This is a genomic window from Pantoea sp. GCM10028869 (assembly GCF_042666835.1).
Lineage (GTDB): Bacteria > Pseudomonadota > Gammaproteobacteria > Enterobacterales > Enterobacteriaceae > Pantoea > Pantoea leporis.
Genome location: NZ_JBHTGO010000004.1, coordinates 227065 through 457750 on the forward strand (window position 1 = coordinate 227065; position 230686 = coordinate 457750).

General features: G+C 54.9%; 207 protein-coding genes, 8 tRNA genes and 1 pseudogene (1 of these 216 cut by a window edge). 131 read left to right on the top strand and 85 right to left on the bottom strand.

Translation table 11 applies throughout. From position 1 onward, the window contains the following. Nucleotides 1-118: 118 nt before the first annotated feature. The 11 genes and pseudogenes from ACFQW4_RS12375 (at nt 119) to ACFQW4_RS12425 (ending at nt 9924) form a co-directional block, all read left to right on the top strand. On the top strand, nt 119-544 hold the full coding sequence (locus tag ACFQW4_RS12375; protein ID WP_061717913.1) for a GNAT family acetyltransferase: 426 nt from the start codon (nt 119-121) through the stop codon (nt 542-544). Nucleotides 545-552: 8 nt separating this feature from the next. Further along, nucleotides 553-1005, top strand: coding sequence for a DUF2919 family protein (locus ACFQW4_RS12380; protein ID WP_377725589.1), 453 nt, complete (start codon nt 553-555; stop codon nt 1003-1005). Nucleotides 1006-1068: 63 nt separating this feature from the next. After that, nucleotides 1069-1689 carry an RpoE-regulated lipoprotein gene (locus tag ACFQW4_RS12385; RefSeq protein ID WP_101763568.1) on the top strand — a complete coding sequence of 207 codons (621 nt, stop codon included), beginning with the start codon at nt 1069-1071 and terminating at the stop codon, nt 1687-1689. Nucleotides 1690-1790: 101 nt separating this feature from the next. Beyond that, nucleotides 1791-2686 (top strand): annotated as a pseudogene (locus ACFQW4_RS12390) (Dyp-type peroxidase). A 269-nt stretch (nt 2687-2955) separates the two neighbouring features. Next, nucleotides 2956-3972, top strand: coding sequence for a sulfate ABC transporter substrate-binding protein (locus ACFQW4_RS12395; RefSeq protein ID WP_377725591.1), 1017 nt, complete (start codon nt 2956-2958; stop codon nt 3970-3972). Then, on the top strand, nt 3972-4805 hold the full coding sequence (gene cysT / locus ACFQW4_RS12400; RefSeq protein WP_064739484.1) for a sulfate/thiosulfate ABC transporter permease CysT: 834 nt from the start codon (nt 3972-3974) through the stop codon (nt 4803-4805). Before ACFQW4_RS12395 ends, cysT begins: the two co-directional genes overlap by 1 nt. After that, nucleotides 4805-5677 carry a sulfate/thiosulfate ABC transporter permease CysW gene (gene cysW, locus ACFQW4_RS12405; RefSeq protein ID WP_377725594.1) on the top strand — a complete coding sequence of 291 codons (873 nt, stop codon included), beginning with the start codon at nt 4805-4807 and terminating at the stop codon, nt 5675-5677. The genes cysT and cysW overlap by 1 nt, the downstream gene beginning before the upstream one ends. Beyond that, nucleotides 5667-6755 carry a sulfate/thiosulfate ABC transporter ATP-binding protein CysA gene (gene cysA, locus ACFQW4_RS12410; RefSeq protein ID WP_101763572.1) on the top strand — a complete coding sequence of 363 codons (1089 nt, stop codon included), beginning with the start codon at nt 5667-5669 and terminating at the stop codon, nt 6753-6755. Before cysW ends, cysA begins: the two co-directional genes overlap by 11 nt. Nucleotides 6756-6827: 72 nt before the next feature. Next, entirely contained in the window at nt 6828-7709 is an 882-nt protein-coding gene (gene cysM / locus ACFQW4_RS12415; RefSeq protein ID WP_110866517.1) for a cysteine synthase CysM, read from the top strand. A 176-nt stretch (nt 7710-7885) separates the two neighbouring features. Beyond that, nucleotides 7886-8566 carry a response regulator transcription factor gene (locus ACFQW4_RS12420; protein ID WP_008107810.1) on the top strand — a complete coding sequence of 227 codons (681 nt, stop codon included), beginning with the start codon at nt 7886-7888 and terminating at the stop codon, nt 8564-8566. After that, nucleotides 8563-9924 (top strand): ATP-binding protein, encoded by a 1362-nt coding sequence (locus ACFQW4_RS12425; protein WP_101763574.1) that lies wholly within the window; start codon nt 8563-8565, stop codon nt 9922-9924. Before ACFQW4_RS12420 ends, ACFQW4_RS12425 begins: the two co-directional genes overlap by 4 nt. Nucleotides 9925-10152: 228 nt before the next feature. Here the strand turns inward: ACFQW4_RS12425 and crr are convergent, their stop codons facing one another. From crr to cysZ, 5 genes are all read right to left on the bottom strand, one after another. Next, nucleotides 10153-10656, bottom strand: coding sequence for a PTS glucose transporter subunit IIA (gene crr / locus ACFQW4_RS12430; protein ID WP_008107804.1), 504 nt, complete (start codon nt 10654-10656; stop codon nt 10153-10155). 41 nt (nt 10657-10697) lie between these two features. Next, a complete protein-coding gene (gene ptsI, locus ACFQW4_RS12435) occupies nt 10698-12425 on the bottom strand; it encodes a phosphoenolpyruvate-protein phosphotransferase PtsI (protein WP_110866519.1) in 1728 nt (575 codons plus the stop codon). Between the two features lie 157 nt (nt 12426-12582). Then, the gene (gene ptsH / locus ACFQW4_RS12440) at nt 12583-12840 is read right to left on the bottom strand and encodes a phosphocarrier protein Hpr (RefSeq protein WP_101763576.1); all 258 of its coding nucleotides are present in this window, start codon (nt 12838-12840) and stop codon (nt 12583-12585) included. 388 nt (nt 12841-13228) lie between these two features. After that, nucleotides 13229-14200, bottom strand: coding sequence for a cysteine synthase A (gene cysK, locus ACFQW4_RS12445; protein WP_101763577.1), 972 nt, complete (start codon nt 14198-14200; stop codon nt 13229-13231). A gap of 140 nt (nt 14201-14340) precedes the next feature. Beyond that, complete coding sequence (gene cysZ, locus ACFQW4_RS12450) at nt 14341-15099, bottom strand: sulfate transporter CysZ (RefSeq protein ID WP_101763578.1); 759 nt, start codon at nt 15097-15099, stop codon at nt 14341-14343. A gap of 217 nt (nt 15100-15316) precedes the next feature. Here cysZ and zipA point away from each other — a divergent pair, with 217 nt between their 5' ends. From zipA to ACFQW4_RS12465, 3 genes are all read left to right on the top strand, one after another. Then, nucleotides 15317-16294: a cell division protein ZipA gene (gene zipA / locus ACFQW4_RS12455; protein WP_377725600.1), complete on the top strand. Its 978-nt coding sequence runs from the start codon at nt 15317-15319 to the stop codon at nt 16292-16294. Between the two features lie 68 nt (nt 16295-16362). Next, nucleotides 16363-18381, top strand: coding sequence for an NAD-dependent DNA ligase LigA (gene ligA, locus ACFQW4_RS12460; RefSeq protein ID WP_217548922.1), 2019 nt, complete (start codon nt 16363-16365; stop codon nt 18379-18381). 1 nt (nt 18382) lies between these two features. Beyond that, nucleotides 18383-18601, top strand: coding sequence for a DUF3820 family protein (locus ACFQW4_RS12465; protein ID WP_101763581.1), 219 nt, complete (start codon nt 18383-18385; stop codon nt 18599-18601). A gap of 31 nt (nt 18602-18632) precedes the next feature. Here ACFQW4_RS12465 and ACFQW4_RS12470 read toward each other — a convergent pair whose 3' ends face one another. Then, nucleotides 18633-19634 carry a bile acid:sodium symporter family protein gene (locus tag ACFQW4_RS12470; protein WP_101763582.1) on the bottom strand — a complete coding sequence of 334 codons (1002 nt, stop codon included), beginning with the start codon at nt 19632-19634 and terminating at the stop codon, nt 18633-18635. A 102-nt stretch (nt 19635-19736) separates the two neighbouring features. On the opposite strand from ACFQW4_RS12470, the gene ACFQW4_RS12475 reads away from it, so the two are divergent. Continuing rightward, a complete protein-coding gene (locus ACFQW4_RS12475; protein ID WP_101763583.1) occupies nt 19737-20657 on the top strand; it encodes a LysR family transcriptional regulator in 921 nt (306 codons plus the stop codon). Here ACFQW4_RS12475 and ACFQW4_RS12480 read toward each other — a convergent pair. The 5 genes from ACFQW4_RS12480 to ACFQW4_RS12500 form a co-directional block, all read right to left on the bottom strand. After that, on the bottom strand, nt 20654-20983 hold the full coding sequence (locus tag ACFQW4_RS12480) for a FlxA-like family protein (RefSeq protein WP_101763584.1): 330 nt from the start codon (nt 20981-20983) through the stop codon (nt 20654-20656). The genes ACFQW4_RS12475 and ACFQW4_RS12480 overlap by 4 nt on opposite strands. Before the next feature lie 161 nt (nt 20984-21144). Next, nucleotides 21145-21220 (bottom strand) — tRNA-Lys (locus ACFQW4_RS12485). A 4-nt stretch (nt 21221-21224) separates the two neighbouring features. After that, nucleotides 21225-21300 (bottom strand) — tRNA-Val (locus ACFQW4_RS12490). Between the two features lie 41 nt (nt 21301-21341). Then, nucleotides 21342-21417 (bottom strand) — tRNA-Val (locus tag ACFQW4_RS12495). A gap of 49 nt (nt 21418-21466) precedes the next feature. Beyond that, a tRNA-Val gene (locus ACFQW4_RS12500) sits at nt 21467-21542 on the bottom strand. 273 nt (nt 21543-21815) lie between these two features. Here ACFQW4_RS12500 and gltX point away from each other — a divergent pair. Beyond that, the gene (gltX, locus tag ACFQW4_RS12505; protein WP_101763585.1) at nt 21816-23237 is read left to right on the top strand and encodes a glutamate--tRNA ligase; all 1422 of its coding nucleotides are present in this window, start codon (nt 21816-21818) and stop codon (nt 23235-23237) included. A 35-nt stretch (nt 23238-23272) separates the two neighbouring features. Here the strand turns inward: gltX and ACFQW4_RS12510 are convergent, their stop codons facing one another. Both ACFQW4_RS12510 and ACFQW4_RS12515 read right to left on the bottom strand, forming a co-directional pair. Continuing rightward, nucleotides 23273-23626 carry a YfeC-like transcriptional regulator gene (locus ACFQW4_RS12510; protein ID WP_110866524.1) on the bottom strand — a complete coding sequence of 118 codons (354 nt, stop codon included), beginning with the start codon at nt 23624-23626 and terminating at the stop codon, nt 23273-23275. A 111-nt stretch (nt 23627-23737) separates the two neighbouring features. Beyond that, nucleotides 23738-24526 carry a formate/nitrite transporter family protein gene (locus ACFQW4_RS12515; protein WP_101763587.1) on the bottom strand — a complete coding sequence of 263 codons (789 nt, stop codon included), beginning with the start codon at nt 24524-24526 and terminating at the stop codon, nt 23738-23740. Nucleotides 24527-24888: 362 nt separating this feature from the next. Between ACFQW4_RS12515 and ACFQW4_RS12520 the strand changes: the two genes are divergently transcribed. After that, nucleotides 24889-24964, top strand: a tRNA-Ala gene (locus tag ACFQW4_RS12520). Between the two features lie 42 nt (nt 24965-25006). After that, nucleotides 25007-25082 (top strand) — tRNA-Ala (locus tag ACFQW4_RS12525). 125 nt (nt 25083-25207) lie between these two features. Here the strand turns inward: ACFQW4_RS12525 and ACFQW4_RS12530 are convergent. The 4 genes from ACFQW4_RS12530 to ACFQW4_RS12545 all read right to left on the bottom strand — a co-directional run bounded on the left by ACFQW4_RS12530 (nt 25208) and on the right by ACFQW4_RS12545 (nt 29884). After that, the gene (locus ACFQW4_RS12530; RefSeq protein ID WP_377725605.1) at nt 25208-26824 is read right to left on the bottom strand and encodes a rhodanese homology domain-containing protein; all 1617 of its coding nucleotides are present in this window, start codon (nt 26822-26824) and stop codon (nt 25208-25210) included. Then, nucleotides 26817-27407 carry a cysteine dioxygenase gene (locus tag ACFQW4_RS12535; RefSeq protein ID WP_192411429.1) on the bottom strand — a complete coding sequence of 197 codons (591 nt, stop codon included), beginning with the start codon at nt 27405-27407 and terminating at the stop codon, nt 26817-26819. Before ACFQW4_RS12535 ends, ACFQW4_RS12530 begins: the two co-directional genes overlap by 8 nt. A 5-nt stretch (nt 27408-27412) precedes the next feature. Then, the gene (locus tag ACFQW4_RS12540; RefSeq protein ID WP_377725608.1) at nt 27413-28501 is read right to left on the bottom strand and encodes an LLM class flavin-dependent oxidoreductase; all 1089 of its coding nucleotides are present in this window, start codon (nt 28499-28501) and stop codon (nt 27413-27415) included. A gap of 192 nt (nt 28502-28693) precedes the next feature. After that, the gene (locus ACFQW4_RS12545) at nt 28694-29884 is read right to left on the bottom strand and encodes a NupC/NupG family nucleoside CNT transporter (protein ID WP_101763591.1); all 1191 of its coding nucleotides are present in this window, start codon (nt 29882-29884) and stop codon (nt 28694-28696) included. Between the two features lie 369 nt (nt 29885-30253). Between ACFQW4_RS12545 and ACFQW4_RS12550 the strand changes: the two genes are divergently transcribed. After that, nucleotides 30254-31495: an Nramp family divalent metal transporter gene (locus tag ACFQW4_RS12550; RefSeq protein ID WP_008101352.1), complete on the top strand. Its 1242-nt coding sequence runs from the start codon at nt 30254-30256 to the stop codon at nt 31493-31495. A 45-nt stretch (nt 31496-31540) separates the two neighbouring features. Here the strand turns inward: ACFQW4_RS12550 and ACFQW4_RS12555 are convergent, their stop codons facing one another. Both ACFQW4_RS12555 and mgrA read right to left on the bottom strand, forming a co-directional pair. Next, a complete protein-coding gene (locus ACFQW4_RS12555) occupies nt 31541-31897 on the bottom strand; it encodes a DUF2502 domain-containing protein (RefSeq protein ID WP_271460881.1) in 357 nt (118 codons plus the stop codon). 159 nt (nt 31898-32056) lie between these two features. Further along, nucleotides 32057-33046 (bottom strand): L-glyceraldehyde 3-phosphate reductase, encoded by a 990-nt coding sequence (gene mgrA, locus ACFQW4_RS12560; protein ID WP_192411433.1) that lies wholly within the window; start codon nt 33044-33046, stop codon nt 32057-32059. A gap of 213 nt (nt 33047-33259) precedes the next feature. On the opposite strand from mgrA, the gene ACFQW4_RS12565 reads away from it, so the two are divergent. Both ACFQW4_RS12565 and glk read left to right on the top strand, forming a co-directional pair. Continuing rightward, a complete protein-coding gene (locus ACFQW4_RS12565) occupies nt 33260-34912 on the top strand; it encodes an alpha-keto acid decarboxylase family protein (protein ID WP_377725611.1) in 1653 nt (550 codons plus the stop codon). 160 nt (nt 34913-35072) lie between these two features. Then, nucleotides 35073-36038, top strand: a complete 966-nt coding sequence (gene glk / locus ACFQW4_RS12570) for a glucokinase (RefSeq protein ID WP_101763595.1) — start codon at nt 35073-35075, stop codon at nt 36036-36038. 31 nt (nt 36039-36069) lie between these two features. On the opposite strand, the gene ACFQW4_RS12575 is transcribed toward glk, so the two are convergent. Together ACFQW4_RS12575 and ACFQW4_RS12580 are read right to left on the bottom strand one after the other, a co-directional pair. Further along, nucleotides 36070-36795, bottom strand: a complete 726-nt coding sequence (locus ACFQW4_RS12575) for a LytR/AlgR family response regulator transcription factor (RefSeq protein ID WP_377725614.1) — start codon at nt 36793-36795, stop codon at nt 36070-36072. Continuing rightward, nucleotides 36792-38483, bottom strand: a complete 1692-nt coding sequence (locus ACFQW4_RS12580; protein WP_377725853.1) for a LytS/YhcK type 5TM receptor domain-containing protein — start codon at nt 38481-38483, stop codon at nt 36792-36794. The genes ACFQW4_RS12575 and ACFQW4_RS12580 overlap by 4 nt, the downstream gene beginning before the upstream one ends. 269 nt (nt 38484-38752) lie before the next feature. On the opposite strand from ACFQW4_RS12580, the gene ACFQW4_RS12585 reads away from it, so the two are divergent. Together ACFQW4_RS12585 and alaC are read left to right on the top strand one after the other, a co-directional pair. After that, nucleotides 38753-39277, top strand: a complete 525-nt coding sequence (locus ACFQW4_RS12585) for a GNAT family N-acetyltransferase (RefSeq protein WP_110866530.1) — start codon at nt 38753-38755, stop codon at nt 39275-39277. Nucleotides 39278-39395: 118 nt separating this feature from the next. Further along, the gene (alaC, locus tag ACFQW4_RS12590; protein WP_008101332.1) at nt 39396-40634 is read left to right on the top strand and encodes an alanine transaminase; all 1239 of its coding nucleotides are present in this window, start codon (nt 39396-39398) and stop codon (nt 40632-40634) included. Between the two features lie 41 nt (nt 40635-40675). On the opposite strand, the gene ypdK is transcribed toward alaC, so the two are convergent. The 3 genes from ypdK to ACFQW4_RS12605 all read right to left on the bottom strand — a co-directional run bounded on the left by ypdK (nt 40676) and on the right by ACFQW4_RS12605 (nt 43585). Continuing rightward, a complete protein-coding gene (gene ypdK, locus ACFQW4_RS12595; RefSeq protein WP_099686956.1) occupies nt 40676-40747 on the bottom strand; it encodes a membrane protein YpdK in 72 nt (23 codons plus the stop codon). A gap of 202 nt (nt 40748-40949) precedes the next feature. Further along, nucleotides 40950-41978, bottom strand: coding sequence for an efflux RND transporter periplasmic adaptor subunit (locus ACFQW4_RS12600; RefSeq protein WP_377725617.1), 1029 nt, complete (start codon nt 41976-41978; stop codon nt 40950-40952). A 5-nt stretch (nt 41979-41983) separates the two neighbouring features. Beyond that, a complete protein-coding gene (locus ACFQW4_RS12605; RefSeq protein WP_377725619.1) occupies nt 41984-43585 on the bottom strand; it encodes an MFS transporter in 1602 nt (533 codons plus the stop codon). Between the two features lie 150 nt (nt 43586-43735). Here ACFQW4_RS12605 and ACFQW4_RS12610 point away from each other — a divergent pair, with 150 nt between their 5' ends. From ACFQW4_RS12610 to ACFQW4_RS12625, 4 genes are all read left to right on the top strand, one after another. After that, nucleotides 43736-44521, top strand: a complete 786-nt coding sequence (locus tag ACFQW4_RS12610; protein ID WP_008101326.1) for an IclR family transcriptional regulator — start codon at nt 43736-43738, stop codon at nt 44519-44521. A 7-nt stretch (nt 44522-44528) separates the two neighbouring features. After that, the gene (locus ACFQW4_RS12615) at nt 44529-44981 is read left to right on the top strand and encodes a universal stress protein (RefSeq protein WP_101763602.1); all 453 of its coding nucleotides are present in this window, start codon (nt 44529-44531) and stop codon (nt 44979-44981) included. 9 nt (nt 44982-44990) lie between these two features. After that, complete coding sequence (locus ACFQW4_RS12620; RefSeq protein ID WP_110866533.1) at nt 44991-45794, top strand: hypothetical protein; 804 nt, start codon at nt 44991-44993, stop codon at nt 45792-45794. A 251-nt stretch (nt 45795-46045) separates the two neighbouring features. Beyond that, a complete protein-coding gene (locus ACFQW4_RS12625) occupies nt 46046-46327 on the top strand; it encodes a membrane lipoprotein lipid attachment site-containing protein (RefSeq protein WP_008101319.1) in 282 nt (93 codons plus the stop codon). Between the two features lie 514 nt (nt 46328-46841). Here ACFQW4_RS12625 and ACFQW4_RS12630 read toward each other — a convergent pair. Beyond that, a complete protein-coding gene (locus ACFQW4_RS12630) occupies nt 46842-48059 on the bottom strand; it encodes an MFS transporter (protein WP_217548908.1) in 1218 nt (405 codons plus the stop codon). Nucleotides 48060-48328: 269 nt separating this feature from the next. On the opposite strand from ACFQW4_RS12630, the gene ACFQW4_RS12635 reads away from it, so the two are divergent. Further along, entirely contained in the window at nt 48329-48568 is a 240-nt protein-coding gene (locus ACFQW4_RS12635; RefSeq protein WP_008101313.1) for a hypothetical protein, read from the top strand. A gap of 38 nt (nt 48569-48606) precedes the next feature. On the opposite strand, the gene ACFQW4_RS12640 is transcribed toward ACFQW4_RS12635, so the two are convergent. Next, nucleotides 48607-49506: a DMT family transporter gene (locus tag ACFQW4_RS12640; RefSeq protein WP_377725623.1), complete on the bottom strand. Its 900-nt coding sequence runs from the start codon at nt 49504-49506 to the stop codon at nt 48607-48609. 180 nt (nt 49507-49686) lie between these two features. Between ACFQW4_RS12640 and ACFQW4_RS12645 the strand changes: the two genes are divergently transcribed. The 3 genes from ACFQW4_RS12645 to ACFQW4_RS12655 all read left to right on the top strand — a co-directional run bounded on the left by ACFQW4_RS12645 (nt 49687) and on the right by ACFQW4_RS12655 (nt 51230). After that, complete coding sequence (locus ACFQW4_RS12645; protein WP_377725625.1) at nt 49687-50556, top strand: helix-turn-helix transcriptional regulator; 870 nt, start codon at nt 49687-49689, stop codon at nt 50554-50556. 184 nt (nt 50557-50740) lie between these two features. Continuing rightward, nucleotides 50741-50995 (top strand): hypothetical protein, encoded by a 255-nt coding sequence (locus tag ACFQW4_RS12650; protein WP_377725626.1) that lies wholly within the window; start codon nt 50741-50743, stop codon nt 50993-50995. Nucleotides 50996-51020: 25 nt separating this feature from the next. Beyond that, nucleotides 51021-51230, top strand: coding sequence for a hypothetical protein (locus ACFQW4_RS12655; RefSeq protein WP_101763607.1), 210 nt, complete (start codon nt 51021-51023; stop codon nt 51228-51230). A gap of 20 nt (nt 51231-51250) precedes the next feature. Here the strand turns inward: ACFQW4_RS12655 and ACFQW4_RS12660 are convergent. Together ACFQW4_RS12660 and ACFQW4_RS12665 are read right to left on the bottom strand one after the other, a co-directional pair. After that, nucleotides 51251-51325, bottom strand: a tRNA-Arg gene (locus ACFQW4_RS12660). An 87-nt stretch (nt 51326-51412) separates the two neighbouring features. Then, complete coding sequence (locus ACFQW4_RS12665) at nt 51413-52327, bottom strand: formate/nitrite transporter family protein (protein WP_101763608.1); 915 nt, start codon at nt 52325-52327, stop codon at nt 51413-51415. A gap of 243 nt (nt 52328-52570) precedes the next feature. On the opposite strand from ACFQW4_RS12665, the gene ccmA reads away from it, so the two are divergent. The 10 genes from ccmA to mlaA are packed head-to-tail and all read left to right on the top strand — an operon-like array spanning nt 52571 to nt 60329. Then, nucleotides 52571-53185, top strand: coding sequence for a cytochrome c biogenesis heme-transporting ATPase CcmA (gene ccmA, locus ACFQW4_RS12670; RefSeq protein ID WP_377725629.1), 615 nt, complete (start codon nt 52571-52573; stop codon nt 53183-53185). Further along, entirely contained in the window at nt 53185-53844 is a 660-nt protein-coding gene (gene ccmB / locus ACFQW4_RS12675) for a heme exporter protein CcmB (RefSeq protein WP_192411449.1), read from the top strand. Before ccmA ends, ccmB begins: the two co-directional genes overlap by 1 nt. Nucleotides 53845-53901: 57 nt before the next feature. After that, a complete protein-coding gene (locus ACFQW4_RS12680) occupies nt 53902-54642 on the top strand; it encodes a heme ABC transporter permease (RefSeq protein ID WP_101763611.1) in 741 nt (246 codons plus the stop codon). After that, nucleotides 54639-54872: a heme exporter protein CcmD gene (gene ccmD / locus ACFQW4_RS12685; RefSeq protein WP_377725631.1), complete on the top strand. Its 234-nt coding sequence runs from the start codon at nt 54639-54641 to the stop codon at nt 54870-54872. The genes ACFQW4_RS12680 and ccmD overlap by 4 nt, the downstream gene beginning before the upstream one ends. Then, nucleotides 54869-55354 carry a cytochrome c maturation protein CcmE gene (gene ccmE, locus ACFQW4_RS12690; protein ID WP_008101293.1) on the top strand — a complete coding sequence of 162 codons (486 nt, stop codon included), beginning with the start codon at nt 54869-54871 and terminating at the stop codon, nt 55352-55354. Before ccmD ends, ccmE begins: the two co-directional genes overlap by 4 nt. Continuing rightward, on the top strand, nt 55351-57309 hold the full coding sequence (locus ACFQW4_RS12695; protein ID WP_192233233.1) for a heme lyase CcmF/NrfE family subunit: 1959 nt from the start codon (nt 55351-55353) through the stop codon (nt 57307-57309). The genes ccmE and ACFQW4_RS12695 overlap by 4 nt, the downstream gene beginning before the upstream one ends. Then, the gene (locus ACFQW4_RS12700) at nt 57306-57863 is read left to right on the top strand and encodes a DsbE family thiol:disulfide interchange protein (protein ID WP_101763614.1); all 558 of its coding nucleotides are present in this window, start codon (nt 57306-57308) and stop codon (nt 57861-57863) included. The genes ACFQW4_RS12695 and ACFQW4_RS12700 overlap by 4 nt, the downstream gene beginning before the upstream one ends. Continuing rightward, nucleotides 57860-58315, top strand: coding sequence for a cytochrome c-type biogenesis protein (locus ACFQW4_RS12705; protein WP_101763615.1), 456 nt, complete (start codon nt 57860-57862; stop codon nt 58313-58315). Before ACFQW4_RS12700 ends, ACFQW4_RS12705 begins: the two co-directional genes overlap by 4 nt. After that, nucleotides 58315-59526 (top strand): c-type cytochrome biogenesis protein CcmI, encoded by a 1212-nt coding sequence (gene ccmI / locus ACFQW4_RS12710; protein ID WP_377725635.1) that lies wholly within the window; start codon nt 58315-58317, stop codon nt 59524-59526. Before ACFQW4_RS12705 ends, ccmI begins: the two co-directional genes overlap by 1 nt. A gap of 35 nt (nt 59527-59561) precedes the next feature. Then, nucleotides 59562-60329 (top strand): phospholipid-binding lipoprotein MlaA, encoded by a 768-nt coding sequence (mlaA, locus tag ACFQW4_RS12715; RefSeq protein ID WP_350260948.1) that lies wholly within the window; start codon nt 59562-59564, stop codon nt 60327-60329. Nucleotides 60330-60375: 46 nt separating this feature from the next. Here mlaA and fadL read toward each other — a convergent pair whose 3' ends face one another. Then, nucleotides 60376-61659 (bottom strand): long-chain fatty acid transporter FadL, encoded by a 1284-nt coding sequence (fadL, locus tag ACFQW4_RS12720; RefSeq protein ID WP_377725637.1) that lies wholly within the window; start codon nt 61657-61659, stop codon nt 60376-60378. 359 nt (nt 61660-62018) lie between these two features. On the opposite strand from fadL, the gene ACFQW4_RS12725 reads away from it, so the two are divergent. The 4 genes from ACFQW4_RS12725 (at nt 62019) to sixA (ending at nt 66599) form a co-directional block, all read left to right on the top strand. Beyond that, a complete protein-coding gene (locus tag ACFQW4_RS12725) occupies nt 62019-62315 on the top strand; it encodes a YfcZ/YiiS family protein (RefSeq protein ID WP_101763619.1) in 297 nt (98 codons plus the stop codon). 166 nt (nt 62316-62481) lie between these two features. Then, the gene (fadI, locus tag ACFQW4_RS12730) at nt 62482-63792 is read left to right on the top strand and encodes an acetyl-CoA C-acyltransferase FadI (protein WP_377725640.1); all 1311 of its coding nucleotides are present in this window, start codon (nt 62482-62484) and stop codon (nt 63790-63792) included. Further along, complete coding sequence (gene fadJ, locus ACFQW4_RS12735; protein WP_377725643.1) at nt 63792-65921, top strand: fatty acid oxidation complex subunit alpha FadJ; 2130 nt, start codon at nt 63792-63794, stop codon at nt 65919-65921. The genes fadI and fadJ overlap by 1 nt, the downstream gene beginning before the upstream one ends. 195 nt (nt 65922-66116) lie before the next feature. Further along, the gene (sixA, locus tag ACFQW4_RS12740) at nt 66117-66599 is read left to right on the top strand and encodes a phosphohistidine phosphatase SixA (RefSeq protein WP_210081318.1); all 483 of its coding nucleotides are present in this window, start codon (nt 66117-66119) and stop codon (nt 66597-66599) included. Nucleotides 66600-66665: 66 nt separating this feature from the next. Here sixA and smrB read toward each other — a convergent pair whose 3' ends face one another. After that, entirely contained in the window at nt 66666-67214 is a 549-nt protein-coding gene (gene smrB / locus ACFQW4_RS12745; protein WP_101763622.1) for an endonuclease SmrB, read from the bottom strand. 160 nt (nt 67215-67374) lie between these two features. Here smrB and prmB point away from each other — a divergent pair, with 160 nt between their 5' ends. The 6 genes from prmB (at nt 67375) to ACFQW4_RS12775 (ending at nt 72002) form a co-directional block, all read left to right on the top strand. Then, nucleotides 67375-68307, top strand: a complete 933-nt coding sequence (gene prmB, locus ACFQW4_RS12750) for a 50S ribosomal protein L3 N(5)-glutamine methyltransferase (protein WP_377725646.1) — start codon at nt 67375-67377, stop codon at nt 68305-68307. A gap of 46 nt (nt 68308-68353) precedes the next feature. Then, nucleotides 68354-69439 carry a chorismate synthase gene (gene aroC / locus ACFQW4_RS12755; protein ID WP_101763624.1) on the top strand — a complete coding sequence of 362 codons (1086 nt, stop codon included), beginning with the start codon at nt 68354-68356 and terminating at the stop codon, nt 69437-69439. 5 nt (nt 69440-69444) lie between these two features. Then, nucleotides 69445-70272: a penicillin-insensitive murein endopeptidase gene (mepA, locus tag ACFQW4_RS12760; protein ID WP_370445554.1), complete on the top strand. Its 828-nt coding sequence runs from the start codon at nt 69445-69447 to the stop codon at nt 70270-70272. Between the two features lie 8 nt (nt 70273-70280). After that, the gene (locus ACFQW4_RS12765; RefSeq protein ID WP_210081319.1) at nt 70281-71078 is read left to right on the top strand and encodes a sulfite exporter TauE/SafE family protein; all 798 of its coding nucleotides are present in this window, start codon (nt 70281-70283) and stop codon (nt 71076-71078) included. A gap of 66 nt (nt 71079-71144) precedes the next feature. Next, complete coding sequence (locus ACFQW4_RS12770) at nt 71145-71690, top strand: elongation factor P hydroxylase (protein WP_110866550.1); 546 nt, start codon at nt 71145-71147, stop codon at nt 71688-71690. A 30-nt stretch (nt 71691-71720) separates the two neighbouring features. Beyond that, nucleotides 71721-72002: a YfcL family protein gene (locus tag ACFQW4_RS12775; protein ID WP_008101252.1), complete on the top strand. Its 282-nt coding sequence runs from the start codon at nt 71721-71723 to the stop codon at nt 72000-72002. 29 nt (nt 72003-72031) lie between these two features. Here ACFQW4_RS12775 and mnmC read toward each other — a convergent pair whose 3' ends face one another. Then, nucleotides 72032-74044 carry a bifunctional tRNA (5-methylaminomethyl-2-thiouridine)(34)-methyltransferase MnmD/FAD-dependent 5-carboxymethylaminomethyl-2-thiouridine(34) oxidoreductase MnmC gene (mnmC, locus tag ACFQW4_RS12780; protein WP_377725650.1) on the bottom strand — a complete coding sequence of 671 codons (2013 nt, stop codon included), beginning with the start codon at nt 74042-74044 and terminating at the stop codon, nt 72032-72034. A gap of 153 nt (nt 74045-74197) precedes the next feature. Here mnmC and fabB point away from each other — a divergent pair, with 153 nt between their 5' ends. Both fabB and ACFQW4_RS12790 read left to right on the top strand, forming a co-directional pair. Next, entirely contained in the window at nt 74198-75418 is a 1221-nt protein-coding gene (fabB, locus tag ACFQW4_RS12785) for a beta-ketoacyl-ACP synthase I (protein ID WP_101763628.1), read from the top strand. Nucleotides 75419-75649: 231 nt separating this feature from the next. Then, nucleotides 75650-76831 (top strand): MFS transporter, encoded by a 1182-nt coding sequence (locus ACFQW4_RS12790; protein WP_110866553.1) that lies wholly within the window; start codon nt 75650-75652, stop codon nt 76829-76831. On the opposite strand, the gene ACFQW4_RS12795 is transcribed toward ACFQW4_RS12790, so the two are convergent. Further along, nucleotides 76794-78230, bottom strand: coding sequence for a PLP-dependent aminotransferase family protein (locus ACFQW4_RS12795; protein ID WP_377725654.1), 1437 nt, complete (start codon nt 78228-78230; stop codon nt 76794-76796). The genes ACFQW4_RS12790 and ACFQW4_RS12795 overlap by 38 nt on opposite strands. A gap of 86 nt (nt 78231-78316) precedes the next feature. Between ACFQW4_RS12795 and ACFQW4_RS12800 the strand changes: the two genes are divergently transcribed. Beyond that, nucleotides 78317-78760, top strand: a complete 444-nt coding sequence (locus tag ACFQW4_RS12800; RefSeq protein ID WP_350260942.1) for a rhodanese-like domain-containing protein — start codon at nt 78317-78319, stop codon at nt 78758-78760. Here the strand turns inward: ACFQW4_RS12800 and flk are convergent. Continuing rightward, nucleotides 78757-79788 (bottom strand): flagella biosynthesis regulator Flk, encoded by a 1032-nt coding sequence (gene flk / locus ACFQW4_RS12805; RefSeq protein WP_101763630.1) that lies wholly within the window; start codon nt 79786-79788, stop codon nt 78757-78759. The two genes, ACFQW4_RS12800 and flk, sit on opposite strands and share 4 nt — an antisense overlap. A gap of 112 nt (nt 79789-79900) precedes the next feature. Further along, a complete protein-coding gene (locus ACFQW4_RS12810; RefSeq protein WP_271460856.1) occupies nt 79901-80806 on the bottom strand; it encodes a DMT family transporter in 906 nt (301 codons plus the stop codon). A 94-nt stretch (nt 80807-80900) separates the two neighbouring features. On the opposite strand from ACFQW4_RS12810, the gene ACFQW4_RS12815 reads away from it, so the two are divergent. The 15 genes from ACFQW4_RS12815 (at nt 80901) to hisP (ending at nt 95054) form a co-directional block, all read left to right on the top strand. Further along, nucleotides 80901-81680, top strand: a complete 780-nt coding sequence (locus ACFQW4_RS12815; protein WP_192233259.1) for a helix-turn-helix domain-containing protein — start codon at nt 80901-80903, stop codon at nt 81678-81680. Nucleotides 81681-81736: 56 nt separating this feature from the next. Beyond that, nucleotides 81737-82861 (top strand): 4-phosphoerythronate dehydrogenase PdxB, encoded by a 1125-nt coding sequence (gene pdxB / locus ACFQW4_RS12820; protein WP_110866556.1) that lies wholly within the window; start codon nt 81737-81739, stop codon nt 82859-82861. Between the two features lie 101 nt (nt 82862-82962). Continuing rightward, on the top strand, nt 82963-83973 hold the full coding sequence (locus tag ACFQW4_RS12825; RefSeq protein WP_110866557.1) for an aspartate-semialdehyde dehydrogenase: 1011 nt from the start codon (nt 82963-82965) through the stop codon (nt 83971-83973). After that, nucleotides 83973-84779 carry a tRNA pseudouridine(38-40) synthase TruA gene (truA, locus tag ACFQW4_RS12830; protein ID WP_101763635.1) on the top strand — a complete coding sequence of 269 codons (807 nt, stop codon included), beginning with the start codon at nt 83973-83975 and terminating at the stop codon, nt 84777-84779. The genes ACFQW4_RS12825 and truA overlap by 1 nt, the downstream gene beginning before the upstream one ends. Before the next feature lie 36 nt (nt 84780-84815). Continuing rightward, a complete protein-coding gene (locus ACFQW4_RS12835) occupies nt 84816-85469 on the top strand; it encodes a DedA family protein (protein ID WP_101763636.1) in 654 nt (217 codons plus the stop codon). Nucleotides 85470-85601: 132 nt separating this feature from the next. Next, on the top strand, nt 85602-86510 hold the full coding sequence (gene accD, locus ACFQW4_RS12840; protein ID WP_008105205.1) for an acetyl-CoA carboxylase, carboxyltransferase subunit beta: 909 nt from the start codon (nt 85602-85604) through the stop codon (nt 86508-86510). Nucleotides 86511-86636: 126 nt separating this feature from the next. Continuing rightward, a complete protein-coding gene (folC, locus tag ACFQW4_RS12845) occupies nt 86637-87902 on the top strand; it encodes a bifunctional tetrahydrofolate synthase/dihydrofolate synthase (RefSeq protein WP_377725661.1) in 1266 nt (421 codons plus the stop codon). Next, a complete protein-coding gene (dedD, locus tag ACFQW4_RS12850; protein ID WP_101763638.1) occupies nt 87892-88641 on the top strand; it encodes a cell division protein DedD in 750 nt (249 codons plus the stop codon). Before folC ends, dedD begins: the two co-directional genes overlap by 11 nt. A 250-nt stretch (nt 88642-88891) precedes the next feature. Then, nucleotides 88892-89377: a colicin V production protein gene (gene cvpA, locus ACFQW4_RS12855; RefSeq protein WP_377725664.1), complete on the top strand. Its 486-nt coding sequence runs from the start codon at nt 88892-88894 to the stop codon at nt 89375-89377. Between the two features lie 36 nt (nt 89378-89413). Then, nucleotides 89414-90931 (top strand): amidophosphoribosyltransferase, encoded by a 1518-nt coding sequence (gene purF / locus ACFQW4_RS12860; protein WP_101763639.1) that lies wholly within the window; start codon nt 89414-89416, stop codon nt 90929-90931. 116 nt (nt 90932-91047) lie between these two features. Continuing rightward, nucleotides 91048-91617 carry a UbiX family flavin prenyltransferase gene (locus ACFQW4_RS12865; protein ID WP_061717852.1) on the top strand — a complete coding sequence of 190 codons (570 nt, stop codon included), beginning with the start codon at nt 91048-91050 and terminating at the stop codon, nt 91615-91617. Between the two features lie 278 nt (nt 91618-91895). Beyond that, nucleotides 91896-92678, top strand: a complete 783-nt coding sequence (gene argT / locus ACFQW4_RS12870) for a lysine/arginine/ornithine ABC transporter substrate-binding protein ArgT (protein WP_101763640.1) — start codon at nt 91896-91898, stop codon at nt 92676-92678. A 194-nt stretch (nt 92679-92872) separates the two neighbouring features. Continuing rightward, the gene (locus tag ACFQW4_RS12875; protein ID WP_008105192.1) at nt 92873-93559 is read left to right on the top strand and encodes a histidine ABC transporter permease HisQ; all 687 of its coding nucleotides are present in this window, start codon (nt 92873-92875) and stop codon (nt 93557-93559) included. After that, the gene (locus ACFQW4_RS12880) at nt 93556-94272 is read left to right on the top strand and encodes an ABC transporter permease (protein ID WP_008105190.1); all 717 of its coding nucleotides are present in this window, start codon (nt 93556-93558) and stop codon (nt 94270-94272) included. The genes ACFQW4_RS12875 and ACFQW4_RS12880 overlap by 4 nt, the downstream gene beginning before the upstream one ends. A gap of 8 nt (nt 94273-94280) precedes the next feature. Further along, a complete protein-coding gene (hisP, locus tag ACFQW4_RS12885; protein ID WP_101763641.1) occupies nt 94281-95054 on the top strand; it encodes a histidine ABC transporter ATP-binding protein HisP in 774 nt (257 codons plus the stop codon). A gap of 173 nt (nt 95055-95227) precedes the next feature. On the opposite strand, the gene ACFQW4_RS12890 is transcribed toward hisP, so the two are convergent. Then, on the bottom strand, nt 95228-96175 hold the full coding sequence (locus ACFQW4_RS12890; protein ID WP_101763642.1) for a sugar-binding transcriptional regulator: 948 nt from the start codon (nt 96173-96175) through the stop codon (nt 95228-95230). A gap of 195 nt (nt 96176-96370) precedes the next feature. Here ACFQW4_RS12890 and dalD point away from each other — a divergent pair, with 195 nt between their 5' ends. From dalD to ACFQW4_RS12905, 3 genes are read left to right on the top strand one after another with little or no spacing between them, the layout of a single operon-like run. Further along, nucleotides 96371-97765, top strand: a complete 1395-nt coding sequence (gene dalD / locus ACFQW4_RS12895) for a D-arabinitol 4-dehydrogenase (RefSeq protein ID WP_377725669.1) — start codon at nt 96371-96373, stop codon at nt 97763-97765. A 10-nt stretch (nt 97766-97775) separates the two neighbouring features. Further along, a complete protein-coding gene (gene xylB / locus ACFQW4_RS12900) occupies nt 97776-99245 on the top strand; it encodes a xylulokinase (RefSeq protein WP_377725671.1) in 1470 nt (489 codons plus the stop codon). A gap of 22 nt (nt 99246-99267) precedes the next feature. Continuing rightward, the gene (locus ACFQW4_RS12905) at nt 99268-100548 is read left to right on the top strand and encodes an MFS transporter (protein WP_192233267.1); all 1281 of its coding nucleotides are present in this window, start codon (nt 99268-99270) and stop codon (nt 100546-100548) included. Nucleotides 100549-100580: 32 nt separating this feature from the next. Here the strand turns inward: ACFQW4_RS12905 and ACFQW4_RS12910 are convergent, their stop codons facing one another. Beyond that, a complete protein-coding gene (locus tag ACFQW4_RS12910) occupies nt 100581-101474 on the bottom strand; it encodes a TIGR01777 family oxidoreductase (protein ID WP_101763646.1) in 894 nt (297 codons plus the stop codon). A 204-nt stretch (nt 101475-101678) separates the two neighbouring features. Between ACFQW4_RS12910 and yfcF the strand changes: the two genes are divergently transcribed. Then, a complete protein-coding gene (gene yfcF / locus ACFQW4_RS12915) occupies nt 101679-102320 on the top strand; it encodes a glutathione transferase (protein ID WP_008105173.1) in 642 nt (213 codons plus the stop codon). 111 nt (nt 102321-102431) lie between these two features. Then, on the top strand, nt 102432-102977 hold the full coding sequence (gene yfcD / locus ACFQW4_RS12920) for an NUDIX hydrolase YfcD (RefSeq protein WP_377725674.1): 546 nt from the start codon (nt 102432-102434) through the stop codon (nt 102975-102977). A gap of 46 nt (nt 102978-103023) precedes the next feature. Here yfcD and ACFQW4_RS12925 read toward each other — a convergent pair whose 3' ends face one another. The 3 genes from ACFQW4_RS12925 to ackA all read right to left on the bottom strand — a co-directional run bounded on the left by ACFQW4_RS12925 (nt 103024) and on the right by ackA (nt 107833). Continuing rightward, complete coding sequence (locus ACFQW4_RS12925) at nt 103024-104283, bottom strand: 4-aminobutyrate--2-oxoglutarate transaminase (protein ID WP_377725676.1); 1260 nt, start codon at nt 104281-104283, stop codon at nt 103024-103026. Nucleotides 104284-104412: 129 nt separating this feature from the next. Beyond that, nucleotides 104413-106557, bottom strand: coding sequence for a phosphate acetyltransferase (pta, locus tag ACFQW4_RS12930; protein ID WP_377725679.1), 2145 nt, complete (start codon nt 106555-106557; stop codon nt 104413-104415). A 73-nt stretch (nt 106558-106630) separates the two neighbouring features. Beyond that, nucleotides 106631-107833: an acetate kinase gene (gene ackA, locus ACFQW4_RS12935; protein ID WP_101763649.1), complete on the bottom strand. Its 1203-nt coding sequence runs from the start codon at nt 107831-107833 to the stop codon at nt 106631-106633. A gap of 339 nt (nt 107834-108172) precedes the next feature. On the opposite strand from ackA, the gene yfbV reads away from it, so the two are divergent. From yfbV to ACFQW4_RS12950, 3 genes are all read left to right on the top strand, one after another. Beyond that, nucleotides 108173-108625 carry a terminus macrodomain insulation protein YfbV gene (yfbV, locus tag ACFQW4_RS12940; protein WP_101763650.1) on the top strand — a complete coding sequence of 151 codons (453 nt, stop codon included), beginning with the start codon at nt 108173-108175 and terminating at the stop codon, nt 108623-108625. 150 nt (nt 108626-108775) lie between these two features. After that, complete coding sequence (locus tag ACFQW4_RS12945; protein WP_008105160.1) at nt 108776-109270, top strand: YfbU family protein; 495 nt, start codon at nt 108776-108778, stop codon at nt 109268-109270. A 14-nt stretch (nt 109271-109284) separates the two neighbouring features. Continuing rightward, nucleotides 109285-109944: a sugar phosphatase gene (locus ACFQW4_RS12950; RefSeq protein ID WP_192233271.1), complete on the top strand. Its 660-nt coding sequence runs from the start codon at nt 109285-109287 to the stop codon at nt 109942-109944. Nucleotides 109945-109971: 27 nt separating this feature from the next. On the opposite strand, the gene yfbR is transcribed toward ACFQW4_RS12950, so the two are convergent. Together yfbR and ACFQW4_RS12960 are read right to left on the bottom strand one after the other, a co-directional pair. Next, nucleotides 109972-110571, bottom strand: coding sequence for a 5'-deoxynucleotidase (yfbR, locus tag ACFQW4_RS12955; protein WP_110866568.1), 600 nt, complete (start codon nt 110569-110571; stop codon nt 109972-109974). 70 nt (nt 110572-110641) lie between these two features. Next, nucleotides 110642-111859 (bottom strand): pyridoxal phosphate-dependent aminotransferase, encoded by a 1218-nt coding sequence (locus ACFQW4_RS12960; RefSeq protein ID WP_008105154.1) that lies wholly within the window; start codon nt 111857-111859, stop codon nt 110642-110644. A 966-nt stretch (nt 111860-112825) separates the two neighbouring features. On the opposite strand from ACFQW4_RS12960, the gene lrhA reads away from it, so the two are divergent. The 15 genes from lrhA to ACFQW4_RS13035 all read left to right on the top strand — a co-directional run bounded on the left by lrhA (nt 112826) and on the right by ACFQW4_RS13035 (nt 130084). After that, a complete protein-coding gene (gene lrhA / locus ACFQW4_RS12965; protein ID WP_021509211.1) occupies nt 112826-113749 on the top strand; it encodes a transcriptional regulator LrhA in 924 nt (307 codons plus the stop codon). A 660-nt stretch (nt 113750-114409) separates the two neighbouring features. Continuing rightward, a complete protein-coding gene (locus tag ACFQW4_RS12970) occupies nt 114410-114853 on the top strand; it encodes an NADH-quinone oxidoreductase subunit A (protein WP_007889316.1) in 444 nt (147 codons plus the stop codon). A 15-nt stretch (nt 114854-114868) separates the two neighbouring features. Then, on the top strand, nt 114869-115549 hold the full coding sequence (locus ACFQW4_RS12975; RefSeq protein WP_008105151.1) for an NADH-quinone oxidoreductase subunit B family protein: 681 nt from the start codon (nt 114869-114871) through the stop codon (nt 115547-115549). A gap of 116 nt (nt 115550-115665) precedes the next feature. Then, on the top strand, nt 115666-117465 hold the full coding sequence (gene nuoC, locus ACFQW4_RS12980; RefSeq protein ID WP_008105149.1) for an NADH-quinone oxidoreductase subunit C/D: 1800 nt from the start codon (nt 115666-115668) through the stop codon (nt 117463-117465). A 2-nt stretch (nt 117466-117467) separates the two neighbouring features. After that, the gene (gene nuoE / locus ACFQW4_RS12985) at nt 117468-117983 is read left to right on the top strand and encodes an NADH-quinone oxidoreductase subunit NuoE (protein WP_101763655.1); all 516 of its coding nucleotides are present in this window, start codon (nt 117468-117470) and stop codon (nt 117981-117983) included. A 2-nt stretch (nt 117984-117985) separates the two neighbouring features. Next, nucleotides 117986-119326, top strand: a complete 1341-nt coding sequence (nuoF, locus tag ACFQW4_RS12990; protein WP_280172902.1) for an NADH-quinone oxidoreductase subunit NuoF — start codon at nt 117986-117988, stop codon at nt 119324-119326. 102 nt (nt 119327-119428) lie between these two features. Continuing rightward, a complete protein-coding gene (gene nuoG / locus ACFQW4_RS12995; protein ID WP_377725686.1) occupies nt 119429-122152 on the top strand; it encodes an NADH-quinone oxidoreductase subunit NuoG in 2724 nt (907 codons plus the stop codon). Beyond that, complete coding sequence (gene nuoH / locus ACFQW4_RS13000) at nt 122149-123126, top strand: NADH-quinone oxidoreductase subunit NuoH (protein WP_008105140.1); 978 nt, start codon at nt 122149-122151, stop codon at nt 123124-123126. Before nuoG ends, nuoH begins: the two co-directional genes overlap by 4 nt. 11 nt (nt 123127-123137) lie before the next feature. Continuing rightward, nucleotides 123138-123680, top strand: a complete 543-nt coding sequence (gene nuoI / locus ACFQW4_RS13005; RefSeq protein WP_007889332.1) for an NADH-quinone oxidoreductase subunit NuoI — start codon at nt 123138-123140, stop codon at nt 123678-123680. A gap of 10 nt (nt 123681-123690) precedes the next feature. Next, nucleotides 123691-124242 (top strand): NADH-quinone oxidoreductase subunit J, encoded by a 552-nt coding sequence (gene nuoJ / locus ACFQW4_RS13010; RefSeq protein WP_008105138.1) that lies wholly within the window; start codon nt 123691-123693, stop codon nt 124240-124242. Further along, nucleotides 124239-124541, top strand: coding sequence for an NADH-quinone oxidoreductase subunit NuoK (nuoK, locus tag ACFQW4_RS13015; protein WP_007889334.1), 303 nt, complete (start codon nt 124239-124241; stop codon nt 124539-124541). The genes nuoJ and nuoK overlap by 4 nt, the downstream gene beginning before the upstream one ends. After that, nucleotides 124538-126373, top strand: coding sequence for an NADH-quinone oxidoreductase subunit L (gene nuoL, locus ACFQW4_RS13020; RefSeq protein ID WP_137386193.1), 1836 nt, complete (start codon nt 124538-124540; stop codon nt 126371-126373). Before nuoK ends, nuoL begins: the two co-directional genes overlap by 4 nt. Nucleotides 126374-126457: 84 nt before the next feature. Then, nucleotides 126458-127978: an NADH-quinone oxidoreductase subunit M gene (gene nuoM, locus ACFQW4_RS13025; RefSeq protein ID WP_101763660.1), complete on the top strand. Its 1521-nt coding sequence runs from the start codon at nt 126458-126460 to the stop codon at nt 127976-127978. A 6-nt stretch (nt 127979-127984) separates the two neighbouring features. Further along, the gene (nuoN, locus tag ACFQW4_RS13030; protein ID WP_377725690.1) at nt 127985-129442 is read left to right on the top strand and encodes an NADH-quinone oxidoreductase subunit NuoN; all 1458 of its coding nucleotides are present in this window, start codon (nt 127985-127987) and stop codon (nt 129440-129442) included. Nucleotides 129443-129631: 189 nt separating this feature from the next. Next, on the top strand, nt 129632-130084 hold the full coding sequence (locus ACFQW4_RS13035) for a GNAT family N-acetyltransferase (protein ID WP_377725693.1): 453 nt from the start codon (nt 129632-129634) through the stop codon (nt 130082-130084). 30 nt (nt 130085-130114) lie between these two features. Here ACFQW4_RS13035 and ACFQW4_RS13040 read toward each other — a convergent pair whose 3' ends face one another. Then, the gene (locus ACFQW4_RS13040) at nt 130115-131773 is read right to left on the bottom strand and encodes a glucan biosynthesis protein D (RefSeq protein WP_377725695.1); all 1659 of its coding nucleotides are present in this window, start codon (nt 131771-131773) and stop codon (nt 130115-130117) included. A 291-nt stretch (nt 131774-132064) separates the two neighbouring features. Here ACFQW4_RS13040 and elaB point away from each other — a divergent pair, with 291 nt between their 5' ends. After that, on the top strand, nt 132065-132373 hold the full coding sequence (elaB, locus tag ACFQW4_RS13045) for a stress response protein ElaB (protein WP_101763663.1): 309 nt from the start codon (nt 132065-132067) through the stop codon (nt 132371-132373). Nucleotides 132374-132517: 144 nt separating this feature from the next. Beyond that, nucleotides 132518-133714: a nicotinamide mononucleotide deamidase-related protein YfaY gene (locus ACFQW4_RS13050; RefSeq protein WP_377725698.1), complete on the top strand. Its 1197-nt coding sequence runs from the start codon at nt 132518-132520 to the stop codon at nt 133712-133714. Between the two features lie 37 nt (nt 133715-133751). Here the strand turns inward: ACFQW4_RS13050 and yfaE are convergent, their stop codons facing one another. The 4 genes from yfaE to ubiG all read right to left on the bottom strand — a co-directional run bounded on the left by yfaE (nt 133752) and on the right by ubiG (nt 139281). Further along, nucleotides 133752-134012: a class I ribonucleotide reductase maintenance protein YfaE gene (gene yfaE, locus ACFQW4_RS13055; protein ID WP_061717835.1), complete on the bottom strand. Its 261-nt coding sequence runs from the start codon at nt 134010-134012 to the stop codon at nt 133752-133754. A gap of 2 nt (nt 134013-134014) precedes the next feature. Next, nucleotides 134015-135145 (bottom strand): class Ia ribonucleoside-diphosphate reductase subunit beta, encoded by a 1131-nt coding sequence (gene nrdB, locus ACFQW4_RS13060; protein WP_101763665.1) that lies wholly within the window; start codon nt 135143-135145, stop codon nt 134015-134017. A 53-nt stretch (nt 135146-135198) separates the two neighbouring features. Next, complete coding sequence (gene nrdA / locus ACFQW4_RS13065) at nt 135199-137484, bottom strand: class 1a ribonucleoside-diphosphate reductase subunit alpha (protein ID WP_101763666.1); 2286 nt, start codon at nt 137482-137484, stop codon at nt 135199-135201. Nucleotides 137485-138555: 1071 nt separating this feature from the next. After that, nucleotides 138556-139281 (bottom strand): bifunctional 2-polyprenyl-6-hydroxyphenol methylase/3-demethylubiquinol 3-O-methyltransferase UbiG, encoded by a 726-nt coding sequence (ubiG, locus tag ACFQW4_RS13070; RefSeq protein ID WP_377725701.1) that lies wholly within the window; start codon nt 139279-139281, stop codon nt 138556-138558. A gap of 176 nt (nt 139282-139457) precedes the next feature. Between ubiG and gyrA the strand changes: the two genes are divergently transcribed. Both gyrA and rcsC read left to right on the top strand, forming a co-directional pair. Beyond that, nucleotides 139458-142097, top strand: a complete 2640-nt coding sequence (gene gyrA, locus ACFQW4_RS13075; RefSeq protein WP_101763668.1) for a DNA topoisomerase (ATP-hydrolyzing) subunit A — start codon at nt 139458-139460, stop codon at nt 142095-142097. 164 nt (nt 142098-142261) lie between these two features. Further along, entirely contained in the window at nt 142262-145117 is a 2856-nt protein-coding gene (gene rcsC, locus ACFQW4_RS13080) for a two-component system sensor histidine kinase RcsC (RefSeq protein ID WP_101763669.1), read from the top strand. 48 nt (nt 145118-145165) lie between these two features. Here rcsC and rcsB read toward each other — a convergent pair whose 3' ends face one another. The 3 genes from rcsB to ACFQW4_RS13095 are packed head-to-tail and all read right to left on the bottom strand — an operon-like array spanning nt 145166 to nt 149659. Next, complete coding sequence (gene rcsB / locus ACFQW4_RS13085) at nt 145166-145816, bottom strand: response regulator transcription factor RcsB (protein ID WP_007889370.1); 651 nt, start codon at nt 145814-145816, stop codon at nt 145166-145168. A 1-nt stretch (nt 145817) separates the two neighbouring features. Next, the gene (rcsD, locus tag ACFQW4_RS13090; RefSeq protein ID WP_210081372.1) at nt 145818-148481 is read right to left on the bottom strand and encodes a phosphotransferase RcsD; all 2664 of its coding nucleotides are present in this window, start codon (nt 148479-148481) and stop codon (nt 145818-145820) included. Between the two features lie 23 nt (nt 148482-148504). Beyond that, nucleotides 148505-149659: an MFS transporter gene (locus ACFQW4_RS13095; RefSeq protein ID WP_377725704.1), complete on the bottom strand. Its 1155-nt coding sequence runs from the start codon at nt 149657-149659 to the stop codon at nt 148505-148507. 562 nt (nt 149660-150221) lie between these two features. Between ACFQW4_RS13095 and ACFQW4_RS13100 the strand changes: the two genes are divergently transcribed. From ACFQW4_RS13100 to ompC, 4 genes are all read left to right on the top strand, one after another. After that, nucleotides 150222-152006 carry an Ig-like domain-containing protein gene (locus ACFQW4_RS13100; RefSeq protein WP_377725706.1) on the top strand — a complete coding sequence of 595 codons (1785 nt, stop codon included), beginning with the start codon at nt 150222-150224 and terminating at the stop codon, nt 152004-152006. 72 nt (nt 152007-152078) lie between these two features. Continuing rightward, nucleotides 152079-154211: a type I secretion system permease/ATPase gene (locus ACFQW4_RS13105; protein WP_377725708.1), complete on the top strand. Its 2133-nt coding sequence runs from the start codon at nt 152079-152081 to the stop codon at nt 154209-154211. After that, nucleotides 154208-155377, top strand: coding sequence for an HlyD family efflux transporter periplasmic adaptor subunit (locus ACFQW4_RS13110; RefSeq protein WP_192233289.1), 1170 nt, complete (start codon nt 154208-154210; stop codon nt 155375-155377). Before ACFQW4_RS13105 ends, ACFQW4_RS13110 begins: the two co-directional genes overlap by 4 nt. Before the next feature lie 598 nt (nt 155378-155975). Continuing rightward, nucleotides 155976-157100, top strand: coding sequence for a porin OmpC (ompC, locus tag ACFQW4_RS13115; RefSeq protein ID WP_101763675.1), 1125 nt, complete (start codon nt 155976-155978; stop codon nt 157098-157100). Nucleotides 157101-157124: 24 nt separating this feature from the next. Here ompC and ACFQW4_RS13120 read toward each other — a convergent pair whose 3' ends face one another. Further along, nucleotides 157125-157688 carry a TetR/AcrR family transcriptional regulator gene (locus tag ACFQW4_RS13120; RefSeq protein ID WP_192233291.1) on the bottom strand — a complete coding sequence of 188 codons (564 nt, stop codon included), beginning with the start codon at nt 157686-157688 and terminating at the stop codon, nt 157125-157127. A gap of 93 nt (nt 157689-157781) precedes the next feature. Between ACFQW4_RS13120 and ACFQW4_RS13125 the strand changes: the two genes are divergently transcribed. Next, entirely contained in the window at nt 157782-158237 is a 456-nt protein-coding gene (locus ACFQW4_RS13125) for a DUF1348 family protein (RefSeq protein ID WP_377725711.1), read from the top strand. Nucleotides 158238-158240: 3 nt separating this feature from the next. Here ACFQW4_RS13125 and ACFQW4_RS13130 read toward each other — a convergent pair whose 3' ends face one another. Beyond that, entirely contained in the window at nt 158241-158399 is a 159-nt protein-coding gene (locus ACFQW4_RS13130) for a hypothetical protein (protein ID WP_377725713.1), read from the bottom strand. 402 nt (nt 158400-158801) lie between these two features. Here ACFQW4_RS13130 and apbE point away from each other — a divergent pair, with 402 nt between their 5' ends. The 3 genes from apbE to ACFQW4_RS13145 all read left to right on the top strand — a co-directional run bounded on the left by apbE (nt 158802) and on the right by ACFQW4_RS13145 (nt 162659). Continuing rightward, a complete protein-coding gene (apbE, locus tag ACFQW4_RS13135) occupies nt 158802-159839 on the top strand; it encodes an FAD:protein FMN transferase ApbE (protein ID WP_377725714.1) in 1038 nt (345 codons plus the stop codon). 11 nt (nt 159840-159850) lie between these two features. Next, complete coding sequence (gene alkB / locus ACFQW4_RS13140) at nt 159851-160492, top strand: DNA oxidative demethylase AlkB (RefSeq protein ID WP_377725716.1); 642 nt, start codon at nt 159851-159853, stop codon at nt 160490-160492. Nucleotides 160493-161006: 514 nt separating this feature from the next. After that, the gene (locus ACFQW4_RS13145; protein WP_110866591.1) at nt 161007-162659 is read left to right on the top strand and encodes a multidrug ABC transporter permease/ATP-binding protein; all 1653 of its coding nucleotides are present in this window, start codon (nt 161007-161009) and stop codon (nt 162657-162659) included. Nucleotides 162660-162815: 156 nt separating this feature from the next. Here ACFQW4_RS13145 and ACFQW4_RS13150 read toward each other — a convergent pair whose 3' ends face one another. Then, nucleotides 162816-163541: a 4'-phosphopantetheinyl transferase gene (locus ACFQW4_RS13150; protein ID WP_192233300.1), complete on the bottom strand. Its 726-nt coding sequence runs from the start codon at nt 163539-163541 to the stop codon at nt 162816-162818. Between the two features lie 77 nt (nt 163542-163618). Further along, nucleotides 163619-163822 carry a hypothetical protein gene (locus ACFQW4_RS13155; RefSeq protein WP_008105079.1) on the bottom strand — a complete coding sequence of 68 codons (204 nt, stop codon included), beginning with the start codon at nt 163820-163822 and terminating at the stop codon, nt 163619-163621. Nucleotides 163823-164113: 291 nt separating this feature from the next. On the opposite strand from ACFQW4_RS13155, the gene ACFQW4_RS13160 reads away from it, so the two are divergent. The 4 genes from ACFQW4_RS13160 (at nt 164114) to ACFQW4_RS13175 (ending at nt 167131) form a co-directional block, all read left to right on the top strand. Beyond that, a complete protein-coding gene (locus ACFQW4_RS13160) occupies nt 164114-164434 on the top strand; it encodes a metalloregulator ArsR/SmtB family transcription factor (RefSeq protein WP_101763682.1) in 321 nt (106 codons plus the stop codon). Nucleotides 164435-164475: 41 nt separating this feature from the next. Next, complete coding sequence (locus ACFQW4_RS13165; protein WP_192233302.1) at nt 164476-165765, top strand: arsenic transporter; 1290 nt, start codon at nt 164476-164478, stop codon at nt 165763-165765. Nucleotides 165766-165777: 12 nt separating this feature from the next. Beyond that, nucleotides 165778-166203 carry a glutaredoxin-dependent arsenate reductase gene (gene arsC / locus ACFQW4_RS13170; RefSeq protein WP_377725719.1) on the top strand — a complete coding sequence of 142 codons (426 nt, stop codon included), beginning with the start codon at nt 165778-165780 and terminating at the stop codon, nt 166201-166203. Between the two features lie 226 nt (nt 166204-166429). After that, nucleotides 166430-167131, top strand: coding sequence for a hypothetical protein (locus tag ACFQW4_RS13175; RefSeq protein WP_377725721.1), 702 nt, complete (start codon nt 166430-166432; stop codon nt 167129-167131). A 64-nt stretch (nt 167132-167195) separates the two neighbouring features. Here the strand turns inward: ACFQW4_RS13175 and ACFQW4_RS13180 are convergent. The 3 genes from ACFQW4_RS13180 to ACFQW4_RS13190 form a co-directional block, all read right to left on the bottom strand. Beyond that, nucleotides 167196-167272 (bottom strand) — tRNA-Pro (locus tag ACFQW4_RS13180). Between the two features lie 70 nt (nt 167273-167342). Then, nucleotides 167343-169097, bottom strand: a complete 1755-nt coding sequence (gene yejM, locus ACFQW4_RS13185; RefSeq protein ID WP_101763685.1) for an LPS biosynthesis-modulating metalloenzyme YejM — start codon at nt 169095-169097, stop codon at nt 167343-167345. A 22-nt stretch (nt 169098-169119) separates the two neighbouring features. Then, nucleotides 169120-169347 (bottom strand): YejL family protein, encoded by a 228-nt coding sequence (locus ACFQW4_RS13190; RefSeq protein ID WP_036648480.1) that lies wholly within the window; start codon nt 169345-169347, stop codon nt 169120-169122. 158 nt (nt 169348-169505) lie between these two features. Here ACFQW4_RS13190 and yejK point away from each other — a divergent pair, with 158 nt between their 5' ends. Next, nucleotides 169506-170510 carry a nucleoid-associated protein YejK gene (gene yejK, locus ACFQW4_RS13195; RefSeq protein WP_101763686.1) on the top strand — a complete coding sequence of 335 codons (1005 nt, stop codon included), beginning with the start codon at nt 169506-169508 and terminating at the stop codon, nt 170508-170510. 35 nt (nt 170511-170545) lie between these two features. On the opposite strand, the gene ACFQW4_RS13200 is transcribed toward yejK, so the two are convergent. From ACFQW4_RS13200 to ACFQW4_RS13210, 3 genes are all read right to left on the bottom strand, one after another. Further along, complete coding sequence (locus tag ACFQW4_RS13200) at nt 170546-174358, bottom strand: S6 family peptidase (protein WP_377725724.1); 3813 nt, start codon at nt 174356-174358, stop codon at nt 170546-170548. A gap of 216 nt (nt 174359-174574) precedes the next feature. Continuing rightward, nucleotides 174575-174859: a 50S ribosomal protein L25 gene (rplY, locus tag ACFQW4_RS13205; protein ID WP_101763688.1), complete on the bottom strand. Its 285-nt coding sequence runs from the start codon at nt 174857-174859 to the stop codon at nt 174575-174577. Nucleotides 174860-174990: 131 nt separating this feature from the next. After that, nucleotides 174991-176745, bottom strand: coding sequence for a DEAD/DEAH box helicase (locus ACFQW4_RS13210; RefSeq protein ID WP_377725726.1), 1755 nt, complete (start codon nt 176743-176745; stop codon nt 174991-174993). Between the two features lie 166 nt (nt 176746-176911). Between ACFQW4_RS13210 and rsuA the strand changes: the two genes are divergently transcribed. The 3 genes from rsuA (at nt 176912) to ACFQW4_RS13225 (ending at nt 179504) form a co-directional block, all read left to right on the top strand. Next, entirely contained in the window at nt 176912-177634 is a 723-nt protein-coding gene (gene rsuA, locus ACFQW4_RS13215) for a 16S rRNA pseudouridine(516) synthase RsuA (protein ID WP_101763690.1), read from the top strand. Nucleotides 177635-177646: 12 nt separating this feature from the next. Next, nucleotides 177647-178840, top strand: coding sequence for a Bcr/CflA family multidrug efflux MFS transporter (locus ACFQW4_RS13220; protein WP_101763691.1), 1194 nt, complete (start codon nt 177647-177649; stop codon nt 178838-178840). 337 nt (nt 178841-179177) lie between these two features. Then, complete coding sequence (locus ACFQW4_RS13225; protein WP_101763692.1) at nt 179178-179504, top strand: hypothetical protein; 327 nt, start codon at nt 179178-179180, stop codon at nt 179502-179504. On the opposite strand, the gene yejF is transcribed toward ACFQW4_RS13225, so the two are convergent. From yejF to yeiP, 9 genes are all read right to left on the bottom strand, one after another. Continuing rightward, nucleotides 179498-181087, bottom strand: coding sequence for a microcin C ABC transporter ATP-binding protein YejF (gene yejF, locus ACFQW4_RS13230; protein WP_309833904.1), 1590 nt, complete (start codon nt 181085-181087; stop codon nt 179498-179500). The genes ACFQW4_RS13225 and yejF overlap by 7 nt on opposite strands. Further along, nucleotides 181088-182110 carry an ABC transporter permease gene (locus ACFQW4_RS13235; protein WP_110866600.1) on the bottom strand — a complete coding sequence of 341 codons (1023 nt, stop codon included), beginning with the start codon at nt 182108-182110 and terminating at the stop codon, nt 181088-181090. It lies immediately after the preceding gene. Beyond that, on the bottom strand, nt 182110-183201 hold the full coding sequence (locus ACFQW4_RS13240) for a microcin C ABC transporter permease YejB (RefSeq protein ID WP_101763695.1): 1092 nt from the start codon (nt 183199-183201) through the stop codon (nt 182110-182112). Before ACFQW4_RS13240 ends, ACFQW4_RS13235 begins: the two co-directional genes overlap by 1 nt. A 10-nt stretch (nt 183202-183211) precedes the next feature. Next, nucleotides 183212-185020, bottom strand: coding sequence for an extracellular solute-binding protein (locus ACFQW4_RS13245; RefSeq protein ID WP_377725731.1), 1809 nt, complete (start codon nt 185018-185020; stop codon nt 183212-183214). A gap of 65 nt (nt 185021-185085) precedes the next feature. Next, nucleotides 185086-186651 (bottom strand): cyclic di-GMP phosphodiesterase, encoded by a 1566-nt coding sequence (locus ACFQW4_RS13250; RefSeq protein ID WP_110866603.1) that lies wholly within the window; start codon nt 186649-186651, stop codon nt 185086-185088. A gap of 280 nt (nt 186652-186931) precedes the next feature. Further along, nucleotides 186932-187507 carry a bifunctional murein DD-endopeptidase/murein LD-carboxypeptidase gene (gene mepS, locus ACFQW4_RS13255; protein ID WP_008105015.1) on the bottom strand — a complete coding sequence of 192 codons (576 nt, stop codon included), beginning with the start codon at nt 187505-187507 and terminating at the stop codon, nt 186932-186934. 514 nt (nt 187508-188021) lie between these two features. Further along, nucleotides 188022-188729: a phosphatase PAP2 family protein gene (locus ACFQW4_RS13260; protein WP_101763698.1), complete on the bottom strand. Its 708-nt coding sequence runs from the start codon at nt 188727-188729 to the stop codon at nt 188022-188024. A gap of 44 nt (nt 188730-188773) precedes the next feature. Further along, nucleotides 188774-189748, bottom strand: a complete 975-nt coding sequence (locus ACFQW4_RS13265; protein WP_271460830.1) for a GTP-binding protein — start codon at nt 189746-189748, stop codon at nt 188774-188776. Between the two features lie 106 nt (nt 189749-189854). Continuing rightward, on the bottom strand, nt 189855-190430 hold the full coding sequence (yeiP, locus tag ACFQW4_RS13270; protein WP_377725735.1) for an elongation factor P-like protein YeiP: 576 nt from the start codon (nt 190428-190430) through the stop codon (nt 189855-189857). 152 nt (nt 190431-190582) lie between these two features. Here yeiP and ACFQW4_RS13275 point away from each other — a divergent pair, with 152 nt between their 5' ends. From ACFQW4_RS13275 to fruA, 4 genes are all read left to right on the top strand, one after another. After that, entirely contained in the window at nt 190583-190837 is a 255-nt protein-coding gene (locus tag ACFQW4_RS13275) for a YkgJ family cysteine cluster protein (RefSeq protein WP_101763700.1), read from the top strand. A 278-nt stretch (nt 190838-191115) separates the two neighbouring features. Beyond that, entirely contained in the window at nt 191116-192246 is a 1131-nt protein-coding gene (fruB, locus tag ACFQW4_RS13280) for a fused PTS fructose transporter subunit IIA/HPr protein (RefSeq protein WP_101763701.1), read from the top strand. Then, nucleotides 192243-193181: a 1-phosphofructokinase gene (gene fruK / locus ACFQW4_RS13285; protein ID WP_101763702.1), complete on the top strand. Its 939-nt coding sequence runs from the start codon at nt 192243-192245 to the stop codon at nt 193179-193181. The genes fruB and fruK overlap by 4 nt, the downstream gene beginning before the upstream one ends. 16 nt (nt 193182-193197) lie before the next feature. Next, nucleotides 193198-194895, top strand: coding sequence for a PTS fructose transporter subunit IIBC (gene fruA, locus ACFQW4_RS13290; protein WP_336768573.1), 1698 nt, complete (start codon nt 193198-193200; stop codon nt 194893-194895). Between the two features lie 54 nt (nt 194896-194949). Here fruA and nfo read toward each other — a convergent pair whose 3' ends face one another. Both nfo and ACFQW4_RS13300 read right to left on the bottom strand, forming a co-directional pair. Then, nucleotides 194950-195795, bottom strand: coding sequence for a deoxyribonuclease IV (gene nfo, locus ACFQW4_RS13295; RefSeq protein WP_101763704.1), 846 nt, complete (start codon nt 195793-195795; stop codon nt 194950-194952). Nucleotides 195796-195852: 57 nt separating this feature from the next. Continuing rightward, nucleotides 195853-196896, bottom strand: a complete 1044-nt coding sequence (locus tag ACFQW4_RS13300; protein ID WP_377725738.1) for a YeiH family putative sulfate export transporter — start codon at nt 196894-196896, stop codon at nt 195853-195855. A 138-nt stretch (nt 196897-197034) separates the two neighbouring features. On the opposite strand from ACFQW4_RS13300, the gene yieE reads away from it, so the two are divergent. The 4 genes from yieE to ACFQW4_RS13320 all read left to right on the top strand — a co-directional run bounded on the left by yieE (nt 197035) and on the right by ACFQW4_RS13320 (nt 201538). After that, entirely contained in the window at nt 197035-197901 is an 867-nt protein-coding gene (gene yieE, locus ACFQW4_RS13305) for a DNA-binding transcriptional regulator YeiE (RefSeq protein ID WP_101763706.1), read from the top strand. 136 nt (nt 197902-198037) lie between these two features. Next, a complete protein-coding gene (locus ACFQW4_RS13310) occupies nt 198038-199504 on the top strand; it encodes an amino acid permease (RefSeq protein WP_101763707.1) in 1467 nt (488 codons plus the stop codon). Nucleotides 199505-199673: 169 nt separating this feature from the next. After that, on the top strand, nt 199674-200753 hold the full coding sequence (locus ACFQW4_RS13315; RefSeq protein WP_101763708.1) for an iron ABC transporter permease: 1080 nt from the start codon (nt 199674-199676) through the stop codon (nt 200751-200753). Then, entirely contained in the window at nt 200753-201538 is a 786-nt protein-coding gene (locus tag ACFQW4_RS13320; RefSeq protein WP_110866609.1) for an ABC transporter ATP-binding protein, read from the top strand. The genes ACFQW4_RS13315 and ACFQW4_RS13320 overlap by 1 nt, the downstream gene beginning before the upstream one ends. A gap of 168 nt (nt 201539-201706) precedes the next feature. Here the strand turns inward: ACFQW4_RS13320 and fghA are convergent, their stop codons facing one another. From fghA to ACFQW4_RS13335, 3 genes are all read right to left on the bottom strand, one after another. Continuing rightward, complete coding sequence (gene fghA, locus ACFQW4_RS13325) at nt 201707-202549, bottom strand: S-formylglutathione hydrolase (RefSeq protein WP_137386162.1); 843 nt, start codon at nt 202547-202549, stop codon at nt 201707-201709. A 12-nt stretch (nt 202550-202561) separates the two neighbouring features. Further along, the gene (locus ACFQW4_RS13330; protein ID WP_064739274.1) at nt 202562-203686 is read right to left on the bottom strand and encodes an S-(hydroxymethyl)glutathione dehydrogenase/class III alcohol dehydrogenase; all 1125 of its coding nucleotides are present in this window, start codon (nt 203684-203686) and stop codon (nt 202562-202564) included. Nucleotides 203687-203753: 67 nt separating this feature from the next. Continuing rightward, nucleotides 203754-204665 carry a LysR family transcriptional regulator gene (locus ACFQW4_RS13335; protein WP_101763711.1) on the bottom strand — a complete coding sequence of 304 codons (912 nt, stop codon included), beginning with the start codon at nt 204663-204665 and terminating at the stop codon, nt 203754-203756. Nucleotides 204666-204764: 99 nt separating this feature from the next. Between ACFQW4_RS13335 and ACFQW4_RS13340 the strand changes: the two genes are divergently transcribed. From ACFQW4_RS13340 to mglC, 7 genes are all read left to right on the top strand, one after another. After that, nucleotides 204765-205892 carry a YbfB/YjiJ family MFS transporter gene (locus ACFQW4_RS13340; RefSeq protein ID WP_377725741.1) on the top strand — a complete coding sequence of 376 codons (1128 nt, stop codon included), beginning with the start codon at nt 204765-204767 and terminating at the stop codon, nt 205890-205892. 117 nt (nt 205893-206009) lie between these two features. Next, nucleotides 206010-206675, top strand: a complete 666-nt coding sequence (gene folE, locus ACFQW4_RS13345) for a GTP cyclohydrolase I FolE (protein WP_049852430.1) — start codon at nt 206010-206012, stop codon at nt 206673-206675. A 53-nt stretch (nt 206676-206728) separates the two neighbouring features. Then, the gene (gene yeiB / locus ACFQW4_RS13350) at nt 206729-207889 is read left to right on the top strand and encodes a DUF418 domain-containing protein YeiB (protein WP_192233336.1); all 1161 of its coding nucleotides are present in this window, start codon (nt 206729-206731) and stop codon (nt 207887-207889) included. A gap of 142 nt (nt 207890-208031) precedes the next feature. Beyond that, nucleotides 208032-209072 carry an HTH-type transcriptional regulator GalS gene (galS, locus tag ACFQW4_RS13355; protein ID WP_101763714.1) on the top strand — a complete coding sequence of 347 codons (1041 nt, stop codon included), beginning with the start codon at nt 208032-208034 and terminating at the stop codon, nt 209070-209072. A 303-nt stretch (nt 209073-209375) separates the two neighbouring features. Next, nucleotides 209376-210371 (top strand): galactose/glucose ABC transporter substrate-binding protein MglB, encoded by a 996-nt coding sequence (gene mglB, locus ACFQW4_RS13360; RefSeq protein WP_101763715.1) that lies wholly within the window; start codon nt 209376-209378, stop codon nt 210369-210371. A gap of 70 nt (nt 210372-210441) precedes the next feature. Continuing rightward, entirely contained in the window at nt 210442-211962 is a 1521-nt protein-coding gene (gene mglA, locus ACFQW4_RS13365) for a galactose/methyl galactoside ABC transporter ATP-binding protein MglA (protein ID WP_350260911.1), read from the top strand. An 18-nt stretch (nt 211963-211980) separates the two neighbouring features. Continuing rightward, entirely contained in the window at nt 211981-212991 is a 1011-nt protein-coding gene (gene mglC, locus ACFQW4_RS13370) for a galactose/methyl galactoside ABC transporter permease MglC (protein ID WP_007889502.1), read from the top strand. A gap of 63 nt (nt 212992-213054) precedes the next feature. On the opposite strand, the gene sanA is transcribed toward mglC, so the two are convergent. The 5 genes from sanA to ACFQW4_RS13395 form a co-directional block, all read right to left on the bottom strand. Beyond that, nucleotides 213055-213774 carry an outer membrane permeability protein SanA gene (sanA, locus tag ACFQW4_RS13375; protein WP_008104952.1) on the bottom strand — a complete coding sequence of 240 codons (720 nt, stop codon included), beginning with the start codon at nt 213772-213774 and terminating at the stop codon, nt 213055-213057. 134 nt (nt 213775-213908) lie between these two features. Next, nucleotides 213909-215606 carry an NAD-dependent malic enzyme gene (locus ACFQW4_RS13380; protein ID WP_101763321.1) on the bottom strand — a complete coding sequence of 566 codons (1698 nt, stop codon included), beginning with the start codon at nt 215604-215606 and terminating at the stop codon, nt 213909-213911. A 160-nt stretch (nt 215607-215766) separates the two neighbouring features. Next, on the bottom strand, nt 215767-216663 hold the full coding sequence (gene cdd / locus ACFQW4_RS13385; protein ID WP_377725746.1) for a cytidine deaminase: 897 nt from the start codon (nt 216661-216663) through the stop codon (nt 215767-215769). A gap of 124 nt (nt 216664-216787) precedes the next feature. Then, the gene (locus ACFQW4_RS13390) at nt 216788-217480 is read right to left on the bottom strand and encodes a CidB/LrgB family autolysis modulator (protein ID WP_377725747.1); all 693 of its coding nucleotides are present in this window, start codon (nt 217478-217480) and stop codon (nt 216788-216790) included. Next, nucleotides 217473-217856: a CidA/LrgA family protein gene (locus ACFQW4_RS13395; protein ID WP_110866616.1), complete on the bottom strand. Its 384-nt coding sequence runs from the start codon at nt 217854-217856 to the stop codon at nt 217473-217475. The genes ACFQW4_RS13390 and ACFQW4_RS13395 overlap by 8 nt, the downstream gene beginning before the upstream one ends. Before the next feature lie 152 nt (nt 217857-218008). On the opposite strand from ACFQW4_RS13395, the gene ACFQW4_RS13400 reads away from it, so the two are divergent. Then, nucleotides 218009-218365: an endonuclease domain-containing protein gene (locus ACFQW4_RS13400; RefSeq protein ID WP_377725748.1), complete on the top strand. Its 357-nt coding sequence runs from the start codon at nt 218009-218011 to the stop codon at nt 218363-218365. 135 nt (nt 218366-218500) lie between these two features. Here ACFQW4_RS13400 and metG read toward each other — a convergent pair whose 3' ends face one another. Then, a complete protein-coding gene (gene metG, locus ACFQW4_RS13405; protein ID WP_222212035.1) occupies nt 218501-220534 on the bottom strand; it encodes a methionine--tRNA ligase in 2034 nt (677 codons plus the stop codon). Between the two features lie 161 nt (nt 220535-220695). On the opposite strand from metG, the gene apbC reads away from it, so the two are divergent. After that, complete coding sequence (gene apbC, locus ACFQW4_RS13410; RefSeq protein WP_192411509.1) at nt 220696-221808, top strand: iron-sulfur cluster carrier protein ApbC; 1113 nt, start codon at nt 220696-220698, stop codon at nt 221806-221808. On the opposite strand, the gene ACFQW4_RS13415 is transcribed toward apbC, so the two are convergent. Beyond that, nucleotides 221805-222257 carry a GNAT family N-acetyltransferase gene (locus ACFQW4_RS13415; RefSeq protein WP_377725751.1) on the bottom strand — a complete coding sequence of 151 codons (453 nt, stop codon included), beginning with the start codon at nt 222255-222257 and terminating at the stop codon, nt 221805-221807. The genes apbC and ACFQW4_RS13415 overlap by 4 nt on opposite strands. A 325-nt stretch (nt 222258-222582) precedes the next feature. On the opposite strand from ACFQW4_RS13415, the gene ahpC reads away from it, so the two are divergent. Continuing rightward, nucleotides 222583-223146, top strand: coding sequence for an alkyl hydroperoxide reductase subunit C (gene ahpC, locus ACFQW4_RS13420; protein WP_101763328.1), 564 nt, complete (start codon nt 222583-222585; stop codon nt 223144-223146). A gap of 67 nt (nt 223147-223213) precedes the next feature. Further along, nucleotides 223214-224782 carry an alkyl hydroperoxide reductase subunit F gene (gene ahpF, locus ACFQW4_RS13425; RefSeq protein ID WP_336768568.1) on the top strand — a complete coding sequence of 523 codons (1569 nt, stop codon included), beginning with the start codon at nt 223214-223216 and terminating at the stop codon, nt 224780-224782. 69 nt (nt 224783-224851) lie between these two features. Here ahpF and ACFQW4_RS13430 read toward each other — a convergent pair whose 3' ends face one another. The 5 genes from ACFQW4_RS13430 to ACFQW4_RS13450 form a co-directional block, all read right to left on the bottom strand. Continuing rightward, nucleotides 224852-225055 (bottom strand): hypothetical protein, encoded by a 204-nt coding sequence (locus ACFQW4_RS13430; protein WP_377725755.1) that lies wholly within the window; start codon nt 225053-225055, stop codon nt 224852-224854. A gap of 185 nt (nt 225056-225240) precedes the next feature. Further along, nucleotides 225241-227106 (bottom strand): GNAT family N-acetyltransferase, encoded by a 1866-nt coding sequence (locus ACFQW4_RS13435; protein ID WP_377725757.1) that lies wholly within the window; start codon nt 227104-227106, stop codon nt 225241-225243. After that, nucleotides 227106-228137 carry a UDP-glucose 4-epimerase GalE gene (gene galE, locus ACFQW4_RS13440; RefSeq protein ID WP_350260906.1) on the bottom strand — a complete coding sequence of 344 codons (1032 nt, stop codon included), beginning with the start codon at nt 228135-228137 and terminating at the stop codon, nt 227106-227108. Before galE ends, ACFQW4_RS13435 begins: the two co-directional genes overlap by 1 nt. Before the next feature lie 56 nt (nt 228138-228193). Continuing rightward, nucleotides 228194-229318 carry a sugar efflux transporter gene (locus ACFQW4_RS13445; protein ID WP_354466395.1) on the bottom strand — a complete coding sequence of 375 codons (1125 nt, stop codon included), beginning with the start codon at nt 229316-229318 and terminating at the stop codon, nt 228194-228196. A gap of 53 nt (nt 229319-229371) precedes the next feature. Next, nucleotides 229372-230686: the end of a family 20 glycosylhydrolase gene (locus ACFQW4_RS13450; RefSeq protein WP_377725761.1), read on the bottom strand. 1349 nt of this gene lie beyond the right edge of the window; 1315 of the gene's 2664 nt are visible here — the last part of the coding sequence; the start codon falls outside the window, past its right edge; its stop codon occupies nt 229372-229374.

Genomic DNA, 230686 nt, shown 5'->3' on the forward strand with positions numbered 1-230686 from the left:
TTGCAACAGACTAACAGCGATGTCGCGCTTTTTTTGCTCCGTTGTCACGCGTGAGGGTTGCGCCTGGCAAAGAATGCGTGATAATCAGCGAATTGTGCCTAACAGCAGGGTAACGTCGATGGAAATCCGTTCTTTCCGCCAGGAAGATTTTGAAGAAGTGATCACGCTCTGGGAGCGTTGCGATTTGTTACGCCCATGGAACGATCCGGAGCTGGACATTGAACGCAAAATGAACCACGACGCGGAACTGTTTCTGGTCGCGGAAGTCGGTGGCGAAGTGGTCGGTACGGTGATGGGCGGCTACGACGGCCATCGCGGCTCCGTCTACTATCTGGCGGTGCATCCTGATTATCAGGGCCGTGGCTTTGCCAATGCGTTGATGAATCGTCTTGAGAAGAAGCTGATTGCACGCGGTTGCCCAAAAATCAATTTGATGGTGCGCGAAGAGAACGATCAGGTGGTGGCGTTTTACGAAAAGCTCGAATACGAGCCGGTGGACTCGCTGCTGCTGGGCAAGCGTTTGATTGAAGATCGCGAGTATTGAGGGTCAGTTTGAAATACCTCTCCGAAGAGTACGATGCGAAAGGGCAGCTGCGGCTGCCGTTTCTTTTCTGGCTGTTGCTGTTATTGCAGGCGCGCACCTGGCTGCTGCTGGTGATGGCGGGCGCATCACGCCAGCAGGGCAATGATTTGCTGGCGCTGTTCTATCCCGACCGCCAAAGCTTCTGGCTGGGGCTGGAGCTAGGCATTCCGGCGGCTATCGGCTTATTGCTGACCGGCTATCGCCAGCGCTGGCCGCGCTTGTGGCAAAGCTGGCGTCATGTGTTGAGCGCATCGCTCCTTGTCAGCCTGCTGTGGCAGGGTTCCAGCCTGCTGCAAGGCGCCTTTCCCGACTCGCCGCTGCCGCTGTTATTGACGCTATTTGACCTGCTGGCGTTGTTCTGGCTGCAAACGCAACCTCGCCTGCGCGACTGCTTTCTGCCGGAACATCAGCAGGTCGAATAAACTTTTTGCCGGTTTGTGACTCCAACAGGCACGCCAATCGGCTTAGCAGATCAAGGAGTTTTCATGAAAGTTGTTCGTCACGCACTGCTGGTTAGCAGCATGGTTCTGGCCGGCTGCGCCAGTTCGGGTTCCTCTGGCAGCGCGAGCGATAGCGAAAGCCATTGGTACAATCCGCTTAGCTATCACTGGTCGGCGCTCAATCCACTCGGCTGGTTTGGTGGATCGCTGGAGGTCACCGAGCAAGGCGTTGCGGGCCTGACGAGCACCACCTCAATGTCGGAAGACGCCATCCATAAAGCGCTGAACGGCGATTACAAACTGCGTCAGGGCATGCGCACGCAGAATGGTCAGGTGATGGATTTCTGGCAGGCGCTGGATGGCGACAACGTTAAATTGGTGATTAACGGCAGCAGCAGCGTGGAGCGCATTGAAGTGCAGGATGCCGATGCCAAAGCGGCGGACGGCAGCAAGATCGGCGATCTGTTCAGCGATAAGTTCAGCAAAGCCTTTAATAACTGCAAAATGGTCACCGGTCTTGATGCACGCGATGTTGAGTGCCGTGCGCCGGGCAGCCAGCACATCTCCTACATTTACAGCGGTGAATGGCATGGCCCGGAAGGCTTGATGCCGTCGGACGATACCCTGAAAAGCTGGAAAATCAGCAAGATCGTTTGGCAGCGTTAAACCAGATAAAACTTGCTTAAAAACCCGCTCAAAAAGTGTGGCTTTCCGGTATGATGCGGGCGAAAAAATATCGTCTAACCTTCATGCCGGAGAGCATAGCAATGTCTCAGTTTCAGAGCGGGATCCTGTTGGAGCACCGCCGTTTCGCCATTTGGCTCGAAGCCCGCGTCACGGGCGATCTTGACGCGCTGCGCCAGGGCAGCAAATTCTTCTTACAGCAGCTTGCAGCGCTGCAGACGCAATTCAGTGATGCCGGATTGGGCGCGGTGATCGCCTTTGGTGATGCGCTGTGGCGCGATCTGCAAGGCAACGCTTCTGCACCTGAACTCAAAGCTTTCGCCGCGCTTGGTAACGGCATTGCGCCTGCCACGCAGCGCGATTTGCTGATCCATATTCAATCTCAACGACACGACGTGAACTTCGCGCTGGCTCAGGCGGCACTTAGCGCCTTTGCCGCTGCGGTCAATATCGAAGAAGAGACGCACGGTTTCCGCTGGATTGAAAATCGCGATCTGTCGGGCTTCGTCGATGGCACGGAAAATCCGCAGGGCGAAGCGCGCAAGGAGGTAGCGATTATCAGCGCAGGCGCGGATGCGGGCGGCAGCTATGTGTTTATCCAGCGCTGGGAGCACAACCTTAAGCTGTGGAACCGCATGGCGGTGGAGAAACAGGAAGCGATTATTGGCCGTACTAAAGAGACGGATGAAGAGTTGCCGGGCGATCAGCGTCCTGCGACATCGCATCTCAGCCGTGTCGATCTGAAAGAAGAGGGGAAAGGGCTGAAAATTCTGCGCCAAAGCCTGCCATACGGCAGCGCCAGTGGCACGCATGGGCTGTACTTCATCTCTTACTGTCATCGTCTCTACAATATTAGCAGCAATTGCTGAGCATGTTCGGCGAGCGCGACGGCAAGATGGACGCCATGCTGCGCTTCACCAAACCGGTTAGCGGCAGCTACTTTTTTGCGCCGTCGCTGGATGCTTTGCAAGCGCTGTAACCTCTATGTATTAAGGTCAACCTGGCGCGATTCATCGCGCCGCTACGGATATCAGCCCTTATTTGTCGCGGCGCAATTTATTGCGCAATGAATCGCTTAATGCCGATTTACATTTCCATTCGCCGCATAAACTCTCCCGCCGTCTTATGCCTTTTTAGACTTTGAAATCCCTAAACGATATATAAAACCGTTACAGCTTTCCCCTGAGTTATAAATACACTGACAGCATCTAATGGCATTGGCTTAACTGCCGTCTTTCAGGGTGCAGCATGACACTTCCGATTTCGAAAAAATGGCTTGGCGGTATCGCGCTGTCGTGTGCTTTAGCCGGTGCGGCGCAAGCGACCGAGTTGCTGAATAGCTCTTACGACGTTTCGCGCGAACTGTTCGTTGCCCTGAATGCACCCTTTGAAAAACAGTGGGACGCTGCCCATCCCAATGACAAACTGACCATCAAGCAGTCGCACGCCGGTTCTTCTAAGCAGGCGCTGGCGATTCTGCAAGGGCTGCGCGCCGATGTGGTGACCTACAATCAGGTGACCGATGTGCAGGTGCTGCACGACAAAGGCCAACTGATTCCCGCTGACTGGCAACAACGTCTGCCAAACAGCAGCTCACCGTTTTACTCCACCATGGCGTTTCTGGTGCGTAAAGGTAACCCCAAGCAGACTCACAGCTGGGCCGATCTGGCGCGCGATAACGTGAAGCTGATTTTCCCTAACCCAAAAACCTCGGGTAACGGCCGTTACACTTATCTCGCCGCGTGGGGCGCTGCCGATCAGGCGGATGGCAAAGATAAAGCCAAAACCAGAGCCTTTATGGCGAAGTTCCTCAAGAACGTGGAAGTGTTTGATACCGGCGGTCGCGGTGCGACCACCACCTTTGCCGAGCGCGGTCTGGGCGATGTGCTGATCAGCTTTGAATCGGAAGTGAATAACATCCGTAATCAGTACGGCAAAGACGACTACGAAGTGATCGTGCCAAAAACCAATATTCTGGCGGAGTTCCCGGTGGCGTGGGTCGACAAAAATGTCGAGCACAACGGCACCGCAGACGCGGCCAAAGCTTATCTGAATTATCTCTACACGCCCGAAGCACAGAAAATCATCACCACTTACTACTATCGCGTGAATAACCCGCAGCTGATGGCGGAGCAGAAAGATCGCTTCCCACAAACTGAACTGTTCAACGTCAAAGACGCCTTTGGCGGCTGGGATAACGTGATGAAAGTCCATTTTGCCAATGATGGCGAGCTGGACAAATTACTGGCAGCGGGGCGCGGTTAATGTTCGCGCTCGCTCAAAAACGTGTTTTGCCGGGCTTTGGATTGAGCCTCGGCACCAGCTTACTCTTCACCTGTCTGATTCTGCTGCTGCCGATCAGCGCGCTGCTGATGCAGCTGTCGCAGATGACGCTGGCGCAATATTGGGCGGTGATTAGCCATCCACAGCTGATCGCCGCGTATAAAGTGACGATTCTGGCGGCGGGCGTGGCCTCGCTGTTCAACGCCGTATTCGGCATGCTGATGGCGTGGATTTTGACGCGTTATCGCTTCCCCGGCCGCACGCTGCTGGATGGTTTGATGGATCTGCCGTTTGCGCTGCCGACTGCGGTGGCAGGTTTAACGCTGGCGGGCCTGTTCTCGGTCAACGGCTGGTACGGTCAGTGGCTGGCGCATTTTGATATCAAAGTCTCTTACACCTGGCTCGGCATCGCTGTGGCGATGGCCTTTACCAGCATTCCGTTTGTGGTGCGTACCGTGCAGCCGGTGCTGGAAGAGTTAGGTCCGGAATATGAAGAAGCCGCGGAAACGCTGGGCGCAACGCGCTGGCAGAGCTTCCGTCGCGTGGTGCTGCCAGAAGTGGCGCCGGCATTGCTTGCCGGCACTGCGCTGTCGTTTACCCGCAGCATCGGTGAGTTTGGCGCGGTAATCTTTATCGCCGGCAACATCGCCTGGAAAACGGAAGTGACCTCGCTGATGATTTTTGTGCGTCTGCAGGAGTTTGATTATCCGGCGGCGAGTGCCATCGCCTCGGTGATCATGGCGGCTTCTTTGCTGCTGCTGTTCGCGATTAACACCTTGCAGAGCCGCTTTGGCCGTCGCTTAGGAGGCCACTGATGGCGGAGATTTCACACATCAACCACGCCGACCGCCAGCCAATCAACTGGGGCAATTGGCTGCTGATTGGCATCGGTGCGCTGGTTTCCATCCTGCTGCTGGTGGTGCCGATGGTTTCCATCTTCTGGGAGGCGCTCAACCAGGGTTTGGTTGCCTCGCTGAGTAACCTGAAAGATGGCGACATGCTGCACGCCATCTGGCTGACCCTTTTGGTGGCGCTGATTACCGTGCCGGTCAACATGGTGTTCGGTACGCTGCTGGCGTGGCTGGTGACGCGCTTCACCTTTCCCGGCCGCCAGCTGCTGTTGACGCTGTTTGATATCCCGTTTGCCGTGTCGCCGGTGGTTGCCGGCTTGATGTATCTGCTGTTCTGGGGCGTCAACGGTCCTGCCGGTGGCTGGCTGGATGCGCATAATATTCAGATTATGTTCTCCTGGCCGGGCATGGTGCTGGCCACCATCTTCGTTACCTGTCCTTTTGTGGTGCGTGAGTTGGTGCCGGTGATGCTGAGCCAGGGCAGTCACGAAGATGAAGCGGCGGTGCTGCTCGGCGCATCCGGCTGGCAGATGTTCCGCCGCGTGACGTTGCCGAATATCCGTTGGGCGCTGATGTACGGCGTGGTGCTGACCAACGCACGTGCGATTGGCGAATTTGGTGCGGTCTCGGTGGTTTCGGGATCGATTCGCGGCGAAACCTATACCTTGCCGCTTCAGGTTGAATTACTGCATCAGGATTACAACACCGTGGGCGCCTTTACTGCCGCCGCGCTGCTGACCCTGATGGCAATCGTAACGCTGTTTCTGAAAAGCGTGGTGCAGTGGCGATTAGAGCATCAGCAGAAGCGCCTACAGGAGGAAAATCATGAGCATTGAGATTAAACAAATCAACAAATCGTTTGACCGCACATCGGTTCTTAACGACATCTCTCTGGATATTCCTTCCGGCAAGATGGTGGGACTGCTGGGGCCATCCGGTTCCGGTAAAACCACGCTGCTGCGTATCATCGCTGGGCTGGAACATCAGAACAGCGGACAGATCCATTTCAATGGCAAAGACGTCAGCCGCATCCATGCGCGCGATCGTCAGGTGGGCTTTGTGTTCCAGCACTACGCGCTGTTCCGCCACATGACAGTGTTCGACAATATCGCCTTTGGCCTTACCGTTCTGCCACGTCGCGAACGTCCAGGTGCTGCTGAGATCAAACAGCGCGTTACGCGTCTGCTTGAGATGGTACAACTTTCCCATCTGGGCAACCGCTTCCCGGCGCAGTTGTCGGGTGGACAGAAGCAGCGTGTAGCGCTGGCGCGTGCATTGGCGGTAGAACCGCAAATTCTGCTGCTGGATGAGCCGTTTGGCGCGTTGGATGCGCAGGTGCGTAAAGAGTTGCGTCGCTGGCTGCGTCAGTTGCATGAAGAGTTGAAATTCACCAGCGTGTTTGTAACCCACGACCAGGAAGAAGCGATGGAAGTGGCGGACACCGTGGTGGTGATGAGCCAGGGCAACATTGAACAGGTTGGTACGCCAGATGACGTATGGCGCGATCCATCGACGCGCTTTGTGCTGGAATTCCTTGGCGAAGTGAATCGCTTTACAGGCGAAGTACATGGCTCTCAGTTCCATGTGGCCGCGCATCGCTGGCCGCTGGGCTACACGCCTGCGCATCAGGGCGAAGTTGAACTGTTCCTGCGTCCGTGGGAAATCGATATTTCACGCCAGAGTAGCCTGGAAACGCCTTTGCCGGTGCAGGTGCTGGAGATCAGCCCGCGCGGCCACTTCTGGCAGTTGGTAGTTCAGCCGAGCGGCTGGCAGGGCGAGGTGTTCTCCGTGGTGTTCGACGGCGATCACCATGCGCCGATGCGTGGTGAACGCCTGTTCGTTGGCCTGCAACAGGCACGAATTTATCATGGCACCACGCCGCTGCGCCCGGTTGCCTTTGCCGAGAGCGCCTGATATTTTTGACACTCCTTCGGGCGGGACTTTCCCGCCCGTTTTATTTGCCCCTCTTTCGTCTGGAATTAAACCGTGACCACACTGGAAAATACCATCGGCAATACGCCGTTGATAAAGTTGCAGCGGCTGACGCCTGATAACGGCAGCGAGATCTGGCTAAAGCTGGAAGGCAACAATCCAGCCGGTTCCGTCAAAGACCGTGCGGCCTGGTCGATGATTCATCAGGCGGAGTTGCGCGGTGACATCAAACCGGGCGATACCTTAATTGAAGCCACCAGCGGCAATACCGGCATTGCGCTGGCGATGATCGCCGCGATGAAGGGCTACAAGCTGCGCCTGTTGATGCCCGATAACATGAGCCAGGAGCGCCAGGATGCGATGCGCGCCTACGGCGCTGAATTGCTGCTGGTATCGCGCGAGCAGGGCATGGAAGGGGCACGCGATTTGGCGCAGGCGATGGCCGATCGCGGCGAAGGACGCGTGCTGGATCAGTTCAACAATCCCGATAATCCGCTGGGCCACTATCTCACCACGGGCCCGGAAATCTGGCAGCAAAGCGCTGGCCGCATGACGCATTTTGTCTCCAGCATGGGCACCACTGGCACCATTACCGGCGTTGGGCGTTACCTGAAAGAGTTCGCGCCAGCGGTGCAGATAATTGGCCTGCAGCCACAAGAGGGCAGCAGCATTCCCGGTATACGTCGCTGGCCTGAAGCCTATTTGCCTGGCATCTTCCGTCCGGAGTTAGTGGATGAGGTAATAGATATGGCGCAGCGCGAGGCGGAAGAGACCATGCGCGCGCTGGCGCAGCGTGAAGGGATTTTCTGTGGCGTCAGCTCTGGCGGCGCGGTGGCCGGCGCATTGCGTATCGCCACGGCGCAGCCTGGCAGCGTGGTGGTGGCGATTGTGTGCGATCGCGGCGACCGCTATCTCTCAACCGGCGTTTTCCACTGATCCCTCTTTCCCACCGATGATTTGGCCTGCGCGTACTGTGATGGTACGTCCAGGCCATTTTTGTCTATAGTCTTCGTAATAATCGTCTGACGTAAGCAACGTAAGGATCGCGTAAAACCGGCTGCGTTCGTTGTGGACTCAGGACAAAATAGCGGCAATTTACACGAGAGATAACGATGAAAATTCTGCTGGTTGATGATGATGTAGAACTTGGCACCATGTTGAGCCAATACCTGATTGCTGAAGGTTTTGAAACACAACTGGTTTTAACCGGTAGCGCCGGTGTGGAAGGCGCGTTATCGGGCAACTATACCGCAATGATTCTCGACATCATGCTGCCTGATATGAGCGGCATCGATGTGCTGCGCCAGGTGCGACAGAACAGCCGATTACCGGTAATTATGCTGACGGCGAAAGGCGACAATATTGATCGGGTGATCGGCCTGGAAATGGGTGCGGATGATTACATGCCGAAACCGTGCTATCCGCGTGAACTGGTGGCCCGTCTGCGTGCCGTGCTGCGTCGCTTTGAAGATCAGACTCCGCTGCCGGATAAGAAAGAGCTGCTACGCTGGGGCGATCTCAGCCTCAATCCCGCCACACGTATCACCGAGTGGCAGGGCAAAGCGTTCGATCTGACGGCTTCAGAGTTTAACTTGCTGGATCTGCTGCTGCGTGCGCCGGATCGCGTGGTGTCGAAAGATGAGCTGTCGGAAAAAGGCCTTGGTCGTCCGCGCGAAGCTTACGATCGTAGCGTTGATGTGCACATCAGCAACATCCGTCAAAAGCTGGCAGCGTTAACTGCCGACAGCGTCAACATTGAAACTGTGCGCAGTATTGGTTATCGCATTCGATGAAACACAGCTATCGCGGCCGCATGTTCTGGAAAATTTTGCTGGGCTTCTGGATTGTGTTTGTCATCATCAGCCAACTGTTGTGGCTAGGTTTTACGCTCTCCGGTAATCGACATGAGCCGCCAGAGCTGGTGGCGATTCGGCGTATCGTTAATCTGCAAATGGCGTCAGCGGTTTCAGTGCTGGAGCGCGGTGGTCCCAGCTCGCTTGATGACATGATGGCCGACTGGGAACCGAACGATCGGCAATTCTTCTCGGTGATCCAGCACGAAAAACCCGCTGCGACGCCCAACAATGCGCCGCCAGAAAGCATCAACGAACCCTTTCAGGGACCGTTTCCTGATGTGATTGTGCGCTGGGTAAAAGGGCAGGATGGCAAACAGTACGAGCTGCGTTACGACGTTAAAGGTCTGCGCGAAGACAGCTCAATGGGCGGCGGCCGCCCGCGCCGCATCCTGAATATCCCCGAACCGATGTTTACCTTCGCTGGCGCATTGGGGCTGCTGTTTAGCCTGCTGCTGGCGTGGAACCTGACGCGACCAATGCGGCAGCTGCGTGAGGGCTTTGCGCGCGTCTCCAGCGGTGATTTGTCGGTACGGCTCTATCCGGTGATGCGAAAACGCCATGATGAGCTCTCGAACGTTGCGCAAGATTTTGATGCGATGGTCGAGCGCCTCGATACGCTGGTGAAAGCGCGCGAGGAGCTGCTGCATGATATCTCCCACGAGCTGCGTTCACCGCTGGCGCGCTTGCAGCTGGCGACAGGCCTGGCGCGGCAGACGCCGGAATCCGTCGAATCCTCGCTCAATCGCATTGATGAGGAAGCCCGACGCCTCGACAAGATGATTGGCGAGCTGCTGACGCTTTCGCGTGCTGAGCACGAAAGCATGCCGGGGGAACAATATTTCGACCTTACCGGCCTGCTGCATGCGGTGGTGACGGATGTGCGCTACGAAGCGCAGATTCCCGGCGTGATTGTCGATTTTCAGGTGGATGAGAATGCGGATTACACCGTTCACGGCAATGCGGAACTGATTCGTCGTGGTGTGGAGAATGTGCTGCGCAATGCGCTGCGATTCTCGCACAAAGGGCAGCACATCAACGTGCGGCTACAGGCGGAAAATCAGTGGCTGGCAATTAGCGTGCGCGATCAAGGGCCGGGCGTGGACGATGAGAAGCTTTCGAGCATCTTCGATCCTTTTGTACGGGTTAATTCTCCGCTGATGGGCAAAGGCTACGGTTTGGGGCTATCGATTGTGCGTAAGGTGATTCTGGCGCATCACGGTGAAGTTCAGGCGGTAAATCGCCCGGAAGGTGGTCTGGAGTTAACGTTAAGGTTACCGCGCTGGAAGCAGGAATAAGGCTTAGTGCAGTCGGTCAGGACAACGGGGCAGATCGTAAAGACGGCATAAACCGTCCCTGGGCCTCGGCTCGCGCCTTCCCTGGCGCGAGACGCTTTACTCCTCTGCCCCGTCGTCCCGACCTCTTCCCGCATTGTGCGCGTTGAAAGATGCAAGAGTAGGGCAGACTGAAACAAAAAACGGCACCCTTTGGGTGCCGTTTTGCAATTCTCACGAATCAGCCGAAGCTTACTTTTTAATGCGGATAACCGGAGTCTCGCCCACAGTTACCTGACCGGAGAGTTTGATCAGGTCTTTAATCTCGTCCATGTTCGAGATTACAACCGGCGTCAGCGTGGATTTCGCTTTCTCTTCCAGCAGTGCCAGATCAAACTCGATCACCACGTCGCCTTTCTTAACCTTCTGGCCTTCTTCAGCGATGCGTTTGAAACCTTCACCTTTGAGCTCAACCGTGTCGATACCGAAGTGAACAAACAGTTCGATACCGTTATCAGACTCGATTGAAAATGCGTGGTTAGTTTCGAAAATCTTGCCGATAGTACCATCAACCGGTGCAACCATTTTGTTGCCGGTTGGTTTGATTGCGATACCGTCACCCACGATTTTCTCAGCGAATACCACATCAGGTACGTCTTCGATATTTACGATTTCGCCTGACAGAGGCGCAACGATATCAATAGTGCCTGACGCGCTCTCTGATTTTTCGCCAAAAAGTTTAGAAAACAAACCCATGATCTTCTCCTAAGCAGTAATTTGAGGCTAGCGTCCGTGGATCAGCAGAGCGTTTTTTCTTTAATGAACTTGTTGACCAAATTCATCAAATCATCCGCTGTTGGTTGATCCAGAGCCTGCTCCGCCAATGCCTTCGCATCTTCGAAATTAGTATTACGAATGATTTTCTTGATGCTTGGGATTGAAATGGCGCTCATGCTGAATTCGTCCAGCCCCATTCCCAGTAACAGTAGTGTAGCACGTTCATCACCAGCCAGCTCACCACACATGCCGGTCCATTTCCCTTCGGCATGTGATGCATCGATCACTTGCTTAATGAGGCCAAGAACAGACGGCGTCATTGGGTTATAGAGGTGTGAAATCAAATCATTACCACGATCGACCGCCAGAGTATACTGCGTCAGGTCATTTGTCCCAATACTAAAGAAGTCGACTTCTTTCGCCAGATGACGAGCAATCACTGCGGATGCTGGCGTTTCAACCATGATGCCGACTTCGATGGTCTCATCAAAGGATTTGCCTTCTTCACGCAGTTGCGCTTTCAACAGCTCCAGTTCGCCTTTCAGAATGCGAACTTCTTCTACTGAAATGATCATTGGGAACATGATGCGCAGTTTACCGAATGAGGATGCACGCAGAATCGCGCGCAGCTGCGCATGCAGAATCTCTTTACGGTCCATGGCGATACGAATCGCGCGCCAGCCGAGGAACGGGTTGTCTTCTTTCGGCAGGTTCATGTAAGGCAGATCTTTGTCGCCGCCGATGTCCATGGTACGCACGATAACCGCCTGCGAACCCACGGCTTCAGCCACGGCTTTATACGCCTGGAATTGTTCTTCTTCGGTTGGCAGTGAATCACGGTCCATAAACAGGAACTCGGTACGATACAGGCCAACACCCTCCGCGCCGTTGCGTTCAGCACCGGCAACATCACGCACGGTACCGATGTTAGCGCAGACTTCAACCTGATGGCCGTCCAGCGTAATGGCTGGCAGATCTTTCAGTTTCGCCAGTTCATGCTTTTCAGACAGATATTGAGTCTGAATTGCTTTCAATTCTTCCTGCACGTCATCAGTTGGATTGACGTAAATTTTGTTGTTCACGCCATCAATGATCAGGAAATCACCGTTTTTCACGGTGGCAGTCACGTTGCCGGTGCCGACAATCGCAGGCAGCTCAAGCGAACGCGCCATGATCGAGGTGTGAGATGTACGCCCACCCAGATCGGTAATAAAGCCCAGCACCTTCTTCAGGTTCAGCTGTGCGGTTTCTGACGGCGTTAAATCTTTCGCCACCAGGATAGATTCGTCAGCAATCGCGCTCAGGTCGACAATGTGCAGACCGAGAATGTTCTGCAGCAGACGCTTACCAATATCACGTACGTCAGCCGCACGCTCTTTCAGGTATTCGTCATCCAGCTCTTCCAGTGCAACGGCCTGGCCTTCAATCACGGTGTGAGCAGCGGCGTCCGCGGTAGCGTGGTCTTTCTTGATGAGGTCGATGATTTCCTGCTCAAGCTCTTCGTCTTCGAGCAGCATGATGTGACCTTCAAAGATCGCCGCTTTCTCTTCACCGAAGGTTTCACCGGCTTTAATGCGAATGGCTTCGAGCTGTGAAGCAGCTTTGCTGCGTCCATCGAGGAAGCGCTGAACTTCCTGCTCAACCTGATCGTCAGTAATTTTTTTACGGCTGATGACGATCTCATCTTCCTTCAGCAAAAGTGCGTTGCCGAAAGCGATACCCGGTGATGCTAAAATGCCTGAAATCATAACCCTACCTTTTAATCACGATGGCTCATTGACCCGATGCGTCGCCACTGTCGCGGAGCAGTACTCTAAAGATGCAATAACGCGGACAGATTGTCCGCGATCAAGATATTTGCACTCAATGGGGCAAAGGGGTCGGTTTAGTTGCGAACTGAGCCGGTTACTCCAGCTCAGCCATCAGCTTGACCAGGTGCTCAACCGCTTGCTGCTCGTCTTCACCTTCAGCAGACAGCGTAACAACCGTACCTTGAGTCAGACCCAAAGTCTGCAGTTTAAACAGGCTTTTCGCGCTGGCAGATTTGCCATTAGAGGTCACATTGATTTCTGACTTAAAAGCCTTTGCTTCTTTGACGAACTGGGCTGCAGGACGAGTATGAAGGCCGTTAGGTGCGGTAATGGTAACTTCTTGCTGGAACATTCTATTTCCCCAACTTTATCAGGTTTGGTGTTATGGATCTAAAGTCTAGCCTGGAGCCGTAACTTTAGCCTGTGTAGGTGCGCTGGTATGGCTTTAAGCTCACCATAAAATGCGCTCGAATGAGTACGTCATTAACAGTGACAGATCAAAAACTGCACGAATGCGCCACTCTTCTCATTATGCCGTGATTCGCCGTTTCGCCAAATCAGTAAATCGATTCAGCTTGATCCACTTCAAAGGCAGATTAATTTCAGGCACCGAAATAATTGGAAGCTTAAATACCAGAGCCGCATCACTGAAAGCAATCTGTCTGGTGATAAAAGTGAGATCTGCACCACAAAAAAGCACCCATTCGGGTGCTTTTTTCGTCAGTTTCAGACTTTAAGCATCACTGCTGGAGTTCTTTCTCAGTGAAGAGATCGGCAAACAGCGCGGTACTTAAATAACGTTCGCCGGAGGAGGGCAGAATCACCACGATGTTCTTGTTGGCGAAGGCTTCATCTTCTTGCAGCTTCAGCGCGGCAGCAACGGCAGCACCTGAAGAGATACCTGCTAAAATACCTTCTTCTTCCATCAGCTTACGGGCGGTGCTAATGGCTTCTTCATTGGTGATCGCCACTACGCGGTCGATCAATTCCAGATCAAGGTTGCCAGGAATGAAGCCGGCACCGATGCCCTGAATTTTATGTGGGCCTGGTTTGATCTCTTCGCCCGCCAGTGCCTGAGCAATAACCGGTGAATCTGTTGGCTCAACGGCAACGGTAATCAACTCGGTCTTGCCTTTGGTATTCTTGATGTAACGGCTCACGCCTGTCAGCGTACCGCCGGTGCCCACGCCCGCAATAAACACGTCCACTTCGCCGTCGGTGTCTTCCCAAATTTCTGGACCGGTGGTTTTTTCGTGGATTTCCGGGTTGGCTGGGTTGCTGAACTGCTGCAACAGCACATATTTGTCCGGATCGCTGGCGACAATCTCTTCCGCCTTCGCGATGGCACCTTTCATGCCTTTAGGACCTTCGGTTAGCACCAGGTTAGCTCCCAGCGCTTTCAGCAGCTTGCGGCGCTCAATTGACATGGTTTCTGGCATGGTTAGCGTCAGCTTGTAACCGCGCGCTGCGGCGACGTAAGCCAGCGCAATACCGGTGTTACCGCTGGTTGGTTCAACCAGCTCAACGCCCGGCTTCAAAATACCGCGTTTTTCCGCGTCCCAAATCATATTGGCACCGATACGGCATTTGATGCTGAAGCTCGGGTTGCGCGACTCGACCTTAGCCAGAATGCGGCCGTTACCGATGCGGTTCAGTCGAACCAGCGGCGTATGACCAATTGTCAGAGAGTTGTCTTCATAGATCTTACTCATAGCTCGTCCTTAACTGTATGAAATATTGGGAACCCTCAGAGCATACCTTTTCTAATGATGTGCGGAAGGAAAGAAATCGCATATCTATATAGCGCACAACCATAAGCCTTACGCAAAAATGCATAAGACGATTTAAAGCTTTAGCGGCGTGCATGTTGTGCATGATAACGATCCACCCACATGGCCGTTGCACCGCATACCGCAACCGGCAGAATCGCCAGATTGATAATCGGGATCATGGTGAACAGGCTAACCAGCGCACCAAATTGCATATTTGCGCTTTTGTGCTGGCGCAACGCCTGGCGCATCTGCTGGAAACTCACTTTGTGGTTATCAAATGGGTAGTCGCAATACTGCACGGACAACATCCACGCACTGAATAAAAACCATAGAACGGGCGCCACCGTTTGTCCAAAGCCGGGGATAAAGTGCAGCAACAGCAAACCAAGCGCACGCGGCAAATAGTAGCCGAGCTTCTGAAACTCTCGCTTCATGATGCGCGGTATGTCTTTTATCAGGCCCACCCAACCGCTATCTGGTAATGGCGTTCCGGTCAATCGCCCTTCAAGTTGCTCGGCGAGCAAGCCACAGAAGGGCGCGGCAATCAGATTTGCCAGAGTCGAAAAGAAGTAACTGAATACCAACACAATCGAAATCACTGAGAGCGGCCATAGCAGATAACTCAGCCACTGCAGCCAGTCAGGGATATGTGACATTAAAGCCGGGATCCACTGCCCCAAGCGCTGAAACAACCAGATAAAGGCACCGCCAAGTAGCACGATGTTGATCAGTAGCGGCATGATGACATAGCGACGAATGCCGGGCAGGCGCACCAGTTTCCATCCTTCAGCGAAGTAGTGAACACCATTAAATGTTGAGACCGAATTTCCTGCGGGCATAGCGAGCCTTTCTCCTAAATATAGCGGCGCGTCCATCATAACCTGGCTTTTTATCGGCTTCAGGCAGTGTTTGCGCGAAAAAACAGCAAAAAAGCGTGGGGCAGCTATCTAATTTGTCAGAAAATACTGCACAGACTTGCACTTGTTTAGCTGGGCAAATACAGTTAGAGGATAAAGTTTGCCGTGGTGGCAAGGTATTGGAACAACAGAGAATACAATGATGCAGGATTTGCGTCTGATATTAATCGTTGTTGGCGCGATCGCCATAATAGCGCTGCTACTTCATGGACTGTGGACCAGCCGTAAAGAGCGCTCCTCCGTGTTTCGTGATCGCCCGCACAAACGTCTGAAACAGCGCGAAGAAGCCGATGAAGATCTGCTGAGCGAAGAAGATGATGGCGTCGGCGAAGTCCGTGTACGTCGTCCTCGTGATGCGGATGAAGAACCTGAATTCACTGCACGTCCAGCGAGCGCGCCGCGTGCGCCTGAACCTGTACGTCAACCGGCATCACGTCAGGCTGACCCATTATTAGGCGATCCGCTGCTGGATAACGAGCCAGAAGTGCGTAAGCCGGCTGCGCCGCAAGCGCCAGTGGCGAAGCCAACGGCAGCGCCTGCACCACTACCGATTCAGGCCGATCCTTTGCTGGATAACGAACCGCTTTCCGCGACTCAACCTGCACCTGAATTCCTCGCCGCAGAAGAGCCAGAATTCGAACCTGAAGCGCCAGTTGCACATCAACCAGAAGCGCCACAGCCAGCGGCTGCTGCGCCTGGCAGTAAAAAAGAGGCCGTATTAGTGCTGCACGTCGCTGCACATGCGGGCGGCGAACTGAACGGTGAAGCGCTGTTGCAGGGCATCCTGCAAGCCGGATTCCAGTTTGGTGAGATGAACATTTTCCATCGCCATCTTAGCCCAGCCGGCAGCGGTCCGGTGCTGTTTAGCCTGGCGAACATGGTGAAGCCGGGTTCATTCGATCCGGATCAAATGGGGAATTTCTCAACGCCTGGCGTCTCGATCTTCATGATGGTGCCGTCGTACGGCGATGCGAATCAGAACTTCAAGCTGATGCTGCAATCCGCGCAGCGTATCGCTGATGATGTAGGCGGCGTGGTGCTGGATGATGAGCGTCGCATGATGACGCCGCAGAAGCTGGAAACCTACAAAACGCGTATTCGCGAAGTTATCGGTTAATCGCCGCTAGCTGAGTCAAAACAAGTATAACCCCCGCCTGTCGGGGGTTTTTTATCGGATAAGAGACTATGAAATCGGTTCAGGAGCAGATCACCGCGCTGCGCACCACGTTACGTCACCACGAATATCTCTACCACGTGATGGATACGCCGGAAATTCCGGATGCAGAGTATGACCGATTGATGGTTCAGCTGCGCGAGCTGGAAAGCGCACATCCTGATTTGATCACCCCTGATTCACCCACCCAACGCGTGGGTGCGGCACCGCTGGCGGCTTTTGAGCAAGTGCGTCATGAAGTGCCGATGTTATCGCTGGACAACACCTTTGATGAAGCGGGCTTCCTTGCCTTTAATAAACGCGTGCAGGATCGCCTTAAAAGCACTGACGAATTGACTTACTGCTGCGAGCTCAAGCTGGATGGTCTAGCCGTGAGCTTGCTGTATGAAGATGGCCTGCTGGTGCGTGCGGCGACGCGCGGAGATGGCACCACCGGCGAGAACATCACGGCGAACGTGCGCACAATTCACGCCATTCCTCTGCGTCTGCATGGCGATAACATCCCCGCACGCGTTGAAGTGCGTGGCGAAGTGTTTATCACCGAAAGCGGTTTTGAAAAGCTGAATGAAGAAGCGCGTCGCACCGGCGCGAAAGTCTTTGCTAACCCACGCAACGCCGCAGCCGGTTCACTGCGCCAGCTCGATCCACGCATCACCGCTAAACGTCCACTGACCTTCTTCTGCTACGGTTTTGGTCTGCTGGAAGGCGGTGAAATGCCTGCCAGCCATTGGCAACGTCTGCAACAGTTTAAGGCGTGGGGATTGCCAGTCACCGATCGTATTCGCCTGGCACACAGCGCCGATGAAGTGCTGGCGTTTTATCGTCAGGTTGAGCAGGAGCGCCCGTCGCTCGGCTTCGATATCGATGGCGTGGTTATCAAGGTCGATTCGCAGGCGCTGCAGGAGCAGCTCGGCTTTGTGGCGCGAGCGCCGCGCTGGGCTGTAGCCTTTAAATTCCCGGCGCAGGAACAGATGACGTTCGTGCGCGATGTCGAATTCCAGGTGGGCCGCACCGGCGCGATTACGCCCGTCGCGCGTCTGGAGCCGGTTCAGGTTGCGGGCGTTGTGGTAAGTAATGCCACGCTGCACAACGCCGATGAAATTGCCCGACTGGGTTTGCGCATTGGCGACAAGGTGGTGATTCGCCGCGCCGGTGACGTGATTCCGCAAGTGGTCAACGTGGTGGAATCGGAGCGCCCGGCAGAGACGCGTGAAATCGTCTTCCCAGGTCATTGCCCGGTGTGCGGTTCAGACGTTGAACGCGTGGAAGGTGAAGTTGTGACGCGCTGCACCGGCGGCCTGATTTGTGGCGCGCAGCGTAAAGAAGCACTTAAACACTTCGTTTCGCGTCGTGCGATGGATGTCGATGGCATGGGCGATAAGATCATCGATCAGTTGGTGGAGAAAGAGTACGTCTTAACGCCAGCCGATCTGTTCCGCCTTACTGCCGGTAAGCTAACCGGACTCGATCGCATGGGCCCTAAATCGGCTCAGAACGTGGTTGATGCGCTGGAAAAGGCCAAATCCACCACGCTGGCACGTTTCCTCTATGCGCTGGGTATTCGCGAAGTGGGCGAAGCCACTGCCGCCAACCTTGCCAATCACTTTGGCGAGCTGGAAAAGGTGATGAACGCCGATCTCGATGCGCTGATTGAAGTACAAGATGTCGGCAAAGTGGTGGCGACGCATGTGCGTAACTTTATGGATGAAGAGAGCAACCGCGCCGTTATTCGCGATCTTACTGAAGAGATTGGCGTGCACTGGCCGCAGGTTGAAGTGGTCAATGTCGAAGAAATTGATAGTCCATTTGCCGGTAAAACCGTGGTACTGACCGGCTCTCTGTCGCAGATGAATCGCGATGATGCCAAAGAGCGTCTGGTAGCGTTGGGCGCTAAAGTGAGCGGTAGCGTGTCGAAGAAAACCGATTTGCTGATTGCGGGGGAAGCGGCCGGTTCCAAGCTGGCGAAAGCGCAGGAGCTCGGCATTCCGGTGATCGACGAAGCGGAAATGATTCGCCTGCTCGGAGCGTAATGTGGATAAACAGCAACTGGTTGAAATCGCCAATACCGTGATGCCGTTCGGCAAGTACAAGGGCAGAGCGCTGATTGATGTGCCGGAGGAGTATTTGCTGTGGTTCGCTCGCAAAGATGAATTCCCGGCCGGTAAGTTAGGCGAATTGATGCAGCTGACGCTGACCATCAAGATCGAAGGGCTGGAAGGTTTAATCAAACCGCTCAAGCGCAATGAATAACAAAACGGCCCGCTTTTGCGGGCCGTTGTATTTAGGACTTCTGCGCTTCTACTTGCTGCTGCGCCAGCCGTTTTTCATTGCCGGCTTTATAGCGCTGGGCAATGAAAGAACACACCATTAACTGCACCTGATGGAAGATCATCAGCGGCAGCACGATAATCCCCACGGAACTGGCCGGGAACAGGATGTTGGCCATCGGGACACCGTTCGCCAGACTCTTTTTCGAGCCACAGAACAGCACCACAATCTCGTCCGCACGGCTGAAGCCAAACAGGCGCGATGCCGCCAGGTTAATCGCCAGTGCGATAAACAGCACCAGCACGCTGCCAACCAGAATCCACAGCAAGGTATCCACGCCCACGCGATGCCAAATGCCGTTCACCACCGCTTCACTGAAGGCGGAGTAAACCACCAGCAGAATCGAGGTTTGGTCGGTTTTACCAATCAGGCTGCGATGCTTCTCGACCCACGCGCCAATCCAGCGACGCGACAGATGTCCTAAAACAAACGGCACCAGCAGTTGCAGCATAATTTTGCCAATCTGCTCCAGACCGTTGCCCGGCATTTCGCTATGCACATTCATCACCAGATTCACCAGCAGCGGCGAGACAAATACGCCGAGCAGGCTGGAGGCTGAAGCTGCACAGACCGCAGCGGCGACGTTGCCGCCCGCCATTGAGGTGAAGGCGATTGAGGATTGCACGGTCGCTGGCAGAATACACAGATAGATAAAGCCGGTGTAAATCTCCGGGCTGACGTTAACCGGATGCCACCAGACAATCAGCAAACCAATAATCGGGAAAATCACAAAGGTGCTGCACATAATCCACAAGTGCAAACGCCAGTGGCTGCTGCCGGCAATGATCTTCTCGCGCGACAGTTTGGCGCCATGCATAAAGAACAGCAGGGCGATGGCGGCAGTGGTCAGATATTCGAAGATATCGACAAAGACGCCTTTGGCAGGAATAAAGCTGGCCAGCAGCACGGTAATGATGAGTTTAATCATCATCGGATCGAGGCGTAAAAATCCCATTGTTAAAATCCGGTTAAATTTAGAAAAATGATGGTGCTGATTGTGCGCCTGCTGGGTTTAGAAATAAAATTGATTTATTGCATCAATCTATGAGCGATATCGATGAATTACACCTTACGTCAGTTGCGTACCTTTGTCGCGGTGGCGCATCACGGCAGCTTCAGTCTGGCCGGCCAAGCGATTGGTTTAAGTCAGTCGGCGGTCAGCCATAGCATTAAAGAGCTGGAAGCGGAAATGGGCGTGCGCTTGCTCGATCGCACCACGCGGGAAGTGATGCTGACCGAGGCGGGGCAGCAGCTGGCCACACGGCTTAATCGTCTGCTGGACGACCTCAATACCACCGTGTTGGATGTGCGCAGCTATGGCGAACAGCGCAGCGGCACGGTGCGTGTTGCCGCCAGCCAAACGCCTTCTGCCCATCTGATGCCGCAGTGCCTGGCCAGCAGCCAGCAGCGCTATCCGGATATCCGCGTCATCCTGCATGACCGCGTACAGCAATGGGTGCTGCAAAGCGTACGCAATGCGGAGGTTGATTTTGGCATTGTAATTGGCCCGCTCAACGACACTGATTTTGACAGCGAAGAGATTTTGCAGGAGCCTTTTTTACTGCTGTGTCATGAAGATGACGAGCTGGCGCAAATTGAACAGGCGCAATGGTCGATGCTGGCCGGACGCAATATGGTGCTACAGGATTATGCTTCCGGCAGTCGCGTGTTAGTTGATGCCGCGCTGCAACAGCTGGCGTTGAGTGTGCATGTAGTGCAGGAAATCGGTCATCCCGCTACGCTTTATCCGATGGTGGAAGCGGGAATTGGCATCAGCATTCTGCCTGCGCTGGCCTTGCCGTTGCCGTCAGGACGCAAACTCACGGTGCGGCGTCTTTATCCTGAAATTAACCGCAGCCTGATGCTGATAAAGCGCAAAAACCGCTCGCTGACACCCGCCGCAGAAGCGATCTGGCAGGAAGTGCGCCAGCAGGCAGCCCTGCTGACGCAACAACGCATGCTAAAGCCGGCGTTTTAAACGTACACGTTGATTTGATTGGTATCAGTTGGGCGGTTAATACCATCAGCTTTGGTGGCCGCAGGTTGCTGTGCTTCCTGTTTCTGTTGCGCTTTCTCAGCTTGCTGCTGCTCAATTTGCGCGATTTGCGCTTCGATCATTTGAATCTGTGATTGCAGCATCTGCTCCTGTTCAGACTTTTGCTCATCGGTGAGCGTATCGTCGCTGGAAAGATCTTTCAGCTGCTTAGTGATGGATTGAATCTGTTTATAGAGGCTGGCGATTTCTGAGGTAGAACCGCCGCCGCTACTTGCGGTGCTGACACTACCTACGCTGGATATAGACATGGTTTTCTCCTTGCAATAGACCATTATCGTTATCGGTCAGAGTATAAGGAGGCTTGAGGGCAGGGAATGTTAAACTTGCGAAAAGGGTTCGTTGGGATTTAGCGCATTAACCACAGATTTAACGCATAGCAAAAAGGCGCCTTTAGGGCGCCTTTTTACATTGGTGGGTCGTGCAGGATTCGAACCTGCGACCAATTGATTAAAAGTCAACTGCTCTACCAACTGAGCTAACGACCCGAAGTGGTGGGTGATGACGGGCTCGAACCGCCGACCCCCTCCTTGTAAGGGAGATGCTCTACCAACTGAGCTAATCACCCACTTCGGTACTGCTTAACAAGAGTGTCATCTGACTAAGATATGGTGGGTGATGACGGGCTCGAACCGCCGACCCCCTCCTTGTAAGGGAGATGCTCTACCAACTGAGCTAATCACCCATATCTTATCTCTTGTTCACTGCGGGCCATCTTTAAACCTTCTAAAGAGTGGTGGGTGATGACGGGCTCGAACCGCCGACCCCCTCCTTGTAAGGGAGATGCTCTACCAACTGAGCTAATCACCCCCGCTGTGTGGAGTCGCATTATAGGGATCCTTCAAAGTGAGTCAACGGTTTTTAAAACTTAAATGTGCGTTCGCTTTAAAAATAATCATCGTGGGGTGCTTTTCGCCAATGTGCTGGTTTTATTAGCAGAAAAGCGCACAGCAAACCGGGATGCCACCGCGACAATCATTGAGGAATCAGCCTCACCTGCTAGAATGTGCGCACTGTTTTTTCGCGTTAACCCGTTTTTTTGTCATCCAGACAATGAAACCTGCGCATTTAAGGCAATGCTGAATGAAAATCAAAACTCGCTTCGCACCCAGCCCAACGGGCTATCTGCACGTAGGCGGTGCTCGTACTGCTCTTTACTCCTGGCTTTATGCTCGCCATAACAAAGGCGAATTCGTTCTGCGTATCGAAGATACCGATCTGGAGCGTTCCACACCGGAAGCCATTGAAGCCATCATGGATGGTATGAACTGGCTGAGCCTTAACTGGGATGAAGGTCCGTATTATCAGACCAAGCGTTTTGATCGCTACAACGCGGTGATCGACGACATGCTGGAAGCGGGCACGGCCTATAAATGCTACTGCAGCAAAGAACGTCTCGATGCGCTGCGTGAAGAGCAGATGGAAAAAGGCGAAAAGCCGCGTTATGACGGCCGCTGCCGCGACAGCCATGAACATCACGCCGCTGATGAACCGTGCGTGGTGCGCTTCCGCAACCCGCAGGACGGTTCTGTCATCTTTGACGATCAGATTCGTGGTCCGATTGAATTCAGCAACCAGGAACTGGATGACCTGATCATTCGTCGTACCGACGGTTCACCCACCTATAACTTCTGTGTGGTGGTGGATGACTGGGATATGGGCATCACTCACGTGATTCGTGGTGAAGACCATATCAACAACACGCCACGCCAGATCAATATCCTGAAAGCGATCGGTGCAGAAGTGCCAACTTACGCGCACGTATCAATGATCCTGGGCGATGACAGTAAGAAGTTGTCCAAACGTCATGGCGCTGTTGGCGTGATGCAGTATCGTGATGACGGTTATTTGCCGGAAGCGCTGCTCAACTATCTGGTACGTCTTGGCTGGTCACATGGCGATCAGGAAATTTTCAGCGTGCCGGAAATGGCAGAGCTGTTCACTCTGGATGCCGTGAGTAAGTCGGCCAGTGCTTTCAATACTGAAAAACTGCAGTGGCTAAATCATCACTACATTAATACGCTGCCGCCGGAGTACGTTGCTACGCAGCTGCAATGGCATATTGAGCAGCAGAAGATTGATACCCGCACCGGTCCGGAGTTGGCAAAGCTGGTTACCTTACTGGGCGAGCGTTGCAAAACCCTGGTAGAGATTGCGGCATCTTGCCGTTACTTCTATGAAGAGTTTGAAGCCTTTGATGCTGACGCGGCGAAGAAGCATCTGCGTCCGGTCGCGCGTCAGCCGCTGGAAGTGGTGCGCGACAAACTGGCTGCAATCAGCGACAGCAACTGGAACGCAGAGAATGTGCATCATGCAATTCAGTCTGCGGCAGATGAGCTGGAGCTGGGGATGGGCAAAGTCGGTATGCCACTGCGTGTAGCGGTGACCGGTTCTGGTCAGTCACCGGCGCTGGATGTGACGGTGGAAGCGATTGGTCGCAGCCGCAGCGTTGCGCGAATCGAAAAAGCGCTGGCATTCATCGCGGAGCGCGAAGCAAACGCATAATGTGAAAAAGCCGGAAGCATCTGCTTCCGGCTTATTTATTCTTCCTGAATCCCCAGACGTTCCAGTACGCCTCGAATTCCCTCCCGCAACAACAACGCCGCAAATTGCTCTTGCTCCGCTGCCGTCATTTGCTGGACAGAATTTATTAATAACGCAGGTAACGTATTTTGTTGTGCACCGTAATTAGCCGCCGGTTCGTTCGCGTGGCGGGTGGATTGAACAAAGCTCTTTACGCGCTCATCTATATGGATCAATCGCGCTTTACCGCCCTGAACACCGGGCTTTGGCGTGGTTGTCCAGTTTTCACGCTTGATCCATTTATTCACCGTTTGCCGACTGTAGCCCGTTTCCTGCGCGAGCTCCTCGGGGGTAAGCCATTCCTTTTTCACGATGCTGTCCCTGTTAAATACATTAGTTCTACATATTACAACAAAACGTAACGGGGAAAAGTAACCTGAACAGAAAATGCCTTCTGCTCTCCAACAAAAGGCAAAATTAGGTTATTGCGCCTGGCTCACTGCGGGTTGTTCCGGACGGAAAGCGATGAAATAGGTGAGGCCAACAAAAATTGCACCGCCCACGCCGTTACCGAGGAACACCGCGATCACGTTTGGCGCAAATTCCGCCCAGCTCATCTGCCCGGCAAAAATTGCTGCCGGAACAATAAACATGTTTGCGACGACGTGCTGGAAGCCAATCGCCACGAACGCCATCACCGGGAACCACATACCGAAAATTTTACCCACTACATCTTTACTGGCGAAGGCGAGCCACACCGCCAGACACACCAGCCAGTTGCAGCCCACGCCGGAAATAAAGGCATGCAGGAAATCGGCATTCACTTTTGCGTGCGCAATCGCCACGGTTTTTTTCAGGTAATCGCCTTCGGTCATGCCCAGCATGTGACCAAAGAACCATGCAACCGCAACGCTGCCAATGAAATTGGCGAGGGTAACCCAAAACCAGTTACGCAGAACGCTGAAGCCACTGATGCGACGAGCGAACCAGGCGATGGGCATCGTCATCATATTGCCGGTCAGCAGCTCGCCGCCCGCCAGTACCGTCATGATCAACCCGACCGGGAACACCGCAGCGCCGAGTAGCACGCCGAATGAACCCCATTCAGCAGGCAGTTGGTTAATGACATGCAGATCGAGCAGGAAGCCAGTGGCGATAAACGCACCGGCCATAAAGCCAAGAATCAACAAGGTGGAGATAGGCAGGCGGCTTTTAGCCACGCCAGCTTGAATCGCCAGTTGGGCGATCTCTTTAGGTGTATGCAGCGACATAGTTCACTTTTCTTTTATGGATTAATGGGGACGTTGCTGGCCGGTCATTGAGAGAACACCCTGGTAGGATGACCGGTTAATTAGCGCGCTAAGTTTTACACGCACTTTTAACGAAAACAAGACTGCTTCTAACATCTTTAACCTAAAGTTAACGCAGGGTTGAGGTTGGAGTGGGGAAGCATTGCCGGATGGTGCATATAAATAGTCGCGCAGCGGGATGGCGTGTTGAAAAAAAAACCATGCTGACGCGGGGTTGACGCCTTTTTCAGCGATCAAACACAGAACGAAAATTTGACGTTGACACTCAAGGGGCGGTTTCATATTATCCCGTCCGTCGAGTTTACTCGGCAGTTTTTCGGTTCGGGGGTATAGCTCAGCTGGGAGAGCGCTTGCATGGCATGCAAGAGGTCAGCGGTTCGATCCCGCTTATCTCCACCAAACCGCTCCCAACGGTTTGACCGAAAAATGATTTCCAGATGTGGGGGTATAGCTCAGCTGGGAGAGCGCTTGCATGGCATGCAAGAGGTCAGCGGTTCGATCCCGCTTATCTCCACCAAATCTCTGTTCATTCTGAACACATTCAAAAAAATACCTTCTTAAACGCAACGCAGTAAATTGCGATTTTTGTCGTTTGAAGGGCCGCCATTTTGGCGACCTCATCACTCACCACGCAAATTATCATCAGGCCGTAACAGCCTGCGGCTGCAATTGCAGCACCCGGAAACCGTGCGTGCCATCGCGATCCAGCTGCGCCACTAAACCGTATTCCCAGTCCAGATACGCCTGCATCACGCCCGCTTCAATATCGGTGCCTTCATATGGACGGCGATAGCGATCAATGGCCGGGGACAACAGTTGCTGCTCTCCTTGCTCCGTTGGCAAACCCGCTTCGCGCCAGGCAGCGTTACCGCCCTCCAGCACAAACACCGGCTTGCCGGTCAGCTCAGCCACTTGTTGCACCGCATAACCCGCTAGCAGGCTGCTGCCGCAGGTCAGAACATAGCGACGTGCCTCCGGCAACAATGCTTTGCCTTGCTGCTGCAGGGTAGAGCGCAGCAACCAGGCCGCGCCCGGAATATGGTTGTGGAGATGGTTCGCGCGCGTGGTGAAATCCAGTACCTGCGTTTGCCCTTCCTGCAACCATTCCGCTAACTGCTGCGGTGAGATGAATTCGGGTTGAGCGACGGGCGGCACCTGCGCTTTCCAGTTACCGCGTTCACTGAAATCACTGGCCTGCAGCTCCTCCAGCACCGAAACCTGCCAGCCAAGCTGCGCCAGCCAGGATGCGGTCATATTGGCGCGCACGCCGTCATCATCAATCAGCACAATACGCGCACCGCGTACACTGGCGTAATGATCGGTCTCCTGCACCAGTTGACCTCCCGGCACATGGCGGCTGCCAGGCAGATGCCCGGCGGCGTATTCGTCGGCATCACGCACATCAAACAGATAAGTGGTGCGCGTCTCCTGCTGCCAGCGTTTCAGCGTGGCGAGTGGGATACGTTCCACACCGGCGCGATCGGCGATGATGCGCGCATTGTTCGCCGCCTGATGCTGTGCGGTTTCGCTGGTCTCGCCGTAGCGGCGCGACTGGCCTTTATCCAGCGCATGCCCGGCCAGCGTCCAGCCGATGGTACCATTACGCAGTGCGAACACCGGATTGCGAATCCCGGCGTTCACCAGCGATTGCGTACCAATGATACTGCGCGTGCGGCCGGCGCAGTTCACTATCACCGTGGTCTCCGGCGATGGCGCGATGTCACGTACGCGCAGCACCAGTTCACCGCCCGGCACACTGGTGGCGCCTGGAATACTCATGGTTTGATATTCATCGAAACGACGCGCATCGAGCACCACCACGTTAGCATCGCTGTTAATCAGCTGATGCACCTCGTCCGCAGATAAAGAAGGTGTGTGATTGTGATGCTCAACCAGCTCGCCAAAGGCTTTGCTGGGTGAATTCACGTCGATAAACAGTTCGCCGCCTGCCGCTTGCCAGCCGGCCAAATCATCTGCCAGCAGCGCGACATTGCTGTAACCCAGCGCGGCAATCCGTTCGGCAGCGGTTTGCGCCAGGCCTTCGTTACCGTCATACAGCGTGATCGCGGTGGTGCGCTGCGGAATGCGGTCCAGCAGCTCAAGCTCCAGTTTTGACAGTGGAATATTCACCGCAAACAACGGATGCGCGGTGGCAAACAGCGCTTCATCGCGCACATCGACAATCGCCACTTCCTGCTGCTGACGCAGGGCCTCAATAATTTCCGCCGCCTGGCGTAAAGGGAAAACCGGTTTAGTCATGTGAAAGGTCCCAAATGTTCGGTAAGTAACGGTTGCTGTAACCGGAGATAAACGTTTTTTCACTGCCGTCTTCGCGGTAGACCGCGCGTTTGACCGCGCCAATGTTGGCGCCATAAACGTGAATGCTGATGGAGACGCGGTCGTCATAGGCGTTGCTGACGCGATGAATATCGCCTACCGTCGGCGACACCGCTTCAACGCGGCCGGGATCGAGTCGGACTGGCGCGCCTTCCGGCTGCAATCCGTTTGGCCCCGGCTGCCAGGATTGTGAAATCTCTGCGCCGCGCAGCATGCCAATCAGTCCCCATACGCGATGGTCGTGAATCGGCGTTTGCTGGCCTGGCCCCCAGACGAAACTCACCACCGAAAAGCGTTGCTGCGCATCGGCATACAACAAATATTGTTGATAGTGTTCGGGATGAGGTTGGGTAAAGGCGTCGTCCAGCCAGTCGTCGTGGCGAATCAACTCGCCAAGCCACGTGCTGCCACGCTGCAACACCGTGGCCTCCTCCGGCTGTGCATCCAGCAAGTTGGCAAGATTGGTGACAAAATCACGCAGGCGCTGGTGCTGATACTGGCTCATAAGCTTCAGGCGCTCCTTTTATCGGCGGCTGAGAGCGCATCGACTTTCTCGCGCGTCAGCGGAATCAGCTCGCGACCATATTCCACCGCATCGTTAAGCGGATCGAAGCCGCGAATCAGCACGCTATGAATGCCAAGGCGATAATATTCCAGCAGTGCATCGGAAACTTGCTCCGGCGTTCCCACCAGCGCAGTGGAGTTGTAGCCGCCCTGAACCAGTTTTGCGACGCCGGTCCACAGCACTTTATCCAGACGATCGCCTTCATTGGCGGCGGCGAGTAAACGCTGCGCGCCAACGCTCTGCGGCTTCGCCTTACCAAAGGCAAAGCCACTTTCGTTAAGCTGTTTTTCGGCCGTGGCGCGGATGTGCTCCGCACGTTCCCAGGCTTCTTTTTCAGTTGTGCCAAGAATCGGCCGGAACGAGATGTTGAAGTTAATTTCGCGGCCCTGTCTGGCGGCAGCGGCACGCACGTTGCGTACCGTCTCTTCCGCGCCTTTCAGCGGCTCGCCCCACAGCGCAAACACATCGGCATGGCGTGCTGCAACATCAATCGCCTCCTGCGACGATCCGCCAAAATAGATGGGCAGTTTATTCTGCAGCGGTTTGATGGCTGAGAACGCCTGCTCGGCCTGATAAAACTGGCCTTGATGATCGTACGGCTGCGCGGATTCGAGGCTCTGCTTCAATACGGTGAGGAACTCATCGCTACGCGCATAGCGCTCGGCTTTATTGAGGAAGTCACCGTCGCGGCGCTGCTCGGCATCGCTGCCGCCGCTGATGATGTGCACCGCTAAGCGACTGTCGGTGAGGTGATCAAGCGAAGCCAGTTTGCGCGCCGCTAGCGTCGGCGAGACAAAGCCGGGACGATGCGCCAGCAAAAATTTCAGCGTCGAGGTGTGCGCCGCCGCGTGCGCGGTGACCAGAAAACCATCCGGCTGATCCGACCAATAGCCCACCAGAATGCGATCAAAACCGGCGTCTTCGTGCGCCCGCGCAAAACGCGCAATGTACTCTTTATCGAACAGCGGGCCGCTAGCCGGAATGATTTCGGAAGCGAGGCGGTGGCCTATCATGCCTAGGAATTGAATGCTCATGCGGTTCTCCTGAAGTGACGTCATGGAGAAAAACTACGGGCGCAGGCGGTGTGAACGGAAATTCAATATTGTGCAAAGGTTTTGCGTTTAACTGTGAAGCGGGTGATAGCGGGGGAAAAGCGGAAGCGACGCGGATTAGAACCGATTGAAATAATTAAGAACAGAAGGGCGAGCCGCAGCTCGCCCCGTATATCAGAAGGCCAATACCAGACCAGCGATAGCGGCTGACAGCACGCTCACCAGCGTTGAACCGTACAGCAGTTTCAGGCCGAAGCGTGAAACCACGTTACCTTGCTCTTCGTGCAGACCCTTAATCGCGCCCGCCACAATCCCGATTGAGGAGAAGTTAGCAAAGGAGACCAGGAACACAGAAAGAATACCTTCCGAGTGTGGCGACAGCTGACCGGCGATTTTCTGCAGATCCATCATTGCCACGAATTCGTTGGAAACCAGTTTGGTGGCCATGATGCTGCCTACTTGCAGCGCTTCGTGTGAAGGAACACCCATCACCCACGCAAATGGATAGAACACATAACCCAGCACGCCCTGGAAGCTGATGCCGAAAATCAGGTCGAACAGCGCGTTCAGACCGGTGATCAAGGCGATAAAACCAATCAGCATTGCGGCAACAATCATCGCAACTTTAAAACCGGCGAGGATGTATTCGCCCAGCATTTCGAAGAAGCTCTGGCCTTTATGCAGGTCCTGCAGTTGCAGATCTTCTTCGCTGTCCACGCGGTACGGGTTAATCAGCGACAGCACAATAAAGGTGCTGAACATGTTCAATACCAGCGCGGCCACCACATATTTTGGCTGCAGCATGGTCATGTAGGCGCCGACAATCGACATCGAAACCGTCGACATGGCAGTCGCTGCCATGGTGTACATGCGGCGCTGCGACATTTTGCCAAGGATATCTTTATAGGCGATGAAGTTTTCTGACTGTCCCAAAATCAGAGAGCTCACGGCGTTAAAGGATTCCAGTTTGCCCATACCGTTTACTTTGGACAGCACGGTACCAATGCCGCGAATCACCCACGGCAAGATGCGGAAATGCTGCAAAATACCGATTAACGCAGAGATGAAAATGATGGGGCAAAGCACGTTGAGGAAGAAGAAAGCGAGACCTTTTTCGCTCATATTGCCAAACACGAAGTTGGTGCCTTCGGCGGCATATTTGAGCAGATGATCAAAGAATCCTGCGAAGCCCTGCACAAAGCCGAGACCGATGGAGGAGTTCAGGAAGAACCAGGCCAGCAGAATTTCGATTACCAGAAGTTGAACGATATAACGAAGACGGATGCTTTTACGATCGTGGCTGACCAGCAAGGCCAGCACCGCTACCACCACTAGTGCTAAAAGAAAATGCAAAACATGGGACATGTCGGCTCCAAATTTGAGGAGGGTTGTATTTTGTTGCGTATTCTATGTAACGCGTTACTTAAAAACGAGATCAAAACCACATTATAAGTATTCGCTATCGCGTTTTTTCTCAGATAAGTCTGACCGCTCACAACCCTATTACAAATTCATCACAAGAAATATCCACAAAAACATTGTCTATAAAATAACCCAAGAGTAGAGTCTTTTGCGTTGCAATTGTTTTTAGCAAGAACTGACTTTACCGCAATGTATAGCAATGGCTATACTTTATAGCACCATCTATTACTACAATAACTATAACCAAATTTCATCTGCCTTGAATGACCCTTAATCTGGACAGGTCAACAAGCATTAGGACAGGGTAAAACTATGCTAGAAAGCCGCACCGCCGAGCGCGCCGCTCGCGGAGCCAGAAAGATCAAACTCGCGCTGCTGGGCCCCGCCTTTATTGCGGCGATTGGCTACATCGATCCCGGCAACTTCGCGACCAACATTCAGGCCGGCGCCGCCTACGGCTACAAGCTGTTATGGGTGGTGGTGTGGGCCAACGTCATGGCGATGCTGATCCAGCTGATGTCCGCCAAGCTGGGCATTGCTACCGGCAAAAATCTTGCAGAACACATCCGCGATCGCTTCCCGCGCCCGGCGGTGTGGTTCTATTGGGTGCAGGCGGAAATCATCGCCATGGCCACCGATCTCGCTGAATTTATCGGCGCGGCGCTCGGCTTCAAGCTATTACTTGGCATTTCCCTGCTGCAGGGTGCGGTGTTAACCGGTATCGCGACCTACCTGATTCTGATGCTGCAAAGTCGCGGGCAGAAGCCGCTGGAACTGGTGATTGGCGGTCTGCTGCTGTTTGTAGCGGCGGCTTATATTGTGGAGCTGTTTTTCTCCCAGCCTAAAGTGAGTGAGCTGGTGGTTGGCATGGCGCTGCCATCGCTGCCAACATCGGATGCGGTATTCCTCGCTGCTGGTGTGTTAGGCGCCACCATTATGCCGCACGTGATTTATCTGCACTCGGCGCTGACGCAGCACGGCAATAAAGGCAGCAAGGCGCAACGTTACAGTTCAACCAAGCTGGATGTGGCTATCGCCATGACCATCGCTGGCTTTGTGAATCTGGCGATGATGGCCACCGCCGCCGCGGCGTTTCACTTTAGCGGTCACTCCAGCATCGTCGATCTCGATCAGGCATACCTAACGCTGCAACCGCTGTTGGGTGAAGCGGCAGCAATTGTGTTTGGTTTGAGTCTGGTGGCTGCCGGTCTCTCCTCAACCGTGGTTGGCACGCTGGCGGGACAAGTGGTGATGCAGGGCTTTATCCGTTTCCACATTCCGCTGTGGTTCCGCCGCACTATCACCATGTTGCCCTCTTTTATAGTAATTTGGGCGGGCTGGGATCCCACGCGCATTCTGGTAATGAGTCAGGTGCTGTTGAGTTTCGGTATCGCGCTGGCGCTGATTCCGCTGCTCTCCTTTACCGGCAACCGCGAATTGATGGGCGATGAGATGGTGAACTCACGCCTGATGCAAAATGCCGGGCGGCTGATTGTGGTGCTGGTGATCGCCCTCAATCTCTATTTGCTGGTCGGCGAAGCGCTCGGTTGGTAACTGCCAGAGAAAAGAAAAATCCCGCCATTGTGCGGGATTTTTTGTTTAGTGATGATGGTGATCGTGGTGACCTCGACGCTCATCATGGCGATGATCGTGGCGGTGATGTTCACGACGTTCACGCTCATGCCAGCGGCGTTCGCGCTCACGTTCATAGGCGCGATGACGTTTCCACTCTTCGTGACGCCACCAGCGATGATCGTTGTACTGATAACGATCGTTCCACCAGCGCGGCTCGCGCCAGCGACCGCCGTCCCAGTAATTACCGTGACGATCGCGATCGCCGAGATGAAGCGTAACGCCCGGACCCAAATTGATGGTGGCGCTGTCGGCTTGTGCTGTGCTGATAGCCAACGGGGATAAGGTTGCCAGCAAGGCGGCAAACAAAATGGCACGTTTCATAACTTCTCCTTTTCAGTAGCTTATAACTGCCACCGTTGCGCTAGTTTGCCACATCGGACCAGGGAAGCCTTGAGAATCAGTCTGAAAACGCTGAGGGAAATCTGAAATGAGAATTTTCTGCTGCGGAAAACGCCCGACCAATGTCGGGCAGGTAAACGTTTACACCAAGATATTGTGGATAGCGTCGATCTCATCCTGGTTTAGTTCCGGCTGGCTCAACATCTCAACCGCATCATCAATTTGCGCGGTTTTACTGGCGCCAATCAGCACCGAGGTAACACGCGCATCGCGCAGCACCCAGCTCAGCGCCATCTGCGCCAGCTTCTGGCCGCGCTGTTGGGCAATCGCCTGCAGCTGACGCACTTTTTCCATCTTCTCTTGCGTCAGCTGGTTTTCATTCAGGAACTTACTGCCGCTGGCGATGCGCGAGTCTTGTGGAATACCCTGCAAATAGCGGTCGGTTAACACGCCACCCGCCAGCGGCGAGAAGGCGATGCAACCAACGCCGTTGTCGCCCAGCACATCCAGCAAACCCTGCTCAGGCGTACGTTCAAACATCGAATAACGCGGCTGGTGGATCAGGCAAGGCGTGCCGAGGTCGCGCAGAATCGCAATCGCTTCGGCAGCTTTGTCTGCCGGATAGTTGGAGATGGCGGCATACAGCGCTTTGCCCTGACGCACCACCTGATCCAGCGCACGCATGGTCTCTTCCAGCGGTGTTTCGGGATCGGGGCGGTGATGATAGAAGATATCAACGTACTCCAATCCCATGCGCTTCAGGCTTTGATCGAGACTGGAAATCAGATACTTGCGCGAACCCCAATCGCCGTATGGGCCGTCCCACATGGTGTAACCGGCTTTAGTTGAAATCACCAGCTCGTCACGCAGTCCCTGAAAATCCTCGCGCAGAATGCGACCAAAGTTGGATTCCGCCGATCCCGGCGGCGGGCCGTAATTATTGGCGAGATCGAAATGGGTAATGCCGCGATCAAAGGCATGGCGCAGCAGTTCACGGCTGTTATCGACGCGCGTACTGTCGCCAAAGTTATGCCACAAACCCAGTGAAATCGCCGGTAACTTCAGGCCGCTACGGCCACTGCGGCGGTATTGCATCTGTTGATAACGTTCGGGATGGGGAAAAGCACTCATGCAGCGTTCCTGTCTCATAGGGGAGAAAGTGACATCAGCATATCAGTGTATGCGTTTACACTAAGGCGAAACGCGCCGAAGATCGCAACTTACAGAATTATCTGTCGTCGTAACGAATGCTTGCCACAAATCACCACGCCACGATGATGAATATCTCGCCAATTCAGCCACATCGCTAATACTCGTGATTATCCCCTTAACAAGGAGCTGTCGATGAAAAACCCGAATGTTGGCGATTATTTACTGCACCGATTACAGCAAGCTGGCATCCGTCATCTGTTCGGCGTGCCCGGCGATTACAACCTGCAATTTCTCGACAGCGTGATTGCGCATCCCGACATTGCCTGGGTTGGCTGTGCCAATGAACTGAATGCGGCGTATGCGGCGGATGGTTACGGGCGCTGCAACGGTGCGGCGGCACTGCTGACCACCTTTGGCGTCGGCGAGCTCAGCGCTATCAACGGCATCGCCGGCAGCTATGCCGAATATGTGCCGGTGATTCATATCGTTGGCGCGCCCGCCAGTCAGGCGCAACAGCAGGGCGATTGTGTGCACCATTCGCTGGGCGACGGCGATTTTGGTCACTTCCTGCGTATGGCGCAGGAAGTGAGTGTGGCATCGGCGGTGCTGACGGCGGAAAACGCAGTGACTGAGATTGATCGCGTTATCAGCGAGGCGCTAACGCAACATCGTCCCGGCTATTTATTGCTGGCGGTGGATGTGGCGGCGGCTGAGATTTCGCTATCAGAGGAAAAAGCCACAGCCGCAGATAACCATCAGCAGGTTGCCGTGGCCTTTGCCGATGCGGCAGAACGCTTGCTGGCACCAGCACAGCGCGTGGCGCTGTTGGCCGATTTCCTGGCCTCACGCTGGCAGTTGCAGCCACAGCTTGAGGTGTTGCGCCAGCTGCGTGCGATTCCTGCCGCCACCTTGTTGATGGGCAAGGGCGTGCTGAACGAGCAGCAGCCGGGCTTCGTCGGTACGTATGCCGCGCAAGGCAGCAGCGATGCGGTGCGTCAGACCATCGAAGATACCGACGTTACGCTGTGCGTCGGCGTGCGGTTTACCGACACCTTAACCACCGGCTTCACACAAAATCTGCCCGCCGAGCGCGTGATCGATCTGCAGCCGTTTCAGGCCACGGTCGCTGGCGAGGTGTTTGCGCCGTTGAGCATGCAGCAGGCGCTGGCGGCGCTGACGCCGATTTATCAGCGTCACTGCGCGCACTGGCGGCTGGCAGATGCGCCTGAGTGCGAGGAAAGTGAGCAAATTGCTGCGGCGGTAATCAGTCAGCAGGCATTCTGGCAGGCGATGCAGCGCTTCCTGCAACCCGGTGATATTATCCTTGCCGATCAAGGCACTGCGGCCTTTGGTGCGGCGGCGCTGCGTTTACCGCAGGATGCGCAACTGCTGGTGCAACCGCTGTGGGGATCGATTGGCTATACTTTACCCGCCACTTTTGGTGCGCAAACCGCGCAGCCGGATCGTCGGGTCATCCTGATCATTGGCGATGGCTCTGCGCAGCTGACGATTCAGGAGTTAGGTTCGATGCTGCGCGACGGCCAGCAGCCGATTATCTTCTTGATTAATAACGATGGTTATACCGTTGAGCGCGCGATTCACGGTGCTGAGCAACGTTACAACGATATCGCGCAGTGGAATTGGACCGCGTTGCCGCAGGCGCTGAGCCAGCAGTGTGCGGCGCAGAGCTGGCGCGTCAGCGAAACGGTGCAACTCGACGCGGTGATGGAACAATTAATGCGGAATCGACGTCTGTCGCTGGTGGAAGTGGTGATGGACAAACAGGACTTGCCGCCGCTGCTACGTAAAGTCACCGCCGCACTGCATCAGCGTAATAGTGGCTAAATTTCGGAAAGTTGCCGCTGGGAAGTCGGGCAGGTGATCGGTAGGCTGTGCAGCATCTTTGAATGGATTACGCCCATCGTGCAGGTGGGCGTTGTTGTTTTATTGGCAGGCTTTTATAGTGTCCTGCAATTGTTTATGACCCAAGCGGAGCAGCAGAAGAATGACAACATACGCCCTGGTCGGCGATGTGGGCGGTACCAATGCCCGTCTCGCATTGTGTGAGGTAGAAAACGGCGCTATCTCGCAAGCCCAAACTTTCTCAACATCAGACTACGACAATCTCGAAGCGGTGATTCGCCACTATCTGGACGAGCAAAAACAGGACATTAAGCACGCCTGTATCGCTATTGCCTGTCCGATTACCGGCGATTGGGTGGAGATGACCAACCACGATTGGGCGTTCTCGACCAAAGTGATGAAAGAGCATCTGGCGCTGGAAAGCCTGGAAATCATTAATGATTTCACCGCCGTTTCCATGGCGATTCCGATGCTGAGCGAACAGGAAGTGATTCAGTTCGGCGGTAGAGCGCCGGTTGAAGGCAAGCCTATCGCGATTTATGGTGCGGGCACCGGCCTTGGCGTCAGCCATTTGGTGCACGTGGATAAGCGCTGGATCAGCTTGCCGGGCGAGGGCGGTCACGTCGACTTCGCGCCAAATAGCGAAGAAGAGGGTGAAATTCTCGAAGTGCTGCGCGCGGAGATTGGCCACGTTTCGGCGGAACGCGTGCTGTCCGGTGCCGGTTTGGTTAATCTGTATCGCGCCATCGTGAAGTCAGATGAGCGTGAGCCAGAAAACCTCAAGCCTAAAGATGTCACCGAACGCGCATTAAAAGATACCTGCATCGATTGCCGTCGCGCGCTGTCGCTGTTCTGCGTGATCATGGGCCGTTTTGGCGGCAACCTGGCGCTGAATCTGGGCACCTTCGGCGGCGTTTATATCGCGGGCGGTATTGTGCCGCGCTTCCTCGATTTCTTTAAAGCCTCCGGTTTCCGCGCGGCATTTGAAGATAAAGGTCGCTTCCGCGATTACCTGGTCGATATTCCGGTATATATGATTACTCACGATCAGCCGGGCTTACTCGGCGCCGGTGCGCACCTGCGTCAGGTGTTGGGCCGCGAGCTGTAAACACGCAGGCGAGCGGCATCCGCCGTTCGCCTTATAATCTCATCAACTGCCGAAAGGCTTTCACCTTGCTGCGACTCACCGGCACCTGCGCATCCAAATCACGCAACTTCACCAAATAGGTATTGTTAAACCACGGCTCGATTTCACGAATCTTGCTCAGGTTGACGCAGTAAGAGCGATGGCAGCGGAAGAACTGCTGTTCCGGTAAACGGCTGCAAAACTCACTGATCACCATCGACATCACATAGGCTTCGCGCCGCGTATACACAAACGTCAACTTCTCGTGCGCCTCAACGTAATAGATCTCGTTGATATCGGTGACGATAATGCGTTCATCTTTCACCAGATTGACGGTTTGTGGCGAGCTGGTGGCTGCGTTTTGTGGTTGCAACTGCTGTTGCGCGCTGGCTTCCAGTTTCTGCAGCATGGTCATGATGCGCGACTCATGATACGGCTTGAGAATGTAGTCAAACGCGTCCAGCTCAAACGCTTCAACCGCATGCTCTTTCCACGCGGTGATAAACACAATCAATTGCTTATGAGCAAACTGATTGATGTTTTGCGCCAGCAGCATGCCATCAAGCGAAGGAATGTTGATATCGAGGAAAATCACATCCACACGATGGTTCTGCAGATATTTCAGCACTTCCAGCCCATCATCAAAGCAGGCCTCAACGCTGATTTGGCTATGTTGCTGAATCATCCAGCTTAACTCTTGCTGGGCGAGAAATTCGTCTTCAACGATGATGGCTTTCACGTGGCGGTTTCCGTGGTGGGGCGCAGCGGGGCAGGCAGCCGCTGGCCATTCTTGCTAAGCGTAAAGGCGATTTCCGTGCCGGGATGATGGCGGGTGATGACCAAACCCTGGCCGGAGAGCAGCTTAACGCGATGATGCACATTCAGCAGACCAATTTTGTTGCCGGGCATCTCGTTTCGCGCCACGCGGCTCATCACATCATCGCTGATGCCATCACCGGTATCGCGCACCGCAACGCGCACCCGATCGCCTAAATCCTTCACGCTCAGCGTCACTACGCCTTTGCCGCGGCAAGGCTGAATGCCGTGCACAATCGCGTTCTCTACCAGCGGCTGAATCAGCAGGCTGGGCAGCGTGAAGTGCAGATCTTCATCCACGTCATAAATCATCGACAGCTTATCGCCGAAACGCGCCTGCTCAATCGCGATGTAATCCTTCACCTGCCACAACTCTTTCTTGATATCGATAAGCTCGTCATCGTTGAGTTCGAGGTTGTAACGCAGATAACGTGACAAATTGATCACCAACTGGCGCGCGGTGTCCGGATTAAGGCGAATCGAAGAGGAAATAGCATTCAGGGCGTTAAACAGGAAATGCGGGTTAATTTTGCTCTGCAGTGCGCGCAATTCTGCCTTGTTCGCCATCTCACGCAGCTGTTCAGCCCGCGAGACTTCCAGCTGGGTGGAGATGATTTGCGACAGCCCAATCGCCATCTCTTTCAGCGACCCGGTGATGCGATGCGCTCGGCGATAATAGATTTTTAGCGTGCCTGTCACTTCCCCTTTTTCCCAAAGGGGAATAACCAGCATCGAGTGAATATCTTTGGTGCGATGCGCCTCGTCGTTGTTCTTAATAATGATTTTACCGCTGGCGATCGCCTGCGCGGTGGTCGGGCTGATGGCATCATCGCCGTTGTGATAGTTCTGCTCGCCGTAACCGACATAGGCGAGAATCTGTTTATTATTGGTGATGGCGACCGCATCGGCGTGAATGTCGGTGCGGATGATATCGCACACTTTATGCAGCGACTGGCTATCAACCTGGCGAAACAGCGGCAATGTTTTGTTGGCGATCTCCAGCGCAAGCTTGGCCTGACGCGCCGCAATCGCCTCTTTTTCACCTTCGACGCTCTGCACCAGCAGCACGATTAAACCGATGCTTGAGGCACCCAGAATCATCGGCAGCGCAATCTCGGACACAATCGCCAGGCCCAGCGTCATTGGCTTGGCCCACAGCACAATCAGCAGCATGGTCAGGCTTTCGCACAACATACCGCCGAGAATACCGGCGCGCCAGCGCTGCTCTTTATTCATCCGGCGGTTGATCACGCCCGAAGCGATGCCAGCAATGATGCTGGTGATCAGGCAAGGCACCGCCGTGACGCCATCCATATCAATTAGATAGCGATGCAAACCGGCAATCACGCCGGTGGCGATGCCCACCCACGGACCAAACAGAATGCCGCCGGACATCACCGCAATCACGCGCACATTGAGCAGAGATCCGTCGACGTTAATGCCTGACCAGGTGCTGAACAGCGCAAACAGCGAGAATATTGCCGTCACCACCAGTTTTTCCCGCACCGAATGCTCATCTTTTTGCAACAGCTGACGAAACACCCGCGTGCGCGTGAGGAAGAACAGACAGATCAGCATCAGCGCCGCGCGGTCAAAAACCGCCAGCAGCATGTCGAAGTGGGAAGGCAAGGGCATCTCTCAGGCAAGAAACGGGAGGCTATGATAAAAAATGTGGTCACGATCCGCCAGCCTCACGGCAATCTGCAGACCTTTCTCGTAGCCGGGATCAATTTTGAGCATGCCTGATCGCCATAAATAGCGACATCCGCCAAAAGAGGAAAACTTGAGTAACAAAAAGAGGATTAGCGAAAGCGTGCGCCGATCGCTGGTTGTCAATACGCCGGTTTGCTATGTTGCCGGATAAAAAGGGGAGCTTAGCCATGCAATTACTCACGCCACGTTTGTCCCTCAGTCGACTTCAACCTGAAGACTGGCGGATTTTCAAAGCGGTACATCAGGACCGCACGACCATGACGTGGGTCAGTGAAATTCCGGATGAAAACGATATTCGTCAACGCTTTACTGAGCGTCTGGCGCCGTGGCAGGCGAGCAGTTTTCATATGCTGTGTCTGGTGGCGCGCATCCGGGAAACCGGCGAGCCGATTGGCCTGTTTGGCTGCAGCGCCGAGTGGCATCCTTATCGTCAGGCCGAAGTGGGTTACATGCTGCGCGCGGCGTTTACCGGAATGGGTTATGGCAGTGAAGCGCTCGACGCGCTGTGCCAGTTTTTGCTACAGGCAGAATTTCATAAGCTGAAAGCGATGGTGATTGAGGGGAATTGGCCGTCGCGCCGCATTCTTGAGAAGAATGGTTTCGTCCTTGAGGGTACGCTGCGGGATAATTATCTGCTAAACGGCCAATGGGTAAGCGATTGGGTGTTTGGCCGCCTGAATCCGCAACATTAAAAAAATTTCCGTCTGCTCTCGACAATCTTGTTATCAGCGCGTTATGTTCTTGGTGCGGTCACCACAGTGACCCACGTCGCTCGGACGGTCCGGGCGCTTACGTAAACCAGAGGACATCATGGCTGATAACAGCACACCCCGTCGTTTCTCGCGTATTGAACGCCTTCCCCCGTATGTTTTTAACATTACCGCTGAATTGAAGATGGCTGCGCGTCGGCGCGGCGAAGACATCATCGATTTTTCGATGGGCAATCCGGATGGCCCCACGCCGCCGCACATCGTCGAAAAACTCTGCCAGGTGGCGCAGCGCGAAGACACGCACGGTTACTCAACCTCGAAAGGTATTCCCCGTTTGCGTCGCGCGATTTCGCGCTGGTACGCAGACCGTTATCAGGTAGAGATCGATCCAGAATCGGAAGCAATAGTCACCATCGGCTCCAAAGAGGGTTTGGCGCACTTGATGCTGGCCACGCTCGATCACGGCGACACCGTGCTGGTGCCGAACCCCAGCTATCCGATTCACATTTACGGCGCGGTCATTGCCGGCGCGCAGGTGCGTTCTGTTCCTTTGGTAGCGGGCGTTGATTTCTTCAACGAGCTGGAGCGGGCGATTCGCGAAAGCTATCCCAAACCGAAAATGATGATTCTCGGCTTCCCGTCGAACCCTACAGCGCAATGCGTTGAGCTCGACTTCTTTGAGCGCGTCATCGCGCTGGCGAAGCAGTACAACGTGCTGGTCATCCACGATCTCGCCTACGCTGATATCACTTACGATGGCTGGAAAGCGCCGTCGATTATGCAGGTGCCAGGCGCGCGTGATGTGGCGGTAGAATTCTTTACCCTCTCGAAAAGCTACAACATGGCGGGCTGGCGCATCGGCTTTATGGTCGGTAACAAAGAGCTGGTCTCCGCGCTGGCACGCATCAAAAGTTATCACGATTACGGCACCTTCACGCCACTGCAGGTCGCGGCGATTGCGGCGCTGGAAGGCGATCAACAGTGCGTGCGCGATATCGCTGAACAATACAAACGCCGCCGCGATGTGCTGGTGAAAGGCCTGCACGAAGCGGGCTGGATGGTCGATCTGCCGAAGGCGTCGATGTACGTCTGGGCGAAAATTCCCGATCATTACGCGCATCTTGGCTCACTGGAGTTCGCCAAATTACTGATGCAGGAAGCCAAAGTGTGCGTCTCGCCGGGCATCGGTTTCGGTGATTACGGGGATACCCACGTGCGTTTCGCGCTGATTGAAAACAGCGATCGTATTCGTCAGGCGGTGCGGGGGATTAAGTCGATGTTCCGTGCCGATGGCATTTTGCCGGGAACGGTGAAAGCGCTGGAAGAAGAAGAGGAATAACCATTAAGTGGGGCGACTCAGCGTCGCCCCGCCTGGCGGCTCTACAGCATCAGTACAAAAGTACCGACCCAAAGCAACAGGAAGAAAGAAATTCCCATCAAAGCGTATCTCACAAAACAACTCCTCTGAGCGGCTACCCGGCGGGCGATCCCAAACCCGCGTAACCCGAACAGAATAAGAGAAAGGTGGAGTTCATCATCGCTACACGCTTTCTTCTCAGGTCGCTCCAGGCAAGCCCGGAACAGGATCGAGGGCTAATTTACGCGGATTTGTCCCAAAAATAAATAGGCCGCTTCTGAGATATTGCTCACATTTTCAGCGGGCCTCAATCTCCGGTATCGCCGACATTCCCACGCGCAGTTTGGCCAGATCCGGCTGGTTCTCATCAAGCACAATTTTCACCGGTAAACGCTGTACCACTTTGGTGTAATTGCCGGTGGCGTTGTCCGGCGAAATGGCGGAAAAGGTCGCACCCGTTGCTGGGGCGATGCTATCGACGCGACCGCTAAATACCTTGCCCGGCAAGGCATCCACCTTCACGCTCACTTTCTGCCCTTGCTGCACATCCGCCAACTGGGTTTCCAGATAATTAGCGGTGATATAGGTTTGCTGCAGCGGCACCACCGCCAGCAAACGCGTGCCTGCGCTAACGTAGGCGCCGAGGCGCACCGAACGCTGACCGACCATGCCATCCACCGGCGCCACAATCCGCGTGTAGGAAAGATTGAGCTGCGCCTGATCGACGCTGGCCTGCGCGGCAGCGACATCGGCAGCGGCCTGACGCACCGCAGCTTGTAGCACGCCAACTTGCTTGACGGCGGAAGCTAGCGCCGCTTCGCTCTGGCGGACGGTAGCCGAAGCGGATCGCTGCGTTGAGTTGGCTTTTTGCTGATCGTCTGCGGCGATGGTGCCACTTTTATACAGCTGGTTGTAACGCGCGGCGCTTTGTCCGGCGTACTGCGCTGAAGCCTGGCTCGCCGCTAACGTGGCCTTCGCCTGGTCGATAGTGGATTGCTGCTGTTCCAGCTGCGCCTGGCTACTCAAACGCTTCGCCTCGCTGACCTGCAAATTGGCCTGCGCGGTCTCTAACGCCACGCGGTAATCGCGATCGTCGAGTGTCGCCAGCAGTTCGCCGGCCTTTACGCGCTGGTTGTCTTGCACGTTGACGCTGGCGATGTAGCCGGAAACTTTCGGCGCAACCAGCGTATAATCGGCATTCACATAGGCATCGGTGGTGCGGTGATCGTTGCCGGTCATCGATGACCAGACAAAAAAGGCCATCGCTAATAACACCAGTAATAAGGCGCTCAACAGCACCGTTCTCTTCAAAGCAAAAGCTTGCATATCAATTATCTCGACGTCGTCGTAACAGGTTGAATCAGTGTTTGTGGTGGCCAGACGCGTTTTGGCAGCCAGGCGGTTAACAGTAAAAGCAGGGCGGCGAAGGCAATCAGCATCTGGTAGCAATCACTCAGGCTCAGCACCATCGCCTGCTGTTTCAGCAAGGTGGCGAAGCCGCTGAGGTTTTCCGCGCTGCTGACGCTGCCGTCCGGCAGCAACGGCGCGCTGCTGCTGGATTGTGCGCTGTTCGGCGCCGTCATCAGCCATGAACGGCTGGCGGCGCTATCGACCAGCACGTTGGAGTGGAATTTTTCACGGTGGCTGATAAACCATTCCACCAGCGTGCTGGCGGCGATGCTGGAGAAACCGCGCACCGTGTTGAACATCGCCGAGGCAAAGGGGCCTTCTGGTGGTGCAACCACGCTGGTGGCACTCATCAGCACCGGCAAAATCACCATGGGCTGGCCGAACGCCTGCAAAATCTGAATCAGCCAGAAATTCTGCCGCGCCCAATCGGTGGTGATGTGCATGCCCATCAGGCAGGACGTCACCAACAGCGCTACGCCCGCCGTCAACATCCAGCGGCAATCCACCCAGCGAATATTCAGTAGCGCCGCAACAAAAGGCGCAATCAGCAACTGCGGCAATCCGATGGTCAACGCCAGCGGGGCGAACTGCAGCGTGCGGAAGCCTTGCACCTGCGCCAGATAGGCCGACGGCAGCGCCGAACCTGACAGCGACAGAATCAGCACGCCCGCCAGCACCAGCAAGCCGTGCGCGAGATTGCGCCGCCCCAGCATTTGCAATTTGAACAGCGGCAGCGGATGAAACCATTCATTAATAAAGAACACAGTCAGCAACGCCAGCGCGCTGAATAATAAGCCGCAGAATAACGGCGATTCGAGCCAGTCGAGTCGTTCGCCCTGCGTCAGCGCCAGAATCAACAGCGCCATACCGGAGCAGCCGGTCAGCATGCCGAACAGGTCGATCTGTTTAAAACGCTCAAGGCGCAGCGGATCCTGCGGCAAACCCCAGCTAATCAGCAGCATGGCAATCAGCATGGCGGGCACCACTTGCCAGAAGACAAACAGCCAGCTGACGTCATCGGTCCAGAACGCCGCCAGCGAAGCGGCCATATTCGGACCGAAGGTGGCGGTCAGCGCATATCCGGCTAAACCGTATAATTTGATCGGCGGCGGAAGAAAGCGCAGCGCAACGGTCATCAGCATTGGCGGCAGCGCGCCGCCAAATAACCCCTGCACCACGCGCAAGGCGATAAACAGCGTGGCGTTAGGCATCAGCGGCAGCAGCAGACCGCTCAGCATAAAACCAGCGGAGACGGTGAGCGCAAAGCGGCGCAGCGAAAAGGTGACGGCGAACCAGGGCGCAATCATCATTGCCGCAACTTCAGCGGCCTGATACGCGGAGATGATCCAGCTGCCTTGATCGAAACTGATGCCGATGGCAGCGCGGATATCGGCTAACGCGATATCGGTGACGCGATCGTTTAATCCTGATGTGAGCGCGGCAATCAGCACGCCAACCAATCCCAGCGCCAGGCGCAGAGTAAACGGATGGGGGGCCGGAGCCGCAATGGGCTGGGCGTTCATAGCAGGCTTCTCGTTATAGTGTTGATGCAGTGTATTGCGATGTGATACAGATGGCATCTTACATATCGATACGCTGTATTGCAATGTGATACAGGGTGTAAAAGTGCGATCATTCGCGTTAAAGTAGGGCAGGCCAAAAAGGAACGCATCATGGTTGAACTTCCCTCAAGCCGTGAGGATGAAAAAGCGGGTGGCATTCAGGTCATCGCGCGTGCGGCAAAAATTCTGAACGCGCTGGGTGAGCATCCCGGCGGCATGAGTTTGGGTGAAATTGCGCAGGTGGTTGATCTGCCGCGCTCGACGGTGCAGCGCATTATTGGTGCGCTGGACAGCGCACAGCTGGTGCGCAGCAGTGGTGCCGGCGGGTTACGTCTTGGTCCGGCGCTGCTCAAGCTGATCTCCAGCGTGCACAGCGACGTGGTGGAAATCGTGCGTCCATTCCTCGAACAACTCTCTGCAGAGATTAATGAAACGGTATCGCTGGCGCGGGCCAGCGGCACGCAGCTGGCGATCGTGCATTATGTGGTGGCCTCGCGCGAACTGCGCGTGGTGCCGCGCATCGGGCTGAATCTGCCGCTTTACAGCACATCGGGCGGCCGCGCGTTGCTGGCGCTGGAGAGCGATGAAGATGTGCGCGTGATGGTGGGCGAAGCCTATAAAGAGTTAACCGAGATGACGGTGAAAACGCTGCCGCAATTGCTGGAGCTGATTGCCGAGGTACGCGCCAGCGGATTGGCGATTGATCGCGGTGAGACGCTGGAGGGCATTTCGACCATGGCGGTCGCCATTGATACGCTGTTTGGCCGCTTCTCCATCTCATTATTGGTACCGACCGCGCGTTTTCATAAGCAGGAAGCGCATTATCGTGAGCAAATCATCAAGTGCAAAGACGCCTTGATTCGTGAAATTGGAAAAATGACCGCTGTGGAAGGATAACCAACTGATGAAAACCTTGCTGATGGCCATCGATAACTCTCCGGTGGCGGAAAAAGTGATTGCGTTGACCATTGAACAAGCGCTGGCGCATCAGGCACAGGTCACGGTGCTGTGCTGCGTTGATCCCGCTTACTCCTCCTGTAATCAACCGATAGAGATTGATGCCGGTGAAGATCCGGATGATTTTGTGGCGGCGAAAGATGAGCAGAACACCGCCGAAATGGTGGTGCGTCATGCGCTGGCGCCGCTTTTGCGCGCGGGCGTGGCGGCAAAAGGTTTGATTCTGGCGGGGGAAGCGGCGGAAACCATTGTGGCGCAATCCACACTTTTGCATGCCAGCATGATCATCATGGGACGCCGTCATCTGTCGCCGTTTAATCGTCTGCTGAAAGGTTCGGTCAGCGCTGCGGTGATTGAACGCGCCAATTGCCCCGTTTTAATTGATGTACGTAAGGATTAACCCCGCTCGATGCTCTCGCTTTTTCCGATTACGCTAGCGGCGTTCGCGCTGCTGGCGATCATTATTATTCTGCTGGTGCGCACCACCTCGCTGCGACTGTGGCAAGGCGTGCTGTTATTTATCTTGCCGCTGATACTGGCGAATTTACTGTGGTTCAGCTGGCTTCATCCACGTCAGGAGCGGCAGGCGCTGATGGAAGAGGTCGCAACCCAACTCAGCCTTGCGCCCGGTTATCGCCTGCTAAAAATTCAGGAACCCGCATTGTGGCAGTTGCTTAATCGCGAGCTGCTGCATAAACGGCTGGAAGGTGTTCCCGCCAATCAGGCGCTGGGGGATATGCGCGGCTGGTTGATGGATCTGGTTAATCAGCGTCTGACGCGCGCCAGCGATGCGGCGATCATTGATTACATCCGCGTCTCGGTCGAGGAGATGCAGGCGTTGCAGCAGCAGGAACCGCAGCGCTGCTTCCGTTTCCTCTATCCGCAGGTGAATGGCGGCGTCAATTTGCAACAGGTGCTGTCACCGGAACTGAATCAGCGCGATGCGCAAGCACTCGAAACGCTGCTGCAGCAAAGTACCGGCAATGAACAGCCGCTGGATCAGGCTGCGGCGCAGCGCGATTTACAAAGCGTGGTGGAAAAACTGTATGGCAAGTGGGGCGATCGGCTGCAACAGCTGAATATGCCAGCGGATACCGCGGTTGATCGCGGCGCCATGTGCGCGATGTCGATTGATCTCTACAGCGGCATTCTCGCATTGCCTGACAAACAAGCGGCCAATCTTTTACGTAAGATGGTCAGCCTTACCGGTTAGCAGGCAAAAAAAAGCCCGCTCAGCGCGGGCATGAAGGTCATTATCAGTATGTTTATTATTAATTCACCTGGTGTGGTGCAGACTTCGTTTTGTCTGAATAGATAATCTCACCCTTACCTTGATAAGTGAAACCGTTTGGTTTTATCGATTTGATTGGCGAAAGCTTCACTAATCCCGGACATTTCGCGCTTTATTCCTATAGATAAGCGCGGCGTTGCCTTTTAGACTGCAACGCTCAAGAGGAAACCCTAATGAAAAAAATGCTTATTAGCGCATTGGCGCTTTTTATGTTGGCGGGTTGTAGCGTCAGCAAACCAGGAGGATTTGAGCGTGTTGATGAAGATACCAGCTCAAATACCGTGCAGTATCGTTACGATCCGCACACGCTGAATAAAGACGCAATGGAGATCGACCTTGCGAATTATTGCAGCCAGCGTGGATTTGATAAGGTGGAATCCCTGCCGTCGCAAAATAGCCATTTGCCCGGACTAAAGAAAGCCTGGTATCAATGTAATTACGCGGTAAAAAGCTAAAAAATAGGGCGGGATAATTTCCCGCCCTTTTTATTTTCTTATTATTTGCTGTGTGTGCTTTGCCCAACTATCTGCGGTGTCCATAACCGCCGTGCCCATGATGCCAGCCGCCGCCACCACCATGATGGCCCCAGCCTGGGCCGCCGCCTCCACGATGATGATCGATAATACAGCCACTCAACATCGTCATAATGGCTACAACCGATGCAAGCTTAATCACTTTCTTCATGGAGAGTCCTCCTCTGTTCCAATGACGCCAGATTACAGGGGAATAGTGGAGTGAAGATGCAGGAAATGTAGAGTTATTACGGAATGTATTACGGAGTGTGTCAATTAAATGCTAAAAAAGTCGCGGGGTAAAATAAACCAATCGGAATAAGCTGAATGCCTGATAATAATAACGAGATTACTCCGAAAGGCAAGGCTTAATAATAGTGGTTCTCAATTAACGTTTTATTGTGGAATAATTGTGGAGAAATGGGATGCCGCGTATTAATGCGGCATCCCAGCGAACTTAATTATGCAGTAAAGGTTCTGCCACGTTTTGGCGATTTGGCAGACGGATGCTCAGCGACAACACCAGCGAAATCACCAGCAAGGTCATAATCAGGCTGAAGGTGACGGTGAAGCCGCCAAAGGCGGAAGCAACCAGCGAACCCAGCACGCTGCCGATACCGAAGCCCAGGTAAATCAGACCATAGTTTTTGGTCAGGTTGTTCAGGCCAAAGAAATCGCTGACCAGCGATGGGAACACGGTAATGGTGCCGCCGAAGCTGAAGGCCACGCAAGCTAAGGAGAGGAAGAAGGTCGATTCACTCATATGGGTGAATAGCAAAATGCTCATGCCCACCAGCGAGACGATTTGCGCCAGCGTAATCACGCGGATGCGCGCCATTTTATCCGAGAGCACGCCAAGAATCAGACGGCCGCTGAGGTTGGCAATCGCAATCACCGTGACCGCATTGGCGGCGGTTTGCGCGCTCAGATGCACCATGCCTTCACCGATATCTTTCGCCACGCCAATCACGTACAGGCCGCTCATGCAGGCAGTGAGGAACATCAGCGCCAACATCCAGTACTGCGGTAAACGCACCGATTGCGCCAGCGTGTAATCTTTGGCTTCCAGCTGCGTATTACCTCTGTTCTTCTGTATCGGTGCGTCACGCATCAGCAACGCGCCGACAATGATCATGCTCATCGCCAGCACGCCCCAGATCATGAAGGTATTCTCCAGACCTTGTGCGCTCAGCAGTGCGCCGCAGATGAATTTAAAGCCGAGGCTACCCAAACCGTACGCACCAATCGAGCAGGCGGAAATGAGCCCTTTGCGCTCCGGGAACCACTTCACGCAGTTAGAGAGCGTCATCAGATAACCGGCGCCATCGGCCAATCCCACCAGAATCCCCGCGCTGAGGTAGAGCATCATCAGATTATCGGCATGCGCGGTCAGCCAGAAACCTACCGCCATCAGCATGCCCGCACCGATGGTGACGTTGCGCACGCCAAAGCGCTCCTGCAATTTCCCGGCAAGCGATGACGCAATCGCCAGGCCAAGACTGAGTAAACCGAACGAGAAAGCCACTTCACTGATCGGCGCATTCAGCTTATTTGCCAGCGGGCCGTTAAACAGGCTCCAGGTATAAACCGAGCCCAAAGCGAACTGGGTGATAATAGTGCCGATAAGGGTGAGCATGCGGGTACGTTGGTCATTCGCGGGGGTTGCTGTTGTCATTTTTATCTCTCACTCGAGAAAGCGGAATCTGTGGAGATAATAAGTTGCTCTCGCGCGTGCGGGGGATACAGAGGCGTGAATGAACCGGATGGTGGAACGAAATGCAGTTAAGCGGGTATGAATGACATTGTGATGACAGTAAGTGATGTCATTTAAGCCGTAGCGGTTGCTACGGGTAACCATCTGTAAGTGTTTGTATCGATCACGCCATATCGCCTGCAAAGTTGTGGATGTTTGCCAGGCTTAAAGTTCATTCAAAAGGAGGAAATATGAAAGACCGAACATATGAATCCGCGTCAAATGAGGATGAGGTTTGCTGCATTATCGGTCAGGCGGTGATCGAGTTAAGCGATGAGCATCAACCAGTGAATAAATCCACGTTGTCGCTGAAATTACTGGCAATGGCCGACCGCGACAAAGATGATGAACGCGTCCTGCTTTACTGGATTGCCAGAAAAGCCATAACTAAACCTCACCAGCTCAATATCGGCGTTCAGGGCTGGCGCTAGAGGAACAAAAGAGCGGGCGCAATGCCCGCTCTCGTTATTTATGCGGTCCGTAATCGCCCCATCGTCGGCCAGCGCACAAACATCACCATATTCCCCGCCAGAATCATCACCAACCCGACAATCGCATTACTCTGCCAGTGATAACCTTCGTAAAGCGTGGAGAGCGTTAGCGCCACCAGCGGGAACAGCAAAGTACTGTAAGCGGCCTGACTGGCACCAATACGGCCCACCAGCGTGAAATAGGCGCCAAATCCCACGACCGAACCAAATATCGCCAGGTAGCTCATCGCGCCTAACCACTGCATATTCAGCGCTGGCGCCAGCGAATCGCCGTTAATTAATGCCAGTGCGGCCATCACCAAAGCGCCATACAGCATCGCGTAGCTGTTGGTGGTCAGCACATCACGCTGACGGCGTTGATGGCGCAGCGAAATCATATTGCCGAAGGAGAAGCCCAGCGTGCCAAGCGCGCTGAGGCCCACGCCCCACAGCAACTGTGGAGCCGGATGCGCCGCCTGAATATCATTCCAGAACAGTGCGACAATACCGCCCAGGCCAAGCACCGCCGCTGGCACCAGGCGAAACGATGGGCGCTGACGGAAGAAGATCCAGCCGTTAAACGCGTTATACAGCACGGCCATCGAGAATATCACCGACTCGAGTCCGCTGCTGATCCACGCGGCAGCATGATAGAAGCAGACAAAGTTGAAGCCAAACACGCAGCAGCCCTGCAGCAGACAAAACAGATGATCGCGCTTATCCAGCGTTCGTAGCCGATGCAGCAGTTTGAGGATCACCAGCATCATCAGCGACGCCAGTAAGAAACGCCAAAATACCGCCACCAAAACGGGCGTATCGGCCGCTTCCTGCTGCAGGAAAATGGCAATCCAGGTGGTTCCCCAAATCATCACCACGGCAAGGTATAACATCACATTCATAACGCACTCTCCGACATAATCTGGCCCGCAGTGTGGCGTGAAAAGCAACCTGCGGCTTGCACGTTTTTGCGCGGCAATTGCAAAATCTTGCGCTTTTTACTTCTGTGTCCGGCTGTGACCTGTTTTCTGTCTGCGGAGATCCGTACACTGGGCGCTCATGAACTTCGAGTGATATGAACCATGGCCGATTACCAGACCTTCAACATACTGCAGCGCCACAAAGCGCAGCTGCGCGACAGTGTGCAGTTGTCGAGCGGCATTAAGCTGGCGGCCTGGTTTAACAGCGGCGATCGCGTCACCAATCTTAGCGATCATCATACGCTGAGCCTGTATACCGCAGACGGCTATGAAACCTGGCATAAAACCCAAAACGGCTGGCGCAACGGCGGCGGCCCGGATCGCTTTTGCCTGATGCCCAGCGGGGTAGAATCGGTGTGGGATATTCGCGCCGATTTGTCGTTTGTGCATCTCTATTGCACCGACGAACATCTGCGGCATTTGGGCGAGCAGATTTGGGATCGCAGTCCGTCGCAGCTCAATCTGCATGAAAAGATCTTCGCGGCGGACGATCGCATCACCCAACTTTATCGCCACTTCTTGCTGAGCACCGACTGGCAACAGCCGGCGAATCAATTGATGCTCAGCAGCGCATCAACGTTGCTGATGACGCATCTGCTGCAACGCTACAGCGATGTGCAATGGCAAGCGCCGCAGGTGCGTGGCGGACTGGCGCCCGCCGTGTTGCGGCGAGTCATGGCGTATATTGATGCGCAGCTCGATCAGCCATTAACGCTGGCGCAACTGGCAGCTGAAGCGGCGCTGAGCGAATACCATTTTGCCCGCATGTTCCGCAGCAGCGTTGGCGAGGCCCCGCATCAATATGTGATGCGTCGCCGTATGGATGCTGCGCTGCAGCTGCTGAAATTCAGCCGTTTAACGCTAACAGAAATCGCATTGCGCTGCGGTTTTCACTCCTCGAGTCACTTCAGTAACCGCTTCCGTCAGCTGCATGGCGTGACGCCATCGGCATGGCGCCAAGATCACGTCTGATTACGATCTCACTTTTAAAACGTTGTAATCGGCTGCAAGAACCCCTTTTTTTTTCTGAACACATCTCTCAATTAGGCATTCTCAAACTCAGTGAGGCATTTTTTCTATGGATTTTGGAGTAGGATGCTTTGCAGGAAATTTAATCTATCCCATTGATTAAAATAACAAGTTACGAGAAGCCATAATGATGGAAAAGCGCGTGTCAAAGCTGGAAGCGGATATTGACGATATCAAAACCGATATGGCAGTAATGAAAACGGATATCGCGGTGATCAAATCTAATTACGTCACCAAAAGCGATCTTTATCAGGAGATTGGAAAAGTGCATCAGGATATTGGGAGAATTCATCAGGAGTTAAGTAAGCAGACAAAATGGATAATCGCTGGGATGCTGAGTACTGCGGGCATGACGCTGGCACTGGCTCGCTGGTTGTTTTGAGTGAATTGATGATCAAGGAGTGAACATGGAAAAGCGCGTTTCAAAGCTTGAAGCGGATATCGACGAAATCAAAACCGATATGGCGCTGATGAAAACGGATATCGCGGTGATCAAATCGAACTACGCCACTAAAAGCGATCTTCATCAGGCGATAAATCAACAAACGAAATGGATTGTGGCGGGAATAATGAGCACCGCTGGACTGACACTTGCTCTGGCAAGATGGCTGTTTTAAGCGGGAGAACGATGAAAATCTGGTGTCCCCTGCAGGAATCGAACCTGCAACTAGCCCTTAGGAGGGGCTCGTTATATCCATTTAACTAAGGAGACGCCGGGCGCGCAGTATAGCGCACCGCGAACCTGATTTTAACTATGCAGCGGTTGTTTGCTCAATCTATCAGCAATTTAAGACCAGGCTTACACCTGTTTTTGCTTCTCTTTCCGCTTCTGTTCCGCACGCGCTTTGGCTTTCGCCGCTTCACTCATATCGTTACGAATCTGCGCATGGCTGATCAACGCAAATATCAGCGTACCGCCCGTGATATTGCCAAGCAGCGTAGGCAAGGCAAATGGCCAGAAGAATTCGTACCACGGCAGCGTGCCCGCAAACACCAGATACAGCACCTCGACTGAACCGACCACGATATGCGCTAAATCGCCTAACGCCACCAGCCAGGTCATCATCACAATCACTACAATCTTTGCGCCACCCGCATACGGGAACATCCATACCATGGTGGCGATAATCCAGCCTGATATCACCGCATTAGCGAACATTTCGCTTGGTGAGTTCACCATCACTTTTTCACTGATGGCGGTAAAGGCCTGACGCGTCGCATCGTCGAATATTGGCATATGATTAAAGGCCAGCGCCCCCAATGCGGTGCCAATCAGATTGCCGAGCAGCACCACGCACCAGAGCCGTAACAGCAGCGCAAAGTTGCTGCCGGTCGGTTTGTGCATCACCGGCAAAACGGCGGTAACGGTATTCTCGGTAAACAGTTGCTGGCGCGCCATAATCACGATGACAAAGCCAAAGGTATAACCCAAATTTTCCAGTAAAAATGCGCCCGGCACGCCTTTAAGATGGACCTGAAAAATGCCTTTCGCCATCAGCGAAGCGCTCATTGACAGTCCCGCCGCAACCGCGGACCAGAGCAGCGCCATGCCGTCACGCTCGAGCTCTTTTTCCCCATCCTGGCGTATCTCTTCATGAATCGCCGCAGCCTGCGAGGGCAGGGCATCTTCATCGACTTCTATCTCCTTACCTTGCTCCTTCTCATCACTCTCTACATCGTTGTCACTGTTTGAAATCGATGGTGATTGTTTCATGTTTTCCTCAGGTGATAATGCCATTGCGTCATAAGCGTAGCTGGTTTTTGCAAGGTCGATTTGTTACGAAGATTCAAATTAAGAGTAACGAAATTTTAACTGAGTTGGATTTTTGAGCAATTTGTTGATCTGGGGCGCACGAATACCCCATTTGGGGTAAGTGGGAGCCAGCTCACAGACTTCGGCCCACAGATTCAATGTGGTATTATCCCCGCCTCATTCATTGCCGCGATTCTCCCTTCTATGCTCGAAGTCATTAATCTCTCATGCGTTCGTGATGAGCGAACCTTGTTTCATGGGTTGAGCTTCCGCGTGCAACCGGGTGACATTGTGCAAATTGAAGGGCCAAACGGAGCCGGGAAAACTTCGCTGTTGCGCCTGCTGGCCGGATTAAGCCGGGCGGAAGAGGGCGACGTAACGTGGCAGTCACAGTCCCTTCGTCAACAGCGCGAAGTATGGCAACAAAATCTGCTCTATCTTGGCCATCATCCCGGCGTGAAATCGGTACTCTCACCGCTAGAGAACCTGCATTTCTGGCACGGTAGCAGCAAAGAAGACGCGATTTTTGCCGCGCTTGAGCAGGTCGATCTGCTGGGCTTTGAAGAGGTGCCGGTGGCACAACTCTCCGCCGGACAGCAGCGGCGCGTGGCATTAGCACGCTTATGGCTCAGTCCGGCGTCGGTGTGGATCCTCGATGAACCCTTAACCGCCATCGATAAAGGCGGTGTGGAAAAATTAATGGCGCGATTCGTCAGCCATGCCGATCACGGCGGAGCGGTGATTCTGACCACGCATCAGGATCTGCCCGGTCACAGCGCGCGCGTGCGTAAAATTCGTCTTACTTCGGAGTGGGCTTGATGTTAGGCCGGGTCATTCAGCGTGAATTAAAAATCGCTTTTCGTAGCGGCGGGGAAGTGATCAATCCGCTGTGGTTTTTCCTGATTGTTATCACGCTGTTTCCGTTAGGTATCGGACCGGAGCCACAGCAGCTGGCGCGCATTGCGCCGGGCGTGGCGTGGGTTGCCGCGTTACTCGCCTCATTGCTGGCGCTGGAACGGCTGTTTCGTGACGATTTTCTTGATGGTTCGCTTGAGCAACTACTTCTGTTGCCGACGCCGCTGCCGATCACGGTGCTGGGCAAAGTGATTGCGCACTGGCTGATTACCGGGCTACCGCTGATTTTATTGTCGCCGCTGGCGGCATTGTTGCTGTCGCTGGATTTTGCCGGCTGGCGCGCGATGGCATTGACGTTATTACTTGGCACGCCAACGCTGAGTTTTCTCGGCGCGATTGGTACCGGATTAACCGTTGGGTTGCGGCGCGGCGGCGTATTACTGAGTTTGCTGGTATTGCCGTTGTCGATACCGGTTTTGATATTTGCCAGCGCGGCGATTGATGCCGCCGCAATGGGATTGCCGATCGGGGGTTATCTGGCGATTCTTGGCGCGATGCTGGCGGTAAGCGCAACGCTGTCTCCGTTCGCGACGGCAGCGGCCTTGCGTATCAGTCTGCATTAATTCGTGCCGCCCCAGAGCGGTCGAAACCTGAATTCTCTTTATTGTGAGCTATGCAAAATGTGGAAATGGTTACACCAGTGGGCAAAGCCTGAGCGGCTTTACCAGCTATGCGGTCGCTTGATTCCGTGGTTCGCGGTGCTGGGTGTTGGCACGCTGTTACTCGGTTGGGTCTGGGGATTCGGCTTTGCACCGGCGGATTATCAGCAGGGCAACAGCTTCCGGATTATGTACATTCACGTGCCTGCAGCGATGTGGTCGATGGGCGTGTATGCATCAATGGCTATTGCGGCATTTATCGGCCTGGTGTGGCAGATGAAGATGGCCGATCTGGTCTCAGCGGCGATGGCGCCGATTGGCGCGGTGTTCACCTTTATCGCGCTGATTACCGGCTCCGCCTGGGGTAAACCGATGTGGGGAACCTGGTGGATCTGGGATGCACGCCTGACATCTGAGCTGGTGCTGCTGTTCCTCTATATGGGCGTTATCGCGCTGTATCACTCCTTTGAAGACCGCCGCACCGCCGGGCGCGCCGCCGGCATTTTGATTCTGGTTGGCGTGGTTAATCTGCCGATCATTCACTTCTCGGTGCAATGGTGGAACACGCTGCATCAGGGCTCATCAGGCATTCTGCAGCAGGCTATCGATCCAAGCATGCGCACACCGCTGCGCTGGTCCATTCTCGGTTACCTGCTGGTGTTTGGTGCGCTGACCTTAATGCGCCTGCGCAATTTGATTCTATTCACCGAGCGTCATCGTCCGTGGGCGATTGATGTGGCGCAGGGAGGAAGCAAATTATGACGCCAGCCTTTGCATCGTGGAGCGATTTCTTCGCCATGGGCGGCTATGCCTTTTACGTCTGGCTCGCCGTTATCCTCACGTTGATCCCGTTATTCGGTCTGGTGCTGCACACCGTGCTGTTCCGCCGCCGTTTGCTGGCGGAAATTCGCCAGCATCAGTCCAGGGAGCGGCGCATTCGCGCGGCTAAATCGAAAAAAGCTGCCAGTGGAGCAGCGGGAGAATCCGTGTGAATATCCGTCGTCGTAATCGCCTCTATGTGGCGATCGCGGTGTTGATCGGGCTTGGCCTGGCGACCGCGCTGGTGATGTACGCGCTGCGTTCCAACATCGACCTTTTTTATACCCCGAGTGAAATTATCAACGGCAAAGGTGAAGATCATCAGAAGCCTGAGCCGGGCCAGCGCTTGCGCATTGGCGGCATGGTGATGCCGGGCAGCGTAAAGCGCGATCCGAAAACGCTCGCCGTCTCTTTCAAACTGTATGACGCCAACGGCGTGGTCAGTGTGACCTATGAAGGCATTCTGCCGGACCTGTTCCGTGAAGGGCAGGGCGTGGTAGCGCAAGGCGTGCTGGAAGAGGGCAATCTGGTGAACGCCAAAGAAGTGCTGGCGAAACACGATGAAAAATATACGCCTCCCGAAATTGAAGATGCCATGAAGAAGAATCACACAGGACCTGCGGCAGCGTATCAGCAGTCGGGTGCGCAATCATGATGCCGGAAATTGGTAGCTTTCTGCTGTGTCTGGCGCTGGCTTTAGCGCTTCTGTTGAGCGTCTATCCGTTGTGGGGCGCTGCGCGGCAGGATGCGCGTTTGATGGCCATGGCGCGCCCGTTGACCTGGGGCATGTTTATCTGTGTCGCCGCCTCTTTTGTGGTGTTGGTGCACGCCTTTGTGGTGAATGACTTTACCGTTGGCTATGTCGCCACCAACTCCAACACCTTGCTGCCGGTCTATTATCGCATCGCGGCAACCTGGGGTGCGCACGAAGGTTCACTGCTGTTGTGGGTGCTGCTGCTCAGCACCTGGACGCTGGCGGTGGCGATCTTCAGCCGTGGAATGCCGCAGGATGCGCTGGCGCGCGTGCTGGCGGTGATGGGCATGATCAATCTCGGCTTCCTGCTGTTTATCATTCTTACCTCGAATCCGTTTACCCGCACCTTACCAAACTTCCCGATTGACGGGCGCGATCTCAACCCAATGCTGCAGGATATCGGGCTGATCTTCCATCCGCCGCTGCTATACATGGGTTACGTCGGCTTCTCGGTGGCCTTTGCGTTTGCTATTGCCTCGCTGATGGCCGGACGTCTGGATACCGCATGGGCGCGCTGGTCACGTCCGTGGACTACCGCCGCGTGGGTCTTCCTGACAATCGGCATCGTGCTCGGTTCGGCGTGGGCTTATTACGAACTCGGCTGGGGCGGCTGGTGGTTCTGGGATCCGGTCGAAAACGCCTCCTTTATGCCGTGGCTGGCTGGTACCGCGCTGATGCACTCGCTGGCGGTGACGGAAAAGCGCGGCAGCTTCAAGTCGTGGACGGTGTTACTGGCGATCACCGCGTTCTCGCTAAGCCTGCTTGGCACTTTCCTCGTGCGCTCCGGCGTGCTGGTTTCCGTGCACTCGTTCGCCTCCGATCCGGCGCGCGGCATGTTTATTCTCGCCTTCCTGGTGATTGTGATTGGCAGCTCGCTGCTGCTGTACGCGCTGAAAGGTGGTCAGGTGCGCAGCCGCGTACAGAGCGAAGCCTGGTCACGCGAATCCTTCCTGCTGGGTAATAACGTGCTGCTGATCGCCGCGATGCTGGTGGTGTTACTCGGTACGCTGCTGCCGCTGGTGCATAAACAGCTCGGTCTCGGCAGCATCTCGGTGGGCGAACCGTTTTTCAACACCATGTTTACCTGGCTGATGGCACCGTTCGCGCTGATGCTCGGTATCGGTCCGCTGGTGCGCTGGCGTCGTGACCAACCACAGAAACTGTGGAAACGCCTTGGCGTGGGCCTGTTAGTGACGCTGATTCTGTCGATCGCCCTGCCGTGGCTGCTGCAGGATCGCATTGAGGCGATGACGGTTATCGGCCTGCTGATGTCGATCTGGGTGATTATGTTGACGTTGATGGAACTGCACGAGCGCGCCACCCATCGCCACTCTTTCTTCAAAGGTTTACGACATCTGTCGCGCAGCCATTGGGGCATGGTGCTGGGGCATTTAGGCGTGGCGGTGACCGTGGTTGGTATCGCCTTTAGCACCCAATACAGCGTTGAGCGTGATGTGCGCATGAAGGCGGGCGATACCGTTGATATCCACAATTATCACTTTACCTTCCACGGCGTGCGCAACCTGCAAGGGCCGAACTACAGCGGCGGCGTGGCGGTGATTGAAGTGACGCGCAACGGCAAGCTGGAGGCGGTGATGCAGGCGGAAAAACGCTTCTATGCAGCCGCGCGCACCATGATGACCGAAGCGGCGATCAGCGGCGGTTTCACCCGCGATCTGTATGCGGCGCTGGGCGAAGAGCTGGATGACGGTTCGTGGGCGGTGCGGATTTACTACAAACCGTTTGTGCGCTGGATCTGGTACGGCGGCGTGTTTATGGCGGTGGGCGGCTTGTTCTGCCTGTTCGATCCGCGCTATCGCTCACGCAAAAAAGAGCAGCGCGAGGAGCTGGCATGAACAAAAAAATCCTGTTTATCCCGTTAGTTCTGTTTTTGCTGCTGGCCGCGGCGCTGCTGTGGCAGCTGTCGCGCAACGCCAACGGCGATGATCCAACGCGTCTCGAATCAGCGTTGATCGGCAAACCGGTGCCAGTATTCAAACTGGAAGCGCTCGATCAACCCGGTAAAATCTACGATCAGCAGGTGCTGACCGACGGCAAACCGATTCTGCTCAACGTCTGGGCAACCTGGTGCCCAACCTGCCGCGCGGAGCATCAATACCTCAACACGCTGGCGGAAAAAGGCATTCGCGTGGTTGGCCTCAACTATAAAGACGATCGCACCAAAGCGGTGACCTGGCTGAACACGCTGGGTAATCCTTATGCGCTCAGCCTGTATGACGGCAACGGGATGCTTGGTCTCGATCTCGGCGTTTACGGCGCACCGGAAACCTTCCTGATCGACGGCAAAGGGATCATTCGTTATCGCCACGCAGGCGACATGAACGATCGCGTCTGGCTCGAAGAAGTGAAACCGCTGTGGGACAAATACAACAAGGAGGCGGGCGTATGAAACGGCTGCTTCTATTGTTAGCGGGCATTCTGCTCAGCACCAGCCTATGGGCGGCGATTGATACTTATCAGTTCGATTCGGTGCAGCAGGAAGAACAATACCGCGATCTCACCGCATCGCTGCGTTGCCCGAAATGCCAGAACAACAGCATTGCCGATTCCAATGCGATGATCGCGTCGGATATGCGTCTCAAAGTCTACGAGTTGATGAAGCAGGGCGAAAGCCGCCAGCAGATCATTGATTACATGGTGGCGCGTTACGGTAATTTCGTGACGTATGAGCCGCCGGTAACGCCTTCTACGCTGATTTTGTGGGTGGGGCCAGCGCTGTTTGTGGTGTTGGGCGCGCTGATCATTATTCTGCGTAATCGTCGTGGCAAAGCGCGTAGCGAACTCGACGACAGTGAACAACAGCGCCTTGCGGCGTTACTCAAGCGTGACGGGAAGCCGTAATGACTGGATTCTGGATTACCCTGATTATCTTACTGCTGGCGGCTATTGCGTTGTTTCTGCGTGCCGGCTGGCGCCAGCGCGAGGCCAGCAGTGGCGATCGCGACCGTCTCAACACCGATTTCTATCAGCAACGCCTGCGTGAGCTGGAGCGGGATGAAGAAGAGGGCGTGGTGGCTGAGCGCCCGGAAATGGTGCGCGAACTGCAACAAACGCTGTTAACCGATGTGCCGCAGCAGGATGCCGCGACCATTCATCGCAGCAGTCGCTGGGTGTTGCTGCCGGGCGTGATTGTGCTGCTGGTGGTGTCGGTTGGCATGTATCTGAAAACCGGCGGACTCACGCAGCAAACCGCGTTCGTCAGCGTACAGCAGGAGTTTCCTGCGTTACGTGCGCGCGTGATGGATCCTAAAGCTCAGCCGCTAACCATGGAAGAGTTGGCGCGTCTGCAGCTGGGTCTGCGCAGCTCGCTGCAGAACGACGCAACAAACCTTAACGATTGGGCGATGCTGGGCCGCTTAGGGATCGTGCTGAATAACGCCACCGATGCCAGCCAGGCATTTGAACATGCGCTACAGCTGGCGCCAGACAACATCGAACTGCAGCAGGATTATGCCGAAGTGCTGACGCGCTCCAGCGATCCGCAGGATAACCGTCAGGCCAACGTGTTGCTGAAAGCGCTGCTTAAACGCGATCACAGCGATGTGCGCACGCTGAGTCTGCTGGCGTTTAATGCCTTTGAGCAGCAGCAGTACAACGAGGCGATTGGTGCATGGCAGGTGATGTTGAAACTGTTACCGGCAGGCGATCGTCGCATCACCATGATCGAGCGCAGCATTGAACAAGCGAAAACTGACGCGGGACAGCAAAATAGCAGCCTGGCATTAACGGTGAGTTTGACGCCGCAGGCAGAAAAAATGTTACCGCAAGGCGGAGTGTTGTATATTTCTGTGTCTGACGGTGTTTCACCGGTGCCTGTGGCTGTAAAGCGTTTACCGCTGAGCCACTTCCCGTTATCGCTCACGCTCGATGACAGCAATGCCATGATGCCCGATCGCCTGCTTTCGGCACAGCATCAGGTGCAAGTCAGGGTGCGCATTTCGCGCGATGGCAGTGCCAATCCACAGTCTGGCGACTGGTTGGGTTTAAGCGCGGTCACACCCTGGGATGGTCATCAGCAACTGGCTGTGGAAATTAATCAACAGCAGCCCTGAAGCGATACCTTACTGATCCGCACAGGGAGAGAAGAATGAATAACCGCCTGACCGGTTTGGCGCTAGCCAGCTTACTGCTGGTGGGTTGTGCCAACTCAAAACCGGCTGAAAATACGGAACCTGCGCAGCGCAGCGATCCGCTGGAAGGCTTTAACCGCACGATGTTTAACTTCAACTACAACGTGCTGGATCCGTATGTTCTGCGTCCGGTGGCAGTCGCCTGGCGCGATTACGTGCCGGTGCCGGCACGTAGCGGCATCAGTAATGTGTTATCCAACGTTGAAGAGCCCGCCAGCATGGTCAACGCCATTCTGGTGGGTGAACCGCGCCAGGCAGGCATCCACTTCACCCGCTTCTTCCTGAACACCGTGTTAGGGCTGGGTGGCTTTATCGACGTGGCGGGCAAAGCCAATCCGGCGCTGGCGCGTGAAGTGCCGCATCGCTTTGGTAGCACGCTGGGACGTTATGGCGTCGGTTACGGCCCGTATGTTGAATTGCCGGCCTACGGTAGTTTCACCATCCGTGAAGATGGCGGTGACTTCGTTGATACGCTCTATCCGGTCTTAAGCTGGTTGAGCTGGCCGATCTCGGTAGGTAAATGGACGCTGGAAGGGATTGAAACCCGTGCGCAGTTGCTGGATTCGGACGCCATTTTGCGTCAGCAGCAAGATCCGTACGCCTTTATTCGTAATGCCTACTTCCAGCGACATGACTTTATTGCCAACGGCGGTAAGCTGAAGCCGGAAGATAATCCGAACGCCAGTGCGATTCAGGACGATCTGAAAGATATTGATTCTGAATAAAACAAAAAGGCGACTCAATGAGTCGCCTTTTTTATCAAGCTACGTATCAGAACTTGTAGTTAAAGTTCGCGCCGTACAGCCAGGCTTTACCTTCAGAGTTAAAGGTATACGGGCCTTCTTTCACGGTGACTTTCTGACCGTGCATGTAAGAAATACCCAGGTCGACAGAAGCATCTTCATTGAAGGCGTAAGACGCACCGGCACTCAGCCACAGACGATCCTGATCCGGAATAGAGATAGAACGCTTATCGGCCGGAACCGGGCTGTCATCAAAGGCGATACCGGTACGGAAGGTCCAGTTATCGTCGTAGAAGTAAGTGGTACCCAACGCGATACGGTAGGCATCGTGGAAACTTTCATCCTTATAGAACAGCGTCTGGCCATTGCTGCCAGTGGCTTTCAACTCCTGGAATTGACTCCAGCTGGTATAAGTCAGGCTATAGTGAACCGCCCATTGCGGTGCCACTTTATGCCAGCCTGAAACTTCCCACATCTCTGGCAGATTCAAAGTCAGAGAACCCGGAATTGTGGTGCCGCTGGCGCCGTAAGGCAGGCCTAAAGCCAGTGCCTGCGGTGTACCGTTAAAGGCGGTGGGGATGTTGCTCTTGTAGTCACCGTCAAAGTCGACTTTTACTTCTGAGCGGTAGGTAAAGCCAAAGCGGTTATTTTTATCCACTTCGTACAGGATGCCGGCGTTCCAGCCGTAGCCCCATTCATCACCTTTTAAATGCGCAATCTGGGTATCGGCTGGCAATCCTGCCACGGCACCTGCTTCACCGGCATAGCGCTCAATTTTCGCTTTTGCGTAGACCGCATCAAAGCCGATACCGAAGCTGAAATTCTCATTCAGTCGATAAGCGGTGCTGATATTAAAATTACCGGTCATCAGGTCGGTTTTGCCGCCATAACCACCTGCGGTATAGCCGTCATTAAATTCGGTTGCTAAACCATAGTTTGAGGTCGCAGATGCACCAATCCACCACTGATCGTTAATTGGGTGCACATAGTGAAGATTAGGGATCCACTGATTTGGAGCGATATTTTTGGCATCAAGGCTGCGACCTGTCGGGCTCTGACCGCTAATATCCACTTCGGGATCAATATAAACCGCGCCGATAGAGAAAGAAGGGCGATCCATTAATGCCATGGTTGCCGGGTTACGGCTGGCAGAGGCGGCGGTATCACCCATCGCACCTTCGCCGGAATATGCACGACCTAAACCAATTGCTGAGAATTCATTCAGTTGAAAGCCCGCGGCGTAAACATGAGAACAGACGAGCGTTACTGCAGCTGCCACAGCTGACTTTGCAAACAGGTTTTTATGGTTCATGACCACAACCTCATCCAGATTTATTATTTAACGTTGTTACGTCGCGTAACAAAGAGCGGCGAATTGTAGGGACTGATGGCAAAACCACATATCAGACCAGTGCGACGAGTATAGGTCCGACCTGTGTATTTGTTGCAATATTGTTTTTTAAATATTTCTGATTTGATCGATAAAATCAGATCTGCTTAACAAAATCTTAGCGGTTCGACTTAAACATAGCGTTCAATTTTGCTTTGGATCAATTTTTAGTGTGATATTCGTCACTTAGCGGCTTGATCGTGGATGTGAAAACGCAGCAGGCGTACACTTTGCGGCAGAAAATAATCCGATTATGTTGAAATTATCGTCAGGAGAGAATCATGACTGATGCCATTAAAAAGTGTAATGCCAACGAAACGGCGGCCTGCTGTTGTGTCGATGTAGGAACCGTGATGGATAACACCGATTGCACCGCAAGCTGGTCTGGCGTGTTTGCCGATCGTCATGCGGCGGAAGCGATGCTGGCGCATTTGACTGAGCGCGCGCGTCAGGTGGAATCCGATCCTTGCGATATTCGCGCGGATTTTGCCAATGAAGGCGACGCGGTGCGCCTGTCTATCGACTTCACCTTTGCCTGCCAGGCCGAAACCCTGATTTTCCAGCTCGGCCTACGCTAATCATGCCGCTGCCGAAACCCCTTCGGCAGCCTTAACTCATTTTCGTGTATTCCCTCGCACTTTTTTCCTCTGCTTATTGGCTACTTAGCAACACTTAGTTAACACTGATGATCAGGTCAGACCTGTTTGGCAATGATGCCCCGGTCGAAAAATACAGGTGATTGCAATGAGCAAAGCGCAGCCGCTGCTGACGCGTCAGGGCGAACGTATCGCCATAACCCACGGATTACGCACCCCTTTTGCCCGTCAGGCGACCGATTTCCACGGCATTCCCGCGCTGGAGCTGGGGCGCATGGTGATCAGCGAACTGATGGCGCGCAGCGAATTACCGGTCGAGTTTATCGATCAACTGGTGTTTGGCCAGGTGGTGCAGATGCCGGAAGCGCCCAACATTGCGCGTGAAATTGTTCTGAGCAGCGGATTAGGCGTGCATACCGATGCCTATAGCGTTAGCCGCGCCTGCGCCACCAGTTTTCAGGCGGTGGCAAACGTAGCGGAAAGTTTGATGGCGGGCACCATCGATGCCGGCATTGCCGGTGGCGCGGATTCATCCTCGGTGCTGCCGATTGGCGTCAGTAAAACTCTGGCGCGTGCGCTTGTGGATCTCAACAAAGCGCGCAGATTTAGTCAAAAACTCAGCATCCTGCGTCGTTTGCGCCCGCGCGATCTGTTGCCGGTGCCACCGGCGGTAGCGGAGTATTCTACCGGATTACGCATGGGCGATACCGCCGAGCAGATGGCGAAAAGTCACGGCATCACGCGTGAACAGCAGGACGCGTTAGCGCTGCGTTCGCACCAGCATGCGGCGCGCGCCTGGCAATCGGGCGTGTTAAGCCAGGAAGTGATGCCCGCATTTGTGCCGCCGTGGAAAGCGCCCATCGAGCAGGACAACAATATTCGCTTCAACGCCAGCGCCGCCGATTACGCCAAACTGCGCCCGGCGTTTGATCGTCGTCACGGTTCGGTGACCGCCGCCAACAGCACGCCGCTGACCGATGGCGCCGCAGCGGTGATCCTGATGCGTGAAGGGCGCGCGCGCGAACTCGGCATTCAGCCGCTCGGCTATCTGCGCAGCTATGCTTTTACGGCGATTGATGTCTGGCACGATATGCTGCTTGGACCGGCCTACGCCTCGCCGCTGGCGCTGGAGCGCGCCGGCATCACGCTCAACGATCTGACGCTGATTGATATGCACGAAGCCTTTGCCGCACAAACCTTAGCCAACCTGAAAATGTTCCGTGACGAACGCTTTGCGCGCGAGGTGCTGAATCGTCCGCATGCGTTAGGTGAAGTCAATGAAGAACGCTTTAACGTGCTTGGCGGATCGATAGCTTATGGTCATCCGTTTGCCGCCACTGGCGCACGCATGATCACGCAAACGCTGCAGGAACTGCGGCGGCGCGGTGGCGGATTGGGATTGGTCACCGCCTGCGCGGCAGGCGGCCTGGGCACGGCAATGGTTTTGGAGGCCGAATAATGAGCGAATCCGCCTTTCATTTACACATGCGCCTCGACCACGTCGGTGTGATCACCATCGATGTGCCGGGCGAGAAGATGAACACGCTGAAGGCCGAGTTTGTGCCGCAGATCAAAGCGGTGCTGGACGAAGCGCGCAGCCATCAGCAGTTGGCTGGATTAGTGTTGATCTCCGGCAAGCCAGACAACTTTGTTGCTGGTGCGGATATCAGCATGATCGCCAACTGCAAAACGGCGCAGGAAGCTGAGGCGCTGGCAAAGCAGGGACAAGATGTGATGGCGATGATTGCCGCGCTGCCGTTTCCAGTGGTGGCGGCGATTCACGGTGCCTGCCTCGGCGGCGGTCTGGAACTGGCGCTGGCCTGCGATGCGCGCATCTGTTCGCTGGATGACAAAACGCGCCTCGGTTTGCCGGAAGTACAGCTCGGTCTGCTGCCGGGTTCTGGCGGTACGCAACGTTTGCCGCGCCTGATTGGCGTACAGCAGGCGCTGCCGCTGATCCTTACCGGCAAACAGCTGCGCGCTAAACAGGCGCTCAAGCTGGGGATTGTCGATGACGCGGTGCCGCAATCAATTCTGCTGGAAACGGCGCTTGCGCGCGTACATAAAGGAAAAGGCGCGCGCCGGGAGCTTTCGCGCCGCGATCGTTTGCTGCAGGGACCGATCGCGCGTCAGGTGCTGTTCTCGCTGGCGCAGCGGCAGACTCACAGCAAAACCCAGGGCAACTATCCTGCGGCTGACCGTATTCTCGAAGTGGTGCGCATCGGTCTGGAGCAGGGCAGCAGCGCCGGGCATGAAGCGGAAGCGCGCGCCTTTGGCCAATTGGCGATGACGCCAGAATCGGCCGCGCTGCGCAGTTTGTTCTTCGCCTCAACGGCCTTAAAGAAAGAGTCGATGGCCAGTGTCGAGCCGCAAGTGCTGAAGCAGATTGGCGTGCTCGGCGGCGGTTTGATGGGCGGCGGCATCGCCAGCGTTACGGCGCTGAAAGCCGGTTTGCCGGTGCGCATTAAAGACATCAATCTGGTCGGCGTGAATCATGCGCTGCAATACAGCTGGGATCTGCTGAGCAACAAGGTGAAGCGGCGTCAGCTAAAAGCCGCCGAACGCCAGCAGCAGATGGCGCGCATCAGCGGTGGCACCGATTACCAGGGATTTAGCCAGCGCGATCTGGTGATTGAAGCAGTATTTGAGGATCTGGCGCTCAAGCAGCAGATGGTCAGCGAAATCGAAAGCCATTGCCAGCCGCACACTATTTTTGCCTCCAATACTTCGTCGCTGCCAATTGCTGATATCGCAGCCAAAGCCCAGCGGCCTGAAAACGTAATCGGTCTGCATTTCTTCAGTCCTGTGGACAAAATGCCGCTGGTGGAGGTGATTCCTCACGCCAATACCTCGGCGCAAACGCTGGCAAATACGGTGCAGCTGGCGCGTCAGCAGGGCAAAACGGCGGTGGTGGTGGCGGATCGTCCCGGCTTTTACGTTAACCGCATTCTCGCGCCCTATATAAATGAAGCGATGCACTGCTTGCAGGAAGGTGAGCCGATTGAGCATATCGATCGCGCTCTGGTGAAGTTTGGTTTCCCGGTTGGGCCGCTGCAGCTGCTGGATGAAGTGGGCATTGATGTCGGCAGCAAAATCAGCCCGATTCTTGAGCAGGCTTACGGTTTGCGTTTCAGTGCCCCCAACGCCGCGAACGCCATTCTGGCCGACGGCAGAAAAGGGCGCAAAAATCACAAAGGGTTTTACCTCTATCAACGTTCGCGCTGGCCGGGAAAACGCAAAGTCGATGCTTCCCTTTATTCACTGCTGAATATCAAACCGCAGGCAAGGCAGAGCGAAGCGCAGATCGCTGAGCGCTGCGTCTTGATGATGCTGAACGAAGCGGCACGCTGTCTGGATGAAGCGGTGATCCGCAACGCGCGTGATGGCGATATTGCGGCGGTATTTGGCATCGGTTTTCCGCCGTTCCTTGGCGGTCCGTTCCGCTATATGGATCAGCGCGGCATTGGCGATATCGTCAAAGCATTAAGGTCATTAATGCAGCAGCACGGCGAGCGTTTTACGCCGAGTGAGGCGCTGCTCGCAATGTCAGAACAGCAAACGAATTTTTACACTTCTGCACAATCGTGAATAGGCACAGAGATTCAGCGGGTTAGTCAGCGGGCCGTGCAGCGGTAAGCGCGGCACCATTCTGAGATATGCTTATTTAATAAACAACCGGTTGACTATACTAAAGCCATTGGGGTAAAACACACCGTTCATTCGCAGAATGAAGCGTCTGGTGCTGTGGTACCGGCCGATATCGACAAACAACAGCGGTGCTTTATGCAAGTTTTTATCATGCGTCATGGCGATGCAGCTCTGGAAGCAGCGAGTGATTCTGTTCGACCTCTCACACTCTGTGGCTGTGATGAATCGAGAGCGATGGCGAGCTGGCTCAACGGCAAAACGCCAGAAATTGATCGGGTATTAGTCAGTCCTTACCTGCGTGCCGAGCAAACGCTCGCCACGGTGCGCGAAACCCTGAAATTGCCAGAAGGGCAGGATGTTTTGCCGGAACTGACGCCGGGCGGCGATCCGGGCATGGTGGCCTGCTATCTGCAGGCGCTGGCACAAAAAGGGGTTAAATCGGCGCTGGTGATTTCGCATCTGCCGCTGGTGGGTTATCTGGTGTCTGAACTCTGCCCGCAGGAAGCGCCGCCGATGTTCGCGACCTCGGCAATAGCCTGTGTGAACTTTGATGCAGAGGCCTGCGAAGGCAAGCTGGAGTGGCAGGTCAGCCCGTCAAAATTGGCTAAAGCGATTTAATTCCCTAAAGTTATACATTTCTCTGTGGGCCGCAAACGCGGCCCTATCCTTTTGTAGCGCGGCATGTCACGGCAATTCAGGCGGCTGCCACTCCTCTACCTCTATCAGCACCAGCAGTGCGGCATCGCCGCCAAACATTTTCGGTGCCTGATGAAACGCCATCACATGCGGATGTTGTGCCAGCCACAGCGGTGTTTGCTGCTTGAGGATGTGTTTGCCGTGCCCGGTCATCACGCTGGCGCAGAACAGATGTTCGCGGCGACAGGCGGCAATCAACGCACCGAGTTCCTGCTTGGCCTGCATCTGCGTTAAGCCATGCAGATCAAGAAAAATTTCCGGCGTGTAATCGCCACGACGCAATTTCTTCTGCTCGTAATGGCTGACATCCGCGCGCACGTAGCGCACCGGACCTTCGCTCGACAGCAACGGCTGAAACTCGTCTGAAAAATAATGGCTGTTATCGACCTGTTCTGAAAGCAGGCGTTTAAGCGGTACTTCGCGCGTTTTCACTACCGGTTTATGCACGATAGTGTCCTGTTTCAGCTTGCGGGTTCCACTCATTAACTGGCGGAACATCTCCTGATCGTCCTGGCTTAGCGGCGTTTTCTTACTCATGGCTCTGTGATTGGGTCAGAAAAGGCTGGTTAAACAGCCGGTGGCATACCTTAACCGTTACTGTTAACAAATGTCAGCTTTTTCGCCTCGCTGCGCTGAATTCTGCCCGGCTTCGTGGCACACTATCGGCCGATTGATTTTATGGCCTGCGGAGGGCTACGTGGACAAGATATTCGTCGATGAGGCAGTGAATGAACTGCACACCATTCAGGACATGCTGCGCTGGGCTGTCAGCCGTTTTTCGGCGGCAGGCATTTGGTACGGCCACGGCACGGATAATCCCTGGGACGAAGCAGTCCAACTGGTTCTGCCAACGCTGTGGCTGCCGCTGGATATTCCAGAAGATATGCGCAATGCGCGCCTGACTGCCAGCGAGCGTCATCGCATTGTTGAGCGCGTGATTCGCCGCGTCAACGAGCGCATTCCGGTGGCGTATCTCACCAACAAAGCCTGGTTCTGCGGCCACGAATTTTACGTTGATGAGCGCGTATTAGTGCCGCGTTCACCGATTGGTGAACTGATTGAGAACCGCTTTGCCGGTTTGATCAGCGATTCGCCTCATCACATTCTCGATATGTGTACCGGCAGCGGCTGCATCGCCATTGCCTGCGCTTACGCCTTCCCGGAAGCGGAAGTAGATGCAGTCGATATCTCCACCGATGCACTGGCTGTCGCCGAGCAGAACATTGAAGAGCATGGCCTGCTGAACCACGTCACGCCAATCCGCGCCGATCTGTTCCGCAACTTGCCGCCGGTGAAATACGATCTGATCGTCACCAATCCGCCGTACGTAGATGCGGAAGATATGGACGATCTGCCGAACGAATATCGCCACGAGCCGGAACTCGGTCTGGCGGCGGGCAGCGACGGCCTGAAACTGGTGCGTCGCATTCTGGCCTGTGCGCCGGATTACCTCACCGAACAAGGCGTGCTGATTTGCGAAGTGGGTAACAGCATGGTGCACATGATCGATCAGTATCCAGACGTGCCGTTTACCTGGCTGGAGTTTGATAACGGCGGTGACGGCGTGTTTATGCTGACGCGCGAGCAAATCGTGGCGGCACAGTATCACTTCTCATTTTACAAAGACTAAATAAGAGGGCGAGCGCTCGCCCGCAACATCGCAACAAGGAACCAGCATGGCCGGAAACAGCATCGGACAAGTTTTTCGCGTAACCACTTTTGGCGAGTCGCATGGTATTGCGCTGGGCTGCATCGTTGACGGTGTGCCACCCGGCATTCCGCTGACGGAAGCCGACATCCAGCACGATCTCGATCGTCGTCGTCCTGGCACTTCGCGCTATACCACGCAGCGCCGCGAGCCGGATCAGGTGAAAATTTTGTCCGGCGTGTTTGAGGGCGTGACGACGGGAACCTCAATCGGTTTGCTGATTGAGAACACCGACCAGCGTTCACAGGATTACGGCACCATCAAAGATCTGTTCCGTCCTGGCCATGCCGATTATACCTACGAGCAGAAATACGGCCTGCGCGACTATCGTGGCGGCGGCCGCTCTTCGGCGCGTGAAACCGCGATGCGCGTGGCGGCAGGGGCGATTGCCAAGAAGTATCTGCAGATGAAGCATGGCATCGTGGTGCGCGGCTATCTGGCGCAGATTGGCGATGTGGCCTGCGAGCTGAAAGACTGGAGCATCGTGGAAGAGAACCCGTTCTTCTGCCCGGATGCCTCTAAACTGGAAGCGCTGGATGAGCTGATGCGCGGCCTGAAAAAAGAGGGTGACTCTATCGGCGCCAAAGTTACCGTGCTGGCAGAGAACGTGCCGCCGGGCCTGGGCGAGCCGGTATTTGATCGTCTGGATGCGGATTTAGCGCATGCGCTGATGAGCATCAACGCGGTAAAAGGCGTGGAGATCGGTGACGGTTTTGCGGTGATCAATCAGCGCGGCAGTCAACATCGCGATGAGATCCGTGCCAACGGTTTCCAGAGCAATCACGCGGGCGGCATTCTGGGCGGCATCAGCAGCGGCCAAACCATTAGCGCCAATCTGGCGATGAAACCGACCTCCAGCATCACCGTGCCAGGCAACACCATCACCCGCGAGGGTGAAGAAGTCGAGATGATCACCAAAGGTCGTCACGATCCCTGCGTCGGCATTCGCGCCGTGCCGATTGCCGAAGCGATGATGGCGATTGTGTTGATGGATCACCTGCTGCGCCAGCGTGCGCAAAACGGTGACGTCAACAGCAGCGTTCCGCGCTGGTAAACCCGATGATGCGCCGTCTGCTCATTATCTGTGCCGCGCTGCTATGCAGTGCGGCCGCCATTGCCGCCACGCCGTGGCAGCAAATTCATCAGCCGATTGCCGGCAGCCCGCAGTCAATTGGCGGCTTCGCCAACGGCTGTATTGTGGGTGCGCAGCAGTTGCCGCTTAACTCACCCAATTATCAGGTGATGCGCCAGGATCAGCGCCGCTATTTCGGCCATCCCGATCTGATCGCCTTTATTCAGCGTCTCAGCACCCAGGTTCATCAGCTTCAGCTGGGACAAGTGCTGATTGGCGATATGGGCATGGCGGCGGGCGGCCGTTTTAGCAGTGGCCACGCCAGCCATCAAACTGGTTTAGACGTCGATATCTGGCTGCAGCTGCCGAAAACCCGCTGGACGGCGCAGCAGTTGCTCAAGCCGCAGCCGCTCGATCTGGTTTCTGCCGATGATAAACAGGTGATTGCGCGTCACTGGCAGCCGCAAATCGATAGCCTGATTAAACTGGCGGCGAAAGATGATGAAGTGACGCGTATCTTCGTCAATCCAGCAATCAAAAGGCAGCTTTGTGCCGATGCTGGCAGCGATCGCGCGTGGCTGAACAAGGTGCGTCCATGGTTTGCCCATCGCGCGCACATGCACGTGCGTCTGCGTTGTCCGGCGGGGAGTCTTGAATGTGAAGACCAGGCTCCTCAACCGGCGGGCGATGGCTGTGGCGCTGAGCTGGACAGCTGGTTCCTGCCGAAAAAACCAGGCAGCACGCCGCCGGTGAAGAAAACGCCGCCGCCATTGCCGCCGTCTTGCCAGGCTTTACTTGATAAGCATCTTCTGTAGGTATTTCAATGGATTGGTTCGTTGTCAGCCCGCTGATTATCGGCGTGCTGTTTTTTGTGGCAGTGCTGGCGGCGTTTATCGACTCCATTGCCGGTGGCGGTGGTTTACTCACCGTGCCTTCCTTATTGGCTGCCGGGCTGTCGCCTGCACAGGCGTTAGCCACCAATAAGCTGCAATCGGTCGGCGGATCGTTCTCCGCCAGCCTCTATTTCATCCGACGTGGTGCGGTGAATCTGAGCGAGCAGTGGCTGAATATCGCCATGACCTTCCTCGGCGCGATTGCTGGCACCATTCTGATTCAGCACTTACAAGCGGATGTGCTGCGCCAAATCTTACCGCTGCTGCTGATCTGCATCGGTTTGTGGTTCCTGCTGATGCCGCGTTTGGGCGAAGCCGATCGCGAACGTCGTCTGCACGGTTTGCCCTATGCGCTGGTAGGCGGCGGCTGCGTCGGCTTTTACGACGGCTTCTTTGGTCCCGGCGCCGGCTCGTTCTATGCGCTGGCCTTTGTTACGCTGTGTGGCTTCAATCTGGCGAAAGCCACCGCCCACGCCAAAATCCTAAATTTCACCTCGAATTTTGGCAGTTTGCTGTTCTTTATGTTCGGCGGAAAAGTGGTGTGGGGCACCGGCGCGATTATGTTGCTCGGCGCCTTTATCGGCGCTCGCCTCGGCGCCAGGCTGGTATTGAGCCGTGGTCAGAAACTGATTCGCCCCATGGTAGTGATCGTTTCTGCGGTAATGAGCGCTAAATTGTTATGGGACAGTCATGGCGCAGAACTGATGGCCTGGCTGGCCACGCTGTAATCCAACACTCGTCAAGACCGGCTGCCAATGCGACAATGGCGCCGGTTTTTTTAAAGATTAAAAATTATGAGTACAACACACCATTACGATCAGCTGATTGCCATCTTTGATGGCTGCTTCGTTGACGATTTTCAGACCCGTCTAATTAAAGGCGACGACGAACCTATTTATCTTCCAGCGGATGAAACCTCACCGTGGAATCGCGTGGTGTTCGCGCACGGCTACTATGCCAGCGGACTGCATGAAATTTCCCACTGGTGCATTGCCGGTGAAGCGCGCCGCAAGCTGGTGGATTTTGGTTATTGGTATTGTCCGGACGGACGCGATGCGCAAACGCAGAGCCAGTTCGAATCGGTTGAGGTAAAACCGCAGGCGCTGGAGTGGTTATTCTGCGTGGCGGCGGGCTTTCCCTTCAACGTAAGTTGTGACAATCTCGAAGGCGATTGTGAGCCAGATCGCATAGCGTTTCAGCGCAAAGTGCATGCACAGGTGATGACGTATCTGCAGCAGGGCATTCCGGCACGACCAGCTCGCTTCATCGATGCACTGACGAATTATTACGGCACGCCGCCACTGACGGCGGCACAATTCCCCTGGCCGGAAGATCTGTAATCCGCGAAGGTTATAAGAAGAGAGGAAGAGATGATCGTAGAATTTGAAACCCGCATTCTGGCCCTGATTGATGACATGGTCGATCACGCCAGCGATGACGAGCTGTTTGCAGGCGGCTATCTGCGTGGTCATCTGACCCTGGCAGTGGCGGAGATTGAGCTGAGCGGTGAACACACGCCGGAAGCGCTGCAAACTCACGTCACCAACAGCCTGCAAAAAGCCATTGCTGCTGGCGAACTGTCACCACGCGATCAGGCGCTGGTCACCGGCATGTGGGACAATCTGTTCCTGCAGGCACGTCAAACCGCTTAACGTCTCGGGGCGATCGCTCGCCCCGCAGATTATCGACCCGCTTTTTTACCCTTCAGCAGTTTTCGCACCCAATAGCGATTCGGACTCATCGCCGCCAGCGTGGCTGCATCCAGCGGCTGCGGTTCGCCGCTCATCTGCGCCGCCAGGACTTCGGCCGCCAGCGGTGCGCTGCACAAGCCACGCGAACCTAATGCGCCCAATACAAACAAACCGTTATGCACCGGCGCATCGCCTACGCTTGCACCGCGCGCACGCTGTTCTGGCAGATCGGCGTATTGCGTGAGTGTCGCTCCATAATCTGGCGCGCTGCCGCTCATCGGCAGATGATCGCGCGTGGCACAGCGCACGCCGTTGCGCGCCTGGTTATCGGACACATCAACCTGATGCGGCCATTGGCTCTGCGGCAGACAGTTAATCAGCCGTTGGCGATTCTCCTGCTGATCGCCGGTGCGGAAATCTGTGGCGGTATCGCCACGATGATAGCTGGCGCCGATGCAATGGGTGGCGAAGTTCGGGCTGACCGGCGTGAGATAGCCGTCGTAACACAGCACGGTGCGTAGCGCGCCCAACGACGGATTGGTCGGCGCGTGGCTCACTTGTCCCGCCACCGCGTACACCGGCAGCGTTTTGCTGTGCTCAAGTTCCAGCAACGCGTGACCATTCGCCAGCACCACTTGGGAATGCTGCACCGGCGGCTGCTCATCAAAGTGCAGCGTCCAGCGATCTTCATCGCGCGTTAATTGCGTGACGCGATGCAGCCAGTGCAGGCGTAATCCCCGCGATTGCGCGTACTCCAGCAGATTGCTGGTCAGTTGTGCAGGTGACAGCCAGCCACCTTGCGGATAAAAAATCCCGCCAACATCAAGTTCAACGCCCGCCAGCTGTTGCGCTTCTTCTTTATTAACACCGTACGCGATGTCATGCGGCAGTGCCATGTTGAGCATCTGCGCAATTTTCTCCGCGCTTTTATCATCCCAGCCCAGCTGCAACACGCCGCTCCAGTCATGCTCAAACTCCACTGGCAGCCGATCGTATAGACGTCGGGCAAAACCAAAAGCCGCCGGGTAGAAGGTGGCCAGCGCGGGATCGTGCTGGTTGAGCAGCGGATAGAGCGCGCCCTGACGATTGCCGGATGCGCCCAGCGCGGGCGCGTCATCGGCGCAGTAGAGCGTTACGCGCCAACCGCGTCGCAGCAGCGCCAGCGCCAATACTGCGCTGGCGACGCCGCCGCCAATCAGCGCTACTTCATTGCTGCCTGCCGGTGGGCGCGCATACCACGGCTGGCTGTGCGGCAATGCAGCGGCTTGCTCCAGCACGCCGACCAGCATTTCACGCTTGTGACCAAAGCCTTTGCGCTTCTGCATATTGAAACCGGCGTCCTGCAACCCGCGTCGCACAAACCCCGACGCGGTAAAAGTCGCCAGCGTGCCGCCCGGCCGGGCGAGGCGCGCCATCGCGGCGAACAGATCTGGCGTCCACATCTCAGGATTTTTTGCCGGCGCGAAGCCATCAAGGAACCACGCATCCACCTGACGATTGAGGCTGTCATCAAAGGTGTGAATTAGCGCGTTAATATCACCAAGCCAGAGGTCCAGCGTGACTTCGCCGCCGTTAAACAGCAGGCGCTGACAACCCGGCAACGCCTGCGGCCACTGCTGTTGCAGCTGTTCGGCCCACGGCTTTAGCTCCGGCCAATGGGCATGTGCAGCCACCAGATCGGCGTGCGTCAGCGGGAATTTCTCGCAGCTGATGAAGTGCAGACGCTGCAAAGTGGCGTTAGGTTGCTCATTGCGGAAGCGATCGAAGGCTTGCCACAGGGTAAGAAAGTTCAGACCAGTCCCAAAACCGCTTTCGGCGACAATAAATAAATCGCGTGAATGTTCAGCAAAACGGTGCGGAATATGGTTGCCATCAAGGAACACATAGCGCGTTTCCTCCAGTCCATTATCGTTGGAGAAATAGACGTCGCCGAACGCTCGGGACACAGGTGTACCCTGTTCATTCCAGTTTATTTGGGCGTGTTCAACCGGGGTTAATTTCACGGGAAAGGCTCATATTTCAGGCAGTGGCGCGAGTTTAGCGATAGACGTCACATGACGCAAATTTACAAAGGGAAATGGCTGATCGGACTTGTTCGGCTTACAACTGTACGCTAGAGTGCACCACATCCAAATATGTGGAACGAGGATTATTGAATGAAACGTGCAGTGATTACTGGCCTGGGTATTGTTTCCAGCATTGGTAATAACCAGCAAGAAGTGCTGGCTTCTCTGCGTGAAGGCCGTTCCGGTATTACTTTCTCTGAAGAGATGAGAGATGCCGGTATGCGCAGCCACGTATGGGGCAACGTCAAACTGGATACCAACGGGCTCATCGATCGCAAAATCGTGCGTTTTATGAGTGATGCCTCTATTTATGCCTACCTTTCAATGGCCGAAGCGATCAAAGACTCTGGCCTGACTGACGAACAGTATCAGCAAAACCCACGTGTGGGTTTGATTGCCGGTTCTGGCGGCGGTTCTCCGCGTTATCAGGTATTTGGTGCTGACGCCATGCGTAGCCCACGCGGCCTGAAAGCGGTCGGTCCTTATGTGGTGACCAAGGCGATGGGTTCAGGCGTTTCTGCTTGCCTGGCAACCCCGTTCAAAATTCACGGCGTGAACTACTCCATCAGTTCAGCCTGTGCTACTTCTGCACACTGCATCGGTAACGCGGTTGAGCAGATTCAGCTGGGTAAACAGGACATTGTATTTGCTGGCGGCGGTGAAGAGCTGAGCTGGGAAATGGCCTGTGAGTTCGATGCGATGGGCGCACTGTCGACCAAATACAACGAAACGCCAGAAAAAGCCTCACGTACTTACGATGCCAACCGTGACGGCTTCGTTATCGCTGGCGGCGGCGGTATGGTGGTGGTTGAAGAGCTGGAGCACGCTCTGGCACGTGGTGCACACATTTATGCTGAGATCGTGGGCTACGGCGCAACCTCAGATGGCGCAGACATGGTAGCTCCTTCAGGCGAAGGCGCAGTGCGCTGCATGAAGATGGCGATGCAAGGTCTGGATACCCCAATCGATTACCTCAATACCCACGGCACTTCTACGCCGGTTGGTGATGTGAAAGAGCTGGGTGCGATTCGCGAAGTGTTCGGCGATAACTGCCCATCACTGTCTGCTACCAAAGCCATGACCGGTCATTCACTGGGTGCGGCGGGCGTGCAGGAAGCGATCTACACTTTGCTGATGCTGGAGCACGGTTTCATCGCGCCAAGCATCAACGTGGAAGAGCTGGATGAAGCGGGCAAAGGTCTGAACATCGTGACCAAACCGACTGATAAAGCGCTGACCACCGTGATGTCGAACAGCTTTGGCTTCGGCGGGACTAACGCCACTCTGACCATGCGTAAGTATCATGCGTAAGTTGCCAGCATAATCCCGTAGGATCGCCATTCATGGCGACCTGATTATGCTAGCAATATCACAAGGGCCGGTTATCCGGCCCTTGTTGTTTTGACATTCCACCTTCAGCTTGCCTACACTCCCACTCCATCCGAAACAAAATTATCGCTTTTAGCTTAGTGTGAACCAAATATCCCGTTTCTGTTTTGGCAGCAAGCGCGTGTCTGGTTATTACAAGGAGTTCGACCCACCATGACCACGACTGCTGACGCGCAAACGCAATCCGTTATGCCGCTGGCCTGCACCTCCTTTGCGGTATTCCTCACCTATCTGACCGCTGGCCTCGCGCTGCCGGTCATCCCGCTGTATGTCCATCATGAACTCGGCATGAGTAACCTGATGGTTGGCGTGGCGGTGGGAATACAGTTCTTCGCCACGCTGTTGACGCGTAGCTTTGCCGGGCGTCGAGCCGATCAGCACGGTGCGAAACTCACCACGCAGCACGGCATGCTGGCCATCGCGCTGGTGGGCGTGGCGTATCTGGCGGCCGCGTTGTTACCGGTTTCTCCGTGGATGAAGTTTGGTTTGCTGGCGGTAGGGCGCTTGCTGTTAGGATTCGGCGAAAGCCTGCTGCTGACCGGCAATCTGACCTGGGGCATGGGATTGGTGGGCAGCAAACGCTCCGGATTAGTGATGTCATGGAACGGCATGGCGATTTATGGATCGCTGGCGGCTGGCGCACCGCTCGGCTTGCTGATCAATCAGCACGGCGGCTTTGCTGCTCTCGGTGCGGTTGCGCTGCTGTTGCCGCTGCTGTCGCTGGCGATAAATGGCTGGATCCGCAAAGTGCCGGTGGTGGGCGGCGAGCGGCCATCGCTGCTTAGCGTAGTGAAAACCATCTTTCAGCCGGGACTGGCGCTGGCGCTGCAGGGCACCGGTTTTGCGGTGATCGGCACCTTTACGTCACTCTATTTTGCTGCGGAAAACTGGGGCAACGCCGGTTTTGCGCTGACCGCCTTCGGCTGTGCGTTTGTGCTGGTGCGCGTATTCTTTGGCGGCTTGCCGGATCGTCACGGCGGCGTAAAAGTAGCGATGATCTCTTTGCTGGTGGAAACCGCCGGTCTGCTGCTACTGGCGTTCGCCACTTCTGGCTGGATGGCGCTGATTGGCGCGGCTTTGACCGGCTGCGGCTGCTCGCTGATCTTCCCGGCGCTGGGCGTTGAAGTGATTAAACGCGTATCGCCACAGATTCGCGGCACCGCGCTTGGCGGTTTCTCTGCATTTCAGGATATCGCGTACGGTGCCAGCGGCCCGTTGACCGGCTTACTGGCGACGGCGCTGGGTTACGGCTCGGTCTATGTTGCGGGTGCCTGTTGTGCGGCGCTGGGCATTCTGGTTACCTGGAGCTTTGCGCGGGCTGCGACAACAGCGTAACCAGCTTATCGCAGGCGCTGACAATCTCCCCGGGTGTCAGCGCCGCAAAGCCCAGTAGCCAGCCCGCTTGCTGCACTTCACCGGCATAAAGCGGCGACAGGCGCGGCAACAACAATCCGCTCTCTTTCGCCTCGGCGGTTAAGCGCGCTTCATCCCCTTGCAACAGCCGCACCGCTAACTGTAAGCCGCCCGCCGCCGGCAGCGGCTCAAGCCAGGGTGTTAAGCGCGTTTCGATCTGCTGCAGCAAGCAGTCACGTCGGCTGCGATAGAGTTGGCGCATCAGGCGCAAATGGCTGGCGAAATGGCCTTGTTGCAGAAACTCTGCGCAAATCGCCTGCGGCAGCAACGCGCTGTGACCATCCATCACGCTGCGTGCGCGGCCCAACGGTTCCACCAGTTGTGGCGGCACCACCATCCACGCCAGCCGCAGCGACGGGAACAGCGTTTTGGAGAAAGTGCCGAGGCAAATCACCCGACCATCCGCGGCTAATCCTTGTAGCGCCGGAGCCGGGCGATCCTCGTAGTGAAATTCGCTGTCGTAATCGTCCTCAATCAACCAGCTATCCTGCTTTCGCGCCCACGCCAGCCACTGTAAGCGCCGCGCCAGGCTCATCGCTGTGCCGGTGGGATAATGATGCGCTGGCGTCAGATAGACCAGTTTCGCGCTGCCACTGAGCGGCACTGCGCCTTCTGCATCCAGCGGCATGGCGCGACAGCGCGCCCCGGCGGCAAGAAATGCATTGCGCGCGCCAGGATAACCCGGCTCTTCCAGCCACACTTCGTCACCCGTATCAAGGAACATCAACGCCAGCAACTGCAGCGCCTGCTGTGAGCTGGTGAGGATCACCACTTGCTCCGCCGTGCAGCGCACGCCGCGTGACAGCGCCAGATAATCCGCCACCGCCTGCCGCAGTGATGGCAATCCAAGCGGATCGCCGTAACCCATCACGTTGCTGCCCAGCGAGCGCTGCACCTGATTGCTGATGCGACGCCATTGCGTATGTGGGAAGGCGCGTAACTCGGGTGAACCGGCGGCAAAGGCGTGTGGAAAGGGCGGATCCTGACAGCCGCCCGTTGCCAAAACCTGCTGGCCACGTTGAGAAAAGTGTGGTGAGCGTTCGGTGCGGGTTTTGCTGGTGGGCGAAGCCATGCGAATCGAAACAAACGTCCCGCGTCCGCCGTGACGCTGCAGATAACCTTCACTTTCAAGCTGCGCATACGCCGCCTCCACCGTAACACGCGACAGCGATAGGTCCGTGGCTAACTGGCGGCTGGACGGCAGTTTCTGCTCATACCGTAGATGCCCATTGGCGATGGCCTGGCGCAAAGTATTGCACAGTCGCTCACGTAAACCGCCCTGAGTTTGATGGCTAAACAGCGCGAGAAAAGATGTGGTCACGGTGGTCTTATCACTATGGTGGAAGTGGTATCAATATGCAGACCACTTTGCCGTAAACTGCGGGGAAATCACAACAGGAGAATGCGATGTCAGCGGTCTTAAAAATTGCCCCAGTCAGCGCCAGCGAGAGCGTGGCGTATCTGCAACATAAACTGGCGTACTACACCGATGCGTGGGATTTAGCAGAGGATTTGGCGCAGGGCATCACGGCGATCGTGGTGATTGATGCGCGCTCTGATGAGGTTTATCAGGCTGGACACATTTGCGGTGCACTTTCGTTTCCGCATCGCACCGTGAATGCGGAATCTACGGCGCATCTCGACCGCAGCAAAGTTTACATCACCTATTGCGACGGCATCGGCTGTAACGGCTCAACCAAAGCCGCGCTCAAGCTGGCGTCGCTGGGTTTTCAGGTTAAAGAGTTAATCGGCGGGCTGGATTTCTGGAAACGCGATGACCATCCGATGGCGTGGGGCGCGGCAGCGGGTGAGTGGCCGCACGCCACGCCCGCTGCCAACTGTGGCTGCTAGATAAACAGCCACAGCAGGAAGATAAACAGGAAGATGCCGACAATCAGCGTTAACGCCGGGCGCTGCGCCAGCGGCTGCGGCAGCATCTGGATAAACGGCGACCAGATGGGCTGCGGCCGAATTTCGCTATCGGCCAGCGGCTGTTCGTGCAGTTTCTCGGCGCGGCGGCTAAACAGCAGATTCAGCAGATCCTGCGTCTGCGCTGGCGTCAGCACGGTGGTCGGCAGCGCCTGGAAACGTTGCTGGCTGTAATCTTCCAGCAGCCGCTGCTCATCATGGGTTAACGGCTGGCGCAGTGAGGTTTCCAGCATCTGCAAGGTTGGCGCACTGTGCTGAGCCAGCGTCTGGCGCACCTGCAAATATTGCGTCAGCAGCGGGAAGTGGCGTGATGGAATCGGATCGCCACTTTTCAGATTCACCAGCTTCAGCGTATCGGCCAGCAGTTTCACTGGCGATTCACCGGTTTTCGCTGCAAGGCGCGTCACCTGCTGATTTAGCGACTGCTGTTCTGCCGGCAACAAGCTGCGATCGGAGACGCGCGTTTGCTGCGGCTGTGGAATCGCCATCTGGCCGTTTTGCAGCATGGTAAGCACCTGACGCAGCTGATCCTGCGACAACGCGCTCAACACCGTTTGGTTAAACTGCTGACGAATAAAATCGCTCACCGCCTGGCGATTGTTGCCCTGCGGCAATTTTTCCAGCAGCTGTTGCAGCAGCTGGCGCGTAGCAAGACTGTTTTGCACCTGGGTTAAGCGACCGTTGAGATGCTGCTCCGCCGCCGGAAAGTGGCGCGATTGCAGCTCCGCCTCACTCTTTACCCCGACTTCATGCCGCACGCCAGCCCAGAGTTCCGGCGCTTTCAGCGTACTTAAAGACATAATGCGAACAATCAAACGTTCCAGCGTGGTGCGCTGGGCAGGAGAGAGCGGCTGCTCACCGGCTGGACCGCCAGGTCGCGTTGGGCCAGTGGCCTGAGATAAAGGGGAACGATCGCCCGCGGGCACACCGGGACCGCTGAGAGGTTGCATGGCGGAATCCTTGAAAACGGGTCAGATCCGGGTGCGCCGGAAAAAAGAGGCCACATCATAGCAAAAGCCCCCAGGAAATCCACGGGGGCTGCGGCCTTTCCGGATAATAAAATCAGGCGGCGGGATCGGGAAGGGTCGCGCTGCGCGGCTTACGCAGCGGGGTTTTCAGCCGTTGCGCCAGAATAACACCGACTAACGTCATGCCGCCGCCAATCCAGTGATAGCCATGCAGCTGCTCATGCAGGAACATCACGGCAATAATGGCCGTAAACGCCGGCACGAAGTTCATGAATATGCTGGTGGTGCTGGCGCCCAAACGCTGCACGCCAAGGATCCACAGGAACGGCGCGATGATCGACGCAAACAGCCCGGCATACAGCACCAGCGGCAGATTGTGCATGTTGAGCGTGACATCCGGCGCGCGCAGGAAGCCAGGCAGCAACAGCAGCACGCCAAAGAAAATCTGCACATACAGGCTTTGCCAGGTCGGCAGCGGAATCGCCCAACGTTTGGTCAGCACGCCGTACAAGGCGTACGAGGTCGATGCTGCCAGCATCATCAATTCGCCATTGCCGAGCCGTTGATTTAGCAACTGTGCCGGGTTGCCTTCGCTCACCAGCCATACCAAACCGGCGAACGACAACACGCCGCCAATCAGAATGCCGCGCGTCGGCGCGAGGCGCAGCACAACCAGACTGAGCAGGATGGTCAGCAGCGGAATGGTCGCGCCGAGAATTCCCATCATCACCGCAGAAACGCTGTGCGCCGCGTAATAGGCGAGACTTTGATACAGCACCATGCCGAGCAGACCTAGGAACAGTAATCGCCAGCCTTTGGCTTTAATGGTGTGACGATGGCGCCACACGCCCGGTAGGCAAAACGGTGTTAGTACTACCAGCGCCAGCAGCCAGCGATAGAAGGAGATCGCCGCAGGATCGATACTTCCCGCCGAGAGTTTGCTGACGATAGTGTTGATCGACCAGATCAATACCGCGATCAGCGGAAACAGTAAATTCATGATACAGCTCCTCAGATAATAGCGAATAGTTTACGTTTGACCGGTTTAAAGTAGATAGTTAAAATCGGACAATATTTGTTAGTGACCGGACAGAATGAATCTACAAGTCGAATACCAGCCGCCGATTGATGCGCCTTTGCTGCGCTTCTTCATGCGTTATGACGAGGTCAACGCCAAAACCGAATACCTCACCCATGTGCATGATTGGGGTCAGGTGATTTTCGTCACCAGCCACGTGCTGGAGATGGAAGTGGAGGGCGAACGTCTGCTGACGCCCGCAGATATCCCGATCTGGATTCCGGCCGGCCATCGTCACAGCAGCTACAACCACAACGAAGCGCGTTTTCGCACCTTTAATCTTGCCGCCGATCTCTGCGCGGGCCTGCCGGATAAAGCCTGTTTATTGCATGTCGATGCCATTGGGCACGCCATCATGAATGATTTTGCCCGCCGTGAACTGGAGCAGCCGCAAACGCAAGCCGACTGGCGCATGTGTGAAGTGTTGATCGATCGCCTGCGTCTGGCGCCGGTGCATAACAGCTATTTGCCGATGTCGGATGACAAATTCCTCGCGCCGATTCTGCGCGCGCTCGAAGCGCATCCCGGCGATAACACCACGCTGGCACAATGGGCGAAGCGCGTGTTCACCACCGAGCGTACGCTAGCGCGACGCTGTCAGCAGCAGTTGAATATGTCATTCAGCGAGTGGCGGCAGCGTTTACGCTTTCTGCGTGCTATCGCGCTGCTGGAGCAGGGTTGCAGCGTGCAGGGCATTGCTCACGAGCTGGGTTACAGCTCGGCGTCGGCGCTCATTGTGATGTTCCAGCAGCAGGCCGGTACCACGCCCGATCGCTATCGCAGTCGGTTAGGTTAATCCCCGGCTTTATGGCAAAATACGCGCCTTAAATTTTTGCAGACAGGACCGCCGCAGTGAAAATTCTCGTCGATGAAAATATGCCTTATGCCCGTGAACTCTTCAGCCGCACCGGCGATGTGCTCGCGGTGCCGGGACGTCCGTTGCCGGAAGCTGAGCTGCAGGACGCCAGCGGATTGATGGTGCGTTCCGTCACCAAAGTGAATGCGGCACTGCTGGCCGGTACGCCGGTGAAGTTTGTCGGCACCGCGACCGCCGGCACCGATCATATTGATGAAGCATCACTGGCGGCGGCAGGCATTAGCTTCTCTGCGGCGCCTGGCTGTAATGCCATTGCGGTGGTGGAGTATGTGTTCTCCTCGCTGCTGCTGCTGGCGGAGCGCGATGGTTTTGCACTGCGCGATCGCACCGTGGGCATTGTTGGCGTGGGGAATGTTGGCGGCCGCCTGCAGAAGCGTCTGCAAGCCTGGGGCGTGAAAACGCTGCTGTGCGATCCACCGCGCGCCGATCGTGGCGATCAGGAAACCTTCCATTCGCTGGATGATCTGGTGGCGCAGGCCGACATCCTGACCTTCCACACGCCGCTGTTTAAAGATGGCCCGTATAAAAGCTGGCATTTGGCCGATGCGGCGCTGCTGATGGCGCTCAAACCCAACACTATTCTGATCAACGCCTGCCGCGGTGCGGTGGTAGATAACGCGGCGCTGCTGGCAGTGCTGAAGATGCGCCACGATCTTAGCGTGGTATTGGATGTGTGGGAGCCGGAGCCGGATCTGTCGCTCGATCTGCTGGATAAAGTGGATATCGCCACCGCCCATATCGCTGGCTACACGCTGGAAGGTAAAGCGCGCGGCACCACGCAAGTGTTTGAAGCCTGGTGCGACTTTATCGGCCAGCCGCAACAGGTGGCGTTGGAAAGCCTGCTGCCGGCACCTGAATTCGGTTCTGTCACCCTGCGCGGCAAGCTCGATCAGCCAACGCTAAAACGCTTAGTGCATCTGGTGTATGATGTGCGCCGCGACGATGCGCCACTGCGTAAAGTGGCGGCAAAACCAGGCGAGTTTGATCGCCTGCGCAAGCAATATCAAGAGCGTCGTGAATGGTCATCGCTGCAGGTGCATTGCGATGATGCGGAGACGGCGGCGATGCTCAATCAGCTTGGCTTCCGCGCCAGTTTGTAAAGAAATTTCAATCACCTGCACTATTGCGGGGGATAATTCCTAAATCTCGGGCGATGTTTTCATCGCCTTCTGTTTTTGTGTCAATCTCTGGAGTAACCAACATGTCTGACGGCTGGAATATCGCGCTTTTGGGCGCAACAGGCGCAGTAGGGAACGCTGTACTGGAACTGCTGGCTGAACGCCAGTTCCCGGTTGGTGAGTTGTATTTGCTGGCGAGTGAAAACGGTGCCGGTGAGAACAAACGTTTTGAGGGACGTACCGTGCTGGTGCAGGACGTGGCCGAATTTGACTGGACGCAAGTGCAGCTGGCGTTCTTCACTGCGGGTCGTGAAGCTTCGGCGCGCTATGCCGAAGAAGCCGCCAGCCAGGGTTGTCTGGTGATCGATAGCAGCGATCTGTTCGCGCTCGAACCGGATGTGCCGCTGGTGGTGCCGGATGTGAATCCACAGGTGCTGGCGGATTACCGCAATCGCAACATCATTACCGTTGCCGACAGCCTGGTAAGCCAGCTGCTGTGCTCAATCAAACCGCTGGTGGATCTGGCCGGTCTGAGCCGTTTGCAGGTTACCAACCTGATTGCGGCCTCAAGCCATGGTAAAGCGGCGGTTGATGGTTTGGCCGGTGAAAGTGCGCGTTTGCTGAACGGCGTGCCGGCGGAAACGCACTATTTTGGCCGCCAGCTGGCGTTCAACATTTTGCCGCTGTTGGCGGACAGCAATGGCAGCGTCGAGAGCGAACGTCGCGTGGTTGAGCAGGTACGTAAAGTGCTGCAGGACGAAGGTTTGCCGATCGCGGTAAGCAGCGTGCAGGCGCCGGTGTTCTATGGCAATGCGCAGATCGTACACGTGGAGAATCTGCGTCCGCTCTCTGCAGAAGAAGCGCGCGATGAACTGGGCCGCTCCGGTGATATCAACCTGAGTGAAGAGAGCGATTACCCCACGCAGGTGGGCGATGCGTCCGGCAGCGACGTGCTGAGCATTGGCTGCGTGCGCAATGATTACGGCATCCCAGAGCTGCTACAGTTCTGGTCTGTGGCAGATAACATCCGTTTCGGCGGTGCACTGATGGCGGTGAAAACGGCTGAGAAACTGGTGCAGGAGTATTTCTATTAATGTTGCCTGAAGGGAAAACGCTTAAGCTGGCGTTGGGTATTGAATACGATGGCAGCCGTTATTACGGCTGGCAGCGGCAAAATGAAGTGCGCAGCGTGCAGGAAAAGCTGGAAAAGGCGTTGTCGAAAGTGGCCGATCATCCGGTGGTGGTGTTCTGCGCGGGCCGTACCGATGCTGGTGTGCATGGCACCGGACAAGTGGTGCATTTCGAAACCACCTCACCGCGTGCTGACGCAGCCTGGACGTTGGGCGTGAATGCCAATCTGCCCGATGACATTGCGGTGCGCTGGGTGAAAGCGGTGCCGGACGAGTTTCATGCGCGTTTTAGCGCCACGGCACGCCGCTATCGCTACGTGATTTACAACCATCGGCTGCGTCCGGCGATTCTGGGCAATGGCATTACCCATTATTACCATCCGCTGGATGCAGAGAAGATGCAGCGCGCTGGTCAGGCGCTGATTGGCGAGAATGACTTCACTTCGTTCCGCGCGGTGCAGTGTCAGTCACGCACGCCTTGGCGCAACGTGATGCATCTCAACGTCACGCGTCATGGGCCGTATGTGGTGGTGGATATCAAAGCCAATGCATTTGTGCATCACATGGTGCGTAATATTGTCGGCAGCCTGATGGAAATCGGCACCGGCAACCAGCCGGAAGAGTGGATGGCGACGCTGCTCGCGGCCAAAGATCGTAAGCTGGCGGCGGCGACCGCCAAAGCCGAAGGCCTTTATCTGGTAGCGGTGGATTATCCATCCCACTTTGCATTACCTCAGCCTGCGTTGGGACCGTTGTTCCTCGCGGATTAACCGTTAATTGTTGGGTGTTAGGGGAGTTGTGGTTATATGGATTTCATCCACTTTTTAGTCGATTTTATTCTGCATATTGATGTGCATTTGGCCGAGCTGGTGGCGCAGTACGGCATCTGGATTTACGCCATTCTGTTCCTGATTCTGTTCTGTGAAACGGGTTTGGTGGTCACGCCGTTCCTGCCAGGCGATTCCCTGCTGTTTGTTGCCGGTGCGCTGGCGGCCTTGCCGGGTAACGATCTCAACGTGCACCTGATGGTAACGCTGTTGGTGATCGCCGCCATCCTCGGTGATGCGGTGAACTACACGATTGGTCGTCTGTTCGGTGAGAAGCTGTTCAGCAACCCGAATTCGAAAATTTTCCGTCGCAGTTACCTGGATAAAACCCACGCGTTCTACGATCGCCACGGCGGCAAAACCATTATACTTGCGCGCTTTGTACCAATCGTGCGAACCTTTGCCCCCTTTGTGGCGGGGATGGGACACATGTCTTATCGCCACTTCGCGCTCTACAATGTGACGGGCGCACTGCTGTGGGTGCTGCTGTTCTCTTACGCTGGTTACCTGTTTGGCGACCTGCCGGTTGTGCAGGAGAACCTGAAGCTGCTGATCGTCGGCATCATCGTGGTTTCTATACTGCCAGGCGTAATTGAAGTGTGGCGTCATCGCCGCCAGCAGAAGTCGCAGTAAGCTCGTTACCAGATTTTTATCCACAGCGTGAACGGGTTGTGGTTTAATGAGCGACATTTACGGCCTGCTGAAGGTGATTTCAGCAGCAATGAGAAGACTGGACCAGGTCAGCATTAAATAGAAAGGTCATCAATGAGCTGGATTGAACGCATACTGAATAAAAGCACTGCCACGCCAACGCGCAAAGCCAGCATCCCGGAAGGGGTGTGGACCAAGTGCGATAGTTGTGGGCAGGTGCTGTACCGCGCCGAGCTGGAGCGTAACCTCGAGGTCTGCCCGAAGTGCGACCATCACATGCGCATGCACGCCCGTGAGCGTCTGCATAGCATGCTGGATGAAGGTTCGCTGGTTGAGCTGGGCAGCGAGCTGGAACCGAAAGATCTACTGAAGTTCCGCGACTCGAAGAAGTATAAAGACCGTTTGGTCGCCGCACAGAAAGACACCGGTGAGAAAGACGCGCTGGTGGCGATGAAAGGCACGCTGCACGGCATGCCAATTGTTGCTGTGGCCTTTGAGTTCTCCTTTATGGGCGGCTCAATGGGTTCAGTGGTTGGCGCGCGCTTTGTGCGTGGCGTTGAGCAGGCGTTGGAAGACAACTGCCCACTGATCTGCTTCTCCGCGTCAGGCGGTGCACGTATGCAGGAAGCGCTGCAGTCGCTGATGCAGATGGCGAAAACCAGTGCGGCACTGGCGAAAATGCAGGAGCGCGGCTTGCCGTACATCTCCGTGCTGACTGACCCAACCATGGGCGGCGTTTCAGCCAGCTTCGCGATGCTGGGCGATCTCAACGTGGCGGAACCGAAAGCGCTGATTGGCTTTGCCGGTCCACGCGTTATCGAGCAGACCGTGCGTGAAAAACTGCCGCCGGGCTTCCAGCGCAGTGAATTCCTGATCGAGAAAGGAGCGATCGACATGATCATCCGTCGTCCGGAAATGCGCTTTAAGCTGGCAAGCCTGCTGGCGAAAATGATGAACCTGCCAGCGCCGCAGCTGGATGGTGATCAGCCAAATGTGGCTGAGCCGGAGAGCAACGAAGCCTGACAGGCAACGGAATGAGGCAGTAATGTTTCCTTCCTCCAATGCACCGTCTACATTGAATACTTAAGGTTGCATCCAACGTGGTCCGCGACCTTAAGTTACTCGATGTATTGATTTTGAACGGGACACATGGACAAATCTCTTCCTCAAGCCACGTCGCCTTTGGCCACGTGGCTTCATTATCTTGAGCATCTGCATTCGCAGGCCATTGAACTGGGTCTGGATCGTATTCAACGCGTCGCCGCACGCCTCGACCTGCTCAAACCCGCTCCTTTTGTCTTCACCGTCGCCGGTACCAATGGCAAAGGCACCACCTGCCGCATGCTGGAAACGCTATTGATGGCCGCGGGCTATCGCGTGGGCGTTTACAGCTCGCCACATCTGGTGCGTTACACCGAACGTGTACGGGTGCAGGGCGCTGAACTGGATGAAGCGCAGCACAGCGCCAGTTTTGCCGCGATTGAAGCCGGGCGCGGTGATATTTCGCTCACCTATTTTGAGTTCGGCACCTTGTCGGCCTTCAATCTGTTCCGCGCGGCGAATCTCGACGTGGTGATCCTTGAAGTCGGCCTGGGCGGACGTCTTGATGCCACCAATATTGTCGATGCCGACGTGGCAGTGATCACCAGCATCGCGCTCGACCACACCGATTGGCTGGGTCCGGATCGTGAAAGTATCGGCCGGGAAAAAGCCGGCGTGTTCCGCGCAGGTAAACCAGCAATTGTCGGTGAAGCCGATATGCCGGGCACCATCGCCGACGTTGCAGCGGAGAAGGGCGCGGTGTTGCTGCAGCGCAATCGCGACTGGCAGTGGCAGCAAACGGGTACCAGCTGGACGTTGCAGGATGCGCACGGCGAGCTGCGCGATTTACCGCTGCCGCAGGTGCCGTTACCCAATGCCGCCACCGCGCTGACCGCGCTGCGTGCGTCGGGTTTAACGGTAAGCGAAGCGATTATTCGTCAGCATCTGCCGCTGGCGATTTTGCCGGGGCGCTTCCAGACCGTCAGCGAAGCGCCGCGCGTCATTCTCGATGTGGCGCACAATCCGCATGCCGCTTATTATCTGGCTTCGCGTCTGGCTGAAGAGCCGCACAGCGGTGAAGTGCATGCGGTGGTCGGCATGCTGCACGACAAAGATATCGCGGGCACGCTGGCGGCGCTGGCACCACAGGTTGATCGCTGGTACTGCGCGCCGCTCGACGGTCCGCGCGGTGCCTCCGCCGATGAGCTGCTGGCTCATCTGGACGGCGGTGTGGCTTACTGCAACGTTGATGCAGCCTGGCAAGCGGCGCGTCAGCAGGCGCGTCCCGAAGATGTGATTCTGGTGTGTGGCTCTTTCCACACCGTAGCGCAGGTTATGGAATCGATGGCAGCGGAGAACGGCAGTGGCAAGTAAGTTCCAAAATCGCTTAGTCGGTACGGTCATTCTGGTGGCGATTGGTGTCATCGTCTTGCCCGGCCTACTGGACGGTAAGAAGAAACATTATAAAGAAGAGTTCGCCGCCATTCCGCTGGTGCCAAAACCGGACGATCAGCAGGATAGCGAAATGGTGCCGCCGGTGACGCAACCCTTGCCGGCGCAGCCGCCGGAAGGGGCGGGCGCGGCCCAGAATCAGAACGGTGGTAAAACCGCCACTAACGGCAGCGCGCAGCCCACGCAGAATAGCGAGCCCAGCGTGGTCACGCCGCCGCCGGTGCATCAGCAAGTGCAGCCGAAACCGGTGGAACAGTCGAAGCCGAAAGCGGTCGAGCAGCCGAAACCGAAGCCGGTTGAACAGCCGAAGCCAAAACCGGTGGAGCAAGCTAAGCCGAAGCCCGTCGAGCAGCCGAAACCGGTAGAGCAGTCGAAACCGGTGGAAACGCCGAAGCAGAGTGAACCCGCAGCGCCAGCTGGTCAGGCATTTGTGGTGCAGCTCGGAGCGCTGAAGAATGCGGCGAAAGTGAGCGAGATTGTGGCGCAGCTGCGTCTTTCCGGTTATCGCGCCTTTACCGTGCCGTCTACGCCGGTGCAGGGACAAATCACCCGCATTTACGTCGGTCCGGATGCCAATAAATCGAAGCTGCAAGGCTCGCTGAGTGAGTTGCAAAGCATCTCCGGCCTCGGTGGCGTGGTGAAACCGTATAGCGCGCGATAACGCGCTGATAAGCCGCGCCAATAGCAGAAAAAGGCGCGGCTTTACAAAATTTTTGTAGCGAAGCGCGACAGGAAAATCATTGAATATCAGTGTATTAAATCACTGATAATACACAGGGCGAGGAAAGTTTTTTTCATCGCCCTTTTTGCGGAAACAGAACCGGAAAACCCTACGCAAACGTTTTCTTTTTCTGTTAGAATGCGCCCCGAACTGGATGCAGGGGTGCGATAGCACTGGGCTGGAAGAGTTCATGATCTGGATTGATTACGTCATTATTACGGTAGTTGGTTTTTCGGCTCTGGTCAGCCTGATTCGCGGGTTTGTCCGGGAAGCCTTATCTCTCGTTACCTGGGGATGCGCGTTTTTTGTCGCCAGTCATTATTACGCCTACCTTGCAGTCTGGTTTACAGGTTTTGACGACGAACTGGTTCGCAACGGCATCGCTATCGCGGTGTTGTTTGTTGCCACCCTGATTGTGGGTGCCATCGTGAACTATGTGATCGGCTCGCTGGTTGAAAAAACCGGCTTGTCGGGAACCGACAGGGTGTTGGGTGTCTGTTTCGGGGCGTTGCGCGGTGTGCTGATCGTGTCTGCTATGCTGTTCTTTCTCGATACATTCACCGGCTTTTCTAAAAGCCCGGACTGGCAACAGTCGCAACTCATTCCCCAGTTCAGTTACATCATCAGGTGGTTTTTCGATTACCTGAAAAGCACGTCGAGTTTTTTACCCCGGTGACACCATCGGGAGTGCGGCTAATGAGGAAATGACAATATGTGCGGTATTGTTGGTATCACCGGTTTCATGCCAGTAAACCAGTCAATCTATGACGCGTTAACGGTGCTTCAGCACCGCGGGCAGGATGCCGCCGGCATTTGTACCATCGATGCTATTAACTGCTTCCGTTTGCGTAAAGCCAACGGCCTGGTCAGCGATGTGTTCGAAGCGCGCCATATGCAGCGTCTGCAGGGCAACATCGGGATTGGTCATGTGCGCTACCCAACGGCAGGCAGCTCCAGCGCCTCTGAAGCGCAACCTTTCTACGTGAACTCTCCTTACGGCATCACGTTGGCGCATAACGGCAACCTGACCAACGCCCACGAACTGCGTAAACAGCTGTTCGAAACGGGTCGCCGTCACGTTAATACCACCTCAGATTCCGAAATCCTGCTGAATATCTTCGCGCAGGAGCTGGACCGTTTTCAGCACTATCCGCTGGAAGCTGACAACATTTTTGCTGCGGTGGCGGCTGTGCATCAGCAGGTGCGCGGCGCTTACGCAGTGGTTTCAATGATTATTGGACACGGGATGGTCGCCTTCCGCGATCCCAACGGTATTCGTCCGCTGGTGCTGGGCAAGCGCGTTATCGCCGATGGCCGCACCGAATACATGGTGGCGTCAGAGAGCGTCGCGCTGGATACGCTGGGCTTCGAGTTCATTCGTGACGTAGCGCCTGGCGAAGCCGTATACATCACCGAGCAGGGCCAGCTCTCTACGCGTCAATGCGCTGAGAACCCGAAAACCAATCCGTGCCTGTTTGAATACGTCTACTTTGCGCGCCCGGACTCGTTCCTCGACAAAATCTCGGTGTACAGCGCACGCGTGCGTATGGGCACCAAGTTGGGTAACAAAATTGCCCGCGAGTGGGAAGATTTGGATATCGATGTGGTGATCCCGATTCCGGAAACCTCAACCGATATCGCGCTGGAAATCGCACGCATCCTCGACAAGCCATATCGTCAGGGCTTCGTGAAGAACCGCTACGTTGGCCGTACCTTTATCATGCCCGGCCAGCAGCAGCGCCGCAGCGCCGTTCGCCGTAAGCTGAACGCCAACCGTGCTGAGTTCCGTGATAAGAATGTGTTGCTGGTGGATGACTCCATCGTTCGCGGCACCACATCCGAGCAGATCATTGAGATGGCACGTGAAGCGGGCGCGAAAAAAGTCTATCTCGCCTCGGCGGCACCGGAAATCCGTTTCCCGAACGTCTATGGCATTGATATGCCGAGCGCTACCGAACTGATTGCGCATGGCCGTGAAGTGAATGAGATCTGCCAGCTGATTAAAGCGGATGCGTTGATTTTCCAGGATCTCAACGACCTGATTGAAGCGGTGCGTGAAGAGAACCCGGATATCGCCAACTTTGAGTGCTCGGTATTCAACGGCATCTACGTCACCAAAGATGTCGATCAACAGTACCTAGAGTATCTGCAGTCGCTGCGTAATGACGATTCCAAAGCCATCGCGCGTCAGACAGAAGTGGAAGGTCTGGAGCTGCATAACGAAGGCTAAGCCAGAGGTTATGGCAGAGTAAAAGCAGGGCGGGCGCAATCCCGCCCTGTTTGTTTTTGTATTTTTGTTCAGTGAGCCGCTATCATTGCCGCAATCTGAACTTGCAAGGCTGAATTATGAAACGACTGATCATTGGTATTTCCGGCGCCAGCGGCGCGATCTACGGCGTACGCATGTTGCAAGTGCTGCAACCGCTGGCGGAGGTGGAAACCCATTTGGTGATCAGCCCCGCCGCGCGGCAAACGCTGGCGCTGGAGACCGATTTCAGCCTGCGCGAGGTGCAGGCGATGGCCGATGTGGTGCATGACGTGCGCGACATCGCCGCCAGCATCTCATCCGGATCCTACAAAACTCTCGGCATGGCGATCGCGCCGTGCTCGATGAAAACCCTGTCGGGGATTGTGCACAGCTACAGCGATAGCCTGCTGACCCGCGCCGCCGATGTGGTGCTAAAAGAGCAGCGTAAGCTGGTGCTGTGCGTACGCGAAACGCCGCTGCATTTGGGACATCTGCGCATGATGACCACCGCCGCAGAGCTGGGCGCGCTGATCATGCCGCCGGTGCCAGCGTTCTATCATCGTCCGCAATCGATCGGCGATTTAGTCGATCAAACGGTGAATCGTGTGCTCGATCAGTTCGATATTGAGCTGCCAGAAGATCTTTTCACTCGCTGGAGTGGCGCATAATGGTGCATTAATGCACTGCTCGTGTGCAAATTCGCGTGTGCGATCACTCTTCGTGCATCTTGTGCACCAAAAGTTAACAATGTCGCTTTTTCTTCCTCACACCACTGTTATATTTCCCTCACAAACTAAGTGCTTGCGCCGCTAACCGGCGCAGTATTTAGCGCGCTTGCGCAGCGTTTAGCCAATTCGCACAACTGGCATGAAACGTGCACAGCTTACAGCGCAAACCAACACATCACGCACCACATAACAATAAGCACTTCACTTGAGGGTTAACTATGAAAAAGCGAGTTCTGGCTCTTTCTCTGATGCTGACAATGGTAAGTAGCGCGAGCGTCTTCGCCGCTGTGCCGCAGTCGCTGCGCATTGGAACTGACCCGACTTATCCGCCATTCGAATCCAAGAACGCGCAAGGTCAGCTGGTGGGCTTTGATATCGATCTGGCGAACGAAATTTGTAAACGTATCAAGACTAAATGTACTTATGTGGAAAGTGATTTCGATGCGCTGATCCCGTCGCTGAAAGCGAAGAAGATCGACGCCATCATCTCTTCTCTGTCAATTACCGAAAAGCGTCAGGAAGAGATCAACTTCTCTGAAAAACTGTACGCGGCGAACGCGCGCTTAGTGGCACCGAAAGGTTCTACGCTGCAACCGACCATTGAATCCCTGAAAGGGAAAAACATCGGTCTGCTGCAGGGCACCACGCAGGAAACCTATGCAAAAGAGTACTGGCAGCCAAAAGGTGTCACCGTTACGCCTTACGCTAACCAGGATCTGGTGTATCAGGATCTGAATGCCGGTCGTATTGATGCCGCGTTCCAGGACGAAGTGCAGGCGAGCGAAGGTTTCCTGAAGCAGCCTGTTGGCGCTAAATATGCGTTTGCCGGCCCGGCAGTGAAAGACGACAAGATCTTTGGCGTCGGTACCGGTATGGGCTTGCGTAAAGATGATGCCGATCTGAAGGCCGCGATCGATAAAGCTTTTGTTGAGATGCGTAAAGACGGCACTTACGACAAGATTGCTAAGAAGTACTTTGATTTCAACGTGTACGGCGATTAATTATCCTGTTTCCTAATCCTGGTCTGTGAAAGGCAGGAAGGTTGCACATAAGTATTCACTCCGGGCGCTTACCTATGTAAACTGCCCGGTTTCATACGCTTGCCGCCATCCATCCTGCGATTCAAATTCCCCGGTTAGGACTGTCCGTCAGTTGGGCAGCGTTTGTAACTTACCCTCACGACAGGATTGAACCCATGTTGTATGGCTATTCCGAAGTAATCCTCAAGGGCACCCTTGTGACGCTGGAGCTGGCGCTCAGTTCCGTGTTGCTGGCGGTGGTGCTCGGCTTGATTGGCGCTGGCGCCAAACTTTCCCGCAGTCGCCCGCTGGCGATGTTGTTTGAAGGCTACACCACCTTAATCCGCGGTGTGCCCGATTTGGTGTTGATGCTGCTGATCTTCTACGGTCTGCAGATCGCCTTGAATACTCTCACTGATGCGCTGGGACTGGCGCAATTTGATATCGACCCGATGGTCGCCGGTATCATCACGCTCGGCTTTATCTACGGCGCCTACTTCACTGAAACCTTCCGTGGTGCGTTCCTCGCGGTGCCAAAAGGGCAGATCGAAGCGGCAACCGCCTTCGGTTTCACCGGCTCGCAAACCTTCCGTCGCATTCTGTTCCCGGCCATGATGCGCTTTGCGCTGCCGGGCATCGGCAACAACTGGCAGGTTATTCTCAAAGCCACGGCGCTGGTTTCGCTGCTGGGGCTGGAAGATGTGGTGAAAGCCACGCAGCTGGCAGGTAAAAGTACCTGGCAGCCGTTCTACTTCGCCATTGTGGCAGGTGTGATTTATCTGGTGTTTACCACGCTGTCGAATGGCGTGCTGTGGTGGCTTGAACGTCGCTACACGGTGGGTGTGAAAAGGGCAGAGCTATGATTGAGATTATTCAGGAGTATTGGAAACAGCTGCTCTGGACCGATGGTTACCGTTTTACCGGCATCGCGATTACGCTGTGGTTATTGATCATCTCGGTGGTGATTGGCGGTTCGCTCGCGGTGCTGCTGGCGATTGCGCGCGTCTCCTCTAACCGCTTTATCTCCACGCCGGTTTGGCTGTTCACCTATGTATTTCGCGGTACGCCGCTGTATGTGCAGCTGCTGGTGTTCTACTCCGGCATGTACACGCTGGAAGTGGTGAAGGGCACCGAGCTGCTGAACGCCTTCTTCCGCAGTGGATTGAACTGTACGCTGCTGGCGTTCACGCTGAACACCTGCGCCTATACCACCGAAATCTTTGCCGGTGCGATTCGTTCGGTGCCGCACGGTGAAATCGAAGCGGCGCGCGCCTATGGCTTCTCACCGTTTAAATTGTATCGCTGCATCATTCTGCCGTCGGCACTGCGCACCGCGCTGCCGGCGTACAGCAATGAAGTGATCCTGATGCTGCACTCCACCGCGCTGGCGTTTACCGCGACGGTGCCGGATCTGTTAAAAATCGCGCGCGATATCAACTCGGCCACCTATCAGCCGTTTACCGCGTTTGGCATCGCTGCGGTGCTGTATCTGATTATCTCTTACGGGCTGATTAGCTTGTTCCGCAAAGCTGAACAACGCTTCCTGGCGCACGTAAAACCTTCTTCATCGCATTGAGTATCACTATGGCTGACAATAAATTAAGCGTTACCGAACTGCACAAACGTTACGGTGAACATGAAGTTCTGAAAGGCGTATCGCTGCAGGCAAATGCCGGCGATGTGATCAGCATTATTGGCTCGTCCGGTTCCGGGAAAAGTACCTTTTTACGCTGCATTAACTTCCTCGAGAAACCGAGTGAAGGCACCATTGCGGTCAACAACCAGCAGATCAATCTGGTGCGCGACACCGATGGTCAACTGAAAGTCGCGAACAAAGAGCAGCTGCGTATGCTGCGCACGCGCCTGACCATGGTGTTTCAGCACTTCAACCTGTGGAGCCACATGACGGTGCTGGACAACGTTACCGAAGCGCCGATTCAGGTGCTGGGGCTGAGCAAGGCGGAAGCGCGTGAGCGTGCGATTAAGTATCTGGATAAAGTCGGCATTGATGCGCGTGCGCGAGCCAAATATCCGGTGCACCTTTCCGGTGGTCAGCAGCAGCGCGTGTCAATTGCGCGGGCATTGGCGATGGAGCCCGAAGTGTTACTGTTTGACGAACCCACTTCTGCGCTCGATCCGGAACTGGTCGGCGAAGTGCTGCGCATCATGCAGAAACTGGCGGAAGAGGGCAAAACCATGGTGGTAGTGACGCATGAGATGGAGTTTGCTCGTCACGTCTCTAATCATGTGATCTTCCTGCATCAGGGCAAAATTGAAGAGCAGGGCACGCCGGATGAGCTGTTCGGCAATCCAAAAAGCCCACGTTTGCAGCAGTTTTTGAAGGGATCGTTGAAGTAGATTTTGTGCCCGCTGTCCCCCATCCAGGCCATTCCTCGCTGTCCCCCTCCTCGGTCCTCCCCCAAAATTGGGGGAGGAAGATGCTGCTATATGTGGGTGTTGAAGTGGCATTTGGCAGCATCTCCTTACCCCGCGGGCGGGGGAAGGCCGGGATGGGAGACAGCAAGCACCCTCTACCCCCGCAACAACTTCAGCGCGGTATCCTCATCGGTCACCAGACCTGACACCCAGCCGCCCTGCAACGCCGCGCGAATCGCCGGATATTTACGCTCGCTGCCGGCAAAGCCAATAATCTGGCGTTGCGTCTGGCTCTCCAGCAACACGCTGGTGAGCAGTTCATCGGTTTCACCCCACACGCGTTCACCTTGCTGATTGAAAAAGTGCCCGAGCATTTCGCCCACCACGCCGCGCGCGTTGAGCGCAGCAACTTGCGCATCGGTGATAAAGCCTTCGGCATGCAGCGGGCAGCCGGGCTGCACTTCGCCGATGCCAACGAAGGCCACATTCGCCTGCAAGGCGCGTAACGTCACGCGCTGATAAACCTGATGCTGAATCCACATCTCCTTATCTTCGGGCGTATCCGCATACAGCGGCGCAGGAATGAAGAAATACTTGCCCTGCATCTTCTCCGCCATCTTCAGCGGCACGTCGTAGCGCGTACCCGAGTCGTCCCGCGCAATCGCGCCAATCATCGAAACGCACTGATGCTGCGGTCGTTCAACCCAGGGAAGTGCATCAATCATCGAGCGCAGCGTCTTACCGGAACCAATGCCAAATACCTGCGGCTGCTCCTCGCTGATGTATTGCGCCATCACCGCCGCGCCTTCCACTGCCAGCATCTGCTGAATAGCGTCATCATCCAGATTGGCGGATGGCACCACACGGCACAGTTGCAGGCCAAATTTATCCTGAACGTCGCGCGCCAGATGCAAGCAATGGGTAACCGGATGATCAATCTTTACGCTCACCATGCCCATTTCACGCGCGCTGGAGACCAATCGCTGCGCCACCTGACGTGACAATCCTAACGCGCGTGCAATTTCCTGTTGTGTCACGCCCGCCACGTAATACATCCAGGCCGCACGTGCTGCCAGTTCTTGTTTTTTCTCTTCTCTGCTCATCGCGCTGTTCCGTCAAAACCGGTGCGCCATGTTAACGCGAGATGCCGATGAAGTGTTAACTGAGCAAAAGCCCTAAAAAAGAGCAAAAGTATTAATTGTGATTGAGCTCGCAGAACAAGGCTGCTCGCTCGCACTATGCTACGCCTCATCGGGCAAATGCCCTTAATCGTGGCAAATGTTTATTTTGAGGCGACTATGACCAATCAATCAGTGTGGATGCATATCGGCGCAGGATCTTTTCACCGCGCTCATCAGGCGTGGTATCTGCATAAACTACGCGAGCAGGGCGATGACAGCTGGAGCATTGCCCTCGGCAATATCCGCATTGATGCCGCGCCGTTGCTAAAGCAACTCGCTGCGCAAGAGGGCGAATATGTGCTGGAAACCGTTACACCCGATGGCGAACGCGCCTACGAAACCATCACGTCACTGCGCAAAATCTTGCCGTGGGATAGCAACATCAGCGCGCTGGTGGAGCAGGGAGCGAAAAGTGAAACCCGCGTGATAGGTTTTACCGTCACCGAAGCCGGTTACTATTTGACACCGGAATTCGAACTGGACCTGACGCAGCCGGATGTGCAGGCCGATGTGAAAGGCGACATCCGCACGATTTATGGCGCGCTGGCACGCATCCTCACGCAGCGCGTGGCCAACGGTGGCGCGCCCGTTACGCTGCTCAACTGCGATAACCTGCGCCACAACGGCGAACGTTTCCGTCACGGCTTCCTCGCGTTTCTTACCGCCAAAGGTGACAACGCCTTAGCGAATTGGGTGCGCGAAAATACCACCTCGCCTAACACCATGGTGGATCGCATTACGCCGCGTCCAACGCCGGATGTGGCTGAGCGCGTTAAAGCCGCTACGGGTAAAGAGGATGGTGCATCGGTGATGGCCGAATCCTTTATTCAATGGGTGATTGAAGATGACTTCATTGCCGGTCGGCCGGCGCTGGAGAAGGTTGGCGTTGAGCTGGTGGAATCGGTATTGCCGTGGGAAGAGGCGAAAATCCGCATCCTTAACGCCACGCATGCGGCGATTGCCTGGGCAGGCACGCTGATTGGCCTCAATTACATTGATGACAGCACGCGTCAGCCGGCGATTTACCAACTGGCCTATGACTACGTGACCCAGGATGTGATGCCATCGCTGTCGCCGAGCCCGCTGGATTTAGCCGATTATCGCGATGTGGTACTGGCGCGTTTTAGCAATCCCTACATTAAAGACACCAATCAACGTGTTGGCGCGGACGGTTTGTCGAAAATCCCCGGCATGGTGACACCAACACTGCGCGAATGCTACCAGCGTGGCGCAGAACCGGCGGCCACTGCCGTGCTGCCTGCACTGTTCTTCCTGTTCCTGCAGCGCTGGGCCTGTGATGATTTGCCTTACACCTATCAGGATGGCGTGCTGCAAGCCGATGCGCTGCGCCAGCAGTTTAGCCGCTCCGATGCACTGAACGCTTTCCTCAGCGATAGCGCGCTATTTGGCGAACTGGCACAGGATAAGGCGTTTCATGCGCTGGTGACGCGCAGCGTGGCGGATCTGCAACTGTGGCTGAAACAGCCAGAACGCATGCTGGCTGCGGTGTAAGGAGCGCGTTATGTATCTTGGGATTGATATTGGCACCTCCGAGCTCAAAGCGCTGATCATCAATGCGCAGGGTGAGATCATTGCCTCGAATCACGCCACGCTCAACGTGCAGCGCCCGCATGCGCACTGGGCAGAACAGGATCCCGAGCGCTGGTGGCAAGCGTGCGGTGATGTCCTTGCTGGATTGCGCCAGCAGGATGCGCTGGCCTGGAGCGAGATTCGCGCGATGGGTTTGTCCGGGCAGATGCACGGCGCGGTGCTGCTGGATGCGCAGGGTAAGGTGCTGCGCCCGTGCATTCTGTGGAATGACACACGCAGTGCGCCGCAATGTGCCGCGCTCAGTGCCCAACATCCGGAAATGATGCAGCTCAGCGGCAATATGATTATGCCGGGCTTCACCGCACCTAAACTGCGTTGGGTGGCAGAACATGAGCCTGAGATTTTCCGTCGCATCGATAAAGTGCTGCTGCCGAAAGATTACCTACGCTGGCGTTTAACCGGACAATTTATCAGTGAACCTTCAGACGCGGCAGGCACGTTGTGGCTCGATGTAGCTCAGCGCGACTGGTGCGACGAACTGTTAGCCATCACCGGTCTCACGCGCGCCAATATGCCGGCGCTAGTGGAAGGCAGCGCGGTGAGCGCCCCATTGAAAGCCGAACTGGCAAGTGAATGGGGCTTGTCGGCCGCGGTCTGCGTGGCGGGCGGCGGTGGCGACAATGCCGCATCGGCGGTTGGTGTCGGCGCGGTCAATCCGGGCGATGCTTTTATCTCGCTGGGTACCTCCGGCGTGATTTTTGTCGTCAACGATCGTTTGCTGGCCGATCCGCAATCGGGCGTACACGCCTTTTGTCACGCCTTGCCCGGACGCTGGCACCAGATGAGTGTGATGCTCAGCGCCGCCAGCTGCCTGCGCTGGCTGTGTAATCTGCTTTCCGTTACCGAAAGCCAACTGATGGAAGAGATGGCACAGCTCAGCGAAGAGCAGCGGCGTCATGCCCCGGTTTTCCTGCCCTATCTTTCTGGTGAACGCACGCCATACAACGATCCTGACGCCTCCGGCTCTTTCTTCAATCTGCGCCACGAAACGCCGCGTGCGCTGCTCGGCTACGCAGTAATTGAAGGCGTAGCGTTTGGTTTGGCCGACGGGTTCGCGGTACTTGGTGATGCGCAGCGCCAGATTCAGCAGTGCAGCCTGACCGGTGGTGGGGCGCGCAGCACGTTGTGGGCGCAGTTGATCGCCGATGTGCTGCAACTGCCGATCGTCACGCATCCCGCCAGCGCGTCCGGCGCTTTGGGGGCTGCGCGTCTGGCATGGCTGGCCGCGGGTGGTGTGGAGAGCGAAGTTTGCCTAAAACCGCCGGTGCAGGCGCGATATCAACCAGATGCTGCGCGCGGCAAGGTGCTGCAGCAGCGATTGCAGCTGTTCCGCACGCTCTATGCACAACAGCAGCAGGCGCGAGTGTTGTTGCCTGAATAATTCCAGACAGAGGATGAATGAGATGCAATCGAATGATTACTGGTTTGGCTTACCGAAAAAGATGTTCTGGGGCTTCCTCGCCATCGCTATTTTTATGGCGGGTGACGGCTTTGAAATGGCATTTCTGTCGCGTCACATCACCGATATGGGCTTCACGCCAGCGCAGTCGGCGGTAGTATTTACTTTTTACGGACTGGCGGCAGCGCTAGCGGCGTGGGCATCGGGCGTGGTAGCGGAACTGATTACGCCCCAGCGTGCCATGATGATTGGCTTCGTGCTGTGGATTGTCATGCACACGCTGTTTATGTCGCTGGGTCTTGGCATGCGCAACTATCCGCTGATGGTGCTGTTCTACGGCATTCGCGGTCTGGCGTATCCGCTATTCATTTACTCATTCATGATGATGCTGGTGCAGGTGCTGCCGCGTGAAAAACTGGCGGCCGCCACCGGTTGGTTCTGGGCAATGTATTCCGTCGGCATCGGTGTGGTCGGCAGCTATTTACCGAGTCTGACCATCCCGATGCTCGGCGAAACCGGTACGCTGTGGCTGGCGATTATTTGGGTTGCCTGTGGTGGCGTGCTGGCCTATTTCAGCTTGCGCCATGTGCCGGTTGATCGTTCGCGCGTCAATTTGCCGATGCGCGATAAAATGACCGAAATGTCGCGGGCGGTAACTATTCTGTTTACCAACCAGCACGTGTTTTATGCCTGCCTGATTCGCATCATTAACACGCTGTCGCTGTTTGGTTTCGCCATTATCATGCCGCTGCTGTTCGTTGATCGTCTTGGTTTCACCATTTCCGAATGGCTGCAAATCTGGGCGGTGTTCTTCTTCGTCACCATTTTTACCAACATCTTCTGGGGCATTACCGGCGAGAAACTGGGTTGGATCCGTCAGGTGCGCTGGTTTGGCTGTCTCGGTATGGCCATCTCCAGTCTGGCGTTTTACTACCTGCCGCTGTATGCCGGACATAACTTCTGGGTGGCGCTGATTCCGGCGGTGATGTTAGGAATTTTTGTCGCCGCCTTCGTGCCGATGACCGCAGTGTTTCCGACACTGGAGCCGCATCACAAAGGCGCCGCCGTGTCGATTTATAACCTGTCGGCCGGACTGAGTAATTTTGTCGCGCCCGCGATTGCGTCGGTGTTGCTGCCGTTTTTCGATATCGTCGGCGTGGTGTGGGCGTATACCGCGCTGTACGTGTTTGCTGGCGTGCTGACCTTTATCATCCGCGTGCCGCAGCCGGGACATACGCATGAACCGGCGGCAGTGAAATCACGCGTGGCGCAGCAAAGAAGTTAATCTGTGATAGGCGGGCGCCATTAATGGCGCCCCTACACGACATCCCGCAACGCTTCCTCCAAATCGTACCAGCGAAAACCAAAGCCTGACTCTTCCAGGCGCTTCGGCAACACATGTTGGCCGCCGAGCACCAGCACCGCTGATTCCCCCATCATCAGCTTGATGGCGCTGGCGGGCGTGCGCATAAAGGCTGGGCGATGCATCACATGGCCGAGCGTGGCGGCGAACTGCTCATTGCGCACCGCATAGGGCGCAACCATGTTGAACGGGCCGCGCAGTTCAGAGTGATCGATTAACCACAGCAGCGCGTTAACCAAATCGTCGATGTGAATCCACGGTAAATACTGTTTGCCGCTACCAATCGGACCGCCTACGCCAAGCTTAAACGGCAGTTTCATCTTCGATAACGCGCCGCCTTCTTTCGCCAGCACCACGCCGGTGCGCAGCAAACAGACGCGCGTGCGATCGCTCTGTGCAGTTAACGCCAATTGTTCCCAACGCGCGCACAGCGTATGGGTAAATTCATCCTGGCCCGGATCCTCTTCGGTCAGCACCAGGTCGCCGGTATCGCCATAAAAGCCGGTAGCCGAGCCGGAAATCAAAAATTGCGGGGGATTGCTGCTGGCGTGAATCAGCGAGACCAGCTGCTCGGTGATCTGCCAGCGGCTTTCGCACAGCCGCTGCTTCTGCTGTTCGGTCCAGCGTTTATCGGCGATCGGTTCGCCCGCAAGATTAATCACACCATCAATACCGTTTAAATCGGTTTGCTGATTGATGCCGGACCACAGCGCCACGCTGGCGTCGAGTTTCTCGCGTGCGGCGGCGACATCGCGCGTGACGACGCTCACCTGATGGCCAAGCTGCAACAGACGCGGAATCAGATGGCGGCCAATCAGGCCGGTGCCGCCGGTGATCAGTAAATGCATGTTGAGCCTCCTTGTCATTTTTTATCTGCTCAGATTGAGCATAGAAGAGAAGCGTGCGCGCGGCGTGACTCGGCTTACGCTTATGAAGAAAAAGGAAAAGTCAGCGCTGGTCTTAGCCGCTAAAGATCCGACCAGCGCACCATTGCCTTAATAAATAAAAATCGGTAAACATGATGCACACCTGACGCTTTTCTGAGGCAGCCAATGAATTATCCAACCATTACTTTGTGGTCAGATTCTTGCTTTTTCAGCCCTTACGCCATGTCGGTTTATGTTGCGCTCACCGAGAAGGGCATTCCCTTCACCCTTAAGCGCGTCGATTTATCGCAGAATGCGCAGTGGGATGAGGAATACCGCGCGCTGTCGCTGACCTGCCGCGTGCCGACGCTGCAAATCGATGATGTGCTGCTGACGGAATCTTCAGCGATTGCTGAGTACCTGGAAGAGCGTTTTCCGGCGCCAGAGTTCGAGCGGCTCTATCCGCGCGATCGTGAGAAACGGGCGCATGCGCGCGAAGTGCAGGCATGGCTGCGCAGCGACTTAATGGCGCTGCGCTCTGAGCGTCCAACCGAAGTGCTGTTCGCCGGCGAACGCTTTGCGCCGCTTACGCCGGCGGGTGAGCAAGCTGCCAACAAACTCATTGCTGCGGTGCAGCGCCTTTTGCCTGATGGACAGCAAAATCTGTTTGGCGAATGGTCGATTGCGGATACCGATTTAGCCGTGATGATTAATCGCCTGGCGCTGCACGGCGATGCGCTGCCGGTGAAGCTGCAACACTATGCGGAGTTCCAGTGGCAGCGTGCTTCGGTGCAACTCTGGTTAGCGGAATCGGGTAAAACACGCTGAGCACGATGCGCCTTGCGATGGCGAAAAGAACGCTTTACCTTACCGCTCATTCTAATAAAGCATGGCAAACAGGCGCGTGCTGGGCACGCCGAAAACAGAAAAGGGTTACGGATGGTGGATCAAACGGCAGGTGACGGTATCGAGTGGGTTGATATCGTTAACGAAGAGAACGAAGTCATTGCGCAGGCCAGCCGTGCGCAGATGCGTGCGCAGTGTCTGCGTCATCGCGCTACCTATATTGTGGTGCACGATGGTATGGGCAAAATTCTGGTGCAGCGTCGTACTGAAATCAAAGACTTCATGCCGGGTATGCTGGACGCCACTGCCGGTGGCGTGGTGCAGAGTGGGGAAGACCTGCTGGAATCGGCGCGTCGTGAAGCGGAAGAGGAATTGGGTATCGCGGCCGTTCCATTCGCCGAACACGGCCAGTTCTATTTTGAAGATCAGCATTGCCGCGTATGGGGCGGGCTGTTCAGCTGCGTTTCCCATGGCCCGTTTGCCATGCAGGAAGAGGAAGTGGATGAGATCTTCTGGATGACGCCGGAAGAGATCACCGCGCGCTGTGACGAGTTCACCGATGATTCGCTTAAGGCGCTGTCGCTGTGGCTGAGCCGAAACAGTGATGCTGCACGTCGTAAACAGAGCAGAGAAGCGTAATCTTGCCGTAAGGTCGCCATTTTTGGCGACCTTATACACAACATTGTTAATGTTCCCGCAGAATCCCCGCCAACAGTGCCAACGCATCCTCGAACTGCGCATCGGGAATAGTCAGCGGATAGAGGAAGCGGATCACGTTGCCGTACACGCCACAGGTTAGCAGAATCAAACCTTTTTCCAGCGCCTGCTGCTGAATAGCTTTGGCAATCTCCGCCGACGGCTTGCCCGCCGCATCATTGAATTCCGCCGCCATCATTGAGCCATAACCACGAATTTCCGCCAGCGCTTTACAATCTGCTCGCTGCAACGTCTGTTTTAATCGGCTGCCAAGCTGGTTGGCGCGGCTGCACAGCGCCTCTTCTTCGATAATGTCTAACACCGCCAGCGCCGCCGCAATCGCCGGTGGACTGCCAGCATAGGTTCCGCCCAGGCCGCCGGGTTCTGGCGCATCCATGACTTCTGCACGTCCCGATACCGCCGAGAGCGGGAAACCACCGGCCAGACTTTTCGCCATGGTGATGATATCAGGCTGCACGGCGTAATAGTCGCTGGCGAACAGCTTGCCGGTGCGCGCAAAACCGCTCTGGATCTCATCGGCGATCAGCAGTATGCCGTGGCGATCGCACAACTCCCGCAGCGCAACGACAAACTCTGACGGCGCATCGTAGAAACCGCCTTCGCCCTGAACCGGTTCAAAGATAATGGCTGCCACCTGCTGCGGGCTGATATCGCTGCGGAAAATCGCTTCCAGGCTGTCGAGCGCATCGCTCACGCTGACCTTGTGCAGCGCGTTGGGATAGCGCGCGTGAAACACCGGGCTGGCGAAGGGGCCGAAGCCGGTTTTATACGGCACCACTTTCCCGGTCAGCGACATTGTCATATTGGTGCGGCCATGAAACGCGCCGGTGAAGGCGATGATGCCGGGCCGACCGGTGGCCGCACGCGCTATTTTGACCGCGTTTTCGACCGCTTCAGCACCGGTTGAGAAAAAGGTGGTTTTCACCGGCCCGCTAATCGGCACCAGCGCATTTAGTCGCTCAGCGAGATGAATGTAGTTCTCATAAGGGATGATTTGAAATGCGGTATGGGTAAAGCATTCTAGCTGCTGTTGCACCGCAGCCATTACTTTCGGGTGACGATGCCCGGTGTTAAGCACTGCGATGCCTGCGGCAAAATCGGTGTATTCGCGGCCATGTTGATCCCAAACCGTGGCATTCTCGGCTTTTACCGCATAGAAATCACACATCACACCCACGCCGCGCGGCGTGGCTTGTAAACGACGGCGGTGCACATCACTGTTGCTCATTATTCACCTCGCAATTAGCGGCAGACTTCAATCAGTGTTAACGCAGCGTGAGGTTTATGCCAGTGAAGTACGGGGCAAAAAAAAAGCACGCACCGAAGTGCATGCTTTTTTGGTGGGCGGGAAAGGGGATTAGCCTTCGGCCTGCTGCGATTGAATCGCCGTCAATGCGATGGTGTAGACGATATCATCCACCAGTGCGCCGCGCGACAGGTCGTTCACCGGCTTACGCATGCCTTGCAGCATCGGTCCGATGGAGATCAGATCGGCAGAACGCTGTACCGCTTTGTAAGTGGTGTTACCGGTGTTCAGATCCGGGAAGATGAACACGGTAGCGCGGCCGGCAACCGCAGAGTTTGGCGCTTTGGATTTGGCGACGTCTTCCATAATCGCGGCGTCGTACTGCAGCGGACCATCGATCACCAGATCCGGGCGTTTTTCCTGCGCGATGCGCGTGGCTTCACGTACTTTCTCTACGTCGCTACCGGCACCGGAGTTACCGGTTGAGTAGGAGATCATCGCGACGCGTGGATCGATACCGAAGGCTTTAGCTGAGTCGGCAGACTGAATCGCGATCTCTGCCAGCTGTTCTGGATTGGGATCCGGGTTGATGGCGCAGTCGCCATACACCAGAACCTGCTCCGGCAGCAGCATGAAGAACACCGACGACACCAGCGAGCTGTTTGGCGCGGTTTTGATCAGCTGCAGCGGTGGACGAATGGTATTCGCAGTGGTGTGAACCGCGCCGGAGACCAGACCGTCAACTTCGCCGCTCTCCAGCATCATGGTGCCGAGCACCACGTTGTCTTCCAGCTGCTCCTGCGCCACCACTTCGGTCATGCCTTTGCTCTTACGCAGCTCAACCAAACGTGGCACGTAATTTTCACGTACTACTTCTGGATCCACGATCACAATGCCTGTGCCGAGTTCAACACCCTGCGCCGCCGCAACACGCTGAATCTCTTCCGGATTGCCGAGCAGCACACAGGTAGCGATGCCGCGTTCGGCGCAAATTGCTGCCGCTTTGACGGTACGCGGCTCGTCGCCTTCTGGCAGCACGATGCGTTTGCCGGCTTTGCGCGCCAGCTCGGTGAGTTGGTAGCGGAATGCCGGTGGAGACAGGCGACGGCTGCGCTCGGACGTGGCGGTCAGCGATTCCACCCAATCTTCATTAATGAAGCTAGCTACGTACTCCTGCACTTTCTCGATGCGCTGCGTATCGTCAGTCGGGACTTCAAGGTTGAAGCTTTGCAGGCTAAGCGACGTCTGCCAGGTGTTTGTTTTCACCATAAACACCGGCAAGCCGGTCTGAAACGCGCGTTCGCACAGGCGTGCGATGGGCGCTTCAATCTGATAGCCACCGGTCAACAGCACTGCACCGATTCCTACGCCGTTCATCGCGGCCAAACAGGCGGCAACCAGTACATCAGGACGATCGGCGGAGGTTACCAGCAGTGAACCCGGACGGAAGTGCTCCAGCATATGTGGAATGCTACGCGCACAGAAGGTGACAGATTTCACACGGCGCGTCTGGATTTCACCTTCGTTGATGATATCGGCGTTCAGGTGACGGCACATATCGATGGCGCGAGTGGCGATCAGATCAAAGCTCCACGGTACACAACCCAGCACCGGCAGCGGACTGTTGGCAAACAGCTGCTTTGGATCGATGTTGGCGATGCTGGCTTTAGAGGAGTCATCAAAAATTTCTGACAGATCCGGGCGCGTACGACCTTGCTCATCCACCGGCGCATTCAGTTTGTTGATGATCACGCCAGTGATGTTTTTGTTTTTGCTGCCGCCAAAGCTGCTTTGCGTCAGTTCGATACGCTCTTTGAGCTGCGCCGGAGAATCGTTGCCCAGCGCCATGACGAAGACGATTTCGGCGTTCAGGGTTTTAGCGATCTCATAGTTCAGAGCAGATGCAAACTGATGTTTACGCGTGGGGACCAGACCTTCAACCAGCACTACTTCCGCGTCTTTAGCGTTTGCGTGATAGTTGGCAATGATCTCTTCCATCAACACGTCTTGCTGGTTAGATCCAAGCAGCGACTCAACGCGTGACATCTGCAGCGGTTCTGCGGCAGGAATCGCGGAGCTTTTACGGATAATGCTGGTGGTTTGGTCTGGCGCATCGCCACCCGCACGTGGCTGGGCAATTGGCTTGAATACGCTCAGGCGCACGCCTTTGCGCTCCATGGCACGGATCACGCCGAGGCTGACGCTGGTCAGACCGACGCTGGTGCCGGTAGGAATGAGCATAATTGTACGTGACACGATAGAAACCTCTCAGGTGTTGCAGACTGTCTAAAACAACTCCGTCAGCCTAAGCTGACGGAGAGAAGTGTTTTTAAGCGGTGAGACGCGCGGCGTCTTGAGCAATCACCAACTCTTCGTTGGTTGGGATCACCACGGCTGGGCGCGTGCCTTCTTTGTTGATGAAACCCGATTTGCCGAAGCGTGCTGCAAGGTTGCGCTCGTGATCGACTTCGAAGCCGAGCAGACCCAGTTTCTGCAGCGCCAGCTCGCGCACCATCGCCGCGTTTTCACCGATACCACCGGTGAAGACCACGGCGTCCAGACGGCCTTCCATCAGCGCAGTGTAGCTGCCGATGTATTTCGCCAGGCGGTGGCAGAACACATCCATCGCACGCTTAGCATCTTCTTTGGTGCTGTAGTTGTCTTCCACATAGCGGCAGTCGCTGGTGACTTCGGTCAGACCTAACAGGCCAGACTCTTTGGTCAGCAACTTATTGATGGCATCAACGCTCATGCCCAGGGCATCATGCAGGAAGAAGATAATCGCAGGATCGATGTCGCCACTGCGCGTGCCCATCACCAAACCTTCCAATGGCGTCAGGCCCATGGAAGTATCAACACACTGACCATTGCGAATAGCAGAAACGGAACCGCCATTACCCAAGTGGCAGGTGATGACGTTCAGTTCGCTAACGGGTTTGTTCAGCATTTTCGCGGCTTCCTGCGTCACATAGTAGTGGCTGGTGCCGTGTGCGCCGTAGCGACGAACGCCGTGCTCTTTATACAATTTGTACGGCAGAGCATAGAGATAGGACTCTTCCGGCATTGTCTGATGGAATGCGGTGTCAAAAACCGCGACATTTTTATCAGAAAGATGTGGGAAGTTTTTCAGCGCTTCATCTATACCGATCAGATGCGCAGGATTGTGCAGCGGCGCAAAAGAAGAGGCGTCTTTGATGCCCTGAATAACAGATTCGTCGATGATGACTGATTTGGTCAGCTGCTCGCCGCCGTGAACAATACGATGGCCGATTGCAGCGATTTGTGCCGAAAGCTCTGGTTTTTGTGCCAGAATAGTTTTGACCATGAAATTCAGTGCTTCGCTGTGTGCCGCACCCGCGCCAAGCTGAGCTTCTTGTTTGCTGCCGTCCAGTTTCCACTTAATACGTGCTTCCGGTAAATGGAAACATTCAGCCAAACCGGAGAGGTATTCGTCGCCGGTAACAGGGTTAAGGATGGCAAACTTAAGTGAAGAACTGCCGCAGTTCAGAACCAGAACTAACTTCGTCGACATGGAAGTACCTATTTTTGTTAAATAGTGGCTAAAAAAAACGCAATCAGACTAACAGCGTAGCCCATGAAAGCTGGTAGGTTAATGATAAACATCATGTGCTAGTCAAAAATTCAGTGACATGCAAAAAATTTTGGTGATTTTACGCTTATTTTTGATAAGCACTTAGCGAAACATGGCTCTGGCCGCTCTTTTATTGAGCTAAAGCTTCCGGTAATGTTACTCAAACGGCGTCAGAATACTCACTGTCACCCGCAAAGACAAAAACTTTTGAAGGATGTTACGTAAAGTTGTGTAGTTATCGGTTTATTTTAAATATTGCAGATTTAGTTGAGGTCTATCATGGCGAATGAGACAGACAAACCCGGCTGGTTCGGCTTGTTCCAGCGCGGACAGCGATACATGAAGACCTGGCCTGCAGACAAGCGCCTGGCGCCGGTATTTCCTGAAAATCGCGTGGTGAATGCAACGCGTTTTGCCATTCGCTTTATGCCGCCGCTGGCGATTTTCACCCTGACGTGGCAAATCGCGATGGGGGGACAACTTGGTCCAGCAATTGCCACCGCGCTGTTTGCCTGCAGCCTGCCGATGCAAGGATTATGGTGGTTAGGTAAACGTTCGGTAACGCCGTTGCCGCCGACGCTGCTGCAGTGGTTCCATGAAGTGCGTACCAAACTGCAAGAAGCGGGGCAGGCGATTGCACCCGTTGACGGTAAGCCGACATATCAGTCGCTCGCCGATGTGCTGAAGCGCGCGTTTAAACAGCTTGATCGCACTTTCCTCGACGATCTTTGATCCGCGGACGCTTTTACCTGCCAGAGAATTTGAGCCAAATCCCGGTTCAAATCAAAGAAAAGTGGTGCGGACATACACGCATCACTCTCCTTGTGTAATCATTTCTTCATTGTTTAAATCTTAAGCGGCCGCCTGGCCCGGGAGCAAACCATGGAAATGACCCACGCACAACGATTGATCCTCTCCAATCAATACAAAATGATGGCCATGCTGGAACCCGATAACGCCGAGCGCTATCGTCGTTATCAAACCATTATTGAACGCGGCTATGGCTTGCAGTTACGCGAGCTCGATAAGGAATTCGGCGAGCTAACCGAAGCGACCTGTCGCTTACTGATCGATATTATGGAAATGCATCATGCGCTGCATGTTTCGTGGTCGAACCTCAAAGATGGCAGCGCGATTGATGAGCGTCGCCTGGCGTTTCTCGGCTTTGATGCGGCCACCGAAGCGCGTTATCTCGGCTACGTGCGTTTTATGGTGAACGTAGAAGGGCGCTATACCCATTTTGATTCCGGCACACACGGCTTCAATGCCCAAACGCCGATGTGGGAAAAATACCAACGCATGCTTACGGTGTGGCACACTTGTCCGCGTCAATATCATCTCAGCGCGAATGAGATCGCGCAGATTATCAATGCCTGAATAAGGAGCGACGCGTGAAGTACAGGGGTTTTCTGTTTGATTTAGACGGTACGCTGGTGGATTCACTGCCTGCTGTGATTCGCGCATGGTCATTGTGGGGTGAGCGCCATGGTTTGTCTGCGGAAGAGGTCCTGAGCTATATCCATGGGAAGCCTGCGATCAACTCGCTGCGCCATTTCATGGCGGGACAATCTGAAGAGGCGATTCAGGCGGAATTTCTCTGGCTTGAACGCCTCGAAGCGGAAGACACGCATGGCGTACAGGCGATTCCGGGCGCATTAGCGTTACTGTCAACGTTGAACGAGTTGCAGATCCCATGGGCGATTGTCACATCGGGGTCGATCCCTGTTGCCTATGCGCGCCATAAAGCCGCCAATCTACCCATGCCAGAGGTGTTCATCACTGCGGAGAACATCAAGCACGGTAAGCCGAATCCCGAGCCTTATTTGCTGGGCGCCGAGCGTTTGGGGCTTTCAGCGACGCAATGCGTGGTGGTTGAGGATGCGCCAGCGGGCATCATTTCAGGATTGGATGCGGGCAGTGCGGTGATCGCTATAAATGCGCCAGCCGATGCGCCGCGCATTGATGAAGTCACCTTCCGCGTCGCTTCGCTTGAACCGTTAAATGTCACTAAAGAAGATAGCGGTGAATTTACCCTTTCTATCACCGCATAAAAAAACGGGCCGCTGCGGCCCGTTTTTTTACAGCGGCGTATCCTGTGAGATTTCATCCAGCGACAGGCTAAAGCTGGGAATAAACACCTCAACAAAATAATCCATTTCCGGCGAGCGCCGCTGCGTCAGGGTTTTCTCCAGGCGCGCTTTGGCCAGCAAAAACTCGTTATTACCCGCCGACAACTCTTCCAGACACTTCACATAGGCGCAAAGTGCATCCGCTTGCTTAACCACGGATTGTTCACTTTCGCTATGCATGTGTTCATCTATCAGCGGCCGATAAGCGTCCTGCAGTTCGGGCGGCAGCATATCGATGAGTTTCTGCTGGGCAATTTTCTCGATCTTTTTATATTCGTGCGCAATTTGCGCGTTGTAGTACTTCACCGGCGTCGGTAAATCCCCGGTCAATACTTCGCTGGCATCATGATACAGCGCTAGCATGGCAATGCGCTCGGCGTTGAGGTTGCCGTTAAACTTTTTGTTTTTGATGATGGCGAGCGCGTGAGCAACCATCGCCACCTGCAGACTATGCTCGGAAACGTTTTCAGTGCGCACATTGCGCATTAATGGCCAGCGGTTAATCAGTTTGAGACGGGAGAGGTGGGCGAAAAAATGGCTACGAGTCATGGACGGTTCCTGTTCGCACGGCGGGGAAGATATCTTTTCCCCGAAATGCGAACAGTATACGCGTCACAATTTACTGGCGATACCCTTGTAAGAAACGACCAAACTTGCTGACGGCCATTTCCAAATCGTCCACGCGCGGCAGCGTAACGATGCGTACGTGATCCGGCCACGGCCAGTTGAACGCGGTGCCCTGAACCAGCAGCACTTTTTCCTGCAACAGGAAATCCAGCACCATCTTCTGATCGTCGAAGATGTTGAATTTCTTGGCGTCAATACGCGGGAACATATAGAGCGCACCTTGCGGCTTCACACAGCTGACGCCAGGAATATCATTAATTAATTCCCACGCACGCTGGCGCTGTTCATACAAACGTCCGCCGGGCGCGATAAATTCACTAATGCTTTGATAACCACCCAATGCGGTCTGAATCGCGTGTTGTGCAGGAACGTTGGCACACAGGCGCATCGACGCCAGCATCTCCAGACCTTCAATGTAACCTTTAGCGTGTTTCTTCGGACCATTCAAAACCATCCAGCCCTGACGGAAACCCGCCACGCGATAGGTTTTGGACAAGCCGTTGAAGGTCACCGTCAGCAGATCGGGTGCCAGCGCAGCAATCGAATGATGTTGTGCTTCGTCGTAGAGAATCTTGTCGTAGATTTCATCGGCGAAAATAATCAGATTGTGCTGGCGCGCAATTTCAACAATCTCAAGCAACAACTCTTTGCTGTAAACCGCGCCGGTCGGGTTATTCGGGTTAATGATGACAATGCCACGCGTGCGCGGGGTGATCTTGCTGCGAATATCATCCAGGTCAGGGAACCAACCTGCTGATTCATCACACAAATAATGCACCGCTTTACCGCTTGACAGCGAAACGGCAGCGGTCCACAGCGGATAATCCGGCGCAGGCACCAGCATTTCATCACCGCTGTTGAGCAATGCCTGCATCGCTTGCACAATCAGTTCGGATACGCCGTTACCAATATAGATGTCTTCGACAGTGACATCGCGCATGTCACGCGCCTGGTAATGCTGCATGATCGCTTTACGCGCCGAATACAGCCCCTTTGAATCGCAATAACCCTGCGAGCTCGGCAGATTGCGAATGACATCGACCAGAATTTCATCAGGTGCTTCGAAACCAAACGGGGCAGGGTTGCCGATGTTCAGCTTGAGAACTTTGTTGCCTTCTTCTTCGAGACGTTTAGCTTCTTTCAGTACCGGGCCACGGATGTCATAACAGACATTTTCCAGCTTGCCGGATTTATCAATTTGAAAATTCATTGTTACCGCCTTTATGGGCAGAGTCCTTTAACCTGCCACCAAAAATCAAACTCGCCCAATTTACTCTTCTCACCTTAACAAAAGAAGGGCAGCGCTTGGTTTTGGCGTGTTTGCCATTTTTTCCCCTTTCACGTGGCGTAAAAGTCATTGGAAATCGATTAATCTGGTTCATTAGTCCACAAATGTGAAGAATGTTAATATTAAACGCTGGTAAGGTGTGCCTGACGTGTAAATGCCTTCTTCCATCGACATCCGAGACTATTCAGAAATTTTTCAGTCAAAACTGGCTTAAAAAAACATTAGCGACCAGACGAAATAGTTAAATGAATCTTGTTGGATGGCGGAAAATTGTCTGGTAATGATTAAGCACTGTTTGGCGTCACAAAATAGAGTTCATTCTCATACACTTTCTATTGGCAGGATTAAGCACCATCATCAGCTGCAACTCAGTGTAAAACACGCGTAAAATAGCATTTGCGCTGTATCTTTAACGTAAGTGTTTGAGATTCAGAACCTGGAGGGGTTAAAAAAAGAGCAGCATTATGGCAGGATGTGTGCGAAAAGACTTTTGGTCAAAAATTGCGATGTTTTGAACAAAAACATTTCCATTTATAGCGTAAAAATGATTAAGTATAATTTATTATTTGATGCACTTTATCGCTTCGCATCTACATAACATGATGTTATTTCTTTTAACCCGCAGGGACTTTGTGCGGGAGACATAGACAACTACGCAGCTTCCAGCACCTGTACGACTTACGTTTTCGGCCCAGAAGTTCTGCTGTCTATAATGACGACGCTGCTCTGATCTCAGAGTGGTGCGATCGTCGGCATCCGCCTGACAAATTTTTTCATGGCAGCTCCACACAGGGCTGTCATTAAGCACCATTGCCTCTTATCTCTTTGATAAGTCGGGTAATACACCAGGGTAGTAGTTTTAAAAAATCTTATAAGTGAAGAAAAAACATGACTAATGCAAATCGTCCGATACTGAATCTCGACCTCGATCTGCTGCGTACATTTGTTGCCGTTGCCGATCTGAACACTTTCGCAGCCGCCGCTGCCGCCGTGTGCAGAACGCAGTCCGCAGTGAGCCAGCAGATGCAACGTCTGGAACAATTGGTAGGTAAAGAGCTGTTTGCCAGACATGGACGTAATAAATTGCTGACGGAGCATGGCATTCAACTGCTGGGTTACGCCAGGAAAATCCTTCGTTTTAATGACGAAGCTTGCACCTCTTTAATGTACAGCAACATCCAGGGCGTTCTGACCATTGGCGCTTCAGATGATACCTCAGATACCATTCTGCCGTTCCTGCTTAACCGCGTAACGTCGGTCTATCCGAAGCTGGCCATTGATGTGCGTGTTAAGCGCAACCCGTTCATGATGGAAATGCTTAATCAAGGTGAAGTCGATCTGGTTGTGACCACGTCCAGCCCAGGAAACTTTACTTATCAGGTACTGCGTACTTCACCAACGTTGTGGTACTGCGCGGCAGATTATATCTTCCAGCGTGGAGAGGCCATTCCTTTGGTTCTGTTGGATGAGCCAAGCCCGTATCGTGATATGGCCATTGATCACCTCAACGAGGCTGGCATTCCGTGGCGCATCTCGTATGTTGCTTCAACGCTGGCTGCCGTCCGTGCAGCGGTTAAAGCCGGTTTGGGTGTGACAGCGCGTCCTGTTGAGATGATGAGTCCAGAACTGCGCGTGATGGGCGCGGCAGAAGGTTTGCCAGTATTGCCTGACACCCAGTATCTGCTGTGCCGTAATCCAGACAGCGATAACGAACTGGCGCTGGCGATCTTCAATGCCATGCAGTCCACCAACGATCCTTATAATCTGAGTGCTAATCCAGACGGTACCTTGTTACTGGATGATGAAGAGTAAGGGTTGCAGTTACTGGTAATTCCTCTCAATTGGAATACCGGTTAATTGTTAAAACCGATAAAAATGAGCCTTAGCTGGGTAATTATCCGCTAAGGCTTTTTTTATGCCTTTTAATACGTCGTTTTTAGAGCGATTTCCTGAAAAAGATTTCACTCGACAACTTAAAAATGAAATGTGTTCCATTTTTGCTCCACATGGAATGATTTTATCAATTCGTGCCAACTTTCCCAGGGCAATTGCCCGTCCACTCCGCTGTTTTTTGCAGCATAAAACCCAGTTATGTGCTTTAGATCAAAAAAATACCCCTGGTAAGGGGGGGGAATCTCGGGCGAGACCTGTCAAAATATGATTGTTAAATGCACGATCCACGCATGTGAATACCCGCTACACTAAAATTAACCTCACAAACTGAAGCGATTTAGCTGGCGCTCAGAGGGTTGAATGTTAATAATATGATGCAGCTGTAAAATAATGTTTGGATACTTTTGTCAAAGTTGACAAAAGGTTATAGAAAGGAGTAAAAACCCCTATAAAATTGCTGCTTTATTGCTAATGACAGCAAAATTTATAAGGTTTTTTACCCTTCCCTTGAATCGATGTGGTGTGTTTGCTGCAACAGCGCAGGATGCCATCACCACTTTTGATGAGTAAGCAAAGAGTATGTCGACAACTACAGAAGTGATCGCTCATCACTGGGCATTTATTGTTTTTATCGTTATCGCATTCGGCCTGTGTGCCTTTATGTTGACCGGTGGCTGGTTGTTAGGTGGTCGTGCGCGTGCGCGTCATAAGGACACTCCGTTCGAATCGGGTATTGAGTCGGTCGGTGACACTCATATTCGCCTCTCTGCAAAATTCTATCTGGTTGCGATGTTTTTCGTCATATTCGACGTCGAAGCCCTCTATTTATACGCATGGTCGACTTCCATTCGCGAAAGCGGTTGGGTCGGCTTTGTCGAAGCCGCAATTTTCATTTTGGTGCTCTTGGCAGGCCTGGTTTATCTGGTGCGCATCGGTGCGCTGGATTGGGCTCCTGCGCGTCGTCGCGTAGTGGTCAAATCTGTCCCGGTCAGTCACAGCCACACCAACCCTCATAAGCAGTAAAAGCGAGGCAATAAGATGGACTACACGCTGACACGCGTAGACCCGAACGGGGGCGGCGATAACGATCGTTATCCTCTGCAGAAACAGGAAACGGTTACCGATCCGCTGGAGCAACACGTTCACCGGAGCGTCTACATGGGCAAGCTCGAGCACGCCCTGCATGACATGGTGAACTGGGGTCGTAAAAACTCACTCTGGCCGTATAACTTCGGCCTTTCCTGTTGCTACGTGGAAATGACCACATCCTTCACCGCAGTGCATGACGTGGCACGTTTTGGCGCCGAAGTTATGCGCGCCTCGCCACGTCAGGCTGACTTCATGGTGATCGCCGGTACGCCATTTACCAAAATGGCGCCGGTTATTCAGCGTTTATATGACCAAATGCTAGAGCCGAAATGGGTGATTTCCATGGGCGCATGCGCTAACTCGGGTGGCATGTATGACATCTACTCGGTGGTGCAGGGCGTGGATAAATTCCTGCCGGTTGACGTGTACATTCCTGGCTGCCCGCCGCGTCCAGAAGCGTATATGCAGGCATTGCTGCTGCTACGCGAGTCGATTGGCAAAGAGCGTCGTCCGCTGTCTTGGGTGGTCGGTGATCAGGGTGTTTATCGCGCCAATATGCAGCCAGAGCGTGAAAGAAAGCGTGGCGAGCGTATTGCCGTCACCAACCTGAGATCGCCAGACGAAGTTTAAGCTTCCCGTACACGGATGGAGCCACGGCCACAGCAAAACATCACAATTTAATGTGCGCCGCCATCCTGACGCCTTCTTTTGAGCGCCTGATTACAGGCCGGAATGGTGAGTAACGTATGACTGATTTAACCACGCAAGATCTCGCTCAGCCTTCATGGCAAACCCGCGATCACCTGGATGACCCAGTGGTCGGCGAGCTGCGTAACCGTTTTGGGCCGGATGCCTTTACCGTTCAGGCTACCCGCACCGGGATTCCGGTAGTCTGGGTAAAGCGTGAACAGCTATTAGAAATCGTTGAATTCCTGCGCAAGCTGCCAAAGCCCTATGTCATGCTGTATGACTTACACGGTTTTGATGAGCGTTTACGCACTAACCGCGCCGGTTTGCCCGCCGCGGATTTTTCCGTTTTCTATCACCTGCTTTCAATTGAACGCAACCGCGACATCATGCTCAAGGTCGCTTTATCTGAAAACGATCTGAATGTGCCAACCATCACCAAAATTTTCGCTAACGCCAACTGGTATGAGCGCGAAACCTGGGAGATGTTTGGCATCACTTTCAATGGTCACCCGCACCTGACGCGCATCATGATGCCGCAGACGTGGGAAGGCCATCCGCTGCGTAAAGATTATCCGGCGCGCGCTACCGAGTTCGATCCCTTCGAGCTGACCAAGCAGAAAGAAGATCTGGAGATGGAGGCACTGACCTTCAAGCCTGAAGATTGGGGCATGAAGCGCAGCACCACCAATGAGGACTTCATGTTCCTCAACCTCGGTCCGAACCACCCCTCTGCGCACGGTGCTTTCCGCATCATTCTGCAGTTAGATGGTGAAGAAATCGTCGATTGCGTTCCCGATGTCGGCTACCACCATCGTGGCGCGGAGAAGATGGGCGAGCGCCAATCCTGGCACAGCTACATTCCGTACACCGACCGTATCGAGTACCTCGGCGGCTGCGTGAACGAAATGCCTTACGTGCTGGCGGTGGAAAAACTGGCGGGCATTACCGTGCCGGATCGCGTCAATGTGATCCGCGTGATGTTGTCTGAACTGTTCCGCATCAACAGCCATCTGCTCTATATCTCCACCTTTATTCAGGACGTCGGCGCGATGACGCCGGTGTTCTTCGCCTTTACCGATCGTCAGAAAATCTATGATGTGGTGGAAGCGATTACCGGTTTCCGTATGCACCCGGCGTGGTTCCGCATCGGCGGCGTCGCGCATGACCTGCCGAAAGGCTGGGAACGTCTGCTGCGCGACTTCCTCGACTGGATGCCGAAGCGTCTGAAAGAGTACGACAAAGCCGCACTGCGCAATACCGTGTTGATGGGCCGTTCGCAAGGTGTTGCGGCGTACAACATGGACGAAGCACTAGCGTGGGGCACCACCGGCGCAGGTCTGCGCGCCACTGGTTTAGATTTTGACGTGCGCAAATGGCGTCCATATTCAGGTTACGAAAACTTCGATTTCGAAATTCCGGTTGGCGCTGGCATCAGTGATGCGTACACCCGCGTGCAGCTGAAAATGGAAGAGATGTGGCAGTCACTGCGCATTCTGGAACAGTGCCTGAACAACATGCCTGAAGGCCCGTTCAAAGCGGACCATCCGCTGACAACGCCGCCGCCGAAAGAGCGCACGCTGCAGCACATTGAAACCCTGATCACTCACTTCCTGCAGGTTTCGTGGGGCCCAATCATGCCGGCCAACGAATCCTTCCAGATGATTGAGGCGACCAAAGGGATCAACAGTTACTACCTGACCAGCGATGGCAGCACCATGAGCTATCGCACCCGCGTGCGTACGCCGAGCTTCCCGCATCTGCAGCAGATCCCATCGGTGATCCGCGGCAGCCTGGTATCCGACTTGATCGTTTACCTCGGTAGTATCGATTTTGTTATGTCAGACGTGGACCGCTAATTATGCACGATCAAAAAATTGCTATTCACACCATCGACCCTACTGAGGTCTTCGTGCTGAGCGAGGCCGAGCACCACGCTATCGAGCACGAGAAACACCATTACGAAGATGCACGCGCCGCTTCGATCGAAGCGTTGAAGATCGTGCAGAAACAGCGTGGCTGGGTGCCGGACGGCGCGATTAACGCCATCGCAGATGTTCTGGGGATTCCAGCCAGTGATGTTGAAGGCGTAGCGACTTTCTATAGCCAAATCTATCGTACGCCGGTTGGCCGCCACGTTATTCGCTACTGTGACAGCGTGGTGTGCCACATCACGGGTTATCAGGGGATTCAGGATGCGCTGGAGCAAAATCTGAACATCAAGCCGGGCCAGACTACGGCGGATGGACGCTTTACGTTGCTGCCAACTTGCTGCCTGGGTAACTGCGATAAAGGGCCAACCATGATGGTGGATGAAGATACCCACGTTCATCTGACGCCTGAAGGCATCGCCAACTTGCTGGAGCAGTATCAATGACCATTAAACAGATCATTCGTACTGCCGAAACGCATCCACTGACCTGGCGTCTCCGTGACGACAAGCAGCCGATCTGGATCGATGAATATCGCAGTAAAAACGGTTATGTCGGCGCAGAAAAAGCGTTGAAAGATTTCAGCCAGGACGAAATCGTCTCGGCGGTAAAAGACTCCGGCCTGAAAGGCCGCGGTGGTGCAGGCTTTAACACCGGCCTGAAGTGGAGCCTGATGCCGAAAGACGAATCCATGAACATCCGTTACCTGCTGTGTAATGCCGATGAAATGGAGCCGGGCACTTACAAAGACCGCTTGCTGATGGAGCAACTGCCGCACCAACTGGTAGAAGGCATGCTGATCAGTGCGTTCGCGCTGAAAGCCTATCGTGGCTATATATTCTTACGTGGTGAGTACATCGAAGCGGCCGTTAATCTGCGTCGCGCGATTGCTGAAGCCACCGAAGCGGGCTATCTCGGCAAAAATATTCTTGGTACTGGTTTTGATTTCGAGCTGATCGTCCACACCGGCGCAGGTCGTTATATCTGCGGTGAAGAGACAGCACTGATTAACTCGCTGGAAGGACGTCGTGCGAACCCGCGCTCTAAGCCGCCATTCCCGGCCAGTGCCGGCGTGTGGGGCAAGCCGACCTGCGTGAACAACGTGGAAACGCTGTCGAACGTGCCTGCCATCTTCCTTAACGGCGTTGACTGGTACAAAAACATCTCTACCAGCGAAGACACCGGCACCAAAATGATGGGCTTTTCCGGCCGCGTGAAAAATCCTGGCGTCTGGGAATTGCCGTTCGGCACCACCGCACGTGAAATCCTTGAGGATTACGCCGGTGGCATGCGTGATGGCCTGAAATTCAAAGCCTGGCAGCCAGGCGGTGCAGGAACTGACTTCCTCACCGATCAGCACCTCGATCTGCCGATGGAATTTGCCAGTATTGGTAAAGCTGGCAGCCGTTTAGGTACTGCGCTGGCGATGGCGGTCGATCACGAAATCAACATGGTTTCACTGGTGCGTAACCTGGAAGAATTCTTTGCGCGCGAATCCTGTGGCTGGTGTACGCCGTGCCGTGATGGATTGCCATGGAGCGTGAAGATCCTGCGTGCGCTGGAGCAGAAGAAAGGTCAGCCGGGTGATATTGAAACCCTGCAGCAACTCTGCCGCCAGCTTGGCCCAGGTAAAACCTTCTGTGCCCACGCACCGGGCGCCGTCGAGCCATTGCAGAGCGCGATTAAATATTTCCGTGAAGAGTTTGAAGCTGGCATTGCGCCGCAGGTGTTTGGCAATACCCGAGCCATCGGCGGTATTCAGCCCAACCTGCTGAAAGCGCGCTGGTAATCAGCCGCCGTACACGGAATTCACCTCATGCCGACTGGCGTGGGGAAAGAATTAGATGTTTAACGCTCGTCTTAGGGCGAGCCTTACGGAAGCATGTTCACTATGGCTACAATCCATGTAGACGGTAAAGAATATGATGTGAACGGAGCGGACAACCTGCTACAGGCGTGTCTCTCTCTGGGCCTTGATATTCCTTATTTTTGCTGGCATCCGGCGCTGGGAAGCGTAGGGGCCTGCCGCCAGTGCGCGGTGAAGCAATTCCAGAATGCCGAAGATACCCGCGGTCGCCTTGTCATGTCCTGCATGACACCAGCGTCGGACGGCACCTTTATCTCCATCGACGATGGCGAAGCGAAAGAGTTTCGTGAAAGCGTGGTGGAATGGCTGATGACCAACCATCCGCACGACTGCCCGGTGTGCGAAGAGGGCGGTAACTGCCATCTGCAGGATATGACGGTAATGACCGGACACAGTTTCCGTCGTTATCGCTTCACTAAACGTACCCACCAGAATCAGGATCTCGGCCCGTTCATTTCGCATGAAATGAACCGCTGTATCGCCTGCTATCGCTGCGTGCGTTACTACAAAGATTATGCCGACGGCAAAGATCTTGGCGTTTATGGTGCTCACGACAACGTCTACTTTGGTCGTCCGGAAGATGGCACGCTGGAAAGCGAATTCTCCGGTAACCTGGTGGAAATCTGTCCGACCGGCGTATTCACCGATAAAACACACTCCGAACGCTATAACCGTAAATGGGATATGCAGTTCGCACCAAGCATCTGTCAGCAGTGCAGCGTGGGTTGTAACACCAGCCCGGGCGAGCGCTATGGCGAATTGCGTCGTATCGAAAACCGCTATAACGGCACCGTAAACCACTATTTCCTGTGCGATCGTGGTCGTTTCGGTTACGGCTACGTCAACCGCAAAGATCGTCCACGTCATCCGGTACAGCAACGCGGCAACGATTGGGTCAGCCTGAATGCTGAACAAGCGGTGAATGCGGCGGCGGATGTGTTGCGTCGGGCGAAAAAAGTCATTGGTATCGGTTCTCCGCGCGCCAGCATTGAAAGCAACTTCGCGTTGCGTGAGCTGGTTGGCGCAGAAAACTTCTCAACCGGTATGCCAGCCGGTGAGCAGGCTCGCGTTGAGCTGATGCTGAAAGTCCTGCAGGACGGCGGCATCTACACGCCATCACTGCGCGAAATTGAGAGCTACGATGCGGTGCTGGTGCTGGGTGAAGATTTGACTCAGGTTGGCGCGCGCGTGGCGTTGTCTGTACGTCAGGCAGTAAAAGGTAAAGCGCGTGAGATGGCTGCGGCACAGAAAGTGGCTGACTGGCAGATCGCGGCAATCCTTAACATCGGTCAGCATGCCAAACATCCGCTGTTCGTAACCAATGTCGACGAAACCCGCCTGGATGATATCGCTGCGTGGAGCTATCGCGCACCGGTGGAAGATCAGGCGCGTCTCGGCTTCGCGATTGCCAATGCGCTGGATGAAAGCGCGCCGGCAGTCAGCGGCTTTGACAGCAAACTGAACGGCAAAGTTGATGTGGTGGTTCAGGCGCTGGCAGGTGCGAAAAAACCGCTGATTATCTCCGGTACCCATTCCGGTAGCATCGCGATGATTGAAGCTGCTGCTAACGTGGCAAAAGCCCTGAAAGCGCGCGGTGCCGATGTCGGTATTACCTTCCTCGCGGGTGCGGCGAACAGCTTTGGCCTCGGCCTGATGGGCGGTCAATCGCTGGATAGCGCACTGGAACAGCTGAGTAAAGGCGAAGCCGATGCGCTGGTGGTGCTGGAAAACGATCTCTATCGTCATGCGCCGAAAGCCAACGTGGATGCGGCGCTCGATACCACCGCTAACGTGATTGTGGTCGATCATCAACGTACCGCAACGCTGGAAAAAGCCGGTTTGGTACTTTCAACCGCCAGCTTTGCGGAGAGCGATGGCACATCAATCAACCACGAAGGCCGCGCGCAGCGCTTTTTCCAGGTTTACGATCCCGCTTATTACGATGACAGCGTAGTGATGCTGGAGAGCTGGCGCTGGTTGCGTTCGCTGCACAGCGCGGTTGAGAGCCGTCACATCGACTGGACTCAGCTGGATCACGTGATTGATGCCACCGTTGCGGCGCTGCCACAGCTGAAAGGCATCAAGGATGCTGCGCCAGACGCCAGCTTCCGTATCCGCGGTCAAAAACTGGCACGTTCACCGCACCGCAACAGTGGCCGTACAGCGATGCGCGCCAATATCAGCGTGCATGAACCGCGTCAGCCGCAAGATAAAGACACCATGTTTGCCTTCTCGATGGAAGGGAACAACCAGCCCAGCGCGCCGCGTTCGCAGATTCCATTTGCCTGGGCGCCGGGCTGGAACTCACCGCAGGCATGGAACAAGTTCCAAGCTGAAGTGGGCGGCAAACTGCGTCATGGCGATCCGGGCGTGCGTCTGTTTGAAGCCAGCGATCGTTCATTGCCGTGGTTTACCGCGATTCCTGAAAGCTTCGTTGAAGGCAGCCAGTGGCGCGTCGCACCTTACTACCAGCTGTTTGGTAGCGAGGAGATGACACAGCGTTCAACCACCTTCCAGAAACGCATGTCCCCGGCCACGCTGGTGATTAACCCGGCTGATGCTGAGAAACTGGGCGTTAATAGCGGTTCTTCCGTGGAGCTGGTGTGTGCAGGCGAAACACTACGCTTGCCGGTACGTTTCTCTGCGTCGCTGCAAGCAGGGCAGGTTGGTTTACCGCTCGGTATGCCGGGCGTGCCGCCGTTCCTCTCAGGTACGCAAATTGACAAACTGCAGGAGGCCGCGCAATGAGTTGGCTGACACCGGACGTTATTGAAATCCTGATCAACATCGGCAAAGCGCTGGTCATCTTGTTGGTGGTTGTCGGTTGTGGTGCCTTCATGAGTTTCGCCGAGCGTCGTCTGCTCGGCCTATGGCAGAACCGTTATGGACCAAACCGTGTTGGCTGGGGCGGCTCGCTGCAGCTGGCTGCTGACATGATCAAAATGTTCTTTAAAGAGGACTGGGTTCCGCCGTTTACCGACCGCTTCATCTTTACGCTGGCACCGGTTATCGCCTTCGTATCGCTGCTGCTGGCTTTCGCCATTGTGCCAGTTTCGCCGACCTGGATGGTCACCGACCTGAACATCGGTCTGCTGTTCTTCCTGATGATGGCGGGTCTGGCGGTGTATGCAGTGCTGTTCGCTGGCTGGTCGAGTAACAACAAATACTCACTGTTGGGTGCGATGCGTGCATCGGCGCAGACGCTGAGCTACGAAGTGTTCCTTGGTCTGTCACTGATGGGCGTGGTGGCGCAAGCCGGCTCGTTCAATATGAATGCCATTGTCGAAAGCCAGGCGCATCTGTGGAACATCATTCCTCAGTTCTTCGGCTTCCTTACCTTCTGCATCGCGGGCGTAGCGGTATGTCACCGTCATCCGTTTGACCAACCAGAAGCGGAGCAGGAACTGGCGGACGGTTACCACATCGAATACGCCGGTATGAAGTTCGGCCTGTTCTTCGTCGGTGAATACGTGGCGATCACCACCGTTTCAGCGCTGATCGTGACGCTGTTCTTCGGTGGCTGGCACGGCCCGTTCCTGCCGCCATTCATCTGGTTCGCTCTGAAAACAGCGTTCTTTATGGTGATGTTTATCCTGATTCGTGCTGCGCTGCCGCGTCCACGCTATGACCAGGTGCTGTCGTTCGGCTGGAAAGTGTGTCTGCCGTTGACGCTGTTGAACCTGCTGGCGACCGCCGCAGTGATTCTGTACACCGCGCAGTAAGGGACATTGAGATGACTTTAAAAGATATTGTCGTTGGCTTCGGCACGACAGTGCGCAGTATCTGGATGATAGGCATGCATGCCTTCGCCAAGCGCGAAACCCAAATGTATCCGGAAGAACCGGTTTATCTGCCGCCGCGTTACCGTGGCCGTATCGTGCTGACGCGCGATCCGGACGGCGCAGAGCGTTGCGTTGCCTGTAACTTATGCGCGGTAGCTTGTCCTGTCGGCTGTATCTCACTGCAAAAAGCCGAGACGCAGGATGGACGTTGGTATCCGGAGTTTTTCCGCATCAACTTCTCACGCTGCATCTTCTGCGGCCTGTGTGAAGAGGCTTGCCCAACCACCGCGATTCAGCTGACACCCGATTTCGAACTGGGTGAGTTTAAGCGTCAGGATCTGGTGTATGAGAAAGAAGACTTGCTGATTTCCGGTCCGGGTAAATATCCGGAGTACAACTTCTATCGTATGGCTGGTATGGCGATCGACGGAAAAGAGAAGGGCGAAGCGGAAAACGAAGCCAAGCCGATCGACGTCAAAGGGTTGTTACCTTAAGGAGCCAGGTATGGAATTTGCGTTTTATCTTTGCGGACTGGTGGCGGTGCTGACGACGCTGCGCGTCATCACGCACACCAATCCGGTACATGCGCTGCTGTACCTGATCGTTTCGCTGCTGTCGATTGCCGGCGTGTTCTTCTCAATGGGCGCCTACTTTGCCGGTGCACTGGAAATCATCGTCTACGCGGGTGCCATCATGGTGCTGTTCGTCTTTGTGGTGATGATGCTGAACCTCGGCAAAACGCAGCAGGATCAAGAGCGCGAGTGGCTCAAACCTTCGCTGTGGATTGGTCCGGGTATCGTCTCTTTACTGCTGCTGGCAGTGATGATTTACGCGATTAGCACGGCAACCGATCAGGGCATTGATGGCACCGTCATCGACGCGAAAGCAGTCGGTATCAGCTTGTTTGGTCCCTATGTTCTGGCGGTTGAGTTGGCATCGATGCTGCTGCTCGCGGGTCTGGTCGTGGCCTTCCATATTGGACGTGAAGAGCGTCACGGCGAAGTGTTGAGCAATCGTCAAGCTGATGCGCAAGCAAATAAGGAGGATCACGCATGATCCCGTTACAACACGGCCTGATGCTGGCCGCTGTGCTGTTTGTTCTCGGCCTGACCTCCGTGGTGCTGCGTCGTAACATCCTGTTTATGCTGATTGGTCTGGAAATCATGATCAATGCCTCCGCGTTAGCGCTGGTGGTAGCAGGCAGCTATTGGGGACAAGCTGATGGTCAGGTGATGTACATCCTGGCGATCAGCCTTGCGGCGGCGGAAGCGAGTATTGGTCTGGCGCTGTTGCTCCAGCTCTATCGTCGTCGTCAGACGCTGAACATTGACACAGTGAGCGAGATGCGCGGATGAATCTTCTCTATTTAACCGTATTATTTCCGCTGATTGGCTTCCTGCTATTGGCGTTTTCACGCGGTCGCTGGTCGGAGAACCTGTCGGCAGCAATCGGTATGGGTTCTGTTGGTCTTGCCGCATTAACCACTATTTATGCCGGTTTCGACTTCTTCAATCAGGGTCAGCAGCCGTTCACTCAGGCGCTGTGGACCTGGATTCACGTCGGCAACTTTGACATTAAAGTGAATCTGGTGCTGGATGGTCTTTCTCTGACCATGCTGTCCGTCGTCACCGGCGTTGGTTTCTTCATCCACATGTTCGCTTCATGGTACATGCGTGGTGAAGAGGGTTATTCGCGCTTCTTCGCTTACACCAACCTGTTCATCGCGAGCATGGTGGTGTTGGTGCTGGCCGATAACCTGATGCTGATGTATCTCGGCTGGGAAGGCGTGGGCTTGTGCTCCTATCTGCTGATTGGCTTCTACTACAGCAATCCAGAGAACGGCAAAGCGGCGATGAAAGCCTTTATCATCACCCGTGTCGGTGATGTGTTCCTCGCTTTCGCCTTGTTCATCCTCTACAACGAGCTGGGCACGCTAAACTTCCGCGAACTGGTGGAACTGGCACCCGCGCACTTCGCTGCAGACAACCACATGCTGCAGTGGGCAACCCTGATGCTGTTGGGTGGCGCGGTCGGTAAATCTGCACAGCTGCCATTACAAACCTGGCTGGCGGATGCGATGGCCGGTCCAACCCCGGTTTCGGCTCTGATTCACGCCGCGACCATGGTAACCGCCGGTGTTTACCTGATTGCACGTACCCACGGTCTGTTCCTGTTGACGCCGGAAGTGCTGCATCTGGTGGGTATCATTGGTGCGATTACCCTGGTGCTGGCAGGTTTTGCTGCGCTGGTGCAAACCGACATCAAACGCGTGCTGGCTTACTCCACCATGAGTCAGATCGGCTACATGTTCCTCGCGCTTGGCGTACAGGCATGGGACGCGGCGATTTTCCACCTGATGACGCATGCATTCTTCAAAGCCTTGCTGTTCCTCTCTTCAGGCTCGGTCATTCTGGCTTGCCATCACGAGCAGAATATTTTCAAAATGGGTGGCCTGCGTAAGAGCATCCCGCTGGTGTATGTCTGCTTCCTGGTGGGCGGTGCCGCCTTGGCTGCGCTGCCGCTGATCACCGCAGGTTTCTACAGTAAAGATGAAATCCTTTTTGGTGCGATGGCGAATGGTCACATCAATCTGATGGTGGCGGGTCTGGTGGGTGCATTCCTCACTTCGATCTACACCTTCCGCATGATCTTTATCGTGTTCCACGGTGAAGAGAAAATTCATGCTCACGCCGGTAAAGGCATTACGCATCACCTGCCGCTGATTGTTCTGATGGTGCTCTCCACCTTTATTGGTGCGCTGATCACGCCTCCTCTGGCGGGTGTTCTGCCGCAGAACGAGTTTGGTGAAGGCGGCAAAGTGATGCTGGAAATCACCTCAGGCGTGGTGGCCATTGTCGGTATCCTGATCGCAGCAGCTCTGTGGCTGGGTAAACGTCAACTGGTGACCAGTATTGCTAACAGCGCGCCGGGTCGTTTCTTCGGCACCTGGTGGTTCGCGGCCTGGGGCTTCGATTGGCTGTATGACAAGGTGTTTGTAAAACCTTATCTCGGCATTGCCTGGTTGCTGAAGCGCGATCCGCTTAACTCACTGATGAACCTGCCTGCGCTGCTGTCGCGTGTTGGTAACAAAGGTTTGGTGGTGAGCGAAAACGGTTATCTGCGCTGGTACGTGGCCTCGATGAGTGTGGGTGCCGTTGTGGTGCTGGCGCTGCTGCTGGTGATTTAAAGATTGATGAGCGGGGCGGGTTCGCTCGCCCAATTAGAATGTCAAAAATTGCCTGAAGTAAGGCAATAAAAAGGGAAGTTTGCCGTGTTATTACCTTGGCTAATTATCATACCTTTTGTCGGTGGCTTGCTCTGCTGGCTTGCGGAGCGTCTTGGCGCAAAAGTTCCGCGCTGGATTGCCATGATCACCATGGGCCTGACGCTAGCGCTTGGTCTGCAGCTGTGGTTGCAGGGAGGCTATTCACTGACGCAGGCTGCGGGCATTCCGCAATGGCAATCGACTTTCTCCGTACCGTGGATTCCGCGCTTTGGCATCAACTTCCATCTGGCAATTGATGGTCTGTCGCTGCTGATGGTGGTGCTGACCGGACTGCTCGGTTTGATGGCGGTACTGTGCTCCTGGAACGAAATTGAGAAATATCAGGGCTTTTTCCACCTCAACCTGATGTGGATTCTCGGTGGTGTGATTGGCGTGTTCCTCTCCATCGATATGTTCCTGTTCTTCTTCTTCTGGGAAATGATGCTGGTGCCGATGTATTTCCTCATCGCACTGTGGGGCCATAAAGCATCCGACGGTAAAACGCGTATCAGCGCGGCGACCAAGTTCTTCATCTACACCCAGGCATCGGGTCTGATCATGTTGGTGGCGATTCTGGCGCTGGTCTTTGTCCATTACAACGCCACCGGCGTGTGGACTTTCAGCTACGAAGAGCTGCTGAAAACTCCGATGTCGCACACCGTTGAATATCTGCTGATGCTTGGCTTCTTTATTGCCTTTGCGGTGAAAATGCCGGTGGTGCCATTACACGGTTGGTTACCCGATGCGCATAGCCAGGCACCAACTGCCGGTTCAGTTGACCTCGCAGGTATCTTGCTGAAAACTGCGGCTTACGGTTTGCTGCGCTTTAGCCTGCCGCTGTTCCCGAATGCGTCAGCAGAGTTCGCACCGATTGCCATGTGGCTGGGTATCATCGGCATCTTCTACGGTGCGTGGATGGCATTCTCACAAACTGATATCAAGCGACTGATCGCTTACACCTCTATTTCGCACATGGGCTTCGTGCTCATCGCCATCTACACTGGCAGCCAACTGGCCTTCCAGGGCGCGGTGATTCAGATGATTGCGCACGGTCTCTCTGCTGCGGCACTGTTCATTTTGTGTGGTCAGCTGTATGAGCGTCTGCATACCCGCGACCTTCGTCAGATGGGCGGCTTGTGGTCACGTATCAAATGGATTCCGGGTCTGTCACTGTTCTTCGCGGTTGCAAACCTTGGTATGCCGGGCACCGGTAACTTTGTTGGCGAATTTATGATTCTGACCGGCAGCTTCCAGGTGGTGCCGGTGATTATCGTCATTGCAACCTTTGGTCTGGTGTTTGCTTCGGTTTACTCCCTGATCATGATGCAGCGCGCTTACTTCGGCGAAGCAAAGTCGAAAGATCCGCTGCCAGGCATGTCACCGCGTGAGTTCATGACTATCGGCGTATTGGTGGTGTTGCTGGTGCTGCTGGGGATTTATCCTCAGCCGATCCTCGACACATCCCATGCTGCGATGAGTAATATTCAGCAGTGGTTTACCGCTTCAATTTCAACTACAAGGCCGTAATTCGCCATGACAATAACTCCTCAACATCTGATCGCGTTACTGCCGCTGTTGATCGTCGGATTGACGGTGGTGGTGGTGATGCTGTCCATTGCGTGGCGACGCAATCACTTTGTTAATGCCACGCTGACGGTGATCGGACTTAACATTGCGCTGTTTTCTCTGTGGTTTGTAGGCCAGGCGGGAGCGATGGACGTCACGCCGCTGCTGCGCGTTGATGGCTATTCGATGTTCTACACCGCACTGGTGGTGCTGGCGAGTTTAGCCACCTGCACCTTCGCTTATCCGTGGCTGGCCGGTTTCCCGGACAACAAAGATGAGTTCTATCTGCTGGTGCTGATTGCAGCACTCGGCGGGATCGTGCTGGCGAGCGCCAATCATCTGGCAGCGCTGTTCATCGGTATCGAACTGCTGTCACTGCCGCTGTTTGGTTTGATTGGTTATGCTTTCCGCCAGAAACGTTCGCTGGAAGCGTCGCTGAAATATACCATTCTGTCGGCGGCGGCCTCATCGTTCCTGCTGTTCGGTATCGCGCTGATTTATGCTGATTCCGGCAGCCTGAGCTTTGTGCTGCTGGGCAAAAGTCTGAGCGATAGCATGATTCAGGAGCCGCTGTTGCTGCTCGGTCTGGGCATGATGATTATCGGACTGGGCTTTAAACTGTCGCTGGTTCCTTTCCACCTGTGGACGCCAGATGTTTATCAGGGTGCGCCAGCGCCGGTTTCAACCTTCCTCGCTACCGCCAGCAAGATCGCCATCTTTGGTGTGATTATGCGCCTGTTCATGTACGCGCCCGTCACTGACAGCGAAGCGGTGCGTACCGTGCTGGGCATCATTGCGTTTGCGTCGATTCTGTTCGGCAACCTGATGGCGATTTCCCAGAGCAACATCAAGCGTCTGCTCGGTTACTCCTCTATCGCGCACCTTGGTTATCTGTTGGTGGCGCTGATTGCGGTGAAAACCCATCAGCTGTCGCTGGAAACCGCAGGCGTTTATCTGGCCGGTTACCTGTTCAGCAGCCTTGGCGCGTTCGGCGTAGTGAGTCTGATGTCGAGCCCTTATCGCGGTCCGGATGCCGATACGCTCTATTCCTATCGTGGTCTGTTCTGGCATCGTCCGATTCTGTCTGCAGTAATGACGGTGATGATGTTGTCACTGGCGGGTATCCCAATGACGCTCGGCTTCATCGGTAAGTTCTACGTTATCGCCTCGAGTGTGAACGCACATCTGTGGTGGTTGAGTGGTGCGGTGGTAGCGGGTAGTGCGATTGGGCTTTATTACTATCTGCGTGTGACGGTGAGTCTGTATCTCAGTCCGCCGGAACTGCACAACCGCGATACGCAAGCCAATTGGGCATTTACTGCCGGCGGCGTTGTGGTGCTGATATCTGCGATTCTGGTGCTGCTGCTCGGTGTTTATCCGCAGCCGCTGATTACACTGGTGCAGATGGCTCAGCCACTGATGTAATTCAGATTTACGAAACCACTGAATCAGGCCTGCGGGCCTGATTTTTTTTGCCTGCAGTTCACGGCATAGTGAGAGGTCGAGCACAGAGTCACCACGAGGTTTTCAGCTGCCGCTGCTGCTCACTGCGTTTGGCGTAGCCGGTGTGATATTCTCATCGGATCCCTTTTTTCGCTCAGACAAGGAAGCACCATGGAAATGCTTTGGCTTGATTGCCACCACAGTGAACTGACAGCGCAACAACTCTACACTTTGCTGGCACTGCGCAATCATGTCTTCATCGTGGAACAAAACTGTCCTTATCAGGATATTGATGGCCAGGATCTAGCTGCCGAAAATCGCCACATTCTCGGATTTCTCGACGGTAAGCTGCTGGCCTATGCGCGCGTGTTAACGCCAGCGCTAGACTCTGCATCGGTAATGATTGGTCGTGTGATTGTTTCTGAAGAAGCACGCGGTTTGAAGCTGGGCTATCGCTTGATGGAGAAGGCGCTGGAGAGCTGTGAAAAGTATTGGTCGCAGCGCGCTATTTATCTCTCTGCGCAGGCACATCTGGAAGGGTTCTACGGTCGTCTGGGCTTTAAAGCGGTGACTGAAGTCTACATGGAAGATGACATTCCGCACATCGGCATGCAAAAAGCATAACGGCGAGGATTGCTCCTCGCCGTTAATCAATCAGCCTGGCGTCATCTGCCGGTCATCAACGTATTTACGTTGATCTGGCGGCGGCGGGAAGTACTGATAGAGCCAGGTTTCACTCAGCGTCTCATCCCTAGTGCGCAGGAACAGGCGCATATCAACCGGTTTGGTCGAGTCGCTGTTTGGATACCAGTCAAACAGAATGCGGTAACCGTTGAGTGGCTCGACGTAGAGAATCTCAACCTGCTTAAATGTGCCTTCTGAAACGGTAATCACCGGCTCAATACCTTTCGGCGCTGCGGCTTTCAGATCGCCACCAACAAAATCAATGGCAAAGCGACGTGACCAGGTATCCGGGAAGTGTTCGCCTGGCGCCCAACCTTCTGGGAAGCCGCCGATACCGGTGCGCGTGGCATCGACACGCGCCAAACCACTGCGCACTGGTGGCAACTGGCTCCAGTAGAGTTTGTACTGGAAGCTGAACTCGCTACCGGCTTTTACCGGTTCTGACGGCTGCCAGAAGCACACCACGTTATCCAGCGTTTCCCCGGTGGTAGGAATCTCCATCACGTTAATGGCGCCTTTGCCCCATTTACCAATCGGTTCTACCCACAGGCTTGGACGTTTGTCGTACCAGCCAATCACATCCTGATAATTTTTGAAGTCATGATCGAGCTGCAACAGGCCAAAACCACGCGGGTTTTCGTCCTGATAGGCGTTGAACTGCAAACGCTGCGGGTTGTTCAGCGGACGTGCAATCCATTCGCCTTCACCGGTCCACATCGCCAGACGATCGGAGTCATGGATTTGTGGATGGTAAGTGTTACACATGCGGCGCTCGTTGGTGCCACAACTGAACATGCTGGTCATTGGCGCAATGCCAAGCTGGCGAATGTCGTTACGCGCAAACAGGTGGTTTTCCACCTCCATCACGACGCGTTTCTCCTCGCAGTGAATGGTGAACTTGTAGGCACCGGTGACGCTCGCGCCATCCAGCAGGGCGTAGACCACGAAAGTAGTGTCATCCGCTTTTGGTGTTTCGAACCAGAACGCGGTGAAGTCCGGGAACTCTTCTTTGCCGTTGCTGAAGGTGTTGACCGCCACGCCGCGCGCGGAGAGGCCGTACTGGAAGGTTTCATCAACCGCACGGAAATAGCTGGCGCCAAGGAAAGAGACGATATCGCGGCGCGCCAGTTCAGGTTTCTTAAACGCACGGAAACCGGCAAAGCCGAGATCGGTTTTACCAACCAGCTGCCTGGTATCAACGTTGGCGTTGTGATAATTGAACAGCTCCGGACGGAAGTGGATCTCACGCGCTTCACGGCTCTGGGCATCGACCGAGAACATGCGGATGCGGCGCTTGAAGCCCATACCGACGTGGAAGAATTGCACGTCCAGCTGACGATCGGGGATGTTATTCCACAGCGAGTGGTTAGCGTCGTACTGAATTTCGTTATAGGCCTGCGGAGTGAGATTGGCCAGGGTGTCGGGCAAGGGGCCGGGGGCGCCGCCCCAGGGCTGTTTTGCCAGCGCGGAGGCTTTCTTTTTCAGTGAGTCGAAATCGAAGCGAACCGCGGTACCGTCGGCGATACCATCATCGGCCCAGGCGGATTGTGCAAACAGCGTGGAGAGACCCGTCATGCCGCTAACAGCGGAGAGGGCCATGGACGCTTTCATAAATTTTCTACGATTCATGCCGGAAATCTAATCCTTAGCTGCTCGGGTGTATTTTGACTCTCGTAAGACGAGAAGCGTCTGACTACAGGGGGTTACGACAGTCGTGAAAATAAATAATTCAGTCTGCGGAAAATTTATCAGATTAATCAAATAAGCGAAGCAGAATTCGCGTAGCGGCAGCGTACATGACACAACTTTGCACTGCGGTGGATGAAACTCGGTGAAAACCTTGCAGTCGCCACCCAGCAAATCTGCAATTTATGACTATAGTTAAACCACAACGAGCAAGGAACATGGAGGAACTACATAGTGTCATCTTCAGATCAATTTGAAACGCACCTTGACGACGACCTGGCGCTGCTAACGGAAACGCTGGAAGAAGTGTTACGCGCATCAGGCGATCCGGCCGATCAGAAATATATCGAGCTGAAACTCAAAGCTGAACAAGCGCTGGAAGACGTGAAATCGCGCGTTAGCCATGCGTCAGACAGCTATTACTATCGTGCCAAAAACGCGGCCTATCGCGCCGATGATTATGTGCATGAAAAACCGTGGCAGGGGATTGGCATCGGTGCCGCCGCTGGCCTATTTGTCGGTTTACTGCTGGCTCGACGATAAGTTCCAACGGGCGCGACACGCTTCGCGCCCGCTTCCTGATTTCCTCGCCGCTTTTCCCGTTAAATCCCTGTTTCGCATCATCCGCGATTGTGTTTCGCCTGCGCGCTTCCTACAGTAAAGCGACAGGGAAAAGGAGAACGCAACGTGATACGTGTAGAAATGCTCTCAACGGGCGATGAAGTGTTACATGGGCAGATTGTCGATACCAACGCCGCGTGGCTGGCCGATGTGCTGTTCCAGCACGGTTTGCCGATGACCAGCCGTAGCACCGTCGGTGATGCAATGACCTCGCTGGTGGAGGCGCTGCAGAGCCGCAGCCAGATTGCTGACGTGCTAATCGTGAATGGCGGTTTAGGACCGACCAGTGACGATCTCAGCGCGCAGGCCGCAGCCATTGCCAGCGGCAGCGAGTTAGTTATCCAGCAACCCTGGCTGGAAAAAATGGAAGCCTGGTTCGCCAGCCGCGGACGTGTGATGGCACCGAGCAACCGCAAGCAGGCAGAAATCCCCGCCATAGCTGAGATGCTCGATAATCCGGTCGGCACCGCATGCGGCTTCGCGCTGCAGCTCAATCGCTGCTGGATTTTCTTCACCCCTGGCGTGCCGTCGGAATTTAAAGTGATGGTTGAGCAGGAGATTATTCCGCGCCTCAAAGCACGCTTTGAACTGCCTGAGCCACCATTGTGTTTGCGCCTCACCACCTTTGGACGTGGGGAAAGTGACATTGCCGCCGAGCTGGAGCCGCTCCCGCTGCCGGAAGGCGTGGTGATGGGCTATCGCTCATCGATGCCGATTATTGAAATCAAACTCACCGGACCCGCCAGCCAGCGCGTGGCGATGGAGCAAGTGTGGCAGCAGGTAAAACTGTTGCTGGCTGAATGCACCATTTTTGAAGGCACCGAAGGTTTACCGGCGCTGCTGGCGCGCGAGTTGCAGCAGCGTGGCTTCCATTTGGCGCTGAGCGAGCAGTTCACCGCCGGCTTACTTAACTGGCAGCTGGCCGCAGCGGACGTGGCGCTCAGCAAAGCAGAGATTCTGCCGCCGCAGGATGAAGATCTGGAAGCGCAGGTTGCGCGCACGCGTGACTGGGCGAAACAGCAGGGCGTGGCGCTGGCGTTGTCGGTGGGAAATTTAGTAGAAGGCGAAGTATCGATTGCATTGCATACGCCGGAAGCCAGCTGGGGCCAACGCGTAAAGTTCACTCATGGACGTCATAACGTGGAAACGCGGCAGAAAGTGGTGGCGATGATGGCGATGAACATGTTGCGTCGCTGGCTACACGGCAGTGAAGTCAGCACCGGTCACGGTTGGATTGATGTGCTGGAAACGGTGAAAAGCTGATTGATCACCAGGTCGCCATCAATGGCGGCCTGGTCAATCACAGCTCGATCTCAATCTCCCCTTTGGCGCGACAGCAGCACGGCAAAATCTCGCCTTGCTGCACAAACGCCAACGGGGTTTCGGCATAATCCACTTCGCCTTTTAGCAAACGCATGCGGCAAGAGCCGCAGTAGCCTTCGCGACACTGAAACTCAACGCACAGATTATTAGCTTCCAGCGTCGCCAGCAGATTGGGGTGATCTTCTGCGCACTCCAGCCGGGAGCCGGAGCTACGCAGAATAACAACAGAGCGGCTCATGCTTACAGCTGGAAGCCGTCGAAATCGTCTTCGCCCACTTCAGAATCAATCTGACCGACCAAATACGAGCTCACTTCAACTTCCTGCGGTGCAACCTGTACGTTGTCCGACACCAGCCACGAGTTGATCCATGGAATGGGGTTGGAACGCGTCTGGAACGGCAGATCGAGACCCACCGCCTGCATACGGATGTTGGTGATGTACTCGATATACTGGCACAGAATGTCTTTGTTCAGGCCAATCATCGAGCCGCCGCTGAACAGGTATTCTGCCCACTCTTTTTCCTGCTCGGCTGCCTTCTTGAACAGATCGAAGCATTCATCACGACACTCCGCGGCGATAGCTTTCATCTCTGGATCGTCTTCACCGGTGCGCAGCAGGTTCAGCATATGCTGGGTGCCGGTCAGATGCAGCGCTTCATCGCGTGCAATCAGCTTGATGATTTTGGCGTTGCCTTCCATCAGCTCGCGCTCGGCGAAAGCAAATGAACAGGCGAAGCTGACGTAGAAGCGAATCGCTTCCAGCGCGTTGACGCTCATCAGGCAGATATAGAGCTGCTTTTTCAGATCGCGCAGGTTAACGGTAACGGTTTTACCGTTGACCTGATGCGTACCTTCACCCAGCAGATGCCAGTAACTGGTCATCTCGATCAGGTCATCGTAGTACTTCGAGATATCTTCGGCGCGCGCCAGAATCTGCTCGTTGGTGACGATATCGTCAAACACCACCGCCGGATCGTTAACGATGTTACGGATGATGTGCGTGTAGGAGCGCGAGTGAATGGTCTCGGAGAACGCCCAGGTTTCAATCCAGGTTTCCAGCTCAGGGATGGAAATCAACGGCAGCAGCGCCACGTTCGGGCTACGGCCCTGAATCGAGTCCAGCAGCGTTTGATACTTCAGGTTGCTGATGAAGATGTGCTTTTCATGCTCCGGCAGCGCCTGGTAATCGATGCGATCGCGCGAGACGTCCACTTCTTCCGGACGCCAGAAGAAGGAGAGCTGCTTCTCAATCAGCTTTTCAAAGATGTCATATTTCTGCTGATCGAAACGGGCAACGTTGACGGACTGGCCAAAGAACATCGGCTCTTTCAGCTGGTCATTTTTGTTCTGCGAGAATGTGGTGTAAGCCATTTTGAGTCCAAATGTGAAGAGGGCCGACCAATGTCGGCCCTGACAAGATGAGATTAGATCTTACATGCGCCGCTTTCGCAGCCATCATCCTGAATGGAAGGTGCCAGATCGTCCTGTGCATCTTCTGCACCGTCGCGGGTGTTTTGATAGTACAGGGTTTTCACGCCGAACTTGTACGCGGTCAGCAGGTCTTTCAGCAGCTGTTTCATCGGCACTTTGCCATTCGCAAAGCGGCTCGGATCGTAGTTGGTGTTCGACGAAATCGCCTGATCGATGAACTTCTGCATCACGCCAACCAGCTGCAGATAACCGTCGTTGGACGGCATTTCCCACAGCAGTTCGTACTGGTCTTTCAGACGCTCATACTCTGGCACCACCTGACGCAGAATGCCGTCTTTCGATGCTTTGATGCTGATGTGTCCGCGCGGCGGCTCAATGCCGTTGGTGGCGTTCGAAATCTGCGAAGAGGTTTCAGACGGCATCAGCGCAGAGAGCGTTGAGTTGCGCAGACCGTGCGTGGTGATTGACTTACGCAGGCCTTCCCAATCCAGATGCAGCGGCTCGTTGCACACCGCGTCGAGATCCTTTTTATAGGTATCGATCGGCAGAATGCCCTGCGAGTAAGTGGTCTCTTTAAACCACGGGCACGCACCTTGCTCTTTCGCCAATTCGTTCGAGGCTTTCAGCAAGTAGTACTGAATGGCTTCGAAAGTTTTGTGCGTCAGATTATTGGCGCTGCCATCAGAGTAACGCACGCCGTTTTTCGCCAGGTAATACGCGTAGTTGATCACGCCAATACCCAGCGTACGGCGGCCCATGGCGCCGCGTTGTGCTGCCGGAATGGGGTAATCCTGATAATCCAGCAGTGCATCAAGCGCACGCACCGCAAGGGTGGCCAGCTCTTCCAGATCGTCAAGGCTGTTAATCGCGCCCAGGTTAAAGGCAGACAGCGTACACAGGGCGATTTCGCCGCTTTCGTCATTGACGTCGTTCAGCGGTTTGGTCGGCAGTGCGATCTCGAGGCACAGATTCGACTGACGAACTGGCGCGATGCTTGGATCGAACGGGCTGTGCGTGTTGCAGTGATCGACGTTCTGAATGTAGATACGGCCAGTTGACGCACGCTCCTGCATCATCAGTGAGAACAGCTCAACGGCTTTCACGCGCTGTTTGCGGATGCTGTCATCTTTCTCGTATTTGGTGTACAGACGCTCGAACTCGTCCTGATCGGCGAAGAACGCATCGTACAGGCCAGGCACGTCAGACGGGCTGAACAGCGTGATGTCTTCACCTTTCAGCAGGCGGGTGTACATCAGTTTGTTGATCTGTACGCCGTAATCCATGTGACGCACGCGGTTGCCTTCAACACCGCGGTTGTTTTTCAGCACCAGCAGGCTTTCAACTTCCAGATGCCACATTGGGTAGAACAGCGTCGCTGCGCCGCCACGTACGCCGCCTTGTGAGCAGGACTTCACGGCAGTCTGGAAATGTTTGTAGAACGGAATACAACCGGTGTGGAACGCTTCGCCACCGCGAATCGGGCTACCCAGCGCACGAATGCGGCCGGCGTTGATGCCGATACCGGCGCGCTGAGAAACGTATTTCACAATGGCGCTGGAGGTGGCGTTGATAGAGTCGAGGCTGTCGCCGCACTCGATCAGTACGCAAGAGCTGAACTGACGCGTTGGGGTACGCACGCCGGACATGATTGGCGTTGGCAGCGAGATTTTGAAGGTTGAGATCGCATCGTAGAAACGCTTCACGTAATCCATACGGGTTTCGCGCGGATAGCCAGAGAACAGGCACGCCGCCACCAGAATGTAGAGGAACTGGGCGCTTTCGTAGATTTCGCCGCTGACGCGGTTCTGCACCAGATATTTCCCTTCCAGCTGCTTAACCGCTGCGTAGGAGAAATTCATGTCGCGCCAATGGTCGATAAACGCGTCCATCTGCTCGAACTCTTCGGTGCTGTAATCTTCCAGCAGATGGCGGTCGTATTTGCCCATCTCAACCATTTTCACCACCTGATCGTACAGCTTCGGCGGCTCAAACTGGCCGTAGGCTTTTTTACGCAGGTGGAAGATAGCCAGACGCGCAGCCAGGTATTGGTAATCCGGCGCATCACGAGAGATCAGGTCTGCGGCAGCCTTGATGATGGTCTCATGAATGTCAGAAGTTCTGATGCCATCGTAGAACTGAATGTGTGAGCGCAGTTCAACCTGTGAAACTGAAACATTGTTCAGCCCTTCGGCTGCCCAATCCAGTACACGATGAATTTTGTCGAGATCAATGCGCTCCTGGCGGCCATCGCGTTTAGTAACGAGCAGACTTTGGTTCATGTCGCGTTTTTACCTGTCCATGCATGAATGACGTATTTATCCCCCATGTATGCACAAGGTTTATGCACAAGCCGCTCGTTGTGAGTAAGCCTGTGGATAAACACTATATATAGGGGGTGCGGGAAGTTTGAACAACAATATGGTGAGTATTCTAGTCAGCAATCTCTTCTTAACAAGAGTTGATTTTCACTAAAAAATCGTCATTACCGGCTGGCTAAAATCCTGGATCCGCATGCCGCAAGGCCTGCACTTAGTGTCAACCGCTCAGCACTTTTTTTTCACTTTATGATCGGACGCGTGTTTCTTGCTCAACCACCGCGCTTCAGGAATTTTCTTAGACAAAAAAAGCCCCGACAAGGCCGCCAGCAGCGAACTTATCTAAAAGTGCTTATGAATTTTTTGTGACTTGCTTAGCCTATAAAAAAGGCTGGTACGCGTCTAAAAGGAAATTGATCTGGATAAGAGGTCGCCATTAATGGCGTAATGCTTGCCAGTTAAGAAAGCATGTTGCTTTGAATAGGTAGCGGGCTCTGACACATCTGCTGCGTCACGGGCCGTCCTCGCGCCGCTGGCGCGGTGCCTTCGGCTTCCACGTTGTGCCAACGGACCGTTCGCGGATCGGCCGTCCTGGCCGGCCCCGAACTGCCTCGCGCATCCATGCGCGAGGCTCCTGGCCCAACGTAAAAGCCTCAGCGCTGCGAATAGCCCTTTCGCCGCAGCAGACGCGCCAGCGCCTCTGGCAAATGCGCCCTTTTCAACAACACGCACTGAAGCTTATGAGCAGGCCGGGGACGCTTTTGGGCCGGCAATCCGCAGCGCTGAACGAAGCGAGGAGGCCAGGAGAGCCCGCAGGACGCGGGCGAAAGGCGGAGCCGGGACATGGAAGTCCCGTCTCCGCCGGTCCGTCAGGCAGACGAGAGAAGTGAAGGCACCGCGTAAGCGGCGCGAGGACCGCCGGACTAAAAGTGGCTTCGGCGTGCGCACTCGCCGTTGGCTGAACTTACAAGCATTTCGCCATGAATGGCGGCCCTACTTGGACAGCGATTTTTAGTGATGCGCACCGCGATGACATCACTCCTGACGATGCGTATGAATCATGTAGTTCACATCGACACCGCGACCCAGACGGAACTGGTTGGTCAGCGGATTGTAGTGCAGGCCAATCATATTTCTTTCACGCAGCGGGGTTTCATCCACCCAGTTCAGCAACTCGGCGGGACGGATGAATTTCTTCACGTCGTGCGTCCCGCGCGGCACCATGCGCAGCACATACTCGGCACCAAATACCGCCAGCAGCCAGGCTTTTGGATTGCGGTTGATGGTGGAGAAAAACACTTCGCCGCCGGGCTTCACCAGCTGCGCGCAGGCTAAGACTACCGAGCGCGGATCCGGCACATGCTCCAGCATCTCCATGCAGGTCACCACATCATAATGCCCGGGGTGACTTGCGGCGTGATCTTCCACGGTTTGCTGCACGTAATTAACGCTAACGCCGCTCTCCAGCGCATGCAGACGCGCCACTTCCAGCGGCTCAGCGCCCATATCCAGGCCGCTAACCTCAGCGCCTTCACGCGCCATGCTCTCCGCCAGAATGCCGCCGCCGCAGCCGACATCGAGCACTTTCTTGCCGAACAGGCCATTACTATGCTGCGCTATCCAGCCAAGTCGCAGGGGGTTAATACGGTGCAACGGCTTAAATTCACCCTCTAAATCCCACCAGCGGGATGCCACGGCCTCAAACTTGGCGATCTCGGCGTGGTCGACGTTCTGGCGGCTTTCCTGCGGTTGTTCACTCATTGAATCATCACTCCAGACAAAATATTCCCTCAGTATAAACGCTTAACTCACGCGAACGCATCTCTCACGCTCAAGGAAAAGCGGGATTAAGGCCTGGTTAACGTTCACCGAAGGGAAGCAATGTGATATACTTTCGCACCTTTAAATCCGGGATTATGTAGAGGGATAGCGGCTCCATGAGCGACCTTGCGAGAGAAATTACACCGGTCAATATCGAAGAAGAGTTGAAAAACTCCTACCTCGATTACGCCATGTCGGTCATTGTTGGCCGAGCCTTACCCGATGTGCGTGATGGTCTGAAGCCGGTACACCGCCGTGTGCTTTTTGCCATGAGCGAACTGGGCAACGACTGGAATAAACCCTATAAAAAATCCGCCCGTGTGGTCGGTGACGTCATCGGTAAATATCACCCGCACGGCGATTCCGCTGTATACGAAAGTATCGTGCGTATGGCCCAGCCATTCTCCCTGCGCTACATGCTGGTTGACGGTCAGGGTAACTTTGGTTCGGTCGACGGCGACTCCGCCGCAGCGATGCGTTATACCGAAGTCCGCATGGCAAAGATCTCTTCGGAGCTGCTGGCTGACCTGGAAAAGGAAACCGTCGATTTCGTGCCGAACTATGACGGCACCGAGCAGATCCCTGAAGTCCTGCCAACTAAAATTCCTAACCTGCTGGTAAACGGTTCTTCCGGTATCGCCGTTGGTATGGCAACCAACATTCCACCGCACAACCTGACGGAAGTGATCAACGGCTGTCTGGCGTTTATCGAAGATGAAGACATCACCGTTGAAGGCCTGATGGAACACATCACCGGGCCAGACTTCCCGACGGCGGCCTTCATCAATGGTCGTCGTGGTATTGAAGAAGCCTATCGCACCGGGCGCGGTAAGATTTACATTCGCGCACGTGGCGAAGTGGAAACCGATGCCAAGACCGGCCGTGAAACCATCATCGTGCACGAACTGCCGTATCAGGTGAACAAAGCGCGTCTGATCGAGAAGATCGCCGAGCTGGTGAAAGAGAAGCGCGTGGAAGGCATCAGCGCACTACGTGACGAATCTGATAAAGACGGCATGCGTGTTGTCATTGAGATCAAACGCGATGCGGTGGGTGAAGTGGTTCTCAACAACCTCTACTCGCTGACACAGCTGCAGGTCTCTTTCGGCATCAACATGGTGGCGCTGCATCAGGGCCAGCCGAAGATCATGACGCTGAAAGGCATCATCGAAGCCTTCGTGCGTCACCGTCGTGAAGTGGTTACGCGTCGTACCATTTTCGAACTGCGTAAAGCGCGCGATCGTGCTCACATCCTTGAAGGCCTGGCGATTGCGCTGGCTAACATCGACCCGATCATCGAACTGATTCGTCGTGCACCAACGCCAGCCGAAGCGAAACTGGGCCTGCTGGCGCAGTCGTGGGATCTGGGTAACGTTGCCGCGATGCTGGAACGTGCCGGTAATGATGCTGCGCGTCCGGAATGGCTGGAAGCCGAGTTCGGTATTCGCGATGGTCAATATTATCTGACTGAACAGCAAGCGCAGGCGATTCTGGATCTGCGTCTGCAGAAACTGACCGGCCTCGAGCATGAAAAACTGCTCGACGAATACAAAGAGCTGCTGGATCAGATCGCTGAACTGCTGCACATCCTGCAAAGCGCTGAGCGCCTGATGGAAGTGATCCGTGAAGAGCTGGAGCTGATGCGCGATCAGTTCGGCGACGCACGTCGTACTGAAATTACGGCGAACAGTGCAGACATCAACATCGAAGACCTGATCAATCAGGAAGACGTTGTGGTGACGCTGTCGCATCAGGGTTATGTCAAATACCAACCGCTGACCGACTATGAAGCCCAGCGCCGCGGTGGTAAAGGCAAATCCGCCGCACGTATTAAAGAAGAAGACTTTATCGATCGTCTGCTGGTGGCCAACACCCACGACACCATTCTGTGCTTCTCCAGCCGCGGCCGTCTCTACTGGATGAAGGTCTATCAGCTGCCGGAAGCCAGCCGTGGTGCGCGCGGTCGTCCAATCGTTAACCTGTTGCCGCTGGAAGCCAACGAACGTATCACCGCCATTCTGCCGGTGCGTGAATACACCGAAGGCTTCAACATCTTCATGGCTACTGCGAGCGGTACCGTGAAGAAAACCGCGCTGCAGGAGTTCAGCCGTCCGCGTAGCGCGGGCATCATCGCCATCAACCTGCGTGAGGATGACGAGCTGATTGGCGTGGCGCTGACCAACGGTAGCGACGAAGCGATGCTGTTCTCTGCCGCCGGTAAAGTGGTGCGCTTCGCTGAAACGGCGGTACGTGCGATGGGCCGTTCGGCTTCGGGCGTTCGCGGTATCAAGCTGGCTGAAAGCGACAAAGTGGTGTCGCTGATTGTGCCACGCGAAGAGGGCGCGATCCTCACCGTGACGCAGAACGGTTACGGTAAACGTACTGCCAACAGCGAGTATCCAACCAAGTCGCGTGCGACCCAGGGCGTGATCTCGATTAAAGTCACCGAACGTAACGGACCGGTTATCGGCGCGGTACAGGTGGTGGATGGCGATCAGATCATGATGATCACCGATGCCGGTACGCTGGTGCGTACTCGCGTATCGGAAGTCAGCGTGGTAGGCCGTAATACTCAGGGCGTGATTCTGATCCGTACAGCGGAAGATGAAAACGTGGTGGGTCTGCAACGCGTCGCGGAGCCGGTGGAAGAGGAAGAACTCGACGCCATCGACGGTAGCGTAGCGGAAGGCGAGGAGGATATCGCGCCGGAAGTGGACAGCGACGACGATGCACCAGAAGCTGACGACGAAGAGTAATTCGTAACGGCTTTAATAAGCGGCAGGTCAGGAAACTGGCCTGCCGTTTTTTTATCTGAGTTTTCCCCTAAAGGCGCGGGCTAGCTGGCTTTTTAGGGCCGATAAAGCTAGTGTATGGAAGCTTTTCAACATCCTGATAACCTCTTACCGCCAGTGAGCCTCATTTGAAATATCTCGTCTCCTTTCGCACTACGCTTCGAATTTCGCGCTATCTGTTTCGTGCGCTGGCGTTGCTGCTCTGGGCGCTGGGTGCGCTGCTGACCACTTTCTACATCATCAACGTGCTGCACGAGAAAGAGAACGCGGTGCGTCAGGAGTTTGCCGCCAATTATGGTCAGGCTGAGTGGTACGTGCGCCATTCGGCGGACGTGATGCGCGAGCTGAAATACATCACCGAAAATCGCCTGAGCAGCAGCGCTAATGGTCTGGATGTGCTCAACGGTTTGCCGCCGGGCAAAGGTGCGCTGCCGCAGTTCACGCCGCTGTTTTCCGATGGCGACTGCACGTCAATGAGCAATACCTGGCGTAACTCGCTGGACTCGCTCAGCTACTACATCAATTACTGGAAAAGCAATTTTGCCTCGGCGTATGAATTGAACCGCGTGTTCTTCATCGGCGGAGAGAATCAGTGTCTGGCTGATTTCACCATCGGCAGCAACAATTCGGTCGATCGTGAACGTAGCCTGAAAGCGCTGCGCGAACGCGTGCTGCACTATCGCAACGGCAATGAAGAAGAGCGCCGCCAGCCGATGTATTGGATCACCAGCAGCGCGCAGCCGGGCGTCGGCAACTTCTATATGGTGATGCCGGTATATGTGGCGAACAAGCTGCAGGCGCTGCTGGGCGTGGAGCAGAATATTCGCCTTGATGAGTTTATTCAGCCGGGCGGTTTGCCGCTGGTGGCCACCATCACCGATGAAAACTACCGTCCGCTGATCAGTTCGCGTCGCGGCGGGCCGGGCTACTCGCTCGACGATCTGCCGGATAACAGCACCTGGTTCGGCTATCTCGACAGCTATCGCCAGCTGGTGCTGAAAAAGCCGCTGCCGCCGTCGAATCTCAATGTGGTGTGGTCGCTTTCCACCGACGTGTTAACCGATCAGCTCAAGCTGATGCTGATCAACGCGCTGCTACTCAATATCTTAACCGCGGTGATTTTGTTCACGCTGGCGTGGATTTTTGAGCGCCGCATGTTCCTGCCGGCCGAGGAGAATGCGCATCGGCTGGAGGAGCACGAGCAGTTCAACCGCAAGATTGTCGCCTCGGCGCCGGTCGGCATCTGTATCCTGCGCACTAGCGACGGCACCAACATTCTGAGTAACGAACTGGCGCATAACTATCTGACGCTGCTGACGCAGGAAGATCGCCAGCGTCTGAATGAAATCATTGGCGGTCAGCAGGTCAACTTTGTCGATGTGCTCACCGGCAGCAACACCAACCTGCAAATCAGCTTTGTACATTCGCGTTATCGTAATGAAAACGTGGCGATTTGCGTGCTGGTGGATGTTTCGGCGCGCGTGCGTATGGAGCAGTCGCTGCAGGAGATGGCGCACTCGGCCGAGCAAGCCAGCCAGTCGAAATCAATGTTCCTCGCCACCGTCAGCCATGAACTGCGCACGCCGCTGTACGGCATTATCGGTAACCTCGATCTGCTGCAAACCAAAGTGCTGCCGAAAGGCGTCGATTCACTGGTGACGGCGATGAACAACTCGTCGAGCCTGCTGCTGAAGATCATCAGCGACATCCTCGACTTCTCGAAGATTGAATCCGAACAGCTTAAAATTGAACCGCATCCGTTCTCGCCGCGTGAAGTGGTCAATCACATTGCCAGCAACTATCTCTCGCTGGTGGTGCGTAAGCGCCTGGCGCTGTATGTGTTTATTGAAAACGATGTGCCGCTGATTATGGATGGCGACGCCATGCGTCTGCAGCAGGTGATATCTAACCTGCTGAACAACGCCATTAAATTCACGCATACCGGCTGCATCATTCTGCATGCTTACGTCAAAGAGGGTTATCTGGCATTCCGCGTACGCGATACCGGCGTCGGTATTCCGGCCAAAGAGGTAACGCGCCTGTTCGATCCGTTCTTCCAGGTGGGTTCTGGCGTGCAGCGTAACTTCCAGGGCACCGGCTTAGGGCTGGCGATTTGTGAAAAGCTGATCAACATGATGGACGGCGACATCGAAGTCGATTCCGAACCGGGTATGGGCAGCCAGTTTATCGTGCGTATTCCGATCTATTCCGGTCAGCTGGCGGCGCCACCGCTGCTCGACGGCTTGCAGGAAAAAGCCATCTGGCTGGATATGCGTAATGAGTATCTCGCCAGCTTCCTGCTGCGTCTGCTGCAACAGCAGGGCATTCAGGCAGCGTATTACCACGGCCAGGCGGCGGCTGATGATGTGATCATCAGCGATCACGATGAGCCTGCCGCGCAAACTGGACGCGCACATATTCGTATCTGTGGTGAGCACATCGATATGCCGCACGAAACCGCCCCGGGGCAATGGATTCAGAGCAGCGCGATGCTCCACGATCTGCCGCAGCTGCTGGGCCGCATCTACCGCATCAACATTAATAGCCAAACCGCCACGCCGCTGCCGTTAACCGCGCCAAAAGCCGCCGCGACTTTCGAAGATATTATCGTGCTGATTGTTGATGACCATCCGATCAACCGCATGCTGCTATCGGAGCAGCTCGGCACCGTCGGCTATCAAACCAAAACCGCGCAGGATGGCGTTGATGCGCTGAACGTGCTGAGTCGCAACCATATCGATATCGTGCTGAGCGACGTGAACATGCCGAACATGGATGGTTATCGCCTGACGCAACGTCTGCGTCAGCTGGGACATACTTTCCCGGTGATTGGCGTCACGGCAAATGCGTTAGCGGAAGAGAAGCAGCGCTGTATGGATGCGGGCATGGATAACTGTTTGTCGAAGCCGGTTACGCTGGATGTGTTGAAAAGCACGCTGGCGGTGTATGCGGAACGCGTCAGAAAGGGCAGGGTAGAGGCGTAAAGCGGATACTAAAAAATGGGCGGTGCCAGAAGACGCCGCCCATCTGTATTACTCTTTGTCGACCTGAGTGGCGCTGACAGAAGAGAGATAGTTCAGCAGCGCGATATCGTTTTCCACGCCCAGTTTCATCATTGCTGATTTCTTCTGGCTACTGATGGTTTTGATACTGCGGTTAAGTTTCTTAGCGATCTCAGTCACCAGGAAACCTTCTGCGAACAGACGCAGTACTTCACTCTCTTTCGGCGACAGACGTTTGTCACCGTAACCACCGGCGCTGATGCGCTCCAGCAGTTTTGCCACGCTTTCCGGCGTATATTTTTTGCCTTTCTGCAGAGCCGCGAGTGCTTTTGGCAGATCGGTTGGTGCGCCTTGCTTCAGTACGATCCCTTCGATATCCAGATCCAACACCGCGCTCAGGATCGCTGGGTTATTGTTCATGGTCAGAACGATAATCGAGAGGTCCGGATAGTGACGTTTGATGTATTTAATCAGGGTGATACCGTCACCGTACTTCTCGCCTGGCATGGAGAGGTCGGTAATCAGGACATTAGCGTCCAGTTTGGGCAAGCTGTTTACCAGTGCTGTTGAGTCTTCAAACTCACCTACAACGTTAACCCATTCAATCTGTTCCAGTGACTTACGGATACCGAACAGAACGATCGGATGGTCATCGGCAATAATTACGTTCAAGTTATTCATCTTATTGGTTACCTTGCTGCAGCAGTTGGCTGACGTAAGCGTCAATTTCACTGGTGGTATTTTTAATGGTTAAATCGTCACATACTTTAATGTGTTGTTCTAACGCTTCACAAAGCTGTTTACCTGAACCCAGATTGAGCATGGCAAACACGCCTTTCAGGCGATGTGCTGTCTGAGCAAGCGAGGGATAATCCTTTTCCGCCGCTTCAGTATACAGTCTCTTCACATCTGGCGGTACTGTCTCGGTAAACAGCTGGAAATAGCCTCCGCTCATTAGCGGCGTGGCTTCTTCATCTTCGCGACTCTCCTCTAACAAATCATGAGAAAGTTGCTTTTCAATCAGGGCCAGCAGCGCATCAAGCAGTGCATTACTGAGATTGAAGTTGACCCGGAATTGCTGATCGTTCAACGCGTGATGACCCATTTCGTCACCGGCCAGCAGCAGCGCCCAGCCGTTCAGGCGCGCCGGATCGTCGGTCACCAGCACATCATGATCCTGACCAGTTAAACGCTCATCCGAGGTCAGGCATTTCGCTCCCCAGTTTTCGAGGTGGCGACAAACGATCTTGTGTACGTCTTCTACGGCGATATCCACCAACGCGGTCACGCCTTCCAGCAGTTTCTCTTCCTGCTCGCCTTGCTGCTCTAACGCCAGCGGCAGCTGAATATTGTAGCGTGTGCCGATATCGGGTTTAGCGATGATCTCCAGCTGGCCGCCCATCTGTTTGCACAGCTGCTTACAGAGGAAAAATGCCATGCCGGACGCCTGGCCAAAACGATCTTGCGTGGTGTCGCCGAGATAGGGGAAATCGACATTCGCCAGTTCATCGACGCTCAAGCCGGAGCCGGTATCCACCAGCTGCAGCAAGACCTGGTTGGGCTTGTCTTCACTGGTTTTGATCTCCAGCGAAATCTTGCCCCAGCGCGTGGTGGTCAGCGAATAGTGCATCAGCGTGGTCAGCACTTTACGCAGCGCACGACGATCGCCAAAACGCATCTCGTCATTGGCTAAATGGTTATTCACCACCAGCGCTAAACCTTTACGACGCAGCAGCGGCAGGCTTTCCAGCGCGATTTCGTCCAGCATATCCTGCAGGTTGAACACGCTGGCATCAGGCGACCAGTCATGCGCTTCCAGGCGATTAAGCAGCACAATGTCATCCACCAGGCGCGCCAAACCCTGGCTCTCGTCGAGCAGATCGAGCACGCTTTCGTCATCGTCACGCTGGCTAAGTTGTACTAGTTGCTTAACCATGCTTTGCAGTGGACCATTGAGGGCGTGACCGAGGTTATGCATTAACTGTTGACGCATCTGGTGATTACGATCCAGCACCTGTTGCGCCTTCTGCAACTTCTTATTCACCAGTAATTCGCGGTCCTGATCGCGCATCATAAATAGCTGAGTATGCGGCGACAGTACGCTGCGCGCGTGACGAATTTCATACACTTCGTTATTAATGGTCGCCTGCAATACGCCCTGATGTTGATCGGACATATTGATGATTTTCTGCAGATTCAGGTGCGGCAATAGATGTTCAGCGATTTTATTGCTGAGCAGCGTGCGGTTAGTGGCGAAGTCGTACACCAGCAAGCCGACCGGCAAACTGGCGACGATCTCTTCGTTAAGCATGCGCAGCGAATCCAGCTCGGCGCTCTGATTCTCGTTCGGGCGCAGCGATTGCTGACGCAGCAGCGTAATGCCCGCAATCGACAATAAAAACAGCACAAGGTTGATCAGCAGCGGCCACATCAGATTATGCAGCGTATCCAGCGCCAGGCTGGTGAGCGGCACGCGATACACCAGCTGCAGCGAAGTGCTAGGCAGCGAGGCGGCGATCTCCAGATTCGGGTTTACCAGCGCCACGTGCGTGCTTTCGCTGCTGGTATCGTCGCTGGTGGTGGTGGTGGTCGACGTTTGCGTCGCGTCCTGACGCAGTTGGAAGTTCTCCAGCGGCATATTACGCGGAATCAGATCGTTAACCGGCAAATCAAATGCCACCACGGTGGCTAAATGGCCCGGCTGATTGAAAGTGGTGCGCAGGGTAAAGTAGTGATCGTTCTGCCAGGCGAAGTGACGCAGCGGCGAGAAGCTTTCGCGCTCATCCAGCGCATTGGCCTGCTGCAGCATCTCGGCGCGGCGGCTATCAACCAGCGAATTAATCGCACTCTCTTTATAACGCGTCGCCATGTCTTTCAGCGGCAGCGTGGAGATCATAATCAGGCTGTTATCCTGACCATTGAGGAAGTACATCGACCAGGTCGGATTTTCCGCGCCCCACAGCGTATCGAGATAGTTGGACATGCGCATGGTCATATCCAGCGTGCTGCTATCGTGCGAACCGAAAATCAGTGCTTCGGTTTTGCGGCGGGTTTTTTCCAGATAATAGACATCCGGGCGCAGGCGGGTTTCCTGAAGATTACTGTTCGGCGACGAACCGGCGGCGCTGGTGGCCAGGTTCTCATAGATCTGCCACGTAGCGAAGCGCGACGCATCGATGCGTTTCTGCATCGCACGCGCCAAATCAGTCATCGCATAGCGCTTCTCTGTCATCCAGGCATTCACGCTGTTGTGCACCATCGCGCCCAGCGCCAGAAAAAGCACCAGGTTAAACACCACGAAAAAGCGCGTTACATTGCCGGATGTCAGTGGAAATTTATAAGGCAGCATAGTGTCTCAGGATCATGGAATTAGCGCGCAACCCGTCGGGCACTGGCAGCGACGGCCAGCAGCAGCAGAGCGATAAGCAAAAATGCACCACTCAGGCTGATCCACTGGGAAATTAATCCGATTAAAGCCGGACCTGAAAGAATACCTGCATAGCCTAACGTTGTCATGGCCGAAATCGCCAGATTCGACGGCATATCGTGTTGATTCCCGGCAGCATTGAACAACATCGGCACCGTATTGGCGAGGCCAAAACCCACCAGCAGGAAAGCCAGCAGCGCAATTTGCGGCCACGGCAGCAACACCGCCAGCGTCATGCCTGCGGCAGCGGCTAACGCACCGGTCAACATCACCGGATAACGTCCGAAGCGCTGAATCACTTTATCGCCGGTCAGACGACCAATGGTCATTGCCACCGAGAACACCGCATAACCTAAACCGGCGTGCGCCGGGCTCATCTCCGGGTTTTGCAGCAGCAACAGCGCGCCCCAATCCAGCACCGCACCTTCGGCAAGAAACAGAATAAAGCAGAGCAAACCGAGGAAAGCCACCCAACCGCGCGGAATAACCAGCCACGGCTGATCGGGCTGATGCAGGCGTTCGGTCATCAGCGTCGGCAGGCTCCACACCAGCAGCAGCACAATCAGCACCATCACCGCGCCAACCGCTTGCAACGGCGTCAGGCCGCTGCCGAGTAACAGGCTGACGGAGCCAGCGCCAATAATCCCGCCGAGGCTAAAGAAACCGTGGAAACCGGACATCATCGGCTTGCGTGCGGCTTTTTCCACTTCGACCGCCTGCACGTTCATCGCGACATCCAGCATGCCGAGTCCGGCACCAAATACCATTAAAGTGGCGGCCATCAGCCACATCACATCAAGCGTCGCCAGCAGCGGTAACATCGCCAGCACCACCAGCGTGGAGCACAACATCACCCGACGACCACCGAAGCGCGCAATCAAACCCCCGGTAATCGGCATCGCCGCCAGCGAGCCAATTCCCAGACACAGCAGCAAACCACCCAATGATGCGCCGCTCAATGCCAGACGCTGGCTGGCGAACGGCACCAGCGGTGCCCATGCGGACATGCCCAATCCAGCGATGAGGAAAACGATACGTGTCCCGGGGTTGACACGGTGATGCAATTTATTTTGCGGCGCGGCGTCCAGTGCTGTCATAAAGAGTAGTTTTCATTAGCGGGTGAAGCGACGAAGTTTAGCATCAAAGCGCATGTCACACCGCGCATCAGACCCTATCAGATGGCAGCGATTAAACGCCAGAAACAGGCATATTACCGATTTTTTACGCATCGCTGCGCTTTTCCAGAACTTTCCTAGCATGTGCCAATGATTACTGGAGTGACTTAAGTAAAATTTTTTCTGCCGAATGATGCAGTATACTGATGAAAGATTCCGCGCCACATGCGGCCTGGACGTCAATTTTTTGGCGCTGTCGCAAAGCATGCATTTCCGGATTTTCGCCAATAGGCAGCGACCACGTAAAACCGATATGTTAGTCATCCCATCAGCTCCCGATGCGGAATATAGCGAGATCGAGATTATTTCTCCCCCTTTGGGAGAATTTTGCTGTGCCTTATTTTAGTCCTTGTTACCTGCGGGTAACCCGTTTTCATCAGGCGAAGCGGGCCATTGATTAATGGCCTGTATGGCGCACCGGTACGCTTAAAACATTAATAAGCTTAATGACCGTTGCAATACCTTTCCTGTAACGAGGTTACCTATGTCTTCACGTCAATCCGAACAACAATTAGCGGCGATTCTGCACTCTGCGGTCACTCTTTATCCGCTGGCAGACGACACATCATCTTTGCAAACGCGCAGCGTGGATACTACGCCGCCCGCGCCGTTACGTCCTTATGAACCTATTGCACAAGATGGCGTGATTGCCGCATGGGAATCCGGCAGGAATATTCACCTGCGCGGTCGCGCCGAATCTGAGCCAGGCGCCACCGTAACGCTGACCTTTAACGGCGAAGTCTGGCACAGCACGGTAAATAAATGGGGTTACTGGAATGCTTCGATGCCGCCGTCGGTGCTCAACGGATTGTCCGACGGTGCTTATTCGCTGACGCTGACCATCACCGACAAAGCCGGTAACAGCACCGATACGCAGGTGGGCTTTGGGGTTTACGTGGATAAAACCATCAAGCCTACGCTGACGGTGGATCCGATCAGCGGTGATAACGCGGTCAGCGTGGCAGAAGGCATTTACGGCGTGGAGGTGCACGGCAGTGTTACGCACATGCCGGCGAACAGCCATGTCACGGTGATCTTAGCCGGAAAAAAATACTCTGGCGGCGTTAACGATAAAGGCGAATGGACCGCCGCTATTCCTTCACAGGATCTTCAGGCGTTACAGGATGGCGTCTACAGCCTGAAAGTCAGCGCTACCGATCCCAACGGCAAAACCACCGCTTATCTGCAGGATGTCACCTTAATTACCCACGTTAGCAGCCTGCCGCACATCAGCTTCGATAAGGTCACGGCAGACAACGTCATCAATAAAGAAGAGAGCCAAAACGATCTCACCTTTAGCGGCGATCTCTCGGTGGTGGTACCGGGCCAGCAGCTGTTGCTGTGCAGTGGAGATGCGGTCTATCACGCGCAGATTGGCAGCGACGGTCACTGGCAGGTAACGATTCCGGCCAGTGAAGTGGCGAGCTTTATTGCACTGGGCGAAATCCGCGTTTATGCGCAGGATGGCGCTGGCAACAGCACTGACGCAATGCTGGAACTGAACGTGGTCACCCAACTGCCAGACATCTATTACGAAATCAATATTGGCGGCGATACCACGCTGAATCAGCAGGAAGCGCAGCACGATCTCAGTTTCTATCTCGAAGGCGTGAAGGAGCTGACGCTCAACGGCAAAAACTACACGCCGGTCAACGGCATGGTCACCATCAGCGCCGAAGATCTGCAGGCGCTGCCGGATGGCGAAGTGTCGGCGCTGGCCACGCGCTGGGATGAGTACGGCAACCACGACACGCAGATTATTGAGAACCTGTTCAACGTTGCCACGCATCAGGTGCCGACCATTACGCTGAATCAACCGTTTGGCGACGGGGTGCTGGATGCGGCGGAGCTGAATAGCTGGCATCTGATTCAGGGCAGCAGTAGCCATCTCGATCAGGGCAGCCTTGTGACGTTGACGCTGGGCGATCAGAGTTACACCGCCACGGTTAAAGCCGACGGCAACTGGGCGCTGACCATTTTGGCGGGTCAGCTGGCACCGCTGGATGATGGCAGCTACCAAATGAAGGTCAGCGCGCAGGACAAAGCAGGCAATGTGGCGACGGCGACGCAGCCGGTGACCATCGATAGCCATGAGGCGGCCGCCAGCGTCAGCAGCGAGCCACTGAATACGCAGCTGGTCGACGCAGGCGACAGCGCCGCCGCTCAACCCAGCGATGCGCGCGCCACGGAAAGCCACTACAACTCCAGCGATAGCAGTTACACCCTCGGCGATCATCTGCAGCAACATCAGGTTCAGAGCCTGGCGTAATCCGCCCATCAACCGCTAGCAACATCGGCTAGCGGTTGCCAGCCCACTCTCATTGCTCACGGGACAACAGGGATGACAGCACAACCCTTCAACAGCGACAACGGCATCGCGGCAATGCTGCGCGTGGCGGCACGCTTCGGTAAACCGGCGGACGGCAGCACGCTGCGCCAGCAGATGCGCTGGTTTCAACATCTGGCCCCGACGCAACAGTTAGAACGTTTAGCCCGGCTGTTAGGCCTGCATTTGATGTTGCTGCCGCACAGCAAACTGCGCTGGCGGCAGGAAATTGTGCCGGTATTGCTGCTGCTGGAAAATGGCAGCGTGGCGTTGATAGAAGAGGTGGATAGTAACGGTGGCGTACGTTACTGGCTGAGTGAAAGTGGCGATGTGGTGCGCGCAGGTCAGCTGCAGGATTTGCTCATGCAGGCCGACATGCAGGTCGGCGTCGTTGGTGTGGCGGCGCGGGCGCGTGATGCGCGCATCGATGAGTTTGTGCAGCCGTATCAGCCGCACTGGTTCTGGCATCACTTTCGTGGCATGAAGCGGCGCATTGCGGAAATCAGCCTGGCCTCGCTGGTCGGCAACGTGCTGGCGCTGGCGGGCATTCTGTTTTCTATGCAGGTGTACGATCGGGTGATTCCGGCGCAGTCGCTGCCAACGTTGTGGGTGTTGTTCGCCGGCGTGGTGCTGGCGGCCGCCATTGAGTATCTGATTCGCCTCATGCGCACCCAGGTTTCTGATCTGATGGGCAAACGCATCGACCTGAAAATATCCGCCATGCTGTTTGCGCGGGCGATGAACATCCGCAACGAAGCGCGTCCGCGTTCCACCGGCTCCTTTATTGCCCAATTGCGTGAAATTGACCAGGTACGCGAACTGCTGACGTCCACCACGGTGAATGCCGCCGCCGACTTGCCGTTTGTGCTGCTGTTTCTGCTGATTATGGCGTCGATTGGCGGCTGGCTGGTGCTGATTCCGTTAATGGCGATTCCGCTGATCGTCATTCCTGGTTTACTGGTGCAGATCCCGATGGCGCGTCTGGCGCAGGAAGGGTTGCGGGAAAGCGCGCTGCGCCAGGCGGTGTTGGTGGAAACCTTAGAAGGTGTAGAGGATATCAAAGCGCTGCAAGCGGAACCCTATTTTCAACGCCAGTGGGAGCAAACGCACGAAGTTAGCGCGGCCATCAGCAATCAGCAACGTTTGTGGGGCGCGCGCCTCACCGGTTGGTCGGCCAGCGTGCAGCAGCTCACCTATGCCGGCATGTTGGTGCTCGGCGTCTATCTGGTGCTCGACAATCAGATCACCACCGGCACGCTGGTGGCGTGCAGCTTGCTCTCATCACGCACCATCGCGCCGCTGATGCAGCTCACCATGGTGTTTTCGCGCTGGCAGCATGCGAAATCGGCGATGAAAGGGCTGGATGAACTGTTAAAGAAGCCGCTCGACCAACCCGATCACGCCACGCTGGCGCACTGTCCGGTGCTCAGCGGCCACTATCTGCTGCAAAACGTGCATTACCGCTACGAAGAGGAGAGCGGTAATAGCGTGCTCAACATTCCGCAGTTGCAGATCGCGCCCGGCGAACGCGTGGCGATTCTCGGTAAAGTCGGCGCGGGCAAATCGACGCTGCTGAAGATGCTGGCCGGTCAGGCGCGCGCCAGCCAGGGCAAAGTGCTGGTGGACGGCGTCGATCTCACCTGCATCGATCCGGTCGATCTGCGGCGTCAGCTTGGCTGGCTGTCGCAGGATGCGCGGCTGTTTTTCGGCACGCTGCGCCAGAACCTGCTGCTCGGGAATCCGCACGCCAGCGAGCAGGAGATGCTGCAGGCGCTGCGCATTAGCGGCGCGTTAGCTTTGGTGCAGCAGGATGCCGCCAGCCTCGATCGCATTATTCACGAAGGCGGACGCGGCTTGTCCGGCGGCCAGCGGCAAATGGTGCTGCTCAGCCGGTTGATTCTGCGCCAGCCGCAGGTGGTTTTGCTGGACGAACCGACCGCGGCGATGGATGAACAGCTGGAAGCGCAGGTGATTCGTCAGCTGGCGCAATGGGTCACCGGGCGCACGCTGGTACTGGTCACGCATCGTCCCGCGCTGCTGCGCATGGTTGATCGCATCATTGTGATGGATAACGGCCGCATCGTGGCCGATGGCGCGCGCGACGAGATTCTGCGCCACGCCGCCAATAAAAAAGGAGATGCGGCATGAGCGTGGTGCTGTTGGATAAAGATCTGACGCGGCGTGAGCGTCGCACCTCGGCGATCATCTGGCTGTGCGTGGTGGCGCTGCTGCTGTTTCTGCTGTGGGCGTACTTTGCGGTGCTGGACGAAGTCACGGTCGGCATCGGCAAAGTCACGCCTTCCAGCCGCGCGCAGATCATTGATAGCCTTGATGGCGGCATCGTCAAACAGCTCAATGTGCACGAGGGCAATATCGTGCAGCGCGGCGAGGTGCTGGCAACACTCGATCCCACGCGCTTTCAAACCAACTTTGGTGAGGCGATTGCGCGGGTGCGCACGCTGCGTGCCTCCTCTGAACGTTTACAGGCCGAGCTCAGCGACACGCCGCTGAGGTTCAGCGCCGATATCCTGCAACATCCCGAACTGGTGGCGCGCGAAACGCAGCTCTATCAGGCGCGGCGGCAGAATTTTGTCGAGACCATCGGCAATTTGCAGCAATCCCTTGCGCTGGTGCAGGCAGAACTCAACGTGACGGAGCCGCTGATGCTGCGCGGCGCGGCGGGTAAGGTGGATGTGATTCGCCTGCGTCGCCAGGTTAGCGATCTGCGCGGCAAAATCGACGAAGCGCGCAACGATTATTACGTGCGAGCCCATGAAGAGCAGGTGAAGAACAACGGTGAGCTGGATGCGCAGTTGCAGGTGGCGGCAGGGAAACAGGATCTGCTGACGCGCACTACGCTGATTTCGCCGGTGCGCGGCATTGTGAAGGATGTGCGCGTCACCACCGTGGGCGGCGTGCTGGAGCCGGGTGGCAAGCTGATGGAGATTGTACCGCTGGAGGATCAATTGCTGATTGAGACGCGCATCAATCCACGCGATATCGGCTATATCCGGCCGGGTTTACCCGCGGTGGTGAAGATCACCGCCTACGACGCGTCGATTTATGGCGATCTGCACGGGGAAGTCGAAACCGTTTCGCCTGATACGCTGCAGGACGAGGTGCGGCACGACGAGTTTTACTATCGCGTCTATGTGCGCACGCAAAAAGCCGAGCTGACCAATAAAAGCGGACGCAGATTCGCCATCATGCCCGGCATGGTGGCGAATGTTGAGATTAAAACCGGTCAGAAAACCGTGATGGATTATTTGCTTAAGCCGCTGAATAAAGCCAGGGAATCACTGCGTGAGCGTTAACAATATGCACCGGCTATTATTGCAGCGATCTTTGTTACGTGCCGAAATTAACATTGCCGATTTAAGGCTATGAATTGAACAAAATGTGCGAAAAGAGACAAATAATGCGCGGCAGTTATTGTGGTTAATTTAACCCGTGTAATTAACTTTACGCAATATAAGGCGATGTCTGAATTGCGGGCAAAAAAATGCCGGACCATCTGGTCCGGCGGGAAATTAGGGTAAATCAAAACATTCGGGGTGAATGAAGGTAATAATGAAATAAATGATGATAGCGGGGATAATTGTATGCTCTGGATGGGTTTGAGTTTTGTCATTCAGTGCGGAAATGTAAATCATGTAATTTGATGTTTTTAAACAATTAAAATATATGTTGTCAAAAAGTGCTATATTTTTTACCTATCTGTGCTGGTTATTAGTTCCCCTGAATTTACATCCTGAAATAACTATTTAATACACTGAAACAGTTTTGGAAATTTAGTAGCATTTTCGTGATAGATTATTGCCCAACATAAAATAACAATGGCTTGCCGGCTGAATTTTTAATCATTCAGTTCGCAGTGGCAAAAATAAAGGCACATTAAAGAGGGTAATAAAAATGAAACGTCGCGTTCTCTCCCTGATGATTCCTGCATTGCTGGTGGCAGGATCAGCAAGCGCAGCTGAAATTTACAATAAAGATGGCAACAAATTAGACCTCTACGGCAAAGTGGACGGTCTGCATTATTTTTCTGACAACTCTGGCTCAGACGGTGACCAGTCTTACCTGCGTTTTGGCTTCAAAGGTGAAACTCAGGTGACCGATCAGCTGACCGGTTACGGCCAGTGGGAATACCAGGCTGCACTGAACACCGCAGAAAGCGAAGGCACCGCTAACAGCTATACGCGTGTTGGTTTTGCCGGTCTGAAATTTGGTGATGCGGGTTCATTCGATTACGGCCGTAACTACGGCGTGATGTACGATCTCGGCGCATGGACTGACGTTCTGCCAGAGTTCGGTGGCGATACCTACGGCGCGGACAACTTCCTGTTCCAGCGCAGCAACGGCCTCGCAACCTATCGTAATACCAACTTCTTCGGTTTAGTCGATGGCTGGAACTTCGCGGTTCAGTATCAAGGCAAAAACGATAACCCAACCGAATCTACTGGCTCTGGTCGTGATGTGTTGGGCGAGAACGGTGACGGCTACGGCCTGAGCACCACTTACGATCTGGGTTCAGGTTTCGGTATTGGTGCAGCGATGTTCCAGTCTGACCGTACCAATAACCAGAACGGTAACAATCCACGTACCGCCAACATCCTGGGTCGCGGTGATAAAGCCGAAGCTTACAGCGGCGCGCTGAAGTATGACGCTAACAACGTTTACCTGGCCGCAATGTACAGCCGTTCATACAACGCAACGCGTTTCGGCGCCAGCGATAGCGGCACCGTTTACGGTTACGCCAACAAAGCGGATAACTGGGAATTGGTGGCACAGTACCAGTTCGACTTCGGCCTGCGTCCATCTCTGGCGTTTGTCTCTTCTCGCGGCTCTGACATCGAAGGTTACGGCAGCCAGAACCTGAAGAAATACATTGATGTAGGCGCAACCTACTACTTCAACAAAAACATGTCGACCTACGTTGATTACCAGATCAACCTGCTGGACGACAACAACTTCACCGACGCAGCCGGTATCAATACCGATGACGTCGTAGCACTGGGCTTGGTTTACCAGTTCTAAGGGTGATGGAGCGTGACTTGCCGGTCACGCTCCCGTTTTCAGCAGCGCATCCAGCGCGGCACGCAGCACGTCGACCACCCGTTCCGCCTCCTCGCCAATCTGTACCTGCACAATCGCGCCCTCAACCAGCAACACAATCTGCGCCGTTTTGACCTGCTGATCGGGCATCAACTTGTCGCTGATCGCCTGCGCCATCTCACGCTTATGTTGACGAATCAGTTCGCTGGCTTCCGCTAACGTGTCGCCCAGCTCCGCGGCGGTATTGATAAACGCACAGCCGCGATAATCGTCATCCCTGAACCAGCTCAGTAACGCCGCAGGCAGCGCATCGATCAATGCCGCATGCTGATTCAGCGCATGGCGAAACGCCAGCATCCAGCGCTGATGGCGCTGCTGTAAAAACGCCAGCACCAGCGCATTCTTCGCCGGAAAGTGACGATAGAAAGTCACTTTGGTCACGCCCGCTTGCGCAATCACCTTATCCACACCGGTGGCGCGAATGCCTTGTTGGTAAAAAAGCTGTTGCGCGCACAGCAAGATACGATCGCGCGCGGAGGCGGTGGCATCAAAGATCAGAGGCTCAAGCATAAAAATTCCTGTGTTTGCATGTAGACAGAATTGTCTACATACGGCAGGATGAATCAAGTAGACAGACCTGTCTACATAATCGGGAGAAATAACATGCTGGTGACACCGTTCAATCAACAAACCGCGTTACAGAAAGTCCGCATGGCGGAAGATGCCTGGAATAGCTGCGATGCGCAGCGTGTTTCGCGGGTGTACAGCGAAGATACGCGCTGGCGCAATCGCAGTGAATTCGTCAATGGACGCGCAGAAGTCGTGGCCTTCCTGCAGCGCAAGTGGGTGAAAGAGTTGGATTATCGACTGATCAAAGAGCTATGGGCGTGGCATGAAGATAAGCTGGCGGTACGCTTTGCCTATGAATGGCATGATGACAGCGGTAACTGGTTTCGCAGCTATGGCAATGAGAACTGGCACTTTGGCGCCGATGGTTTGATGATTCAGCGATTCGCCTGCATCAACGATCTGCCGATCAGCGCAGATCAGCGTCTTTTCCACTGGCCAGCCGGCACGCGCCCGGACGATCATCCGGGCCTGAGTGAGTTGGGACTGTAGCGGTTATTGCATACCGCGCCATTTTTTGGCTTTGGGTGCCGGTTGCGACGGCGGGTTGGTGATGGCGCTCAGGCTGCCTTCCATCGCGACACCCGCCAGCGTAAAGGCCGAGAAGCTCAGCCAGTGCTGCCATTTACTGTTTTGTGTTTTGCTATTTTCCATTCTGCACCTCGCTGAAGTTCAACTCATCTTCAACAATGCAGCATTCATGCCAGCGCACCGCTCTCAGCGCCACGCGGCTTGCAGCGACTTTGCTACACTGCGCCAGCGCTGAAGCGGTGCAGAAGGGTGATTTTCTGGTGCAATAATTTAACGTCGGCGTGCAGGATAGTGCTGAATCAGGCGATGGCGGTACGTCTGCCAACATTTGAAACTGCCATAAATAAACAGCCCGGCGGTTACGGCAATAATCATATAAATCATCTGATGCTCCTGTAGGCATAACGTTGCAGGAACCGGTTATCCTGTGTCAGCGTTTATCGAACATCAAGCAGCTTTAGACTGCTTTACAAGCGAGTTATGCTTTGTAATTGGCTGTAGTAATGGTTTACAGATGAGGAATTGATGCGTTTTCAGAACATTCTGCTAATTAGCCTGCTGGCATTAGGTCTCAGCGGTTGCGAAAAAAACAGCAGCCAACCTGCGATGGTGCTGGAAGGCAAAACCATGGGCACCGTGTGGCGCGTCAGCGTCGCCGGCGTTGATCCGCAGCGTAAAGCGGCGTTGCAACAGCTGATCCAGCAACAGCTGGATCGCGATGACGGCGAACTCTCGACGTGGAAAAGCGATTCGGTGCTGTCGCACTTTAATCAGTATCAAGGCAACGCACCGCAGCCGGTAAGCGCTGACATAGCGGACATCGTCACTGAAGCGCTGCGAATCGGGCATAAAACGTCGGGTGCGATGGATATCACCGTGGGCCCGCTGGTCAATCTGTGGGGTTTTGGCCCGACGAAGCAACCGGCGCATACCCCCAGCGAGGCAGAAATCGCCGCCGCTAAAGCGCGGACCGGTTTGCAGCATCTGCGCGTGATTCAGGGCGTGGACGGTCAATGGCTGCAGAAAGATCTGCCCGGCCTGTATGTCGATCTCTCCACCATGGGAGAAGGCTATGCCACCGATCATCTGGCGCGTCTGATGGAGCAGCAAGGCATCACTGATTATCTGGTTTCAGTGGGCGGCGCAGTATTGAGCCGTGGCGTCAATGCTAATCAGCAGCCGTGGCGCGTGGCGATCCAGAAACCCACCGATCGTGAAAACGCGGTGGAAGCGCGCGTCGATCTGCAAGGACACGGCATTAGCACCTCCGGCAGCTATCGCAACTATTATGAACTGGATGGCAAACGCATTTCGCACGTCATCGATCCGACTACCGGAAGACCGATTGAGCACAAGCTGGTGTCGGCAACGGTGATAGCCACCACCGCGCTGGAAGCGGATGGCTGGGATACCGGTTTGATGGTGCTCGGCAGCGAACGCGCTAAAGCGTTAGCGGTGAAAGAGCATCTGGCGGTCTATTTGATCAGCAAGCAGGGCGACGGCTTTACTCACTGGATGTCGCCGCAGTTTAAAACCTTCCTCATCGATCAGGCATCTCAATAAAGGAGGCGCACATGCTGGATTTATTTAGTGACGAAGCGCCGTGGCAGGAACCGCTGGCGGATGGCGCGGTGATTCTGCGGCGTCGCGCTCGCGAACAGGCCGATGCGCTGCTGGCGGCGATTCACGACATCGCCGAGAAAAATCCCTTTGCCCATCGCATCACGCCCGGTGGCCATCGCATGTCGGTGGCGATGACCAACTGTGGTGATTTTGGCTGGTCCACCGATTCGCGCGGCTATCAATATACCGAGCAAGACAGCAACAGCGGACACCATTGGCCGCCGATGCCCGCGCTGTTCCGCGAGCTGGCGCAGCAAACCGCGCGCGAAGCGGGCTTTGCCGGTTTCAACCCGGATGCCTGCCTGATTAACCGCTATGAACCCGGCGCAAAACTGACGCTGCATCAGGATAAAGATGAGAAGGATCTGCGCCAGCCGATTGTGTCGGTTTCGCTGGGATTGCCTGCGGTATTCCAGTTCGGCGGTTTCGAACGCGGCGATGCTACCCAGCGCGTGCTGCTGGAACATGGCGATATCGTGGTGTGGGGCGGGCCATCGCGCCTGCGTTATCACGGCATTCTGCCGCTCAAACCTGGCATTCATCCGCAGGCAGGCGCTTTCCGTTTCAACCTGACTTTCCGCCGCGCATTTTAGGCATTTTTGTGGCGGCGCAATTTATTGCGTAATACATGTTAGTTAAGCCAGTGATGAGGGCGCTGGCCGGTGCCACTTTTGGGCCGGCGGTCCTCGCGCCGCTAGCGCGGTTCCTTCACTTCGCTCGTCTGCCTGACGGACCGGCGGAGACGGGACTTCCATGTCCCGGCTCCGCCTTTCGCCCGCGTCCTGCGGGCTCTCCTGGCTTCCTCGCTTCGTTCAGCGCTGCGGATTGCCGGCCCAAAAGCGGCCCCGGCCTGCTCATCAACTTCAGTGCGTATTATTGAAAAGGGCTCATTTGCCAGAGGCGCAGACGTGTCAGAGCCCGCACAGATAATGCCTTTTCAAAACAAAATACCTTCTTATCTGACAAGCATTTCGCAATAAATCGCGCTGCTACAAACTAGCGGCAAGCAACATTGTGCTCAGGCAACTATGGCATGAGAATTATTCTTGCTATCAGCCAAGGCGACATTAAACTGCAGGCTGCTTTATTGACCGCTGGAACCCTTTGATGGCATTGCTGCAAGTCGTTTTTCGCCAGTACCGCTGGCCTTTTATTGGCGTCATTCTTCTTACATTGTTAAGCGCCGTGCTTGGTATTGGTTTGATTGCCTATATCAATAATGAGCTGATTGTCGCGGTGAATACTTCGATTTCGGTGCTGCCGAGTTTCCTTGGCCAGCTGTTCCTGCTAATGGCGGTGACGCTCGGCTCCCAGCTGGCGCTGACTATGCTCGGCCATCACTTTGTCTGGCGGCTGCGCGGCGAATTCATCAAACGGATTCTTGATACGCGCGTGGAGCGCATCGAACAGATTGGCAATGCCCAACTGCTGGCCGGTCTCACCAGCGATGTGCGCGCCATCACCATCGCCTTCGTGCGTTTACCCGAGCTGATTCAGGGCATCATTATTACGCTCGGTTCGGCGCTTTATCTCGCCTGGCTTTCGCCAAAAATGCTGCTAATCACCTGCCTGTGGCTGGTGGTGACGCTGGTTGGCGGTTGGCTGCTGGTATCACGCGTTTATCAGCACATGGCTAAGCTGCGTGAAATCGAAGATGACCTGTATCGCGATTTCCAGACCATTATCGAAGGGCGTAAAGAGCTGCAGCTTAACCGCGAACGTGCGCAGCTTATTTACGACAGTGTTTATCAGGAGAATGCCAAAAGCTATCGCCACCACATCGTGCGCGCCGATACCTTCCACCTCAGCGCGGTGAACTGGTCGAATATCATGATGCTCGGCGCGATTGGCATCGTGTTCTTTATGGCGAACGGGCTGGGCTGGGCAAATACGGCGGTGGCGGCAACTTATTCGCTGACGCTGCTGTTTCTGCGCACACCGCTGCTGGCGGCGGTCGGCGCCTTGCCAACGCTGCTCAGCGCGCAGGTGGCGTTTCGCAAGCTCAACAGGTTTGAACTGGCGCCCTATGAAGAAACGTTCAAGGCGCTGCCAAAAGTCAGCGACTGGCAAACGCTGGAGCTGCGCGACGTCTGCTTCCACTACGGTGAGCACGGATTCCAGGTTGGGCCGATCAATTTGACGCTGCGCCGCGGCGAGCTGGTGTTCCTGATTGGCGGCAACGGCAGCGGAAAATCGACGCTGGCGATGCTGCTCACCGGCCTCTATCAGCCGCAATCGGGCAGTTTGCTGCTGGATGGCAAGGTGGTGGATTGGCAAAACCTCGATGCTTATCGCAAACATTTCTCGGCGGTGTTTACTGACGTGCATCTGTTTGATCGCCTCATCGGCGATCAAGGGCAGCCAGCCAATCCTGCGCTGGTGCAGCAGTGGCTGGAGCGTCTGAAGATGCAGGACAAGCTCAAGCTGGAAGGCAATAGAGTGCTTAATCTGCAACTGTCGAAAGGGCAGAGCAAACGTCTGGCGCTGCTGCTGGCAGCCGCCGAAGAGCGCGATATTCTGTTGCTCGACGAATGGGCGGCGGATCAGGATCCGCATTTCCGTCGCATCTTCTATCGTGAGCTGCTGCCATGGTTACAGGAATCGGGTAAAACGGTGTTCGCTATTAGTCATGACGATCACTACTTTATTCACGCCGATCGCTTGCTGGAGATGCGCGAAGGTCAACTAAGTGAGTTAACCGGTAACGAACGCGAGATGGCAACGCTGGATGCGGTGCAACGTACCGATACCGGCCATTAACGCCAGCCGGGAAAGCTTAGCAAAAACCCTTATTGGGCAAGAAGTTGCGGAGTGAGTAAAGTCACTCCCAGCAGAAATCCTCGTTTCTGCGTCCCTGGAACACTTTTCTGTCGTCTTATGTTGTCACCGGCTCAGGTTTATTTCTGAGCCGGTTTTTTATTTTGTCGGGAGCGGATGCGTCAGCAGCGTAATCACGCGATCTCCAGCCAGCCAAAAACGCGCCTGCAGCAGCGCTTTGGTGGTGAAATACTCATCAAAATCTTGACACAACCGCAGCGTTGCACGGCCTTGCTGCACGTCCAGTTCCAGCACTTCCGCCTGAAGAAAATCCATTGGCTGATGCAATTGCGGCCACAGCGCTTTGTACACACTCTCTTTCAATGAAAACAGCAGTGTAGCGGCCTGGGCAAAGGGCATAGGCCGCGCCAGCAGGCGCTGTTTTTCCGCCGGGCTCATCAACATCCCAGCGGTTTCATCGGCGGTTTCCTCCGCCATAATCTGCTCAACATCCACACCCACGCACAGTGGCTCGCGCGTCGCAGCCATCACCGCAACGCTGTGCGTATGCGACAGCGACGCCTGAATGCCGGCGGGCCACAACGGTGAGCGATCGGGCGCATTACACAAAACAAAGTGCGGTAAACCGAAGTGCGCAAAGTTTTGCTGCACCAGCCAGCGACTCGCCAGATGCTCGGCTTTGCGTTTCGTCACCGCGCTCTGAAGCGACGCGGGCAGCGGCAGTTGCCACGCCTGGTGCAATTCAGCATGCCAGTGATGTTGATCGAATTCGCACCAGGCGATCGGCAATGTATCCAGCGACATGCCAGCAGCGCGGATAAACGGGGAAGAGGGCAGGGCAAGCGGCGTTTCAGAGGCGAACATAAAAAATCACGGCTGACGGAAAACGTAGTTTTACCAGCCAGCCGGATGGAGAGCAAGCCAAAGGGGCTCGCCTACTTTTAGTTATTTGGCGGAATAGCCATGCCTTTAATCTGCACCACGAAGTGCTGATGGCCTTTGGTGATGCGCGCACCGCGATCGCACCAGCGCGAGGCGAGACGGAAGAAATCGTCGCTGCCGATATCGTAAGCCAGTTCAACTTTATTGATACCCGAGTGCAGGAGTTCTTCCGCATCCTGCAGGTTTTTTGCTTTGATGACCATAAAGGTTTCCATCGAAAAAACAAGAGCCCTAAGAGTAAGAGAAGTCTGTGACAGTTTTGTTTCAATTTGATGAAGCGCTGTAACATTTATCCAGAAATGTGATCTGGCTCGGGTTGAGTTGCTTTCGGTAAGTTACTGATTAAAAGTCAATAATCAGCATTTCTTTGGCGATAATCTGAGAATGCTTTATTGCATGGAAAACATATGAAATCGCCAGACTTTATATTCTGCCTTTACTTCCAACACATATGAATTACCATATGTAATAGATTTTTACTGGAACCTGGCCCAATGCTCCCTGTTCAACTTTTCAAACTGCTTGCCGACGAAACGCGTACGACCATCGTTTTATTATTACGAGAAGCCGGAGAGTTGTGTGTCTGCGATCTCTGCACCGTTACCCAACAATCACAGCCAAAGATTTCACGCCACATTGCCTTGCTGCGCGATGCTGAGCTGATTCTGGATCGACGTGAAGGCAAGTGGATACACTATCGCCTTTCTCCGCATATGCCGGCCTGGGCTGCATCGATTATCGATACGGCCTGGAATAGCCAGCGTGAGGAAGTGCGTGAGTCGCTGAAGAACGCCGCTGCTACGGGTTGTGAATAATCATTAAACACATTTGATTATTCGAATGCATTGGAGGCGTGATGTTTCTGGCAGGCGCAATATTTGTTTTGACCATCGTGTTTGTTATCTGGCAGCCGCGCGGCCTGAGCATTGGCTGGACAGCAACGATAGGGGCTTTACTGGCGCTGGTGACCGGCGTTATCCAGTTAAACGATATTCCCGCTGTGTGGCATATCGTCTGGAATGCGACAGCGGCTTTTATCGCCGTCATTATCATCAGCCTGTTGCTGGACGAATCCGGTTTTTTTGAGTGGTGCGCTTTGCACGTAGCGCGCTGGGGAAGTGGGCGAGGGCGGCTGCTTTTCACCTATATCGTGTTGCTCGGTGCATGCGTTGCCGCGCTTTTCGCCAATGATGGTGCGGCTCTGATATTGACGCCGATCGTCATCGCAATGCTGCTGGCACTGGGCTTTAGTAAAGGTGCAACGCTGGCTTTCGTCATGGCAGCAGGATTTATCGCCGATACCGCGAGTTTGCCGCTGATCGTATCCAATCTGGTTAACATCGTTTCCGCAGATTTCTTCAAATTGGGATTCAACGCTTACGCGGCGGTGATGGTTCCGGTTGATATTGCCGCTATTATCACCACGCTGATAGTGCTGCACCTTTTCTTTCGCAAAGACCTTCCCGCCAGCTATGAGGTTTCACGCCTCAAACTACCAGCTGAAGCCATAAAAGATCCCGCTACCTTTAAAGCCGGTTGGCTGGTGCTGTTGTTGCTATTGGTGGGATTTTTCCTGCTGGAGCCGCTGGGCATTCCAGTCAGTGCTATCGCCGCACTGGGCGCGTTAATTCTGTTTATCGTTGCCAAAAGAGGTCAGGCGATTAACACCGGTAAAGTGTTACGCGGCGCGCCCTGGCAGATCGTGATTTTTTCGCTCGGCATGTACCTGGTAGTTTATGGCCTTAAAAATGCCGGGCTGACGCAACATCTCTCTGACTTACTCAACCTCATTGCCAGCCACGGCTTATGGGCCGCCACCTTGGGTACCGGTTTGGTGACGGCGCTGCTTTCTTCAGTAATGAATAATATGCCAACGGTGCTGATTGGTGCGCTGTCGATTGATGCCAGCAGCGCGCAGGGCGTGATAAAGGAAGCGATGATTTATGCCAATGTTATTGGTTGCGACCTGGGGCCAAAAATTACGCCGATTGGCAGTCTCGCCACGTTGCTATGGCTGCACGTACTCGACCAGAAGAACATCAACATTAGCTGGGGTTATTACTTCCGCGTGGGTGTCGTGATGACATTGCCCGTGCTGCTCGTCACCCTTAGCGCGCTGGCCCTGCGCCTAACGTTGTCCCATTAGGAAGAGAGCACCATGACTGACATCACCATTTATCACAATCCCGCTTGCGGCACATCGCGTAACACGCTTGCGTTAATACGCAATAGCGGCATTGAACCCGCCATCATTCTCTATCTTGAGACTCCGCCAAATCGTGAGCAACTTAAGGCGTTGATTAGCGCGATGGGGATCGATGCGCGCGCTTTATTACGCAAAAATGTCGAACCCTACGAAAAATTGGGTTTGGCTGAAGAGCGTTTTAGTGACGAGCAACTCATCGAGGCGATGTTGAATTATCCCATCCTGATTAACCGTCCGATTGTTGTCTCCCCGCTGGGAACGCGTTTGTGCCGGCCTTCAGAAGCCGTGCTCGATATTCTTCCCGATGCGCAGCAGGGCGAATTCAGAAAGGAGGATGGTGAGAAGGTGATCGGTGATGATGGAAGGCGGATGGTCTAGCCGGATAACAAATTCTCTCAGGTCAAGCCGATGAGTAGCAAGAAATGACACCCCTTAAGAGATGCTTTGAAACGTCTTAGAGTGCTAATCACCGCCAGTGCCAAAATAAAACCATAAGCATTCTCTTGTTTCTTTATAAGAGACAATTTTGTGTGATTCAGATCAAATTTCTTAACATAGGCAAGTGTATAAATACGTCAACTTAATTTGAATTGGAAATTAACAAGTGAAACGTACGTTTATCGCTTTAGTTATTAGTGTCACTGCATTCAATGCTGGCGCTGCAATGGACACTAATCAAGCCGCTAACAATTCTGAAAGCAATGCCGCTAATGCTGCCTTCAATGAAACGACAAGCCGGGATGGTTCAGGTCGATTTAATGCTGATAATTCTTTTAGCCAGAACACGATAAATCATGCAATGGACGCAACAGCCCGTGCACGTCAATCTGACGCGGAGGCTGCTCGTTATGCCGGTGCAACTTACAACAACCATTACGGTCAATCGTATCTTGATGCTAAAAATAATCAGTCTGCACTGGCACCAAGCCCGGCAGTTAATGCTGCTTCTTATCGTTTGGGTATCGAGCAACAGCAGCAGAAATCTATGGGCGTGGCGACGATAAACGTAGCTGTGAGTAGCCTGAATCCGAAAACCCCAATCAGCGTAACAGTTAACGGCGTAACTAAAACCGTAGCGGCTTCAACCCTTGCACCTTCTACGCAGGTTGCTGTACCTCATATACCCGCTTTTGAACGCAATCCAGGTAAAGGCTCAAGCAATGATCAAAGCTCATCACATTCTGTTGGCGGTAGCGGTAATGGTGCTAATAATGCTGCTAACACTAACAGCGCTCACGGCTTAGGCGGTGGGCCGCATATTGGTGGTGGTTCAGCGATGGGCGGTGGATTCCACGGTAGCTGGTAAGCGAGAAAATTCAGATATGAAAAAGGGATTATCCCGAAAGATAATCCCTTTTTTTGAAAGGATTTGGTCGGCACGAGAGGATTTGAACCTCCGACCCCGGACACCCCATGACCGTGCGCTACCAGGCTGCGCTACGTGCCGAACGTGGAAGAATATTACTGTTTCTACGCACGATTGCAATATGAGCCGCATTTAACTGCCTCATAATTAATCAGTTTGCGACGAAACGCTTCTCTTCCGTCAGCACCTGCAGTAACAACGCCAGCTGCGGTTTATGATCTTTCAGTTTGTTACCCTGCGCATCGTAAGCGCTGTAGCTGCCATTGTTATTCAGCACCAGCGTCACGGTTGGCGTGGTCACTACCAGCTTGCCATCTTCGCTGCTCGCCACCCAATCGTGGCTGCGTTGTGCGGCAAACAGATCTTCACCCTGCGAGAAGTTAGCGGGATTAGTGCGCACGTGCAGCAGGCGCTGCATCAGCGTGGTCATCACATCCTGCTGATCGGTCAGACGATCGATGGTTTGCGCTGGCGTATTCGGCCAATGCACCACCAGCGGCACCTGTAACGTCGCACGGTTACCTGGATTGTCATCGTTGCTATCCAGATTGACCGCACGCTGCGCCGTGATCACCACCACGGTATTTTTCAGCAAATCGCGATCCTGCAAGGTTTGCAGCACCGCCTTAATCTGCTCGTCGACACCGCTTGCCTGACGCGTATAGCTACGCTGGCGCGCTTTTAGGTTGTCGCCATTGACCGTCACACCGTTAAGGGCAATCCACGAGAACCACGGCGCATTGTTTGATTTGTGGCCATTGAGCCAGTTCTGCCACTGCGTCACCGTGGTGCTATTCGGTTGGGTATCGGCCTGCGGCAGCGAGTAATCGGCTAACAAAGCCTGACGATACAGCGGTTGGCTGAAGCCGTCCGATGAGAACAAGCCAAACTGATAGCCTTGCGCGTTCAGCGCATTCAGCAGCACGGAAGGCGTACGCGACGCTAACACGCCATCCATATAGCTGGAAGAGATGCCGTAGAACAGGCCAAATAACCCTTTTTCCGGCTGTAGCCCCGCGCTGAAGTGCTGGGTGAAGCGCACGTTCTCACTGGCGAATTGATGAAGCGACGGCAGCGCTTTTTCCACCGTGGCGTTGTTCAGACCATCAACGGTTAGCACCAGCAGATTGTGGCGCGTACCGCCATCGCGGAAGGTAATGTCACTCAGTGGATACTGCACTGACAACGCTTCCGGATCACCCTGTTGCACCAGACGGCGCTGATACTCTTGCGCATCCAGCAAACCGTGACGCTCAAGGAAGCGACGCGCGGTCATTGGATAGGAGAGCGGCAGGTTGGCGCGCTGCATGGTAATTGGGCGATAGAAATTGGCATCGGCCCAGATATAGAGCAGATGACTGGCGAAGAAGGCGCTGATAAACAGCGCAGCCAGCGGCTTACCGAACGAGCGCCGATTAAGGCTGCGCAGCTTTTGCCAGCTCCAGGTCGCGAACAGCATTTCGACGAGGAAAATCAGCGGCACGCTGATAAACATCAGCTGCCAGTCGCGCGCCATCTCGCTTTGATCAGGGTTTATCACCAGCTCCCACACCACCGGATTGAGGTGCAAGTGGAAGCGGCTGAACACCGCGCTGTCGACCATAATCAACGTCAGCCCGGCGGTGGCGACAATCGCCGACAACACCCTAAGCAATCGCTGTGACATCACCACGAAAGTGAGCGGGAAGATGATGAGCAGATAACCGGCGAAGACGATGAAACTGAAATGACCGATCCAGCTGGTATAGGCATAGATACGTCCCGCGAGTGACGCGGGCCAGTCGGCGACCAACAGGTAGCGGCTGCCTAAAATTAACGCGAAGATAATATTAAACAGGGCAAACCAATGCCCCCAGCTGATCATCTGGGAGACTTTTTCACGGTAGCGCTGCCGGTTGGTTACCATATTATGAGGTCAAATCTGCATATTAATGAGCGTTATCATCGCGTACGGATGACTGCAACGCATCCGCGAAAGATCGAGCCAGTGTGCGGCGTTGAGCCGGTGAAACGCTGGTATTGATCAAGTTAGTTACCATGTTACCCAATACCATCAGGGAAAGGTCGGTTGGCGCTTTGTCTTTTTCAAGAATCTGCGCCATCTCTGCGAGGAGCTTTTCCACGCGTTCGTCACTGTAACGGGATGATTGTGGCATATCGTCGTCTAATCAAGGGTGAAAAGGCGGTATATTACCGTAACAACGCATTTTTTTCCGCAATTTTATCGCAAGCAGAGCGATCAGTTTGTGCTGGCAGTTGAAAGCGGCTGCGGGCGGTGTTTGAATACGCGCCTGAGCTAAAAGGAGAGTCTACCATGAGTCTGGATATCGACCAGATTGCCCTGCATCAGTTAGTTAAACGTGATGAAAACCAGCTTGAACTGGTACTGCGCGACACCTTGCTGCCTGCTACCCGCGCGGTTGAAGAGATGGCAGAAGAGCTGCACCGGGTATATAGCGCCAAAAGCAAAGCTTACGGACTGTTTAACGAAGATAGCGAACTGGCCGATGCGTTGCGTAACTGCCGCAAAGGGGAAGATGACTTTCTGGCGTTTAGCCGTGCGGCGACCGGACGTCTGCGTGATGAACTGAGCAAATATCCGTTTGCGGAAGGCGGCGTGGTGCTGTTTTTGCACTATCGCTATCTGGCCGTGGAATATTTGCTGATTGCGGTTCTCAACAGCCAGTCGAGCATGCGCGTCAACGAGCAACTGGATATCAGCAGCACCCATTATCTCGATATCAATCATGCGGATATTGTGGCGCGTATCGATCTCACCGAGTGGGAAACTAACCCGGAATCCACCCGTTATCTGACCTTCCTGCGCGGTCGCGTGGGGCGTAAAGTGGCGGATTTCTTCATGGATTTCCTTGGCGCTAGCGTCGGTCTGGACACCAAAGCGCAAAACCGTGGGCTGCTGCAAGCGGTTGACGATTACTGCGCCGAATCGGATCTCGATAAAAACGAGCGTCAGAACTATCGTCAGCAGGTTTACAGCTACTGTAACGATCAGCTGCAGGCCGGCGAAGAGATTGCGCTACACGATCTCTCCAGTGAATTACCGCCGCTGGGAGAAAAAACGTTTCAGGCCTTCACCCAGGAGCAAGGTTACGAGCTGGAAGAGACCTTCCCAGCGGATCGTAGCACCTTGCGCCAGTTGACCAAGTTTGCGGGTAGCGGCGGCGGATTAACCCTGAACTTTGATGCCATGCTGCTCGGCGAGCGCATCTTCTGGGATCCCACCACCGACACGCTGACTATTAAAGGCACGCCACCGAATTTGCGCGATCAGCTGCAACGCCGCACAAGCAGTAAATGAAAAAAGCCGGGTCACCTAAGTGCCCGGCTTTTCTATCAGAACGAATAGTTTATGCCACTGCTGATGAGAGAATCGGTGCGGAACTTGCCACCAACGCTATGCTTCGCGCTAATATTCGCTGACCAGTTGTCGCTGATTTTCCCTTCTAAACCCAGATGAACTCGATAACGATCGTCGTCCAGCGCGCCATAAACGCGTCGGCTGTGGCGATCCTCAAGGGTTAGTGAAGAGCCAGAACGGCCCGTTGAAAACTGTTTTTCAACGGTGGCGCTGAATCGCACGCGTGGCAGCAGCGTACCGAGCCCCTGTTTGCTGACTTCAATACCCGGCGCGAGTCCCCACGGCATGGCTGAACTCAGGGCAATGCTGGCCTCTCTGCTTTCCAGCGTATAACCCGGTAAATAGCCTGCGCTGGCTTTCAGGTAAGGCGATAGCGTGAAAGACGCATCCAGCACAGAGTAGGATTTACCCCATTTTGCACTGCCTGCCAGCATATGGCTGGTTTTTGAGGTGCTTTTTACTCCCAATACCGGGTCAAGGTGAATGTCCTGACGCAGATTCAGGTAGCTGGCAGCAAGATCCATAAACCATCCTTCATTGCTCATTCCGCTCGCATACAGGCCCAGAGTGCTCAGTTTATGGCTAATGCTGGCTTCGTCCCCGGCATTTCCCTGGCTGTAACTGGCGGTCACGCCATAAAGCCAGGCATCCGCTTGCGCATCGGCGCCGATCTCTAGCCTGCTTTCTTTTAACGTTACGCTATCCATTCTGCCGCGATTTTGGCTGAGACTGGCCCATGCGCCGCTATTTTCATGGTTACCGCGCAGGAGCTGAGCGCGATCGGTCAGCATATTGCTGATTTCACTGAACAGGTAGTGGCGCGAAGCGAGCAGGGCGCGCGTACTCTGCACCAGCGGCTGATTATCAATGATCTCAAACCAGTCTTCTGCAGTACCCGGATTTGGCGTGATCTCGGGCTCAGGTTTCACTTCAGGCTCAGGCTTAACTTCCGGTTCAGGCGTAATGTCGGGTTCGGGATGAGTCTCCGGATCGGGGTCGATTACCGGATCGGGTGGTAACACCGGATCCGGCGTTTTGGCAATGATCCATTTCACGCGACCATTCTCTTCCACAACCTGATAATCAGCGGTATAGAGCGAGAACCCGCGTTTGACCGGAGGTAGCGTGAAATAGTCGTGCGCGGTTCCGGCGGGCGCGTTCACCAGCACGATCTCTTTCGCGATGCGGTTGGGGAAGGTTTCACCCAGCATAAAACCAAGATCGAGGATGTTGCTGCCGCCCTGCACGCTGGACCCAATGTATAAACTGTCGCTGATGGCGGACTGTGGCGCGATGCCGAAACCAAGCTGCAGATGATTTGCCGTCAGATGTTCCACAGAGAGCAGCTTCGGCGTCCAGGCCATTTCATCTGCAGAAAGAAGCGAGATGATACCGCCTTTACCTGCATCCATCCGATGCACGCGGCTGTTACCATTCATATTCCAGAATGTTTCACTGCTCAGGGTGACTCTCGCTGAGTGACTGTCGTTGATGTGGCCGTGGTAATCGACTTTGCCAAGATGAAGCAATGCGTTATCGCCCAGCGTGATATTGCCCTCAACCGAGCTGGCGGGAAGGAAACGCAACTCTTCCGCGTTTCGCTGTGCAACTTTGCAACTGCCCTTAGTGCTTTGCACCGGCGAGGTGCAGCGTAAAATTTGCTGCTCATCAGCAGCGTCGGGATGGTAGCCAAGGATAACCTGGCTGTTGTCGCCCGCCTGGATATCGGCTTTAACCTGCGCGTATTCACCGACCTGTAAACGTGCATTGTCATTGACTACAATGTTATTGGCGGTGAAAGAGGAAGTGTACCAATCGTTGTCAATGATCAGGCCGCCGGCATGAGGAACGGGTTGCCCGGACAGCAGAAGAGTCCCCTTATTGACGTTGATATTTCCATTTAAATGGATATTACCGCTCAGTGCGAAATGTGTATTTCCACTCTCCGGAGATAAATTCACATCTAATGCACCGTTAGTTTTATCCGACGAGCGCGTGCCAATGTCTCCGCGGAAAACTAAATCATTTAACTGCGATAGTCGATAATCGACGGCTTGAACCAGATCATATCCCAGATACTTCCAGTCTTCATTGTCCTGCTGATTTGTGGGGAAGTACCAATACTTCTCTTTTTTTAATTGAAAATACTCTTTACGTTGCGTTCTCGAATTATAATATTCATAAATATCACCAATATTACCAATGTCGACACTGCTCCAGGTGTTAATGTTGATATCGCTACGTGAGTACCCTGTAAGCGTTAGACTGGCCGAGGTTAACTCACTCTGATTGATCACTGCCGCACCGCTATCCGTGTGATTAATCTTTCGCATTATGAGATTATTACCATTAAGATCCAATGTCCCCCCACGATAACCAAAATAAATGTTATCAGGATTAACCTGGTCTTCGCTCGCTAAAATAACGGTAGGCCGACCGCTCGCTAAATACAGTCGAGAAAATGCCTGGCGATTTCCTTGCGCATCTTTTTGTTGATCCAGAATAACGGTGCCATCGCCGATATTCAGTCCGCCTTCATTGACACCTGTAGCATTAATATGTAAGACGCCACCGCCAATTTTGTGTAAATCATCATCTTTTAGTCCATTCACTTGCCAGATGACTTTTTTCCCTTCATCGATTTCAACGCCGCCGCCCACCCAGGTTGCGCCCACATTCTCTGCAGATTTCAGGGTGTAGTTATTAGAAAACTGTAGTTTTCCTGCTCCCAGATTAACGGCCTCACTAAGAATAATGTCTCCGCCCGCGCCGTTAAAGCGAATATCTTTGGTTGCATCAAGTTCAATAAGGCTGGCTTTGCCTGGCGCCAAATGACGATATGTGTTGTCTAAACCTTGCCAACCCCAGTTTTTACTACCTTGGACCAGCTTATCTGCATTCCAGTAAATTGGGCCATTATTCGCAAAATCAGTGACATCGGGAGAGATATTGTTGGCAATAATCCCATTAAAATATTCTTCATTAAAACGTGTTGAGATAACTTTGCGACCATAAGGCGTTGCGCTACCATAACCACCATAATGTACACCAGCAAGTTTCCATTTTTTATCAACATTGTCGTAGACATAAATAGGGCTGCCACTGTCACCGCCGCCGGTTGATATTGATAAAGCGGATGAATATTGATGGCCAGGTTCATATTGAATCCAATAGAAATCGTCATTTTTTTCTTTGTTGAAGGTAATGGTGTCAATATTAATTGTTCCACCCGCTAACCATTTATAGGCACTGGCCAGGAACTCTTTCTCAGTGAGGTCATTTGTGACCTGTGTCATTTCACCAGCACCCGCGCGCACATAAGCAATATACCGAGAGCCATGTCCTTTCTGAAGCTCATTACGTTCCACATAATCTATTGGCGCTACTTCGGTTACAACTTTGTTTAACCGTGGCAGAATATTATCCTGAACGGCGGATTGATTGCGGTTAATAAAAAGATAACGGGTGGAATAAGCAGAAGGACCGCCAAAAGAAACGCTACCCAAAGCGGTTACGTGCCGTGTGGTGGTTACATAGGATGGATTAATCAATGTGGCAAACCCGCGACGAGATACACTGCTAAGGTCGGGCATGGCAAAATCAAGATAACCACTCAGCTCGCCATCTTTCTTAAAAATGGGAATGTTGCTTAAGCCGACACGATATTTACCCATATTCTCGGCAAAATCACGGTATTCTTGCACGTTAATGTCATGACGCATTACGCCCGCATAGCCAGAAAATGAGATGAGTATGATGCCATAGCCCAAGGCAGGTATTTTTTTCACTTGAAGTCCTTGCAGACAAATTCTGGAGAAATGTTAAAACGGCATTCTCCATGGTTTGTGCAAGCTTCATGGTAAAGAACAGTCTCAAATAAACGAAGGCAGAGAGAAATGAAAGACAGGGGTTTTTAGGAAGGGAAGATATCGGGTTATTTTTTATGCCTAAAATAAAAGGGCCGGTTTCGCAACCGGCCCTTCTACCTTCAACTCATTCAGCGATTAAGCGCGAACGAAGTCGATGTGGAAAAGTTTTGGCTTGAACGGATGACGCTGTACCGCCTGAGCTTTAACTTTAACTTCTTTGCCATCAACCGCGATGGTCAGCACTTCGCTGTAGAACTCAGGTTTAACCTGTACGTTCATCACTGCATCGTGGTCGAGTTCGATAGCAATTGGTGCTTCATTTCCGCCATAGATGATGGCTGGGAATTTGTTTGCTACACGCAGGCGGCGGCTCGCACCCTTACCCTGGTCTTTACGTACTTCAGCGTTAATAGTGAACATTTGATGTCTCTTCAATAGTTCCTGCTACAGGCGACCCAGCAACAGGACGGTTATTCAAACTGCTTTTACGGATGCAAAAGCGGGCGGCATTATAGCCCCAATGATGCTGCAGGGGCAAATGATTCCGCCGCTTAACGCAGCTCATTGGCACGGCGATAACGGCCCTGATAATCAAACATTTTTTCGCGAATCTGCCAGAAATGGCCTTTTGCGCGTGCCACCACAAAGTCCGGATGACGCAATAAAGGCTGTAAGGCGATGACATCCGCTGCGGTTTGCCAGCCAAGTTCCACGCCCGGCGCGCGCTGATGCGGGCGCATAAACAGCTGCTCAAAGGCTTTGCGTTGTGCTGGCGTTTGCAGGCGAAAACGCTCGCTGACGCTGGTGCCATCTTCATCGAAATAGGTGGCTTTCAGCCATTCGCCTTTATCATCGCGTCCTTGCTCCAGCGTCATGCCGGCGCAGCGCAACACGCGCGCATCTTTCAGTTTCAGCGCCGCTTTCAGCATGTCATCCGGATCGACCAGAATTTTGTCGCATTGATGGCAGCGTCGCGCGGCGATGTCATTCTCGGCGCCGCAATCCGGGCAGCTTTTGAAGCGAAAGCGATAATCACACTGTTCGCGCTCGCCTTCATCATCTTCCAGTACGCCCTGACAGCGGCGGCCAAAATGCTCGATGATGTGTCCATCTTCGGTGGTTTTGCCCCAGAAGGTATTGGCGAAACCGCAGGCGGGACAAAAAACCTGCACCGGCTGATTGTCGCTGGCCCCTTTCGGCGCGCCGACTTCGGGGGTGAAAAGATCGTGTGGATTACCGGCGTAATCCAGCACCAGACAATCGGTTTTGCCGGGTGACAAGCGTAAACCGCGACCGACGATCTGCTGGTAGAGGCTAACGGATTCGGTAGGGCGCAAAATGGTGATCAAATCCACGTGGGGCGCGTCAAAGCCAGTGGTCAGAACGGCAACGTTGACCAGAAACTTCAGCTGCTGCGCTTTAAATGCACCAATTAAGCGGTCACGATCCTTCACTGCCGTTTCCGCCGAGACCAGCGCGCTGTTTTCAGGCAGCAGCGTGAGGATTTCACGGGCATGTTCCACGGTGGAGGCAAACACCATCACGCCACGGCGATCTTCAGCAAACTCAATAATCTGGCGAATAATATGCGGCGTTACGCGATGCTGTTGTTTCAGCTCGCGGTTGAGATCGGCTTCGCTAAACAGGCCATTATTTTGCGGGATCAGGCGGCTGAAATCGTACTGTACCACCGGCATATCTAAGCGCTCCGGCGGCACCAGAAAGCCATGTTTGATCATATAGCGCAGCGGCAGCTCATAAATGCAATCGCGGAACAGTGCTTTCTCATCGCCGCGCACCATGCCGTGATAGTGGAATTGGTAGATCCAGCCTTTGCCGAGACGGAAGGGCGTGGCGGTCAAACCCAACAGGCGCAACTGCGGATTGTGCTGCCGCAGGTGGGCGAACAGCAGCTGATACTGGCTCTCTTCGTTATCACTGATGCGGTGACACTCATCAACGATCACCAGTGAAAAGGCGCTATCGAAGCGGTTGAGATTGCGCGCCACCGACTGCACGCTGCCAAACACCACTTTGCTTTCGCTCTGCTTGCGCTGCAAACCCGCGGCGAAGATGTCTGCTTCAAGTCCATAAGCCTGATATTTGCTGTGATTCTGCTCCACCAGCTCTTTGACGTGAGCCAGCACCAATACCCGTCCACGCGCTAGCCGCGCCAGTTCAGCAATCACCAGACTCTTACCCGCACCGGTCGGCAGCACAATCACCGCAGGCGTGGTATGGCGACGAAAGTGGTTGAGGGTGGCGTCAACCGCCTCTTGTTGGTATGGGCGCAGGGAGAATGACATTGGGGCAAACTTTTTTCTGGAACGGACGCGCATTATGCCATGAAAGCCAGTTAAACGCAGGTTCACTACTGTTAGCACTCTAAGGATCAAGCTATACTGCCCACACTTTCTTAACGGACAAAAACACCGTTTCAGTTTCCCCCGCAGTAACAGGCAAAGCGAATTCATGCGACTCGAAAAATTCATATCTCAGCAACTGGAAGTTAGTCGTGCTATCGCCGGACGCGAAATCCGCGCCAAAAAAGTCACCATTAACGGCGAAGTTGTGCGCGATGCGGCATACAAAGTACAGCCAGACGATGAAGTCGAATACGACGGCAATCCGCTGGTGGTGCAGCAAGGACCGCGCTATTTCATGCTGAATAAGCCGCAGGGTTACGTCTGCTCAACCGACGATCCCGATCATCCCACCGTGCTGTTCTTTATCGAAGAACCCGCGGCGTTCAAGCTGCATGCGGCGGGCCGTCTGGATATCGACACCACCGGTTTGGTGCTGCTGACCGACGATGGCCAATGGTCACACCGCATTACCTCCCCGAAGCATCACCTGGAAAAAACCTATTTGGTGGAAGTGGAGGAGCCAATCGATCCTGTCCTGGTTGAGAAGTTCGCTGCGGGTGTACAGCTGCACAATGAAAAAGAGCTCACCAAGCCGGCCGTGCTGGAGATTCTCGATGAGAAAGCCGCCCGTTTGACTATCAGCGAAGGGCGTTACCATCAGGTCAAACGCATGTTTGCGGCGATGGGTAACCATGTCTCAGCGCTGCATCGCGAACGTATTGGTGACATCGAGCTGGATGAAGATCTCGGCGAAGGTGAATATCGTGAACTGACCCAGCAAGAGGTCGACAGCATCGGCCTGCCAGAAGAACTCAAACAACGTAAATAGCGGGAGAACGCGGTGCGCAAGGAAAAGAATTCACCGGTCGGTTTAGTGGTCATCCTCGGATTGCTGGCAATGCTGATGCCGCTCTCTATCGATATGTATCTGCCGGCCATGCCGCAAATCGCCCATGAGTTTGCGGTTTCGGCGGGCAGCGTGCAGATGACGCTCAACCTTTACATCCTCGGTTTCGCCATTGGCCAGTTGGTTTACGGTCCACTGGCAGACAGCTACGGACGTAAACCGGTGATTGTGCTGGGAACGCTAATTTTTGCCTGCGCCGCCGCGGCTTGCGCGCTGTCACAAACCATCGATCAGCTGATCTTTATGCGCTTCCTGCACGGCTTATCGGCCGCCGCTGCCAGCGTGGTGATCAACGCCTTGATGCGCGACACCTACTCGAAAGAGGACTTCTCGCGCATGATGTCATTCGTGATGCTGGTGACCACCATCGCGCCGCTGCTGGCACCGATTATCGGTGGCTGGCTGCTGTTGCTGTGGAACTGGCACGCTATTTTCTGGACGCTGGCAGGTGCCGCGCTGTTCACCACCATGCTGGTCGTGACGCAAATTCGTGAAACGCTCAAGCCCGAACAGCGCCAGCGCTTTCATCTGCGGACCACGCTGGGCAACTTTGTGGCGCTGGTGCGCCACAAGCGCGCCTTCAGTTACATGCTGGCGAGCGGTTTCTCCTTTGCCGGATTATTCACCTTCCTCAATGCCGGTCCGTTTGTCTACATCGAAGTAAACCACGTTTCCCCGCAGAACTTCGGCTATTACTTTGGCCTGAACGTGGTGTTCCTGTTCATGATGACGTTGATCAACAGCCGCGCCGTGCGCCGTTTTGGTCCGGTGAAAATGTTCCGCATGGGATTGTTGATTCAGTTCGCGATGGGCGTTTGGCTGTTGATTTCCAGCGCGCTGGATTTGGGCTTCTTGTCGCTGGTGTTTGGCGTGGCGATGTTTATTGGCTGCGTCTCGACGGTGTCGTCGAACGCGATGGCGGTGATTCTGGATGAGTTTCCGCATATGGCGGGCACCGCTTCTTCGCTGGCGGGAACGCTGCGTTTTGGCGTCGGTGCTTTAGTCGGCGCGCTGCTCTCATTAGTCAGCATTAACAGCGCCTGGCCGATGGTTGCCACCATTGCGCTGTGCGCCACAATTTCGATTGTGCTGTTCACCTATGCTTCGCGGCCTCAACAGCCGGCGTGACATCCCCAGGGTCGTCACAAATGGCGACCTGGCCTCTCTTAATTCTTCTCCCTCACTCGCTAATCCCCATTCATTCGTTATGCTTAATGTTTCCATTATGTGAAAATTTAGAGATAAAAAAGTAACGATAATGCGTCTAAAATGATTGTTAACCGCAGCCGAACACGGTAAACATAGGCATAAATGTGAGAAGCCTCGCAAATTATAAATTGGCTACACGCTTTGTGTTTAAAACGAGAAGGCAGACTGAATTGGTATTCAGAGCTAATCAGGTTGGGATTCACCACGTTGTGCCGTCGTCGTGAATAAAGTTAACGTCTCTGGGGGCCGTATAACTATGCTGCAACTTTCCGTTGTGCATCGCTTGCCACAACATTATCGCTGGTCGCTGGAACATGCGGGTGAAATTGTGCGTCAGGAAGCAGCGAATGGCGTGCATGCCGAAGATTTGGTGGTGCTGCGCCTGCTGAGTCATGATGGTCATCCGGCGCTGGAAATTCTGCACCAGCTGAAGGAGACGCTGGCGCAGATTCAGGTCGAGTGCAAAATCGCCGAGTGTGAAGGGCAGCCTTGCCTGCTGATTCAACGTGATGACGAAAGCGCGACCAACTGCTGCCTGAAAAATCAGGGTGTAGCTATCGCCGAAACCTTTGATGGTCACTGACTTAGATCTTTTCCCTGCGCAGACGCCAGTAGCTGCCGCGTGTAATCGGCTGCTGGTGCGTTAAACAGCGTTTCGCAATCACCTTGCTCCACCACTTCACCCTGACGCAGCACAATCAGCTGATGACAGAGCGCGCGCACCACCTGCAAATCATGGCTGATAAACAGATAGGCGAGCTGATGCTGCTGCTGCAAACGGCGCAGTAAGGTGAGAATTTGCTTCTGCACCGAGCGGTCCAGCGACGAGGTGGGTTCATCCAGCACAATCAGCTGCGGCTCAAGGATCAACGCGCGGGCGATCGCGATGCGCTGGCGCTGACCGCCTGAAAACTCCGCCGGATAGCGCGAGCGGCTGTCGGCATCGAGCCCCACTTCCTGCATCACCGCAATTACTTTGGCTTCCTGCTCCGCACTGCTCAGTTCCGGGCGATGCACCGCTAAACCTTCCGCAATCACCTGTTGCACCGTCATGCGCGGATTGAGCGAAGAATTGGGATCCTGAAACACCACCTGAATGCGCTGGCGCAGCGGCAATAATTGCTTTGGCGACAGCTGATGCAGCGGCTGATCGTCAAACCAGATCTCACCGCGCGCGCTAATTAAACGCAGCAGCGCCAAGCCCGTTGTACTCTTGCCCGAGCCCGATTCGCCCACCAGTCCGAGGCTTTCGCCACGCCGCAGGGTAAAGCTAAGATCCTTCAGCGCCATCTTCTCTGCCACAGTGCGACGCAGCAATCCCCGCCGGATCGGGAAACCAACCTGTAAATTCTTCACCTGTAACAGCGGTTGCGCATCCAGCAGCGGCACCGGTTCGCCATCCGGCTCGGCGGCGATCAGTTCGCGCGTATAGGGCTGCTGCGGCTGGCTGAACAGCATATCGCAGCGATTGTGTTCCACAGCGCGGCCATTGCGCATCACCGTGACGCTGTGCGCCAGCTGACGCACGATATTGAGGTTATGGGTGATGAACAGCATGCCCATATTGAGTTCACGCTGCAGTTCGCGCAGCAGTTGCAGAATCTGCGCCTGAACCGTCACATCCAGCGCGGTGGTCGGTTCATCGGCGATCAGCAGCTTCGGCTGGGTTAGCAGCGCCATGGCGATCATCACGCGCTGTCGCTCACCACCAGAAAGCTGGTGCGGAAAATCCTGCAAGCGCGATGCCGCATGGCGAATGCCGACGCGATCCAGGCAGCTCAGCATTTCGCCACGTGCGGCTTCGCGCCGCATGCCGCGATGCACCGACAGCACTTCATACAGCTGCTTCTCCACGTTATGCAGTGGATTGAGCGACACCATCGGTTCCTGAAAAATCATTGCCATCTGGTTGCCACGCAGCCCGCGCAAGGTGCGTTCGCTGGCCTGCAAAATATCCTGGCCGTTAAACAAGATTTCGCCTTGCGGATAGTTGACCGGCGGCTGCGGCAATAAGCGCATGATCGACAGCGCAGTCACGCTTTTACCGGAACCGGATTCGCCCACCAGCGCCAGCGTTTCGCCGGCGTCAATCTGCAGCGAAATGTCTTCTACCACGCGGCGATCCTGAAAGGCCACCGCCAGATGATTCACCGTTAACAGGCTCATTTAGCGTCCTCGACTCGGGTCAAAGGCATCGCGTACCGCTTCGCCAATAAAGATCAGTAACGACAGCAGCAGGGCGAGGGCAAAGAAGCCCGCCAGTCCCAGCCACGGCGCCTGTAAATTGTTTTTGCCCTGTAACAGCAGCTCGCCAAGCGAGGGCGATCCCACCGGCAAACCAAAACCCAGGAAGTCCAGCGAAGTTAGCGTGGTGATTGAGCCGCACAGGATAAATGGCAAAAACGTCAGCGTGGCGACCATGGCGTTGGGCAGCATGTGGCGCAGCATAATGCGGCTATCGCTGACGCCGAGCGCGCGCGCCGCACGGATATAATCGTAGTTACGTGCGCGCAGGAATTCGGCGCGCACCACGCTTACCAGGCTCATCCAGCCAAACACCACCGTCACCAGCAGCAGCCACCAGAAGCCGGGCTGAATCACGCTGGAGAGCAGAATCAGCAGGAACAGCGATGGCATGCCGGACCACACCTCAATCAGGCGTTGACCCACCAAATCGATGCGGCCGCCAAAGTAGCCTTGCACCGCGCCAACCACGATGCCAATCACGCTGGAGAACAGCGTCAGCATGATGCCGAACAGCAATGAGATGCGCGTGCCATACAGCAAGCGTGCCAGCACATCGCCACCGTTAGCATCGGTGCCGAGCCAGTTTTGTGTGGAAGGTGGCGAAGGGAAGGGCACATCGGTGGCGAAGTTGATGGTGCTGTCGCTGAAGCGAATCGGTGCCCAGATCGCCCAACCTTGTTGATCGATGCGCTGCTTCAGCCAGGGATCCTGATAATCGGCAGGCGTAGAGAAATCACCGCCGTAATCACTTTCGCTGTAGTTGAACAGCAGCGGCACATACCAGCGTTGCTGATAATGCACCAGCAGCGGTTTGTCGTTAGCCAGCAGCTCAGCGCCCAGTGACAGAACAAAAATGATCAGGAAAATCCACAGCGACCAGTAACCGCGACGGTTATGGCGAAAACGCTGCCAGCGCTGCTGGTTAACCGGAGATAAGCGCATCAGCGTCCCTCAAAATCAATGCGCGGATCGACCAGCGTATAGGTCAGATCGCTAAGAATGTTCATCAGCAGGCCAATCAGGGTGAAGATGTAAAGCGTGCCAAACATTACCGGATAGTCGCGCTGAATAGTGGCGTCATAGCCGAGCAGGCCCAAACCATTGAGTGAGAACATCACCTCTATCAACACCGAGCTGGTGAAAAACATGCTGATAAAGGTGGCGGGGAAACCGGCGATCACCAGCAGCATGGCGTTGCGGAACACGTGGCCGTACAGCACGCGCTTCTCATCCAGCCCTTTGGCGCGCGCGGTGACCACATATTGTTTGCGGATCTCATCAAGGAACGAGTTTTTAGTCAGCATAGTCAGCGTGGCGAAACCGCCAATCACCGTAGCCAGCACCGGCAGCGTGATGTGCCACAGGTAATCGCTGATTTTGCTGTACCACGGCAGCGCATCAAACTGCGGTGACGTCAGGCCGCGCAGCGGGAACCAGTCGAAATAGCTGCCGCCGGCGAACAGCACAATCAGCATGATGCCGAACAGGAATGCCGGGATCGAATAGCCAATGATGATAAAAGTGCTGCTCCAGATATCGAAAGCGCTGCCGTTACGCACCGCTTTTTTAATGCCCAGCGGAATTGATACCAGGTAAATGATCAAGGTGCTCCACAATCCCAGGCTGATGGAGACCGGCAAACTCTCTTTGATCAGCTGCAGCACCGATGCGCTGCGGAACAGGCTGTCGCCGAAATCAAAACGAATGTAGTTCCACAGCATTTCACCGTAACGCTGCAGCAGCGGTTTATCGAAGCCATAGCGATGCTTAATTTCCGCGATCACTTCCGGATCGAGTCCGCGTGCGCCGCGATATTGGCTGTCGCCGGGATTGTCACGCATCAGCGCACCGCGCGCGCCGCTGTCGCCGCCGACTGAGCCGGGAATGCCGGTACTGTGACCAAACTGCACGTTGGCTAACGCCTGATCCACCGGGCCGCCCGGCGCAATCTGCACAATAAAGAAGTTCAGGGTGATGATCGCCCAAAGTGTCGGGATGATCAGCAGTAACCTGCGAAGAAAATAGGCTGCCAAACCGTGCTCCTCAGCGTCGATTGGCCGGCAATCGCCCGGCTTTGTTCACATCGTACCACCAGTTTTCCAGACCGGTAGCAAACGCGGGTTTAATCTCGGGATGGGAAAACTTGTCCCAATACGCCATGCGATCTTCCGCGCTGTACCACATCGGAATCATGTAGGCATTCCACAGCAGGATGCGATCCAGCGCCTGGCCGAGCGGCAGCAGCGCTTTCTCATCGCCCTGATGCTCAACGATCTGCTGCACAAAATGGTCGACGATGGGATCTTTCACGCGCGGCCTGTTCCAGGAAGAGTCAATAAATTGAGATTGCCAAATCGTTTGCAAGCTGGTCGAGGGCCATGGCATGGCGTAATAGAGCGATGGGATCATGTCGTAGTCGCCTTCGCGCATACGGCGGAGATATTGCGAGCTGTCAATCTGGCGCAGCGAGACCTGGATGCCAAGCCGTTGCAAGCTGTGCTGGAACGGCAACGCCCAGTCGTTTTGCGTACCGCTGCGCATCAGTAATTCGAAACGGAACGGCTGGCCGGATTTCACATTCACCAATTGCTGATTTCTGATTTCCCAACCCGCCGCTTTCAGCAAGTTCATGGCTTGCAACAGGTTGCCGCGGTCGAAACCGCTGCCGTCAGAACGTGGCGGGGCATACTCCTTGTTGAACACTTCGGGCGGCAGCTGCGCTTTATAGGGCGCCAGCAGAATCAACTGCTCGGCTTTGGGATAGCCAAGCGCTGCATATTCAGTGTTCTGGAAATAGCTGCGCGTGCGTTTATAAGCGCCATAGAACAAGGCTTTGTTCATCCACTCGAAATCGAACGCCAGCGTGATGGCTTCACGCACGCGACGATCGGCGAACAGCGGTTTTTCGTTGTTAAATGCCAGCCATTGCGTGTCGGTGGAAACGGTGTTGGGAATGGTCGATTTGACGATGGCGTGACTGTCAAAGTTGCGACCGCGATATTGTGTCGCCCATTTCTTCGCTGAACTCTCTTCGCGCAAATCGTAAGCGCCGGCTTTAAAGGCCTCAAACGCCACGTTGTCATCAAGATAATAGTCATAACGCAAAGTATCGAAGTTAAAACGCCCGCGATTCACCGGCAGATTGGCGGCCCAGTAATCTTTCACCCGGCTGTACTGGATAAACTGACCCGATTTATAGGAGGTGACGCGATAAGGCCCGCTGGCCAGCGGCGGATAACCAATCGGCTCGTTAAACTTTTTGTTTTGCCAGAATTTTTCCGGGATGACCGGCAGCGTTAGCCAGCTGAGAATCCGATCTTTGTCCGGTTTCGGCATGTCGATACGCACGGTGAGACGGTTTAGCGCTTTCACTTGCACGTCACGAAACGCCACGCGGAACTGCGGCACACCTTCCGTCATGAATTTCTGGAAGGTGAAAGCCACATCCTGCGCGGTAATCGGTGTTCCGTCCTGAAACTGTGCATGAGGATTGATCGACACTTCCATCCAGCGATAGTCGTCGGGATAGCGCGCTGATTCCGCGATCAGCGGATAGTAGCTGCCAGGTTCATCATCGGAGGTGGTAAACAAGCCGTCATACAGCGTATCGGTACCGATGCCGGGATTGCCGCGCGAGGCGAAACGATTGAAGTTGTCGTAGGTGCCCACCACCGCCAGCGTGATCTTGCCGCCTTTGGGCGCGGCGGGATTGGCGTAATCGTAGTGAGTGAAATTCACCGCATATTTCGGCTCGCCCAGCTTAGCGAAGGCATAGCTTTCATTGATGGTGGCGGCATGCAGCGGCGCAGTGGCGCTACAAATGAACAACGCTGTGACAAGACGCAGCAGCATAAGTGGGGCGATCTCCTGTGGTGTTCCGCACTTTATGGTAGCAGTTTCATGGGGTTCGCGTGATGTTAACTCAGTGCGCGCTGGCGTTGATAATAGCTGACGAGGTTTTCGGGGCGTAACGGACGACTAAACAGATAGCCCTGCAAATGCGTCACGCCGCGATTCACCAGCCACGCCGCCTGATCGCCCGTTTCGACCCCTTCAGCCACGGTTTTGAGATTGAGTTTTTTCGCCAGCAGCAGCACTGCATCGAGCACCGGTGAGGTGACGGTTTCTGTACCAATGCTTTGCACAAAGCCGCGATCGATTTTCAGGTAATCGAACGGATATTTTTCCAGATAGATCAGCGCGCTATGCCCGGTGCCGAAATCATCAATCGCTATTTTAAAATTGTTCTCATGTAGCCAGGCGAAGATTTCTCCCGCGCTTTTTTCACCGACCATGCTGCGTTCGGTAATTTCAAACACATAGTTGAAGTGATCGGTGGGCATGATGTTAATCCATGCCTGGACATCGCGCCGGAAGCTCTCTGAAGCGAGATGCAGCGGCGAGAGATTGAGGCTCAGGCGCGTGCCGCGCGGCAGCTGTTTACAGAGAAACTGGGCATCGCGCGCCACCAGCGTGAACAGATGCTGAGTGAGCGGAATAATCAGGTTTTGCGCTTCGGCGTAGCTGATAAAGGCATCCGGCGGAATCATGCCTTCAGTGGGATGCGTCCAGCGCAGCAGCGCTTCCACGCCGTAGGGTTGTCCATCGTGCGCAGTGACCAGCGGCTGGTATTCAACATGAAACTGGCCACGTTTAATGCCCTGCATGATCTCTTTGCCCGGCCGCTGATGTCGCGTCAGCAATAACCCGCTTAGCGCGGAAATCAGCAGTGAGAAGAGTATGCCGGTCAGCAACGTCAGTGAGTAATCGCGTGGCGCTAAGGTGGTGCCAAACAGCACGAAGCGTAGATCGCTGTTATTAAAGGCTATTTCATGTAGCGATGCCGGTAAATCACTCGCGCGTACCACGTTGTTGCTGCCGCTCAACAGCGCTTTGTTGCCGACCACCAGCGCCATGCCGGTGATTTCGGGATGATAAGAGGCCAGCAGCTGATAAGGCGTCAGGCTGATGTTCATGGTGGCGAAAAGGCCGGTCTCGGCTGAACCTGGATTTTTCACCCATAGCACCAGCGCCGGTTTCTTCGGTAGCAATGGCGTGCCTTCCAGCAAGCGCATATCGCGATCGCGTTCCAGTTCAGACTCAGGAGAAATATCGTTTGCTGGCATCAGAAAAGCGCCGGTGGCAGAAGAGCAGTAAGCGTTGCCATCACGCACCAGCAGGATGGCGCGGATATTACCGGCAAAGGCGGCGCGAGAAGTGAGCTCACGACTGACGTTGTTGCAGGCTAACTGGGTGTATTGCTGTAAGGGATAAAGTGTATCGACCAGGCTTGCTATCACCTGTTGTAAATCGTCGCGGCTGTGTGCCAGAAGCTGTTCGTGTTGTTGTACACGTTTTTGCCAGGTGAGTGTTAATAGCACGGTGACAAAAAGCAGAAAGAATGCCGCGCCGATAATCGCACTATGCCAGGCGATACGGCGTGAATAACTGCGGTGGTGTTTTAATGTCCCTGACAGTGGCATGGAGTGCATTCCCCTTGTCTTGCCATTTTTTATTATGTTTATCTTTTGGTCACTACCCACTTCAGACCGCAGCCACGGTGATAACGGTGTCTGCAGCGCAATATCTGGGTATCAGGAAGTCAACGAGAATATAACGAGAGCGCGAAGAATGTCTCGTTATATTTTTGATTCTCAATTACTTTTTATCGGTTGGATTTGAGTTAAAAACTACGGGCGAAAAAAAACGCTGCCGGGGCAGCGTTTCTGATTCTCTGGCTGAGAGGATCATCAAAGAAATACGTTAGCTTGGGTTTTTAGCAAGAACCCGACGCGCTTCGCGGTAACGATTTTTCCAATAACTGTCATTCAGGTTGGAAATCATTACGCCACTGCTGGTGGACGCGTGAACAAAGTTATCGTTGCCAAGATAGATGCCCACGTGGCGACCGGTAGAACCGGCGCGGAACAGCACTAAGTCACCTGCGCGCAATTTATTGCGTGAAATCTCTTTGCCGGTGTCTTGCTGTTCAGACGTTGAGCGTGGCAAATCTAAACCGAACTGCTCGCGAAAGGTGCGCTGAACAAAAGCAGAACAATCAATGCCGCGTTTGGTGTCGCCGCCTAAGCGATAACGTACACCTTTCCAGTCACTGTACTGTTCCATGATGCGGGACTTAACGTCCACGTTCTGCACCATCTGTTCAAATTCGTCCTGAGACGCTTGAAGTAAAAAACCATTCTGGTTGTTAACTTCATGATTCTCGTTATTCGCGTTCTGACCGTTATGGGTACTGCTGCATGCTGATAAAAGTGTTGCGAGTGCTACCGCGGGAATGATCCGCCTGAGGTATCTCAGAATTGGTTGAGACTTGACCATTGTACGTGTTTTCCTTCGATTTCCTTACGACAGGATGTCGTCAGCCAGATGACAAAACGGGTTGAGATTAATAAGTACGACCGTCTAAGACAAATCCTTAATTACTAAAATGTGTTAATGCACACATTTTTGTCGCTTTCAGCACCGCATTTTATGCTGTTGCTTACTAATCGGATTCGAGGTTAACCGATTACAGACCGCGTGGCGAGTGCTTTTATATAAATATTCAAAGGTTTTTTCGATGTGAAATCAATCTGTAACACAATGGCGAGTTTATCAACAATTGGCAGCGATTTAATAGCCAAACAGCGGTGCAATAAGGGGGTAATTCTGGCGCTAAGGCCGATTTTAAGAGGGTTCGGGCTGGACAACTTAGGATTAAGGCTATTGTTCCGCGTTTTTCATCATAATCTTTTCTTTTACCTGAATAATGTTAGTTTGCTAATAGTTTATTCAGGTTTTAAATAAGCGCGAGCGACTGACTTTTTGTTCTATGATCACTCGCTCTTAACAATTACGTGCGCGGCTTATATTTGCCCGGCAACGAACGGTTCAGCCAATTCACCAGCTTGTCGCTGAAGGGCGTTAACAGGCACCAGCTCATGCCAACCAGCACCACTGACAACGAACCCACAGCGATATCAGTAAACCAGTGCGCACCCGCCATCACACGTGGCAGAGCAAACACCACGGTAATCATCAACCCCACCAGAAACGCGCGGAAGCCGAAATAGCGCCACATAAAGCAGGTGAAGATCATCAGCATCATGCCGTGGTCGCCAGGGAAGCTATCTTTCGAGGCATCTTTGGCCGGGATGCCGGTCAGTTCGCTTACGCGATGCACATTCTCAAAGAACAGCGTTGGGCTGGAGTGCTGTACCGGCAGCAGATGACCGAGTTGGTTCAGTACTACCGCGCTCAGCAGCATCGTGATGCCAATGGCCAGCAAACGGCGGCGACCTTGCGGTGTCTCGCGACGCCAGTAGCTTAAATAGAGCAAACCCATAGCCAACAGCGAAACCACATCGAAACCGCGGAAGTTAGTGATGGCCACTAACAGTGCGAAACCGTGATGATCAACCATCTGGTCATTGAAGCCATAAAAGATGGCTTTATCGATACCAAACCAGAACCCGTGATCCGGCGGCAGGTACCATGAAAGGAAAAGCATCACACCCAGTGCATTCAGCAGCAGGATGGTGACTAATCGAGAAGCGCGCATAGAAAATAGACTCAAAGTGAAAACAACGGGGCAACCTAACGCATCTAATTTAAACGAATCTTCAACAAAGCGGTCTGCAAAAGGTTCCAGTCAGCAGGCTGATGATGAATCAATTCGATGCGGCTATCAGGCGGTGTAGTAGGGCGGGTTTCTATAAACAAATCGTCGCCCTGGCGATTGATATTCACTAAACCATCGGCAGTACGCAACACACCTTTAACGCGATCAACCGGCGCATGCCTTGCCCACTCTAGCGCTTTAATCGTATCAAACACGGTTTCACCATCGAAAATCCAGCCACAGGAAGCATAGCCCTGGCCTTCATTTAGCGCACGACGCCAGCGCGCCTGGCCATCCAGTTTCAGTGCGGCCAAGCCTTGTGGACGTGAATTATGGTAGTGATGTGCTGCATCGGGAACCGCACGATCCGCCAAGGCGGGTTGAGTCAACAACGCGGGATCGATGTGTCCCCACGCTGCTTCCACCAGCTGACGCTCGCCCAAAAATTGCTGTTGCCAGGTCTGTAACCGCTGACGATCATCATCGCTCCAGCGGTCGCTTTTGTTCGCCACGATGATATCGGCCGCTACCAGCTGATCGCGGAAATTCTCATTCTCCACTACGCGTGCGTCGGCAAGCTGGCGCGGATCGAGCAGCGTTAAGGTGGCATCCACCTGAATCCAGGGTTGATAGACGGCGGCACGCAGCATATTCAGCAGCTGTTTGGGATGGCCAAGGCCAGTGGGTTCGATAATCAGACGATCGGGTTTAGCCTGTTTTAGCAGCATGTTCAGCCCAACCTGCAGCGGCAAGCCGTTAACGCAGCACATGCAGCCGCCGGGAATCTCTTTCAGCGTGGCACCGCGATCGGCGAGCAGTGCGCCGTCGATGCCAATTTCGCCAAATTCGTTGACCAGAATCGCCCAGTTTTCATCCGCGGGTTTATTGGCTAACAGATGCAGCAGAGTGGTGGTTTTTCCGCTGCCGAGAAATCCGGTGATGAGGTTTACGCGCGTCACAAAAGGGCTCCCAAAAAAAGAGAATAAATCGCACGCGGATGAGAGGCATCCGGCGCGCACGGCCTTGTTATACTATAACAATCACCGGGCGCCGGACGGAAGCACGTTATGAATCAGCGCGTCCCATATAACGACGTTCCGCAATATGAATGCGGATGCGATCGCCATTGCTCAGGTATTCCGGCACCTGAATGGATAAGCCGGTGCTCATGCCTGCGGGTTTGGAGCGAGCGCTGGCGGAGGCGCCTTTAATGCCCGGCGAGGTATCAACAATCTCCATATCGACGGTTTGTGGCAGTTCAAGCGCCAAGACCTGGCCATCCATCGTCAGCACCTGAATGCCGGGAATGCCACCTTCAGGAATAAACAGTAGCTCTTCTTCAATTTGCTCTTTTTTGAAGTTGTACGGCGTGTAGTCTTCGTCATCCATAAACACATACTCATCACCATCTATATAAGAGAAGGTGACGGCGCGGCGGCTAAGCGAAATGGCGTCAATAATATCGTCGCCTTTGAAGCGCTCTTCCACTTTCAGGCCGGTGCGGACATCGGTAAAACGCATTTTATAGAGCGTCGCGGCACCGCGAGCACTTGGGCTCTGTACATCAATGTCTTTCACCAGCAACAGTTTGCTGTTCCAGGTGACAGCCATCCCTTTTTTAATCTCATTTGCCTTTGGCATGGTGGTTTTCTCGCTGACAGGAGGTTAATGCGCGTCACGTTACTCGCGCGGCGAAAAACTGGCAAGTCAGCCAATGTAAAATTGTTGCCGGTGCATGGCATTCGCGGTCTGGGACTGTTATTGTCGCGGCGAATTCCTTGCAGGAGCGCATGATGTTTTGTCGTGACCAGTGCGGTGCCTGTTGCACAGCCCCCTCAATCTCGTCCCCGATTCCTGGCATGCCGCACGGCAAGCCAGCCAACACGCGTTGCGTGCAGCTTGATGAGCAACAGCGTTGCAAAATCTTTGGTTCACCGCTGCGTCCGGCGGTCTGTGCTGGCTTACAGCCCAGCGCCGAAATGTGCGGCAGCAGCCGTGATAGCGCCATGACATTTCTGCTTAAACTGGAAGCCGAGACGGCGCCCTGAAGCACTGCTGACGCATAGCTGAAGAATTGGGCTTAGTGCCGTTGGTCTGTACAGCAAAAGCATCAGCCTGCCTGCCGGTAAAAATCTTAAATCCAACATGAAGTGTGCGGAACGTCAAAAATCTGCTACTCAGATCGCGCATTTTCTTGCCTGCTGTACGTGGCTGTACCATATTCCCTGAAACGTTTCAGCGTTGTCACTCCGGCTAAGTCCGCGATGCACAGCAGCTTTTTTCACTATCTAGCTGAAACGATTCAATACAGCAAGCGAGGAGAGATATGTTCCAGCTCGAAGTTCAGGCCATTCATACCGGTGCTAGCGCACAGAATAAAGAAGAGGCCATTCGTCAGGTTGCCGCTGCGTTAACCGCTGCAGGCAATGTGGCCGAAGGCTACGTTAACGGCATGCTGGCGCGCGAACAGCAAACCACCACTTTCCTGGGTAACGGCATCGCCATTCCGCACGGCACCACCGACACCCGCGACCTGGTGCTGAAAACCGGTGTCCAGGTTTATCAGTTCCCGCAGGGCGTGGATTGGGGCGAAGGGCAAACGGCGTATGTGGCGATCGGTATTGCCGCTAAATCGGATGAACACCTCGCGTTGCTGCGCCAGCTCACTCACGTATTAAGTGATGACAGCATTGCTGAACAGCTAAAAACCGCCTCGGCGGAAGATCTGCGTGCGCTGCTGATGGGCGAAAACCAGGCGGCAGAATTCAAATTCGATACCTCGCTGATTGCCGTTGATGTGGCGGCCAGCGATTTAATCACGTTACAGGCACTGAACGCCGGACGTCTGCAGGCTGCAGGTGCGGTGGACGCGTCATTTATTGCTGACGTGATTTCCCGCGCCCCACTGAGCCTCGGTCAGGGCATCTGGCTGAGCGACAGCGCCAACGGCAATCTCGGCAGCGCAGTGGCCGTAAGCCGCGCGGCTGCGCCATTCCAGCATCAGGGCGAAAACGTCGCGCTGCTGCTGACCGTGGCGGCTAACGATCAGCGTCCGCTGGAAGTGCTGGGCTATCTCAGCAACCTGCTGCTCAGCAACAAAGCTGAACGTCTGCTGAAGGCCGATGCCGCCGGTATTCTGGCGCTGCTGACCAGCGAAGTCGATGAAGCTGCCGAGCTGCTGACCGCTGAATTCACCATCCGCAACGAACACGGTCTGCACGCGCGTCCGGGCACGGCGCTGGTGACCGTCATCAAACAGTTCAACAGCGACATCACCGTAACTAATCTCGATGGCAGCGGTAAGCCTGCTAACGGCCGCAGCCTGATGAAAGTCGTTGCGCTCGGTGTGAAAAAAGGCCATCGCCTGCGCTTCACCGCCAGCGGCGAAGATGCACAGCAGGCGCTGAACGCAATTGAAGAAGCGATCAATTCTGGTTTAGGCGAGGGGGTTGCATGAGCCGTCGTGTCGCAACAATTACCTTAAACCCGGCTTACGATCTGGTCGGATACACGCCAGAAATTGAGCGCGGCGAAGTTAACCTGGTGAAAACCACCGGCCTGCACGCGGCGGGTAAAGGCATCAACGTTGCCAAAGTGCTGAAGGATCTCGGTATCGATGTCACCGTCGGCGGTTTCCTCGGCAAAGAGAATCAGGACGGCTTTCAGCAGCTGTTCAGCGAACTCGGCATCGCCAACCGTTTTCAGGTGGTGCAGGGCCGTACGCGTATTAACGTTAAGCTGACCGAAAAAGACGGCGATGTGACCGACCTGAATTTCTCTGGCTTTGAGGTCACCGCGCAGGATTGGGAGCGCTTCACCGCCGATTCTCTCACCTGGCTCGGCCAGTTCGACATGGTGTGCGTCAGCGGCAGCCTGCCAGCCGGCGTGGCGCCAGAAGCGTTCACTAAATGGATGAGCGATCTGCGCACGCTGTGCCCGTGCATCATCTTCGACAGCAGCCGCGAAGCGCTGGTCGCCGGTCTGAAAGCCGCGCCGTGGCTGGTGAAACCGAACCGCCGCGAGCTGGAGATTTGGGCTGGTCGCAAACTGCCTGCGCTGCAGGACGTGATCGGTGCTGCACATGAACTGCGTGAGCAAGGTATTGCGCACGTGGTGATTTCTCTCGGTGCGGAAGGTGCGCTGTGGGTGAATGCCTCCGGCGAATGGATCGCCAAACCGCCTGCCTGCGAAGTGGTCAGCACCGTCGGTGCCGGCGATTCGATGGTCGGCGGCCTGATTTACGGCTTGCTGATGCGTGAATCCAGCGAGCACACGCTGCGTCTGGCGACGGCAGTGGCGGCGATGGCCGTCAGCCAAAGCAACGTTGGCGTGAAAGATCGTACCCAGTTGGCCGCGATGATGGCGCGCGTCGACTTACAACCCGTTAACTAACAGCAGGAGAGCGATAATGAAAACGCTGCTGATAAAAGATTCTTCACTGGGACTGGCGTCAGGACATCTGGCGCTGGAACGTTTACGCGCGACGGCGGCACAAGCTGGCCTGACGCTGACCGACAATGCCGCCGAAGCTGAACTGGTGCTGGTTGCTGGCCACAATGTGCCGCAGGACGCAGAGCTGGCCGGTAAATCGCTGGCGCTGGTTGATGTGCAGCAAGCGCTGCGCGATCCGCTGGCGGCAATCAATCAAGCCAAAGCGAGTGCCAAAACCTGGCAGCCTGCTGCTGCAACCGCTGCCGCGCCAGTCGCTGCGCAAAGCGCTGCACAGAAACGCATCGTGGCGGTGACCGCCTGCCCAACCGGCGTGGCGCATACCTTTATGGCTGCTGAAGCTATTCAGGCCGAAGCGACCAAGCGTGGCTGGTGGGTGAAAGTTGAAACCCGTGGTTCTGTGGGCGCAGGCAACGCGATTACCCCAGAAGAAGTGGCGGCGGCCGATCTGGTGATCGTCGCGGCTGATATCGATGTGGATCTGGCGAAATTTGCCGGTAAGCCGATGTACCGCACCTCAACCAGTCTGGCGCTGAAGAAAACTGCGCAGGAGCTGGATAAAGCGCAGGCCGAAGCGAAAACCTATCAGCCGAGCGGCAATCAGGCTGCCAGCGCACAGGGCGACAGCAAAGAGAAAGCCGGTGCCTATCGTCACCTGCTGACTGGCGTTTCGTACATGCTGCCGATGGTAGTTGCAGGTGGTTTGAGCATCGCGCTGTCATTTGCCTTTGGTATCACCGCATTTAAAGAGCCGGGCACCTTAGCGGCGGCACTGATGCAGATCGGTGGCGGCAGCGCCTTCGCGCTGATGGTGCCGGTGTTAGCCGGTTTCATTGCCTTCTCGATTGCGGATCGTCCGGGTCTGACGCCTGGTTTGATTGGCGGTATGATCGCCACCAGCATTAACGCCGGTTTCCTGGGCGGTATCATCGCCGGTTTCATTGCCGGTTACGCCGCGAAGATGCTCAGCAGCAAAGTGAAACTGCCGCAGAGTATGGAAGCGCTGAAGCCGATTCTAATCATTCCGCTGGTGGCGAGTTTAATTACCGGTTTGCTGATGATTTACGTGGTAGGTAAGCCGGTGGCGGGCATCATGACTGGCCTGACAACCTGGCTGGCCAATATGGGTACCGCGAACGCAGTGCTGCTGGGCGCAATTCTCGGTGGCATGATGTGTACCGACATGGGCGGTCCGGTGAACAAAGTGGCCTATGCGTTTGGTGTTGGTCTGCTGAGTTCACAAACCTACGCACCGATGGCGGCCATTATGGCAGCCGGTATGGTGCCACCGCTGGCTATGGGCCTGGCGACGCTGGTTGCGCGTCGTAAGTTCAACAAAGGTCAGCAGGAAGGTGGTAAAGCGGCGCTGGTGCTCGGGCTGTGCTTCATCTCTGAAGGTGCGATTCCGTTCGCGGCGCGTGATCCAATGCGTGTGCTGCCGTGCTGTATCATTGGCGGCGCGGTAACCGGTGCGATTTCCATGGCGATTGGCGCGAAACTGATGGCACCGCACGGTGGTCTGTTCGTCCTGCTGATTCCAGGCGCGATTACTCCAGTATTGGGTTATCTGCTGGCGATTGTGATTGGTACTGCGGTAGCGGGACTTGGCTACGCCATCCTGAAAAGACCGGAAGAAGAGCTGGTTAAAGCCGCGTAATCTTCGTCACACATAAAAAAGGGAGCTGCGGCTCCCTTTTGTTTAATCAGATAATTAACCCTGCTGCTCCGACTTCAACCATGCAATCTCATCCTTCCAGATATCCGGATTAATGGTTTCCAGAATCATGGGAATGCCGTCAAAACGTTTATCTTTCATCAGCCAGCTAAACGCGGTTTTACCGATATTGCCTTCACCCAGACTGTGATGGCGGTCGACGCGACTGCCCAGCGTGCTCTTGGCATCATTCAGGTGCATACCGCGCAGATACTGGAAACCAACGATGCGCTCAAAGTCGCTGAAGGTCTCGGCGCAGGCTTCTTCGGTACGCAGGTCGTAACCGCCCGCAAAGGCGTGGCAGGTATCAATGCACACGCCAACGCGCGACTTATCTTCCACGTGCTCAATAATGGTGGCGAGGTGCTCGAAGCGGAAACCGAGATTGCTGCCCTGACCGGCGGTGTTTTCGATCACCGCCACCACGCTGCTGGTTTTATCCAGCGCGATGTTGATCGATTCGGCGATACGCTTCAGGCAGGCTTCTTCTTCAATCTGCTTCAGATGGCTGCCTGGGTGGAAGTTCAGCAAGGTCAAACCCAACTGCTCGGCACGCTGCATCTCATCGAGGAAAGCCTCGCGCGATTTCTCCAGCGCTTCCATCACCGGATGGCCGAGGTTAATCAGATAGCTATCGTGCGGCAGAATCTGCGCGGAGGTGAAGTTGTAACGATCGCAGGCGGTTTTGAACGCATCGATCACTTCTCCTGACAGCGGTGCGGCTTTCCACTGGCGCTGATTTTTGGTGAACAGCGCAAAGGCTGTGGCTTCGAGTTCGTGGGCACGGATAACTGCCTGGTCCACGCCGCCTGATGCACTGACATGTGCGCCGATATATTTCATGCCGCTCTCCTGATTGGGCGATTGCTGCTGCAAAGCTGCCCATCATAGCGGATGCGGTTACGCCATGAAATGTTGCACCAGCACATTGAGTGCTCCGCCGCCGAGAATTAACCAGCCAAACATCACCAATCCCAGCAGCAAGGGTTTACAGCCAGCCTGTTTCAGGGCGCTGAAGCGCGTAGTCAAACCCAGCGCAGCCATCGCCATCGCCAGCAGCAGATTGGCCAGCTGATTCAGCGTGCTAACAATATTGGCAGGCAGCAGATGCAGCGAGTTAAACAGCGCCACCACAATAAACAGCAGCGCGAACCAGGGAAAACGAATCGCTTGTTGCTGTGCGTTGTGGCTACGCTGACGTTTCAGCCAGCTTCCCAGCATCAGCAAGAAGGGCGCTAACATCATCACGCGCAGCATTTTGGCAATCACGGCGGTGTTTTCGGCCTCGGCACCCATCGCGTGTCCTGCCGCGACAACCTGCGCCACTTCATGCAACGTCGAACCGGTGAAGATACCGAAATGTTCCGCGCTGACCGTTGGAAGCAGTGACCACAACATCGGATACAGCACGATGCCAACGGTACCAAACAGCACCACAGTCGCAACAGCCACCGCCACTTTTGACGGCGCAGCCTTAACGATAGGTTCACTCGCCAGCACCGCCGCCGCGCCACAAATGCTGCTGCCCGCCCCAATCAGCCACACGGTTTCGCGATCCATCTTCAGCAGACGAATGCCGATAAAACAGGTCAGCAGGAAAGTGGAGCTGAGAACCATCACATCAATCAATACGCCGCTAAGACCGACATCAGCAATCTGCTGCACGGTAATACGAAAGCCATACAGGATGATGCCGAGGCGCAGCAAGCGCTGTTTCGCCAGCATTACGCCGCTGTCACAGGCGCCGGCCATCTGCGGATAAAGGGTGTTACCGAGCACGATGCCCAAAATAATCGCTAACGTCAGCGCACCGAATCCGGCCCCGGCCAACCAAGACTGATTGCTTAACCACGCCGCGGTACCGGCAATCGCCACGGTCAACAGCAAACCCGGCAGCCAGTGATGTAGATGAAACGGGGTTTTATTCACGCTTAACTCAGCCATACTTTTCTCCTGTAGGGGCACCATTCCTGGCGACCTTCTAACATTCAATCTCTGCCTCAAGCCTGCGCTGCGCTGGTATAAAAGTAAAATTGATAATATATTTATAATTAACCAGAATAAGTAATATAAGGGAACCGCATGCACATCACGTTGCGCCAGATTGAAGTGTTTACCGAAGTGCTGAAGAGCGGCTCGACGACGCAGGCCTCGCAGGTGCTGGCGCTGTCGCAGTCGGCGGTGAGCGCCGCGTTAGCAGATTTGGAAAACCAACTCGGTGTGCAGCTGTTTGACCGCGTCGGTAAGCGGCTGGTGGTGAATGAGCATGGCCGTTTACTCTATCCGCGCGCCGTGGGTTTGATGGAGCAGGCGGGCGAAATCGAACAGCTGTTTAAGGAAGATAACGGGGCGATTCGCCTGTTCGCCAGCAGCACCATTGGTAATTACCTGCTGCCGGGCATGATCGCCGCCTATCGCCGCGATTTCCCGGCGTTGCCGCTGGAGCTGAGCGTCGGTAACAGTCAGGATGCGATTAATGCGGTGGCGGATTTCCGCGTCGATATCGGTTTGATCGAAGGTCCGTGCCACGAGCTGGATATTATCAGCGAGCCGTGGCTGGAAGATGAGCTGGTGGTGTTTGCCGCGCCGGATGCCGCCATCCTGCAGCAGCCGATTACGCTGGAAGCGCTCGCCGCCGCGCCGTGGATTCTACGCGAGCGTGGTTCAGGCACGCGCGAGATCGTTGATTATCTGCTGCTGTCGCATCTGCCACAGTTTCAGCTCGGCATGGAGTTAGGCAATTCAGAGGCGATTAAACACGCGGTGCGTCACGGCATGGGCATCAGCTGTTTGTCGCGGCGGGTGATTGAGGATCTGCTGGAAGCCGGCACGCTGGTGGAAGTCGCGATCCCATTGCCGCGCCTGACGCGCACGCTGTATCGCATCCATCATCGACAGAAGCATGTGTCCAAAGCGTTGAGCCGTTTCCTGTCGTATTGCCGTGAATAATCACAGCGCTGATCACGCTGCGGCTAATAATTCCCGGCCGATCATGAAGGTAACTAATAACCCGACGTGAATGCTATACAGCTTGGGGCTAGCTGCTACAATCTCGCCTCATTTTTATCCAGCATAGCGTTTACACATGCATAATGACTCAAAAACAACACAACAACCTGGATTGCGCCGTGAATTAAAAGCGCGTCATCTCACCATGATCGCCATTGGTGGTTCCATCGGTACCGGCCTGTTTGTCGCCTCGGGTGCCACCATTTCTCAGGCCGGACCCGGCGGCGCGCTGCTCTCCTATGCGCTCATCGGCCTGATGGTTTACTTCCTGATGACCAGCCTCGGCGAACTCGCGGCCTTTATGCCGGTTTCGGGCTCCTTCTCCACCTACGGTTCAAAATATGTTGAAGAAGGCTTCGGCTTCGCGCTGGGCTGGAACTATTGGTACAACTGGGCGGTGACCATCGCCGTTGACCTCGTCGCCTCGCAGCTCGTCATGAACTACTGGTTCCCGGACACGCCCGGCTGGATCTGGAGCGCACTGTTCCTTGGCCTGATGTTCCTGCTCAACTACATCTCAGTCAAAGGCTTCGGCGAAGCGGAATATTGGTTCTCGCTGATCAAAGTGACCACCGTCATCATCTTTATTGTGGTTGGCGTGTTGATGATCACCGGCATCATGCGCGGCGCAGAAAACGCCGGCTGGCATAACTGGACCGTGGGCGAAGCGCCGTTCGCCGGTGGTTTTGCTGCGATGATAGGCGTGGCGATGATCGTTGGCTTCTCCTTCCAGGGCACCGAGCTGATCGGTATCGCGGCCGGTGAATCTGAGGATCCGGCGAAGAACATTCCGCGCGCGGTGCGTCAGGTATTCTGGCGAATTCTGCTGTTCTATATCTTCGCTATTCTGATCATTAGCCTGATTCTGCCGTACACCGATCCGAAGCTGCTGCATAACGATGTCACCGATATCGCCATCAGCCCGTTCACGCTGGTGTTCCAGAATGCCGGTCTGCTTTCGGCGGCAGCGGTAATGAACGCAGTGATTCTGACGGCGGTACTGTCGGCGGGTAACTCCGGCATGTACGCCTCAACGCGTATGCTGTTCAACCTGGCACGCGAAGGTAAAGCGCCACGCATTTTCGGCAAGCTGTCGAAAGGTGGCGTGCCGCGTAACGCGCTGATTGCTACCACCGTGGTGGCGGGATTGTGCTTCCTGAGCTCGAAATTTGGTAACCAGGAAGTTTACCTGTGGCTACTGAACACCTCAGGCATGACCGGTTTTATTGCCTGGTTGGGTATCGCCATTAGCCATTACCGTTTCCGTCGCGGTTATATCGCTCAGGGTCACAACCTGGCCGATTTGCCGTACCGTTCGGGCTTCTTCCCGCTGGGACCGATTTTCGCCTTTATTCTGTGTTTGATCATCACACTGGGTCAGAACTATCAGGCGTTCCTTGCTGACCGCATTGATTGGTATGGCGTGGCCGCAACCTATATTGGTCTGCCGCTGTTCCTGATTATTTGGTTGGGCTACAAGCTGACACGCGGTTCGCGCTTCGTGAAATACAGCGAGATGGAATTCCCGACGTTTAAAGAGTAGTCATACCCTTGCGCGATAAATCGCGCCGCTACGAATAAGGTGCACGTGTAGTAGCGGCGCAATTTATTGCGCATTGTTTTGGATTTTGTTACTCAGATTGAATTGATAATTATTATCACCTGCACTATTGTGGCTGCCGTTATGATTTCGACAAGAAACGGGTAGAACAATGCGTACCACCGACGCCACGCTGCTGGCGGAAAACGGCCTCGAAACCGACACCATGACGCGTTATCGTCAGGTACTGCGCCAGCGACTGATGTTAATTGGCGTGCTGGCGCTGGCGATATTAGCGTCAGTGATTCTTGATTTCACCCTCGGCCCGGCTGGGCTCTCCCTCGACACCTTATGGCAAACGCTGACGCATCCCGATGCGGTCGATGCGGGCACCCGCGTGATTGTCTGGGATATTCGTTTACCGTACGCCTTGATGGCGGTGGTGGTGGGCTTCTCGCTCGGCCTTGCCGGTGCAGAGATGCAAACCATCCTGAATAACCCGCTTGCCAGCCCGTTTACGCTCGGCGTTTCGTCGGCGGCGGCCTTTGGTGCGGCGCTGGCCATCGTTCTTGGTATCGGCATTCCTGGCGTGCCGGATCAGTGGTTTATCTCCGCCAACGCGTTTGTGTTTGCGCTATTTGCCGCCTTGATGCTGGATGGCGTGACGCGCTGGACCAAAGTTTCGACCTCTGGCGTGGTGCTGTTTGGTATCGCGCTGGTGTTCACCTTCAACGCATTAGTCTCAATGATGCAGTTCATCGCCAGCGAAGATACTTTACAGGGCCTGGTGTTCTGGACCATGGGCAGCCTCGCGCGCGCCTCGTGGGAAAAGCTCGGCGTATTAACCGCCGCCTTTGCCATCCTGATTCCGTTCTCGATGCTCAGTAGCTGGAAGCTGACCGCGCTGCGCCTCGGCGAAGATCGCGCGGTGAGTTTTGGTATCGACGTGCGCCGTCTGCGCCTGGCAACGCTGCTGCGCATCAGTATTCTCTCTGCGCTGGCGGTGGCGTTTGTCGGCCCAATTGGTTTCATCGGTCTGGTCGCGCCGCACATTGCGCGCATGATGTTTGGTGAAGATCACCGCTATTACCTGCCAGCCAGCGCGCTGGTCGGTGCGCTGGTGCTGTCGCTGGCTTCGGTGGCGTCGAAAAACCTGATTCCCGGCGTGATCATTCCGGTGGGAATTGTGACGTCGCTGGTCGGCGTGCCGTTCTTCCTCAGCATTATTCTGCGTCATCGGGGAACGGTGTAATGGAGCAGGGATTACGTCTCAAGCATTTCTCCGCCGGTTATCCGAAGCGCAAGGTGATTGACGATCTCAACGTGCCGGAGCTGCCGCAGGGCAAAATCACCGTGTTGCTTGGCCCCAACGGCTGCGGCAAATCGACGCTGTTGCGCGCGCTGGCTGGTTTGGGCAAAGGGCAGGGCGAGCTGTGGCTGAACGGTGAAGAGCTGATGAGCCAGCCGTTTGCGCGCCGGGCGCAGCGTGTGGTTTATCTGCCGCAAAGTTTGCCGGCGGGCGTGCATCTGCACGTGCTGGAGTCGATTATCGTGGCGCAGCGTGCGTCGGGTGGCTTGCACAGCGCCTCGAGCGAAGCGGAGATCATGCATCTGCTCGAGCAGCTCGGCATCGCGCATTTAGCCATGCGCTATCTCGATCAGCTATCGGGCGGGCAGAAGCAGTTGGTGGGTCTGGCGCAATCGCTGATTCGCCGTCCGGAACTTCTGCTGCTGGATGAACCGCTTAGCGCGCTGGATCTTAACTACCAGTTCCACGTGATGGATCTGGTGCGTCGTGAAACCCGGTTGCGCAATATTGTGACGGTGGTGGTGGTGCACGATATCAACATCGCGCTGCGTCATGCGGATCACGCGCTGATGCTGAAGGATGGCAATCTGCTGGCGGACGGCGAGCCGTCGCAGGTGATTACGCCTGAGACCCTGGCGCAGGTGTATGGCGTGCGCGGCCGTATCGAGCACTGCTCACGCGGCATGCCGCAGGTGATGATCGACGGGCTGGCGGAGACGTTGGTGTAGTTAGGTAGGTGCACGCTGTCCCCCTCCTCGGTCCTCCCCCATTAATGGGGGAGGAAGATGCTGCTATATGTGAGTAAATAAGCTGCATGTGGCAGCGTCTCCTTCCCCCGTTTACGGGGGAAGGCCGGGATGGGGGGCAGCCAGCAGGATCTGGAACAGCCAGCACCATCACACCAACAAATGCTTCGCGTGGAAACGCAGATGATCTTCCACGAAGCTGGCGATAAAGAAGTAGCTATGGTCATAACCCGGCTGAATGCGTAGCTCCAGCGGGAAACCTTGCTCACGCGCCACCGCTTCCAGTCGCTCTGGACGCAGCTGATCGGCGAGGAACTGATCGCTATCCCCTTGATCAATCAGAATCGGCAAGCGCTGTTCCACGTCACGCATCAACAGGCAACTATCCCATTCACGCCACGTCTGACGATCTTCACCCAGGTATGCGGCAAAGGCCTTCTGCCCCCAAGGCACTTCGGTAGGATTGACGATTGGCGCGAAGGCAGAAGCAGACGCAAAACGTCCGCCAAGACGCAATGCCAACACCAGCGCACCGTGACCGCCCATTGAATGACCCATCACCGACTGACGATCGCTCAGCTTAAAGTTATCCGCCACCAACTCCGGCAGCTCCGCGCTGAGGTAATCGAACATGCGGAAGTTCGCCGCCCACGGCTGCTGCGTGGCGTTGAGGTAGAAACCTGCGCCCTGGCCGAGATCGTAGCCGCTGTCGTTCGCCACCTCGTCACCGCGCGGGCTGGTGTCTGGCATAATCAGCACCAAACCCAGCTGCGCAGCCACGCGCTGGGCGCCGGCTTTGGTGGTGAAGTTCTCATCGCTGCAGGTCAATCCGGCGAGAAACCACACCACCGGCGGCGGTGCGTCACTCTGCGGCGGCGGCAGAAAAATGCTGAAGGTCATCGGACAGTTCAGCACGGCCGACTGATGACGCCAGCGCTGCTGCCAGCCACCAAAAATGCGATGCTCTTCTAACAGCTCCAAAGTGGAAGCCATAACGTCTCCTGATTACTTAGTAAAATGCACCACCGTACGGATGGATTTCCCTTCATGCATCAGATCAAAGGCGTCGTTAATCTCTTCCAGCGGCAGGTTGTGGGTGATGAAATCGTTCAGGGCGAATTTACCGTCGAGGTAATCCTGCACGATGCCCGGCAACTGTGAACGGCCTTTAACGCCACCAAAAGCGGAACCACGCCATACGCGACCGGTCACCAGCTGGAATGGACGGGTAGAAATCTCCTGGCCCGCGCCAGCCACGCCGATAATCACTGATTCGCCCCAACCTTTGTGGCAGCACTCCAGCGCCGAACGCATCACGTTAACGTTACCGATGCACTCGAAGGAGAAATCGACGCCGCCGTCGGTCAGTTCAACGATCACATCCTGAATCGGTTTATCGTGATCTTTCGGGTTGATCAGATCGGTTGCACCCAGTTTGCGCGCCAGATCGAATTTACTGGTGTTGAGATCGATACCGATGATGCGACCGGCTTTCGCCATCTTCGCGCCGATAATCGCCGACAAACCAATACCGCCGAGGCCGAAGATCGCCACGGTGTCGCCTTCTTTTACTTTGGCCGTGTTCATCACCGCGCCCATGCCGGTGGTGACGCCGCAGCCCAGCAGGCACACTTCTTCCAGAGGCGCTTCTTTGCTGATCACCGCCAGCGAGATTTCCGGTACCACGGTGTATTCAGAGAAGGTTGAGGTGCCCATGTAGTGGAAAATCGGCTTGCCGTCTTTGAAGAAGCGGGTGGTGCCGTCTGGCATCAAACCTTTGCCCTGGGTGGCGCGAATCGCCTGGCACAGGTTGGTTTTGCCCGAGAGACAGAACTTACACTTGCCGCACTCTGGGGTGTAAAGCGGGATCACGTGGTCGCCGACGGCCACGCTGGTCACGCCTTCACCCACTGCTTCCACCACGCCGCCGCCTTCGTGGCCGAGGATCGCCGGGAATACGCCTTCCGGATCTTGTCCCGACAAGGTGTAAGCATCGGTGTGGCACACGCCAGTAGCCACGATGCGCACCAGCACTTCACCTTTTTGCGGTGGCATCAGATCCACTTCTTCGATTTTCAGCGGTTCGCCAGCTGCCCAGGCAACGGCGGCGCGGGTTTTAATCATGTTCATGCAATCCCTCTTCCTGTAGATGCGGGGTAAGTGGCCCCGATGGTCGTGATGTCGATAAAACAGAAACTCACTCGGCAACGTGCAGCGGATGCCGCAACTCGTCGTTAACCGGGCGATCGTCAAACAGTTCAATAATCAAGTATTTCAGCGCTTCCACATTGGGTGTAAACGCATCGCGCCGCCACATCAGCCAGGTGGCGGTATCGCGGTAAGCAGGCGGTAACGCATGCTCCTGCACGCGGGCGCGGGCTGGCATTTGCGCCAGCACCGAGGCGGGAATCATCGCCACGCCCGCGCCGCCGGCCACACACGCCACCATCGCGTGGTAAGACTGTATCTCCATCACGCTGCTCGGCGCGGTCTGGCTTTCGCGATACCAGGCTTCCAGCTTGGTGCGGTAGGAACAGCTGTTGCGGAAAGCAAACAGCGTGTCGCCTTGCACATCGCGCGCGCTGGCAATCGGCGCATGTTCCGGGCTGGTGATCAGCACCATCTGCTCATTAAAGGCAATGCAGCCGTTGAGATCGTCGTGCGCCACCGGGCCATCCACCAGCGCGGCGGCCAGCGTGCCTTCCCGCACTTTGTCGATGATTTCACCGGAAGTATTGGTGATCAGCGACAGTTCCACCGCCGGAAAACGCTGATGATAGGCCGCCAGGAGGGCAGGGAGGCGCGTCGCGGCGGTGCTCTCCATCGAACCGAGCGCGAAATTGCCGCCCGGCTCACCGGCGCGCGCCATGTTCAGCGCTTCATCGCTCAATGCCAGGATGCGCTGCGCATAGTTAAGAAAATTGTGGCCCATCGGCGACAGGCGAATGCGTTGCTTCTCACGAATAAACAGATCAACGCCAATTTCATCTTCCAGCTGGCGCAGACGCGTGGTGAGATTAGAAGGTACGCGATGGAGTTGCTCGGCGGCACGCGCCAGCGAACCGGATTCGGCGACGGAGCAAAACATGCGGAGCTGTACTAAATCCATATTCTCTTCTCGTAAGCAACTTGGTTAGTATTATTCACTTTTCGTGAGTTTAAACGTCATGCATGCTAGTGACAAGTGATAAAACATTCTGAGGTCGGTATGGCGTTTCGTGTCGCGCTTAGCGCGTTCTTAAGTTTAGTGGTTGCGATGGGGATTGGGCGATTTGCTTTCACGCCGCAGGTTCCGCTGATGATTCAGGACCATCAACTGACGCTCACCAGCGCCAGTCTGGTGGCGGCACTCAACTATCTCGGCTATCTGTTTGGCTCGTTTGATGCGATGCGTGCGCGCAACCGCGTCGAGTGGCGTTTACAGGCGGGCGTGTGGGGCGCAGTGATTTTAACGCTGCTCTCGGCCTGCGTCAGCGGTCCGTGGTTACATGGCCTGATTCGTTTCCTGATTGGCTGGGCCAGCGGCTGGGCGATGGTGTTGCTGGCGGCATGGGCCAGCGACCAGCTACATCATCACGGACGTCCCGGCTTGCTGGCGGCGGTGTTTGCCGGACCCGGCACCGGCATCTTTATCAGCGGCATGCTGGCGGTGGCGCTGCACGCCAGCGGTGTCAGCGCGGCCTTTGCGTGGGCGGCTTACGGTTTGCTGGCGCTGTTGTTGATTGCCGCGATTGCGCGATTCCTGCCGCGCACCGGCCAGTTACATCGCCCCGATCACGCTGCATCGCCGCTGGTGCTGAATGGCAATCTCAAGCGCCTGGTGCTGAGTTACAGCCTCGCCGGCTTTGGCTACATTCTGCCCGCCACTTTTCTGTCGCAAATGGCGTCGGCGCGTTTTCCTGACAGCGCGTTTGCCCAGTTTGTCTGGCCGGTATTTGGTGGCGCGGCAGTGATCGGCATTGTGTTAGGTATTCTGACGCGTCACTGGGGCAGCAGCCATCTGCGGCTGGCCATAGTGTTGTGGGCGCAGGCGTTGGGCGTCATCGCCGCGATTGTACTGCCAGGCTTGAATGGCCTGATGCTGGGCGCAGCGCTGATCGGCGGCGGCTTCCTGTGTGTGGTGCAGCTGACGCTGCAATATGGGCGCGAGCTGGCACCGCAGCATGCGCGCTATCTTGCCGGTTTGCTCACCACCGGTTATGCGGTCGGGCAGTTGGGCGGTCCGCTGCTGTCGTGGATTTCCAGCATGCTATGGCATCAGTTGGAACCCGCGCTATGGGTAGCGGGCGCCAGCTTAATCCTTGCGGGAATGCTGGTTTTACGTCGCCGTACGTGATGAAAAGCTTATCAGAATGATTACTGGATTAAGGGCGCGGAGTATTTCACAATACGCGCTCAGAATTTCCCCCGTGGGCGAAAACCCGCGGGCGCATCACCTGTCGGAGAAGAGTAAATGAGCACCTTAAGTCAGGAAGCCGCCCTGGTTCACGAAGCGCTGTTGGCGCGTGGTCTGGAAACACCGTTACGCGCTCCGGTGCGTGAAATGGATGACGCCGCGCGTAAACGCGAAATTGCCGGCCACATGACGCAAATCATGCAGCTGCTGAACCTGGATCTGGAAGATGACAGCCTGATGGAAACGCCGCACCGCATCGCCAAGATGTATGTGGATGAGATTTTCTCAGGTCTGGATTACGCCAACTTCCCGAAAATCACCGTTATTGAAAACAAGATGAAAGTGGATGAGATGGTAACGGTGCGTGATATCACGTTGACCAGCACTTGCGAACACCACTTTGTGATTATCGATGGCAAAGCCACCGTGGCCTATATCCCGAAAGAGAAAGTGATTGGCCTGTCGAAAATCAACCGTATTGTGCAGTTCTTTGCCCAGCGTCCGCAGGTGCAAGAGCGCCTGACGCAGCAAGTGCTGGTGGCGCTGCAAACGCTGCTCGGCACCAATAACGTTGCGGTGTCGATTGATGCAGTGCATTACTGCGTGAAAGCGCGTGGCGTGAAAGATGCTACCAGCGCCACCACCACCACCTCGCTGGGTGGCTTGTTCAAATCCAGCCAGAACACGCGTCAGGAGTTTTTGCGCGCGGTTCGTCACAGCTAATCTGTTTGGGCAACAGCCTGTTGCCCGATTTCCTCTCTCCGTCAGGGCACTCGATGCAACGCTATCTCGCGCTGGATTTCATTCGTGGTTGCGCCATTCTCGGCATCTTGCTGCTGAACATTGTCGGCTTTGCGTTGCCATCGGCCGCCTATCTCAATCCGGCGTGGCGCGGCGAGGCTGCTACGTCTGATGCCTGGACGTGGGCGATCATGGATGGCCTGGCGCAGCTGAAATTCCTTACGCTGTTTGCCTTGCTGTTTGGTGCCGGCCTTTATATGCAGGCGCCGCGCGGCAGCCGCTGGATGTCGGCGCGTCTGACGCTGCTGGTGCTGCTCGGATTTATCCACGGCATCTTTTTCTGGGAAGGCGACATCCTGCTGGATTATGGCCTGATTGGGCTGATTATCTGGCGCATGCTGCGTGATGTGCCTTCCGACCGCGCGTTGTTACAAACCGGCGCATTACTCTATCTGGTCGGCTGCGGCGTGCTGCTGATTTTCGGCGCGGTCTCCAGCCCCAATCCCACGCGATCCTGGCTGCCGGGTGCGTCGGACCTGCAGTATGAAAGCTACTGGAAACTGCTCGGCGGTTGGGAAGCGGTGCAGAACCGGCTGGATCATCTGTCATCAGGCCTGATGGCACTGGCGTCACAATATGGATGGCAACTGGCGGGTTTGATGCTGATTGGTGCGGCATTGATGCGCAGCGGCTGGCTCAGCGGGCAATTTAGCGTGCAGCACTATCGCCGTTCGGCGGCGCTGCTGCTGACTATCGGCTGGCTGATCGCCATTCCCGGCATCGCCGCGCAGTGGATGATTGGCTGGGAATTCCGCTGGACCGGCTTTTTCCTGCAGGTACCGCGCGATCTCGCCAGTCCGTTTATCAGCCTCGGTTATGCCGCACTTTGCCTGGGATTCTGGCCGCAAATTGCGTCAACGCGCGTCAGCTACGCCATTCAATGCGTTGGCCGCATGGCCTTGAGCAATTACCTGTTACAGACGCTGATTTGCACCACGCTGTTCTACCGCTTTGATCTGTTCCTCAGGTTTGATCGACTGCAGCTGCTGGCCTTTGTACCGGCTATCTGGCTGGTTAATATCCTGTTTTCCGTGCTGTGGCTGCGTGTCTTCCCGCAAGGCCCAATGGAGTGGATCTGGCGCAAACTGACACGTCTTGCCGCGGGAAAAGCTGATCCTTCCTCCTCGCTCAGATAATGATGTTCATCACAAAGGTTGCAGAATTGTATGTAACCGTTTTCATTGCTGTGACGTGATTCACGTAGTCGTTTCACATGCCCTGACAGAATAGCGCCGTTACGCGCTTGTCGCGCATTTTCAGCCTCTGTGGAACAGCTGCATGATAACGATTCGTGATGTCGCCCGTCAGGCCGGTGTGTCAGTAGCCACCGTGTCGCGTGTGCTCAACAACAGCAGTGCAGTCACCGCCGATACCCGGGAAGCCGTGCTGGCTGCCGTTGATGCGTTAGGCTATCGCCCGAACGCCAACGCGCAGGCGCTGGCTACGCAAATCAGTGACACCATCGGCGTGGTGGTGATGGATGTTTCCGATCCCTTCTTTGGCGCGCTGGTGAAAGCGGTTGATACCGTGGCGCAGCGCGTGCATAAACACGTGTTAATCAGCAACTCCTGGCATCAGGAAGAGAAAGAACGTCACGCAATTGAGGTGCTGATACGTCAACGATGTAACGCATTGGTGGTGCACGCGAAAACGCTTTCAGACGCCGAACTGATGCAGTTTATGGATCAGGTTCCCGGTATGGTATTGATTAACCGTACAATTCCCGGTTACGAACACCGCTGCGTCTGCCTGGATAACGTTACCGGCGCTCAGGTAGCCACGCGCATGTTGTTACAACAGGGACATCAACGCATCGGCTTTCTTAGCTCCAGCCACCCGATTGAGGATGTAACGCAACGACGTGAAGGCTGGCTGCAGGCCTTGTCAGAACAGGGAATTCGCCCGCAGGAGTCATGGATTGCGCATGCTGAACCTGATATGCAAGGCGGCGAAGCAGCGATGGTGGAGTTGCTGGGTCGTAACTTACATTTAACAGCGGTGTTTTCCTACAATGACGGCATGGCGGCGGGTGCATTGACCGCTTTAAAGGACAACGGCATCCAGGTTCCGCAGCATTTCTCTGTCATTGGCTTTGATGATATTCCCATCTCCCGCTACACCGATCCGCAGTTAACCACGGTCCGTTATCCTATTGTTTCTATGGCGAAACTCGCCACGGAATTAGCGCTCAAAGGTGCCGCAGGCGAGCTGGATCAGCTGGCTGTACACTGCTTTATGCCAACGCTGGTGCGTCGCCATTCTGTCGCCCAGCGGCAAATTGTGGAGTCGGTCACTAATTCAGGCGATAGCGCAGTGTAACCGTTTCCAATCTGTGATTGCATTCACAGTTAATTAACATGTCGCTCACTATGATGGCAGCGTCTTACCGGACTGAAACATCATGTAACGCCGGGAAATCCTTCTCCCAGCCGGTTTCAGTAGCCGATTGAAATAGTTCACAACACTCTTCAGGAAGCGTTTACCTACAGGGAAGTCAGGATTGCGATGGTGGCCCGGCTTTGCGTTACGCGTCCGCCCATTATCAGGTTTACAACCGACGGCGCTGTTTGCCCGCAGGCAAATAGCGCAATGAAATGCCCTACATAAAAAACCGGAGATACCATGAATAAGAAGGTTTTCACGCTCACAGCACTGGTTGCCAGCATGATGTTTGGTGCAACTGCGCACGCCGCCGATACCCGCATTGGCGTGACCATCTACAAATACGACGACAACTTCATGTCGATGGTGCGTAAGGACATTGAGAAAGAAGCAAAATCATTGGGCGGCATTCAGCTGTTGATGAATGACTCCCAAAACGACCAGTCTAAACAGAACGACCAGATTGACGTGCTGATGGCGAAAGGCGTGAAAGCGCTGGCCATCAACCTGGTGGATCCGGCTGCTGCGGCAGTGGTGATTGATAAAGCGCGTGGCAACGATGTGCCGGTGGTGTTCTTCAACAAAGAACCTAACGCCAAAGTGCTGGCCAGCTACCCGAAAGCGTATTACGTCGGTACCGACTCTAAAGAGTCAGGCATCATCCAGGGTCAGCTGATTGAGAAGCACTGGAAAGCCACGCCAGCCTGGGATCTGAACAAAGACGGTACCATCCAGTTCGTGCTGCTGAAAGGCGAGCCGGGCCATCCGGATGCCGAAGCGCGTACCAAATACGTGATCGATACCCTGAACAAAGACGGCCTGAAAACGCAGCAGCTGGCGATGGATACCGCGATGTGGGATACCGCACAGGCAAAAGACAAAGTTGACGCCTGGCTCTCTGGCCCGAACGCCAACAAGATTGAAGTGATCATCGCTAATAACGATGCGATGGCGATGGGTGCGGTTGAAGCGCTGAAAGCGCACAACAAAACCAGCATTCCGGTGTTTGGTGTCGATGCACTGCCAGAAGCGCTGGCGCTGGTGAAATCAGGCGCGCTGGCCGGTACCGTGTTGAACGATGCGGAAAACCAGGCGAAAGCGACGCTGGATATTGCTAACAATCTGGCCAATGGCAAAGAGCCAACTGCAGGCACTAACTTCAAGATGGACAACAAAATCGTACGTGTTCCTTACGTACCAGTAGATAAAGAAAATCTGTCGCAGTTTGTGAAGTAATTCATCCTGGGCGCGGCATATCGCCGCGCCTTATTGCATCTGACCAACGCTTTATTTAGCCAGGTAAATTATGGCCAGTGAGAATCCGACCACACAGCGTGAATATCTGCTGGAGATGACGAATGTCTCGAAATCATTTCCAGGGGTTAAAGCCTTAGATAATGTGAATTTAAAAGTGCGGCCGCACTCTGTTCATGCATTAATGGGCGAAAACGGCGCCGGGAAATCTACATTATTAAAATGTCTGTTTGGGATTTATAAAAAGGATACGGGGAGCATCCTGTTTCAGGGTGAGGAAATTGATTATAAGAGCTCCAAAGAGGCGCTGGAAAATGGCGTTTCCATGGTGCATCAGGAATTAAACCTGGTTCTGCAACGCAACGTCATGGATAACATGTGGCTTGGCCGTTATCCACGTAAGGGCGTGTTTGTCGATCAGAATAAAATGTATCGCGATACTAAAGCGATCTTTGATGAATTAGATATTGATATCGATCCGCGCGATAAAGTTGCCACCTTATCGGTGTCGCAGATGCAGATGATCGAAATCGCCAAAGCCTTCTCCTATGACGCCAAAATCGTCATTATGGATGAGCCGACATCATCGCTGACCGAAAAAGAAGTGAACCACTTGTTCACGATTATTCGTAAGCTGAAAGATCGTGGCTGCGGCATTGTGTATATCTCGCACAAGATGGAAGAGATATTCCAGCTGTGTGATGAGATCACCATTTTGCGTGACGGACAGTGGATCGCCACCCAGCCGCTGGAAGGTCTGGACATGGACAAAATCATCTCGATGATGGTTGGCCGTTCATTGAACCAGCGCTTCCCGGACAAAACCAACGTGCCGGGGGAAACCATTCTTGAGGTGCGCCATTTAACCTCACTGCGTCAGCCATCGATACGTGATATCTCGTTCGATCTGCGTAAAGGTGAAATTCTTGGTATTGCCGGTTTGGTAGGCGCCAAGCGTACCGACATCGTCGAAACCCTGTTTGGCATTCGCGAGAAGTCAGGCGGTACGATTAAGCTGCACGGCAAGAGTATTAATAACCACAGCGCCAACGAAGCCATTAACCACGGCTTTGCGCTGGTGACGGAAGAGCGTCGCTCCACCGGTATTTATGCGTATCTGGATATTGGCTTTAACTCGCTTATCTCCAATATTAAAAAGTATAAATCCAGCATGGGGCTGCTCGATAATAAACGCATGAAAAGCGATACCCAATGGGTCATTGATTCGATGCGCGTGAAAACGCCGGGTCATCATACGCAAATTGGTTCGCTTTCCGGTGGTAACCAACAGAAAGTGATTATTGGTCGCTGGTTATTAACGCAGCCGGAAATATTGATGCTTGATGAACCGACGCGCGGGATTGATGTGGGCGCGAAATTCGAAATCTACCAACTTATTGCCGAGTTGGCGAAGAAAGAGAAGGGCATCATTATTATCTCTTCTGAAATGCCAGAGCTGTTGGGTATTACCGATCGTATTTTAGTGATGAGTAATGGCCAGGTAGCAGGCATTGTTGATACCAAAACGACCTCGCAGAATGAAATCCTGCGTTTAGCGTCATTACACCTTTAATGAAGCAAGGGCTTTAACATGAAAGCGACTACTAAAAAGAATGCGCTAACCTGGTTAAAAGAGGGCGGCATTTACGTTGTCCTGTTTGTACTGCTGGCAATTATTATTTTCCAGGATCCAACCTTCTTAAGTTTAATGAACCTGAGTAATATTCTGACCCAATCTTCGGTGCGTATTATCATCGCACTCGGCGTGGCCGGTTTGATTGTCACCCAGGGTACCGACCTTTCAGCGGGTCGTCAGGTTGGCTTAGCGGCGGTGGTGGCAGCTACGCTGCTGCAGGCGATGGATAACGCCAACAAGGTGTTCCCGCATCTGGATACCGTGCCCATTCCGGTGGTTATCCTGACCGTGTGCATCATCGGCGGTGTGATTGGTCTGGTGAACGGGGTGATTATCGCTTACCTCAAGGTAACGCCATTTATCACCACGTTGGGCACCATGATTATCGTTTACGGTATCAACTCGCTCTATTACGACTTTGTGGGTGCATCGCCAATTGCCGGTTTCGATCCTGGCTTCTCCAAATTTGCCCAAGGCTTCCTGCGTTTTGGTGATTTCAAACTGTCGTTTATCACCTTCTACGCTGTGATTGCCATCGTCTTTGTTTGGGTGCTGTGGAATAAAACTCGCTTCGGTCGCAATATCTTCGCTATCGGTGGTAACCCGGAAGCGGCGAAAGTGTCTGGTGTGAACGTGCCGTTCAACCTGATTCTGGTGTATGCCTTGTCTGGCGTGTTCTACGCGTTCGGCGGGATGCTGGAAGCAGGCCGTATCGGCAGCGCCACCAATAACCTCGGCTTTATGTATGAGCTGGATGCGATTGCGGCTTGTGTGGTCGGCGGCGTGTCGTTTGCCGGGGGCGTGGGTTCGGTGGCGGGCGTGGTGACCGGTGTCATCATCTTCACCGTGATCAACTACGGTTTGACCTACATCGGCGTTAACCCTTACTGGCAGTACATCATCAAGGGCGGCATTATCATCTTCGCCGTGGCGCTGGATTCATTGAAGTACGCACGTAAGAAGTAGTGGATTTCCCCTCACTCCAACCCTCTCCCGCAGGCGGGAGAGGGAACCGTGAGGGAACAAACATCACTTCTGCAGTTTCTCTTCCAACTCCAAAAGCTGCTCCGGCGTCACCGCCGGATAACTCTGCGCATCTTCCGGCACTTCATGCACCGCAGGAATCGGCACTAATGGGCCAAGGAAGCGCGGCTCGCGCTTCATCAAATACAAATCCGCCAGCGCACCCAAACGCGCACCCACTTCGCGGAAACGCACCGACAACATATTCTTCGGCGACGGCACCGCATAGCACTGCGCCTGAATGCCCAAATGCTGCGCGATATACAGCGCTCGCTCGCAGTGGAAGCGCTGAGTAATGATGATGAAATCGTTAGTATCGAACACTTTACGCGTGCGCACAATCGAATCCAGCGTGCGGAAGCCAGCGTAATCCAGCACGATGTCCGACGGCGCGACGCCCGCTTTGATCAAATCGCGGCGCATAGTCATCGGTTCGTTATAGCTTTGCTGCGCATTATCACCGCTCAGCAGCAGGTAATTGACCTTGCCGCTGTTATAGGCGTTCAACGCGCCCTGGATGCGATAGAGGTAATACTGATTGATCACGCCCGTGCGGTAGTACTTCGCCGTGCCCAAGACCACGCCGACCTGACGATGTGGCAACGAGGTGACATCTTCATATATAAAGGGCGCGGTTTTCCAGCTGATCCAGCGATCCAGGCCGAGCGCGGTCGCCACCATCAGTAAGATGATGAAAAACAGACCAAAGAAAACGCGTTTAATCATGCGCGCGGGCACTCGGTTGGCAGAATTCAGAATGGATAAAGGCTACTTGAGGCGGGCGGGGGAAGCAAGTAAACGCCCGTTGGCTGACGTTTTTTTAAACGTTGCCGGATCTAAATGATCCGGCAACGGATTTATCAGATCGAAGTACGGCGATAATTACGATACTGCGGCAGCCAGAAGTTGTTGCTGACGGCTTTCGACAACACATCTTCCGACGTCACCACCGCCACGCCCGCCAGCTGCGCGGCTTTACCCACCTCAATGGCAATCAGCTTGGAAACGCCCTGAATGTCTTTGATCTCCGGCAGAACCGGACCTTCGCCATCGTTGACCAGCGGCGAGCAGTCGGCCAATGCGCGACTGGCGGTCATCAGCATCGAATCCGTCACGCGACTGGCGCCCGCGGCGATAACCCCCAAACCGATGCCAGGGAAGATATAGGAGTTATTGCACTGGGCGATGGGATAGGTTTTCCCTTTCCAGGTGACCGGCGAGAACGGGCTGCCGGTGGCAACCAGCGCGGCGCCGTCAGTCCAGGCGATGATGTCGGCTGGCGTCGCTTCAACGCGTGAAGTCGGGTTCGACAGCGGCATAACAATTGGACGCTTAGTGTGCTTGTGCATCTCGCGAATGATCTCTTCGGTGAACAGGCCAGGTTGGCCAGACACGCCGATCAGAATATCCGGCTTGGCGTTGCGTACCACGTCGAGCAGAGAAATGGAGTCGCTGCTGGTGTCCCAATCTTTCAGGCTGTCGCTCTTCTGCACCAGCTTGCTCTGGAAATTGAGCAGGTTCGGCAGCTTGTCGGTGAGCAAACCGAAGCGATCGACCATCATCACGCGGCCACGCGCTTCATCATCGCTCAATCCTTCCGACTTCATCTGCGCGATGATCTGCTCGGCAATACCGCAACCGGCAGAACCGGCACCGAGGAACACCACTTTCTGCTCGCACAGGCGGCTGCCCGCAGCGCGGCTGGCGGCGATCAGGGTGCCGACGGTAACTGCGGCGGTGCCCTGAATATCGTCGTTGAAGCAGCAGATCTCATCGCGATAGCGCTCCAGCAGCGGCATGGCGTTTTTCTGCGCGAAGTCTTCGAACTGCAACAGCACGTTCGGCCAGCGACGATTCACCGCCTGAATAAACTCATTGACGAACTCTTCGTACTCTTCGCCGGTAATACGCGGATGACGCCAGCCCATATAGAGCGGATCGTTCAGCAGCTGCTGGTTGTTGGTTCCGACATCCAGCACCACCGGCAAGGTATAAGCCGGACTGATGCCGCCACACGCGGTATACAGCGACAGTTTACCGATTGGGATGCCCATGCCGCCGATACCCAAATCGCCGAGGCCGAGAATACGTTCGCCATCAGTCACCACGATCACTTTGACATTCTGCTTGGTGGCGTTCTGCAGCATGTCTTCAATGCGGTCGCGATTGTTATAAGAGATGAATACGCCACGCGCGCGACGGTAGATTTCAGAGAAGTGTTCACAGGCGGCGCCGACCGTTGGGGTGTAGATAATCGGCATCATCTCTTCGAGATGATTGTCGAGCAGGCGGTAGAACAGGGTTTCGTTGGTGTCCTGGATATTGCGCAGATAGACATGCTTGTCGTTGTTGTTTTTAAAATCCAGGAACTGGCGCCAGGCACGTTCCGCCTGCTCTTCGATGGTTTCTACCGCTTCGGGTAGCAGACCGTTGAGGTTAAATTCGTTACGTTCTTCGAGGGTGAAGGCGCTGCCTTTATTCAACAGCGGAAATTCCAGCAGGATCGGACCCGCATAAGGAATATACAGCGGGCGTTTACTTTCGTAGTCGAGTTCCATGCAGTGCTTGCTCCGGTTGCAGTGTTTTCTGACGTATCGCCGGGAAAAGGTAACGCCAGTCCATCTTGAAGTGAAGAGGTTCTGGCGCCCGATCCTATGAAAATTCCTGCAGATGTACAGCTTTTGTTAACAGGAGGTCACAAAAGCGGTAAAAGGATCACTAAACTGATGTTTTCGAAACTAAAGTAAGTGAGAAATCCTCACATCCTAACGCCTTAAGCGTCGCGCGGGTCGCATCAAGCTGACTCAGCGTGCTGTCCTGACATTCCGCCAAAACCGCTTGCTGAATTGTCTCCAGCGCTTCGTTGCTCATGTTCATCAAAATCAGTGCAGCCTGCAGCGGCGGCAAGCTGGGGTTGAAGGCGGCGTTTTCCGCATAGCGACCGGTAAAGACCTTGCCGCTCTGGCTGCGCAGCGCCACGCCGCTGTAACTCTGGCTGTAAGGCGCGTGACTGTGATTGGCGGCGGCAATGGCGGCCTGTTGCAATGCATCGCCTGCAACCGCTAAACCATGATCGACCGGCGTCAGCAGACGTTCGGTGATGTTCAGATCGGCAGGGCCAAACGCATCCGGCAGGTAGTCGCCCAGCGTGCTAACCGCACGTCCCGGCAGGCTGATGCGAATCGCTGTGCCGCTGTTCAGCTCGTTCATAAACTGACGGCAATGTCCGCACGGCGTGTAGTTGACGGTAATCGCCGCCAGCTTCTCTTCACCGCGCAGCCAGGCGTGCGTAATCGCGCTCTGCTCGGCGTGCACCGTCTGCTGCAGCGGGGTATGCAGGAACTCCATGTTGGCGCCGAAGTACCAATGGCCGCTGACGCCGCGCGAAATCGCGCCGACATTAAAATGAGACACAGTTGCCACGGCGCAGCTCGCCGCCAGCGGCAGCAGTTCCAGTGCCAGCGCATCTTCATCCAGTCCGGTAAGCTGTTTCAGTTGCGCGACATCCTGCGGACGCAATACGCCATGGAAATCCGGCGCATCCAGCAGCGGCTGAATCGCAGCTTGCAGCGCAGCGGGCAGGGCAGAAAAAGCAGTTAGGAATCGTGAATGCATGATGGGATGACCTCAGTTACGCGTTAGCGGCGATGCGCCGCCTGACGTTTTATATGTGATCCAAGTCGCTCTGACAATGCAAGCTGATTGGGTTGTTTCAACTTTGCGAGATCTCTCGCAAGTTTTAGCCCCACCAATGCATTAATAGCGGAAAAAGCAGCGGCGCCAGTAACGAGGTGATGATGCCGCAAATCACCAGCGCAAGGGAGCTGAACGCGCCTTCCTGATAATCGATCTCGGCTGCGCGCGCGGTACCTAACGCGTGCGATGCGTTACCAATTGCTAACCCGCGCGAGGATTTGTTTTTCACCTTAAACAGATTGAGCAGCATATGGCCAAACACCGCACCCAGCACGCCGGCGATAAGCACGCAGATGGCGCTGATGGCAGGAATACCGTGCAGCGATGCGGAGACCGCCATCGCAATCGGCGTGGTAACGGATTTCGGCATGATGGTGGCGGCGATTTCCGGCGTTGCGCCCATCCACAGCGCAATCGCGGTGCCCGATACCATTGCCGTGATGCTGCCGATGAAGCAGACGCTGATGATGGTTTTCCAGCGCGCGCGAATCTGATGCATCTGCTCATACAGCGGCAACGCCAGCGCTACGACTGCCGGTTGCAGCAACTGATTGAGCAGGCTGCTGCCGGCAAAATAGCGCGTGTAAGGCAGGTGAGTCAGCAGCAGAATCGGAATGACAATCGCCATCGCCACTAACAATGGATTAACGATGGAGATATTGATTTTCGCCGCCAGTTTACGCGCCAGAAAATAGGCGATCATCGTCAGCGGCAGCGACCACCATGCATTACTCATTCGGCTTCTCCTGCGGGCGCTGCAGGCGCTCTGCGCTGAGCCCGACAATCAGCAGCACCATAAAAGTACTGACAATGCATGACACCACAATCGGCCCAAACTGCGCGGTGAGGATATCGGTATAGCCCATTACACCAACGCTAATCGGCACAAACAGCAGTGCCATATAGCGAATCAGTAAATGGCATCCGGGTTTCACCCACTCAACCGGCATGATTTGCAGACCCAGCAGCAGGAATAGCAGCAGCATGCCGATGATGCTGCCGGGAATGGTTATTGGGAGCAGGGCAGAAATCCCCATTCCAGCGTAAAGCGCCGCATAGATGATGACGAAGGCGCGCACATAGCGCCAACAAGCAGTGAGAACGGCAGGCATGTCAGGCTCCTGTTTTCGTAGCGCTTTATCATACGCATTAAGCGATTAGCGTGCTAGCGATCACATTGGAATGCAGATTCCAGCTTTTCCATCGCGTTATTTTCCTCCTGCAAACATGGCGTAGGGTAAGCCGATATCGCGAAAGGGAGGCGATGATGAAAGCGATTACGCGGCGGCGACAACTGCGCCAGGCAATGCCTGAAGCGGAGCATCTTTTGTGGCGTTTTTTACGTAATCGGAATTTATGCGGAGTGAAGTTTCGGCGTCAGCATCCGATTGGCGGTTATATCGTGGATTTCGCCTGTATTGAAAGGAGGGTGATAGTTGAGCTAGACGGCGGGCAGCATAACGAAGATGAAGCGAAGATTTATGATCAACAACGAACGGCTTTTTTAGAGCGAGGTGGCTGGAGAGTGATTAGATTCTGGAATCATCAGGTTTTCGAAGAGTTTGATGCGGTGATGGAGGAGATATATCGGCAGTTGATGTTGCTTGGGCCCTCACCCTAGCCCTCTCCCGCCAGCGGGCGAGGGAACCGTTGAATGCAGCCATTTAATTTTTCACTCCACTTTTGCAGCCTACTCCACCTAATAATTCCCTCTCCCGCGCGCGGGAGAGGGTTAGGGTGAGGGCAACGAAATCCGTTACTTAACCGGCATGCCCGGTACTGCGCCGCTATCGACCGACAGCACAAACAGGTCTTTGCCGCCTGGACCCGCTGACAGCACCATACCTTCGGAAATACCGAAGCGCATTTTACGCGGCGCGAGGTTGGCGACGATGATGGTCATCTTGCCGACCAGCACCGACGGATCCGGATACGCAGCGCGAATGCCAGAGAAAATCTGACGCTTCTCGCCCCCCAAATCCAGCTCCAGACGCAGCAGCTTGTCAGAACCCTCAACCAGCTCCGCTTTCTCGATCAGCGCCACGCGCATATCGACCTTGGCAAAATCATCAATGGTGATGGTGTCGCCAATCGGCGCATCAGCCAGCGGACCGGTGGCTGCAGGCTTATTCGCCGCCGCCGCATCTTCTTTCGAGGCCTCAATCAGCGCGTCAACTTTGGTCATTTCGATACGGCCATACAGTGCTTTGAACGGCGCCACTTCATGATCCAGCAACGGTTGGGCAATTGCATCCCAGCTCAGTTCGCTCTGCAGGAAGGCTTCGGCACGCTCGCTTAAAGATGGCAGCACTGGCTTCAGCCAGGTCATCAAGACGCGGAACAGGTTAATGCCCATGGAGCAAATCGCCTGCAGGTCGGCATCGCGGCCTTCTTGCTTCGCCACCACCCAAGGTGCCTGCTCATCGACATAGCGGTTGGCCAGATCGGCCAACGCCATGATTTCACGGATCGCGCGGTTATATTCGCGGCTGGCCCAGGCTTCGCCAATCTTCTCTGAGGCCTCCACAAAGGTTTGATACAGCGCGGGATCGGCCAGTTCACTCGCCAGCTTGCCGCCAAAGCGTTTGGTCAGGAAGCCGGCATTACGTGACGCCAGGTTCACCACTTTGTTCACCACGTCTGCATTCACGCGCTGCACGAAATCTTCCAGATTCAGGTCGATGTCGTCGATGCGTGAAGAGAGCTTGGCTGCGTAGTAATAACGCAGGCTATCGGCATCCAGATGCTGCAACCAGGTGCTGGCTTTAATAAAGGTGCCGCGCGATTTAGACATCTTCGCGCCGTTCACCGTCACATAACCGTGTACGAACAGGTTGGTTGGCTTGCGGAAGTTGCTGCCTTCCAGCATCGCTGGCCAGAACAGGCTGTGGAAATAGACGATGTCTTTACCGATGAAGTGATACAGCTCGGTAGTGGAATCTTTCTTCCAGAACTCGTCGAAATCGATATCGCCGCGTTTGTCGCACAGGTTTTTGAATGAACCCATGTAACCGATTGGCGCATCCAGCCAGACGTAGAAGTATTTGCCCGGCGCGCCAGGGATTTCGAAGCCGAAGTAAGGTGCGTCGCGGGAGATATCCCACTGCTGCAAGCCAGACTCGAACCACTCTTGCATCTTGTTAGCCACCTGCTCTTGCAGTGCGCCTGAACGCGTCCACGCTTGCAGCATCGCGCTGAAAGAGGGCAGATCAAAGAAGAAGTGCTCGGAATCGCGCAGCACCGGCGTCGCGCCTGAGACCACTGATTTCGGGTCGATCAGCTCGGTTGGGCTGTAGGTCGCGCTGCACACTTCGCAGTTATCGCCATATTGATCCGGTGACTTACATTTCGGGCAGGTGCCTTTGACGAAACGGTCCGGCAGGAACATGCCTTTCTCAGGATCGTACAGCTGCGAAATAGTGCGGTTCTTAATGAAGCCGTTCTCTTTCAGGCGACCATAAATCAGCTCGGACAGCTGACGGTTTTCGTCACCGTGCGTCGAGTGATAGTTGTCGTAGCTGATATTGAAGCCAGCAAAATCCGTTTCGTGCTCCTGCTTCATCTCCGCGATCATCTGCTCCGGCGCGATGCCAAGCTGCTGAGCTTTCAGCATGATAGGCGTGCCGTGAGCGTCGTCTGCACAGATAAAGTGAACCTGGTTGCCACGCATTCGCTGGTAACGGACCCAAATGTCAGCCTGAATGTGTTCAAGCATGTGACCGAGATGGATTGAACCGTTTGCGTACGGCAGTGCGCACGTTACCAGAATTTTTTTAGCGACTTGAGTCATTTTTGCGTAGCGTTCCGTTGAAGAAAAATCGGTGTTAGATGTTAACCGAAGCACCCTCTGGCGTAAACACAGCTGGACATCCACGTCACTTTTAGCGCCTATCTGATATTATTGAACAGACACCGCCGCAATCTGGCGTGATGAATAAACAAGGAGAGGGGATGACTTCACAATCCCAGCAACATCATTCACCTGAGGCGCTGCGAGCATTGGTTATCGGCGTGTTGAGTGACTTTGAACATCCGACGCTGCAACATAACCTGACCACGCTGAAAGCCCTGCGCCATGTCGCGCTGCTGGATGACAAGCTGCATATCGAGCTGGTGATGCCGTTCGCGTGGGCCAGCGCTTTTGAAGAGCTGAAAGCGCAAACCAGCGCCGAACTGTTGCGCCTGACGGATGCCAGCGCCATTGACTGGCGACTGCGCCACGACATCGCCACGCTGAAGCGGGTGAAAAACCATCCGGGCGCGACCGGTGTGAAGAACATCATCGCCGTGAGTTCTGGCAAAGGTGGCGTGGGCAAATCCAGCACCGCTGTGAACATGGCGCTGGCGCTGATCGCCGAAGGCGCGCGCGTGGGGATTCTCGATGCGGATATTTACGGTCCGTCGATCCCCAACATGCTCGGCACCGAAAATCAGCGTCCCACCTCGCCGGATGGCACGCACATGGCACCGATTATGGCGCACGGCCTGGCAACCAATTCGATTGGTTATCTGGTCACCGACGACAACGCCATGGTGTGGCGCGGTCCAATGGCCAGCAAAGCCCTGATGCAGCTGCTCAACGAAACCCTGTGGCCGGATCTCGATTATCTGATCCTCGATATGCCGCCAGGTACCGGCGATATTCAGCTGACGCTGGCGCAAAACGTGCCGGTGACCGGCGCGCTGGTGGTCACCACGCCGCAGGACATCGCCTTGATTGACGCGCGTAAAGGGATGGTGATGTTCGAGAAAGTGAGCGTGCCGGTGTTGGGCGTGGTCGAGAACATGAGCATGCACATCTGTAGCCAATGCGGACATCACGAGCCGATTTTCGGCACCGGCGGTGCGCAGAAGCTGGTGGAAGATTACAGCACCCGTTTGCTGGCCCAGTTGCCGCTGCACATTACGCTGCGTGAAGATCTGGATGATGGCGAACCGACCGTGGTGCGCCGTCCGGACAGTGATTTCACCGCGCTCTACCGCCAACTGGCGGGTCGCGTTGCAGCGCAGCTCTATTGGCAGGGAGAGATTATCCCTGGCGATATCGCGTTCCGCGCCGTTTAACGCCTTCCAGTTCCGCTGGTGCGCGTCGCCAGCGGAAAATGCATCAGCACATATTTTCCCTGCTCGCTCTCGCCAACCGCCTCGCGCCGCCAGCCGTGTTTGAGATAAAAATCCATCGCCGCCTGATTCTGTTGCAGGCATTTCAAGGCGCCCGTCGAGCTAAATCGCGACTGCACTTTTTCTAACAGCGCGCTGCCCACGCCTTTTCCCTGCGCATCGGGGTCGACATACAGGCTATGCAGGAAGTTGTCATTATCCAGTACCGCCGCAAACCCCACGCGATGCCCATTCAGTTCAGCGACCAGCACGGTTTCGCCCAAAATCACCGCATCGAAATCTTCTAACTGCCAATCATCGCCATCCAGCCACGTCCAGTTATGGCGTCGCGCGGCAAGATACAGCGTGCGCAGAAAAGGCCGATCGGCTTCGTCAAAAAAACGTATATGCACCTGAGAGCTCCATTATGTGAGATGCGCAGAGGCCGTAGCGGCGCAATTTATTGCGCACAATTGACGATTGTTCCGTCTGAATGACGCGCGATAAATCGCGCCGCTACAAATCCGTGCGATAACGCAGCTTAAACTAGCAGTTTCACCGCAAAAAGATAAAGCCTGACAGAACCGCGCCCTTTTTGTGTAGAATGCCTCCGCGAGCCGCATGAAATCAGGTGTCGGCGCTTTGATAGCTTTTGGTTATCTGATTGATAACGTCTGCATATTAGAAGTTGGCCCGAAAATTCTGTAGCCTGCATCACATCTTTTAACGGAGGTCACCATGTCCATCATTAATACCAAGATCAAACCATTTAAAAACGCAGCGTTCAAAAACGGCGAATTCATCGAAGTCACCGAGAAAGACGTTGAAGGTAAATGGAGTGTTTTCTTCTTCTACCCGGCTGACTTCACCTTCGTATGCCCAACCGAACTGGGTGACGTTGCAGACCACCACGAAGAGTTCCAGAAACTGGGTGTAGATATCTACTCTGTTTCTACTGACACGCACTTTACCCACAAAGCCTGGCACGGTTCTTCTGACACCATCGCGAAAATCAAATACGCAATGATCGGTGACCCAACTGGCGCGCTGACCCGTAACTTCGAAATCATGCGCGAAGACGAAGGTCTGGCAGACCGCGGTACCTTCATCGTTGACCCGCAAGGCATCATCCAGGCGATCGAAATCACTGCAGAAGGCATTGGCCGTGACGCATCTGACCTGATCCGTAAAGTGAAAGCCGCTCAGTACGTTGCTTCTCACCCAGGTGAAGTTTGCCCGGCAAAATGGAAAGAAGGCGAAGCAACTCTGGCTCCATCACTGGACCTGGTTGGCAAAATCTAAGTTAGCTGCCATTCGATCTTTCTCTATCGGGTGCTACGGCACCCGATTTTCATGACAGGAACTCACTATGCTCGACACCAATTTAAAAACCCAACTCAAGGCTTACCTTGAGAAACTAACGAAACCGGTTGAGTTGATTGCCACATTGGATGATGGCGCCAAATCGGCAGAGATTCGCTCTCTGTTGGCCGATATCGCGGGCTTGTCAGATAAAGTCAGCTTCCGCGAAGAGAACGATCGTCCGGTGCGTAAACCCTCTTTCCTGATCACTAACCCAGGCAGCCAGAGCGGTCCGCGTTTTGCCGGTTCGCCAATGGGTCACGAATTTACTTCACTGGTTTTAGCCCTGCTGCAAACCGGTGGACACCCTTCGAAAGAAGCGCAGAGCCTGCTGGATCAGGTTGTGGCTTTAGAAGGCGACTTCCACTTCGAAACGTATTATTCCCTGTCGTGCCACAACTGTCCTGACGTGGTACAGGCGCTGAACCTGATGGCGGTGCTGAACCCGCGTATCAGCCATACCGCGATTGACGGCGGTATGTTCCAGAACGAAATCACCGAGCGCAACGTGATGGGCGTGCCAGCGGTATTCCTCAACGGCAAAGAGTTCGGTCAGGGCCGTCTGAGCCTGGCGGAAATCGTCGGTAAAGTGGACACCAACGCCGACAAGCGCGCGGCGGAAGAGCTGAACAAGCGTGATGCCTACGAAGTATTGATCGTCGGCAGCGGCCCGGCGGGCGCAGCAGCGGCCATCTACTCGGCACGTAAAGGCATCCGTACTGGCCTGATGGGCGAGCGTTTCGGTGGTCAGGTGCTGGACACCGTAGACATTGAAAACTACATCTCCGTACAGAAAACCGAAGGCGCGAAGCTGGCCGGTTCTTTGCGTGCCCACGTTGATGATTACGATGTTGATGTGATTGATACCCAGAGCGCCATCAAGCTGATTCCGGCGGCGAAAGAGGGCGGTCTGCACGCAATTGAAACCGCATCTGGCGCAGTACTAAAATCCCGCAGCATCATCATTGCTACCGGCGCACGCTGGCGCAACATGGGCGTACCGGGTGAAGAGCAGTATCGCACCAAGGGCGTAACTTATTGCCCGCACTGCGACGGCCCGCTGTTTAAAGGCAAACGCACCGCGGTGATCGGCGGCGGTAACTCAGGCGTGGAAGCGGCAATCGATTTGGCCGGTATTGTTGAGCACGTGACGCTGCTGGAATTTGCCAGTGAAATGCGCGCCGACAAAGTGTTGCAGGACAAACTGCGCAGCCTGAAAAACGTCGATGTAATTCTGAACGCACAGACCACCGAAGTGAAAGGCGACGGCAGCAAAGTCACCAGCCTGACCTACATTGACCGTAACAACCAGAGCAGCCACGAAATCGCGCTGAGCGGCATCTTCGTGCAGATTGGTTTGCTGCCGAACACCACCTTCCTGGAAGGTGCGGTTGAGCGCAACAAGATGGGCGAAATCATCATTGATGCCAAGTGCGAAACCAGCCTGAAAGGCGTGTTTGCCGCAGGCGACTGCACCACGGTGCCGTACAAGCAGATCATCATCGCCAGCGGTGAAGGCGCGAAAGCCTCACTCAGCGCCTTTGATTATCTGATTCGCACCAAACCGGCTGAATAAGTTTTGCGATAGCCACGCAATAGCCCTGCAACGCATGTTGCGGGGCTTTTTTTTATTTAGAAACAATGATTAGCCTAACCAGCGTATGGCTTGCGCATCGCTAATATCGCGGTAATAGATTTTATGCAGCCGTTCGCCACAGCCTTTACATTGTGCTTCAACATGAGTTGAGAAGTAGGCTCGCCCGGTGGGAGAAATAGCGCCTTTGCGGGAAATACGGATGTTATGCCATTTGTGTGCATGCGGAATAAAGCTGAAGAAATTTAATTTCATTATCGCTACCGGAATGGAGTGGGCGGTGTTTATCTTCAAATCCGGAGCGCAATTAGGCCCGTTTTCTGGCGTAATAAATTTGATAAGTATCAAGGTGATTAAAACTTTGCTTATTTCACCGCGCTTCTGTTGCTTCCGGTGCGAATAAAAATAGATTCGCACCGGATTATTTGATCGCGGAAGGATTACAGCATTAGCGCCATAAACACGATTTCATCACTAAACCGTGCAACCTCCTGTTTCATTCTGCTCACCACCTTAAAACCTTTCTTGCGATAGATCATAGCTGCCGGGTTCGATTGCCAGACGCATAAGGTGATGCGGCGCATTTTTTGCTGTTTGGCTTGATCCTTAAGCTTTGACAAAATTTGATTGAAATAGCCTTTTCCCTGTTCCTCGGGCTGCAGCGCCACGCTGCAAATGAAGAAATCGTCCGGCTGGCGATGCTGATTCACGAAACTGTCGTAAGCCACATCCAGTGGAAAAACCTCCTGACGATAGCCATATTGCACCTTGATGCGATCGTAATCCTGAATCGGCGCAGCGTTAACGAAACCCACCATTTTTCCCTGCGGATTATAAATCACGGCAATCTGTTGCAGGAAAGGCTGGATATTTTGCCGCAGCTGTAGGGTGGTTATATCAGTGGCATAAATATTATCGACCGAGCAGTATTCCAGATAGCTGGTGGTGAAAATTAATTTCGCCATCGCGAGTTGTTCTTGCTTGTCTGTAATACTTCCCGGTTTGAAGATCAGTGGCGACGCTTTCTGACCATCAATCGGCTGCCAGAAATCACCTGCTTTAATATTCTTTGCGGTAAGCGCAATTAAAAAATCGCTGAATAATGCATTCACTTTATCCAGTTGCGGATCCTGAGAGAGCACGCCGTAATAGTGATAATAGGGAATTTCAGCACGCAGCTGCGGCGCATAAGCAATTTGCAGGATATCGCATTCAGAAAGCAAAGGTACCAGTTCACCTAACTGCAGAGGATCGCTTAATTGCCAGTCGCGTTGTGCTAGCTGAGTAATCGTATGCTGATAATGCTGCTGCTCTTCACCACTCAGCGGGCGACGTTCACCGCTGAGAATATCCTCCGTCAGGCGCATGCCTTTAATCCCGCTCACGCGATGCTGCTGAACATCAAAACCCCATACGGCAAACCGGCTGAAATCCTGATGGCTGAGCTGCGTGACCTGCAGTTGCTCGCACCATAACTGGTAAAAAGGTTCGAAGATGGCGCGTTCGCTTTCCGGCGTTTTTGCTGGAATTGGCTGAGGCCAGCCGCGATACACCGCACTGAGCTGCCGTTGTAAATTCTGCAACACCGGATTGTTTTGATGACTGATGATCATGCCGGTTTCATCGGTGAAGAGATTCAGCCAATTTATTTGCTGCTGTTCTGCCGTAAAATCAGGCAGTTCAGGATGACAGAGAAACAGCGTCGCAGGCTGAGCGGGAAGTGTATCGGCATCCATATAAACGCCGCCGCACCGATTGAGAATTGCCAGGCGGAAGAAGTCAGAGAGCGTGGCGTAATAGCGCTTATCATGCAGTTGCTGCAGCACATCGATCAGGGCGCCATCAAATGACTGCATCAGTGCGCTCAGGCTGTTGACCTGCACCAGCGCATCAGGCAGAAACAGCGTGCCAGCATGAAAGGGGCTGTTTCCCTGCTGAGCGACGAAGCGATCCTCTGCCGCCAGCTGCTGTGCATCCCACACCCATAGCGTTTGCCGGAAATCACTGCGACTGGCTTCTATCGCGCGTTGCCATTGGGCAATGGTGCGGTTGACGTTGAGTGGTGATGGTCCGCCGAGCCAGACGCGATGGAGCATGCATTCATTACCTGTCAGTCGGCTGGTGGGCACCGCGAACATCGAAGAGAGTTCCGCAACGCACACCTCGTGCGGCTGGTGTTCCACTTGCCACTGTTTAAACTGCCGTAATGCTTGTTGCCAGTCTGCTGTCGCGGGATAGGTAAAGCGCTTTTTAAGCGCGGCGAGTTGGCGTTCGTAGTGAGGTAAAAACGTTTCGCGCGTCATCATCAGATTTCGCTCCCGGCTGGTTGAGCAACATAGCCTTGCGGATTCTGCGTATGCCAGCGCCATGCGTCGCGCAGCATGTCTTCGAGGCCGCGAGTTGCTTGCCAGCCCAGTTCTTTTTTCGCCTGACCGGGATCGGATAAGCAGATGGCGACATCGCCGGGACGACGCGGGCGCATATCGAGCGGCACGCGTCGGCCGCTCACCTGTTCAAACATCTGCACGATTTCCAGCACCGAGTAGCCTTGTCCGGTACCCAGGTTGTAATGTCGATAGCCCGGTTTGAGATGATTTAGCGCCTGAACATGACCTTCGGCTAAATCCATCACGTGGATGTAGTCGCGCACGCCGGTGCCGTCGGGCGTTGCATAGTCATCACCAAATACCGGCAGATGGCTTCTTAGTCCATTGGCAACCTGAAACAGATAGGGCAGTAAATTGTTGGGAATCCCTGCAGGATGTTCACCAATCTGGCCGGAGGGATGCGCGCCGGCGGGATTGAAATAGCGCAGTGCGGTAATGGCTAACTCAGGTTGTGCATCAACCACTTCACCCATGATCTTCTCCACCATGTATTTGGAGGCGCCATAAGGATTGGTGGTATTGCCGGTATCACAGTTCTCACACAGCGGAATCTTTACCGGAATGCCATAAACCGTGGCGGATGAGCTGAAAATAAGTTTTTTCACCTGATGCTGCTTCATGGTTTCCAGCAGCATTAGCGTTCCGGCAATATTGTTTTGATAATACTTCACCGGTTTCTGCAGCGATTCATTTACCGATTTCAGCCCAGCCATATGAATAACCGCATCAATCGGCTGATGGCTAAATACCAGATTTAGATCGGCGCGGCGGCGAATATCGCCCTGATGAAACGTCATTTTCTTTCCGCTTAACGCTTCGACACGCGTTAAGGCCAGCGGTGAGCTATTACACAAATTATCCAGCACGATCACACGATGGTTTTTCTGCAGCAGGCTAAGGGCAATGTGTGAGCCAATATAGCCCGCACCGCCAGTAATTAAGACATTCATTTACGTACACTCCATGTGTTTTGTTGCGCGCAGCGGTGCGCGACGAATGAGGGTGTTTAAACATTGTCGACCTTTGTTATCAGTAGTAATGACATCACCAACAGCACACAGGCTGCCGGCCAGATGGCCAGCGGTGAGACGGTGGTGATAATTCCCTGTAAAACGCCAGCCAGCAGCACGCCGATGGACATCGAATTGGTATACAGCGTGGCCGCCATTCCCTGACGATGTTGCAGTAAATCCTGAAACCAGAACATGCCAACGGTAGCGATGATAGCGATGAAAATGGCATTGAAAATTTGCAGTAACATCAGTGGGATAAAACTTTGACTGAAGTAAATTCCCACATAAAACATCATGCCGCACAGCATGGCTGCCTGCATTTGCGTTTTCTTACCCCAGCGTTTGAGCATGCTGGCGCTGAGCAGCATGATCGGTATTTCCAGCGCCGCGGCGAGGCCAAAAAGCACGCCACTCCAGTCGGCAGACAAGGTTGGCTGCTCTGCCAGATGCAAAGGAAACGCAATCAGATAGAGTGCGCTGCAGCTCCATACCAGCAAGGTGGCAAACATCAGGAAGCAAAGGTTTTGCCCCAGCGGCTGCCGGTCCGGTTGCTTTGCAGGAGTAGCGCTTGCCAGCCGCTCGCCAGGCGGCAAGGTGACAGCCAGCAGCGTCACGCTCAGTAACAGCACGAACATGACGGCATACAGCCAAGTGAAGCCGGCCAACTGAACAATCCAGAATGCCAGCGGTGGGCCGAATACCCACGCCAGCGAAAATTGCGCGCGTAAAATGGCGCTGAAAGCATTGTCACTGCGGGTTTGCCGTGCCAGCGCGAACAGTTGCGGTATCGCCGCACTGCCGCAAGCATTGAGCAGCGAACCGAGCGAAATTAACAGCAGATAATCGCGGCAGAAGATAAACAGCAGCGCATTGAGCGCCTGTGCGAATAAGCACAAGAGCAGTAGCGGGCGACGCTGCGTGACACGATCTGAATAACGGGCAATCAGTAAGCTCATCGCAATACTGCTGAGCGCATTAACGCTGTAGAAGGCGCCGATTTTCCAGGCTGCCACGTTAAGTTCACTGGCTAGAAATAAGCTGAGCGTCGGAATGAACAGGGCGCCGCTTAAACCGGCACCCAGCGCAACAACATAAAAAGAGAAGGTTGAGTGTTTCATCGACATCCTTGTCAGTGTTCGCCCCAGGCACTCCAGCGAGGGGCAGAAAGTTTTTAAAGTGCTTCAGCGCGGCTGAAGCGTTTGCCATCCGGACTCACGCTACGCACCCAGACTTTATCGCTAGCAGTAATTGCCGGTTTAGCATGTGGTTGATAACGCTGCCAGCGCTTACCCTTATCCAGGCTGTACTCCAGCGGCAGACCCGGCAGCGCAATGTTCATGGTCAGTGTGCCATTCTCGACGCGCGCCCCCGGCACCGGTAAACGGTAGTGAATACCGGCTTTATCCATCTTGCCCAACTCACGCTGGCCTAACAGATTGGCGAAACGCTGCCAGTCCTGATTGCGCTGCTGCTGGTTAACGAAGTGGGTTTCACCGCCTTTAAAGGTGCGGCCTTGCTGATAATCCAGCTCCCACTCCGCGCGATGCCAACCGCGTTCGGCCACCGACAGCAGGCGCGGGAATACCATGTAATCCATCTGCTGATCGGTACGCGTGGTTTCACTCCACAGCTGTACTGAAATGCCGTATGCGCCTGACCACGGCTTATTCGAGGTGGCATCAAAGGTCTTCCCGTCGCGATCCACCGAGGTTTCAGCGTTCTGCGGCAGGTTGTCCGGCGCGAAGCCAAACATCTTGCGCTCATCGCTGAAGCGTGTGCCCCAGTAATAGCCGCGCTCGTTAGGATTCACCTCATACGGGAAGTCCATGTAGACGTAATCCGGATTGGAGATCACCACTTCATAATCTTTCAGCGTCCAGTCGTTGGCGGTGTCAAAGCCGCCCCAATAGAGCGTGTCCCAGAAGTTAACGCGTACGCGCGAAGTGGCGAAGGCGTGCGCGTCAGTGGCATCTTTCAATCCATCCTGCCAGGCCTGCATCACCGGAATGCCGTGCGCTTTCACCATCTTGCTCACTTCCAGCGCGAAGTGACTTGGCAAGTGCTCCAGATCTTCCACCTTGCCGGATTTCACCACCGCCTGGCAGACCTGAGATTTTGCCCAGGGTTTGTCCTCTTTGCTTTGGTCTAAAATGCCCGTTCCCGCTTTCGGGTTCTTAACATCGCTGTAGCCGCTACCGAGGCGAATGTTTTTCGCTTCATCACCGCCAAAGTGCCAGGTGGTCAACGGTTGGCCGGCTTCGCGGTGCATCGCCTGCACTTCACCCATCACTTTATCGACAAATCGCTTCGAGGAATCGAGGCAAGGATTGAGATAGCTGGTGCGGTCGTACAGTTGCACGGAATGGGTATTCGAGGTATCCGTGGGATCCACCAATCGATATTCACTGGCCTGCTGCGGTTTACCCGCTTTCATCAGTTGCTGATATCGCGCCTCCATAGAGATCACCGCCGCGCGTGCATGCGCG

Coding starts and splice junctions, on each gene's coding strand:
- ACFQW4_RS12375 (WP_061717913.1), top strand. CDS start 119: ATGGAAATCCGTTCTTTCCGCCAGGAAGATTTTGAAGAAGTGATCACG.
- ACFQW4_RS12385 (WP_101763568.1), top strand. CDS start 1,069: ATGAAAGTTGTTCGTCACGCACTGCTGGTTAGCAGCATGGTTCTGGCC.
- ACFQW4_RS12395 (WP_377725591.1), top strand. CDS start 2,956: ATGACACTTCCGATTTCGAAAAAATGGCTTGGCGGTATCGCGCTGTCG.
- cysT (WP_064739484.1), top strand. CDS start 3,972: ATGTTCGCGCTCGCTCAAAAACGTGTTTTGCCGGGCTTTGGATTGAGC.
- cysW (WP_377725594.1), top strand. CDS start 4,805: ATGGCGGAGATTTCACACATCAACCACGCCGACCGCCAGCCAATCAAC.
- cysA (WP_101763572.1), top strand. CDS start 5,667: ATGAGCATTGAGATTAAACAAATCAACAAATCGTTTGACCGCACATCG.
- ACFQW4_RS12420 (WP_008107810.1), top strand. CDS start 7,886: ATGAAAATTCTGCTGGTTGATGATGATGTAGAACTTGGCACCATGTTG.
- ACFQW4_RS12425 (WP_101763574.1), top strand. CDS start 8,563: ATGAAACACAGCTATCGCGGCCGCATGTTCTGGAAAATTTTGCTGGGC.
- crr (WP_008107804.1), bottom strand. CDS start 10,656: ATGGGTTTGTTTTCTAAACTTTTTGGCGAAAAATCAGAGAGCGCGTCA.
- ptsI (WP_110866519.1), bottom strand. CDS start 12,425: ATGATTTCAGGCATTTTAGCATCACCGGGTATCGCTTTCGGCAACGCA.
- ptsH (WP_101763576.1), bottom strand. CDS start 12,840: ATGTTCCAGCAAGAAGTTACCATTACCGCACCTAACGGCCTTCATACT.
- cysK (WP_101763577.1), bottom strand. CDS start 14,200: ATGAGTAAGATCTATGAAGACAACTCTCTGACAATTGGTCATACGCCG.
- cysZ (WP_101763578.1), bottom strand. CDS start 15,099: ATGCCCGCAGGAAATTCGGTCTCAACATTTAATGGTGTTCACTACTTC.
- zipA (WP_377725600.1), top strand. CDS start 15,317: ATGATGCAGGATTTGCGTCTGATATTAATCGTTGTTGGCGCGATCGCC.
- ligA (WP_217548922.1), top strand. CDS start 16,363: ATGAAATCGGTTCAGGAGCAGATCACCGCGCTGCGCACCACGTTACGT.
- ACFQW4_RS12470 (WP_101763582.1), bottom strand. CDS start 19,634: ATGGGATTTTTACGCCTCGATCCGATGATGATTAAACTCATCATTACC.
- ACFQW4_RS12475 (WP_101763583.1), top strand. CDS start 19,737: ATGAATTACACCTTACGTCAGTTGCGTACCTTTGTCGCGGTGGCGCAT.
- ACFQW4_RS12480 (WP_101763584.1), bottom strand. CDS start 20,983: ATGTCTATATCCAGCGTAGGTAGTGTCAGCACCGCAAGTAGCGGCGGC.
- gltX (WP_101763585.1), top strand. CDS start 21,816: ATGAAAATCAAAACTCGCTTCGCACCCAGCCCAACGGGCTATCTGCAC.
- ACFQW4_RS12515 (WP_101763587.1), bottom strand. CDS start 24,526: ATGTCGCTGCATACACCTAAAGAGATCGCCCAACTGGCGATTCAAGCT.
- ACFQW4_RS12530 (WP_377725605.1), bottom strand. CDS start 26,824: ATGACTAAACCGGTTTTCCCTTTACGCCAGGCGGCGGAAATTATTGAG.
- ACFQW4_RS12535 (WP_192411429.1), bottom strand. CDS start 27,407: ATGAGCCAGTATCAGCACCAGCGCCTGCGTGATTTTGTCACCAATCTT.
- ACFQW4_RS12540 (WP_377725608.1), bottom strand. CDS start 28,501: ATGAGCATTCAATTCCTAGGCATGATAGGCCACCGCCTCGCTTCCGAA.
- ACFQW4_RS12545 (WP_101763591.1), bottom strand. CDS start 29,884: ATGTCCCATGTTTTGCATTTTCTTTTAGCACTAGTGGTGGTAGCGGTG.
- ACFQW4_RS12550 (WP_008101352.1), top strand. CDS start 30,254: ATGCTAGAAAGCCGCACCGCCGAGCGCGCCGCTCGCGGAGCCAGAAAG.
- ACFQW4_RS12555 (WP_271460881.1), bottom strand. CDS start 31,897: ATGAAACGTGCCATTTTGTTTGCCGCCTTGCTGGCAACCTTATCCCCG.
- mgrA (WP_192411433.1), bottom strand. CDS start 33,046: ATGAGTGCTTTTCCCCATCCCGAACGTTATCAACAGATGCAATACCGC.
- ACFQW4_RS12565 (WP_377725611.1), top strand. CDS start 33,260: ATGAAAAACCCGAATGTTGGCGATTATTTACTGCACCGATTACAGCAA.
- glk (WP_101763595.1), top strand. CDS start 35,073: ATGACAACATACGCCCTGGTCGGCGATGTGGGCGGTACCAATGCCCGT.
- ACFQW4_RS12580 (WP_377725853.1), bottom strand. CDS start 38,483: ATGCTGCTGGCGGTTTTTGACCGCGCGGCGCTGATGCTGATCTGTCTG.
- ACFQW4_RS12585 (WP_110866530.1), top strand. CDS start 38,753: ATGCAATTACTCACGCCACGTTTGTCCCTCAGTCGACTTCAACCTGAA.
- alaC (WP_008101332.1), top strand. CDS start 39,396: ATGGCTGATAACAGCACACCCCGTCGTTTCTCGCGTATTGAACGCCTT.
- ACFQW4_RS12600 (WP_377725617.1), bottom strand. CDS start 41,978: ATGCAAGCTTTTGCTTTGAAGAGAACGGTGCTGTTGAGCGCCTTATTA.
- ACFQW4_RS12605 (WP_377725619.1), bottom strand. CDS start 43,585: ATGAACGCCCAGCCCATTGCGGCTCCGGCCCCCCATCCGTTTACTCTG.
- ACFQW4_RS12610 (WP_008101326.1), top strand. CDS start 43,736: ATGGTTGAACTTCCCTCAAGCCGTGAGGATGAAAAAGCGGGTGGCATT.
- ACFQW4_RS12615 (WP_101763602.1), top strand. CDS start 44,529: ATGAAAACCTTGCTGATGGCCATCGATAACTCTCCGGTGGCGGAAAAA.
- ACFQW4_RS12620 (WP_110866533.1), top strand. CDS start 44,991: ATGCTCTCGCTTTTTCCGATTACGCTAGCGGCGTTCGCGCTGCTGGCG.
- ACFQW4_RS12625 (WP_008101319.1), top strand. CDS start 46,046: ATGAAAAAAATGCTTATTAGCGCATTGGCGCTTTTTATGTTGGCGGGT.
- ACFQW4_RS12630 (WP_217548908.1), bottom strand. CDS start 48,059: ATGACAACAGCAACCCCCGCGAATGACCAACGTACCCGCATGCTCACC.
- ACFQW4_RS12635 (WP_008101313.1), top strand. CDS start 48,329: ATGAAAGACCGAACATATGAATCCGCGTCAAATGAGGATGAGGTTTGC.
- ACFQW4_RS12640 (WP_377725623.1), bottom strand. CDS start 49,506: ATGAATGTGATGTTATACCTTGCCGTGGTGATGATTTGGGGAACCACC.
- ACFQW4_RS12645 (WP_377725625.1), top strand. CDS start 49,687: ATGGCCGATTACCAGACCTTCAACATACTGCAGCGCCACAAAGCGCAG.
- ACFQW4_RS12650 (WP_377725626.1), top strand. CDS start 50,741: ATGATGGAAAAGCGCGTGTCAAAGCTGGAAGCGGATATTGACGATATC.
- ACFQW4_RS12655 (WP_101763607.1), top strand. CDS start 51,021: ATGGAAAAGCGCGTTTCAAAGCTTGAAGCGGATATCGACGAAATCAAA.
- ACFQW4_RS12665 (WP_101763608.1), bottom strand. CDS start 52,327: ATGAAACAATCACCATCGATTTCAAACAGTGACAACGATGTAGAGAGT.
- ccmA (WP_377725629.1), top strand. CDS start 52,571: ATGCTCGAAGTCATTAATCTCTCATGCGTTCGTGATGAGCGAACCTTG.
- ccmB (WP_192411449.1), top strand. CDS start 53,185: ATGTTAGGCCGGGTCATTCAGCGTGAATTAAAAATCGCTTTTCGTAGC.
- ACFQW4_RS12680 (WP_101763611.1), top strand. CDS start 53,902: ATGTGGAAATGGTTACACCAGTGGGCAAAGCCTGAGCGGCTTTACCAG.
- ccmD (WP_377725631.1), top strand. CDS start 54,639: ATGACGCCAGCCTTTGCATCGTGGAGCGATTTCTTCGCCATGGGCGGC.
- ACFQW4_RS12695 (WP_192233233.1), top strand. CDS start 55,351: ATGATGCCGGAAATTGGTAGCTTTCTGCTGTGTCTGGCGCTGGCTTTA.
- ACFQW4_RS12700 (WP_101763614.1), top strand. CDS start 57,306: ATGAACAAAAAAATCCTGTTTATCCCGTTAGTTCTGTTTTTGCTGCTG.
- ACFQW4_RS12705 (WP_101763615.1), top strand. CDS start 57,860: ATGAAACGGCTGCTTCTATTGTTAGCGGGCATTCTGCTCAGCACCAGC.
- ccmI (WP_377725635.1), top strand. CDS start 58,315: ATGACTGGATTCTGGATTACCCTGATTATCTTACTGCTGGCGGCTATT.
- mlaA (WP_350260948.1), top strand. CDS start 59,562: ATGAATAACCGCCTGACCGGTTTGGCGCTAGCCAGCTTACTGCTGGTG.
- fadL (WP_377725637.1), bottom strand. CDS start 61,659: ATGAACCATAAAAACCTGTTTGCAAAGTCAGCTGTGGCAGCTGCAGTA.
- ACFQW4_RS12725 (WP_101763619.1), top strand. CDS start 62,019: ATGACTGATGCCATTAAAAAGTGTAATGCCAACGAAACGGCGGCCTGC.
- fadI (WP_377725640.1), top strand. CDS start 62,482: ATGAGCAAAGCGCAGCCGCTGCTGACGCGTCAGGGCGAACGTATCGCC.
- fadJ (WP_377725643.1), top strand. CDS start 63,792: ATGAGCGAATCCGCCTTTCATTTACACATGCGCCTCGACCACGTCGGT.
- sixA (WP_210081318.1), top strand. CDS start 66,117: ATGCAAGTTTTTATCATGCGTCATGGCGATGCAGCTCTGGAAGCAGCG.
- smrB (WP_101763622.1), bottom strand. CDS start 67,214: ATGAGTAAGAAAACGCCGCTAAGCCAGGACGATCAGGAGATGTTCCGC.
- aroC (WP_101763624.1), top strand. CDS start 68,354: ATGGCCGGAAACAGCATCGGACAAGTTTTTCGCGTAACCACTTTTGGC.
- mepA (WP_370445554.1), top strand. CDS start 69,445: ATGATGCGCCGTCTGCTCATTATCTGTGCCGCGCTGCTATGCAGTGCG.
- ACFQW4_RS12765 (WP_210081319.1), top strand. CDS start 70,281: ATGGATTGGTTCGTTGTCAGCCCGCTGATTATCGGCGTGCTGTTTTTT.
- ACFQW4_RS12770 (WP_110866550.1), top strand. CDS start 71,145: ATGAGTACAACACACCATTACGATCAGCTGATTGCCATCTTTGATGGC.
- ACFQW4_RS12775 (WP_008101252.1), top strand. CDS start 71,721: ATGATCGTAGAATTTGAAACCCGCATTCTGGCCCTGATTGATGACATG.
- fabB (WP_101763628.1), top strand. CDS start 74,198: ATGAAACGTGCAGTGATTACTGGCCTGGGTATTGTTTCCAGCATTGGT.
- ACFQW4_RS12790 (WP_110866553.1), top strand. CDS start 75,650: ATGACCACGACTGCTGACGCGCAAACGCAATCCGTTATGCCGCTGGCC.
- ACFQW4_RS12800 (WP_350260942.1), top strand. CDS start 78,317: ATGTCAGCGGTCTTAAAAATTGCCCCAGTCAGCGCCAGCGAGAGCGTG.
- flk (WP_101763630.1), bottom strand. CDS start 79,788: ATGCAACCTCTCAGCGGTCCCGGTGTGCCCGCGGGCGATCGTTCCCCT.
- ACFQW4_RS12810 (WP_271460856.1), bottom strand. CDS start 80,806: ATGAATTTACTGTTTCCGCTGATCGCGGTATTGATCTGGTCGATCAAC.
- ACFQW4_RS12815 (WP_192233259.1), top strand. CDS start 80,901: ATGAATCTACAAGTCGAATACCAGCCGCCGATTGATGCGCCTTTGCTG.
- ACFQW4_RS12825 (WP_110866557.1), top strand. CDS start 82,963: ATGTCTGACGGCTGGAATATCGCGCTTTTGGGCGCAACAGGCGCAGTA.
- truA (WP_101763635.1), top strand. CDS start 83,973: ATGTTGCCTGAAGGGAAAACGCTTAAGCTGGCGTTGGGTATTGAATAC.
- ACFQW4_RS12835 (WP_101763636.1), top strand. CDS start 84,816: ATGGATTTCATCCACTTTTTAGTCGATTTTATTCTGCATATTGATGTG.
- accD (WP_008105205.1), top strand. CDS start 85,602: ATGAGCTGGATTGAACGCATACTGAATAAAAGCACTGCCACGCCAACG.
- folC (WP_377725661.1), top strand. CDS start 86,637: ATGGACAAATCTCTTCCTCAAGCCACGTCGCCTTTGGCCACGTGGCTT.
- cvpA (WP_377725664.1), top strand. CDS start 88,892: ATGATCTGGATTGATTACGTCATTATTACGGTAGTTGGTTTTTCGGCT.
- purF (WP_101763639.1), top strand. CDS start 89,414: ATGTGCGGTATTGTTGGTATCACCGGTTTCATGCCAGTAAACCAGTCA.
- ACFQW4_RS12865 (WP_061717852.1), top strand. CDS start 91,048: ATGAAACGACTGATCATTGGTATTTCCGGCGCCAGCGGCGCGATCTAC.
- argT (WP_101763640.1), top strand. CDS start 91,896: ATGAAAAAGCGAGTTCTGGCTCTTTCTCTGATGCTGACAATGGTAAGT.
- ACFQW4_RS12875 (WP_008105192.1), top strand. CDS start 92,873: ATGTTGTATGGCTATTCCGAAGTAATCCTCAAGGGCACCCTTGTGACG.
- ACFQW4_RS12880 (WP_008105190.1), top strand. CDS start 93,556: ATGATTGAGATTATTCAGGAGTATTGGAAACAGCTGCTCTGGACCGAT.
- hisP (WP_101763641.1), top strand. CDS start 94,281: ATGGCTGACAATAAATTAAGCGTTACCGAACTGCACAAACGTTACGGT.
- ACFQW4_RS12890 (WP_101763642.1), bottom strand. CDS start 96,175: ATGAGCAGAGAAGAGAAAAAACAAGAACTGGCAGCACGTGCGGCCTGG.
- dalD (WP_377725669.1), top strand. CDS start 96,371: ATGACCAATCAATCAGTGTGGATGCATATCGGCGCAGGATCTTTTCAC.
- xylB (WP_377725671.1), top strand. CDS start 97,776: ATGTATCTTGGGATTGATATTGGCACCTCCGAGCTCAAAGCGCTGATC.
- ACFQW4_RS12905 (WP_192233267.1), top strand. CDS start 99,268: ATGCAATCGAATGATTACTGGTTTGGCTTACCGAAAAAGATGTTCTGG.
- ACFQW4_RS12910 (WP_101763646.1), bottom strand. CDS start 101,474: ATGCATTTACTGATCACCGGCGGCACCGGCCTGATTGGCCGCCATCTG.
- yfcF (WP_008105173.1), top strand. CDS start 101,679: ATGAATTATCCAACCATTACTTTGTGGTCAGATTCTTGCTTTTTCAGC.
- yfcD (WP_377725674.1), top strand. CDS start 102,432: ATGGTGGATCAAACGGCAGGTGACGGTATCGAGTGGGTTGATATCGTT.
- ACFQW4_RS12925 (WP_377725676.1), bottom strand. CDS start 104,283: ATGAGCAACAGTGATGTGCACCGCCGTCGTTTACAAGCCACGCCGCGC.
- ackA (WP_101763649.1), bottom strand. CDS start 107,833: ATGTCGACGAAGTTAGTTCTGGTTCTGAACTGCGGCAGTTCTTCACTT.
- yfbV (WP_101763650.1), top strand. CDS start 108,173: ATGGCGAATGAGACAGACAAACCCGGCTGGTTCGGCTTGTTCCAGCGC.
- ACFQW4_RS12945 (WP_008105160.1), top strand. CDS start 108,776: ATGGAAATGACCCACGCACAACGATTGATCCTCTCCAATCAATACAAA.
- yfbR (WP_110866568.1), bottom strand. CDS start 110,571: ATGACTCGTAGCCATTTTTTCGCCCACCTCTCCCGTCTCAAACTGATT.
- ACFQW4_RS12960 (WP_008105154.1), bottom strand. CDS start 111,859: ATGAATTTTCAAATTGATAAATCCGGCAAGCTGGAAAATGTCTGTTAT.
- lrhA (WP_021509211.1), top strand. CDS start 112,826: ATGACTAATGCAAATCGTCCGATACTGAATCTCGACCTCGATCTGCTG.
- ACFQW4_RS12970 (WP_007889316.1), top strand. CDS start 114,410: ATGTCGACAACTACAGAAGTGATCGCTCATCACTGGGCATTTATTGTT.
- ACFQW4_RS12975 (WP_008105151.1), top strand. CDS start 114,869: ATGGACTACACGCTGACACGCGTAGACCCGAACGGGGGCGGCGATAAC.
- nuoC (WP_008105149.1), top strand. CDS start 115,666: ATGACTGATTTAACCACGCAAGATCTCGCTCAGCCTTCATGGCAAACC.
- nuoE (WP_101763655.1), top strand. CDS start 117,468: ATGCACGATCAAAAAATTGCTATTCACACCATCGACCCTACTGAGGTC.
- nuoG (WP_377725686.1), top strand. CDS start 119,429: ATGGCTACAATCCATGTAGACGGTAAAGAATATGATGTGAACGGAGCG.
- nuoH (WP_008105140.1), top strand. CDS start 122,149: ATGAGTTGGCTGACACCGGACGTTATTGAAATCCTGATCAACATCGGC.
- nuoI (WP_007889332.1), top strand. CDS start 123,138: ATGACTTTAAAAGATATTGTCGTTGGCTTCGGCACGACAGTGCGCAGT.
- nuoJ (WP_008105138.1), top strand. CDS start 123,691: ATGGAATTTGCGTTTTATCTTTGCGGACTGGTGGCGGTGCTGACGACG.
- nuoK (WP_007889334.1), top strand. CDS start 124,239: ATGATCCCGTTACAACACGGCCTGATGCTGGCCGCTGTGCTGTTTGTT.
- nuoL (WP_137386193.1), top strand. CDS start 124,538: ATGAATCTTCTCTATTTAACCGTATTATTTCCGCTGATTGGCTTCCTG.
- nuoN (WP_377725690.1), top strand. CDS start 127,985: ATGACAATAACTCCTCAACATCTGATCGCGTTACTGCCGCTGTTGATC.
- ACFQW4_RS13035 (WP_377725693.1), top strand. CDS start 129,632: ATGGAAATGCTTTGGCTTGATTGCCACCACAGTGAACTGACAGCGCAA.
- ACFQW4_RS13040 (WP_377725695.1), bottom strand. CDS start 131,773: ATGAATCGTAGAAAATTTATGAAAGCGTCCATGGCCCTCTCCGCTGTT.
- yfaE (WP_061717835.1), bottom strand. CDS start 134,012: ATGAGCCGCTCTGTTGTTATTCTGCGTAGCTCCGGCTCCCGGCTGGAG.
- nrdB (WP_101763665.1), bottom strand. CDS start 135,145: ATGGCTTACACCACATTCTCGCAGAACAAAAATGACCAGCTGAAAGAG.
- nrdA (WP_101763666.1), bottom strand. CDS start 137,484: ATGAACCAAAGTCTGCTCGTTACTAAACGCGATGGCCGCCAGGAGCGC.
- ubiG (WP_377725701.1), bottom strand. CDS start 139,281: ATGAGTGAACAACCGCAGGAAAGCCGCCAGAACGTCGACCACGCCGAG.
- gyrA (WP_101763668.1), top strand. CDS start 139,458: ATGAGCGACCTTGCGAGAGAAATTACACCGGTCAATATCGAAGAAGAG.
- rcsB (WP_007889370.1), bottom strand. CDS start 145,816: ATGAATAACTTGAACGTAATTATTGCCGATGACCATCCGATCGTTCTG.
- ACFQW4_RS13095 (WP_377725704.1), bottom strand. CDS start 149,659: ATGACAGCACTGGACGCCGCGCCGCAAAATAAATTGCATCACCGTGTC.
- ACFQW4_RS13100 (WP_377725706.1), top strand. CDS start 150,222: ATGTCTTCACGTCAATCCGAACAACAATTAGCGGCGATTCTGCACTCT.
- ACFQW4_RS13105 (WP_377725708.1), top strand. CDS start 152,079: ATGACAGCACAACCCTTCAACAGCGACAACGGCATCGCGGCAATGCTG.
- ACFQW4_RS13110 (WP_192233289.1), top strand. CDS start 154,208: ATGAGCGTGGTGCTGTTGGATAAAGATCTGACGCGGCGTGAGCGTCGC.
- ompC (WP_101763675.1), top strand. CDS start 155,976: ATGAAACGTCGCGTTCTCTCCCTGATGATTCCTGCATTGCTGGTGGCA.
- ACFQW4_RS13120 (WP_192233291.1), bottom strand. CDS start 157,688: ATGCTTGAGCCTCTGATCTTTGATGCCACCGCCTCCGCGCGCGATCGT.
- ACFQW4_RS13125 (WP_377725711.1), top strand. CDS start 157,782: ATGCTGGTGACACCGTTCAATCAACAAACCGCGTTACAGAAAGTCCGC.
- ACFQW4_RS13130 (WP_377725713.1), bottom strand. CDS start 158,399: ATGGAAAATAGCAAAACACAAAACAGTAAATGGCAGCACTGGCTGAGC.
- apbE (WP_377725714.1), top strand. CDS start 158,802: ATGCGTTTTCAGAACATTCTGCTAATTAGCCTGCTGGCATTAGGTCTC.
- alkB (WP_377725716.1), top strand. CDS start 159,851: ATGCTGGATTTATTTAGTGACGAAGCGCCGTGGCAGGAACCGCTGGCG.
- ACFQW4_RS13145 (WP_110866591.1), top strand. CDS start 161,007: ATGGCATTGCTGCAAGTCGTTTTTCGCCAGTACCGCTGGCCTTTTATT.
- ACFQW4_RS13150 (WP_192233300.1), bottom strand. CDS start 163,541: ATGTTCGCCTCTGAAACGCCGCTTGCCCTGCCCTCTTCCCCGTTTATC.
- ACFQW4_RS13155 (WP_008105079.1), bottom strand. CDS start 163,822: ATGGTCATCAAAGCAAAAAACCTGCAGGATGCGGAAGAACTCCTGCAC.
- ACFQW4_RS13160 (WP_101763682.1), top strand. CDS start 164,114: ATGCTCCCTGTTCAACTTTTCAAACTGCTTGCCGACGAAACGCGTACG.
- ACFQW4_RS13165 (WP_192233302.1), top strand. CDS start 164,476: ATGTTTCTGGCAGGCGCAATATTTGTTTTGACCATCGTGTTTGTTATC.
- arsC (WP_377725719.1), top strand. CDS start 165,778: ATGACTGACATCACCATTTATCACAATCCCGCTTGCGGCACATCGCGT.
- yejM (WP_101763685.1), bottom strand. CDS start 169,097: ATGGTAACCAACCGGCAGCGCTACCGTGAAAAAGTCTCCCAGATGATC.
- ACFQW4_RS13190 (WP_036648480.1), bottom strand. CDS start 169,347: ATGCCACAATCATCCCGTTACAGTGACGAACGCGTGGAAAAGCTCCTC.
- yejK (WP_101763686.1), top strand. CDS start 169,506: ATGAGTCTGGATATCGACCAGATTGCCCTGCATCAGTTAGTTAAACGT.
- rplY (WP_101763688.1), bottom strand. CDS start 174,859: ATGTTCACTATTAACGCTGAAGTACGTAAAGACCAGGGTAAGGGTGCG.
- ACFQW4_RS13210 (WP_377725726.1), bottom strand. CDS start 176,745: ATGTCATTCTCCCTGCGCCCATACCAACAAGAGGCGGTTGACGCCACC.
- rsuA (WP_101763690.1), top strand. CDS start 176,912: ATGCGACTCGAAAAATTCATATCTCAGCAACTGGAAGTTAGTCGTGCT.
- ACFQW4_RS13225 (WP_101763692.1), top strand. CDS start 179,178: ATGCTGCAACTTTCCGTTGTGCATCGCTTGCCACAACATTATCGCTGG.
- yejF (WP_309833904.1), bottom strand. CDS start 181,087: ATGAGCCTGTTAACGGTGAATCATCTGGCGGTGGCCTTTCAGGATCGC.
- ACFQW4_RS13235 (WP_110866600.1), bottom strand. CDS start 182,110: ATGCGCTTATCTCCGGTTAACCAGCAGCGCTGGCAGCGTTTTCGCCAT.
- ACFQW4_RS13245 (WP_377725731.1), bottom strand. CDS start 185,020: ATGCTGCTGCGTCTTGTCACAGCGTTGTTCATTTGTAGCGCCACTGCG.
- ACFQW4_RS13250 (WP_110866603.1), bottom strand. CDS start 186,651: ATGCCACTGTCAGGGACATTAAAACACCACCGCAGTTATTCACGCCGT.
- mepS (WP_008105015.1), bottom strand. CDS start 187,507: ATGGTCAAGTCTCAACCAATTCTGAGATACCTCAGGCGGATCATTCCC.
- ACFQW4_RS13260 (WP_101763698.1), bottom strand. CDS start 188,729: ATGCGCGCTTCTCGATTAGTCACCATCCTGCTGCTGAATGCACTGGGT.
- yeiP (WP_377725735.1), bottom strand. CDS start 190,430: ATGCCAAAGGCAAATGAGATTAAAAAAGGGATGGCTGTCACCTGGAAC.
- ACFQW4_RS13275 (WP_101763700.1), top strand. CDS start 190,583: ATGTTTTGTCGTGACCAGTGCGGTGCCTGTTGCACAGCCCCCTCAATC.
- fruB (WP_101763701.1), top strand. CDS start 191,116: ATGTTCCAGCTCGAAGTTCAGGCCATTCATACCGGTGCTAGCGCACAG.
- fruK (WP_101763702.1), top strand. CDS start 192,243: ATGAGCCGTCGTGTCGCAACAATTACCTTAAACCCGGCTTACGATCTG.
- fruA (WP_336768573.1), top strand. CDS start 193,198: ATGAAAACGCTGCTGATAAAAGATTCTTCACTGGGACTGGCGTCAGGA.
- nfo (WP_101763704.1), bottom strand. CDS start 195,795: ATGAAATATATCGGCGCACATGTCAGTGCATCAGGCGGCGTGGACCAG.
- ACFQW4_RS13300 (WP_377725738.1), bottom strand. CDS start 196,896: ATGGCTGAGTTAAGCGTGAATAAAACCCCGTTTCATCTACATCACTGG.
- yieE (WP_101763706.1), top strand. CDS start 197,035: ATGCACATCACGTTGCGCCAGATTGAAGTGTTTACCGAAGTGCTGAAG.
- ACFQW4_RS13310 (WP_101763707.1), top strand. CDS start 198,038: ATGCATAATGACTCAAAAACAACACAACAACCTGGATTGCGCCGTGAA.
- ACFQW4_RS13315 (WP_101763708.1), top strand. CDS start 199,674: ATGCGTACCACCGACGCCACGCTGCTGGCGGAAAACGGCCTCGAAACC.
- ACFQW4_RS13320 (WP_110866609.1), top strand. CDS start 200,753: ATGGAGCAGGGATTACGTCTCAAGCATTTCTCCGCCGGTTATCCGAAG.
- fghA (WP_137386162.1), bottom strand. CDS start 202,549: ATGGCTTCCACTTTGGAGCTGTTAGAAGAGCATCGCATTTTTGGTGGC.
- ACFQW4_RS13330 (WP_064739274.1), bottom strand. CDS start 203,686: ATGAACATGATTAAAACCCGCGCCGCCGTTGCCTGGGCAGCTGGCGAA.
- ACFQW4_RS13335 (WP_101763711.1), bottom strand. CDS start 204,665: ATGGATTTAGTACAGCTCCGCATGTTTTGCTCCGTCGCCGAATCCGGT.
- ACFQW4_RS13340 (WP_377725741.1), top strand. CDS start 204,765: ATGGCGTTTCGTGTCGCGCTTAGCGCGTTCTTAAGTTTAGTGGTTGCG.
- folE (WP_049852430.1), top strand. CDS start 206,010: ATGAGCACCTTAAGTCAGGAAGCCGCCCTGGTTCACGAAGCGCTGTTG.
- yeiB (WP_192233336.1), top strand. CDS start 206,729: ATGCAACGCTATCTCGCGCTGGATTTCATTCGTGGTTGCGCCATTCTC.
- galS (WP_101763714.1), top strand. CDS start 208,032: ATGATAACGATTCGTGATGTCGCCCGTCAGGCCGGTGTGTCAGTAGCC.
- mglB (WP_101763715.1), top strand. CDS start 209,376: ATGAATAAGAAGGTTTTCACGCTCACAGCACTGGTTGCCAGCATGATG.
- mglA (WP_350260911.1), top strand. CDS start 210,442: ATGGCCAGTGAGAATCCGACCACACAGCGTGAATATCTGCTGGAGATG.
- mglC (WP_007889502.1), top strand. CDS start 211,981: ATGAAAGCGACTACTAAAAAGAATGCGCTAACCTGGTTAAAAGAGGGC.
- sanA (WP_008104952.1), bottom strand. CDS start 213,774: ATGATTAAACGCGTTTTCTTTGGTCTGTTTTTCATCATCTTACTGATG.
- ACFQW4_RS13380 (WP_101763321.1), bottom strand. CDS start 215,606: ATGGAACTCGACTACGAAAGTAAACGCCCGCTGTATATTCCTTATGCG.
- cdd (WP_377725746.1), bottom strand. CDS start 216,663: ATGCATTCACGATTCCTAACTGCTTTTTCTGCCCTGCCCGCTGCGCTG.
- ACFQW4_RS13390 (WP_377725747.1), bottom strand. CDS start 217,480: ATGAGTAATGCATGGTGGTCGCTGCCGCTGACGATGATCGCCTATTTT.
- ACFQW4_RS13395 (WP_110866616.1), bottom strand. CDS start 217,856: ATGCCTGCCGTTCTCACTGCTTGTTGGCGCTATGTGCGCGCCTTCGTC.
- ACFQW4_RS13400 (WP_377725748.1), top strand. CDS start 218,009: ATGATGAAAGCGATTACGCGGCGGCGACAACTGCGCCAGGCAATGCCT.
- metG (WP_222212035.1), bottom strand. CDS start 220,534: ATGACTCAAGTCGCTAAAAAAATTCTGGTAACGTGCGCACTGCCGTAC.
- apbC (WP_192411509.1), top strand. CDS start 220,696: ATGACTTCACAATCCCAGCAACATCATTCACCTGAGGCGCTGCGAGCA.
- ahpC (WP_101763328.1), top strand. CDS start 222,583: ATGTCCATCATTAATACCAAGATCAAACCATTTAAAAACGCAGCGTTC.
- ahpF (WP_336768568.1), top strand. CDS start 223,214: ATGCTCGACACCAATTTAAAAACCCAACTCAAGGCTTACCTTGAGAAA.
- ACFQW4_RS13430 (WP_377725755.1), bottom strand. CDS start 225,055: ATGAAATTAAATTTCTTCAGCTTTATTCCGCATGCACACAAATGGCAT.
- ACFQW4_RS13435 (WP_377725757.1), bottom strand. CDS start 227,106: ATGATGACGCGCGAAACGTTTTTACCTCACTACGAACGCCAACTCGCC.
- galE (WP_350260906.1), bottom strand. CDS start 228,137: ATGAATGTCTTAATTACTGGCGGTGCGGGCTATATTGGCTCACACATT.
- ACFQW4_RS13445 (WP_354466395.1), bottom strand. CDS start 229,318: ATGAAACACTCAACCTTCTCTTTTTATGTTGTTGCGCTGGGTGCCGGT.